Annotated in this window: 206 protein-coding genes, 10 pseudogenes and 1 riboswitch (2 of these 217 only partly in view); of the genes and pseudogenes, 107 read left to right on the top strand and 109 right to left on the bottom strand. The window is 59.0% G+C overall.

Annotation, left to right across the window (positions count from 1 at the left end):
- From treZ to ACZ9DP_RS09160, 7 genes are all read left to right on the top strand, one after another.
- Positions 1–1,043, top strand: the 3' portion of a protein-coding gene (gene treZ, locus ACZ9DP_RS09190; protein WP_476201332.1) for a malto-oligosyltrehalose trehalohydrolase. 784 nt of this gene lie to the left of the window's left edge; 1,043 of the gene's 1,827 nt are visible here — the last part of the coding sequence; the start codon falls outside the window, past its left edge; its stop codon occupies positions 1,041–1,043.
- A gap of 76 nt (positions 1,044–1,119) precedes the next feature.
- Positions 1,120–2,583: a phospholipase D-like domain-containing protein gene (locus tag ACZ9DP_RS09185; protein ID WP_476202244.1), complete on the top strand. Its 1,464-nt coding sequence runs from the start codon at positions 1,120–1,122 to the stop codon at positions 2,581–2,583.
- 91 nt (positions 2,584–2,674) lie between these two features.
- On the top strand, positions 2,675–3,505 hold the full coding sequence (locus tag ACZ9DP_RS09180; protein ID WP_074073047.1) for an endonuclease/exonuclease/phosphatase family protein: 831 nt from the start codon (positions 2,675–2,677) through the stop codon (positions 3,503–3,505).
- 370 nt (positions 3,506–3,875) lie between these two features.
- Complete coding sequence (locus tag ACZ9DP_RS09175) at positions 3,876–4,526, top strand: class I SAM-dependent methyltransferase (protein WP_476202243.1); 651 nt, start codon at positions 3,876–3,878, stop codon at positions 4,524–4,526.
- Between the two features lie 156 nt (positions 4,527–4,682).
- On the top strand, positions 4,683–5,141 hold the full coding sequence (locus ACZ9DP_RS09170; RefSeq protein ID WP_074064878.1) for a (2Fe-2S)-binding protein: 459 nt from the start codon (positions 4,683–4,685) through the stop codon (positions 5,139–5,141).
- A gap of 3 nt (positions 5,142–5,144) precedes the next feature.
- Positions 5,145–7,301 carry a xanthine dehydrogenase family protein molybdopterin-binding subunit gene (locus ACZ9DP_RS09165; protein ID WP_476201330.1) on the top strand — a complete coding sequence of 719 codons (2,157 nt, stop codon included), beginning with the start codon at positions 5,145–5,147 and terminating at the stop codon, positions 7,299–7,301.
- Positions 7,302–7,312: 11 nt separating this feature from the next.
- Positions 7,313–7,966 carry an Isoquinoline 1-oxidoreductase subunit gene (locus ACZ9DP_RS09160; RefSeq protein ID WP_194731340.1) on the top strand — a complete coding sequence of 218 codons (654 nt, stop codon included), beginning with the start codon at positions 7,313–7,315 and terminating at the stop codon, positions 7,964–7,966.
- A gap of 90 nt (positions 7,967–8,056) precedes the next feature.
- Here the strand turns inward: ACZ9DP_RS09160 and ACZ9DP_RS09155 are convergent, their stop codons facing one another.
- A complete protein-coding gene (locus tag ACZ9DP_RS09155) occupies positions 8,057–8,215 on the bottom strand; it encodes a VOC family protein (RefSeq protein WP_476201328.1) in 159 nt (52 codons plus the stop codon).
- Positions 8,216–8,438: 223 nt separating this feature from the next.
- Between ACZ9DP_RS09155 and ACZ9DP_RS09150 the strand changes: the two genes are divergently transcribed.
- The 8 genes from ACZ9DP_RS09150 to ACZ9DP_RS09115 all read left to right on the top strand — a co-directional run bounded on the left by ACZ9DP_RS09150 (position 8,439) and on the right by ACZ9DP_RS09115 (position 15,777).
- Positions 8,439–8,618 carry a hypothetical protein gene (locus ACZ9DP_RS09150; RefSeq protein WP_239600958.1) on the top strand — a complete coding sequence of 60 codons (180 nt, stop codon included), beginning with the start codon at positions 8,439–8,441 and terminating at the stop codon, positions 8,616–8,618.
- Entirely contained in the window at positions 8,615–9,604 is a 990-nt protein-coding gene (locus tag ACZ9DP_RS09145; protein ID WP_476201326.1) for an ABC transporter substrate-binding protein, read from the top strand. The genes ACZ9DP_RS09150 and ACZ9DP_RS09145 overlap by 4 nt, the downstream gene beginning before the upstream one ends.
- A gap of 86 nt (positions 9,605–9,690) precedes the next feature.
- Positions 9,691–10,419, top strand: a complete 729-nt coding sequence (locus tag ACZ9DP_RS09140; protein WP_372417650.1) for an ABC transporter permease — start codon at positions 9,691–9,693, stop codon at positions 10,417–10,419.
- Complete coding sequence (locus tag ACZ9DP_RS09135; RefSeq protein WP_476202242.1) at positions 10,388–11,149, top strand: ABC transporter ATP-binding protein; 762 nt, start codon at positions 10,388–10,390, stop codon at positions 11,147–11,149. The genes ACZ9DP_RS09140 and ACZ9DP_RS09135 overlap by 32 nt, the downstream gene beginning before the upstream one ends.
- Positions 11,150–11,682: 533 nt before the next feature.
- Positions 11,683–11,916: a hypothetical protein gene (locus tag ACZ9DP_RS09130; protein WP_476201325.1), complete on the top strand. Its 234-nt coding sequence runs from the start codon at positions 11,683–11,685 to the stop codon at positions 11,914–11,916.
- Positions 11,917–11,973: 57 nt separating this feature from the next.
- Positions 11,974–13,101: an S-(hydroxymethyl)glutathione dehydrogenase/class III alcohol dehydrogenase gene (locus ACZ9DP_RS09125; protein WP_476201324.1), complete on the top strand. Its 1,128-nt coding sequence runs from the start codon at positions 11,974–11,976 to the stop codon at positions 13,099–13,101.
- 90 nt (positions 13,102–13,191) lie between these two features.
- Positions 13,192–13,767 (top strand): S-(hydroxymethyl)glutathione synthase, encoded by a 576-nt coding sequence (gfa, locus tag ACZ9DP_RS09120; protein ID WP_476201322.1) that lies wholly within the window; start codon positions 13,192–13,194, stop codon positions 13,765–13,767.
- 681 nt (positions 13,768–14,448) lie between these two features.
- Positions 14,449–15,777: an MFS transporter gene (locus ACZ9DP_RS09115; RefSeq protein WP_074071653.1), complete on the top strand. Its 1,329-nt coding sequence runs from the start codon at positions 14,449–14,451 to the stop codon at positions 15,775–15,777.
- Positions 15,778–16,120: 343 nt separating this feature from the next.
- Here ACZ9DP_RS09115 and tnpA read toward each other — a convergent pair.
- Positions 16,121–16,387 (bottom strand): annotated as a pseudogene (tnpA, locus tag ACZ9DP_RS09110) (IS200/IS605 family transposase); the annotation flags it as partial.
- Between tnpA and ACZ9DP_RS09105 the strand changes: the two are divergent.
- Both ACZ9DP_RS09105 and ltrA read left to right on the top strand, forming a co-directional pair.
- Complete coding sequence (locus ACZ9DP_RS09105) at positions 16,331–17,464, top strand: RNA-guided endonuclease InsQ/TnpB family protein (protein ID WP_476201320.1); 1,134 nt, start codon at positions 16,331–16,333, stop codon at positions 17,462–17,464. The pseudogene tnpA and the gene ACZ9DP_RS09105 sit on opposite strands and share 57 nt — an antisense overlap.
- Before the next feature lie 345 nt (positions 17,465–17,809).
- Positions 17,810–19,180, top strand: a complete 1,371-nt coding sequence (gene ltrA, locus ACZ9DP_RS09100) for a group II intron reverse transcriptase/maturase (RefSeq protein ID WP_476201318.1) — start codon at positions 17,810–17,812, stop codon at positions 19,178–19,180.
- A 92-nt stretch (positions 19,181–19,272) separates the two neighbouring features.
- Here the strand turns inward: ltrA and ACZ9DP_RS09095 are convergent, their stop codons facing one another.
- The 7 genes from ACZ9DP_RS09095 to ACZ9DP_RS09065 form a co-directional block, all read right to left on the bottom strand.
- Positions 19,273–20,067: a DUF899 domain-containing protein gene (locus ACZ9DP_RS09095; protein WP_476201317.1), complete on the bottom strand. Its 795-nt coding sequence runs from the start codon at positions 20,065–20,067 to the stop codon at positions 19,273–19,275.
- Positions 20,068–20,444: 377 nt separating this feature from the next.
- The gene (locus tag ACZ9DP_RS09090; protein WP_074071655.1) at positions 20,445–20,645 is read right to left on the bottom strand and encodes a DUF2905 domain-containing protein; all 201 of its coding nucleotides are present in this window, start codon (positions 20,643–20,645) and stop codon (positions 20,445–20,447) included.
- A gap of 311 nt (positions 20,646–20,956) precedes the next feature.
- Positions 20,957–21,907: a sugar phosphate isomerase/epimerase family protein gene (locus tag ACZ9DP_RS09085; protein ID WP_476201316.1), complete on the bottom strand. Its 951-nt coding sequence runs from the start codon at positions 21,905–21,907 to the stop codon at positions 20,957–20,959.
- A 30-nt stretch (positions 21,908–21,937) separates the two neighbouring features.
- Positions 21,938–23,068, bottom strand: coding sequence for a sn-glycerol-3-phosphate import ATP-binding protein UgpC (locus tag ACZ9DP_RS09080; RefSeq protein WP_074071657.1), 1,131 nt, complete (start codon positions 23,066–23,068; stop codon positions 21,938–21,940).
- A gap of 30 nt (positions 23,069–23,098) precedes the next feature.
- Positions 23,099–23,986: an ABC transporter permease subunit gene (locus tag ACZ9DP_RS09075; protein WP_194731331.1), complete on the bottom strand. Its 888-nt coding sequence runs from the start codon at positions 23,984–23,986 to the stop codon at positions 23,099–23,101.
- Positions 23,987–23,993: 7 nt separating this feature from the next.
- Positions 23,994–24,884 (bottom strand): carbohydrate ABC transporter permease, encoded by an 891-nt coding sequence (locus tag ACZ9DP_RS09070; protein ID WP_476201314.1) that lies wholly within the window; start codon positions 24,882–24,884, stop codon positions 23,994–23,996.
- Positions 24,885–24,960: 76 nt separating this feature from the next.
- Complete coding sequence (locus ACZ9DP_RS09065; protein WP_476201312.1) at positions 24,961–26,304, bottom strand: extracellular solute-binding protein; 1,344 nt, start codon at positions 26,302–26,304, stop codon at positions 24,961–24,963.
- A 724-nt stretch (positions 26,305–27,028) separates the two neighbouring features.
- Here ACZ9DP_RS09065 and ACZ9DP_RS09060 point away from each other — a divergent pair.
- The 6 genes and pseudogenes from ACZ9DP_RS09060 (at position 27,029) to ACZ9DP_RS09035 (ending at position 33,995) form a co-directional block, all read left to right on the top strand.
- Positions 27,029–28,208: pseudogene (locus tag ACZ9DP_RS09060) on the top strand (acyltransferase family protein).
- Positions 28,209–28,211: 3 nt separating this feature from the next.
- Entirely contained in the window at positions 28,212–29,315 is a 1,104-nt protein-coding gene (locus tag ACZ9DP_RS09055; protein ID WP_074071662.1) for a glycosyltransferase family 2 protein, read from the top strand.
- A 109-nt stretch (positions 29,316–29,424) separates the two neighbouring features.
- The gene (locus ACZ9DP_RS09050) at positions 29,425–31,209 is read left to right on the top strand and encodes an ABC transporter ATP-binding protein (protein ID WP_476201311.1); all 1,785 of its coding nucleotides are present in this window, start codon (positions 29,425–29,427) and stop codon (positions 31,207–31,209) included.
- A 456-nt stretch (positions 31,210–31,665) separates the two neighbouring features.
- Positions 31,666–31,875: a hypothetical protein gene (locus ACZ9DP_RS09045; protein WP_040115276.1), complete on the top strand. Its 210-nt coding sequence runs from the start codon at positions 31,666–31,668 to the stop codon at positions 31,873–31,875.
- Complete coding sequence (locus tag ACZ9DP_RS09040; RefSeq protein ID WP_476201309.1) at positions 31,829–32,110, top strand: anthrone oxygenase family protein; 282 nt, start codon at positions 31,829–31,831, stop codon at positions 32,108–32,110. Before ACZ9DP_RS09045 ends, ACZ9DP_RS09040 begins: the two co-directional genes overlap by 47 nt.
- Before the next feature lie 337 nt (positions 32,111–32,447).
- Positions 32,448–33,995 (top strand): MFS transporter, encoded by a 1,548-nt coding sequence (locus ACZ9DP_RS09035; RefSeq protein WP_476201308.1) that lies wholly within the window; start codon positions 32,448–32,450, stop codon positions 33,993–33,995.
- A gap of 493 nt (positions 33,996–34,488) precedes the next feature.
- Here the strand turns inward: ACZ9DP_RS09035 and ACZ9DP_RS09030 are convergent, their stop codons facing one another.
- Positions 34,489–34,698 carry a cold-shock protein gene (locus ACZ9DP_RS09030; protein ID WP_368360634.1) on the bottom strand — a complete coding sequence of 70 codons (210 nt, stop codon included), beginning with the start codon at positions 34,696–34,698 and terminating at the stop codon, positions 34,489–34,491.
- A gap of 908 nt (positions 34,699–35,606) precedes the next feature.
- On the opposite strand from ACZ9DP_RS09030, the gene ACZ9DP_RS09025 reads away from it, so the two are divergent.
- The 4 genes from ACZ9DP_RS09025 to ACZ9DP_RS09010 all read left to right on the top strand — a co-directional run bounded on the left by ACZ9DP_RS09025 (position 35,607) and on the right by ACZ9DP_RS09010 (position 38,188).
- A complete protein-coding gene (locus ACZ9DP_RS09025; RefSeq protein WP_476201306.1) occupies positions 35,607–35,825 on the top strand; it encodes a hypothetical protein in 219 nt (72 codons plus the stop codon).
- A 488-nt stretch (positions 35,826–36,313) separates the two neighbouring features.
- Positions 36,314–36,523 carry a cold-shock protein gene (locus tag ACZ9DP_RS09020; RefSeq protein ID WP_074073049.1) on the top strand — a complete coding sequence of 70 codons (210 nt, stop codon included), beginning with the start codon at positions 36,314–36,316 and terminating at the stop codon, positions 36,521–36,523.
- A gap of 188 nt (positions 36,524–36,711) precedes the next feature.
- Complete coding sequence (locus ACZ9DP_RS09015; RefSeq protein ID WP_074071668.1) at positions 36,712–37,071, top strand: DUF6481 family protein; 360 nt, start codon at positions 36,712–36,714, stop codon at positions 37,069–37,071.
- An 82-nt stretch (positions 37,072–37,153) separates the two neighbouring features.
- The gene (locus ACZ9DP_RS09010; RefSeq protein ID WP_476202240.1) at positions 37,154–38,188 is read left to right on the top strand and encodes a fatty acid desaturase; all 1,035 of its coding nucleotides are present in this window, start codon (positions 37,154–37,156) and stop codon (positions 38,186–38,188) included.
- A gap of 136 nt (positions 38,189–38,324) precedes the next feature.
- Here ACZ9DP_RS09010 and ACZ9DP_RS09005 read toward each other — a convergent pair whose 3' ends face one another.
- Positions 38,325–39,605, bottom strand: coding sequence for a diguanylate cyclase (locus ACZ9DP_RS09005; protein ID WP_476201305.1), 1,281 nt, complete (start codon positions 39,603–39,605; stop codon positions 38,325–38,327).
- A gap of 312 nt (positions 39,606–39,917) precedes the next feature.
- On the opposite strand from ACZ9DP_RS09005, the gene ACZ9DP_RS09000 reads away from it, so the two are divergent.
- Positions 39,918–40,697 (top strand): DUF1194 domain-containing protein, encoded by a 780-nt coding sequence (locus tag ACZ9DP_RS09000; RefSeq protein WP_074071669.1) that lies wholly within the window; start codon positions 39,918–39,920, stop codon positions 40,695–40,697.
- A gap of 65 nt (positions 40,698–40,762) precedes the next feature.
- Here the strand turns inward: ACZ9DP_RS09000 and ACZ9DP_RS08995 are convergent, their stop codons facing one another.
- Positions 40,763–40,969 (bottom strand): LysE family translocator, encoded by a 207-nt coding sequence (locus ACZ9DP_RS08995; RefSeq protein WP_476202238.1) that lies wholly within the window; start codon positions 40,967–40,969, stop codon positions 40,763–40,765.
- A 503-nt stretch (positions 40,970–41,472) separates the two neighbouring features.
- Here ACZ9DP_RS08995 and ACZ9DP_RS08990 point away from each other — a divergent pair.
- The 3 genes from ACZ9DP_RS08990 (at position 41,473) to ACZ9DP_RS08980 (ending at position 43,837) form a co-directional block, all read left to right on the top strand.
- On the top strand, positions 41,473–41,886 hold the full coding sequence (locus ACZ9DP_RS08990) for a hypothetical protein (RefSeq protein ID WP_074071672.1): 414 nt from the start codon (positions 41,473–41,475) through the stop codon (positions 41,884–41,886).
- Positions 41,887–41,953: 67 nt separating this feature from the next.
- Positions 41,954–42,202 (top strand): hypothetical protein, encoded by a 249-nt coding sequence (locus tag ACZ9DP_RS08985; protein WP_194731320.1) that lies wholly within the window; start codon positions 41,954–41,956, stop codon positions 42,200–42,202.
- Between the two features lie 552 nt (positions 42,203–42,754).
- Entirely contained in the window at positions 42,755–43,837 is a 1,083-nt protein-coding gene (locus ACZ9DP_RS08980) for a YihY/virulence factor BrkB family protein (RefSeq protein ID WP_283073811.1), read from the top strand.
- 138 nt (positions 43,838–43,975) lie between these two features.
- On the opposite strand, the gene ACZ9DP_RS08975 is transcribed toward ACZ9DP_RS08980, so the two are convergent.
- The gene (locus tag ACZ9DP_RS08975; RefSeq protein WP_476201304.1) at positions 43,976–44,830 is read right to left on the bottom strand and encodes an acyl-CoA thioester hydrolase/BAAT C-terminal domain-containing protein; all 855 of its coding nucleotides are present in this window, start codon (positions 44,828–44,830) and stop codon (positions 43,976–43,978) included.
- 202 nt (positions 44,831–45,032) lie between these two features.
- Here ACZ9DP_RS08975 and ACZ9DP_RS08970 point away from each other — a divergent pair, with 202 nt between their 5' ends.
- Positions 45,033–45,434: a hypothetical protein gene (locus ACZ9DP_RS08970; RefSeq protein ID WP_074071676.1), complete on the top strand. Its 402-nt coding sequence runs from the start codon at positions 45,033–45,035 to the stop codon at positions 45,432–45,434.
- Positions 45,435–45,903: 469 nt separating this feature from the next.
- Here ACZ9DP_RS08970 and ACZ9DP_RS08965 read toward each other — a convergent pair whose 3' ends face one another.
- The 3 genes from ACZ9DP_RS08965 to ACZ9DP_RS08955 form a co-directional block, all read right to left on the bottom strand.
- The gene (locus tag ACZ9DP_RS08965) at positions 45,904–46,473 is read right to left on the bottom strand and encodes an MBL fold metallo-hydrolase (RefSeq protein WP_476201302.1); all 570 of its coding nucleotides are present in this window, start codon (positions 46,471–46,473) and stop codon (positions 45,904–45,906) included.
- Between the two features lie 182 nt (positions 46,474–46,655).
- Positions 46,656–49,874 (bottom strand): adenylate/guanylate cyclase domain-containing protein, encoded by a 3,219-nt coding sequence (locus tag ACZ9DP_RS08960; protein ID WP_476201300.1) that lies wholly within the window; start codon positions 49,872–49,874, stop codon positions 46,656–46,658.
- 370 nt (positions 49,875–50,244) lie between these two features.
- Positions 50,245–50,424, bottom strand: a complete 180-nt coding sequence (locus ACZ9DP_RS08955; protein WP_194731316.1) for a hypothetical protein — start codon at positions 50,422–50,424, stop codon at positions 50,245–50,247.
- A gap of 148 nt (positions 50,425–50,572) precedes the next feature.
- On the opposite strand from ACZ9DP_RS08955, the gene ACZ9DP_RS08950 reads away from it, so the two are divergent.
- From ACZ9DP_RS08950 to ACZ9DP_RS08915, 8 genes and pseudogenes are all read left to right on the top strand, one after another.
- Positions 50,573–51,085 carry a DUF2937 family protein gene (locus ACZ9DP_RS08950; protein WP_194731315.1) on the top strand — a complete coding sequence of 171 codons (513 nt, stop codon included), beginning with the start codon at positions 50,573–50,575 and terminating at the stop codon, positions 51,083–51,085.
- Between the two features lie 79 nt (positions 51,086–51,164).
- Positions 51,165–51,501: pseudogene (locus tag ACZ9DP_RS08945) on the top strand (helix-turn-helix domain-containing protein); the annotation flags it as partial.
- 153 nt (positions 51,502–51,654) lie between these two features.
- Positions 51,655–52,377 (top strand): FadR/GntR family transcriptional regulator, encoded by a 723-nt coding sequence (locus tag ACZ9DP_RS08940; RefSeq protein ID WP_092588266.1) that lies wholly within the window; start codon positions 51,655–51,657, stop codon positions 52,375–52,377.
- Positions 52,374–53,540, top strand: a complete 1,167-nt coding sequence (locus ACZ9DP_RS08935; RefSeq protein ID WP_476201298.1) for a PLP-dependent transferase — start codon at positions 52,374–52,376, stop codon at positions 53,538–53,540. The genes ACZ9DP_RS08940 and ACZ9DP_RS08935 overlap by 4 nt, the downstream gene beginning before the upstream one ends.
- Before the next feature lie 37 nt (positions 53,541–53,577).
- Entirely contained in the window at positions 53,578–54,837 is a 1,260-nt protein-coding gene (locus ACZ9DP_RS08930) for an ABC transporter substrate-binding protein (RefSeq protein ID WP_040116535.1), read from the top strand.
- Between the two features lie 86 nt (positions 54,838–54,923).
- On the top strand, positions 54,924–55,856 hold the full coding sequence (locus ACZ9DP_RS08925; RefSeq protein WP_194731313.1) for a carbohydrate ABC transporter permease: 933 nt from the start codon (positions 54,924–54,926) through the stop codon (positions 55,854–55,856).
- A 4-nt stretch (positions 55,857–55,860) separates the two neighbouring features.
- Positions 55,861–56,691: a carbohydrate ABC transporter permease gene (locus tag ACZ9DP_RS08920; protein ID WP_074071693.1), complete on the top strand. Its 831-nt coding sequence runs from the start codon at positions 55,861–55,863 to the stop codon at positions 56,689–56,691.
- Positions 56,692–56,695: 4 nt separating this feature from the next.
- On the top strand, positions 56,696–57,751 hold the full coding sequence (locus tag ACZ9DP_RS08915) for an ABC transporter ATP-binding protein (RefSeq protein ID WP_239600917.1): 1,056 nt from the start codon (positions 56,696–56,698) through the stop codon (positions 57,749–57,751).
- A 66-nt stretch (positions 57,752–57,817) separates the two neighbouring features.
- Here ACZ9DP_RS08915 and ACZ9DP_RS08910 read toward each other — a convergent pair whose 3' ends face one another.
- The 20 genes from ACZ9DP_RS08910 to ACZ9DP_RS08815 all read right to left on the bottom strand — a co-directional run bounded on the left by ACZ9DP_RS08910 (position 57,818) and on the right by ACZ9DP_RS08815 (position 81,257).
- Complete coding sequence (locus ACZ9DP_RS08910; RefSeq protein ID WP_476201296.1) at positions 57,818–58,855, bottom strand: MBL fold metallo-hydrolase; 1,038 nt, start codon at positions 58,853–58,855, stop codon at positions 57,818–57,820.
- 41 nt (positions 58,856–58,896) lie between these two features.
- Positions 58,897–59,559: a peroxiredoxin gene (locus ACZ9DP_RS08905; protein WP_194731309.1), complete on the bottom strand. Its 663-nt coding sequence runs from the start codon at positions 59,557–59,559 to the stop codon at positions 58,897–58,899.
- A 202-nt stretch (positions 59,560–59,761) separates the two neighbouring features.
- Positions 59,762–60,805, bottom strand: coding sequence for a sulfate/molybdate ABC transporter ATP-binding protein (locus tag ACZ9DP_RS08900; protein WP_040115317.1), 1,044 nt, complete (start codon positions 60,803–60,805; stop codon positions 59,762–59,764).
- A 10-nt stretch (positions 60,806–60,815) separates the two neighbouring features.
- Positions 60,816–61,688, bottom strand: coding sequence for a sulfate ABC transporter permease subunit CysW (gene cysW, locus ACZ9DP_RS08895; protein WP_194731308.1), 873 nt, complete (start codon positions 61,686–61,688; stop codon positions 60,816–60,818).
- Entirely contained in the window at positions 61,678–62,535 is an 858-nt protein-coding gene (gene cysT / locus ACZ9DP_RS08890) for a sulfate ABC transporter permease subunit CysT (RefSeq protein WP_239600912.1), read from the bottom strand. Before cysT ends, cysW begins: the two co-directional genes overlap by 11 nt.
- An 8-nt stretch (positions 62,536–62,543) precedes the next feature.
- Positions 62,544–63,569 (bottom strand): sulfate ABC transporter substrate-binding protein, encoded by a 1,026-nt coding sequence (locus ACZ9DP_RS08885; protein ID WP_476201294.1) that lies wholly within the window; start codon positions 63,567–63,569, stop codon positions 62,544–62,546.
- Positions 63,570–63,869: 300 nt separating this feature from the next.
- A complete protein-coding gene (locus tag ACZ9DP_RS08880) occupies positions 63,870–64,325 on the bottom strand; it encodes a PTS sugar transporter subunit IIA (RefSeq protein ID WP_476201292.1) in 456 nt (151 codons plus the stop codon).
- Between the two features lie 41 nt (positions 64,326–64,366).
- On the bottom strand, positions 64,367–65,059 hold the full coding sequence (locus ACZ9DP_RS08875) for a response regulator transcription factor (protein WP_476201290.1): 693 nt from the start codon (positions 65,057–65,059) through the stop codon (positions 64,367–64,369).
- A complete protein-coding gene (locus ACZ9DP_RS08870; protein ID WP_476201288.1) occupies positions 65,056–67,764 on the bottom strand; it encodes a DUF4118 domain-containing protein in 2,709 nt (902 codons plus the stop codon). Before ACZ9DP_RS08870 ends, ACZ9DP_RS08875 begins: the two co-directional genes overlap by 4 nt.
- A gap of 65 nt (positions 67,765–67,829) precedes the next feature.
- On the bottom strand, positions 67,830–68,399 hold the full coding sequence (gene kdpC, locus ACZ9DP_RS08865; protein ID WP_476201287.1) for a potassium-transporting ATPase subunit KdpC: 570 nt from the start codon (positions 68,397–68,399) through the stop codon (positions 67,830–67,832).
- Between the two features lie 12 nt (positions 68,400–68,411).
- Positions 68,412–70,499, bottom strand: coding sequence for a potassium-transporting ATPase subunit KdpB (kdpB, locus tag ACZ9DP_RS08860; protein WP_476201286.1), 2,088 nt, complete (start codon positions 70,497–70,499; stop codon positions 68,412–68,414).
- Between the two features lie 44 nt (positions 70,500–70,543).
- Positions 70,544–70,699, bottom strand: coding sequence for a hypothetical protein (locus tag ACZ9DP_RS08855; protein ID WP_194731301.1), 156 nt, complete (start codon positions 70,697–70,699; stop codon positions 70,544–70,546).
- Positions 70,700–70,708: 9 nt separating this feature from the next.
- Positions 70,709–72,412, bottom strand: a complete 1,704-nt coding sequence (kdpA, locus tag ACZ9DP_RS08850; RefSeq protein ID WP_476201283.1) for a potassium-transporting ATPase subunit KdpA — start codon at positions 72,410–72,412, stop codon at positions 70,709–70,711.
- A gap of 34 nt (positions 72,413–72,446) precedes the next feature.
- A complete protein-coding gene (locus ACZ9DP_RS08845) occupies positions 72,447–72,536 on the bottom strand; it encodes a K(+)-transporting ATPase subunit F (protein ID WP_022717970.1) in 90 nt (29 codons plus the stop codon).
- Positions 72,537–72,960: 424 nt separating this feature from the next.
- Complete coding sequence (locus ACZ9DP_RS08840; protein WP_074071707.1) at positions 72,961–74,148, bottom strand: galactarate dehydratase; 1,188 nt, start codon at positions 74,146–74,148, stop codon at positions 72,961–72,963.
- A gap of 12 nt (positions 74,149–74,160) precedes the next feature.
- Positions 74,161–75,378, bottom strand: coding sequence for a mandelate racemase/muconate lactonizing enzyme family protein (locus ACZ9DP_RS08835; protein ID WP_194731299.1), 1,218 nt, complete (start codon positions 75,376–75,378; stop codon positions 74,161–74,163).
- Positions 75,375–77,099: an ABC transporter ATP-binding protein gene (locus ACZ9DP_RS08830; protein ID WP_476201281.1), complete on the bottom strand. Its 1,725-nt coding sequence runs from the start codon at positions 77,097–77,099 to the stop codon at positions 75,375–75,377. Before ACZ9DP_RS08830 ends, ACZ9DP_RS08835 begins: the two co-directional genes overlap by 4 nt.
- A 7-nt stretch (positions 77,100–77,106) precedes the next feature.
- Positions 77,107–78,228 (bottom strand): ABC transporter permease, encoded by a 1,122-nt coding sequence (locus ACZ9DP_RS08825; RefSeq protein ID WP_194731297.1) that lies wholly within the window; start codon positions 78,226–78,228, stop codon positions 77,107–77,109.
- A 9-nt stretch (positions 78,229–78,237) separates the two neighbouring features.
- Positions 78,238–79,224 carry an ABC transporter permease gene (locus tag ACZ9DP_RS08820; RefSeq protein WP_074071711.1) on the bottom strand — a complete coding sequence of 329 codons (987 nt, stop codon included), beginning with the start codon at positions 79,222–79,224 and terminating at the stop codon, positions 78,238–78,240.
- Between the two features lie 95 nt (positions 79,225–79,319).
- Positions 79,320–81,257 (bottom strand): ABC transporter substrate-binding protein, encoded by a 1,938-nt coding sequence (locus tag ACZ9DP_RS08815; RefSeq protein WP_476201279.1) that lies wholly within the window; start codon positions 81,255–81,257, stop codon positions 79,320–79,322.
- 220 nt (positions 81,258–81,477) lie between these two features.
- Here ACZ9DP_RS08815 and ACZ9DP_RS08810 point away from each other — a divergent pair, with 220 nt between their 5' ends.
- The 11 genes from ACZ9DP_RS08810 (at position 81,478) to ACZ9DP_RS08760 (ending at position 92,041) form a co-directional block, all read left to right on the top strand.
- The gene (locus ACZ9DP_RS08810) at positions 81,478–81,846 is read left to right on the top strand and encodes an RraA family protein (RefSeq protein WP_476201278.1); all 369 of its coding nucleotides are present in this window, start codon (positions 81,478–81,480) and stop codon (positions 81,844–81,846) included.
- On the top strand, positions 81,846–82,559 hold the full coding sequence (locus tag ACZ9DP_RS08805; RefSeq protein WP_074073052.1) for a FadR/GntR family transcriptional regulator: 714 nt from the start codon (positions 81,846–81,848) through the stop codon (positions 82,557–82,559). Before ACZ9DP_RS08810 ends, ACZ9DP_RS08805 begins: the two co-directional genes overlap by 1 nt.
- Before the next feature lie 21 nt (positions 82,560–82,580).
- A complete protein-coding gene (locus ACZ9DP_RS08800) occupies positions 82,581–83,411 on the top strand; it encodes an NAD-dependent epimerase/dehydratase family protein (RefSeq protein ID WP_476201276.1) in 831 nt (276 codons plus the stop codon).
- Positions 83,408–84,283, top strand: coding sequence for an SMP-30/gluconolactonase/LRE family protein (locus ACZ9DP_RS08795; RefSeq protein WP_476201274.1), 876 nt, complete (start codon positions 83,408–83,410; stop codon positions 84,281–84,283). Before ACZ9DP_RS08800 ends, ACZ9DP_RS08795 begins: the two co-directional genes overlap by 4 nt.
- Positions 84,284–84,299: 16 nt before the next feature.
- Positions 84,300–85,241 carry a dihydrodipicolinate synthase family protein gene (locus tag ACZ9DP_RS08790; RefSeq protein WP_283073834.1) on the top strand — a complete coding sequence of 314 codons (942 nt, stop codon included), beginning with the start codon at positions 84,300–84,302 and terminating at the stop codon, positions 85,239–85,241.
- A gap of 80 nt (positions 85,242–85,321) precedes the next feature.
- Positions 85,322–86,908, top strand: coding sequence for an ABC transporter substrate-binding protein (locus ACZ9DP_RS08785; protein ID WP_283073835.1), 1,587 nt, complete (start codon positions 85,322–85,324; stop codon positions 86,906–86,908).
- Between the two features lie 6 nt (positions 86,909–86,914).
- Positions 86,915–88,012, top strand: a complete 1,098-nt coding sequence (locus tag ACZ9DP_RS08780; RefSeq protein WP_283073836.1) for an ABC transporter permease — start codon at positions 86,915–86,917, stop codon at positions 88,010–88,012.
- Positions 88,013–88,017: 5 nt separating this feature from the next.
- Positions 88,018–88,947 carry an ABC transporter permease gene (locus ACZ9DP_RS08775; protein ID WP_194731289.1) on the top strand — a complete coding sequence of 310 codons (930 nt, stop codon included), beginning with the start codon at positions 88,018–88,020 and terminating at the stop codon, positions 88,945–88,947.
- On the top strand, positions 88,944–89,801 hold the full coding sequence (locus ACZ9DP_RS08770) for an ABC transporter ATP-binding protein (RefSeq protein ID WP_074071719.1): 858 nt from the start codon (positions 88,944–88,946) through the stop codon (positions 89,799–89,801). Before ACZ9DP_RS08775 ends, ACZ9DP_RS08770 begins: the two co-directional genes overlap by 4 nt.
- Positions 89,798–90,544, top strand: coding sequence for an ABC transporter ATP-binding protein (locus ACZ9DP_RS08765; RefSeq protein WP_476201272.1), 747 nt, complete (start codon positions 89,798–89,800; stop codon positions 90,542–90,544). Before ACZ9DP_RS08770 ends, ACZ9DP_RS08765 begins: the two co-directional genes overlap by 4 nt.
- Positions 90,545–90,997: 453 nt before the next feature.
- Positions 90,998–92,041, top strand: coding sequence for an NAD(P)-dependent alcohol dehydrogenase (locus tag ACZ9DP_RS08760; RefSeq protein WP_476201271.1), 1,044 nt, complete (start codon positions 90,998–91,000; stop codon positions 92,039–92,041).
- Positions 92,042–92,059: 18 nt separating this feature from the next.
- On the opposite strand, the gene ACZ9DP_RS08755 is transcribed toward ACZ9DP_RS08760, so the two are convergent.
- From ACZ9DP_RS08755 to ACZ9DP_RS08745, 3 genes are all read right to left on the bottom strand, one after another.
- Positions 92,060–93,427 (bottom strand): FAD-containing oxidoreductase, encoded by a 1,368-nt coding sequence (locus ACZ9DP_RS08755; protein ID WP_476201269.1) that lies wholly within the window; start codon positions 93,425–93,427, stop codon positions 92,060–92,062.
- On the bottom strand, positions 93,424–93,885 hold the full coding sequence (locus tag ACZ9DP_RS08750) for a DUF4126 domain-containing protein (protein WP_194731283.1): 462 nt from the start codon (positions 93,883–93,885) through the stop codon (positions 93,424–93,426). Before ACZ9DP_RS08750 ends, ACZ9DP_RS08755 begins: the two co-directional genes overlap by 4 nt.
- Positions 93,886–94,145: 260 nt before the next feature.
- On the bottom strand, positions 94,146–95,333 hold the full coding sequence (locus tag ACZ9DP_RS08745; RefSeq protein ID WP_476201267.1) for an acyl-CoA dehydrogenase: 1,188 nt from the start codon (positions 95,331–95,333) through the stop codon (positions 94,146–94,148).
- Positions 95,334–95,494: 161 nt separating this feature from the next.
- Between ACZ9DP_RS08745 and ACZ9DP_RS08740 the strand changes: the two genes are divergently transcribed.
- Positions 95,495–95,833, top strand: a complete 339-nt coding sequence (locus ACZ9DP_RS08740) for a cupin domain-containing protein (protein ID WP_283073840.1) — start codon at positions 95,495–95,497, stop codon at positions 95,831–95,833.
- On the opposite strand, the gene ACZ9DP_RS08735 is transcribed toward ACZ9DP_RS08740, so the two are convergent.
- Complete coding sequence (locus tag ACZ9DP_RS08735; protein WP_476201265.1) at positions 95,834–96,778, bottom strand: LysR family transcriptional regulator; 945 nt, start codon at positions 96,776–96,778, stop codon at positions 95,834–95,836.
- A gap of 251 nt (positions 96,779–97,029) precedes the next feature.
- On the opposite strand from ACZ9DP_RS08735, the gene ACZ9DP_RS08730 reads away from it, so the two are divergent.
- The 7 genes from ACZ9DP_RS08730 to mmsB are packed head-to-tail and all read left to right on the top strand — an operon-like array spanning position 97,030 to position 104,110.
- On the top strand, positions 97,030–98,235 hold the full coding sequence (locus tag ACZ9DP_RS08730; RefSeq protein ID WP_074071728.1) for an ABC transporter substrate-binding protein: 1,206 nt from the start codon (positions 97,030–97,032) through the stop codon (positions 98,233–98,235).
- Between the two features lie 4 nt (positions 98,236–98,239).
- Positions 98,240–99,022, top strand: a complete 783-nt coding sequence (locus tag ACZ9DP_RS08725; RefSeq protein WP_476201263.1) for an ABC transporter ATP-binding protein — start codon at positions 98,240–98,242, stop codon at positions 99,020–99,022.
- Positions 99,022–99,723 (top strand): ABC transporter ATP-binding protein, encoded by a 702-nt coding sequence (locus ACZ9DP_RS08720; protein ID WP_194731278.1) that lies wholly within the window; start codon positions 99,022–99,024, stop codon positions 99,721–99,723. Before ACZ9DP_RS08725 ends, ACZ9DP_RS08720 begins: the two co-directional genes overlap by 1 nt.
- 4 nt (positions 99,724–99,727) lie before the next feature.
- Positions 99,728–100,615, top strand: a complete 888-nt coding sequence (locus ACZ9DP_RS08715) for a branched-chain amino acid ABC transporter permease (RefSeq protein WP_022717889.1) — start codon at positions 99,728–99,730, stop codon at positions 100,613–100,615.
- Between the two features lies 1 nt (position 100,616).
- The gene (locus tag ACZ9DP_RS08710; RefSeq protein WP_074071731.1) at positions 100,617–101,606 is read left to right on the top strand and encodes a branched-chain amino acid ABC transporter permease; all 990 of its coding nucleotides are present in this window, start codon (positions 100,617–100,619) and stop codon (positions 101,604–101,606) included.
- A 17-nt stretch (positions 101,607–101,623) separates the two neighbouring features.
- On the top strand, positions 101,624–103,219 hold the full coding sequence (locus ACZ9DP_RS08705) for a GMC family oxidoreductase (protein ID WP_476201261.1): 1,596 nt from the start codon (positions 101,624–101,626) through the stop codon (positions 103,217–103,219).
- A 9-nt stretch (positions 103,220–103,228) separates the two neighbouring features.
- Positions 103,229–104,110 (top strand): 3-hydroxyisobutyrate dehydrogenase, encoded by an 882-nt coding sequence (gene mmsB, locus ACZ9DP_RS08700; RefSeq protein ID WP_476201259.1) that lies wholly within the window; start codon positions 103,229–103,231, stop codon positions 104,108–104,110.
- Here mmsB and ACZ9DP_RS08695 read toward each other — a convergent pair whose 3' ends face one another.
- From ACZ9DP_RS08695 to ACZ9DP_RS08660, 8 genes are all read right to left on the bottom strand, one after another.
- Positions 104,111–104,878 carry a fumarylacetoacetate hydrolase family protein gene (locus tag ACZ9DP_RS08695; protein WP_476201257.1) on the bottom strand — a complete coding sequence of 256 codons (768 nt, stop codon included), beginning with the start codon at positions 104,876–104,878 and terminating at the stop codon, positions 104,111–104,113.
- 82 nt (positions 104,879–104,960) lie between these two features.
- Positions 104,961–106,343 carry an FGGY-family carbohydrate kinase gene (locus tag ACZ9DP_RS08690; protein ID WP_476201256.1) on the bottom strand — a complete coding sequence of 461 codons (1,383 nt, stop codon included), beginning with the start codon at positions 106,341–106,343 and terminating at the stop codon, positions 104,961–104,963.
- Positions 106,340–106,660, bottom strand: coding sequence for an L-rhamnose mutarotase (gene rhaM, locus ACZ9DP_RS08685; protein ID WP_074071736.1), 321 nt, complete (start codon positions 106,658–106,660; stop codon positions 106,340–106,342). Before rhaM ends, ACZ9DP_RS08690 begins: the two co-directional genes overlap by 4 nt.
- Positions 106,657–107,667 (bottom strand): ABC transporter permease, encoded by a 1,011-nt coding sequence (locus ACZ9DP_RS08680; protein ID WP_476201254.1) that lies wholly within the window; start codon positions 107,665–107,667, stop codon positions 106,657–106,659. The genes rhaM and ACZ9DP_RS08680 overlap by 4 nt, the downstream gene beginning before the upstream one ends.
- A complete protein-coding gene (locus ACZ9DP_RS08675; protein WP_476201252.1) occupies positions 107,664–108,665 on the bottom strand; it encodes an ABC transporter permease in 1,002 nt (333 codons plus the stop codon). Before ACZ9DP_RS08675 ends, ACZ9DP_RS08680 begins: the two co-directional genes overlap by 4 nt.
- A 9-nt stretch (positions 108,666–108,674) precedes the next feature.
- Positions 108,675–110,210: a sugar ABC transporter ATP-binding protein gene (locus ACZ9DP_RS08670; protein ID WP_476201251.1), complete on the bottom strand. Its 1,536-nt coding sequence runs from the start codon at positions 110,208–110,210 to the stop codon at positions 108,675–108,677.
- A gap of 74 nt (positions 110,211–110,284) precedes the next feature.
- Positions 110,285–111,280 carry a rhamnose ABC transporter substrate-binding protein gene (rhaS, locus tag ACZ9DP_RS08665; protein ID WP_194731270.1) on the bottom strand — a complete coding sequence of 332 codons (996 nt, stop codon included), beginning with the start codon at positions 111,278–111,280 and terminating at the stop codon, positions 110,285–110,287.
- Between the two features lie 51 nt (positions 111,281–111,331).
- Positions 111,332–112,144, bottom strand: coding sequence for a DeoR/GlpR family DNA-binding transcription regulator (locus ACZ9DP_RS08660; protein WP_074071740.1), 813 nt, complete (start codon positions 112,142–112,144; stop codon positions 111,332–111,334).
- 197 nt (positions 112,145–112,341) lie between these two features.
- On the opposite strand from ACZ9DP_RS08660, the gene ACZ9DP_RS08655 reads away from it, so the two are divergent.
- Positions 112,342–114,438, top strand: coding sequence for a bifunctional rhamnulose-1-phosphate aldolase/short-chain dehydrogenase (locus ACZ9DP_RS08655; protein ID WP_476201248.1), 2,097 nt, complete (start codon positions 112,342–112,344; stop codon positions 114,436–114,438).
- A gap of 4 nt (positions 114,439–114,442) precedes the next feature.
- Here the strand turns inward: ACZ9DP_RS08655 and ACZ9DP_RS08650 are convergent, their stop codons facing one another.
- Positions 114,443–114,601, bottom strand: a complete 159-nt coding sequence (locus tag ACZ9DP_RS08650; RefSeq protein WP_074064766.1) for a YqaE/Pmp3 family membrane protein — start codon at positions 114,599–114,601, stop codon at positions 114,443–114,445.
- A 79-nt stretch (positions 114,602–114,680) separates the two neighbouring features.
- Between ACZ9DP_RS08650 and rhaI the strand changes: the two genes are divergently transcribed.
- Positions 114,681–115,973: an L-rhamnose catabolism isomerase gene (gene rhaI / locus ACZ9DP_RS08645; protein WP_194731268.1), complete on the top strand. Its 1,293-nt coding sequence runs from the start codon at positions 114,681–114,683 to the stop codon at positions 115,971–115,973.
- 50 nt (positions 115,974–116,023) lie between these two features.
- Here the strand turns inward: rhaI and ACZ9DP_RS08640 are convergent, their stop codons facing one another.
- Complete coding sequence (locus ACZ9DP_RS08640) at positions 116,024–116,482, bottom strand: carboxymuconolactone decarboxylase family protein (RefSeq protein WP_194731267.1); 459 nt, start codon at positions 116,480–116,482, stop codon at positions 116,024–116,026.
- A 113-nt stretch (positions 116,483–116,595) separates the two neighbouring features.
- On the opposite strand from ACZ9DP_RS08640, the pseudogene ACZ9DP_RS08635 reads away from it, so the two are divergent.
- From ACZ9DP_RS08635 to ACZ9DP_RS08610, 6 genes and pseudogenes are all read left to right on the top strand, one after another.
- A pseudogene (locus ACZ9DP_RS08635) lies at positions 116,596–117,467 on the top strand (sigma-70 family RNA polymerase sigma factor).
- A gap of 163 nt (positions 117,468–117,630) precedes the next feature.
- Positions 117,631–119,157: an ABC transporter substrate-binding protein gene (locus ACZ9DP_RS08630; RefSeq protein ID WP_074071745.1), complete on the top strand. Its 1,527-nt coding sequence runs from the start codon at positions 117,631–117,633 to the stop codon at positions 119,155–119,157.
- Positions 119,158–119,227: 70 nt separating this feature from the next.
- A complete protein-coding gene (locus tag ACZ9DP_RS08625) occupies positions 119,228–120,169 on the top strand; it encodes an ABC transporter permease (protein WP_074071746.1) in 942 nt (313 codons plus the stop codon).
- Positions 120,169–121,038, top strand: coding sequence for an ABC transporter permease (locus ACZ9DP_RS08620; RefSeq protein ID WP_074071747.1), 870 nt, complete (start codon positions 120,169–120,171; stop codon positions 121,036–121,038). Before ACZ9DP_RS08625 ends, ACZ9DP_RS08620 begins: the two co-directional genes overlap by 1 nt.
- The gene (locus ACZ9DP_RS08615) at positions 121,039–122,247 is read left to right on the top strand and encodes an amidohydrolase/deacetylase family metallohydrolase (protein ID WP_476201245.1); all 1,209 of its coding nucleotides are present in this window, start codon (positions 121,039–121,041) and stop codon (positions 122,245–122,247) included.
- Between the two features lie 20 nt (positions 122,248–122,267).
- A complete protein-coding gene (locus tag ACZ9DP_RS08610; RefSeq protein ID WP_074071749.1) occupies positions 122,268–122,780 on the top strand; it encodes a RidA family protein in 513 nt (170 codons plus the stop codon).
- Between the two features lie 12 nt (positions 122,781–122,792).
- On the opposite strand, the pseudogene ACZ9DP_RS08605 reads toward ACZ9DP_RS08610, so the two are convergent.
- A pseudogene (locus ACZ9DP_RS08605) lies at positions 122,793–123,633 on the bottom strand (IclR family transcriptional regulator).
- Between the two features lie 102 nt (positions 123,634–123,735).
- On the opposite strand from ACZ9DP_RS08605, the gene ACZ9DP_RS08600 reads away from it, so the two are divergent.
- Complete coding sequence (locus tag ACZ9DP_RS08600) at positions 123,736–124,932, top strand: aminotransferase class V-fold PLP-dependent enzyme (RefSeq protein ID WP_476201243.1); 1,197 nt, start codon at positions 123,736–123,738, stop codon at positions 124,930–124,932.
- A 36-nt stretch (positions 124,933–124,968) separates the two neighbouring features.
- Positions 124,969–126,808 (top strand): annotated as a pseudogene (locus ACZ9DP_RS08595) (ABC transporter ATP-binding protein).
- A gap of 399 nt (positions 126,809–127,207) precedes the next feature.
- On the opposite strand, the gene ACZ9DP_RS08590 reads toward ACZ9DP_RS08595, so the two are convergent.
- Positions 127,208–127,426, bottom strand: coding sequence for a hypothetical protein (locus ACZ9DP_RS08590; protein ID WP_194731258.1), 219 nt, complete (start codon positions 127,424–127,426; stop codon positions 127,208–127,210).
- A 128-nt stretch (positions 127,427–127,554) separates the two neighbouring features.
- Here ACZ9DP_RS08590 and ACZ9DP_RS08585 point away from each other — a divergent pair, with 128 nt between their 5' ends.
- Complete coding sequence (locus tag ACZ9DP_RS08585) at positions 127,555–128,178, top strand: TetR/AcrR family transcriptional regulator (protein WP_476201241.1); 624 nt, start codon at positions 127,555–127,557, stop codon at positions 128,176–128,178.
- Between the two features lie 82 nt (positions 128,179–128,260).
- Positions 128,261–128,449, top strand: coding sequence for a hypothetical protein (locus ACZ9DP_RS08580; RefSeq protein WP_074071755.1), 189 nt, complete (start codon positions 128,261–128,263; stop codon positions 128,447–128,449).
- Here the strand turns inward: ACZ9DP_RS08580 and ACZ9DP_RS08575 are convergent.
- Both ACZ9DP_RS08575 and ACZ9DP_RS08570 read right to left on the bottom strand, forming a co-directional pair.
- Positions 128,446–128,883, bottom strand: a complete 438-nt coding sequence (locus ACZ9DP_RS08575; RefSeq protein WP_074071756.1) for a DUF1810 domain-containing protein — start codon at positions 128,881–128,883, stop codon at positions 128,446–128,448. The two genes, ACZ9DP_RS08580 and ACZ9DP_RS08575, sit on opposite strands and share 4 nt — an antisense overlap.
- A gap of 72 nt (positions 128,884–128,955) precedes the next feature.
- Positions 128,956–129,270 carry a hypothetical protein gene (locus ACZ9DP_RS08570; RefSeq protein WP_476201239.1) on the bottom strand — a complete coding sequence of 105 codons (315 nt, stop codon included), beginning with the start codon at positions 129,268–129,270 and terminating at the stop codon, positions 128,956–128,958.
- Positions 129,271–129,497: 227 nt separating this feature from the next.
- On the opposite strand from ACZ9DP_RS08570, the gene ACZ9DP_RS08565 reads away from it, so the two are divergent.
- The 5 genes and pseudogenes from ACZ9DP_RS08565 (at position 129,498) to ACZ9DP_RS08545 (ending at position 135,271) form a co-directional block, all read left to right on the top strand.
- On the top strand, positions 129,498–130,868 hold the full coding sequence (locus ACZ9DP_RS08565) for an amidase (RefSeq protein WP_476201237.1): 1,371 nt from the start codon (positions 129,498–129,500) through the stop codon (positions 130,866–130,868).
- 404 nt (positions 130,869–131,272) lie between these two features.
- Positions 131,273–132,232, top strand: coding sequence for a class I SAM-dependent methyltransferase (locus ACZ9DP_RS08560; protein WP_476201235.1), 960 nt, complete (start codon positions 131,273–131,275; stop codon positions 132,230–132,232).
- Positions 132,233–132,885: 653 nt separating this feature from the next.
- Positions 132,886–133,689 (top strand): FkbM family methyltransferase, encoded by an 804-nt coding sequence (locus ACZ9DP_RS08555; protein ID WP_194731255.1) that lies wholly within the window; start codon positions 132,886–132,888, stop codon positions 133,687–133,689.
- Between the two features lie 143 nt (positions 133,690–133,832).
- A pseudogene (locus ACZ9DP_RS08550) lies at positions 133,833–134,381 on the top strand (sugar phosphate isomerase/epimerase family protein); the annotation flags it as partial.
- Between the two features lie 89 nt (positions 134,382–134,470).
- On the top strand, positions 134,471–135,271 hold the full coding sequence (locus ACZ9DP_RS08545; RefSeq protein ID WP_074073055.1) for an HpcH/HpaI aldolase family protein: 801 nt from the start codon (positions 134,471–134,473) through the stop codon (positions 135,269–135,271).
- Here ACZ9DP_RS08545 and ACZ9DP_RS08540 read toward each other — a convergent pair.
- The 5 genes from ACZ9DP_RS08540 to ACZ9DP_RS08520 form a co-directional block, all read right to left on the bottom strand.
- Entirely contained in the window at positions 135,268–135,948 is a 681-nt protein-coding gene (locus ACZ9DP_RS08540; RefSeq protein ID WP_476201232.1) for a spermidine synthase, read from the bottom strand. The two genes, ACZ9DP_RS08545 and ACZ9DP_RS08540, sit on opposite strands and share 4 nt — an antisense overlap.
- A 99-nt stretch (positions 135,949–136,047) precedes the next feature.
- Positions 136,048–136,347, bottom strand: coding sequence for a hypothetical protein (locus ACZ9DP_RS08535; protein WP_476201231.1), 300 nt, complete (start codon positions 136,345–136,347; stop codon positions 136,048–136,050).
- Between the two features lie 112 nt (positions 136,348–136,459).
- The gene (locus ACZ9DP_RS08530) at positions 136,460–137,101 is read right to left on the bottom strand and encodes a ThuA domain-containing protein (RefSeq protein WP_476201229.1); all 642 of its coding nucleotides are present in this window, start codon (positions 137,099–137,101) and stop codon (positions 136,460–136,462) included.
- Between the two features lie 18 nt (positions 137,102–137,119).
- Positions 137,120–138,220, bottom strand: a complete 1,101-nt coding sequence (locus ACZ9DP_RS08525) for a Gfo/Idh/MocA family protein (RefSeq protein WP_476201227.1) — start codon at positions 138,218–138,220, stop codon at positions 137,120–137,122.
- Between the two features lie 34 nt (positions 138,221–138,254).
- Positions 138,255–139,454 carry an ROK family protein gene (locus ACZ9DP_RS08520; protein ID WP_476201225.1) on the bottom strand — a complete coding sequence of 400 codons (1,200 nt, stop codon included), beginning with the start codon at positions 139,452–139,454 and terminating at the stop codon, positions 138,255–138,257.
- A gap of 210 nt (positions 139,455–139,664) precedes the next feature.
- On the opposite strand from ACZ9DP_RS08520, the gene ACZ9DP_RS08515 reads away from it, so the two are divergent.
- The 3 genes from ACZ9DP_RS08515 to ACZ9DP_RS08505 all read left to right on the top strand — a co-directional run bounded on the left by ACZ9DP_RS08515 (position 139,665) and on the right by ACZ9DP_RS08505 (position 142,829).
- Entirely contained in the window at positions 139,665–140,972 is a 1,308-nt protein-coding gene (locus ACZ9DP_RS08515; RefSeq protein ID WP_476201223.1) for an ABC transporter substrate-binding protein, read from the top strand.
- 77 nt (positions 140,973–141,049) lie between these two features.
- Positions 141,050–141,988: a carbohydrate ABC transporter permease gene (locus tag ACZ9DP_RS08510; RefSeq protein ID WP_194731249.1), complete on the top strand. Its 939-nt coding sequence runs from the start codon at positions 141,050–141,052 to the stop codon at positions 141,986–141,988.
- Entirely contained in the window at positions 141,981–142,829 is an 849-nt protein-coding gene (locus tag ACZ9DP_RS08505) for a carbohydrate ABC transporter permease (protein WP_239600848.1), read from the top strand. Before ACZ9DP_RS08510 ends, ACZ9DP_RS08505 begins: the two co-directional genes overlap by 8 nt.
- Before the next feature lie 13 nt (positions 142,830–142,842).
- Here the strand turns inward: ACZ9DP_RS08505 and thiD are convergent, their stop codons facing one another.
- From thiD to ACZ9DP_RS08485, 4 genes and pseudogenes are all read right to left on the bottom strand, one after another.
- Positions 142,843–143,643 carry a bifunctional hydroxymethylpyrimidine kinase/phosphomethylpyrimidine kinase gene (thiD, locus tag ACZ9DP_RS08500; protein WP_476201221.1) on the bottom strand — a complete coding sequence of 267 codons (801 nt, stop codon included), beginning with the start codon at positions 143,641–143,643 and terminating at the stop codon, positions 142,843–142,845.
- Positions 143,640–144,275 carry a thiamine phosphate synthase gene (gene thiE, locus ACZ9DP_RS08495; protein ID WP_476201219.1) on the bottom strand — a complete coding sequence of 212 codons (636 nt, stop codon included), beginning with the start codon at positions 144,273–144,275 and terminating at the stop codon, positions 143,640–143,642. Before thiE ends, thiD begins: the two co-directional genes overlap by 4 nt.
- A gap of 89 nt (positions 144,276–144,364) precedes the next feature.
- Positions 144,365–144,460 (bottom strand): annotated as a pseudogene (locus ACZ9DP_RS08490) (hydroxyethylthiazole kinase); the annotation flags it as partial.
- Positions 144,461–144,508: 48 nt separating this feature from the next.
- Positions 144,509–144,605: riboswitch (TPP riboswitch) on the bottom strand.
- Between the two features lie 231 nt (positions 144,606–144,836).
- Positions 144,837–145,100 carry an FkbM family methyltransferase gene (locus ACZ9DP_RS08485; protein WP_476201217.1) on the bottom strand — a complete coding sequence of 88 codons (264 nt, stop codon included), beginning with the start codon at positions 145,098–145,100 and terminating at the stop codon, positions 144,837–144,839.
- 641 nt (positions 145,101–145,741) lie between these two features.
- Here ACZ9DP_RS08485 and ACZ9DP_RS08480 point away from each other — a divergent pair.
- Positions 145,742–147,010, top strand: coding sequence for an O-antigen ligase family protein (locus ACZ9DP_RS08480; protein WP_476201214.1), 1,269 nt, complete (start codon positions 145,742–145,744; stop codon positions 147,008–147,010).
- Here the strand turns inward: ACZ9DP_RS08480 and ACZ9DP_RS08475 are convergent, their stop codons facing one another.
- The 3 genes from ACZ9DP_RS08475 to ACZ9DP_RS08465 all read right to left on the bottom strand — a co-directional run bounded on the left by ACZ9DP_RS08475 (position 147,011) and on the right by ACZ9DP_RS08465 (position 149,694).
- On the bottom strand, positions 147,011–147,736 hold the full coding sequence (locus ACZ9DP_RS08475) for an HAD family hydrolase (protein WP_074071774.1): 726 nt from the start codon (positions 147,734–147,736) through the stop codon (positions 147,011–147,013). It lies immediately after the preceding gene.
- A complete protein-coding gene (locus tag ACZ9DP_RS08470; RefSeq protein WP_476201212.1) occupies positions 147,729–148,709 on the bottom strand; it encodes an ATP-grasp domain-containing protein in 981 nt (326 codons plus the stop codon). Before ACZ9DP_RS08470 ends, ACZ9DP_RS08475 begins: the two co-directional genes overlap by 8 nt.
- Positions 148,710–148,773: 64 nt before the next feature.
- The gene (locus tag ACZ9DP_RS08465) at positions 148,774–149,694 is read right to left on the bottom strand and encodes a methionyl-tRNA formyltransferase (protein WP_476201210.1); all 921 of its coding nucleotides are present in this window, start codon (positions 149,692–149,694) and stop codon (positions 148,774–148,776) included.
- Positions 149,695–149,866: 172 nt separating this feature from the next.
- Between ACZ9DP_RS08465 and ACZ9DP_RS08460 the strand changes: the two genes are divergently transcribed.
- From ACZ9DP_RS08460 to ACZ9DP_RS08440, 5 genes are all read left to right on the top strand, one after another.
- Positions 149,867–151,000 carry a glycosyltransferase gene (locus ACZ9DP_RS08460; RefSeq protein WP_476201208.1) on the top strand — a complete coding sequence of 378 codons (1,134 nt, stop codon included), beginning with the start codon at positions 149,867–149,869 and terminating at the stop codon, positions 150,998–151,000.
- A 381-nt stretch (positions 151,001–151,381) separates the two neighbouring features.
- Complete coding sequence (locus ACZ9DP_RS08455) at positions 151,382–151,999, top strand: sugar transferase (protein ID WP_476201206.1); 618 nt, start codon at positions 151,382–151,384, stop codon at positions 151,997–151,999.
- A gap of 487 nt (positions 152,000–152,486) precedes the next feature.
- Entirely contained in the window at positions 152,487–154,721 is a 2,235-nt protein-coding gene (locus ACZ9DP_RS08450; protein ID WP_476201204.1) for a polysaccharide biosynthesis protein, read from the top strand.
- Between the two features lie 108 nt (positions 154,722–154,829).
- Positions 154,830–156,107 carry a glycosyltransferase family 4 protein gene (locus tag ACZ9DP_RS08445; RefSeq protein ID WP_476201202.1) on the top strand — a complete coding sequence of 426 codons (1,278 nt, stop codon included), beginning with the start codon at positions 154,830–154,832 and terminating at the stop codon, positions 156,105–156,107.
- Positions 156,104–158,353, top strand: coding sequence for a GumC family protein (locus ACZ9DP_RS08440; protein WP_476202237.1), 2,250 nt, complete (start codon positions 156,104–156,106; stop codon positions 158,351–158,353). Before ACZ9DP_RS08445 ends, ACZ9DP_RS08440 begins: the two co-directional genes overlap by 4 nt.
- Before the next feature lie 111 nt (positions 158,354–158,464).
- On the opposite strand, the gene ACZ9DP_RS08435 is transcribed toward ACZ9DP_RS08440, so the two are convergent.
- Positions 158,465–159,634: a glycosyltransferase family 4 protein gene (locus ACZ9DP_RS08435; RefSeq protein ID WP_074071781.1), complete on the bottom strand. Its 1,170-nt coding sequence runs from the start codon at positions 159,632–159,634 to the stop codon at positions 158,465–158,467.
- Between the two features lie 319 nt (positions 159,635–159,953).
- Here ACZ9DP_RS08435 and ACZ9DP_RS08430 point away from each other — a divergent pair, with 319 nt between their 5' ends.
- Entirely contained in the window at positions 159,954–161,318 is a 1,365-nt protein-coding gene (locus ACZ9DP_RS08430) for a pectate lyase family protein (protein ID WP_476201199.1), read from the top strand.
- Between the two features lie 87 nt (positions 161,319–161,405).
- Here the strand turns inward: ACZ9DP_RS08430 and ACZ9DP_RS08425 are convergent, their stop codons facing one another.
- From ACZ9DP_RS08425 to ACZ9DP_RS08415, 3 genes are all read right to left on the bottom strand, one after another.
- Positions 161,406–162,581: a DegT/DnrJ/EryC1/StrS family aminotransferase gene (locus ACZ9DP_RS08425; RefSeq protein WP_476201197.1), complete on the bottom strand. Its 1,176-nt coding sequence runs from the start codon at positions 162,579–162,581 to the stop codon at positions 161,406–161,408.
- A gap of 51 nt (positions 162,582–162,632) precedes the next feature.
- On the bottom strand, positions 162,633–163,328 hold the full coding sequence (locus ACZ9DP_RS08420; RefSeq protein WP_194731945.1) for a PIG-L deacetylase family protein: 696 nt from the start codon (positions 163,326–163,328) through the stop codon (positions 162,633–162,635).
- 76 nt (positions 163,329–163,404) lie between these two features.
- Positions 163,405–164,613 (bottom strand): polysaccharide biosynthesis/export family protein, encoded by a 1,209-nt coding sequence (locus tag ACZ9DP_RS08415; RefSeq protein WP_476201195.1) that lies wholly within the window; start codon positions 164,611–164,613, stop codon positions 163,405–163,407.
- 430 nt (positions 164,614–165,043) lie between these two features.
- Here ACZ9DP_RS08415 and ACZ9DP_RS08410 point away from each other — a divergent pair, with 430 nt between their 5' ends.
- The 7 genes from ACZ9DP_RS08410 (at position 165,044) to ACZ9DP_RS08380 (ending at position 172,717) form a co-directional block, all read left to right on the top strand.
- Positions 165,044–166,357, top strand: a complete 1,314-nt coding sequence (locus ACZ9DP_RS08410; protein WP_194731237.1) for a UDP-N-acetylglucosamine 1-carboxyvinyltransferase — start codon at positions 165,044–165,046, stop codon at positions 166,355–166,357.
- A 12-nt stretch (positions 166,358–166,369) separates the two neighbouring features.
- A complete protein-coding gene (gene murB, locus ACZ9DP_RS08405) occupies positions 166,370–167,389 on the top strand; it encodes a UDP-N-acetylmuramate dehydrogenase (protein ID WP_476201193.1) in 1,020 nt (339 codons plus the stop codon).
- The gene (locus ACZ9DP_RS08400) at positions 167,389–168,378 is read left to right on the top strand and encodes a glycosyltransferase family 2 protein (protein WP_476201191.1); all 990 of its coding nucleotides are present in this window, start codon (positions 167,389–167,391) and stop codon (positions 168,376–168,378) included. Before murB ends, ACZ9DP_RS08400 begins: the two co-directional genes overlap by 1 nt.
- A gap of 65 nt (positions 168,379–168,443) precedes the next feature.
- Positions 168,444–169,886, top strand: a complete 1,443-nt coding sequence (locus tag ACZ9DP_RS08395) for a lipopolysaccharide biosynthesis protein (protein WP_194731234.1) — start codon at positions 168,444–168,446, stop codon at positions 169,884–169,886.
- Between the two features lie 349 nt (positions 169,887–170,235).
- Positions 170,236–171,441 carry an MFS transporter gene (locus tag ACZ9DP_RS08390; protein ID WP_476201189.1) on the top strand — a complete coding sequence of 402 codons (1,206 nt, stop codon included), beginning with the start codon at positions 170,236–170,238 and terminating at the stop codon, positions 171,439–171,441.
- Positions 171,442–171,528: 87 nt separating this feature from the next.
- On the top strand, positions 171,529–172,242 hold the full coding sequence (locus tag ACZ9DP_RS08385) for a DUF6065 family protein (RefSeq protein ID WP_074071789.1): 714 nt from the start codon (positions 171,529–171,531) through the stop codon (positions 172,240–172,242).
- A gap of 133 nt (positions 172,243–172,375) precedes the next feature.
- Positions 172,376–172,717, top strand: a complete 342-nt coding sequence (locus ACZ9DP_RS08380) for a hypothetical protein (protein ID WP_194731231.1) — start codon at positions 172,376–172,378, stop codon at positions 172,715–172,717.
- A 39-nt stretch (positions 172,718–172,756) separates the two neighbouring features.
- Here ACZ9DP_RS08380 and ACZ9DP_RS08375 read toward each other — a convergent pair whose 3' ends face one another.
- Positions 172,757–173,542 (bottom strand): anti-sigma factor family protein, encoded by a 786-nt coding sequence (locus ACZ9DP_RS08375; RefSeq protein ID WP_476201187.1) that lies wholly within the window; start codon positions 173,540–173,542, stop codon positions 172,757–172,759.
- Complete coding sequence (locus ACZ9DP_RS08370; RefSeq protein ID WP_476201185.1) at positions 173,539–174,081, bottom strand: RNA polymerase sigma factor; 543 nt, start codon at positions 174,079–174,081, stop codon at positions 173,539–173,541. Before ACZ9DP_RS08370 ends, ACZ9DP_RS08375 begins: the two co-directional genes overlap by 4 nt.
- A gap of 138 nt (positions 174,082–174,219) precedes the next feature.
- On the opposite strand from ACZ9DP_RS08370, the gene ACZ9DP_RS08365 reads away from it, so the two are divergent.
- Positions 174,220–175,590: a S8 family serine peptidase gene (locus tag ACZ9DP_RS08365; protein WP_074071793.1), complete on the top strand. Its 1,371-nt coding sequence runs from the start codon at positions 174,220–174,222 to the stop codon at positions 175,588–175,590.
- A gap of 218 nt (positions 175,591–175,808) precedes the next feature.
- Here the strand turns inward: ACZ9DP_RS08365 and dhaK are convergent, their stop codons facing one another.
- The 18 genes from dhaK to ACZ9DP_RS08275 form a co-directional block, all read right to left on the bottom strand.
- Positions 175,809–176,804 carry a dihydroxyacetone kinase subunit DhaK gene (dhaK, locus tag ACZ9DP_RS08360; protein ID WP_476201183.1) on the bottom strand — a complete coding sequence of 332 codons (996 nt, stop codon included), beginning with the start codon at positions 176,802–176,804 and terminating at the stop codon, positions 175,809–175,811.
- A gap of 59 nt (positions 176,805–176,863) precedes the next feature.
- The gene (locus ACZ9DP_RS08355; protein ID WP_074071795.1) at positions 176,864–177,274 is read right to left on the bottom strand and encodes a hypothetical protein; all 411 of its coding nucleotides are present in this window, start codon (positions 177,272–177,274) and stop codon (positions 176,864–176,866) included.
- Between the two features lies 1 nt (position 177,275).
- A complete protein-coding gene (locus ACZ9DP_RS08350) occupies positions 177,276–178,883 on the bottom strand; it encodes a putative PEP-binding protein (RefSeq protein WP_476201182.1) in 1,608 nt (535 codons plus the stop codon).
- Positions 178,867–179,211, bottom strand: coding sequence for an HPr family phosphocarrier protein (locus tag ACZ9DP_RS08345; RefSeq protein ID WP_194731227.1), 345 nt, complete (start codon positions 179,209–179,211; stop codon positions 178,867–178,869). Before ACZ9DP_RS08345 ends, ACZ9DP_RS08350 begins: the two co-directional genes overlap by 17 nt.
- Positions 179,211–179,612, bottom strand: coding sequence for a dihydroxyacetone kinase phosphoryl donor subunit DhaM (gene dhaM, locus ACZ9DP_RS08340; RefSeq protein WP_074071798.1), 402 nt, complete (start codon positions 179,610–179,612; stop codon positions 179,211–179,213). Before dhaM ends, ACZ9DP_RS08345 begins: the two co-directional genes overlap by 1 nt.
- A complete protein-coding gene (dhaL, locus tag ACZ9DP_RS08335; RefSeq protein WP_476201180.1) occupies positions 179,609–180,223 on the bottom strand; it encodes a dihydroxyacetone kinase subunit DhaL in 615 nt (204 codons plus the stop codon). Before dhaL ends, dhaM begins: the two co-directional genes overlap by 4 nt.
- 28 nt (positions 180,224–180,251) lie before the next feature.
- On the bottom strand, positions 180,252–181,907 hold the full coding sequence (locus ACZ9DP_RS08330) for a dihydroxyacetone kinase subunit DhaK (protein ID WP_476201179.1): 1,656 nt from the start codon (positions 181,905–181,907) through the stop codon (positions 180,252–180,254).
- A gap of 51 nt (positions 181,908–181,958) precedes the next feature.
- On the bottom strand, positions 181,959–182,966 hold the full coding sequence (locus ACZ9DP_RS08325) for an ABC transporter ATP-binding protein (RefSeq protein WP_074071801.1): 1,008 nt from the start codon (positions 182,964–182,966) through the stop codon (positions 181,959–181,961).
- Positions 182,959–184,056, bottom strand: a complete 1,098-nt coding sequence (locus ACZ9DP_RS08320) for an ABC transporter ATP-binding protein (RefSeq protein ID WP_194731224.1) — start codon at positions 184,054–184,056, stop codon at positions 182,959–182,961. The genes ACZ9DP_RS08325 and ACZ9DP_RS08320 overlap by 8 nt, the downstream gene beginning before the upstream one ends.
- Before the next feature lie 3 nt (positions 184,057–184,059).
- Positions 184,060–184,272: a hypothetical protein gene (locus tag ACZ9DP_RS08315; RefSeq protein ID WP_092588047.1), complete on the bottom strand. Its 213-nt coding sequence runs from the start codon at positions 184,270–184,272 to the stop codon at positions 184,060–184,062.
- The gene (locus ACZ9DP_RS08310; protein WP_074071804.1) at positions 184,269–185,222 is read right to left on the bottom strand and encodes a carbohydrate ABC transporter permease; all 954 of its coding nucleotides are present in this window, start codon (positions 185,220–185,222) and stop codon (positions 184,269–184,271) included. The genes ACZ9DP_RS08315 and ACZ9DP_RS08310 overlap by 4 nt, the downstream gene beginning before the upstream one ends.
- A complete protein-coding gene (locus ACZ9DP_RS08305) occupies positions 185,219–186,184 on the bottom strand; it encodes a carbohydrate ABC transporter permease (protein ID WP_194731223.1) in 966 nt (321 codons plus the stop codon). The genes ACZ9DP_RS08310 and ACZ9DP_RS08305 overlap by 4 nt, the downstream gene beginning before the upstream one ends.
- 101 nt (positions 186,185–186,285) lie before the next feature.
- Positions 186,286–187,611, bottom strand: a complete 1,326-nt coding sequence (locus ACZ9DP_RS08300) for an ABC transporter substrate-binding protein (protein ID WP_372415521.1) — start codon at positions 187,609–187,611, stop codon at positions 186,286–186,288.
- 245 nt (positions 187,612–187,856) lie between these two features.
- On the bottom strand, positions 187,857–188,969 hold the full coding sequence (locus ACZ9DP_RS08295) for an ABC transporter permease (RefSeq protein ID WP_476201177.1): 1,113 nt from the start codon (positions 188,967–188,969) through the stop codon (positions 187,857–187,859).
- 1 nt (position 188,970) lies between these two features.
- Positions 188,971–190,095, bottom strand: a complete 1,125-nt coding sequence (locus ACZ9DP_RS08290; RefSeq protein WP_476202235.1) for an ABC transporter permease — start codon at positions 190,093–190,095, stop codon at positions 188,971–188,973.
- 20 nt (positions 190,096–190,115) lie between these two features.
- Entirely contained in the window at positions 190,116–191,858 is a 1,743-nt protein-coding gene (locus ACZ9DP_RS08285) for an ATP-binding cassette domain-containing protein (RefSeq protein WP_476201176.1), read from the bottom strand.
- Complete coding sequence (gene hlyD / locus ACZ9DP_RS08280) at positions 191,855–192,865, bottom strand: secretion protein HlyD (protein WP_194731218.1); 1,011 nt, start codon at positions 192,863–192,865, stop codon at positions 191,855–191,857. Before hlyD ends, ACZ9DP_RS08285 begins: the two co-directional genes overlap by 4 nt.
- A complete protein-coding gene (locus ACZ9DP_RS08275) occupies positions 192,862–193,560 on the bottom strand; it encodes a CerR family C-terminal domain-containing protein (RefSeq protein WP_239600810.1) in 699 nt (232 codons plus the stop codon). The genes hlyD and ACZ9DP_RS08275 overlap by 4 nt, the downstream gene beginning before the upstream one ends.
- Positions 193,561–193,612: 52 nt before the next feature.
- Between ACZ9DP_RS08275 and ACZ9DP_RS08270 the strand changes: the two genes are divergently transcribed.
- Positions 193,613–193,840: a hypothetical protein gene (locus ACZ9DP_RS08270; RefSeq protein WP_476201174.1), complete on the top strand. Its 228-nt coding sequence runs from the start codon at positions 193,613–193,615 to the stop codon at positions 193,838–193,840.
- A gap of 109 nt (positions 193,841–193,949) precedes the next feature.
- Here ACZ9DP_RS08270 and ACZ9DP_RS08265 read toward each other — a convergent pair whose 3' ends face one another.
- Positions 193,950–196,511 (bottom strand): GcvT family protein, encoded by a 2,562-nt coding sequence (locus tag ACZ9DP_RS08265; RefSeq protein ID WP_476201172.1) that lies wholly within the window; start codon positions 196,509–196,511, stop codon positions 193,950–193,952.
- 588 nt (positions 196,512–197,099) lie between these two features.
- Here ACZ9DP_RS08265 and ACZ9DP_RS08260 point away from each other — a divergent pair.
- From ACZ9DP_RS08260 to ACZ9DP_RS08250, 3 genes are all read left to right on the top strand, one after another.
- On the top strand, positions 197,100–197,411 hold the full coding sequence (locus ACZ9DP_RS08260; RefSeq protein ID WP_074071812.1) for a PadR family transcriptional regulator: 312 nt from the start codon (positions 197,100–197,102) through the stop codon (positions 197,409–197,411).
- Positions 197,383–198,615 carry a chromate efflux transporter gene (gene chrA / locus ACZ9DP_RS08255; protein WP_476201171.1) on the top strand — a complete coding sequence of 411 codons (1,233 nt, stop codon included), beginning with the start codon at positions 197,383–197,385 and terminating at the stop codon, positions 198,613–198,615. Before ACZ9DP_RS08260 ends, chrA begins: the two co-directional genes overlap by 29 nt.
- A gap of 75 nt (positions 198,616–198,690) precedes the next feature.
- Positions 198,691–199,074 (top strand): VOC family protein, encoded by a 384-nt coding sequence (locus ACZ9DP_RS08250; RefSeq protein ID WP_194731943.1) that lies wholly within the window; start codon positions 198,691–198,693, stop codon positions 199,072–199,074.
- A 31-nt stretch (positions 199,075–199,105) separates the two neighbouring features.
- On the opposite strand, the pseudogene ACZ9DP_RS08245 reads toward ACZ9DP_RS08250, so the two are convergent.
- From ACZ9DP_RS08245 to ACZ9DP_RS08235, 3 genes and pseudogenes are all read right to left on the bottom strand, one after another.
- A pseudogene (locus tag ACZ9DP_RS08245) lies at positions 199,106–199,511 on the bottom strand (DUF779 domain-containing protein).
- Positions 199,512–199,583: 72 nt separating this feature from the next.
- Positions 199,584–201,092: an aldehyde dehydrogenase gene (gene adh, locus ACZ9DP_RS08240; protein ID WP_476201170.1), complete on the bottom strand. Its 1,509-nt coding sequence runs from the start codon at positions 201,090–201,092 to the stop codon at positions 199,584–199,586.
- A 156-nt stretch (positions 201,093–201,248) separates the two neighbouring features.
- Positions 201,249–202,208: a helix-turn-helix domain-containing protein gene (locus ACZ9DP_RS08235; RefSeq protein WP_476201168.1), complete on the bottom strand. Its 960-nt coding sequence runs from the start codon at positions 202,206–202,208 to the stop codon at positions 201,249–201,251.
- Positions 202,209–202,542: 334 nt separating this feature from the next.
- On the opposite strand from ACZ9DP_RS08235, the gene ACZ9DP_RS08230 reads away from it, so the two are divergent.
- From ACZ9DP_RS08230 to ACZ9DP_RS08220, 3 genes are all read left to right on the top strand, one after another.
- Positions 202,543–202,818: a hypothetical protein gene (locus tag ACZ9DP_RS08230; RefSeq protein WP_476201166.1), complete on the top strand. Its 276-nt coding sequence runs from the start codon at positions 202,543–202,545 to the stop codon at positions 202,816–202,818.
- Between the two features lie 139 nt (positions 202,819–202,957).
- Entirely contained in the window at positions 202,958–203,728 is a 771-nt protein-coding gene (locus tag ACZ9DP_RS08225; protein WP_476201165.1) for a transporter substrate-binding domain-containing protein, read from the top strand.
- A gap of 84 nt (positions 203,729–203,812) precedes the next feature.
- Complete coding sequence (locus tag ACZ9DP_RS08220; protein WP_476201163.1) at positions 203,813–205,111, top strand: GGDEF domain-containing protein; 1,299 nt, start codon at positions 203,813–203,815, stop codon at positions 205,109–205,111.
- A 105-nt stretch (positions 205,112–205,216) separates the two neighbouring features.
- Here the strand turns inward: ACZ9DP_RS08220 and ACZ9DP_RS08215 are convergent, their stop codons facing one another.
- The 9 genes and pseudogenes from ACZ9DP_RS08215 to ACZ9DP_RS08175 all read right to left on the bottom strand — a co-directional run bounded on the left by ACZ9DP_RS08215 (position 205,217) and on the right by ACZ9DP_RS08175 (position 214,031).
- On the bottom strand, positions 205,217–205,495 hold the full coding sequence (locus tag ACZ9DP_RS08215) for a DUF982 domain-containing protein (RefSeq protein ID WP_476201161.1): 279 nt from the start codon (positions 205,493–205,495) through the stop codon (positions 205,217–205,219).
- Positions 205,496–206,268: 773 nt separating this feature from the next.
- Positions 206,269–206,436: pseudogene (locus ACZ9DP_RS08210) on the bottom strand (alpha/beta hydrolase); the annotation flags it as partial.
- Between the two features lie 279 nt (positions 206,437–206,715).
- Positions 206,716–207,054, bottom strand: a complete 339-nt coding sequence (locus ACZ9DP_RS08205) for a slr1659 superfamily regulator (RefSeq protein WP_022717797.1) — start codon at positions 207,052–207,054, stop codon at positions 206,716–206,718.
- A 17-nt stretch (positions 207,055–207,071) separates the two neighbouring features.
- Positions 207,072–207,626, bottom strand: a complete 555-nt coding sequence (locus ACZ9DP_RS08200; RefSeq protein ID WP_239600796.1) for a slr1658 superfamily regulator — start codon at positions 207,624–207,626, stop codon at positions 207,072–207,074.
- A 4-nt stretch (positions 207,627–207,630) separates the two neighbouring features.
- A complete protein-coding gene (locus ACZ9DP_RS08195) occupies positions 207,631–209,988 on the bottom strand; it encodes a SpoIIE family protein phosphatase (RefSeq protein ID WP_476202233.1) in 2,358 nt (785 codons plus the stop codon).
- Complete coding sequence (locus ACZ9DP_RS08190) at positions 209,988–211,166, bottom strand: class I SAM-dependent methyltransferase (protein WP_194731208.1); 1,179 nt, start codon at positions 211,164–211,166, stop codon at positions 209,988–209,990. Before ACZ9DP_RS08190 ends, ACZ9DP_RS08195 begins: the two co-directional genes overlap by 1 nt.
- A complete protein-coding gene (locus ACZ9DP_RS08185) occupies positions 211,163–211,678 on the bottom strand; it encodes a ubiquinone biosynthesis methyltransferase UbiE (RefSeq protein WP_476201158.1) in 516 nt (171 codons plus the stop codon). Before ACZ9DP_RS08185 ends, ACZ9DP_RS08190 begins: the two co-directional genes overlap by 4 nt.
- 33 nt (positions 211,679–211,711) lie before the next feature.
- Positions 211,712–213,403, bottom strand: coding sequence for a putative bifunctional diguanylate cyclase/phosphodiesterase (locus ACZ9DP_RS08180; RefSeq protein WP_476202231.1), 1,692 nt, complete (start codon positions 213,401–213,403; stop codon positions 211,712–211,714).
- 418 nt (positions 213,404–213,821) lie between these two features.
- On the bottom strand, positions 213,822–214,031 hold the full coding sequence (locus ACZ9DP_RS08175; RefSeq protein ID WP_283074092.1) for a hypothetical protein: 210 nt from the start codon (positions 214,029–214,031) through the stop codon (positions 213,822–213,824).
- Here ACZ9DP_RS08175 and bcsN point away from each other — a divergent pair.
- From bcsN to ACZ9DP_RS08150, 5 genes are read left to right on the top strand one after another with little or no spacing between them, the layout of a single operon-like run.
- Complete coding sequence (bcsN, locus tag ACZ9DP_RS08170) at positions 213,949–214,872, top strand: cellulose biosynthesis protein BcsN (protein ID WP_476202229.1); 924 nt, start codon at positions 213,949–213,951, stop codon at positions 214,870–214,872. The genes ACZ9DP_RS08175 and bcsN overlap by 83 nt on opposite strands.
- 52 nt (positions 214,873–214,924) lie before the next feature.
- Complete coding sequence (gene bcsA / locus ACZ9DP_RS08165; RefSeq protein WP_476201156.1) at positions 214,925–217,114, top strand: UDP-forming cellulose synthase catalytic subunit; 2,190 nt, start codon at positions 214,925–214,927, stop codon at positions 217,112–217,114.
- Entirely contained in the window at positions 217,114–219,555 is a 2,442-nt protein-coding gene (locus ACZ9DP_RS08160; protein WP_476201155.1) for a cellulose biosynthesis cyclic di-GMP-binding regulatory protein BcsB, read from the top strand. Before bcsA ends, ACZ9DP_RS08160 begins: the two co-directional genes overlap by 1 nt.
- Positions 219,552–220,598, top strand: coding sequence for a family 8 glycosyl hydrolase (locus tag ACZ9DP_RS08155; protein ID WP_476201153.1), 1,047 nt, complete (start codon positions 219,552–219,554; stop codon positions 220,596–220,598). The genes ACZ9DP_RS08160 and ACZ9DP_RS08155 overlap by 4 nt, the downstream gene beginning before the upstream one ends.
- Positions 220,595–222,868, top strand: coding sequence for a cellulose synthase (locus ACZ9DP_RS08150; protein WP_476201152.1), 2,274 nt, complete (start codon positions 220,595–220,597; stop codon positions 222,866–222,868). Before ACZ9DP_RS08155 ends, ACZ9DP_RS08150 begins: the two co-directional genes overlap by 4 nt.
- 52 nt (positions 222,869–222,920) lie before the next feature.
- On the opposite strand, the gene ACZ9DP_RS08145 is transcribed toward ACZ9DP_RS08150, so the two are convergent.
- The 6 genes from ACZ9DP_RS08145 to ACZ9DP_RS08120 form a co-directional block, all read right to left on the bottom strand.
- Positions 222,921–224,015: a GGDEF domain-containing protein gene (locus ACZ9DP_RS08145; RefSeq protein ID WP_476201150.1), complete on the bottom strand. Its 1,095-nt coding sequence runs from the start codon at positions 224,013–224,015 to the stop codon at positions 222,921–222,923.
- A 274-nt stretch (positions 224,016–224,289) separates the two neighbouring features.
- Complete coding sequence (locus ACZ9DP_RS08140; protein ID WP_476201148.1) at positions 224,290–226,035, bottom strand: acetyl/propionyl/methylcrotonyl-CoA carboxylase subunit alpha; 1,746 nt, start codon at positions 226,033–226,035, stop codon at positions 224,290–224,292.
- A gap of 28 nt (positions 226,036–226,063) precedes the next feature.
- The gene (locus ACZ9DP_RS08135; protein WP_476201147.1) at positions 226,064–227,671 is read right to left on the bottom strand and encodes a 5-oxoprolinase subunit B/C family protein; all 1,608 of its coding nucleotides are present in this window, start codon (positions 227,669–227,671) and stop codon (positions 226,064–226,066) included.
- Positions 227,672–227,678: 7 nt separating this feature from the next.
- Positions 227,679–228,206: a D-glutamate cyclase family protein gene (locus ACZ9DP_RS08130; protein WP_476201145.1), complete on the bottom strand. Its 528-nt coding sequence runs from the start codon at positions 228,204–228,206 to the stop codon at positions 227,679–227,681.
- 21 nt (positions 228,207–228,227) lie between these two features.
- Positions 228,228–228,992 carry a LamB/YcsF family protein gene (locus ACZ9DP_RS08125; RefSeq protein ID WP_194731200.1) on the bottom strand — a complete coding sequence of 255 codons (765 nt, stop codon included), beginning with the start codon at positions 228,990–228,992 and terminating at the stop codon, positions 228,228–228,230.
- An 11-nt stretch (positions 228,993–229,003) separates the two neighbouring features.
- The gene (locus tag ACZ9DP_RS08120) at positions 229,004–230,269 is read right to left on the bottom strand and encodes an NRAMP family divalent metal transporter (RefSeq protein WP_283073921.1); all 1,266 of its coding nucleotides are present in this window, start codon (positions 230,267–230,269) and stop codon (positions 229,004–229,006) included.
- A 384-nt stretch (positions 230,270–230,653) separates the two neighbouring features.
- Between ACZ9DP_RS08120 and ACZ9DP_RS08115 the strand changes: the two genes are divergently transcribed.
- Positions 230,654–230,686, top strand: partial view of a GntR family transcriptional regulator gene (locus ACZ9DP_RS08115; protein ID WP_074071838.1) — the start only. 630 nt of this gene lie beyond the right edge of the window; the window shows 33 of its 663 coding nt (coding positions 1–33); the start codon lies at positions 230,654–230,656; its stop codon lies beyond the right edge, outside the window.

Below are 230,686 nucleotides of genomic sequence, written 5' to 3'. Positions count from 1 at the left end.
GCTTGCGGCTCGATGCGGTGGAGCAGATTTGCGATACGTCGAAGCAGCACATCCTCGAGCAGCTGTCGGCGGAAGTCGGCAACGCCTTTGCCGATCGCGCGGTGCATCTGATCGTCGAGGATCAGCGCAATCTCGTGAGCCTGCTCGAGCGGGACGGCGGCGGAAGGGTCAAGATCTTTACAGCGGAATGGAACGATGACTTCCATCACGTCGCTCACATCATTGCGACCGGCGAAACCGACGGCCACTATCGGCCCTTTGCATCCGATCTCTGGGAAAAGACGAAGCTCGCGATGCAGCACGGCTTTGTGTTTCCAGACCGTGGCAATCCGCCTGAAGTGCCGAAGGATGAGCGGGTTTATCTCCCGCCGCAGGCCTTCATCAACTTTCTCCAGAATCACGACCAAGTTGGTAACCGTGCCTTCGGCGAGCGCTTGGTCAGCCTTGCAGGGCCCGACATGGTCGAGATGCTGGCCGCGATCTTGATTCTCTCGCCGCAGGTCCCGTTCCTCTTCATGGGGGACGAATATGGCGAGACGCAGCCGTTCCACTTCTTCAGCGACTACGCCGGCGAGCTTGGCGAGATTGTCCGCAAAGGGCGGGCGGCGGAAGCGGAAGGTTTCGGCGGTCTGAAGGAAGGCAAGACGCCGGACGATTTGCCGGATCCGAACGCAGTCTCGACCTTCGCGCATTCAAAGCTTCAATGGCAGCGGTTCGACAGTGACGAAGGCACACGCTGGAAGACCTATGTACGCGAGCTCATCGGCCTGCGGCACAGCTATGTCGTGCCGTTGTTGAAGAAGCCGGAACGCGTCGCAAGCACGGCATTGGAAAGCGTCGATGGCGCGCTGGCAATCGACTGGACCTTCGGTACCAGCACGCTGGAGCTTCGGGCGAACCTCACCGGCACCCCGCTCGCCGTGCCGGCTTTCGACGGTGCGGCAATCTTTAGTCGCCTGGGCCGCAACGCTGTTCAGCCGGGGGATGGCAAGCTTGCAGCCCGTTCTGTGATGTTTGCGATCGATCCTCGGCTGGTAAATTAGCAGCGCGGAAATTTTCACGTTTTGAGGAAGCGGTGGCGAATTGAACGCCGCCGCTTTCCAGCTATATCTTCCTCCAATGTTTTATCTCATATCGACCTATTGGCCGCATATCCTTTTCGTCATATCCCTTGGCATGGGGACCGCCGCGGCAATTCATGCGGCCATGACGAAGGAAGAGGTACGCGCCGCAATTGGCTGGGTCGGCGTCATCATCCTGTCTCCGATTATCGGCGCGGTACTTTACGCGATCGCCGGGATCAACCGCATCCGCCGCAAATCCCTGAGCCTGCGCCGCGATGCCTTGCTGCCGGCAGCCGACCTTGATGAGCTTGAAAGTTTCGATGCGGAGCCGGAGACGATCATCAGCAATTATGGGCGGCGCTTTGCAGCTTTGCAAACGCTCGGCGATCGCGTCGCTCGCTATCCGCTGACGACCGGTAATTCGATCGACATGCTGGAAACGGGCGATGATGCCTACGCAGCCATGAAGGCCGCGATCGACGGGGCTGAGCGAAGCGTTCTGCTTGAGACTTATATTTTCGATCGCGACAAGATCGGCCTGCGCATCGCCGATGCGCTGATTGCGGCGGCACAACGCGGCGTCGAGGTGCGCGTGCTGATCGATGCCGTCGGGGCTCGATACTCGGTGCCCAGTATTCTCGGATATCTTGCCGATGGCGGGGTGACGGTTTCAGTCTTCAACGGCAATGTCATCATGGGCCTGCGGTTGCCATATGCAAATCTCCGCACGCACCGGAAAATCATCATCGTCGACGGGCGTGTGGCACTGACGGGCGGCATGAATATACGCCAGGGCTTCAGCCAGGCGATGACGGGCGATGATTTTGCGCGCGATACCCATTTCTCCGTAACGGGTTCAGTCGTTGCCGATCTCTTTGATGTCGCGGCCGAGGACTGGCGCTTCACGACAGGCGAGGTTCTGAACGCAGAGGCGTGGCGGATCGAAGCGCCTGAACGCCAGCCCGGCGATCCGGTCCTCATGCGCGTCGTCGCCTCCGGACCGGACCGCAGCGTCGAGACCAATCACAAGATGCTGATGGGTGCCTTTTCCATTGCGCGGCAATCGATCCGCATCATGTCGCCCTATTTTCTGCCGGATCGTGAGCTGATTAGCGCGCTGACGACAGCCGCACGGCGTGGCGTCGAGGTCGATATCATCGTCCCGGCCGTCAACAACCTTGTCCTCGTCGACCGGGCGATGACGGCACAGTTCGACCAAATCCTCAAGAATTACTGCCGCATCTGGCGTTCGATCGGCAGCTTCAGCCACTCGAAGCTGCTGACGGTCGATGGCGTCTGGACCTATGTCGGTTCGTCCAATCTTGATCCGCGTTCGCTCAGGCTGAATTTCGAGGTGGATCTCGAAGTTCTGAACGAGGGGTTTGCGGCGGAGATCGACGGGCATATCGACGAGATGCTGAAATCTGCAGCGCCGGTGACATTGGAGAGCCTGCGGTCGCGGCCTTTCCCGGTGCGGCTTGTTGAAAAGATCCTGTGGCTGGGTTCGCCTTATCTTTGATTTTCTCGGATAGAAGCATGGCAAGTTTTACCCGTGGGCCTATACTCCGAACCGGAGCCGTTTTCGATCAACGGAGCGCGTGTTGACTTCGATGCATGCCAGGAAAGACAGCCTTCCCGCCAGCATTCTCGCCTCGATCCGCAACCGGAAAAAACGGCTGGAGGCCGTGCTGGCTGCGGCAAAGCCGCGGGCCGAAGGCACGCTGATTGCTTCATACAACGTCCATAAATGCGTCGGCGGCGACAGGCGCTGCGATCCCGAGCGGACGAGCCGGGTCATCCACGAAATCGGCGCTGACGTGATCGCCCTGCAGGAGGCTGATACGCGCTTCGGAGAGCGAACCGGGATTCTTGACCTGACGCGCCTGGAGCGCGAGACGGGGCTTATTCCGGTTCCGGTTTCGGGCATGTCGAAGGCACACGGCTGGCACGGCAATGTCGTGCTCTTCAAGAAAGGGCTGGTGCGCGACGTGCACCAGATTAAATTGCCGGGCCTTGAACCGCGCGGGGCGCTTGTTGCAGAACTCGAACTGGAAAATGGCGGAGAGCTCCGCATCATCGCTGCCCATTTCGGGCTTCTGCGCCACTCGCGGGCGCGCCAGGCGCAGATGCTGGTCGAGCTGATGGCCGATCGAAGCGAAGCGACGACCATTCTGCTTGGTGACCTCAACGAATGGCGACTCGGCGACCGTTCCTCACTCAACACGCTTCAATCCGCTTTTGAGGCCCAGCCCCCGGCCGTCGCAAGCTTTCCGGCGCGCCTGCCGATCTTGGCGCTCGATCGCATCATGTCGAACCGCAAGGGTGTGCTGACGAATGTCGAGGCGCATGATACACCGCTTGCCCGCGTCGCCTCCGACCACCTTCCGATCAAGGCGGTTCTCAACCTCAAGCGAGTGGAAGAACTGACGGCGACCGCGTGATTTCCGCATTATAGTCAAATGGTTGGAGAGAATTTCAATTTGTGCGCGGAAAGGCCGGTGCTCAAATGTTGGGCTTCTGTTTGCTGTTCTACACGTGGCCTCGGTTCAAATCGCGTGAGCCTAATCCATGAATGTTATAGTCGGCTCCTGCATTGACGCAGCTGTATCGGCAGGTTCTTGGGAGCGCCCGTAGCGGCACCGCCGGTGCAATGGCACTGAACAGGACGCAAGCGGTATAAACCGGCCAGCGCGCCGGTTTATAAGGCAGTTTTCGCAAGGGAGGTTTGGTTTATGGCTGCAAGGGGCGATAGCGAACATTGGACGGAAGCCGCAGCGCAATGGATAGCGTGGGCGCGTGCACCAAACCACGATGCCTTTTGGGCTTATCGAGACGCGCTCGTTGACTATCTTGGCACAGGGGGCGGCCAAAGCGCTTGACGTCGGATGTGGGGAGGGTCGCGTCTCCCGGATCCTAAAAACTTGCGGCTACCAGGTGACAGCAATCGATCCTGTTGCGGAACTGCTAAAGGCCGCAGTGCAAGCCCAATCTGCTCATGATTATGCCATCGCACCGGCCAGCGAACTGCCGTTCGAGAACGAGAGCTTCGATCTTGTCGTGGCCTACAATGTTCTGATGGACGTTGTCGATATTCCTGGGGCGCTTAGGGAAATCAGGCGCGTGTTGCGAAAGGAGGGGACGCTTTTCATTTCGATCGTTCACCCGCTGGCGGATTTGGAGCTCCTCGCCGAGACCGCGCCTAATGCGCCTTCGGAGCCCCGCGCGACGTACTTTGATCGGCGCCGTTTCGAGACAAAAATCGAGAGCAGGGGGCTGACGATGCATTTCGCTGGTTGGGCGCAGCCGCTCGAGGCTTATGTCGGTGGTCTGGAATCAGTAGGCTTTCCGATTACCTCTCTTCGAGAGCCTACTGCGGACCTGACAGAAGGGCGGGACCACATGAGCCGCTGGAGCAAATTTCCCTTGTTTCTTTGGTTGAAAGCGCGGGCGCTGGCTGCCTGATGCCCGGTTTTCTTAAACGGAGCCGCCTCCGGGTAACGGAGGTGTTACCGGTGCGTCCATGGCCAACAGGCAGACTCTGCCGTAATTTGGGCACCGTGAAGATGCTGCGATGCTCGCTGGAGCCCTTCCGGATCCAGCAAACCGGGAGGCTCGGCCATGGTTACTTTCACGCTCAACGGACAGACGAAGACTTTCGACGGTGATCCGGATACGCCGCTGCTCTGGTTCATCCGCGATTTCGAGAAACTCACCGGAACGAAATACGGTTGCGGCGTGGCGCAATGCGGGGCCTGTACCGTTCACATGGACGGCTTTACGCGCCGTTCCTGCATTACGCCGATCTCGGCTGCCGAGGGCTCGGAAATCTTCACCATCGAAGGTGTGGAGGGCAAGGAGGCCGAGGTCGTAAGGGCGGCCTGGGTTGCCATCGATGTCCCGCAATGCGGATACTGTCAATCCGGCCAGATCATGTCGGCTGTCTCACTTCTGCAGAACATTCCGAAGCCGACCGACGAGGATATCGACGGTGCGATGGCCGGCAATATCTGTCGATGCGCCACCTATCACCGGATCCGTCAGGCAATCCACAATGCCGCCGCAGCGATGGAGGGTTGAGCCATGACTCTCCAGCATATTTCCACGACCCGCCGGGCGTTTCTTGTCGGCAGCGGCCTCGTTATCGGATTTGCGCTAACGCCGAGAATGCCTGCCCTTGCGGCCGTAACGGGCGTTCAGGCCGGCGGCAATGATGCGCTTGCGATGCTCAACACCTTCGTGAAGATCGGCAACGACGACACGGTGACGGTCCTCTCCAAGCATATCGAATTCGGCCAGGGGCCGTTTACCGGCCTTGCGACGTTGGTCGCTGAAGAACTCGATGCTGATTGGGGGCAGATGCGCGCGGTGCATTCACCCGCCGATGACAAGGTATACGCAAATCTCGCTTTCGGAGTGCAGGGTACCGGCGGCTCGTCGTCGATCGCCAATTCCTACGAGCAGTTCCGCAAGGCAGGCGCCACGGCGCGCGCCATGCTGGTTGCGGCGGCGGCGGATGAATGGAAGGTTCCGGCAGGTGAAATCACCGTCGAAAAGGGCCGCATCCGCCATTCGGCCACGGGCAAGGAGAGCGGCTTCGGGGCGTTTGCCGCGAAGGCTGCCGCGATAGCGCCACCGGCGGAGGTGAGCCTCAAGGATCCGGAGAAATTCGTGCTGATCGGCCAGGAACTGCCGAAGCTCGACACTGTTTCCAAGACCAACGGCGCGGCGATCTTTACGCTGGACGTCATTCCTGACAACCTTCTGGTCGCCGTCGTTGCCCATCCCGACCACTTCGGCGCGACCGTCAAGTCCTTTGACGACAGCCAGGCGCGCAAGGTGACGGGCGTCATCGATGTGAAACAGATGGCTCAGGGCGTGGCCGTTTATGCCGAACACACCTATGCGGCCCTCAAAGGGCGCTCGCTGCTGAAGGTCGACTGGGACCTTTCCGACGCCGAGACGCGTTCAAGCGAGGAGCTTGCCGCCGATTACGCCAATACGGCCAAAGAGACTGGCTTGAGTGCCGCCAGCAAGGGCGACGTCGACAGGGCCTTTGCCGGCGAAGGCCTTGAGACGCTGGAAGCGGAGGTCGTCTTCCCGTTCCTTGCCCACGCGCCGATGGAGCCGCTTGACGCGGTGTTCATAAAGGCACCGGACGGCAGCCTCGACGTCTATACCGGGGCGCAATTTCCCGGCATGGACAAGACGGTGGCTGCAAAGGTCGTCGGTCTCGATCCCTCCAAGGTCAGGATCAATACCCAGATCACGGGGGGCAGTTTCGGGCGCCGGGCCCAGTTCGGCTCGCCCTATAAGCAGGAGGCGGCCGCCGTCTTTGCGGCAACCGACCAATCTCGCCCAGTCAAGCATATGTGGACGCGCGAGGACGATATCCGCGGCGGTTATTACCGGCCGATGTATCTCCACAGGATGCGCGGTGCGATCGACAAGAACGGCCAGATTGTGGCCTGGGATCAGACGATCGTCGGCCAGTCGATCATGGGCAAGGCCGACCTCGACGAGACTTCCGTCGAGGGTGCGTCCAATCTCCCCTACAACGTGGCAAACCTGCGGGTGATGTCGCACAACGTGAAGCTCGCCGTGCCGCCGCTCTGGTGGCGATCGGTCGGCCATACCCATACAGGCTTTGCGGTCGAGACGTTCCTCGATGAGCTTCTCCAGAAGGTCGGCAAGGATCCGGTCGAAGGACGCCTCGCGCTGTTGACGGAAGATCCGCGCTATGCGGGGGTCTTGAGGAGGGCGGCCGAGATCGCCAATTGGGGCGCAAAGCCTGCAGAAGGGCGGCAGCGTGGCGTTGCCATCGTCAAGAGCTTCGGAACCTATGTCGGCCAGGTCGTCGAGATCTCGGTCGGCAGCGACGGCGCTCCGCGTGTGCACAAGGTCTGGTGTGCGGTCGATTGCGGTGTTGCAATCAATCCCAATGTCGTCAAGGCACAGATGGAGGGCGGCATCGGCTATGGTCTCGGGGCCGTCCTCTTTGACGCTGTGACACTTGGAAAGGGCGGGGCCATCGTGCAGTCGAACTTCCACGACTATCGCTCGATCAGAATCAACGAGATGCCGGATGTGGAGGTTGCGGTGATCACGTCCGCTGCAGCTCCGACGGGCGTCGGAGAGCCGGGGGTTCCGCCTGTCGGTCCGGCCGTGGCCAATGCCTGGCGGCGCCTGACCGGCAACCCGGTGCGGAGCCTGCCGATCGTCAGTGCTGCGACGAGCTGAGGGAGATCACGGTGAAAAGCAGATTGGCTCTTGCCTGCATTGCAGGCGGCATTTCGCTCCTGGCAGCCCTGCCGGCATCCTTCATGGCACTCGCGCAAGGGGCCTCGAGCGCGGACAGGACATCCTTGAAGCCGGCTGCCTCCTTCTTATCGATTGCCGATGCGAAGGCGCGATCGGTGGCTTTGTTCGAGGAAGCGGGCAAGGTCATCGAGCATCCGCGCTGTGTCAACTGCCACCCGGCGACGGACCGGCCGCTGCAGAGGATGAGCATGCAGCCGCATGAGCCGCCGGTCACGCGCGGCGAGGGCGGTATGGGTGTTCCCGGCATGATGTGCAACACCTGTCACGGCGCCGAAAACGCAACCGTCGTCGGGCAGTCGCCGACGTTGCGGAGCATACCCGGCAATGCGGCCTGGCATCTGGCGCCGATCGAAATGGCCTGGGTCGGCAAATCTCTCGGCGAAATCTGTCAGCAGTTGAAGGACCCGGAGCGCAACGGCGGCAAGGACCTGAATGAGATCGCCGAGCACATGGCCCATGACGGCCTCGTCGGATGGGGCTGGAACCCAGGCGAGGGCCGCGAGCCCGTGCCGGGCACGCAGGCCGAGTTCGGCGAGCTTATCAAGGCCTGGGTGGAAACCGGCGCGGCTTGCCCCGTTGAATAAAGAGGCCCACCGTGGCATCAAATCATCATTTTCAGCGCGATGTGGCGCTGTTTGCGGCGATTTTGCTCTGGACCATAACCGCCGGGTTCGTCAGTTTTTCGGCCAGCAGGTGCCGAAGGACCAGACATTGCCTTCCGGATCGCAGCAGATGAATTCGCGGCTGTCATAGTGGCGATCGGTTGATTCCTCCAGAATCTCGGCGCCGGCTATTTTTGCCCGTGCATAGGCCGCATCGGCATCATCGAACAACCAGTGGCCATGCCTCTATCTCGCGAACTGCTGCTGGGGCGGCGATCATGTCGGAGGCACGTCAACATGGGCCGCACATTCAACGCACAGGCAGGCGCGGTTCCTCGCGGAATGATTGACGCTTCTTTGTGGCACGCGTATCCTTTAGGTCGGCTCTCCATCGGGCACCTTGTGAAAGCCGGCAACCGGACGGCATGCAAAGCATGTCGGTTGGCGTTTTTGCGTGCGCATTCGTGCAGTGAAAGGTGCTCAATTGAACCTCGTCGATCTCGTCCTGACCGATCGCAAAGTGGTCGGGAAGCCATCCGTCACAGAAGTTCATCCGTTGGACATGCGTCTGCCCCAGCAGGAGCCGGGAAATATGACGCCGCTGCAAACATTTGGCCGGGAGGTGGCATCATGAACATATCGAGGCGCGCGCTTTGCAGAACAGCCGTTCTGGCTGCGACAAGTCTCCTGAGCTTCCATGCATTGGCCAAACCGCCCGCGCCGAAGATCCGGGTCGGCATCTTGAAGTTCGGGACAGTGAATTGGGAACTCGACACCATTAAGCACCACAAGTTTGACGCGGCCAACGGGATCGACGTGGAGATCGTCTACTTCGCGGGGGAAGACGCCAGCAATGTCGCCATGTTGGCGGGCGATCTCGACATCATCGTTTCCGATTGGCTGTGGGTGTCGCGCCAGCGTTCGCAGGGTGCGGATCTGACGCTCGCACCTTACTCGACCGCGGTTGGCGCCATCATGGTCAAGGAGGATGCGCCCATTCGTGCCATTCCCGATCTCGCCGGAAAGAAAATCGGCGTGACCGGTGGGTCGCTCGACAAGAGCTGGCTCCTGATCCAGGGCCTGGCACGGCGTGATCACAAGATGGACCTGACCAGAGAAAGCGAGATCGTTTTCGGCGCACCGCCCCTGCTGTCGGAAAAGGCCGTTTCCGGCGAACTCGATGCTGTGCTGAATTTCTGGCATTTCTGTGCCCGGCTGGAGGCAAATGGTTTCCGCCGACTCGTGGGTGCCGACGATGCCGCCAAGGCGCTCGGGGCATCGGGGCCGGTTTCGGCGCTCGGCTATGTTTTCCATGACAAATGGGCAAACGAAAACCCGGACGTCGCCATGAGCTTCCTGCGGGCAAGTGGCGGGGCCAAGAAGCTCCTGGCACAGTCCGACGCAGAATGGCAGCGGCTGGCGCCGATCGTGCGAGCCGAAGGCAGGGAACTCGAGGTGCTTCGCGATCGCTACCGCGAAGGCATTCCGAACAGGCCGCTCGCAGAGGAGGAGAAAGATGCCGCCAAGCTATACGGAATCCTGGCCGAACTGGGTGGGGAGAAGCTTGTCGGTGAGGCGCGCCAGATGGCTCCGGGAACGTTCTGGGCCTTAAAGATATGACAGCAGGACGCGGACGGGAAAAAGCGGCTGTTGAGGGCCGACGAGCGACTGCCATTTCTCGTGGTCTTCTGCCGGCGGCAACTGCTTTGGCATCCCTTCTCGGACTATGCCTGCTCTGGAACCTCGCGGCGGGAATCTGGCCGAGCCGGGCGTTTCCGCCGCCGATCGACGTCTGGCGTGTGCTGGTCAAGGAGGCGGCAAGCGGCGATCTCGCCTATCATCTCGCCATGACGCTGTCCCGGGTCGCCGCCGCCTATGTTGTTGCGATGCTGGTCGGATCGGTCATCGGCGTCTTGCTGGGCGTGCACCGGCGAGCGGATTCTTTCTTCAATCCGTGGCTTGTTCTTTTTCTCAATCTCCCGGCACTGGTCGTCATCGTTCTCGCCTACATCTGGTTCGGCCTGACGGAAGCGGCGGCGATCAGCGCAGTGGCGATCAACAAGATACCCAATGTTGTCGTCACCATGCGCGAGGGCGCGCGGGCGCTCGATCCGCGTTACGCCGAAATGGCAAAAGTCTATCGCCTCAGCCCGCTCGACAGGATCCGCCATATTTTGATGCCGCAGCTGCAGCCTTATTTTGCAGCGGCATCGCGATCCGGTATTGCGCTGATCTGGAAGATCGTGCTCGTAGTCGAGTTGCTAGGCCGTTCAAATGGGGTGGGCTTCCAGATCTATCTTCACTTCCAGATATTCGATGTCGCCGCCATCCTTGCCTATTCGCTGGCTTTCGTTGCCATTATGCTATTGATCGAACTCCTCCTGGTGCAGCCATTTGAACGACATGCAACACGCTGGCGCCGCCGCCCCGCTTAAGGTCGACATTGCAGAGAAGACGTTCCGGTCGGCTGAGGGCGTGACTATTGATGCCCTGCGCGGACTTTCATTCGAGGTGCGGCAGGGGGAATTTGCCTGTTTGTTCGGGCCGTCCGGCTGCGGCAAAACCACGACCTTGCGCATTCTGCTGGGGCTCGATCAGGCGTTTTACGGCAGCTACCAGTTGCCCAAGGGCGGCTCCAATCGCATCGCTGCGGTATTCCAGGAGCCCGTGCTTTTGCCTTGGCGAACGGTGGAGCAGAATGTCCGCCTTGCGTTGTCTCCAGGCACGCGGGACATCGACTTGGACGGGCTGTTCGACATTCTGGGCTTGTCCTCAATGCGGTCGCTCTATCCTTCAGAACTTTCGCTCGGCCTTGCGCGTCGCGCTGCCCTCGCGCGTGCCTTTGCCACAGAACCTGCGATCCTTTTGCTGGACGAGCCTTTCGCCTCGCTCGACGAACGGACGGCTGACAAATTGCGGCGTCTTCTGATGACGGTGTGGTCGGCGAGGCCCACCACTGCCCTGATGGTGACGCATAATCTGCGGGAAGCGCTTCTGTTGGCAGATCGTGTTATCGTGCTGTCACCGCGGCCGGCCCATGTGCGAGGCATCTTCGATGTTGACATCCCGCGTCAAGCCCGCCACGTCCAGGCGCTGGACGATCTGGTTTCGGATTTCCGGACGAAGTTTCCGGACGCCGCTGACTTTGCAGGCCCGCCAGTTTAGCTCTTATCAGGCCGATTGCAGTCACAGTGGGGCGGCCCCGTATGCACTGTCAGAACCAGTGGACATCTGCCGCCGCCTGAGCGCGCCTTGGTTCCGTGGTTGCAGACTTCGCCTGCGCATTCTGCGAGAATACCGCGCCCGCCGTGGTTCACGATCGCGTCTACGAGTGCCGTGGATGAATTCCGCGGCTCGTAGGACGGTGCGGCATCGCAATAAATACCTGGTGATGGTTGCACCGTCTGCAATAGAGAATATTGCAGAGCAACATTTCCTCTATCGCTCTGTACTGCCCAATTTATTTATTATTGCTTACGTCATTTGAAAGGCTTATCGTATTTGTTGGTTTCCGGCTTCAAGGCTTTGCCGAATGGGAGCGGCAGAGTCTCGTAGGTACGAGGACGGGCAACAATAGTGCCTACTGCCCGCCTGGCGAACTGTGACACGCTGACGGAAGCGAACGTCCCATCATAGACAACAAGTTGAGCGCTTGGGTCGGCCTTGTGGTCTCCCGAGGTCGGGTAATCGGCGACGTGATGTATGTCCATTCGCCGTTCCCCATAGGCTTTATGCTCTCGACATCAACGGCGGCAAGGAAAACGTCATGCCGGCGTTCGGCGAAAAACAAGAACGTCTACCGCAACCTCGACGACATCTACGTCTATCTGCGCGCGCGGGCCTTCGGCGACGCGCCACGCGGTTGTCCGCCCAAGAAGGCTGACAAGCCTCAAGCGGCGAAAGACCACGAGGCCAACTGTATGGGTGGATGACATGGCGCGCGCGGCAACCAATACGATGAGGAATGAGCGTTAGAAGGGGATAAAAAGATGAAAACCCGCGCCGCCGTTGCCGTTCAGGCTGGAAAGCCGCTGGAAGTCATGACCGTGCAGCTGGAAGGCCCGCGGGCCGGCGAGGTTTTGGTCGAGGTCAAGGCGACCGGCATCTGCCACACGGACGATTTCACGCTGTCTGGCGCCGATCCCGAGGGCCTGTTTCCGGCAATCCTCGGCCATGAGGGTGCCGGCATCGTCGTCGATGTCGGACCGGGCGTCACTTCGGTCAAGAAGGGCGACCACGTCATTCCGCTCTATACGCCGGAATGCCGTGAATGCCCGTCCTGCCTGTCGCGCAAGACCAATCTCTGCACGGCGATCCGCGCCACCCAGGGCCAGGGCCTGATGCCGGACGGCACGTCGCGCTTTTCGATCGGCAAGGACAAGATCCATCACTACATGGGCTGCTCGACCTTTGCCAATTACACGGTGCTGCCCGAGATCGCCGTTGCCAAGGTCAATGCGGACGCCCCCTTCGACAAGATCTGCTACATCGGCTGCGGCGTCACGACCGGCATCGGCGCCGTCATCAACACCGCCAAGGTGGAGATCGGCGCAACGGCGATCGTCTTCGGCCTCGGCGGCATCGGCCTCAACGTCATCCAGGGCCTGAAGCTTGCCGGCGCCGACATGATCATCGGTGTCGACATCAACAATGACCGCAAGGTGTGGGGCGAAAAGTTTGGCATGACGCATTTCGTCAATCCGAAGGAGGTCGGCGACGACATCGTGCCCTATCTCGTCAACATGACGAAGCGCGGCGCCGACCAGATCGGCGGTGCCGACTACACCTTCGACTGCACCGGCAACACCAAGGTGATGCGCCAGGCGCTGGAAGCCAGCCATCGCGGCTGGGGCAAGTCGGTCGTCATCGGGGTGGCCGGTGCCGGCCAGGAAATCTCCACCCGCCCGTTCCAGCTGGTCACCGGCCGCAGCTGGATGGGCACCGCCTTTGGCGGCGCGCGTGGCCGCACCGACGTGCCGAAGATCGTCGACTGGTACATGGAAGGCAAAATCCAGATCGATCCGATGATCACCCATACGATGCCGCTCGAAGACATCAACAAGGGCTTCGAACTCATGCATTCCGGTCAAAGCATCAGGAGCGTTGTCATCTACTAAACGTGTCCGGCGGGCGTTCGGACGAAAGCCGAAGTAGGCCAATATCCGGAGAGCCGGACGGGCTTCGGCGCAACAGGGGAGGAACATGCGATGGAAAGTGCAGTTCATATTCATCCGGCAGTCGACGATGGTTTAAAACCCGCCAACCCCGGCTTTGCCGGTGGCACGCTTGTTTGTGCCTGCACGGACCGGCCGGTCAAGGTAAGGATCGAGGGGCAGGTCGCCCACAACCACGTTTGCGGCTGCACCAAATGCTGGAAGCCCAGAGGTACTTCTTTCTCCCTTGTCGCGGTGGTCCCGCATGACAAGGTGACTGTGCTGGAGAACGGCGACAAATTGCAGGTGGTCGATCCGAGTGCACTGATCCAACGTCACGCCTGCAAGCAATGCGGCGTGCACATGTATGGACCGGTCGAGCGGGAGCATGCGTTCCAGGGGCTGGACTTCGTTCACCCCGAGCGTTTCCAGGAACCAGGCTGGGCTCCACCGGAATTTGCAGCCTTTGTTTCCTCCATTATCGAGTCGGGCGTCGATCCCAGTCGAATGGACGACATACGGGCCCGCTTGCGGGAGCTTGGATTGGAGCCATATGACTGCCTATCGCCAGCACTGATGGACTATGTCGCCACCTGGGTCGCAAAGAAATCCGGTGCTATTGCGGGTTGATCGAGCAGACGGAGTTGATGAAATCTGTCAGCGTTCTGGACAAGGACGCTGACCTTCTCCTTCGGGCCCACTTAAGACGACATCACCATGGGCGTGTTTAATGCGAAGCTGGCCTATTGCGGCATGGTCGTCGCGCCGTCTTTGATCTCGCGCGGCTGGCCAGCGAACAAGATCGATTGGATATCGCAAGGGCGCGTGACGAATGGGTGGCGAAGCCGCAAGTGGGACAGCCCAAAGCTTCTCACCAACGCCCGGTCACGGATTGGCTGAACACTTTCAGGGGTAATGATCTCGAACGGAACAACACGCTGCAGGTAGGACTGTAGCGGTTCTCCAGGAGGAGATCATTGTTGTCTCGACCGGCGATGCGGAATTTTTTTCCGCTTCTTCTCAGGAGCTTCGCGGAGCGCACGCAGGAGGAATTCCATATTGTGGGGGCGGCTCGATCGAAACCGTTGAGGCACGGCATAGGGTTCGGGCGGACATACTGTGAACGTCTCATCGGCATCGCGAGGCGAGCATGCTTGTCAGTCTTGGTTTCGTGCCGCTTTCCTTCACTGGCGACCGGCTTATTGTCGCGCGCTCCGCCGATCTGAAGAGCGGGTGCCCGGTTTGGATCAGGCTGCTTTTCATGCTAAAATACAAGACGTTGGAGGGCGATGTTAAATGGGAGGAAGAAACATGCCCACTCAAGTTCCAAAGGATTTCCGCCGTGTGATCATTGCCGCGTCGGTAGGAAACATCATCGAATGGTATGACTTCTATATCTTCGGAAGCTTGGCCGCGGTTCTTTCGGTGAAGTTCTTTGAGCAATCCCATCCGGTCGCAGCGCTGCTGAGTACGATCGCGCTGTTCACCGCAGGATTCCTGATCCGTCCACTGGGGGCGTTCCTTTTTGGCTGGATGGGTGACCGGGTCGGCCGCAAGTACACGTTTCTCATTACGCTCAGCGGCATGGGGTTAGGCACGGGTGCGATCGGCCTGATGCCGACCTACGCGTCGATCGGGCTGACCGCTGCGTTCCTTCTCTTCGGCCTGCGGATGATCCAAGGCTTGTGCTTGGGCGGTGAGTATGGCGGCGCCATCACCTATGTCGCCGAGCATGTCCCCGACGAACGCCGTGGCTATTACACCGGGTGGCTTCAGACCTCTCCGACGCTCGGAATCGTCGTATCGCTGGCCGTGATCATCGCGACGCGCACCTATTTCGGCAACGAGGTCTTCGACGAATGGGCGTGGCGCATTCCGTTTTTGGTCTCCTTCCTGCTGGTAGCCATTGCAATCTACATCCGGCTTCAGCTTCAGGAGACACCGATCTTCGAGGAGATCAAAGCTAAGGGGCAGACGACCCGAAATCCATGGAAGGAAGCCTTCCTCAGCTCCAACATCCAATATGTCGGGATCGCCACCATCGTGCTGATCGGGCAGGGAGTGGTCTGGTATAGCGGTCAGTTCTGGGCATTGTATTTCCTGCAGCAGGTTTCCAAAGTAGACTCGTTGACCTCGTCCTATATCGTGGGAGCCGCGCTGCTCATTGCAACGCCGAGTTTGATCTTTTTTGGATGGCTGTCCGACATTATCGGCCGCAAGCCAGTGATCCTGGGAGGCATGTTGCTCGCCGCGATAACGTATTATCCGCTGTACTTGTGGCTGGGATCAGCCACGCAGCCTGGCAACATCAACTATCCAATCGCGATCTTCATCATCTTCATCCTGGTTTGCTACGTCGGGATGGTATATGGCCCGGTTGGTGCGTTCCTTGCTGAATACTTCCCCGGCAGGATCCGGTACACGTCAGTGTCGGTGCCATATCACATTGGCAATGGTTGGGGTGGCGGATTGGTGCCGTTCATCACCTCGGCGGCGTTCGCGGCCACTGGCAGCATTGGTTACGCGCTGATCTACCCGATCGCGGTTCCTGCCGTATGCTTCCTGCTCGCCCTTTTCTTGATGCCTGAGACCCGCAACATAAGCATCTGGGACCCGATTGAGCCTAAAGCCGAACTGTAACAAGGCCACATCGTGCGGGCCGCAAGGCCCGGCACATTGTTGTCGCACTGCAGTCCCCGGGGCCTTTCGGATGCGGTGGCCTTCGACGAGGGCAGGCAAAATGCCCGTCCTCGCCGACGATCCGGAGCAGGTCAGAAAAGATCGGATGCCTGTGCGGGTCCGCTGGCGCCATATTTTGGAGAGTCTCCTTGGAGAGTCTCCTTAAAGAACCGCTTCGTGCGGACGCCATATTCTCCGCGACCTGTTCCTCACCTCTCCAGCACCTGGCAGGTCATCCTGAACCTCGCGGGATACCCCGGCGTTCAGGCCGGGGAGGAACGCGAGAGCGGCGTTGGGCCGCTTCCCGCTGGGATTTGACATATTCGGAGATCACCGAGAGCGGTGCGCCGCCACAGCTTGCCGCAAAGGAGGACGGCGACCACAAAACGCCCTTGTGGGAGCGCCCGGTGATTTCCGGGCGGCTCTCGCGCAGACGTCGGCTGGATACGCCGTTGCGGCTGTTGACCAGCTTCGACAGGGCGATCTTCGGAGGGTAATGCACCCGCAGGTGAACATGATCGTCCTCGCCGTCGCATTCGATCAATTCGGCCTCGAAGTCGCGACACAGCTTGAGTTCGACTGGATTGCCGCCGTGCATGTGACGCCCCAGCAGCAGGCCCTGCGCGATCTGGATAAGGCGTATGCCAACTTCTTCGCGGGGCGCGCAGGATATCCCTCACCCCGCAAGAAGGGCGTGAACGGCGCCTTCCGCTTTCAGGGGCGGGAGATCGAGGTCAAGCGCCTGAACGGCAAGTGGTCCGCCGCGCGCCTTCCCAAGATCGGCTGGGTGAAGTTCCGCGACACGCGGCGCCTGCGTGGCAAGACCATGAATGTGACGGTGAGCCTGGCGGCGAACGGCTGGCACATCGCCTTCGCCTGCGAAATCGACCATGCCGTCCCGCAAAACGATTTGCCCGCCGTGGGGATCGACCGGGGCGTGGCGAACACGCTGACGCTTTCGACCGGGGAGCATTGGTGGATGCCTGCCGGCCTTGCGGAGATCGAGCGCAGGAAGCGCCGGGCCCAGCGCGTTCTGGCGCGGCGCAAGCGCGGGTCGCGTCGCCACGCCAAGGCCCGCCGCCGCGTTGCAGCCTTGCAGGCCCGTGCTGCCCGCATCCGGCAGGATTGGCGGCACAAGGCCAGTCTTGCTATCGCCCGTCGCTTCGCAACGGTCGTGCTGGAAGACCTCGCCACGCGCAACATGACGCGCAGCGCCAGGGGAACCGTGGACGCGCCCGGAACCAACGTCTGCCAGAAGGCGGGCCTGTACCGGGCGATCCTCGAACAAGGCTGGCACGGCTTTGAAACCGTGTTGGCCGACAAGCTCGAAGAACGGGGCGGATACCTGTGCAAGGTCGATCCCCGCCACACCTCGCAGACCTGTTCGGCCTGCGCAGCCGTGGACAGGGAAAGCCGCGAAAGCCAAGCGTCTTTCCGCTGTTGCCAATGCGGCTTCCGCGCCCATGCCGACCACAATGCGGCAATCAACATCCTGCGTCGGAACACGGCGTCTATGATCGTGGAGGAAGGGCAGCGGCTCTCCGTTGAAGCGATAACCATCGGCGGAGCTTCGCGCCCCCTCGGAAATCCCCCGCTTGCAAGCGGGGGAAGATGTGTGCGCCCAGCATGGGCGCATTCTAGTGGGTGAAAGTCCCACCGTGAGCTGGTCATGGCAAGCGAAGTGAAGCGCAACTGCAGAAGGGCGACCAACTGTGGGGAGGAAGCGTGGATCGAACCTGCGGGCCGATGGACAAGAACTGGATATGAGGCGTTGCCGATCAGGGCGAGCGGGCACGTTACCGCGAAGCTCTTATGACCAAAGGGTCGGTGGCGTAAATCCGGCGGTCGTGCAGGGAAGGAATGCGTCCTTACCTGGGGAGAACTCGCTTTGCGGCTGAAAGGCCGACGGTGATGAACCGGAGCGAGTAGTCAGCAGAGGCCGTAGTAGTCGGATTTCCCACGAAGGGCCAAACGAGAAGGAAAGCCAGAGGTCATGACTCTTGATAAGGCATTGCGTCAGAAGCCGGGGAAGTCCGGGCGTACCGCGGGGAGCGTAGGTGAAGCCTCCGTGACCGCGTTGCGTGACGAAGCACTGTCGGCGAGCCATGCATCAGAAGGCTTAGGGCGAGAGAACCTACTTCAACAGGCTCTCTCGCGCGAGAACATGGTTGAGGCGTGGAAACGCGTCAAGGCCAATAAGGGAAGCGCAGGCGTGGATGGACTAACCATCGAGCAGACTGTCGAATACCTCAAAACCCAATGGCCGCAAATACGCACGGAACTACTGAACGGGACCTATCAGCCAAGGGCTGTTCGTCGCGTGGAAATTCCGAAGCCGACAGGCGGCGTCAGGGAATTAGGCATCCCGACAGTCACAGACAGGCTTATCCAACAAGCGTTGCTACAAATCCTACAGCCGCTAATCGACCCGACTTTCTCAGAATTCAGCTACGGCTTCCGACCCGGACGAAGTGCGCATCAAGCAGTGCGACAAGCACAGCGATATGCGCAGGAAGGTTACCGAGTGGTAGTCGACGTTGACCTCGAGAAGTTCTTTGACAGGGTCAATCACGACATCCTTATGGACCGACTTGCGAAGAGGATCGCCGACAAGGCCGTGTTGCGGCTCATTCGGCGCTACTTGCAGGCAGGGATCATGTCGGATGGCGTGGTGATGGCGCGTGACGAAGGGACACCGCAGGGTGGTCCTCTGTCTCCGCTGTTAGCTAACGTGCTGCTGGATGAAGTAGATCAGGCGCTGCAACAGCGTGGCCACCGTTTTGCCCGGTATGCCGATGACTGCAACGTTTACGTTCGCACTCAGCGGGCGGGTGAGCGCGTGCTATGCTGGATGTGGAAGATGTACGAGAAACTGCATCTCCGCGTGAATGAGACGAAGACCGAAGTGGGCCCGGTATTCGGGCGTAAATTCCTTGGCTATTGCCTTAGGCGATGGAGCGGGAACACCGTCAAGATAGCCGTGGCTCCAAAGGCACTCGACACGTTCAAGCAGCGTATCAGGATCATCACCAAACGCGTCAGTGGCCGAAGCATGGACCAGATCGCCGAACAGATGCGGAAATATCTCCCAGGCTGGAAGTCCTACTTCCAACTGGCACAGACACCGCAAATATTCAAAAATCTGGACTCGTGGATACGCCACCGCCTTCGGGCCATCCAGCTCAAGCAATGGGGCAAAGGAACCACGGTCTATAGCCGTCTCCGCAGCCTCGGAGCTAACCATGAGTTGGCGGCACTCATAGCCGGAGGCACGGGACATTGGTGGAGGCATAGCGAAGCTGGGCTGAACCGCGTCCTGACGGTTGGACACTTCGACGCCCTCGGCTTCCCCCGACTTGCATGACCTCAACTTCTCGAACCGCCCGGTGCGGACCCGCATGCCGGGTGGTGTGGCAGGGGTACGGCTTAATCGCCGTCCCCTATGCCGATTAAGGCTCAGGGCTTCGTGCTCGCTTGTTGGCTCCGGAACGCCGCCTCTCCAGCGTCCGACACCTCGACCCATTTCTTGTCGGGTATTGCGTTTGCAACGTAGCTGTCATGCCAGTTCCACCACTTGTACGTCGGGGTTTGAGGATAGCCTTCGGGCGAGTCCTCCCAGACCTCCTGCCGGCCCAATGGCGTGATGTCTAGGTAGTTCCAAGTGCCTCCCATTTGCTCGTCGCCGCGATTATTGACGAAGTAGGTGCGGAATACGCGGTCGCCGTCACGGTAGAACACGTTCGTGCCATGCCACTCGTCCACGCCGAAGTCGGCGTCGAAGCTGTCGGTGAGAGTGAACCACGGCATCTCCCAGCCCATCCGGGCCTTCAGGCGCGCGATGTCGGACTGAGGCGCACGCGAGGCGAAGACGAGGGTGGTGTCACGCGCGTTCAGGTGCGCGACATGGGCGACTTGGTCGGCCACCATGGAGCAGCCCCGGCACGCGTGGTCGGGCCAGCCGAACACACCCGGCTCGAAGAAGGCGCGGTAGACGATCAACTGTCGCCGACCATCGAACAGGTCGAGCAGGCTTGCCTTGCCAGCAGGTCCCTCGAACGCATACGCTGTCTCAACCGCCATCCGCGGCATTCGCCGGCGCTCGGCGGCCAGAGCGTCACGGGCGCGTGTCAGTGCCTTTTCTTTCACAAGCAGCTGCTGGCGGGCCGCCTCCCAGGCCTGGGGCGACACGACCGGTGGAGTGTGCATGCCAGGCTGTCTGCCTTTCTGACCATTTTCAGTTGATCTCGTCATGGCTTCAAATCTCCTTATTTGGGCTAATTTCCGCGCCTGCTTGCTGACGTTCGGTTCGCTTGTGGTGTCCGTGAGATAGTTTGGCACCGGAAAGCGAACAGGGGGAGTAACAAGAGTGGCGCTATTCCGACGGCATCGCTGACGAAGCCGCAGCGCGCACGCACATTGAGGCGTAAACCTCCGGGGTCTGAACCGCGTGGGCGTTGTGCAGCGATGCTCCAGCTATCGTGATGGGGTCGAGCGGGCCGCTTTCCCGCAAAGGGATGTGACGGCGATCTTCACTGACATTCTTTGAACGTCGGCGCATATCAAGCCGCAGAATGAACCCCACCTCTTCTTGGGCAAGGATGTGCGATCCTTACAACGGGCATAGCTTCTTAACGACTGAGGAGCCAGAGCATCACGGACAGCAAAATGCTGAAGAGCAGGCCGGTGGTAATTGGGATATAGATAGAGAAATTCTCGCGCTCGATGAGAAAGTCGCCCGGCAGCCTCCCCAAGCCGATGCGTGCAAGCCACGGCCAGAGAATACCGACCGCGACGACAACAAGCCCAACTATGATGAGGATTCTAGACACGGCACACGATGCTATACGACTTCGGTCGAGTAGATGATAACCGAATTTCGATATAGGCGACACTCTTACGTGGCGGTCACGTAATCCAGGACGAGCCCCTGAAAATGTTCCAGTCGTTCTTCCAACGCAGGCGGCGATAAGAGATAAGCGAAGGGGGCATCAAGCGCGTCGATCTGGAAGGACCGGGAACTGGGACGGCAAAGGAACTCCTGGTGCCGGCTTGCTGCTCGGCGATGCCAAGGATGGCGATCGTCAAGGAGTGCATTCAGCCGTTTGCTGTATTGGGGTAGGTCACCGTTTCTAACGACCAATCAGGTCAGGGCGGCAGCTACGACACCTGCCGCTTTTCCGCTTTTTCCCGCCATCCCCATCAATGTCGCCAAACGTCTTGCCCTTTCCAGGCAGGCCGGCTGCTGGTCACCAAATCGCTCCGCGTTAATTTCCATGATCAGCGACGTATCCGGAAGGAACGTGAGCTCGCTGAAAATACCCTCCCAAGGAATGTCACCCCAGCCGATCGGCAAGTGGAGATCGCCGATGCCGAGGGCCGTTGCCTCGGCCGGATGGTAAAAGCGCGTCATGGAGTAGGGAAGGCCAAAGCTGTCATGGACATGCAGGTGACCGGTAACCGGCGCCATTGCGCGCAATTCTTCGAGAAAATCGAGATTGCGGTAGGTCGATTCGATATAGGCATGCGAGAAGTCGATCAGCGCAACAACGTTGTCCGATCCGATAGCCCTGACAGTCGCGGCCACTTCGCTCGGCGTCTGGCGGTATTGGCCGCTTTCTGTGGTGAAGATGTTTTCAAGTGCGATGCGTACGCCGTAGCCCTTCGCGATATCGCCCATCTCGGCCAGTGCCTCGCGCTCCATTCGGTCGAGATCGGCGCCATTTTCGCCATCGGCAAGCTGTCCGGCACCTGAATGATGGACGAGTATGCCTGCACCAAGCCGGTCGCAGAGTTCGAGCATCGACCGCACGACCTTTTTTTGCAGCTGCAAATGCTCGCGGTCCATGAAGTTGGAGAGGATCTGGCCGTGCAGCGACAATTTCTTGAAAGGATGCTGGCGAACGATGTCGGCGACGCGGCGTGTGCGATCCTCGATGATGCGGCCGCCGCTGATGATTTCCTCGGCATAGATGCCGATTTCGCAAGCGTCGGCCCCCGTTTCGGCGATTTCCCGCAGCGAAGTGTCAAGCGCACTGAGGTCGCCCTTGCCGGTCCGGTTGCAAAATCCGACGGCGGAAATGATGTCGTTCATGTGGGTGTTCCTCCTGGGGATTCTCAAAAATCAGTGAACAATCGCCAGCGTCGAGGTGGCGGCCGCCGGATGCGGGGAGCTGGAATTGATCTTCATATCTATCCGGCGACCGCTATCGCGCTCGAAGACATGCAGTTGGGACGAGGGCAACTCCAGGCCTACTCGATCGCCTGGACGCACGCTCATGTGTTCGCTGATGACGGCTGCAAATGGCTCGCCATCGATCTCGGCATGGGCGACCCGACCGGAGCCAAGTTCCTCGACGAAGTCTATTGTCGCTCGCACGCCGCTGCCGTCCAGTGAAACGGCACATTGCTCCGGTCGAATGCCGATCGTGACATCTCTTCCGCGCAAGCCGGCCGCAAGCGCAGGGTCGATGGGGACCTGCACGCCGCCGAAACGCACCGACGCAGTCTCGACCTCGACGCGTGTATTGAAGAGGTTCATCGCGGGAGAGCCGATGAAGGATGCGACGAATATGCTTGCCGGCCGATGATAGATGTCGAGCGGCTGACCGACCTGCTCGACATGCCCCTTATTCATTACCACGAGCTTGTCGGCAAGCGTCATCGCCTCGATCTGATCATGGGTGACGAAGACGGATGTTGCTGAAAGACGTTGGTGCAGTTTGCGGATTTCCGCCCGCATGGTCACCCGCAGCTTGGCGTCGAGATTCGACAGTGGCTCGTCGAAGAGAAACACCTGCGGCTCACGAATAATGGCGCGCGCCATCGCCACGCGCTGACGCTGGCCGCCGGACAATGCTGCTGGTTTGCGCGCAAGATACTCGGAAAGCCCGACGATCTTCGCCGTCTCCTCGATACGCGTTTCGCGCTCGGCCTTTGACACACCGGCTACCTTCAGCGCGTAACCGATATTTTGGGCCACGGTCATATGCGGATAAAGCGCATAGTTCTGGAACACCATGGCGCAGCCGCGCTCGCGCGGCTCGAGCCTGTTGACGACGCGACCGTTGATTGCGATTTCGCCGGCGGTAATCTCCTCGAGTCCAGCGATCATGCGTAGAAGCGTCGACTTTCCGCATCCAGAGGGACCGAGAATGACGACAAACTCGCCCGAGGCAAAGGACAGGTCGACGCCGTGCAGCGTCTGGGTCTTACCATAGGATTTGCGCACGGCGCGGATATCGATGTCAGCCATATTTGAACCTCGTTTCTTAAAATCGCCAGGTCACTTTTCGGTGGCGACCAGGCCACGGACGAACCAGCGTTGCAGCACCGCAACGACGACGAGCGGCGGCGCCATGATGATGAGTGAACCTGCCAGCGTGACATTCCAGTCGGGCAGGCTGTTTTCCGAAGGGAGCAGCGCGCTCAGCGACATCATGGTCGTCTTGTAGGCCGGGTCTGTGATCATCAGCAGCGGCCAAAGATATTGGTTCCAGCCGTAGACGAACATGATCGTGGTGAGCGCTAACATGTTGGTGCGCGAAAGAGGTATCAGCATGTCGACGAAAAAGCGCACTGGTCCGGAACCGTCCATGCGGGCGGCTTCGGCGAGCTCATTTGGCAGCGTCATGAAGAATTGCCGGTAGAGGAATGTGCCTGTTGCGGTGGCAATCAGCGGCAGGGTGAGGCCCGCATAGGAATTCAGCAGGTTCCATTCGACCGATACCTCGATGCCGGTCAGTGCCGAAATCAGTAATCGAAATGGCTGGAAAAGGTCGGCGGCCACGGCATAGGTCGGCACCACGCGAACTTCGAGCGGTAGCATCAGCGTGATGAACACGATCCAAAAGAAAAAATGTTTGAGTGGCGTGCGGAAGAACACGATGGCGAAGGCCGTGCAGGCCGAAAGGGCCACTTTGCCGACGGTGACGAGACAGGCCATGATGAAGCTGTTGATCATGGCCGAGCCGAGATTGGCGCGCGACCAGGCAGCGGAGGCGTTTTCGAGGAAGCGGTCCTGGGGAAGGAAATGGAACGGCACGCTGTTGATCTGTTGCAGCGTTTGACTGGCACCGGCCAGAATGACGAGAAAGGGGCCAATCAGCAGGATAAAGCCCAAGACCATCAGCAGATAGGTCAGTGCATCGGCGATCGGCGTGCGCTGGATCATGGCGGGCTCACTTATAGTGCACACGCTTCTCGATGAAGCGAAATTGGATGAACGTGAAGAGCATGATCAGGCCGATCAGGACGATGCTCTGCGCGGAAGCGCCAGAGTAGTTGAGCCCCTTGAACGCTTCGTCCACGATGCGAAAAACCATCACCTCGGTGCCGTGATTTGGTCCGCCGCCAGTCGTGCTGTGTACGATACCGAAGGTGTCCGAACCGACAAACCCCTCCGTCATCATGATGACGAGCAGAAAGAACAGCGTCGGCGCCAGCAGCGGAACTTGGATATCCATCGCGCGACGGATCGGTCCGGCGCCGTCCATCGCGGCGGCTTCAGTCAGAGAGCGCGGCACGGATTGCAGGCCGGCCAACAGGAAGATGAACGTGTAACCGGTCCATTTCCAGGCGAAGATGACGATGACGAGGATGAGAGCGTGGGCACCGTATTTTGCCGGGTTCCAGAAGTCAGGGAACGCGGCATTGACCGAGGCCATCAGCCCGCGTTCTGGCGACAGAATGAACCGGAAGGCCATGCCGGCTGCCGGTCCGGCGATTGCATATGGAAGGATATAGAGGAACCGGAATAGCCCAGAACCGGGCAGCCGCCGATCCACTGCAATCGCCAGCACGAGACCGACCAGGATAGTGAAGCAAGTCCCGCAAAGGGCGAAGATGAGGCTGACGGCGACGGAATTCCAATAGAATGGATCGGCGAACACCTCGTCAAAATTCGTCAGTCCGACAAATTCCGCTACCCCGCCAAAGGGAGGCTCAAGTGTGAAAGCCCACTTCATCACCGCGATTGCCGGCCAGTAGAAGAAGAGAAGGATCAGAAGAATCTGCGGCAGGGCGAAAAGAATTGGCAGCCACCAGCTTTTGAAAACGGCCCGCTTTTCCATGGATCAATCAAACCAAAAGTACTTTAGGGACAAGAGCCTGCCATATGCGACCGGCAGGCTCTTGCTGACGAGAAACTCAGTTCAGCTTCTGACCGGCATAGGTTTTTTCAAATCGGCGCAGCACGGCGTTGCTTCGATCGGCGGCCTGGTCGAGTTCAGCCTGCACGTCGGCATTCTGCATGAAAATCGCCTCCAGCGCCGTAGAGACCTCCTTGCGGACCTGGGTGAAACCACCGAGGCGGATACCGCGGGTATTCTGCGAGGTCGGCGTATAGGTCAGGCTGGCGATCGCGAGCTCGCGGCCCTTGTAAGGAGCCTTGTCGTAGAAGCCATTGGCCTTCATGGCTTCATAGCCGGTCTTGGTGACCGGAATGTAGCCAGTGACCGTCGACCACCATTGCGCCATTTCCGGCGTGGCGAGGAAGTTCAGGAAAGCGGATGCGCCCTTGTATTCGGCTTCCGGACGGCCGGCCATGACCCATAGCGAGGCGCCGCCGACCAGCGAGTTCTGTCGTTGCGTGCCTTTCCAGACCGGCAGCATCGCAACCTCCCATTTGACGCCTTCCGGCAGCGTCTTGCCAATCGTGCCATGGTCAGCGATCGAGGTCTGAATCATCTGGCATGTCTGCGAGGTGAACGCGGGGACGATGTCCATGCCGAGCTGTTTCGTTTTGACGACGAACAGCTTCTCGTCGACCATTTTCTTGAAGAATTTCACATGGTCGACGAATTTGGTCTTGTTGAAGACCAGTTCGGCGTCCAGCCCCTGGTAGCCGTTGCCCTTTGTTGCGATCGGCTGGTTGTGGATGGCGGAAAATTGCTCCATCATCTGCCATGTATCGAAGTTAAAGCCGAGCGGGCAATCGAAACCCGCCGCCTTCAGCTTGCGAGCGGCTTCCTCGACCTCTTCCCAGGTTTCCGGCTTGAAGTCGATGCCGGCCTTCTGGAAAGCGTCGACATTGTAATAGAACATGGCGGTTGAAGAGTTGAACGGGAAGGAGTTCAACTCCCCTCCAGCTGTCGCGTAGTAATTGGCGATGCCGCTGAAATAGTTGGTCCAGTCGATCGTGTAGCCGTTGTCGGCCATCAGTTTCTTGGCCGGTACGAACGCTCCGGAGAGCATCATGTCGAGCGTTCCGGCGTCGTAGATCTGGGTGATCGCCGGCTGCTTCTTGGCACGATAGGCGGCAATCGTGTTCTGAAGCGTCGTGTCATAGCTGTTCTGCGAAGTGCAGACGATTTCATAGTCAGCCTGCATGTCGTTAAACTTTTTGCAGGCGTCTTGCACGCGCTCCCCGAGATCGCCCGACAGGCCGTACCAGAATTCGAATTTGGTCTTCTCTGCATGGGCCGGACCAGCACCAAATGCGGTGGCGGCCAGGAGGGACGCCAGAGCTGATTGAAGAACAGTGAGTCTCATCGTAAATGCTCCTTGCACGGATAAAGATGACCGCTGGCGCCTTAGGTGGCCATGGTTCGTTCGCTGCTTCAGCTAGCAGTCCAATGTGACAGTCAGCGTTAACTTCCGTGAAACTTAAATGACGAATTCTGCAATTCCGTTCACCGCGCCGAGAGCTGTTTATACGTGTGCGCGACCGAGGAATTTCAGGCCGAAAGCCGCTTGCGGCTTGCTGGCCCGGACAATCGCACCATGATGAATGGACGTGGTACAGGCGCTCGCAGATGTGATGCAAAATCGTCCTCGTTGACAAGTGACCACCAGATGTTCCGGCTACCTGCCGCTGGTTGCTGGCCGATGGGTTCGGCACCCTCACGAAACTGCCGTCCTTCCAGGCAGTCTTGGAACGTGCTCGGAAGGGCCGTCCGCTCTCGGCGACAGGCAGGATGCGGCCACCCACGTGAAATGCTTGGAGCTCTTAATTGACGGGCACAATGGCGGCCACAGCATAGCGGCGACCGGTTGCGCCGACTTCCTTGGAGGTGGCGTCGCACCGGCGGAGCCATATCGGACTAAAGTCTGATATGGCGTTAGCGTCACAGTTTGGCCCGATTCCCCCGAATTTTTAGGAAGCGCTTTGATACTTCGATCCGCCTCATCGGGAACGGAATAATAGCAGCAGGCTGCAGGAGTGCAGCCGGGCGTTGCTTCGGCGACGAGGGGCCCACGAGACTGAGGGGGATCCATGTTTCATGCACGCGATCGGCAACTGGATGGTCTTCGGACTTTTGCCATTTCAATGGTGCTGTACGACCATTTCTTGGCAGCCGAAGGATCAGTTTTGGGCCATCTGGGCGTCCGACTGTTCTTTGTACTCAGCGGCTTCTTGATAACGCGGCTTCTCTTAGAAGCGCGCTCGGCAATCCAATATGAGCCAGGCAATGCGCTGAAATCGTTCTATCTTCGCCGCGCACTTCGGATATTTCCCCCGTACTTCGCAGTCCTAGGCTTCGTCTGGCTTATCGACCTTGAAGGCGCTCGGGGCAGCCTCAAATGGCACCGCGCTCTATCTCTCAAATTTCTGGTATGCCCTTCGTGATGAATGGACGCCGTGGGTGTTGTGCCACACTTGGAGCCTAAGCATCGAGGAGCAGTTTTACATCGCTTGGCCGCTGGTCATCCTGTTCGCGCCGCGCCGGTTGATCGTACCGATTTGCATCGCCGTCATCACATTTTCGCTGGGGTATCGTTTCTACTGGCCACTGACAGGCACACCGTCTCTCGCGCGTGACCTTCTTCCTCCAGCGTCGATGGATGCGCTCGTCGCAGGCGCGTTCCTTGCAGTCCATCGAAGCAGAACCGATGTCTGGCCACAATGGATACGGCTTAGCTGGGTTCCCTTAACTGTCGTCGCCGTCATTTTCCTCTGGCTGAAATCAGCCGCCATGCCGCCGGCGCTTGAATGGCTGGCATGGATCGGTCGCGAGCTTACTCCCCTCGTACCATTCGTATTGCTGGTTGGATGTTGTTCGTCAGGCCTGCGAGGCGCCTTCGGCCGCCTGTTGGAGCTCTCGCCGATTGTCGCCATCGGGCGCATAAGCTACGGCGTTTATCTTTTCCATCCAATTGTCCTTTCGCTGATCGTCAAGGCTCAACCCTGGATTCCGGTGAATGTCTCAGAACAGGGTCCTTCACGATTTGTGATTGGAACAACAGCCACCTTGATGGTCGCTTCAATCTCTTGGCTGGCTTTCGAAAGACCGCTCAACCAGCTCAAACGCTACTTTCCCTACGTCCGCTCCGGAAGCTTCGCCTACCTTCCGCCGTCTATCAAGCAAAGTGAGGCCGGGGGACGGGAATATGATGCTTCAGCCTATCGCCGCAGCTATGCCAATCGCGGCATTTCCGATGAACATGCGAGCTGAACGATGTCTGTTCCATTGATCTCTGTTGTGCTGCCTGTCTATAACGGCGAACCTTACGTTGCTGCAGCGCTGGAGAGCATTCTGCGCCAGGACTATGGGCGCTTTGAAGTGATTGCACTTGACGACGGCTCGACCGATCGATCGTTGAGTATTCTCCAACGGTATCGAAAAGTCGACGATCGCGTGCGCATCGTTTCGCGGGAGAACCGCGGGCTCGTTGCGACCTTGAATGAGGGCATCGCCTTGGCGAGGGGCGACCTAATCGCCAGGATGGATGCAGACGACATTTCCTATCCCTCCCGCTTTTCACGCCAGGTGGCACTTTTTGCCCAGCAGCCCCAGCTCGCCATGAGTGGAACGGGCATCGATCAGCTTCTCGGTAATCGCGTGGTGCGCGGCAAGCCAAATCCGATCTATCAGTCCGGGGATTGGCACATACTGTCGCTGTTCTTTACGATCTTCTTGCACTCGACCGTGATGTTTAACCGAAGGGTCGTTCCCGAAGACATGCTGGTATATGACGCCGGTTATGTGCATGCGGAGGATTTCGATCTTTTCAGGCGAATCGCACGAGAGTTTCCCGCGGCAATGATCGATGATAGCCTGGTCGCCTATCGTATTCACTCCGACAGTGTCACGAGCAGACATAAGCACCAAATGCGTCGAACCCATCTGAAGATCGTTGCAGAAAACCTCGAGCGGCAATCTCTTAACGATGACCCCGACGCTCTTCATGACATCGGCGCAGACGTCACACTGGACACGGTACGCCGTGTGGCAGATTGCATTCTCACGCTGGAAAGAAAAATTGCCAAGCAAGGTGCGCCGGCGTCCTCCAGCTATGCGGACGGAGCCTTGTGTTTCTTCTATTTCCTCTATCAGCTCATTGCCGATGAGCAGCGTCCCGAACTAACCCACGAGTTTCTCACGCGAACCGGAAAGTGGCAGGTCATTCGACGGCGGGAGCGATATGGACTTCGCTCCGCCGTTCATGCCCCGTGGTTGTGCCGCTTTTCAGATGGGGCCACCCGGCGAGCGGATGCGCTGGCGCGTTACTGCCAGTCGGTGCCGGTCAAAATGGTCCCGCCGCTTCAGGGGCTCGCATAGTGGCGGGGGGTGCTGCCGCGCTTGCACCTCCTGTCACCTTCGTACGACGGGAGCTGTCAGAGGTAAACCCGATCGACCAGATAACTCGTCTGCTGAGGTCACAACCGCCATGCTAGAATTCATTATGTCGAGCTTTCGGCTATTGCGTCAGGCTCTGGGCAAAAAGATCGGCCTCATTGCGGTTGTCGTCGTTCTTGGGCTCAGCAGCGCTGTCCTTGAAGGCACTGGCATTGGCCTTATTATTCCCATGCTCGGCATCATTGCCGGCGAGAAGGATCCCTCAGGAATGGCCGGATTCTCAGCCGTCTTCCAGCAAGTGGGCGCCGGCCTGGATGACCGCGCAAGGCTGACCGCGATCGCTGCCGCCATCCTTGGATTGATCACCCTGAAGAATGTGCTGGCGTTCGCCAACGCCGTGCTTGCCAATTTCATCTACGGCAAGGCCGGCCATGCGATCCGCAGCTCTCTTGCGGGGCAGCTTTTGACGATCGGATACCCGTTTTTTCTGCAGCAAAGTCCTGGGCGACTGCTCAATATCATCTCCAACGAATCCTGGAGGGCTTCGGATGCGATACAAACTATGCTCGCTTCGATCGTGTCCGCCTCGGCCGTCGTCATTTTGCTCGCCTTTCTCCTGCTTCTTTCATGGCAGATGACGCTGTGTGTTGCATTGGGGCTTGTTCTGATCCAGGCCATTCATGCGATCTTGTCAGCCAGTCTGAAAGCCCCGAGCCGCAATGTCACTTCGTTCAACGGTGAGCTCGCCGCCAGGATGCTTCATCTCGTACATGCCGGACGGCTGATTCGTGCATTCGGACAGGAGCAGCGAGAAAAAGCAGTCTTTGGTTTCGCTTCAGATGCCGTACGAAAAGCGGGTTTCGTCCTCCAATCCCGCCAGGCTGCACTGCCGCCGCTGACCGAGACGCTTCATTCGGGTCTGTTTCTAGCGGTCGTCGTCGGCGCCTGGCTTTGGGGAGTGAGTTTTCCGATTATCGTGGCTTTCGTGGTCCTACTCTATCGGCTGCAGCCACACGTCCGTTCACTGCAAATGGCATGGAGCCAAGTGCAGAGCTGGAGCGGCTCTTTGGAAGAGGTCAGATGGCTTCTGGATTCGTCAGACAAGCCGCCGCCGCCTGCAGGCGACGGCCAGCTTCATGCGCCTGTTCAGCGGATCAAGTTTGATCGCGTGACTTTCAAATATCCGGGGTCTGGCTCGCGACCCGTCGTGCTGCGCGCCGCGACTTTCGAAATTCGCCAAGGTCGTTCGACGGCCATTATCGGACGGTCGGGTGCTGGAAAAACGACAATCGTAAATCTTCTGTGTCGATTTGTGGAGCCCGATGAAGGAGACATTCTGGCCGACGGCACCCCTCTTAATCAAATCGATCCCGTCCTGTGGCGAAGGCAAATTGCGCTCGCCAGCCAGGACCTTGAGCTGATCGACGGCACTATTCTCCAGAATATTACCTATGGTCACAACGCCTCGTTGGCCGAGGCGGAGAGCGCAGCAAAGCTTGCCGAGGCGCATGAGTTCATCGAGAAGCTTCCTGACGGATATGAGACGATCGTCGGCTATAGGGGAGCCAGCCTTTCGGCTGGTCAACGGCAGCGAATCGCCCTGGCAAGGGCCCTCGTGCGCGATCCGGAAATCCTCATCCTGGACGAGGCCACGAACGCCATGGACGGATTGTCTGAAGCAGCGATCGTGGAGACCTTGAAATCAAGAGCTGGTCGTCGTGCGACGATCGTCATCAGCCATCACCGCAGCACGATCTCATTTTGCGACGACGTCGTGATCCTTGACGGCGGCCGCGTCAGGAACCAGACCCCGTTTGCCGAAATCGCGACTTTAAGCATGGACCAACTCTACGAGCACGCAACGCTCTCTTCCTAAGGGAAGGAAGGCTTCGGCCCTTGATTGCGCATGATTGTCAGTCGTTTCGCTCTGCCTTCGCCGCAGGCACGGTCCTTTCCGATATCGATGCCCCTGACTGTCTCCGAGTCGCTTAACGCGTTGAACGATGATCTGCTCCAGCGCCAGTCGAACGCAGCGAGTCAAAACCGCCCGGTCGGCTGTGACGCGCCGCCTGCTCCGGCCATTCGAAGTTGTTACCCCGCTAACATTTTTCAGTTGACCCCTTTAGCCTACGCCCTAGCTGACGGTTGAAGGCATCAACGTGAAGAAGATGGCAATGCCCTTCGAAGGATCATTTTTGACGCGCAAACAATCGCGCGGGCGTCAAGCTCATCCTCAAGGAGACTGCCGCCCTTCGCGACGAGAAGGAACGAACGCCTACGTGCCGCCGGACGGGCAAGGCTTCAAGAGGATCAGCTATTAGCGGAGATCAACATGCCACAGCTTGAAAGAATTCCCCATGTCGTGCCCCACGACGAACATGTCGTCACTGCAAGAGAAGCTCTTGAAGGGCTCTATCTGAAGCTTGAGCAGGAAGCTGAAGTGCGTCTGATCGCGGCCGCGCTTCGAGCGGGCTGGTCTGCCGAAGAGGCGTTGGATGCCATCGACCAGTTACGCCAGGAAGACATGCATTCGATGCATTAACGAGACCTCGCACGGCACGCACCCGACAAGTCGGTCGCGCAAGGCGCCCGCGCTCTGGTTTGCCGCTGCCGCGGTCGTCTATCTGGTTATCGGACTGCTGCTCACATTCACGGTGAACGTGCCTATGAACGAGACGTTAGCCGCGATTGCCGTTCCCCATGATATCGAGACGGCGGGAAATATCCGGCGGGACTATTCGGAGCGATGGCAGTTTTTAAACCAGGTGAGAGAATAGCCTTGGCCCTTGCGGCCTTTGGGGTGGCAAGGTTGTGACCGGAGTACCAGGCCTGAATGACCGCATAGAGTTGACGGCGAACGTCACCGTCGGGAGAGGAGGGCGTGCGCCGCTGCCGTGGTATTGTCTTGTCCAGTCCTCCGTCGGTCCTGCGCGCGTCAGCATTTCTGGGATGAAACCCGTCAAACCAATAGCCGTTAATAGTCTGGCTTAACCCTGCATTCCGGTCTGCGCGGGACGTTTATTGCGGTTCGGTAGACTTATGGGCGGTTGGCGCTGGTTGCCAAAATCTCGAGGGGAGGCGAGATTTGCAAACTCATAACTCGGGAGGCAGCCTGTGCAGGAACATCTTGCAGAAAAACCCCAGCCCACCGCCGGCAGCCGCGAATGGATCGGCCTCTATGTTCTGTCGATCGCCTGCCTTATCTATTCGATGGATTTGTCCGTCCTGTTTCTCGCGATGCCGGCGATTGTCTCAGATCTCGATCCATCCGCATCGGAACTGCTCTGGATAAACGATATCTACGGCTTCATGGTTTCGGGATTTTTGGTGACCATGGGCACACTTGGAGATCGGATAGGACGAAGACGGGTGCTGCTAATCGGTGCTTTCGCCTTCGCCGTCGCCTCCTCGCTTGCGGCGGCAGCCAGCACCGCTCAACAATTGATCATTGCACGTGCTCTGCTTGGTGTCGCCGGTGCCACGATCGCTCCTTCCACGTTGTCACTTGTAGTCAACCTTTTCCAGGACGAGGCCGAGCGCAACCGGGCGATCAGTATATGGGGCACGGCCTTCGCCCTTGGTGGCCTCGTTGGCCCGCTCTTAGGAGGCGCGTTACTGGAGTATTTCCATTGGGGGTCGGTCTTCCTGATCAATATTCCGGTTATGATGGCCTTGCTGATCGCAGCTCCCTTTCTCCTGCCGGAGTATAGAAATGACGAGGGCGGCAAACTCGATCTTCCGAGCGTCTTGTTGTCCCTTGCAACCGTTCTGCCGATTATCTACGGCTTCAAGCATATGGCCGCCGATGGTTTCAAACCGGGCCAGCTGCTTCCAATCGTTGTTGGCGTTTTGGTCGGCATCGTGTTCGTGCGTCGCCAGAAGCATCTTGTTCACCCCTTGATCGATCTTGGTCTCTTTGTCGTTCCGTCCTTCACGGCTTCACTGATGGTCAATCTCGCCGGTGTATTTTTCGTCTTCGGTATTTTCCTGCTCCAGAACCTGTTTCTGCAACTGGTGCTCGGGCTTTCGCCCCTGGGAGCGGCGTTGTGGTCGGTGCCATCGGCGCTGGTCTTTACCGTTATGTCTTTTCAGGCCTATCGCTTCACCAACCGGTTCGGTCCGGTCAGTACCGTGATCGGGGGCCTGATCGTCAATGCTGTCGGAACAACTGCCATGGCGGCTGCGGCATACGCTGAAAGTCTCATTGGAATCCTGATGGCAAGCATGCTTATTGGACTCGGCTTCGTGCCGGTTATCCTCACGACGACGGGGCTGATCGTCAGCACCGCGCCGCCCGAACGTGCTGGATCTGCCTCTGCCATTTCGGAAACCAGTGCGGAATTCGGCGGCGCGCTCGGTGTCGCCTTACTCGGCAGTCTTGGAACGCTGGTCTATCGCATGACGATGGACCAAGTGAACTTAAGCGGTTTCAACGAGGCACAGGTCGTGGCGATCTCCGCGACGCTCGCTGGAGCGGTGGAGATCGCAAGGACATTGGGCGAATCGGCGGAGCTTCCTTGGCTCGAGACGGCGAAACGCGGCTTCGCGCTCGGTTTTGCTGCCTGCTGCGCCCTTGCCTCGGTTACGCTGCTGATTTTGGCCGCCGTCGCTCGCAACGTGTATGCAAGCGGGGCTATCGATGAAAACGACGCGCCGCGCTAGGCGGTTAGAATTGATCCGCGATCGAAATTCCATCGGCTGGTCGCTCAAGGTCGCGGGCTGCCCTGCTGCTCCGCCTCTTCCGTGCAGCAAGTCCCAAACGCTTCTCCTGGACGGGCGATTGTTGGCGTGGAGGGTCCCAGTCATCAGCGGAGGGCGAAAGTGTTCGCTCATTCGTCGTTGCGCGGTGCCGCTGCCCTGATGGCTTCGAGAAGGTTCTCATAGGTGTAGAATATGCTGGTCTACTCATTCTTAAGGCGGTGAAGCAGGACCAGTTCCTTTGAGTCGACGTCTTGCGCCAGCCGTCGCAGAGCTTGCCCCGGTCGAGATTCACCTGGTCGGACGCAGAGGAAGAAAAGAGCCGCCAGTGAAGCAAGCAATACGATCCGGCGATTTGCTTTGGCATGCACGCCTCGCTTCGGCCGCAGGCGATGGTGGCGTACGGGGCACCGTTCGAGCCAAAACGCTTCTTCCTGGCGTGCCTGTCTTCCTTTATCTATAGTACCTTCAGGTTCTCGGCGGACGATTTGCCTGACCGGCTATCCTGGACGATCTCGTAGCTGATCTTCTGGCCTTCGCTCAAGTTGGTAAGACCCGACCGCTGGACGGCGGAAATATGAACGAACGTGTCGGTTGAGCCATCATCGGGCTGGATGAAGCCAAAGCCCTTGGTTTGGTTGAAGAACTTCACTGTCCCCGTCGGCATTTTCCGATCCTCATCTTTGGAAACTCATTCAAATACATTGGAAGAACGCTCATGCGTTGACAAGTGGCAACTTCAGTCCGTCCGGTTGTCGAAGTCCCTTTCTGCTGAGATCGCCTGCCGGTACCAACGACCTACTCGTATCGCCGGCGGCGGCAGACCTCCACGAAAAATCCCGGTTGTCGGGTCTAGGTGCGGCCATCCGCCAACTCGCTGCGGCTAGCCCGGACTACCTCATGTTGGTGAGGCGACACATAGCCGTTATAAAGGATCGTGGCATGGTTGGCTCGATACGAATCGGAGTTCTGCATGAGCATAGAAAGCCGTCGGGTGGCTGTCACAAAAGCATTTGGGCGCGCGCGCAGGCTCGGCCTCGAAATTGATGCCGATCCAGCCTTTCATGCCTTGATCGAATGCTGGGTCACGGGTGAATTGACCATGCTACAAGCTCGCGAGCGGTATCTCGCAGTGCTCAAAGAGCGGGAACAGTCCCGTCGCAAGCGAGGACTATCTGTCCGTCCGGATCCCGCGGTGCCCGAAGAAGAGGCAAAGCCCTCGACGGGAGAAGTGGGAGCTAGGGACGAACCAAGTCTGCAGAGCGTGCGAAAACGACGCCGGACGCGAAAGCCCGAATGACTGCCTTTCGTGAACTCCGGCCGATGACTTTATAAAGGCCGTGGTGGTTGGCGCTGGAGGTGCTTGTTGCGAAGATACGCTGTGGCGGCGCCTTGAAAGGGGCGGCCCGCGTCACCATGTCATTGTTACGCTTTCAGCCTTTCGGCTTCCTGATCTCGCCGGCTCGGCCGGCTGCTTGGCTATCCGAGAACTGCGAACGTCCCGAGTTCCGCCCTGGCGGAAGATAATTGCGCTGAACGCTATTGCCTCGCGCATCCACGTTTTAGGATACCTTTATGATAGACACGACCCGCCACACGGCGGAAAGCCTGTTCCGGCGCGCAGCGCCAGAAGGTTCGAATGCTGCCAAGCTAGAGGCCATACGCGCCAGGCAGATCCTCAGAATGAAAGAACGCAGGCCGGTTGAAAGGCAGCAGCGGCTCGAAAATCGCACAAGGAGCGCCAACCTCGTGACGTTATCTGCCCGTAAGGAGCCCACGCATGGCGCCGTTTGATTACAGTGCTGCTGCAGGACTTTATCCCTGCAAGACGGTAAGGAGAACGAGCCACCTTCGATACAAAAGGTTTGATTCAGCCGCTGAAGCACTCCGCTTTGCGATAGAGGACATGCCTGCCTCGATGCTTCGCGGTTCCGTTCTGGAAGTTGAGGAAGCCCGCTTCGATGGTCAGCAGATGCAGACGTTTTACGAAGCCGCTGCATATCCTCTGCCCAGGCGGAAGGAAGAACTGAAGCGCGTATGATCAACCTGGCTGGCGCGACGGTCTCGTCCTATTCTATCAAAAGTAGTATCACCTTTAGGTGCCAAAACAAGAAGTTGACGTTACGATCAAAGCGTCTATACTCGCACCATCGATACTTTGTTTGCCGATATTTGTTTTTGCTGCGCCTCGCGCTTCGTGACGAACTTCCCTCTCTCAAAAGTCGAAAACCCGCTGTGCAATCGCTCAGCGGTGAACAATGTTGCTAAAGAAAGGGTTCGTTATGACGACCGGCACGGTTAAATGGTTCAATTCCACCAAAGGTTTCGGCTTCATCCAGCCTGATGATGGCAGCGCCGATGTGTTCGTTCATATTTCGGCTGTCGAACGTGCAGGGATGAATTCGATCGTCGAGGGCCAGAAGCTCGGTTTCGAGCTCGAGCGCGACAGCAAGTCGGGCAAGATGTCTGCCAGCCAGCTCAGGGCCGCCTGAGCTTTAGCCGCCGATGACCGCGGATGTACCGGTACGGCGGCACGAAGCTTCAAGGGGCCAGGCTCGTGTCTGGCCTCTTTCCGTACTGAGGCTCCTTCAGGAGCGCACGATACCAGCGCGCCACCGGCCTTCTTTGGGTGCGCATTCATTCCACGCATGCTACCTTACGAGATCCAAAGGAATATCTGTTGAGACGTCCCACCGACAACGGCTTTGCCGAGCGCCGCAATGCTGCGGCTGAGGCCAAACGAGAGCTTCTGGCAAAGTTTGCCTCCGCACCGAAATCGGCTGATCCCGCCATGCAGGAGCGACTTGCCGCGCGTGATGCGGTGACCCAGGCCCGTGAGCTCCGTCGTGCCGAACGGGAAGCATTGAAGGCGGCACAGAACCGGCGAATTCTTGCCGACGCGGCGGCCGAGGAAAAGGCAGAAGCCGAATCTCGTCAGGCAGAAATTGCCGATCAGGTTTCACGCGCCGCGGCCGCCGAAGCCGCACGCAAGGCCGAACGCGATCGCCGTTATGCCGCACGCAAGGCTCGTCAAGCCTGACGCGCAAACCACGGCGTTTATGGGCGCAAACGGGTCATGCGCGCACAGATGGTGCAAGATGCGCGAACAGGAACTGCTTTTGATGAATGCAAATGTCTATACACCTGCCTCACTTGCTGAAGACAATGTCGCAGCTTGGTTGAAAACCCTGGCGAAATACCGTCAGCCGCGGGTTCGTCGCAGCGCCTTCGAGCTGATTGTCACCGTCATCCCGTTCGCAGGGTGCTGGGCTGTCGCCTATTTTTCCCTCGCTTACGGATTCTGGTACGGGCTGGCCGCAGTCATTCCGGCTGCAGCCTTCCTGCTGCGCCTGTTTATGATCCAGCACGATTGCGGCCATGGCTCGTTCTTCGCCCGTCGCGGCATCGACGATTGGACAGGGCGTGTCATTGGCGTGCTTACGCTGACCCCTTACGATTATTGGCGCCGTGCGCACGCCGCCCATCATGCATCGGCTGGCAATCTGGACGAGCGGGGTGTTGGCGACATTACGACCCTGACGGTTGCAGAATACCGTGCCCTTTCGCCCATGAGACGGCTCGGCTATCGCCTCTACCGGCATCCACTCGTGATGTTCGGCATCGGCCCGGCCTGGCTCTTCCTCTTCAAGCAGCGCCTGCCAATCGGAATGATGAATTCCGGAGCGCTTCCCTGGGTGTCGACAATGGGCACAAACCTTGCCGTCGCCACACTCGCAGGCTTGATGATTTGGATTGTGGGGGTCTGGCCGTTCCTGCTGATCCACCTGCCGATCGTGCTGGTGTCGGGTGCGGCCGGCATATGGCTCTTCTACGTCCAGCATCAGTTCGAGGATACGCACTGGTCAACGGGCGACGACTGGCGGTTTCCGGAAGCTGCCCTTCACGGTGCGTCCCATTACGACTTGCCGCTGGTGCTGCGATGGATGACCGGCAACATCGGCATCCACCACATCCATCACCTGTCGAGCCGCATACCCTATTACCGGCTGCCCGAAGTGCTGCGCGACTATCCGCAACTTGCTGGAATCGGGCGCATTACACTTTGGCAAAGCCTGCAATGCGTCGGGCTTGTGCTATGGGATGATCGACGCCAGAAACTCGTTTCATTTCGTGACGCCGCGACAGCGGCGGCTTAATCCCGACACGCGGGAATCGGGCTCGGTTCCCGGTGGAGCGGCCGCGGCTGTCTTCTAAAACCAGCGTGACCGCGAAGACGAGACTATGATTGAACATTACTGACCGAGACTCCACTCCGTATCGGGACAGGCGAGCTTAGATGCTCGATGAAACCGGTCCATGGAGCATCACGCGATTGCGACCGGCCTGTTTCGCAAGGTAAAGCGCCGCATCGGCCTGACGCTGAAGCTGCTCGGGCGATGCCGCCTCTGCGGCTGGAGCCTGTACCGCCACTCCAATGCTCAGGGTGACGTAACGGGAGACGCGCGATCCAGGATTGGCAAAGGTGCCGGCTTCGACGCTCTTGCGAATTTGTTCAGCCACAGCGATGGCTCCGCGCGCGTCCACCCCTGGAAGCAGAACAAGGAACTCTTCGCCGCCGTAGCGCGCCACATGATCCCGATCGCGCCTCACGCAGTCCTGGATAATATCGGCAACCTCGACGAGACAGCGATCGCCCTCGGCATGGCCGAGACGATCATTCAGGTTCTTGAACTCATCGATATCGCACATCAGCATGGCTGCGCCTGCAGGGCATTTGGTGCCGCCGCCCCAGAGGCGATCGAGTGTTTCCATCATCCAGCGCCGGTTTGCGATCCCGGTTAGGGGATCGGTTCTTGCGAGATGCTCAAGTTTGCCATTTGCGTCGGCCAGTTCGGCGACACGGCTGCGGTCTCGAAGCTCAAGAAGGAAAGTCTTCTGGGCAAGAATCGTCATGGTCCGTCTGGCAACGACCGTTGCAATGATACCACTGGCAAAAAACAGCGTCGCAGCCACGGCGCTCCCGATTTCAAGGCCCGGGTTCAGCAACTGAAAAACGAGATAAAGGCCGAGCGCCAAAACGGCGATCGTCACCGTCCAAGCCAATGGTATGCCAAAGATGATGATGGCTGTAATCGCCACGAACAGCATGATGTTCAAGTGCCGCTCGTAGAACTCGCCACCCGCGCTCACGCCCACCAATGCGATCGACAAGAGAATGAGGAACATGCCGGCAATCAGCGAGAATCCTTGGAGCCAGGGCGCGCGCGGCCTTTGCCAAACAACGGCGATGGCCATAGCGACTGCCGGGAGGATGCTGCTCGGCGGGAGCATCGGCAGGGTGACGGCTCTTGGAAGCATCAACATGTTGAGCGACAGCGTCAGCACATCCAACAAAGCTACCCATATCATCCAGGCGCGAACGATCTTGGTCGTTCGCGACCAGGAGCGCTCCCGAAACAGGCGACGAAGCTCGCCTTTGAGACGGATGTCACGTGTACGGCGTGTGAGAAGCCGTTCAACTTCCGCCATGGCAGCTGGGTCCTGCACGTGAAGCGGCACCTGTTTGGACGTATTCAACGAACCGATGGGAACTGCATTCTCCTGGACATCCATTTGCACCCAACTAGCGGAATATCTGCCGCAGGCAAGCATGGCAGGGCGCCCTGAAAATGGATTGCCATGATCGCAACCATTTTCGTGTTCAGCCGCAAATTCGTGCGATCAGTGCCGCTGTACACCCGACAACTTTGCAGTTCGTGTCGATCCCGGTCGTCGAGATCGGGACTGATCACGCGTCGGATGCCGGCGACAGAGCCAGATTTCCCTCTCTCACTGAAAGTTGAAGGGACGCAGGTAGTCGAGGGTCATTCTCGGACCAAGCTGTGTTACAGTCCTTTGCGTGAATAACGCAGTGATTGGTTGACGATGTTTACGACGCTTGCGGTTCTCATCAGCCTCTCCGGTCTCGCCTCGACAGTGGCGCAAGCTTCGGAAGGCGAGGTCGATGTCGAGCTTGTCCTTGCTGTCGATACCTCACGGTCCATGGATTATGAGGAAGTTCGCATCCAGCGTGAGGGCTATATCGAAGCGCTCAAGCACAAGGAATTCATCGACGCGGTGAAGGGCGGTCTCACCGGCCGCATCGTCATCAGCTATTTTGAATGGGCAGGCTATGTTGTGCCCGATTCCGTGATCGAGTGGCAGGTAATCGAGACGCAGCAGGATGCGATCGATTTCGCCGATAAGCTGGAAGCGCGACCGATCAGCACGCAGCGTCGTACATCGATCTCCGCTGCGATAGCCCAAGGCGCCACAATGATAGTCTCCAGCCCCTATGACGGCATGAGGAAGGTGATCGATGTTTCCGGGGACGGGCCAAACAATTCCGGCGATCCGGTCATGTCCACCCGGGACAAGGCGTTAAGGGCAGGCATCGTCATCAACGGTCTCGCAATTATGCTGAGACCTGCCGAGGCTTCGAGCGGGCTCGACAAATATTATGCGGATTGCGTAGTCGGCGGCCCCGGATCCTTCGTGCTGCCAGTTCGCAAGATCGAGGATTTCGCCGTTGCTGTGCGCCGTAAGCTGGTCATGGAGATCAGTGGCCTTACCCCGTCGGCGGCGATTCAAAAAATTGCCGGCGACATACCGGCTACCGACTGCATGATCGGCGAGAAGCAGTGGCAGGACCTGTTCAACCGCTGAATTTCACCGTCCTCCCATCCCGTTTCCGTTCGGTACTTGCAATTGCGTCTCTCAGTCCGCTGGCTCTACCGGGCGACCGGTTCTTCGTTCGGCGACAAAGCGGTTTTCGGATTCGCGAGCTGTACCAAAAGCGCTCGGACAAAGGCTCTCCGCGATGAGCCTTGATGTGTCGGCATGTCGTTGGCGACAGGGTCGGCGGCGCCGCGCCAGATCTTGATCCCAATCCACAACAGATAGGCGCCACCTGCGACGCGGAGCGAGAAATCCAACACGTGGAAGTGGCGTTCAGATAGCGTCAGCCACGTTCTTAAGTCCACGCATAAGTGAGCTGTCAGAGGCCACTCCTCAGGGAGTGGACTGGCCAGGGTGTTTCGCTCGCCCCTTATAACGGGCCATCACCAAACGAACCTGATTGAAGTGGAGCTGGTCCGCAAGGACCAACTAGCGAGGATCTCGACAGGTTGAGGACCTGGAAAGCCACAGCTGCTGTATATGTCGGACAGGGCCGGATGTCGCAATACCGAAGCGGTACATTGCAGATCCGCTACTACGAGGTTCTGCCTGACGACACGTTCTACAGCGCAACCGTTGGACTCGACGACGAAGGTTAATGACGTCGCCGCGAAGCTGATCGAAGCTTCGTGGGCCGTCTGGACTGCGCGGCATAAACGCTCCGTCATCAGCAATTCGACTGCGAGGTCCACAGGCTAGTGCGCTTGAACGCAGGACCGGCTGCTCCAGTTAACGTGGAAAGACCACATCACGGAGACCGCCCATGCCGCCTCGCAAACGAACCGACACCGCGCCCTTGGTTGCCAAAGGTGCCAAGATCGGCGAGCCCGTCCCCAAGGCGATTGTCGACACCAACACCGCCGCGGTAGGCATTCCGCCTCAGCCGGACTATGATCCTCGCGAAGAAATCGGCGCCCTGCGCAAGCAGATGGAGGCGTTGCGGCAGCAGATTTCCGACGCCGCGCAATCCGTAAAGGGTGGCGCAAGACAAGCCGCACGTCAGACTGAAGCAACGGTTAAGCTCTATCCTGTTTCATCACTCCTGGCCGCCGCTGCGGTCGCCGGTGCGTTCGCCTTTGCGATCGCCGGTCTTCGATCATCGACGCCTCGTTCACGCTACGACCGGGCTCTCGACGAAGTACGCGATCTTTACGACCGTATCCGCGACCGTCTTTAGTCACATTTAGGGATTGCCTGTTGATCGATTCTCCCTCACGCTGCGCCATGCAAGCGAGAGGACACGCATGCTCGAAGTCATTATACGCCGCAGCCTGGACATCGTCGACCGGACAGAACGCTTGGTCGAAAAGGCGAGAAGGCTGATCGGAAGTGGAAGTCTCGACGACGTCGAGGTATATCGAATTCACACGGAGATCGAGCGCCTTACGGACCTCGTCTTCATCATGGACGACGCAGCGCGGTTGCTCCGCCGGACGTTCGAGCAACGTCCAGAGATGGCTCGTGCGTATCCGGCTCACGTGACCCTGCAGTAGAACCGCCACGCCCCCGATAGGACGCACGCTGCTGTGCTCATTCTGGCGCCTCTGGTGCCGTCAAGCCGCCTCCCGGAAAAGTGGCTCCCTGACAGTGCTTCCGCGGCACCGGAAAAGTCCGGTCCGGTGGGGTCGCTACCTCCTTGATGGCTGCCATTCTTCACTATCTGCCGACACAAAGAGGGTCGCAGGGAGGGTCGCAGGCGCGAGGTTTCACGTACCATATCACCGGAGAGGAACAAACCTTCCAATTGATGGTTCATGAGATGCGGCAGGCCGCCACGCCGCATACTGAAACCGAAACACGAACATCGGCGATGCCGCCGACGCGGAGAAAACACGGTTGCGGCCCAGCTGTATTCGATGATGGATCATGACCGAAGATTGCATCCGACGTCTCTAACAAGGCTGTTTCAGTCGCGTCCGACGTTCATGGTGCTTCCAAGGCCGGGTGGTCGAGGAGGCGGACAAATCTTAGGGTGAGCAAGGGGAACCGCGATCCCAATAAGAAGCGTGGCCAACCGCAATTACCCTGCTGAAATGGAATTACCTATGCTCAGTCGTCCGCACATTAAGCTGTCGAGCGTCGCCACCCTCCTTGTCGTGGTGGGCGGTGTACTCGTCGCACTGAAGGGCACGCATGGAGACACGCCAGACGGATCAGTGGAGACTGAGCTCGAGGCTGGTAGAGGAAGGGACGCAAGCGTCCCCGAGGCGATACCTGTGAAGGGCCTGCGCGATGTCTTTTGGCGGGTGGTTCACGAAGTCATCGATGATCGTGTGACACTCATAGCAGCCGGAGTGACGTTCTACCTCTTGTTGGGTCTGTTCCCCTCGCTGTCGGCACTCGTCGCGCTTTACGGGCTGATTGCAGATCCGGCCACCATGGCTGGCCACCTCCGGGAACTGTCAGGACTGCTTCCGCCGGGCGCGTTCGATCTCATCGCCGATCGCATCAAGAGCCTCGCCGAAAGCCGCGACTCGACGCTGGGCATCACTTTCTTCGTTGGCCTTGCCATCGCCCTGTGGAGCACGCATAGCGGGACGCTGGCGATCTTCGATGCGATGAACGTGGCCTATGAAGAAAAGGAAAAGCGGGGACTGGTCAAGCTTAACCTCGTAGGGCTGTGCTTCACTTTCGGCGCGATGCTCTCTGCCGCCACAATAATAGGACTGGTCGCTGTCATGCCTGTGGTGCTTTCCTATCTTTGGCTCGACCTATTCAAGGAGCACATGGCCCTGCTTCTGAGGTGGCCGTTGTTGCTTTTGATCGCAGCCGCAGCGACCACCGCCGTATACCGCTTCGGTCCGAGCCGCGAGCCCGCCAAGCTCCGATGGATGACGTGGGGTGCCTTTCTCGTGACCTTTTCATGGTTTGCGATGTCGGTCGGATTTTCGTTCTATCTCAACCACTTCGCCAACTACGACGCGACCTACGGTACCCTCGGTGCGCTGATCGGTTTCCTGGTCTGGATTTGGCTGTCGATCGTCATCCTGATCGTGGGAGGCGAGCTGAATGCCGAGCTGGAACACCAGACGGCGAAGGACACTACCACGGGGGCACCATTGCCGATGGGATCACGCGGAGCCTATGTGGCGGACACTCTCGGCGAGACCGCAGACCGGCTGCGCTGACAAGCAGGGACGCCTTCGCAGCCAGTTTGGCACGATCGAAACCTTCGAGACCCGCTACCACCTTCCGGTCAGTTTTCCTGCAGACCGGTCCAGGAGCTGGCGAGATGCGCAGGAGACCAGCGCGCGTCCAAACGATGGTTATGCGAGCCTGCCCAAAATATTGGCAAAGGCAACCCAAGCAGCCCTCCCCAGTCGCGTATCAGCTTCATCGCTGCCCCCGTGCGCATGCAGTGACGATCTTGGCGTTATTTCCGCTGGAAGGAGGATACGATGACCAGCCTCTGGATCGCAAATCAGCTCGGCTTCTTTCGCGAACATTTGTCGGCGATGAAGAACTGATCTCGCAAAGCTCTCCGAGGGCCACGGGGCGTCACTACCGCCAGCGATCAGAACTATATTAGCCCGGCTTTGTTCGACGGGAATGGTGGCAGCCGGAATCGATTTGGCGAAGCGTTGAAGACAGTGCTTGAACAAGCTTCGATAGGAAACCAGCCCGTTCGCGTATTCCTTTGTCCATGAAGGATCGGTGGGTACGAAGGGCAGGGGCTCGCTCTTCCATGTCCACGATGAGCGCTCCGGCCAGGCGATGCCGTCACGGCCCGGTCCGATGTTTCCCCAGACAACGGACGTTGGGCTCATGGCAAAGACTGCGTCGACGCGCTCATCGCGAGTAGCGACAAGCAGAGCAGCTTCCGCACCTTTTGATGTTCCGGCTATGGCGATCAGCTTGCAGCCGCGTTTCTCAAGTTCGTCGATTGCCTGGACGAACTTCTCCAGCGGGACTTCACAGATTCCTGGGGCTTGGCCCTCGCCGCCGAACCAGCGCAGGGCAAGCGACGTGACGCCGATGCTGGCGAAGAGCGAAGCACGTGGAACATCAACACGCCCGCTCGATCCGGCGAGAACAAGGATTCCCCATTCTGTCCGCCGGTCAGGCTCAAGCAATATTCCTTGGACGTTTCCGGATAGATCGATCTGGATACAGCTCGCCATTGAACAGCCTTGATATGTGCATCTTTGTTTTTGGCAGAGGCCAACATGCGTTTCCCAAACGCTACCGGCTTCTGAATGGTTGCTCGAAGCAGTGTAAGAATCGGAAACACTTTGTGACTAAGTTACTCCGAATGCTACGTTTTTCTATCTTGTCGTCCTAACGGTCCTGACGGATATTAGCGAGCGATAAGAGGTAGCCACCATGATCAGAATGATTAATGACCCGGCAGAGCTGGCGGGCGAGGACATCACAGGCAAATATATACTGCGAAAGTTGAACTACCACTGGTTCGCCTACGGCAAGGCCGCCATCGTCACCGCGTGCAAGGGGACCATTCTGCACCTCGACCGTGAAGAGACTGTTTATTCGGAACGCTGGGGTCGCCGCGCCTATACCGGCACTGGCAAACGTTATCCAGGCGGCGTGTGTCCTATCTCGGCAGTCGCCTGCGTCTGTGACACGCCAGACGATGTCAACGCTGTTATCCAGCTGGACGTTGAAGCGCAGGACGAATTCTACCAGCTGATCGCCAAGACTGAAGCCAGGGTTCATGATCTAGCCGCTTCCTCACAAAATAGCTTCTTTCTAGCGGCTGCCGAATAAGGCGGGGGCGGGCTCCTCGGCAATCGCTGGAGCGCTATCGGAACAGTCGTTGGTGCCAGGTCTCTAGTTCGTTTATTCGTTAAGGGTCTGGTCGTCTGCGCCCAGCGAAGAAGGCTCTGGCTGCCACATTCTACGACGTTGCGTCCGTCTATTGGTATCCCCACGGTGACACGCAGACCGTCCAGGCCTTCGACGGCCTCGACATTTGTACGCGTCCGGTGAAGCGTTATCGCCGTCTTGGTGCCGGGTTCACCACTGTCGGCCAGGACCGCTAGGCCGTTGCGACCGACAGAGCGAACAATCGCCGCTATTTCGTCAGCCTGGTGTCTTGATTGTTGATATGGACGGCCACGTCGGCACCTTCCTGGGCGAGCAAAATCGCTATCGCACTGCTCAAGCCAAGGCTTCCACCTGTCACCAACGCTCGCTTTCCAACGAAGCTACGCGACATCTTTCGCTCCTTGAGTTCTCAAATGTCGAACTGGTAGCTTGCCGGTTCGAACCGATAGCCCTCGGTGCGCTGCTCAAGGAAACCAACCGATGGGTGTGGCATGTGGTAGCCGATAAAGGGTACCCGATCCGTCGCGATCATATCCAGGACCTTTTGTCGGGTAACGGCTGCTCCAGCCTTATCCATGTCAAAACGGACCTCCCAGTTGGGCCGCTGGAGACCGACTGCGTAGTGCACGACCGTGTCAGCAGAGACCACGAGGCGACGTCCCTCGGACTCGACAAGCAAGATCATGTGTCCCGGCGAATGACCAGGTGCTGATACTGCCGTGATGCCAGGAGCGATGGTCTGCTGGTTGGTGACGAACGTCGTCTTCGGAGCGACGGGCTTCACGCGCTCCAACACCTGGAGATGGTTGCCTTCTGTAGCTGTGCCCACTCGGGCATCAGAAATCCAGAAACCATACTCAGTCGCATTAAAAGCATATCTTGCTTTGGCGAATGCTTTCGAACCCGCCTCGCGCAGTCCGCCAATGTGATCCCGATGAAGGTGGGGCGATGGCGCCGTTGTGCCGTCAGAAGCGGCCACTCCGCCGACGCGACCACCCGTTCTGTTATCCGCATAAGGCGAGCGCCGATTGCAGCAAATGCTTCAAATGCCTGCGCGTCGATATTGGGACTTACACGAGGCGGCTCCAGGGGATGAACAGAAGCGGCTTGTGCGGACCGCAATTGCTCCGAAAAGGCGTGCGATCAGCATGTGGCTGTTGTCTAAGATCCGTCGTCTGGAGGTTGTCGAGTCGGCTCGGATCGACGCTCCGCCAGCCGCTCTCGCGCTCGAGCGATTATCCGCACTGCCCAGGCAAGGGGTTCTGAGCGGGTATAGTCCTCGAGCAGGTTGGCATGGCGCTCCACCGCTTCCCAATTGCCCCCCTTGATGCAAGCCTCGATCGCAGATTTCCTAAACTCCAGTTGGTTGAGCACCGCCGCTCCTTTTGCGAGCAGTCCCTCTGCCTCCGCGAGCGACGATGCCCGGACTTCCGGATCGTCGGTGATCAACGCCAGCTCGCCCAAAATGCGTGGCCCCGCGAACGCCATTCCTGTCTCGCGTGCAATTGCGAGCGCCTCGTTCACTTGATGAAGCGCGCCATCCATGTCACCCGTGAGGCGCAGCAGGCTGGCGCGATTATATAGACCGACGGCCAGGAGACGCCTTGCACCAAGAGATTTCACCAGCGGCAAGCCTGCGCCCAGGTGATCGAACGCTTTGCTGTATTGTTGCAGCTCGCGGTAACAGAGGACGGCGGCGTTATGCGCGAGACTCTCGCCCCGCTTGTGCCCAACCTTCCCCGCCTCATTTATTGCGAGCAGGGCGGTGTCCAGAGCCGCCGAGGTGTCACCTGAATAGTATTGCGCTGTCGCCGCCATGGGGCGGTTAGCCGCAACAATCCCGAAGAACCCGTGCTCTTGGGCCAGCCGCACACAGCGGTCAAACAGCTTGTAAGCAGACACCATTCTCGCGCGAACGAATTGGACGTCGGCCAGCCCGCCCATCGCCATCGCTTCGAGCTCGACCGAACCCGCCTTCTTCGCCAGCTCCAGCGCCCGCTCGTGCTCGCGGCTGCAGGCTTCGGTGTTGCCGCTCGGAAAGTAAAGATTGCCGCGCAGGAAGTGTATGCGAGCCAGCTCCGCCACGAGGCCGAGCTGTGAAGCGATGCCCTCAGCCTGCTCCAGGTCAGTGAACGCTCCGTCCATGTCGTCGATCGTGCGTCTCGCTCCTGCACGGTCGATCTGGACGCGGCACCGAGCTCGATCGTCGGTCGCTGACGCCAGTGCGAGGTCGTAGGCTGCCACTGCTTCCCGGATCCGGCCCAGCCGTTCAAGGATTTCGGCCCTGGAGTGGGCCAGCTCGTAACGTTGGCCTCGGGCAACGACAATCTCGATCCCGCGGTCTGCGAGCGGAAGCGCGGTCTCGTACCGATAGCTCCCGACCAGCATCTGAGCTGCTGACAGGTAAGCTGCCGCTGCCCTCGGGTCCTCGGCACGGTCGAGATGTTCCGCGCGCGAAACCGCATCTTCATTGGCTGCAAACCATTCGGCGGCAGCGAGATGCAAGTCGTGTCGCCGACTCCGCAGCAGCGTCTCGTACGCTGCATCACGAAGCAGCACATGACTGAACAGAACAGCCTCGCCATGCGCTCTTAGGAGGCGATGCTCGAACAGATGGTTTGGAGTGTAACTAGAATCCCCCAGGAGATGCCGCAAAGCCCCAAGCTCGAACCTCTGGCCCAGAACGGAAGCAGTCTGGAGAGCCGTCTTGTTATCGCTGTCGAGCCGGTCAAGCCGAGCCTGCATGAGGCTCTGCACCGAGCCGGGAACTTCCACGGTCCCAACCTTTTGCTGCGTCTCGGCGAGGAGCTGTTCGAGGAACAGCGGATTTCCTGCGGCCCGCTCGACGCAGCGTTCCACGAAGCTGCCGCTCGTCGCGAGCAGTCCGCTCGCGAGCGCACGTGCATCTTCGAGCGGCAGAGGTCCGAGATCGAGCGTCACCAGCGGCACTTCGGCAACTTGCTCGCGCCACGTGGACCCAAGAGGATCGCCTTCACCGCGCGAGGTCATGGCAACGATAGTCATGCAACGAGCGGACGCGGCCGCGATTGCCGCGAGATGGGCGAGTGTCATCTCATCGGCCCAATGAATATCCTCGACGACGATGAGGTCAGGCCGCTCGAGGCTTGTTCGCTGTACCAGGCCTGTGACGGCCGTGATCCTGCCCGCCCGCAGGGTCTGGTTGTCCATGGCATTCACGAGAACTCGAAGCTCGGGGGGCTGAGGCAGATCAAGGAGATCGTTCAGGAAGACGACTTCGTCTTGATCGACGAGTCCTTTGGCGTGTGCCAGTTCAAGGGCAGAGCATCTCGCCGACGCCGTATCGGCCAAGCTGATGTTCAGAAGGCTGCGTACCAGAGCGCCAATCGCGTCACGTCCCGCGCCACTTCCAAAGTCGAGAACGAGGGTCGTATGGCAATCAAAACCATGGTCCTGCGCAACTCGTTGGAACTCCTCGACCAATCGAGTCTTGCCAATTCCAGCCTCGCCGCGGACGAAAAACGCCTGGCCTCGGCCAGATGATCGACATCCCGCGGCTGCTGCCGTGAAAATCTGAAGCTCTGCCTGACGGCCAACGAGTGGTCCTGCTTTAGCAGAAACCTCCGTCGTGCATCGAAGTAATTGCCATGCTCTTACAGGTTCTGGGAACCCTTTCACGGTCAGAAAACCCGCGTCCAGGCAGTCAATCTTGCCACGCGTGGTTCTCATGACGGCATCGGAAATAAGGATATCATCAGGCAGTGCCGCGGCCGCGAGTCGCGAAGCGAGGTTCACGGACTCGCCCGTAACCGTGTATTCGTGGTGGCTGGCGCTCCCAGTCGTGCTTGCAATGACCTGACCACCCGCGACTCCCGCATGAACCTGGAGCCTGCGGCCGTGAAACTCCGCGAGTTCTGAAACAGTATCGCGTATTTCCAACGCCGCATGTACTGCACGAAGCGCGTCGTTTCCGTACGCTATGGGTGCACCGAAGACCCCCATCACGCAGTCACCGATGTGCTTGTTCAGGTATCCGCCGTGATTCACGATAATAGGATCAACACGCTCGAAGAAAGCGTCCACAAGCTCATGCAGTTCTTCAGGGTCGAGCTCCCGACTGAGGGCCGTAAATCCAACCATGTCTACAAAGATTACAGTTACCTGCCGACGCTCGCTATCCACCCTGCGCGGTGCCAGGGCCGGCCGATCCTCGTCGCAAGGTGTTCTTAATATCCTGATGGCGTCAAGAAGCTTCTTGCGGTGGCCGAGCGCTGAGACACCCAGGTGGCGCAGATCCTGATCTGTTAGGTCAGGCAAGACATCACCATCTATCGCGTTGTCTCGAAACGCATCGATGTACTGCTGGAGCTTCAATGAGCGCAACCAGTTGGCAACGTCCACCTGCCTGTCCTCTCAGGTTCAAGGCGACTGCTGAACTTTTCTAACGTCCGAAATTGAGCCTACTCGCGCTCAAGACGCCCCTCGCAACTTTTAGCTCGCGAGGCTTCATATATTAGCATAGCGGCATAGTCGCAGGGAGACCGCGGATCAAAGGATCGAACCCAACAGCAATTCCGGATGGGCCTCGCCGATGCACGACGCGTGCTAGAAATATTGACTGTAGAGACAAGACGATCATGTCGGCTCGCACCACCGGCTGGGCGTCGCATATGCGGCACCTACCAGAGTAGCCAATTTGTGCGCCGCCGCGCCCAATGCGACTTCAAGGCCGATATTCGGATACGCACGGAGCTACCGATTTCATGACGGATCAAAGGGCGACGCCGGTCACCGGGTCGACGATAGGACGCTCGTTCTCGTCCCGCGTACCGGCTGGCGGAACCGCGGGTGCCATCGACTCCTTGTTAGCGGAATCAGGCTTCTCGGGCACCGGCTTGACGTCTTTTGGACGGCGCTGTTCCCGAGTGGCGTTCGTGTCGTTGGTGCTCATGGCAATCTCCCTTGTACCAAGAACACCGATGGTGGCAATCTAGTTCCAGGAAGCCGCCACGCACGCAAGGATCTGACAAATTTCATCGCTCACCACGCAACCATCCGTGGATCGCGCCGTTTCGATATTGAACGACGCGAGGCTTCGGATGGGACTTCTGGCACGAATGTTGACAATAGTCATGGTACTACTGGGTGGCGTCGTTTTCTCGCAAGGACCTGAATTTGCCCAACAGTACCGCCAGCGCATCGGTGGGGCCCTGGACGAATTGAGGAAGATCGTCGATGCATTTGATTCCCAGGCCGTCCAAAACGGCCTCGACCGTCAGGAGGCCCTCAGCGTATATGCAGCCTCTCCTGAAGTCTTCCTCCGTAATCAAGGCGACGCGATGCGCCGGATATTCGAGCGTTACGACAGGCTTTCGGCACAGCAGCGGGAGTTGGCACTGGAGCCTCCAGTCACTAGACCATTGCTGCTGCTGCGCCGCCCGGACCTGACACTTGCCAAGAACACTTGGAATGACTTCGTTCCAGCGGTTCCAGTCGATCTGGCAGGGCTGATCTGGGGGGCAGCGGGATGCGTCTTGGGCTGGGCAACGGCAGCCGGTTGCGGTGCTGCGAGTCGTGGAATGACACGGGCGGCACGCGTCCGCAGGGCGTGATCTGGCAGAGAATTGTGCCGCTTACCATGAATTGCCTCGGCCGGGTCGGGTGCCTGACGCGGGTGGAGCCGGCGAAATCGAAGTACGGGTTGGCAAATGGAGACGACGCTTTCTTAGAGATCGGCTCGATAGTCTGCTCGACAAAGTTCGCCCTGGTTCGGCCGGACGATTGACACGACGATCAGATTGCTACTGTGATCGAGCGCACGCTGCGTTCAACGCCAAGCGATGCGACCCATTGGTCGATCCGCTCGATGGCAGGGGCCACAGGCTTTTCGCACACGACGATCCGCCGGAAATGGAACGCCTTCGGCTTGCAGCCTCATCGCACTGAGACGTTCAAGCTGTCCAGCGACCCTTTGTTCATCGATAAGATCCGCGAAATCGTCGGTCTTTATCTGTCACCGGGCTATCGTTACTGGTGCTTTGAGGCCCTTTTGGAGGTGCAAAAGGACATTGTGGGGGAGCGGGTTCATCTACATCACCTTGACGGCACAGGTTCTTTGCGAAATGCTAAGACGTCAGACCAATTTGAAAAGCTGCTGCTTTAAGAAGTCAACTGGGGAACCATGAAGGCAAATGTCGGCGATACCCCCCTGATCCGGCCGCTTCCCGCCATGGATCGTGCGCGTCAGGTGACTGAGGCGCTGGCTCATTATGTTGAGGCGGCGAAGCTTAAGGCAGGCGACAGGCTGCCGGCCGAACGTGAACTTATGGCAGCCCTTGCTGTGGGTCGTTCGACTATTCGCGAGGCGATCCGGCACTTTCAGGCGCTTGGAGTGATTGAGACGCGCATGGGAAGCGGCACCTATCTCTTGAAGCCGGTTTCCAAGGCGACCATCCACATGCCGCTGTCACTTGACACGGCGCATCTTCGTGACGTCCTTCTGCAGACGCTGGAGGTTCGCCGCGGCATCGAATGCGAAGCAGGCATGGTGGCTGCGCGGCGCAGAACGGCCAGGGACCTCGCCGTCATCGAAGAGAAGCTCGATGAAATGGAGCGCGTGCACCAAGCGAAGGGCACGTCCGGTCCCGAAGACCTCGCCTTTCACATGGCTGTTTATGACGCAACCCATAACCCGCTGTTCGGCCAGCTTCTTGAGCAGATGCGCGAGACGTTCGAGCGCTTTTGGACTCATCCATTCGACCGGGAAGACTTTGCGCGCCGGTCCTTTCCGTTCCACCGCACGCTTTTCAACGCCATCGTTGCCCAGGACGCCGAGGCTGCCCGCGAAGAAACATTGAAAATCCTCGAGGTTGTCGAGGAAGACATCAAGGAAATGTCCAAATGAGCAACGGCTTGGAACCCTTCGAGCTTGCTTCGCTGATCACCGCCCATGACGAGGGCAACTTCGCTGATGCGGTCGTTCCGCCGATTTTTCAGACGTCGCTTTTCACCTTCTCCGACTACGATGACATGATCGCTTCCTATCGCGGCGAGAAGGTGCGGCCGATCTATACGCGTGGGCTTAATCCGACTGTGCGGATGTTCGAGGAGATGCTTGCCAAGCTCGAGGGCGCGGAAGATGCCCTCGGCTTTGCGAGCGGCATGGCGGCGATCTCATCGGCGGTCCTGAGCTTTGTAGAGCCCGGTGACCGGATCGTAGCGGTCAGGCACGTCTATCCAGATGCTTTCCGCCTGTTTGGCACGATCCTGAAGCGGATGAGGATCGAGGTCACCTATGTCGACGGGCGCGACGAGGAGGCAGTCGCCAAGGCGCTGCCCGGTGCGAGGCTCTTCTACATGGAAAGCCCGACGAGCTGGGTCATGGAGGTCCATGACGTTGGCGCGCTTGCGGCGCTCGCCAAGCGGCATGGCGCCGTTACCATGATCGACAACAGCTGGGCGAGCCCCTTCTTCCAACGGCCGCTGACATCAGGGGTCGATCTCGTTATCCATTCGGCCTCAAAATATCTCGGCGGCCACAGCGACGTCGTCGCCGGCGTCATTGCCGGTTCCAAGGAGATGATCGCGCGCATCAAGGCCGAGGCCTATCCCTATCTCGGCGCCAAGCTTTCGCCCTTCGACGCCTGGCTTCTCATCCGCGGCCTGCGGACGCTGCCGCTTCGCATGAAGGCCCACGAGGCTGCGGCGATGGCCATCGCCCAGCGCCTGCAGAAATTCGATGTCGTCGAGCAGGTCTGTCATCCGGGACTTTCCAATCGTCTGCCCACTGGCCTCAACGGCACATCGGGGCTCTTTTCGTTCATTTTCCGCGAAGGTGTCGATATCCGCGCCTTTGCCGACCACCTCAAGCTTTTCAAACTGGGTGTAAGCTGGGGTGGGCATGAAAGCCTGATCGTACCGGGCGAGGTTGTGCTCCAACAGAAAGCGCAGCCGAATTCCGCGCATGCCTTTGGCATTCATCCGCGGTCCGTACGCCTCCATGTCGGCCTCGAAGGAACCGAGGCACTGTGGGGGGATATCGAAGAGGCGATTGCCGCCGCTTCATAACCGTCAACTGAAAGAACACCGAAAAGGGGGAATGAGCATGAAGAGACTGATAACCGCAACGCTCTTCGCAGCGATGATGGCAGGCACGGCCTTTGCCGATACGACGCTGAAACTCGTCGAAGTCATCACCAGCCCGGAGCGCACCGAGACCCTCAAATCGATCGTCGGTAAGTTCGAGGCCGAAAACCCGGGCACCAAGGTCGAAATCATCTCGCTACCGTGGAACGAAGCCTTCCAGAAGTTCGCGACAATGGTGTCGGCGGGCGATACGCCGGACGTGATGGAAATGCCGGACACCTGGCTATCCCTCTACGGCAACAACGGCATGCTTGAAAGCCTTGAACCCTATCTGGAAAAGTGGGAGCACACCAAGGAGCTGACGCCGCGCGCGCTTGAACTCGGGCGCGATGTCAAGGATACGGCCTATATGCTGCCTTACGGCTTCTATCTGCGTGCCATGTTCTACAATAAGAAGTTGCTACAGGAAGCAGGCGTTGCCGAACCGCCGAAGACGATGGACGAATTTTCCAAGGCCTCCGAAGCGGTCTCCAAGATCTCCGGAAAATACGGCTACTGCATGCGCGGCGGCCCGGGCGGCTTGAATGGCTGGATGATCTTTGCAGCCTCCATGGCAGGAGACAACAAGTACTTCAACGAAGACGGCACTTCGACCATGAACAGCCCCGGCTGGACAAAGGGCATCGAGTGGATGGTCGACCTCTACAAGAAGGGCTATGCGCCGAAGGACAGTGTGAACTGGGGCTTTAATGAGGTCGTTGCCGGCTTTTATTCCGGCACCTGCGCCTTTCTCGACCAGGATCCGGATGCTCTGATTGCCATTGCCGAGCGCATGAAGAAGGAAGACTTCGGCGTCATCCCGCTGCCGAAGGGGCCGGACGGCAAATCCTTCCCCACGATCGGCTATGCGGGATGGTCGATGTTCACGACGAGCCAGAACAAGGACCTTTCCTGGAAGCTGATTGCAACGCTTGAAGGTCCGGAAGGCAACATCGAATGGAACAAGAAGATCGGCGCTCTGCCGGCCTATACTGCGGCCGAGAAGGATCCCTTCTATGCCGGCGACCAGTTCAGGGGCTGGTTCGAGGAACTGGCTGACCCGAACACGGTTCCGACCGTCATGCCGACCTACCTCGAAGAATTCGCCTTCTTCAAGGATTCGCTGGCCATCAAGACCTCGCAGCAGGCACTTCTTGGCGACATTACGCCGAAGGAGCTGGCCGATCAGTGGGCCGACTACTTGACCAAGGCGCAGCAGAAGTTCCTGGCCAAAAAGTAAGAGCCAGGGGCGGCGGAGCGATCCGCCGCCGATTTTTCCCGACGAGACAGACGGCGCCATCAGCGCCGCGAACCGGAATTTGGCCGATGACTATGATCGCCGACACGTTGAACAGGCGCCACGATCGCAGGCCGTGGCTGAAGCGTCTTGCAGATGCCTCGGAGCCCTATCTCTACAGCGCACCGTCGCTGATCCTCATCATCGCGGTTATGTTGGCGCCGCTGGCGGTGGGCATTTCCTACGCCTTTCGCGATATCCAGCTTCTGAACCCATTTTCCGGCGGTTTCATCGGGCTTGAGCACTTCCGCGCCCTTTCGAAAGATGCGGCCTTTTACGGCGCGCTTCGCAATACGCTATGGTGGACGGGCGCTTCGGTGATCTTGCAGTTCATCTTCGGGCTCATCCTGGCGCTTTTGCTCGATAAGCCGTTCTGGGGCAGGGGCATCGTGCAGGCACTCGTCTTTCTGCCCTGGGCGGTTCCGTCCTTCCTTGCGGGCCTCAATTGGGCCTGGCTTTTCAATCCGGTGATCGGGCCCATTCCGCACTGGCTCTTCGGCCTCGGGCTGACCGGCGCGCCTGGCAACATTCTTTCTGATCCGCAATATGCGATGTGGGGACCGATCATCGCCAATGTCTGGTGGGGCATCCCGTTCTTCGCGATCACGCTGCTCGCAGCGCTTCAGGCAATTCCTCGCGATCTTTACGAAGCAGCATCGATCGATGGCGCCGGCTGGGTCCAGCGCTTCCGTTCGATCACGCTTCCCTTTCTTGCACCGACGATTGCCATCACCGTCTTGCTCCGCACCGTCTGGGTATCGAACTTTGCTGATCTCATTGTCGTCATGACGGGCGGCGGGCCGGCGGACCGGACGCAGATCGTCGCCAGCTATATCTTCACCCAGGCGTTCAGACGGCTCGATTTCGGTTATGCCTCGGCGATCGCACTGGTTCTGCTCGCACTGCTGCTTGCCTATTCCATGCTGATCATCCTGCTGCGGCAGACCCTGCTGAAGGATTGAATAGATGAGACGATCCACGATTGCGACCACCGCCCATCGGCTGGCAATCCTTTGCTATATCGGTTTCGCGCTCTTTCCGCTTTTCTGGCTGCTGAAGGTCTCGGTCACCCCGAACGACCTGCTTTATAGCGAGGGCGTGCGCATGTGGCCGTCGCGTACGACATGGGAACATTATTCCTTTGTGCTTCAGCACAGTGCCTTTCCAACCTTCTTCAAGAACAGCCTCATCGTGTCGGCCTCGACGGCGGTGGCGGTGACGATCTGCGCGTCGCTTTCCGGTTATGCGCTGTCGCGCTTCAATTTCCGCGCGAAATATTGGATCGTTGCGCTGATGCTTTTGACGCAGATGTTCCCGCTGGTCATGCTCGTCGCACCGATCTTCAAGATACTCTCGCCGCTGCACTTGACGAACAGTCTGACCGGCCTCGTCGTCGTCTATACCGCCTTCAACGTGCCCTTCGCGACGTTCCTGATGCAATCTTTTTTCGACGGCATTCCAAAGGATCTCGAGGAGGCTGCGATGATCGACGGAGCGACGCAGTTCACGGCCTTCAGGCAGATCATCTTGCCGCTGACGCTGCCGGGGATCGCGGCAACCCTCGGCTTCGTCTTTACCGCGGCCTGGAGCGAACTGCTTTTCGCGCTGATGCTTATCAACGGCAATGACGCGGCAACCTTTCCGGTCGGCCTTCTTACATTCGTTTCGAAATTCTCCGTGGATTTCGGGCAGATGATGGCGGCGGGTGTCATGGCACTCGTTCCGGCCGGCCTCTTCTTCCTGCTCATTCAGCGTTATCTCGTCCAGGGCCTGACGGCCGGCGCGGTCAAGGGTTAGTCACATGGCATCGATCGATATCCAGAACATCAAGAAGGCCTACGGCCACGTCCAGGTGCTGCATGACGTTGATCTCAAGATCAAGGATGGTGAATTCGTCGTCCTCGTGGGCCCGTCGGGCTGCGGCAAGTCGACCCTGCTGCGTATGATCGCGGGGCTCGAAGAGGTCACTGGTGGCGAAATCCGCATTGCCGGGAACCGGGTCAATGAGTTGCATCCGAAAGACCGGGACATCGCCATGGTGTTCCAGTCCTACGCGCTTTATCCCCATATGAACGTCGCCGGCAACATGAGTTACAGCCTAAGGCTCAGGAAGACGGCGAAGGAAAAGATTGCGAGCGCCGTTGCAAATGCCGCCTCCAAGCTCGGCCTCGATCCGCTGCTTGAACGGAGGCCAAAGGCACTTTCGGGCGGGCAGCGGCAGCGTGTCGCCATGGGTCGGGCCATCGTTCGCCAGCCCAAGGCCTTCCTTTTCGACGAACCGCTCTCGAACCTCGACGCACGTCTTCGCGAACAGATGCGTGCTGAGATCAAGAAACTGCATGCCGACCTGAAGGCGACCTCAATCTATGTGACGCACGACCAGATCGAGGCAATGACGCTCGCCGACCGGATCGTCGCCATGCATGGCGGCGTGGTGCAGCAGGTCGGCAGCCCCCTCGAGCTTTACGATCGGCCCGCCAATCTTTTCGTCGCGGGCTTCATCGGTTCTCCCGGCATGAATTTCCTGGATGCGACATGCGAGGCGGGCGGGGTCAGGCTGAAGGACGGGACGCTTGTTCCGCTGTCGGCGCCGCTTGCGCTTTCGAGCGGCGCGAAAGTCACGCTCGGCATCCGCCCGGAGCATGTGGTCATGTCGGATCAAGGCGGAATGCGTGCCGAGGTCGAGCTCGTCGAACCGACCGGCTTCGGCATCATCCTGCATCTGTCGCTGCATGGCCTGCCTTTCAAGGTCTTCACGCTGGATCGCGAAGCGCTGACGGCCGGGCCCGAAGTCAGCGTATCCTTTCCGGCGCAGCATCTGCATCTATTCGACGGCGAGGGAAATAGGGCTGGCTGACGTATCTTTTCCGCCTCGACCGACTGACGACAATCGCCGTGGCGGCCCACGAATGCCTCAGGTAGGTTATCGGATCACCGGCCCGTTCGCCTTCTTCCAGGCATCGATGCCGCCTTCGATGTGGCAGGCGCTGGCCAAGCCGGCATCCTGGGCTGCCTGGACGGCCATTGCCGATCGCTCGCCGAAAGCGCAGTAGAACACGATGCGCTTGCCGGTCGCCTCTGCCAGTTCATGCAACATCCCGCCGGTGCTGATGTTTTCCTGTAAGTCCGGATAGGGCGCATGAAGGGAGCCAGGAATTGTTCCATGTTTTTCCCGTTCTCCCTTCTCACGCAGATCGACGATTGCAATGTCGGGACGCCCGCTCAGCGCCAAGATCTCTGCCGCCGAGACGGCCCAGCCCTTGCGTGCAATCTCGTCCTGATGCAGGCCGATATGGATATTTGCAGGCACGGCCACATCCATCATCTTCGGATTTGGAAGCTTCAGGTTATTCATGAGGTCGGCGTACTCGTCGGCTGATCTGACCTTCAGGCGTGGATTGAAGCGCTTCTCCTCGCCGATGGTGGAAACGGTGTCGCCCTTATAATCGTGCGCCGGATAGACCAGGGTCTCGTCAGGCAGTTTGAGGAGCTTATTGAAGATGGAGTCATATTGCTGGAGCGGATTGCCGTTCTGGAAATCGGTACGCCCGGTGCCGCGAATGAGCAGCGTGTCGCCCGTAAAAACGCGGCCATTCATGAGGAATGAATAGGAATCGTCCGTATGGCCCGGTGTGTAAAGGACGTCGAGGCTCAGTCCCTCAATCGCCACGCGGTCGCCTTCCGTGACGCGCATGGAGACGACATCGGCAAGCGTCTGCTCGCCCATCACTGTCACGCAATGGGTCCGGTCGCGCAGCGCACCCAGCCCGGTAATGTGGTCAGCGTGCAGATGAGTATCCACGGCCTTGACCAGCTTGAGGTCGAGCTCCTCTACCAGCTTGAGATAGCGGTCGACCTTCTCGAGCACTGGATCGATAATGAGCGCCTCGCCTCCCTTTCGGCTGGCGATGAGATAGGTGTAGGTGCCGGAGACACTGTCGAAGAGCTGGCGGAAGATCATCGGCACCTCCCTTTTGCAGATTGCTCCACCGGATGTCGCACCTATGCCTCTGGCTGCGGGACGATCCGGATGTAGGGCTTCGGTGCGGTCCATCCGTTCGGATAGATCGTCCTGGCCTCGTCGTCGCTTACCGAACCGGCGATGATGACATCCTCACCCTGTTTCCAATTCGCCGGTGTGGCGACCCTGTGCTTGGCGGTCAGCTGCAGCGAGTCGATTACACGCAGCACTTCATCGAAATTGCGGCCGGTCGTCATCGGATAGACGAGGATCAGCTTGATCTTTTTGTCGGGGCCAATGACGAAGACGTTGCGCACCGTCTGGTTGTCGGCCGGCGTTCGCTTTGTCGGATCGCCGGAGACTGCTGCGGGGAGCATGCCATAAAGCTTCGATACGTTGTAATCGGTATCGGCAATCATCGGGAAATTCGGTGCAGCGCCCTGCGTTTCCTGGATGTCGCTTGCCCAACCGGCATGGCGATCGACAGGATCGACCGACAGGCCGATGATCTTCACGCCACGCTTGTCGAATTCGGGTTTGATCCTGGCCATGTAGCCCAGTTCAGTGGTGCAAACCGGCGTGAAATCCTTGGGATGCGAAAACAGGACAGCCCAGGAATTGCCGATCCAGTCGTGAAACCCAATCTTGCCTTCGGTCGTTTCTGCCTGGAAATCCGGTGCGGTATCGTTGATCGCGAGAGACATGAACCCCTCCATCTGACACATGGTTGCCGAAACGTTTCGCCGCGTACGGTTGATCTATATTCCGCTAAATTAGGAAATGCGCAATATATAAGTGCGGCGGCTCTCATTGAAGCCGCCGGCAATATATTGGAGAGGGGCATGGCAATACATTTGAACGTTCGGGTTTTGGCCATTCTCCCCCTTTTGGAGTGGGCAAGGATCGTTAGGCGTTCCTGAACAGCTTCCAGCGTTTGGGGCGGAAGGCGATGCGGTTGCGGTCAAGGCTGTCAGCTTGCTCGGGCGGCAATTCGAGCTCGATCGACGGGTGATCCTTGCCGATGTTGACCTCGATATGGCGCGTACCGGCAACGCGGCGGCTGGAGACGAGCAGACCGGCGATGCATCCACCGCAGCCGTCGCGCAGTTCGATGTCGTGCGGTCGAAAATAGAGCTGCGCGCTGCCGTCCCTTTCATTGTCCGCCTTCAAGCCAAGGGGACGGTCTTCGAACCAAAGTTCGCCCCCGGCAACGCGCACATCCAGACAATTCGACTGGCCCACGAAACCGAAGACGAAGGGCGAATTCGGATTGTCGTAGACCTGGTCCGGTGTGCCGACCTGCTCGATCGCGCCTTGGCTCATGACGACGACGCGGTCGGCAAGTTCCATCGCTTCGTCCTGGTCATGCGTGACGAAAACCGTGGTGTGACCGGTGCGGTCATGAATCTCACGGAGCCATTTGCGCAAGTCCTTTCGCACTTGGGCGTCGAGCGCACCAAAAGGCTCGTCGAGAAGCAGTACGTTCGGCTCTACCGCAAGCGCGCGCGCGAGCGCGACGCGCTGGCGCTGACCGCCCGAGAGCTGGGCCGGATAGCGCTTTTCCAGACCGGAAAGCTGCACGAGATCCAGCAGTTCCAGCGCGCGGCTGCGGATCTCGGACTTTGTGGGGCGGCGCGCTGCATCGCGCACCTTCAGCCCGAAGGCGATATTGTCGAGCACCGTCATGTAGCGGAAAAGAGCATAGTGCTGAAACACGAAGCCGATATTGCGCTGCTGCACGGTCTTTTTCGAAGCATCTTCATCGCCGAAGTAGATCAGACCTTCGGTCGGGCTTTCGAGGCCGGCAATCAAGCGCAAGAGCGTCGTCTTGCCGGAGCCGGATGGACCGAGCAGCGCGATCAGCTCTCCTGAACGGATATCGAGCGAGATGTCATGGAGCGCCGGGAAGCGGTCGAATTCCTTGCGCAAGTTTTGAACGCGTACTTCCATTCTATTTCCTTCAGTGCCGCCGGCTGGCAGCGATTTCTTCGCTGTATCGCATTTCGAGCAGCGTCTTCAAAACAAGGGTCACAAGCGCAAGCAAGGCAAGCAATGTTGCAACGGCAAAAGCGCCGGTGAAATTATACTCGTTGTAGAGAATTTCCACCTGCAACGGCATGGTGTTCGTTTGGCCGCGGATGTGACCGGAGACGACTGAGACGGCGCCGAACTCGCCCATGGCGCGGGCGTTACAAAGCAGCACGCCATAAAGCAGGCCCCATTTGATGTTGGGCAACGTCACATGCCAGAAGGTCTGCCAGCCGCTGGCACCCAGTGACAGGGCCGCTTCTTCATCCGCCGTTCCCTGTTCCTGCATCAACGGAATCAGTTCGCGCGCGACGAAGGGAAAGGTGACGAACATTGTGGCAAGGATCAGTCCGGGCGCTGCGAAGAGGATCTTGATGTCGTGCGCGTCGAGCCATTTTCCGAGATAGGTATTGGCACCGAAAAGCAGCACGAAGACGAGGCCGGAAATAACCGGCGAGACGGAGAAAGGCAGGTCAATCAGGGTCGTCAGGATGGCCTTGCCCTTGAATTCGAACTTGGCAATCGCCCATGCGGCCGCGACGCCGAAAAATAGGTTCAACGGCACGCTGATACCGGCGACGATGAGCGTCAGGCTTATCGCCGAGAAAGTCTCGGCGTCCTGCAGCGCCTCGAAGAAAGCACTCCCGCCTTTGCGGAAGGCCTCGACGAAGACAGCCGCAAGCGGCAGCAGCAGAATAAGGAGCAGGAAGACCAGCGACAGGACGATGAGCGTCCAGCGGGCAAACCTCGTTTCGGTGACGACCGAGCGGACCTTGGTTGAGCGAGGGATCGTGTCAGATGCCATTCCCGTACCTCCGCCTGCTCCAGCTCTGGATGAGATTGATCACGAGCAGCATGATGAATGAGATGATCAGCATGACTGCCGCAATGCCTGTCGCGGCCGCGTAGTTATATTCTTCCAGCTTGATGACGATCAAAAGCGGCGCGATCTCTGACTTGAACGGCAAGTTGCCGGCGATGAAGATGACCGAACCGTACTCGCCGACCCCGCGTGCAAAGGCCAATGCAAAGCCTGTCAACACGGCAGGCGCGAGGGCTGGAAGAAGGACACGGAAGATCGTCTGGAAGCGATTGGCACCAAGCGTTGCGGCAGCTTCTTCCACCTCCTTGTCGATCTCTTCCATCACCGGCTGCACGGTACGCACGACGAAAGGCAGGCCGACAAAGACGAGGGCGACGACGATGCCAACCGGTGTGAAGGCGATCCTGATGCCAAGCGGCGTCAGGAACTGGCCGATCCAGCCGTTCGGCGCATAGAGCGTCGTCAGGGCGATGCCGGCAACCGCGGTCGGCAGTGCAAAAGGCAGATCGACCATAGCGTCGATCACCCGCTTGCCGGGAAAACGGTACCGCACCAACACCCACGCAAGGACGACGCCGAAAACGGCGTTGACACAGGCCGCGGCAAAAGCCGCGCCGAAGCTGATGCGAAGTGCGCTCAGCGTGCGCGGATCGAATGCAATTGACGAAAACTTGTCCCAGCCAAGCTCGCTCGAACGCCAGGCGAGGCCCGAGAGGGGGATGAGGATCAAAAGGGTGAGCCAGGTCAAGGTAAGGCCGAGCGCCATTCCAAAGCCTGGAATGACGCTCGGCCGTTTGAACCGCCACCGCGTGGGGCTATGTGCTTTCATGCGGGGTATTATTGGGCCGGCTTGTAGATTTGGTCAAATACGCCGCCATCACCGAAGAATTTCGGCTGTGCTTCCTTCCAGCCGCCGAAGTCGTCGATGGTTGCGAGCTTCAGGTTCTGGAAGCGGTCAATGTCCGCCTTGTCGGCGACCTCCGGCTTGCTCGGGCGGTAGAAGTGCTTTGCAGCGATCTTCTGGCCTTCGTCGGAGTAGAGATAGTTGAGGTAGGCTTCGGCAACCTTGCGCGTGCCCTTCTTATCGACATTGCCGTCGACGACCGCAATCGGCGGATCGGCGCGGATGGACAAGGTCGGCGTGACGATCTCGAACTGGTCCGGCCCGAGCTCCTCCAAGGAGAGATAGGCTTCGTTTTCCCAGGCAAGCAGAACATCGCCCAGGCCGCGCTGGACGAAGGTCGTCGTTGCACCGCGAGCCCCGGTATCGAGAACTGGGACGTGCTGCAGGAGCTTCGTTACGAAATCCTGCGCTTTGGTGTCGTCACCGCCGTTTGCCTGCTTGGCCCATGCCCAGGCGGCGAGGAAATTCCAGCGCGCGCCGCCCGAAGTCTTCGGGTTCGGCGTGATAACCTGAACGTCATCCTTGATCAGGTCGCCCCAATCCTTGATACCCTTCGGATTGCCCTTGCGAACCAGGAAAACGATGGTGGAGGTATAGGGCGCCGAATTATTCGGGAATCTGGATTTCCAGTCGGCTGGGATCTTGCCGGTCTTGCTGGCGATCGCATCGATATCGCCTTCGAGTGCGAGGGTCACGACATCGGCCTCAAGACCATCGATGACGGAACGCGCCTGGGCGCCCGAACCGCCGTGCGAGGTCTGGATCGTGACCGTCTCGCCGGTGTCCTTCTCCCACTTTGCGGCAAAGGCGGCGTTGAAATCCTTATACAATTCACGCGTTGGATCGTAAGACACGTTGAGAAGCGTCTGATCGGCGAAAGCCGGGACAGTGGCGCAGATTGCGACGCTGCTTGCAAAGACAGCGGCCACGAGGAATCGGGTGATCCGTATTGACGGCATGGGGAACCTCCTTCGTTCTACTTAAACTCTATCAACTTGGTCGTATAACGAAACGAAAGTTCTTCCGGTTCCTGATGTGCTTTTAGAAACCCATCCCATTCCGCTGGCGAAATTGAAACGGACGTCCCGACCGTCACCGATCGTGTGCCGTTACAGAAAAAGCACCATTTCGGCCCGCTCGCCATGACGCCGATGAAAACATCGCGATCCGTGCAATCGATGACAGGCCCGCGCCGCATGCAACACGATTTCTAAGCTCGGATCAACAAACGTAAAGCGCGGCACTCAAGCCGCGCTCCCTCATGGCCGTGAATCTCCAATGAAACTCGAATAGAACTCATCGACTTTTCTCGCCTTATGCATCGACTGAAGGACGCCTTCCGATTGCAGGCGTCGCGCGATGGCGGCAAGCACGTTGAGATATTCGCCACGGTTGCTTTCTCCGAAAAGCAGCAAGAAAGCGATATCCGTCGGCAGATCGTCGATCGCCTCGAAGTCCAGCGGCTGGGCGAAGCGCACCAGAAGGCCGCGCGGGCTCGTCATGCCGGCGATCGCCGCATGCGGTACGGCAATGCCGTTGCCGATGCCAGTCGAGCCGAGGTTTTCACGGCTTTCCAGCGCCTGGAGGGTCGTCTTTTCCTCAATGTCAAACGCATTGCCGGCCTTTTCGGCGAGATTTTGCAGCGCGCGCCACTTCGTCGTCACGGAGACGCCGATGAAGGTATGCTCCGGCCGGATGATGTCTGCGAGGTTCATGTCTTTCCCGTTGTCGTATTGGCAGGATAAGATGCCGGAACTCAATCCGGCTCTCTGAGCCGGTAGCCGACCCCGGTCTCGGTGGTGATGTATTGCGGCTGGTCCGGAATCTGCTCCACCTTTTGCCGCAGTTGACGGACGTAAACGCGCAGATACTGAACGTCGGCAGCCGGCCCCCAGACCTGTTTCAGGAGGAACTGATGCGTCAGCACCTTGCCGGCATGCTGGGCAAGCACGCGCAGGATATCGTATTCCTTCGGCGACAGCTTGATCTCCCTGTCGTCCACCTTGACGATCCGCTTGACGAGGTCGATCGAAAGACCGCGTGTCTGAAAGATTGCCTTTTCTCCCTGCTGCTGCAGCCGGTGGCGGAGCGCCACGCGAATGCGGGCCCCGAGCTCGTTGATGCCGAAGGGTTTCGTCACGTAGTCGTCGGCGCCGGTTTCAAGCGCCTTGACGATGCCTGTCTCGTCGGTGCGGCTGGAGAGGATGACGACGGGCATGGAAAGGCCATCCTCGCGCCATTCGCGCAGCAGATCATGGCCAGGCTTGTCGGGAAGCCCCAAGTCCAGAACGATGAGATCCGGCTCACTATCCTTTACCGCCTGGTGGGCGCTGGCGGCATTCGGCGCCTCATGAACCTCGTAGCCCTGCGCGCTGAGCCCGACACGAAGCAGTTTACGGATCGGCGGCTCGTCGTCGACGACGAGAATTTTCACGGCTGAACCGGTCATTTGAGTTCGTCCAGTTTTGGAATGTCATTGGGTTTTGGCATACGGATCGTAAAGATGGCACCGGAGCGGTCCTTGCGGTTTCCGGCGAAGATCGTGCCGCCCATCGCTTCTATGAAGCCGCGGCAGATGGAAAGGCCAAGGCCCGTTCCGGCGCGCACCTGATCGCCCTTGCGGACGCGGTAGAAGGTGTCGAAGATGCGCGTCAGGTCAGCGGGTGGAATGCCTGGGCCTTCGTCGGCGACCTGAATGACGACCTCTCCGGCGTCGGCCCATCCCTCGATGCGGATCGCCGAACCTTCAGGCGCATATTTCGCGGCATTGTCGAGCAGGTTGAAGAGCGCCTGTTCGAAGAGCACCGGATCGACGCGCACCATCGGCAGGTCAGCCGGAATGATCATCTCAGGCTTGTGACGGTCAAGGATCTTGGCGGCCCGTCTCAGCGCGCTGCCAGCGATGTCGCCGGGATAGTGCAGACCATAGTTCGGCTCCATGGCTCCGGATTCGATTTTCGTCATGTCGAGCAGATTGGCGATGAACCGGTTCAGCCGCTCGGATTCATCGATGACCGTCGCCAGAAGGTCGTTTCGGTCTTCCATCGGCATGGAACCGAAATAGTCACGCAGCGTGCCGGCGGCGCCGAGAATTGCTGCGAGCGGGGTCTTCAAATCGTGCGAGATCGACGTCAGCAGGGCGGAGCGCAGGCGATCGGCTTCGGCGGCAAGCTTGGCGCGATCGACATCGGCGACAAGCTGTATACGCTCGATGGCAAGTGCTGCCTGATCGGCAAGCGCATCCAGGAGCCGCTGCTGTTCAGGCGTAAAGAGTGGACCGTCGCGGCGGTCGCTGTCGAGGCCAATGACGCCGACGGCGGTACGTCCGGTTCTAAGCGGCACATAAAGGCGCTTCGCGCCGGGAAGCGTCTCTGCGCCGCGCCCGGCGGCATGGTTGTGTTCCCAGGCCCAGCGTGCAGCGGCGATGTCGGCATCGTCCAGCGTATCGTCCGGCGGATATCCGGCCTTGACCGCAATCGTTCCGCCTTCGGGCAGGAGCAGGACGACCCGCACCTTAAGCATCGAGGCGATCTGAAAGGCCGTTGCCCAGAGTACATCGTCGAGCGTGCCGGTGCTCGCAAGCTTGCGGGAAAAAAGATAAAGGTCCTCGGTGGTGCGCGCACGCTGTCGAGCGGCCGCCGCCTGGCGCTGAACGGTCGCTGTGAGATTACTCGCAATCACGGCAACGCCGATGAAGAAGAAGAAGGCGACCACGCTTTCAGGATCCCTGATCGTCAGGGTGAAACGCGGCGGCAGGAAGAAGAAGTTGAAGGCAAGTGCGCCCAGAATGCAGCTGTAGAGCGCGGGCCGCAAGCCGTGGAGTACCGCGGAGGTGAGGACGGACATCAGGAAGACGAGAGCAAGGTTGCGCACGTCCAGAACCTGATCGAGCACCGTGCTGAAGGCGAGTGCTGCCGCAACGTAGATCGTTGCAAGCAGATAGGCCTTGATGTTGAAGGCCGGCAATGCGGGTGCCGGCTTGACGCCGCGGCCTGCATTGCCGTCCTTCTCGTTGCCGGAGATGACGTGAACGCTGATACCACCGGCGCGCCGGATCAGCTCGTCGACCGGCGAGTGCTGAAACCATTGGCGCCATGTCGCCTTCACGGGTGATCCAACCACAATATGTGTTACGTTGTTGGCGCTTGCGTGGCGAAGCAATTCCTCGGCAACCCCGCTGCCGGGAAGGGTAACAGCCTCGCCGCCTAACCGCTCGGCGAGCCGCAGCGTGGCAGCGATCGTATCGCGCTGTTCTTCTGTCAGACTGATCGACTGATTGGTTTCGATATAGACCGCTGACCACGGCGCGCGCAGCCGCGAAGCCATGCGCGTAGCATAACGCACCAGCGAGGCTGATCGCGGATGCTGATCGATCGAAACCAGCACACGCTCGCCGGCAGCCCAGGGACCGGAGATGGCATGCGCCTGCATATGGCTGACGAGTTGGTCGTCGACGCGCTGTGCGGTCTTGCGCAATGCGAGTTCACGAAGCGCCGTCAGATTTCCGGGCGTGAAATAGTTGCTCAGCGCGCGTTCGGCCGTTTTCGGCACATAGACCTTGCCGTCGTGCAGGCGTTTGATCAGGTCGTCGGGCGTCAAATCGATGATCTCGATATCGTCAGCCAAGTCGATCACCGAGTCCGGTACGGTCTCGCGAACGCGGATACGGGTGATCTGCGAAACGACGTCGTTCAAGCTCTCGACATGCTGGATATTCAACGTCGTATAGACATCGATGCCGCGGTCCAGCAGCTCCTTGACATCGAGATAACGTTTCGGGTGGCGGCTGCCTTCTGCGTTCGTATGGGCGAGCTCATCGACGAGGACGAGATCCGGCTTGCGGGCGAGGATGGCGTCGAGATCCATCTCCTCCAGGGTGTGGCCCTTATACTGGACCTTCGCCCGCGGAATGATACGGAAGCCGTCGAGCAGCGCCTGCGTTTCCTTGCGGCCATGCGTCTCAACCACCCCGACGACAACGTCAACGCCGTCCGCAAGCTTTGCCCGTCCGGAAACCAGCATTTCATAAGTCTTGCCGACGCCAGGGGCGGCGCCAAGAAATATCTTCAGACGGCCGCGCATTTCGGCGCGCGCTTTCTCGAGAAGCGCGTCGGGAGAAGGCCTTGCGGCCTGATCGCTTCTGTCGTCCGGCATTCGCGCAATCTTTCTCTGTCAGCAAGCCCCGGAGCGCCTGCGAGCGTTCCGGGGGCCTTCAACCGTCACTGAGTCATAGAAGCATCAAGGGACTGGTTCAATGCCAGAACATTGACGGTGGGCTCGCCAAGGATGCCGAGTTCAGGAGCCTGAATGACGCTGTCCACCAGGGCTTTCACCGCGGCCTGGTCCATGTTGCGAGCCTTGGCGACGCGCGGCACCTGGAAGTAGGCGGCGTCCGGCGAAATATGCGGGTCAAGCCCGCTTCCGGAGGCGGTCACGAGATCGATCGGGACCTCTGCACCAGGGTTGATGGCCTTGGCCGCTTCGTAGTCGGCCTTCACGCGGTCGATCAGCTTCTGGCTGGTCGGGCCGAGGTTCGAACCGCTGGAACTTGCAGCATTGTAGCCGTCACCTGCCGCCGAAGGACGGCCGTGGAAATACGTGTCGCTGGTAAAGGCCTGGCCGATCAGCGTCGAGCCGATCACCTGGCCGTCTTTCTCGACCAGGCTGCCGTTTGCCTGCGCCGGGAAGAGTGCTTGCGCGGCGACCGTCATGGCGAGTGGGTACAGCAGGCCGGTGATGGCCGTGGTGGCAACGATCATGACGATTGCCGGACGAAGTTGTTTCAACATTGCTCGTACTCCTTATGCGAGGCCGACAGCGGTGATCAGCATGTCGATCGCCTTGATGCCGATGAACGGGACGACGATGCCGCCAAGACCATAGATCAAAAGGTTGCGGGAAAGCAGGGCGCCGGCACCAATCGGGCGGTAGCGCACGCCTTTGAGCGACAAGGGGATCAGCGCGATGATGATCAGCGCGTTGAAGATGATTGCCGACAGGATAGCGCTTTGCGGCGACGACAGACCCATGACGTTCAGTGCGGAAAGCTGCGGATAGAAGGTGAGGAACATCGCCGGGATGATCGCGAAGTATTTGGCGATATCGTTGGCGATCGAAAAGGTCGTCAGCGCGCCGCGGGTCATCAACAGCTGCTTGCCGATTTCGACGATCTCGATGAGTTTCGTCGGATCGCTGTCGAGGTCGACCATGTTGCCCGCCTCACGGGCGGCGACCGTGCCGGTATTCATCGCGACACCGACGTCGGCCTGGGCAAGGGCTGGTGCGTCGTTGGTGCCATCGCCGCACATGGCGACGAGTTTGCCTTTCGCCTGTTCCTCGCGGATCAGCGTCAGCTTGTTCTCTGGCGTGGCTTGGGCCAGAAAGTCGTCAACGCCGGCTTCTGCGGCGATCGCAGCAGCGGTCATCGGATTGTCGCCGGTGATCATCACGGTGCGGATACCCATGCGACGCAATTCGGCGAAGCGTTCGCGGATGCCGCCCTTGACGATATCCTTGAGTTGGATGACGCCAAGCAGACGGCCGTCACGGGCAACGGCAAGCGGCGTGCCGCCGGCCTTGGCAATCTCGTCGGCAATTGTCTGCAGCTCCCTCACCACATCGCTATTGGTGCGCAGGGCTACGGCAGCGTTGCCCGAGACAGAGGCTGAGCCGGAGCCGACATAGGCAAGCACTGCGTCGACAGCGCCCTTGCGTATTGATGAGCCCTCGATGTCGACCCCGCTCATGCGGGTCTGGGCGGTGAAGGGTACGAAATGTGCCTTCAGGCTTGCCATCTCGCGGCCGCGAATTGCGTATTTCTCCTTGGCAAGCACGACGATCGAGCGGCCTTCGGGCGTTTCGTCGGCAAGAGAAGCGAGCTGGGCTGCGTCGGCAAGCTCCTGCTCGGAGACACCGCGGACCGGATGGAAGGCGGTTGCCTGACGGTTGCCGAGGGTGATCGTGCCGGTCTTGTCGAGCAGCAGTGTATCCACGTCGCCGGCGGCTTCGACGGCGCGGCCGGACATGGCGAGCACGTTGAAGCGAACGAGGCGGTCCATGCCGGCAATTCCGATCGCCGAGAGCAGGGCGCCGATTGTCGTCGGGATCAATGTCACGAAGAGTGCAACGAGGATGATGATCGGGATCGAGCCGCCCGCATAAATCGCAAAACTCGGGATCGTTGCCGTGGCGAGAACGAAGATCAGCGTCAAGCCTGCGAGCAGGATATTGAGCGCGATCTCGTTCGGTGTCTTCTGGCGTTGCGCACCTTCGACGAGCGAGATCATGCGATCAAGGAAGGTCGATCCGGCAGCCGCCGTGATGCGAACACGAATCCAGTCGGAAAGCACCTGCGTGCCACCGGTAACAGCGGAGCGGTCGCCGCCCGATTCTCGGATGACCGGGGCAGATTCGCCCGTGATGGCGGCTTCATTGACCGAGGCCACACCTTCGACGACTTCTCCGTCCGACGGGATGATATCGCCGGCTTCGACGAGGACGAGATCGCCGACCTTCAGACTCGTGCCGGGTACCATGCGGTAGCCGGTGCCGTTATTGGCCGTGAGCAGCTTGGCCTGTGTTTCGGTGCGTGCCTTGCGCAGTGAGTCCGCCTGCGCCTTGCCGCGGCCCTCGGCGACAGCCTCCGCGAAGTTCGCAAAGAGCACCGTGAACCAGAGCCAGAGATTGATCTGGAATGAGTAGCCCAGGTCTGCGCTGCCGCCTACAAGGTCGCGGATAAAGAGGATGGTCGTGAGGGCGGATACCGTGGCCACGACGAACATGACGGGGTTCTTGGCAAGAGTGCGCGGGTTAAGCTTCTTGAAAGCGGCGCCCACGGCCGGAATGAGGATGCGAGAATCCATGATGCTCGCGGATTTTGCCTGGCTCATGAGAGACTCCAGCTTGAAACGAGGTGAGGCGAGCGGCTTTCCGGTCAGCCATGGAAAATTCTAAGGGCGGCGAGGATGACGAGGAGGCCGGCCATCATGACGAGGATGATGTTGGAGGCACGCGCCATCCGCTCGCCCTCACGTCCCGGCAAACCGGGACGTGAGTTGAAGGATTTGCGAAGTCTGTGGCGAAGGATCATGTCTTCACCTCAGAAGGTCTGACCGGTGATCATCATCAGGTGCTCGATGACCGGGCCGAGGGCCAGCGCCGGGAAGAAGGTGAGGCCGCCGACGATCAGGATGGTGCCGCTCAGAAGCCCGACGAAGAGCGGACCATCGGTCGGGAAGGTGCCTGCCGAGGCCGGAACCGTCTTCTTGGTGACCAGCGAGCCAGCAATCGCGAGTGCCGGAATGATGACCAGGAAGCGGCCCATCAGCATGCCGATACCGAGCGTGATGTTGTACCAGGGGGTGTTGCCCGTCAGGCCACCGAAAGCCGAACCGTTGTTTGCCGCAGCCGACGTATAGGCATAGAGGATTTCCGAGAAGCCGTGCGGACCCGCCGTGCCGACTGAGGCGACGGCCGACGGAAGCACGGTGGCAATCGCGGTGAAGACGAGCATGGCCAAGGGCAGGCAGAGAATGGCAAGGACAGCCATCTTCATTTCCTTGGCTTCGATCTTCTTGCCGAGATATTCCGGCGTGCGGCCGACCATGAGGCCTGCCACGAAAACGGCAACGATGATGAAGAGCAGGATGCCGTAGAAGCCTGCGCCGACACCGCCTACGATGATTTCGCCGAGCTGCATGTTGATCAGCGGTATCAGCCCGCCGAGTGCGGTGAAGCTGCCATGCATCGCATTGACCGCGCCGCAGGAGGCAGCGGTCGTGATAACTGCAAAGAGCGAGGACAGGGCGACGCCGAAGCGGACTTCCTTGCCTTCCATGTTGCCGCCGACCAGTCCGAAGGACTGCATCAGCGGGTTACCGGCGGCCTCTGCCCAGTAGGTGACGCCAACGCCGACGACGAACAGGATGCCCATGGTGGCAAGGATCGCCCAGCCCTGACGCTGGTTGCCGACCATGCGACCGAAGACGTTGGTCAGTGCTGCACCGATCGCAAAGATCGAGAGCATCTGGACGAGGTTTGAGATGGCATCGGGATTTTCGAAGGGATGCGCGGAATTGGCATTGAAAAAACCGCCGCCATTGGTGCCGAGCATCTTGATTGCGAGCTGCGAGGCGACGGGACCAACAGCGATCGTCTGTTTAGCGCCCTCAAGCGTCGTCGCTTCGACATACGGGCCGAGCATCTGCGGCACGCCGAGATAAACATAGACCAGCGTCAGTACGATGCAGAGCGGCAGGAGCACATAGAGCGTGCTGCGGATCATATCGACCCAGAAATTGCCGATCGCCTTGCCGGAGGCGCGCGCAAAGGCGCGGATCAAACCGACGGCGATGGCGATGCCGGTTGACGCCGACACGAAGTTCTGAACGGTGAACCCTGCCATCTGCGTAAGATAGGACATTGTGCCTTCGCCGCCGTAATTCTGCCAGTTCGTGTTGGTGACGAAGCTGACGGCGGTGTTGAACGACAGGTCCGGCGGGACGGAGCTCATGCCGGCGGGGTTATAGGGCAGACCGGCCTGCAAGCGCATCAACGCATAAAGCACGAGTACGCCCAGGAAATTGAAAAGCAGCATTGAAAAAGCATAGGAGGTCCAATGCTGTTCCTCGCGCGCGCTGGTGCCGGCAATGGCATAAAGCCCCCGTTCGATCGGAACGAGGACCGGGGAGAGGAACGTGCGCTCGCCGTTGAAGACACGCGTCATGTAGCCGCCGATCGGTTTGACGAGCACGAGGACGATCCCGCAGTAAAGCAGGATCTGAAGCCATCCGTTGAGGGTCATGGGAAGTAACTTTCAGTACCCGGCTGCTTCCTAGTCAGAAGCGCTCGGGGCGAATGAGGGCGTAGGTGAGATAGACGGTCAGAAACACCGTCACCGCACCGCCTAGGATATAATCGAGCGTCATGATGTTTCTCCGTTCAGAGTCGGTCGCAGGCGCTGGTATAGGCAAAGCACACTGCGAAGAATGCCACCGCGATGCCGAGCAGGATGATGTCCATCATCGATCTTGGCTCCTATTGTTGTTCTTTGGAGTCAGACAAGACGAGGGCACCGTTTCGAAAAACGGCACCTTTCATGCTTTCTGGCGTGGAGATGATCTTGTCGATCTCTCGGGCGTCAATATGCGGCCGAACCGCATAAAGGTTCGAGACGGGCCGAAGAGCGCCAATATAAAAATCTTATAAATGCCCTGGGGTGACCTTTGCCTTCCACGGCATCCCTGACGAAGGGTTCAGCGCGAGTGGAACCAGCATTTTACTGCGATTGTGATGAAAATGATGTCGCAGGCGGCTGACCGCCGGGTGGCGGCGGTCGGAACCGTCTCGCTCTCAAGCAAAGGCATAGGAGCCGTCTGGCCGTTTCGGGACGCGCCGTTGCCAATGAACGTAACCTTCCTCAGTCATTGCCCCTTCGTCCATCTCCACGCCCCAGCCCGGCCGATCGGGCCGCAGTTCCAGATAGCCGTCCTTCGGCAGATAGGGATCGACGACATATCGCGTCTCGCCCTGCCGCCTTTCTATGTCGTTGCCGCCATAGACATAGGCCTGGCCTTTCGGCAATCGGTATTCGAGAATGCGGAAGTTCTGGGCGGCAGCCGAAAAGTGAACGTTGACCGCGGTCGCCAGCGGGCCCATGGGGTTGTGGGGTGCCACGCCGACGAAGAAAGCCTCGGCGAGAAACGCAATCCGCCGCATTTCGCTGATGCCGCCAACCACGCAGATGTCGGGTTGTATCAGATCGGCACCCTTCACCTGCAGCAGGCGCAGGAATTCATTTCGATTGTAAAGCGATTCCCCGGTTGCGAGCACACAGTTGAGCCCCTGCTTGAGGTCACCCCAGGCTTCGATGTTTTCCGGACGAAGCGGTTCCTCGTAAAACAGCGGATCATAAGGTGCCAGCGCATTGCCGAGCTGGCGGGCTGCAATCGGCTCGAAGATCTTGGCGTGCGCATCAAACGCGATCTCATAGTCGTCGCGCACGGTTTCCCGCAGTGTGCGAAAATAGTCCGCCGAGGCTTTGACGACGTTGCCCCAGCGATGGGCGTGCATGTCGATGCGCCACGGGCTGAGCTTGAAAGCGGTAAAACCCCATTCAGCGTTCAGACGGTCGAACTCGTCGCGGGCCGCCGGCGCATCCGGTGCCGTATAGACGCCCGCATAGACCTTGATGCGATCGCGCACTTCGCCACCCAGAAGCTTGTAGACGGGAACGTTTGCGGCTTTGGCGGCAAGGTCCCACAGGCAGTGATCGAGGGCGGAGATTGCAGCCAGCCCCAGTGCGCCTGGCGGAAATCTGCTTTGCTGGATGAGCAGATTCACGAGATAGTCGACACGTGTCGGATCCTGGCCGGACAGGAAGGCGTAGAGATAATCCAAGAGCGGCGGAAGCGCCTTGTCCGGACCATGGTTATAGCATTCGCCCCATCCTGTCAGGCCGTCATCCGTGTCGAGGGCGACGATGACGCGGGGACGGTCCTTGTCGCGGGTCATGAAAGCCCGCATGCGGTCGATCTTCATCTTGTTGTCCTTCTACCGATTGAAATAGGCGCGGCGCGACAGACGTGTCTGCACATAGAGATGCTCGTTGTAGGTTCCGGGATTGTACGAGCCGGCATCCTCCGGCACGGGTATCGAGACGTTGCCGCCACTTGGGAAGCGAGCCACGAACGTCTCATCGATGTCGCAGCCGAGCCCCGGCGCATCAGGAACTGCAATCAATCCGTCGACCTGCTCGGGATGAGGCACGATCGTCTGCCGGCGGCCATCCCAGTCGTCATCGATGCGCTCGAGGATGAGGGCGTTGGGGATCGCAGCAAGCACGTGCAGGGCGGCATATTCGGCGACCGGGCCAAGCGAGCCGGAATGCGGTGCCACCTGGATATGGTGCGCCTCGGCCATTGCCGCAATCTTCTTCATCTGCGTAATGCCGCCAGCCCGGCCGGTATCCGGCTGGATCACGTCGACCAGTTCTTCTTCGATAAGTTCCCGTTCGCCGAAGATGGTCGCCGAACGCTCGCCGGCCGCCAAAGGCACGTGCGCCGCATCGCGAATACGCCGATAGCCATCGGTGTTGTCAGGGGCAATCGGATCTTCGACCCAGAAGAGTTCGTAAGGCTCCAATGCCCGCACCAGCCGGCAGGCATCTGCAGGCGTCAGCCATGGCGGTCCGTGCAGATCGATCGCAATGTCGATATCGTTGCCGACCGCCTCGCGCAAAGCAGCGACCTTGCGGACCGGATCGGCCACCCCGCCACACTTGATCGCCTTGATACCGCGCTCCTTGGCTGCAAGCGCCCGCTCGGGTGTGTTTGCATGGGAGTAGATCGGGATCCGGTCGCGCACCTTGCCGCCGAGCAGCATCCAGACCGGCACGCCGAGGGCTTTTCCCTTAATGTCCCAAAGTGCCATGTCGATGCCGGTCATGGCGCCGCCGCCAACTGTTCCCAGCATGCCGTGGCCCATCATGGCGATATGCATCTTCTGCCAGAGCCGTTCGATATTGGCGGGGTCCTCGCCGATAAGGAGTGGTGCGAGATCGTGTATTGCCGTCTCGATGACCCGCGGCCAGCCCGAGCATTCACCGATGCCGGTGATGCCCTCGTCGGTATCGAGCTTCAAGAACAGCCAGTTTCTGGTGCCCGGAAGCATTTTGGACGCGTCGTCTCGCGATCTCGTGTCCAAGGCCCGTTTCGAGGGGTCAGGTTGGCCCGCATGCATGAGAAAGGTTCTAATTCCGGTGATCTTCATCGCACAGAACTCCCGTTCTTCAAATTGCCTGGTTCGACGTAGCGGAAACGCCGCGAGTGATCGCGATCGCGCGGGTCGGGGCGCGGAATGGCGGAGATGAGGGCTTGCGTGTAGGCGTGCTCGGGCGTGTTGCAGACCTTGTCCGCATCCCCGACCTCGACAAGCCGGCCCTTGTACATCACGCCGACACGGTCGCACATGTAGCGAATGACGCCGATGTCGTGGCTGATGAAGATGTAGGCAAGGCCGAGTTCATCCTGCAGGCGCATCAAAAGGTCGAGCACCTGGGAGCGGACGGATACGTCGAGCGCCGAGGTCGCTTCGTCTGCAACGATGACGCGCGGGTTGAGCGTGATGGCGCGGGCAATTCCGATGCGCTGACGCTGGCCCCCCGAAAAGGCATGCGGATAGCGTTCGCGGCTCGCAGGATCGAGACCTACCTGTTCCATCAGGTGGCAGACGCGCTCGTCGAGCGCCCGCCCGCTCGCGACGCCGTTGACAAGCAGCGGCTCGCCGATGATTTGAGAGACAGTCATACGGGGATTGAGAGAGCCGAAAGGATCCTGGAACACCATGCGCAGTTCGCGTCGGGCCATGGCAAGCATCTGTCCTTTCGCCGTCGCCAGATCGATCATGCCACCATCGGCACGGCGATAGACGATCTCGCCCGCCGTCGGATCAATGAGGCGCATGATCGAGCGGCCCATCGTTGTCTTTCCTGAGCCGCTTTCGCCGACAATGCCGAGCGTCTCGCGTGGCAGGAGCGAAATGGAAATGTCGTCGAGCGCTTTGACCTCGCCGAAATCCACTGAGACGTTGCGGAGTTCGAGGATGGGCGCTGCCGTCTTGTCGAGCGGCGTCCTCGCCAGCCTGATTTCGGCCTTGGCCTCCAGCTTCAGAACGGAGCCGATCAGCATTCGGGTGTAGCTGTCTTTCGGCGCATGAAAGATCTGCTCGACCGGCGCATATTCCTTCGCAACGCCGTTGTGCATGACAAGCACGTCGTCGGCGATTTGCGCCACGACGCCCATGTCGTGCGTTATGAAGAGCACCGCCATGCCATAGGCCTTCTGCAGCCGGGCAATCAGGTCAAGGATTTCGGCTTGCGTGGTCACGTCCAGAGCCGTGGTCGGCTCGTCGGCGATGAGCAGTTGAGGCTTGCATGCGAGTGCCATTGCGATCATTGCGCGCTGGCGCATGCCACCCGAATATTGGAAGGTATAGCGATCGACCGCTTTTTCCGGGGAGGGAATTTCCACCTGCTGCAGGAGGGATATCGCTTCGGCGCGTGCTTGCGCCTTGCTCATTCTGGTGTGAAGACGGAGGGCTTCGATGATCTGGTCGCCCACCGTGTGCACCGGCGACAGTGACGACATAGGTTCCTGGAAGATCATCGCGATATCGCGACCACGTATGGCGCGGATTTGGCGCCCGCGCGGGCTGAGACTGACGAGATCAACGGGACGGCCGTCTTTGCCGTTCAGCACGATAGAGCCTGCGGCGATGCGGCCGGGCGCGTCTACAATCTGCAGAATGGAACGCGCCGTCACCGACTTGCCGGAACCGCTCTCGCCGACGACGCAGAGGGTTTTTCCCGGATCGATCGAAAAGGAAAGATCGTCAACTGCGCGAAAGACGCCGTTGCGCAAGGCAAAGTCGACGGTCAGGTTGTTCACCTGCAGGAGCGGTCTGCCGCCGGTGATGGAAACCATGTCAGTCATACCGGCCTCATTTGTTATAGGGGTCGGCCGCATCACGCAGGCCGTCGCCGAGAAGGTTGAGCGCCATGACGGCGACGACGACGGCCGCCCCAGGCATGAAGAGCCACGGCGCCGTAGCGATTGAACGTATGTTTTGAGCCTCGCGCAAAAGGACACCCCAGGAAATGGTCGGCGGCTGCAGGCCAAGGCCCAGGAAGGAGAGGGAGGTTTCCGCAAGGATCATCGCCGGCACGGCAAGCGTGATCGACGCTATGATGTGGCTTGCGAAACTCGGCAGCATGTGACGAAAGATGATGCGCCTTTCGCGAACACCATCGAGTCTTGCGGCGGCTACAAATTCCTCGGTGCGCAAGGACAAAAAGCGACCGCGCACGACACGGGCAAGCTGCGCCCAGCCGGTCAGCGACAGAATGATGGTAATCATCATGTACTGAAGCGTTGCTGGCCAGCCCTGCGGCAGGGCCGCCGCCATCGCAAGCCAGATCGGGATCGTCGGCAGGGACAGGACGAAATCGATCAGCCGCTGCGTGAAGAAATCGATGCGGCCGCCGTAATATCCGGAAATGCCGCCGAGGACGATGCCGAGCATCAGCGAGAAGAAGACGCCGACAAGGCCGATCGACAGCGAGATCTGAGACCCTTGAACCGTCCGGCTGAAGACGTCGCGCCCGAGCCTGTCCGCTCCGAACAGAAGAAGGGGCGAGGTCTTCTCGGATGAAGCGAGCAGATGGATGTTGGTGCTGAAAAGGCCGAGCACGGAATATTCATAGCCGCGCCCGAACAGCCGGACGTCGACACGCTTCGTCCTATCCTCCTTATAGATCGCGGCAAGCGTTTGCGGATCGCGGGTAAGCTTCAGCGGATAGTAGTGAAGGCCAATGGAAATCCCATCGCCGGTATCGATGAGGTGCAGTCTCTGCGGTGGATGGAAGGTCGCTCGAGCGTTCTGCAGGTTCGGATCGTTGATGGCGAAGAAGCCCGGAATGACGGCAACGATGTACATCAAGAGGGTGACGACGAGAGCTACCATGGCAAGCCGGTGCCGACGAAAAGCCCACCAGATGAGCTGCCATTGCGAGGCGACAGCGGCGCGATCCGGCGCAAGATTTGTGACTGCAATGTCGGCCATGAGGTCTCCCTATTCCAAGCGGATGCGGGGATCGACTAGCGCAAGCAGGATGTCGCTGATCAATGAGCCGATCAGCGTGAGCGCGCAGATCAGCAGCACGAAGGCGCCAGCCAGGTACATGTCCTGTGCCATCAGCGCCTGCAGCAACAAGGGCGCTGCCGTCGGCAGATTGAGGACGATGGCCACGACGACGGAGCCGGAAATCAGGTTTGGAAGGAGCCAGGCAATCGTCGAGATGAACGGGTTGAGCGCGATTCTTAAGGGGTATTTCACGAGCAGTCTGAACTCGGAAAGACCTTTTGCCCGTGCCGTGGTGACATAAGGCTTCGGCAGTTCATCGAGCATGTTCGCGCGCATCACGCGGATCAGGCTCGCGGTAGAAGACACGGCCAGAATTATGACGGGAAGCCATATATGCGAAAGAAGGTCGAGGACCTTGGCGATGCTCCAGGGCGCAGTCTCGAACTCGGATGAAAAGAGGCCTCCGACATCCTGGCCGAACTCGACAGCCGCGATATACATGAGCACCAGCGCCAGCAGGAACGACGGAATAGCCAGTCCGAGGAAGGTGAAGGCGGTGAAGAAATAGTCGCCAATCGAATATTTGCGCACGGCAGAAAAGACGCCGATCGGCAATGCGATCCCCCAGGTGGCGATGAGTGTTGAAAGAGCGAGCACCAGCGTCAGCGCCATGCGCTCCCAAATGAGGCCAGAGACCGGTTGCTGCCATTCAAAGGAGATGCCGAAGTCGCCGCGGGAAAGGATGCCCCATATCCATTTAAAATACTGCACGAGCATCGGGTCATCGAGGCCGAAGCGCTCACGCAGTTGCGCCGCGGTATTCTGATCGATGACTTCGTTCGATGCCGCAAGCGTCGCTATATATGTCGTGACGTAATCTCCCGGCGGCAGCTGGATAAGCGCAAAGGCAAGGAAGCTGACGGCGAAAAGGGATGGGACCATCCATAGAAGGCGTTTAGCGATGAAGACCAGCATGAGACGTCTCTTGCATTAAACACCGCTCCCGAGCTGCGGGCAGCGCGCTTGAAAGGAGAGCCGCCCCGCAAAGGGACGGCGCTGGAGCGGCAAAATCAGCTCGTGAAGCTAAATTGCTGGGGCAGTGCAGGGCCTGGATTTGGCCAGGACCAGCTGTCGGGCTGCTTTTCTGGAACGTTGTGCAGGTTGTTGCGGATGATGCCGAAACCGCCGACGGCAAGGCAGAGACCCACTGTCTCGAATTCGTCAGCCGCAATGTCGAAGATCTGCGTCATGATTGCGCCGCGCTTGGAGAGATCGGCGGTGGAACGGGCGTCGTCGAAAAGCTTCATGCGTTTCTTCTGACTTTCCGGCGGTTCTTCGCCGCGTGCGCCGTTCGACGTATACCAGAGCGACCACGGAATGGCGTAGCGCGAACCTTGCGGGTGGAAGGCGAAGAAGTCGCGCGGGTCAAGCATCGGATCAAGACCGCCGGGACCCGGCCAGACTGCTGCATCATGCGCGTTGTCGTCGCCGCGTGTGTAGTAGAGGGCGCGCTCGATCGTGTTGACCTTCATCTCGATGCCGATCTGCGCCCAATGCGCCTTGACCAGCTCCAGGGCGTCAACGAGATCGGGATAGAGCGTGGGGATGACGTCGACTGCGAAAAACACCTTCTGGCCGTCGGGCCGGAGGCGCAACCCGCTCCCATCCATCTTGTAACCGGCCTGATCCAGCATCGCGCCGGCCTTATCAGGATCATATTCGCTAAACTGCCGCGCGAGCTTTTCATGGTACCAAGGGTGTTCCGGGCGGGGGCCGGCCTGATAGGCTTCGCTCTGGCCGAAATAGACGATGTCGATCAATTCCTGCCGGTTGATTGCAAGCGAAAGCGCCTGCCTGAACGCCTTGTCGGCAAACATCTTGCGCAGGGCAGGATCCTTGTGAGTCATATTGAAATAGATCTGGCACTGCTGGGAGGCTGAAGGCACCAGCGACAGCAGCCGATAGCCGCCTTTTTCCATATTCTGGGAGAGTGTCGGCTTGTTTGAAAGAACGCTGATATGGCGCTCCTGGATGTCGATCTTTCCCGAGATGACATTCAGCATCAGCGACTCCACGTCCTGCGAGATGCTGAAATTGATCTCGTCGATATAGGGAAGCTGGTTGCCCTGGGTGTCGACCTGCCAGAAATAGGGGTTCCGGGTCATGACGACGCGCGTCGCGCCACCGCTGTAAGGCTCCTTCACAATCCATGGATCGAGCGTCGGCTTGTCGGGGTTGCCCCACCGCGACGGGATTTCAATATCGCCGCAACGCGCGCGGAAGAGATCGGTCCAGCTTCCCACGCCTGCCTTTTTCACCTCTTCGGCGATATTGGGATTGTACTTCGGCAGGAATTGGCTGCAGTAGTGCTTCGGAAAGAGTGTCGGATGCTGGCCAAGCGGTGTCGCGAGGTTTTCCAGATAGAGCGCGTTTGCCACTGCAAAGGTGAATTTCACCGTAAAATCATCGATCTTCTCGACCTTGACGGCCTTGCCGGCAACAGACAGCTGCGCAGGTGTCGAGCTGTAGAGCTCGCTGTTCTTGACGCAATCCTCAATGGCGAAGACGATGTCGTCGGCAGTAAAAGGATGACCGTCGGACCAGCGCACCCCTTCGATCAGGTGGAAGGTGAATTGCGTGGCGTCGTCGTTGATCTCCCAACGTTCAGCGAGGTTGGGCATAACTTGCGTAAATTCCAGGTTCCAGCGCACGAGGCTTTGGTTGCCGACCATGCGCAGGATGCCGTTATGGTCGGACGAGCCCCTGAGGCCGCGGCGGAGCGTTCCGCCATAGGTGCCGGCCTTTTCGAAAGGTGTCACGACCATCGGCTTCTTTGGCAACCGTTCGGCAAGCGGCGGCAGCTTTCCGTCCCTGGCAAGCTGCGCCCATGCGGGCGCCTCGCCGCCTGCCGCAACGACGCGTCCAGCAATGGACAGAGCTGCCACACCGGCCATGCCCCCGAGCACGGCGCGCCTGGTCACGCCGCGAGACAATATTTCATCGCGCATCGAAGTTCCTCCCCTTTTTGTGCCGGAACGACGCTGGTGTGAACCGGCGCGACGAGCTCCCAACTCGGCGCAAGACGCCCTTTTCAGCGGCCATGAGCCGACCATAGACAGGTTCTCAAATAATTACAAGAGTTGACAGATAATGACAGATTTAGTAGCCCTTCAACATGGAAAGTGGTTGTAGTCACCGCAAACGACGGTCGCGGGGGGGTGCGAAGACGTGGATCTGCCGGGTGCTGCGCGCGAAAAACTGAAGCCTGTGCCGGCAGCGGCGCTGACGGTAGTGCTGTTGAAGCGCGGCTTGCGAAACGTCGTCATTCGCGGCGTTGAAAAGATCAACGCGCAGGCGCCGCGCCCGGTCGGTCGTGCTGTGGCCGTCTGCCCGGGTGATGCCATGGTCGGCGACAACGATGTGGTTGCCATTCCCGCAGCAATGTCGCAGGAGGTCGCGAACGTGGCCCTCGTGCAAACGGCCCTCGAAGATTTCGAAGAGCGGATGCGGGCCAGGCAGAGCATATCCGGCCCTTACGCTCCCGGTGATCGGGCCTCTGCGGAATTTGCTGCCTGGCGGCAGAAAGAAGGACGATGATGAAACTGTCGCCCGTTGCCGATCCCAACAGGGGCGCAACACGTTTCAGCGACATCATCTACGAGAAGATCGTGGGGATGATCGCGGACGGAAACTTTCCGGTGAATGAACGGCTGCCGCCGGAATCGAAGCTTGCCGTCATGTTTGGCGCATCGAGGCCGGTCGTGCGTGAAGCGCTCGAGCGTTTAAGGGTCGACGGACTGGTCGTCTCGCGCAAGGGGTCGGGCTCCTATGTGCGGCAGCGGCCGGACTCGTCCATGCTGAAAATGGTCCCGGTCGGCTCGCTTGCCGACGTGCAGCGCTTTTTCGAGTTCCGCGCCGGCCTGGAGGCCGAGGCTGCCGAACTTGCCGCACGCAACTGGCAACCAGCCGACAAGGAGCGGATAACGGCTGCCCTTTCTGCGATTGAACAATGTCTGAGGGACGGCAAGCTCGGCGCCGAGGAGGATCAGGCGCTTCATGATGCGATTGCCATGGCGACTGGGAACCAGTTCCACATCACGGTACGCGAATGGTTCAGGCCGCATTTCGCAATCGGACATTCCGTGACGCGAAGCTTGAGCCTCAAACGGACGCCCGAACAGATACGCAGCGTCCAGGATGAACACGCGGTCATCGTGGCGGCGATCTTTGCGCGAAACGAAGCCGAGGCCCACGACGCTATGAAGAGACACATATTGAATGCGCGCGCCCGCATGTTCCAGGGCGTTTGAGCGACAATGGGAGGAAGGGAGATGAAACGGCTGGCCCTCACAGGCGCTGCCGGGCGCGTAGGCACATTGCTGAGGCCGCTTCTTCGGCCGCATGCCGAGCACCTGCGTCTGATCGACATCGACGAGCCTGCAGCGTTGGGCAAGAACGAAAGCTTCGTGAGAGCCGATCTTGCAAAACGCGATGAGGCAAATGCTGCCCTGCAAGAGGTTGACGGCGTAGTTCATCTGGCCGGAATAGCAAGCGGCGTCGACATGCGCGCTATTTTGGATGCGAATGTCCTCGGCACTTACAATCTCTATGAAGCGGCGCGGATCAACAAGGTTGAACGGGTGGTTTACGCCTCAAGCAACCATGTGACCGGTTTTTATCCGCGCGGCCAGCTCGTCTCGCCGCTGGATCCGATGCGTCCGGACAGCCCCTACGGGCTTTCCAAGTGCTGGGGCGAACTGGTGGCAGGGTTATATTACGACACCTGGGGCATTCGCACTCTTTCCATCCGCATCGGCAACGCGGGCACCTATCCGGCCAGCGAGCGGTCCGTGGCAATCTGGATCAGTGCACGTGACCTGGCGCAACTGGTCGGAATCGGCCTTACCCACCCCCTCATCGCCGCAACCGTCGTCTATGGCGTTTCCGACGCCGAGGAGAGTTGGTGGAACAACGAGTTGGCAACCAGACTTGGCTACCAGCCGCAAGACCGGCCTCGTGATCATGCTCGCATCGAAGAGCCGTCCGAAGGGCCGGTCGCGCTTGCGTTCCAGGGTGGAGCGTTCTGCGAGACCAATCACGACGGCAACATCCGCATGCGCAATGCCGAGGGTTTGGCCAAGAGCCCGGAGACGGTTCCATGACGGCGCCGCGGATCGTCCGTCCGCAAGTCCGTCCGGTGCTGCAGCAGCCGCTGGGAGTGGGTGAATCGCCGGTATGGGACGAAAAGAGCGGTACGCTCTGGCTTGTCGACATACAAGCGCCAGCCGTCATCCGGATCTCGCCGCAAGGAAAGGTCGATCGCTTTGACATGCCGTCCGCGATCGGCAGCCTTGGGCTTTGCCGCGACCGGCGTTTAGTGGTCGCACTTCGAACGGGCCTGCATCTTTTCGATCCCGTTTCCGGAGACTTCGAGCTTTTGTGCGATCCGGTGGGGCGCGTCAACTGTCGTCTCAACGATGGGAAGGTCGGCCCCGACGGCCATTTCTGGGTGGGGTCCATCAGCGAGGCCAAGCCGCAGACCAATGACGCTGCGCTCTACCGCCTGGGGCCGGACGGCAGCGCACGGACCGTCGCGACAGGGCTGACCAGCTCCAACGGGCTTGCGTGGTCACCAGACGGCCGGCGCATGTATCACTCCGACAGCCGCCAATGTTTCCTGCAGGCTTTTGATTTCGATCCGGAAAAAGGCGAGCTCGCAAACACCAGCCGGCTTCGTGTCTTTTCGGAGGAGGAAGGCCGGCCCGATGGCGGTGCAACCGACCGGGACGGCTACTATTGGAGTGCGGGCGTTTCCGCGGGCCGGCTTAACCGGATTTCTCCCGCCGGTGAAATCCTCGAGATCTACATTCTGCCGATCGCCGCGCCGACGATGCCCTGTTTTGGCGGTCCTGACATGCGGACGCTCTTCGTCACGAGCCTGTCGACCAACCGCAGCGGACATTTCGAAGCGGGCACGGTCGTTGCTTTCGACGTGGACGCCGAGGGCTTGCCGCCCTTCCGCTTCGGTAATTGATGGAAAGGGGAAGAAGATGGGCATTGCAACCATGCGTCAGGCGCTGATGGGCGTGTCGGGTGTACCGGTCACGGCCTATGACGAAAATGGCGAAGTCGAACCGCAAATCACCGCAATGGTCTACCGGAGGGTGGCAGCCGCTGGCATCCACAATATTGTTGCTGCGGGAAACACCGGCGAATTCTATGCTCTGACGCCGCAAGAGATCCGCCGCGTCCATGAAGCGGCGGTTTCCGGCGTTGAGAACACGGCGCCGGTCACTGCGGCGATCGGCAGGTCGCTGCGCGAAGCAATCGGGATGGCGAAGGATGCCGCCAAGATCGGCGCATCTGCGGTGATGTCGCACCAGCCCGTCGATCCCTTTGCTGCACCGTCGGCTCAGATCGACTATTTCTGCAATCTTGCGGACGCTTCGCCTTTGCCGCTGGTTGCCTATGTGCGGGCGGATGGCTTCAATGTCGATGACATGGTCCGTCTTGCCGGTCACGGCAACATTTCCGGCATTAAGTTCGCGACGCCGGATCTGATGCTGCTTTCGAGGGCCATTGCGGCGTCGGATCCGGCGGGGGCGCTGTTCGTCTGCGGTCTTGCGGAGAGCTGGGCGCTGTCGTTCACTGCCGCTGGCGCACGTGGGTTCACATCCGGCCTTGTCAATGTTGCCCCGCAATTGTCGCTCGCCGTCCACGATGCGCTCTCCAAGGGCGATTTCGCTGCCGCACGCGCCATCATCAACCGCCTCGAACCGTTCGAACGCATGCGCACGAAATTCCGCAATGGTGCGAATGTGACGGTCGTGAAGGAGGCTGTGACGCATTCCGGCCTCGACGTCGGACCCGTGCGCGTGCCGGGTCTGCCACTCCTCGATCAAACGGATCGCGAAGAATTGTTTCGCTTGCTCCAAGGTTGGGAGGCTGCAGGCGACATCCACGGGCATGGAGATCTGCGGCCTTCCCGCTAAGGCGGCGGGCTGAGTTCGACACTAATTCAGGCAGGCAAGAGGCGCTGAACCACCGCGCCACGAGATTGGGAGGTCTTGAGATGCTGAAGAACTTACTGACGACGATTGCACTGGCCGGTGCTTTGGTCACGGCACAGCCGTCTTTTGCGGCGTCACCGCCGAACATGCTGGTGATCGGTACCAATCTCACCGGTATTCGTACGCTCGATCCGGCGCAGAACAATGCCCGCACGGTCTCCGAGCTGATCTCCAACCTTTATGACAACCTCGTCCAGTTGTCGCCGGATGATCTTAAGACGCTGAAGCCGATGCTTGCGACAAAATGGACTGTCTCGGAAGACGGCAGGCTCATTACGCTAACCTTGCGTGACGATGCGGTCTTCCAAAGCGGCAATGCGGTCACGGCCGAAGACGCCGCATGGTCCATCCAGCGCGTCATCAAGATGGGGCAAGTCGGCTCCACCGATGTCGCGCTTTGGGGTTTCACGCCCGAAAACGTGGACAAGCTCGTCCGGGCCAAAGACGGGCACACGCTGGAGATCGAACTGCCACACGCCGTCAATACCGATCTTGTGCTTTATTCTCTCGCTGGCTCTTCGATCGGCATCATCGACAAGAAGACGGCATTGTCGCATGAGGCGAACGGCGATCTCGCCGGCGCGTGGCTGTCGGCCAACTCGGCAGGAAGTGGACCGTTCACCCTCGCGCAATGGCGGCCAAACGACGTGGCGATCTTTAACGCGCAGAAGAACTATTGGGCTGGCCCGCCGGCCATGGCACGGGTCGTCGCACGCCACATTCCGGAATCCGGCAATCTCCGGCTCCAGCTCGAAGCCGGCGACGTCGATGTGGGGCAATACCTCGCAAGCGGCGACCTTGATGCCCTGGCCAATAACAAAGAGATGGTGATCGATAGCGTTCCAGGCCTCGGCTTCTACTATATCGCTCTCAATCAAAAGGATCCGGACCTGCAGAAGCCCAAGGTCCGCGAAGCGTTTCAGCATGCTTTCGACTGGAAGGCGATTTCCGGCAATATAATGCGTTATACCGGCTTTCCATGGCAGTCGATGATCCCTCGCGGCATGATTGGAGCACCAGAGGACGCGACGTCCCGCCACGATTATGATCCCGCCAGGGCCAAGCAATTGCTGGCCGAGGCCGGATACCCGAATGGCTTGAAGAAAGTGCTCAATCCGTCGGGAGCGGCGACCTTGCCCTTCGCCGAAGCGCTGCAGGCGAGCGCCCGTGCCGCCGGTCTTGATCTTAATCTCGTGCCGGGCGAATTTACGCCCGCATTTCGCGAACGGAAATATGAAATCCTGCTCGGCAATTCGGGTGCCCGGCTGCCGGATCCTTTCGCGGTTGCCACGCAGTACGCCTATAATCCCGACAACAGCGACGAGGCGCGTCTCGGCAGCTATTATCTCTGGCGAGCCGGGATGAAGGTGGACGAGCTCAATACTCTCGTCGATCAGTCGATGAAAGAACCTGATACGGGCAAGCGCACGGAAATCTTCCAGAAGATGGACGGCATCTACAGCGGCATGGACGCCCCGCTCGTCATCTTCTTCCAGCGCACGGACCCCTATGTCATGCGTGCCAATGTCAAAGGCTATCATGGGCATACAACCTGGTCGACGCGCTGGCATGGCGTGACGAAGGAGTAAGGGGCCGTGGCGAGCGCCGATCTGACATCGAAACCGGATGCGGACCGCAATCTGGATGAGGACGGCTTGGCACATGCGCCGTCCCATCCGCTTGTGATGCTCCTGCGACGTTTGGCAGGGCGCGTCGTGGCGGTGGTGACCACACTGCTTGGCCTGCTCTTCCTCACCTTTTCGATGGGACGTCTGCTTCCTGCCGACCCGGTGCTTGCCATCACCGGAGCGGAGGTCAGCAAGGAGGTCTATGATCGCGTCTACAACGAGCTGGGACTGGGACGCCCGATCTGGGTGCAATTCCTAAACTACGTGCAGAAGGTTGCAACGGGCGACCTCGGCACTTCGGCAACGACCGGTCAGCCGATCCTCACCGATCTGCTGACCATCTTCCCCGCAACCATTGAGCTTGCCGTCATCGCCATGATTGTCGGCGCTCTTGTCGGCGTTCCGCTCGGTATCACCGCTGCTGTCAGGCGCGGCACGATCATTGATCACATCGCACGCATCATCGCGCTTGCCGGCCACTCCATTCCGATCTTTTGGACCGGGCTGATGGCGCTTTTCATCTTCTATGCGAAGTTGAAGCTCGTCGGCGCATCTGGCCGGGTTGATGTATTTTACGAGGGGCTCGTCACGCCGGTGACCGGCTTTCTCCTGATCGATTCGGCAATCGAGAGACAGTGGGACGTATTTCGAAGCGCGCTCGGACACATCATCCTGCCGGGAACGATCCTTGGCTACTATTCCGTGGCCTATATCAGCCGCATGTCACGCAGCTTCATGCTGGAGCAGCTCAGCCAGGAATACATTATAACGGCGAGAGCGAAGGGGCTTGGACTGCGGAAGGTCGTCTGGCGTCATGCCTTCAGAAATATTCGCGTGCAACTTCTGACCATTATGGCGCTCACCTTCGGGGGCCTCCTTGAAGGGGCAGTGCTCATCGAGACCGTTTTCGGCTGGCCGGGACTCGGCCAGTATCTCACCCGCGGACTTCAGATGAACGACATGAACGTCGTGATGGGCGCTGTGCTGACAATCGGCGCCGTCTTCCTAACCATCAACATCCTTTCGGATGTCCTTTATCGCATTCTTGATCCGAGAACACGGTGACGCCGATGACACTGTCCGCCGAACATGCAGATCACGCAAGCAGCCTTCGCAGATGGCTACTTGCGCCCGAGCCACAGGGCTGGTTTCAGTCCTCAGCGCAGCAATTCCATCAGGGCTGGCTGAAGTTCCGCCTTCATCCCCTCGGTCTGGCGGGGCTCGGAATCATCGGCCTGCTCATCCTGGTCGCGCTCGCTGCGCCATTGCTGACGCGTTACGATCCGATCGTCCAGGATATGGCAGGGCGGCTCGCACCGCCTTCGGCAGAGCATTGGCTCGGCACCGACAATTTTGGCCGCGATGTCCTTTCAAGGGTGATCTACGGTGCGCGCACGACGCTTTACATCATCATGCTGGTTTCCGTCATCGTCGCTCCGCTGGGTCTTTTGATCGGCACCTGTTCGGGTTATTTCGGTGGTATCGTCGATGAAGTCCTGATGCGCATCACCGACATCTTCCTTTCCTTTCCAGGCCTGGTGCTTGCGTTGGGATTTGCGGCGGCACTCGGTCCCGGCATCACCAACGCGATCATCGCAATTTCGTTGACGGCATGGCCACCAATCGCCAGGCTTGCGCGCGCCGAGACGCTCAGTCTGCGCAAGGCCGATTTCATCGCCGCCGTGCGTCTGCAAGGGGCGACGCCAATGGCGATCATCACCCGCCACATCCTGCCGATGTGCATTCCCTCGGTGATCGTTCGCGTGACCCTGAATATGGCCGGCATCATCATCACGGCGGCAGGCCTCGGGTTTCTCGGTCTTGGCGCGCAGCCGCCTTGGCCGGAATGGGGAGCAATGGCCGCGACCGGACGTGAATTCATGCTCGACAGTCCATGGGTCATTGCAGCGCCCGGCATTGCCATCGCGCTGGTCAGCCTTGCGTTCAATCTTGTCGGCGATGCCCTTCGCGACGTTCTTGACCCGAGAGGTTCGGAATGACGTCTTCCCTCATCGATATCCGCAATCTCGAGATTGCCTTCGGCGGCGGAACCGTGCGCGCCGTGCGCGGCGTCAGCTTCTCGCTCGGACACGAAAAGCTAGGCATCGTCGGCGAATCCGGGTCGGGCAAGTCGACCGTCGGGCGCGCCGTCATGAAGTTGCTGCCGCCGACGGCAATCGTCCGCGCCGAGCGGATGACGTTTCGCGACGTGGATCTGCTCAAGGCCGACGAGCGTATGATGATGACAATAAGGGGACGGCGCATTGGACTGATCCTGCAGGATCCGAAATATTCGCTGAACCCTGTCATGCGGATCAGCGAGCAGATCGCCGAAACCTTTCGCTTTCACTATCCGAAGTCGACTGCAAAACAGGCTGACCGGAAAATGATCGAGATGCTTGAAGCGGTCCAGATCCGTGATGCCGAAAGGGTAGCCCGGCTCTATCCTCACGAAATTTCAGGCGGCATGGGTCAGAGGGTCATGATCGCGATGATGCTGATTGTAGAACCCGAGGTTCTGATTGCCGACGAGCCGACGTCTGCCCTCGATGTGACGGTGCGGCTCGAAATCCTGGCATTGCTTGATGAACTCGTCGCCCGCCGCAACCTCGGGCTGATCTTCATCAGTCACGACCTGAACCTCGTCCGGAACTTCTGCGACCGCGTGCTCATCATGTATGCCGGGCGGGTCGTCGAGGTTCTCAAGGCTTCTGATCTTGAGAATGCAAGGCATCCCTATACGCAGGGCCTGCTGGCATCCTTGCCGTCGATCGAAAATCCGCCCGCCCGACTGCCGGTATTGAAGCGTGATCCGGCCTGGTTCGATGACATCACTTTGGAGACACCGCATTGATCGAAATTGACAATCTCACGATTCGTTTCGGTTCCGGTCAGAGGCCGGTCGTCAGGAACGTCAGCCTTCGCATCAAGAGGGGCACGGCATTCGGTCTGGTTGGTGAATCCGGCTGCGGAAAGTCCACGGTCCTGCGGGCAATATCCGGTCTCAACCCGAATTACGAAGGCGGGATCAAGCTGGATGGAGACACGTTGGATCGGCAGCGCGACCGGCAGTTCTTCCGCCGCGTGCAGATGGTTTTTCAGGACCCTTACGGCTCACTTCATCCCCGCAAGACAATCCGCTCGCAGCTTAAGGAGCCGCTCCGCAACCAGGGCCTTGCCACCAACTCGGTGGACGTAGATGCCCTGCTGCTGGCGGTTGGCCTCGATCCGTCGCTCACCTACCGCTTCCCGCATCAACTCTCCGGAGGGCAGCGTCAGCGCGTGGCCATCGCCCGAGCCCTCGTGCTTAATCCGGCCGTGCTGTTGCTCGACGAGCCGACGTCGGCGCTCGACGTATCGGTTCAAGCGGAAATTCTCAATCTGCTGGAAGATCTGCGCAAGGAGCGCGGTCTGACCTATCTGCTCGTCAGCCACGATCTGGCCGTCGTGTCCCACATGTGCGGTCGCGTCGCCATCATGGAGGCAGGCGAGATCGTCGAAGAGGTGGATATCGAACGGCTGCGAAAAGGAGCCGTCGAACATGGCTATTCTCGGCACCTGCTGGATGCGAGCAGACACTACGGAAGGACGCATTGACTGAGTAGCGAAAAAACAGATCGCTCCGGATTAGCTTCTCAGCCATGCGGTCAATGACGCGCATTAACCGCCATTTCCAAGCATTCATTGAAACTTTTGAACGTCATTAACAACTAATCAGCCAGTCAGAAACGCGCGATATTTTCAATCATCTGCTGCCCGGCCGCGTATCGGGCGATCCCCAGGCTGAAGGCGGCAAGCGTGCTGTTTTATTCCGGCGAAGACCGGATGGCGGAGGTCGGCGCGCTGATGGCCAGGCTCGGCTTCTTCGGGATTCGAACTCGGCCCGCTTGCCATCGGCGGCAAGCTTGCGCAGTTTGGTTGACTGAGCAATTCATCACATTGCGAGCAAAAGCCTCGCAATTCTGTTGAACTGCGGGCCTGGGGGGTCGTATAGTCGGTTAAACGACGTCCGGGTGAATCGGACGAACTATCAGGGAAGGAAACCGAGATATGGCCAAAGTCCGTGCGCTGGTACTGGAGCGTCAGCATGAGCTTGCCCTTCGCGATATCGATCTATCGCTGGAAACCGGGCGGGGACAGGTGAAGATCAAGATCCATACCGTCGGCGTCTGCGGCTCGGACGTGCATTATTACACGCACGGCAGGATTGGGCCCTTTGTGGTCAGTGAGCCGATGGTGCTTGGGCACGAAGCGGCCGGTACAGTGGTCGAAGTCGGTGAAGGCGTGGCACATCTGAAAGCCGGCGACCGCGTCTGCATGGAACCCGGCATTCCCGATCCGAACTCCAAGGCAAGCCGGCTTGGCATGTACAATGTCGATCCTGCCGTCACCTTCTGGGCGACGCCTCCGGTTCACGGCGTGCTGACACCGGAAGTGGTTCATCCCGCCAACTATACCTACAAGCTGCCGGACAATGTAAGCTTTGCGGAAGGCGCGATGGTTGAACCATTTGCGGTCGGCATGCAGGCCGCGGCCAAAGCAAAAATCGCACCCGGCGACACGGCCGTCGTCCTCGGCGCCGGCCCGATCGGCACGATGGTGGCGATTGCCGCGCTTGCTGGAGGCTGTGCCCGGGCGATTGTTGCCGATCTCGCCCAGCCGAAGCTCGACATCGCCGCGCAGTATCAGGGCGTCATTCCGGTCAACATCCGCGAGAATAATCTCACCGAGGAGGTGAGCCGGCTGACCGCCGGCTGGGGCGCAGACGTGATCTTCGAGTGCTCCGGGTCGCCAAAGGCCTGGGAAACGATCATGGATCTGGCGCGTCCCGGAGGGGTCATCGTTGCCGTCGGCCTGCCGGTGAATCCTGTCGGCTTCGACGTTTCGACGGCTTCGACCAAGGAAATCCGCATCGAAACGGTCTTCCGCTACGCGCACCAGTACGAGCGCTCGATCGCACTCCTCGGCTCCGGCCGCGTCGACCTCAAGCCGCTGATTTCGGGGGTTTTCCAGTTCGAGGATTCGATCAAGGCTTTCGATCGTGCCGTCGAAGCGCGGCCGACGGATGTCAAGCTGCAGATCGTGATGGAATAAGGCAGAGAAGGAAATATTTCAAACCGCCTTCAAATCTCCCAGCACCGTCGGGATCAGTTCCGAGACGGTCGGATGGATCGGCACCGACCATTGCAGGGCAGGGTAGGTCGTTCCGGCATTCATGGCATCGATGATGCCGTGGATTGCCTCGTCGCCTTCGATGCCAAGGATTGCGGCACCGAGAATTCGCTTGGTTTCGGCCTCAGCGACGATCTTCATGAAACCCATGGTCTCACCTCGTTCGCTGGCACGACCGACGCGGCTCATCGGGCGGGACGAGACCATGATCTTTTTACCGGAAGCGCGCGCTTCCTTCTCCGTCATGCCGACGCGGCCGAGCGGCGGATCGATATAAAGTGCATAGGCGGGAATGCGGCTGCTCACCTTGCGATCGCCACCATCAATCAGGTTAGCCGCCGCGATCTCGAAATCATTATAGGACGTATGCGTAAAGGCTCCGCGGCCGTTGCAGTCGCCGAGCGCGAAGATGCCCTCGACATTGGTCATCAGCCTGTCGTCCACCGTAACGTAGCCGCGCTTGTCCGTCAGAACGCCGGCGGCATCGAGGCCGAGATCGTCGGTGTTCGGCCTGCGGCCGGTTGCAATCAGCACATGGCTTGCCTCGACCGCCGGCTTGCCGGAGCCGGTGCTGACGGCAACAGCATCGCCATTCTTTACGAATGCGATACGATCTGCCTGAGTGTGAACCGCAATACCTTCCGCGCCGAGAATCTCCGCGATTGCGTCGGAGATATCCTCGTCTTCGCGGGAGGCAAGTTTCGGCCCGCGTTCGATGATGGTGACTTCGGCGCCGAAGCGACGGTACATCTGCGCGAATTCGAGACCGATATAGCTGCCGCCGATGACGGCGAGGTGGCGTGGCAGCGTGTCGAGGTGGATGATCGACGTGCTTGTGAGATAGTCGATGTCCTCGATACCGGGAAAATCCGGAATGACCGGGCGGGCACCGACATTCAGAAAGATTTGCGGCGCCGACAGCATCTCGCCGTTGACGATGACTGTCTTCGGACCGGTAAATCTGGCCTGTCCGTAGATCACGTCCATTGTTTCCATGCTGTCAAGCCAGCTGATCAGGCCGTTGCGGGCGTTCATGGTAACGGTTTCGGCGCGCTGGCGCACGATCATCATGTCGATCTCGATGTTACCAGTGATCTTCACGCCGTAGTCGCCGCCGCGGCGCGCGACATGGGCGGCCCGGGCACTGGCGACCAGCGTCTTCGTCGGCATGCAGCCGGCATTGACGCAAGTACCGCCGAGATATTTTCGCTCGATCAGCGCTACGTTCATGCCCTTCTCGGACATGCGGGCGGCGAGGAAGGGGCCGGACTGACCGGCTCCGATAAAGATCGCGTCGTAACTTTTCATGGCACGGCCACCACAATCAACAGCGCGCCGCCGATGGCGACGGCATCTTCGATAAGTGCCGCCGGCAAATCCTTGCCGAAAGCCTTCGCAAGCTTGCCGCGCAGAAAGGCGCCGCCGAGCGTTCCAACAACGGCACCGACGATGCCCGCGATAAGCCCGGCTGTCAGGGAACCACCCGAAGCGCCGATCGTGGCGCCTGCCAATGCGCCCATGATGATACGGGCGCCGAACTGCATCGGCACCTTGCGACTTGGCGTTGTCGGCAATTGGTCGGTGATCATTTCGACGGCGGCAAGCACCGTGAAAATCCACGGCGTCCATCGGTAGCCCATAAAGGCGAGAGACGTTTGAGAAACGTTGAACCCGCCAAGTGCGGCACCCCAGGCAACGGCGGCGGGCGCAGTCATGGCCCTGAGGCCGGCAATAATTCCGATCAAAAATGCAAGGAATAGAAGCATATGAGAAACCCCTTCCCCTATTGGCGCTGTATCGGCGACAGCAGCGTTGCACAATCTCCAAACGGTTGCAATTCACGCCCCATGGCCCATTTGCGAAATGCGGAGAGGAGCTTGGAATGGATAAGGATCTTGCATTTCCGATCGCGATCGGCATCGCCTTAGGGGTAGGGCTCGGTGCCACCTACGGCAACGTTGCGCTCGGCATCGTGGTAGGTTCTTGTTTCGGTTGCCTATACGCTCTGGCGCCGCCGGGCGGGACGCTAGTTCGCGAAGGCCTGAATTCCCGTGATGGCGCGGCCGAGGATGAGGGCGTGGATGTCATGCGTACCCTCGTAGGTATTGACGACCTCAAGATTGACGAGGTGGCGGGCGACGCCGAACTCGTCGGAGATGCCATTGCCGCCGAGCATATCGCGGGCAGTGCGCGCAATGTCGAGTGCCTTGCCGCAGGAGTTGCGTTTGAGGATTGAAGTGAGTTCCACCGGCGGATGGCCCTCTTCCTTCATGCGGCCGAGCCTCAGGCAACCCTGCAGGCCGAGCGTGATCTCGGTCGCCATATCGGCAAGCTTTTTCTGGATCAATTGATTGGCGGCAAGCGGCCGGTTGAACTGCTTGCGATCGAGGGTGTATTGTCGGGCCGTCGCATAGCAGGCTTCGGCCGCACCGAGCGCGCCCCAGGCAATGCCGAAACGGGCGGAATTCAGGCAGGTGAACGGACCCTTCAGACCGGTCACATCGGGCAGCATGTTTTCCTCCGGCACGAAAACGTTGTCGATCACGATCTCACCGGTGATCGAGGCGCGCAGACCCACTTTGCCGTGAATGACTGGCGTCGAAAGGCCCTTCCAGCCCTTTTCCAGAATAAACCCGCGGATCACGCCGTCCTCCGTCTTGGCCCAGACAATGAAGACATCGGCGATCGGCGCATTGGTGATCCAGGTCTTGGACCCGGTCAGGCTATGGCCGCCATCGGCTCTTTTGGCGCGCGTCGCCATCGAGCCCGGATCGGAGCCGTGGTTCGGTTCGGTGAGCCCAAAGCAGCCGATCCATTCGCCGGTTGCAAGTTTAGGCAGATATTTCTGTTTCTGCGCATCCGAGCCGAAGGCCTCGATCGGCACCATGACGAGGGACGATTGCACGCTCATCATTGAGCGGTAGCCGCTATCGACGCGCTCGACTTCGCGGGCAATCAGGCCGTAGGCGACATAACCCAAGCCTGCTCCGCCATATTCCGGCGCGATCGTCGGACCGAGCAGGCCAAGTTCGCCCATTTCGCGGAAGATCGTCGGATCGGTCTTTTCACTGCGGAAGGCATCGAGCACCCGGGGAGCGAGCTTTTCCTGCGCATAGGCTTGTGCCGTGTCCTGCACCATGCGCTCCTCGTCGGTCAGCTGTTCTACCAGCCGGAAGGGATCGGCCCAGTCGAAGGTTTCGCGGGTATGATGCATGACGGCGTCTCCTCACCTTTTTTCAGGCAAGCCTGATCAAGCCCGCCATAAACCCGGGCAGCTTCGGCGTCAATTGGAAGGAATATACGGATGCGCCCTTTTCAAACAGACTTCAATGCTCCAACTTGCCGCCCGATGGGAATCGAAGTGAGGAGGCGAACATGACATCGAGCGCTCTTTTCGTGCATGCCGAAGGCGCTGACTGGATCAGTCCGGAGCCGGGCGTCACGCGCCGGATCATGGTCTACCTGCCCGAGATGATGATGGTTGAGGTCGCCTTCGAAAAAGATGCAATCGGTGCTGCGCATTCGCACCCGCACATCCAGGCGAGCTATATTGCCGAAGGCAGCTTTGCGGTCACCATCGACGGGAAGACCGAAGTGCTGAAAAAAGGCGGCAGCTTCATCGTGCCGCCGGACCTCGTTCACGGCGTCAAGGCATTGGAGAAGGGACGGCTGATCGACACCTTCACACCGCACCGCGCGGAATTCCTGAAATAGTCATCCGGGCTTTCGTCCGGAATGGATTGCGGCTGCAAATGGCGGGATGAAACGTGCGTCTTCGCCTTTCACGGCCTCGCGCAGAAAGTCGATGACGGCGCGCACGCGTGGCGCTTGTCTCATATCCTGATGACAAGTAACCCAGTAGTTGCGGCAGAGGTCCACCTCATCCGGCAGGACGCGCACAAGCTCCGGATAAAGGCTTGCGAAGAAGTAGGGGAGCACGCAAAGCCCCAGGCCGTTTCGCGTCGCCGTCAGTTGCGCAAAGATGCTGGAACTTTGGAACTGCGGCTTGATGCGCGGATGCACGTCGCCGAGATAATCAAGCCCCGGCGCGAAGATCATCTCCTCGATATAGCTGATGAAGGGATGGTTCAGCAGGTCGTCGCGGCAGTTGACCGGCGGGCTCTTGGCAAGATAATCCCGCGAGCCGTAAACCTGCAGATGGTAGTCGGTCAGCTTCTCGGAAAAATACGGTCCGCCCTTCGGTTCGTCCAAGACGACGGTAATGTCCGCCTCCTTGCGCGACAGTGACATAATCTGCTGGATCGTCACAAGCTCAAGCGACAGATGCGGATGGTGTGCTGCGAACTTCGGCAGCACGCTCGCAAAGAAGAAATTCGCAAAACCCTCCGGCGCACTCAACCGCACGACGCCGCGCTGCGTCATCGACCCTGCGGCAAGGTCGGCTCGCAGGCGTTCGGTCTCCTGTTCCATTTTTTCCGCGGTTTCTACGAAACGCGTGCCCATCGCCGTCAGCACATAGCCACGTGCGTTGCGCTCGAAGAGCTTGACCTTCAGGGCAAATTCAAGCCGGTCGATGCGCCGCGAGACAGTGGCATGGCTGCTGCGCAGCTGCCTTGCAGCCGTCGATAGCTGGCCGGTGCGCGCCACGGCTAGAAAAAACTGAAGATCGTCCCAAGTAAATTGCGGAGGATTGCTCATGCAGCGTCGCGCGTCCATCTACGTCTTTGGTCTAATCGCCGATCGCTGCCCAAGAATGGAAAGCGCCCTAAGTGTCGGTTTCAACCTTCTGTTCAAAAACGAACAGATACTGTTTGTAATTAACTTCAAACCACCGGTTGCCTCAAGGCAGATTTTCCTTGATCGTAGGCGAAGCGTCGGCTGGTTTGAGGAGAGCGGCTGGCCAATTTTGAACAGACGCGCGATCTGACCATCTCTGGGAGGAGAGACATATGCGAAAGAATTTCATTGCGTCCGTGGCATTCCTGCTTGCCAGCGGCACCGCCGTACTCGCCGATGGTGCTTCCGACGGCAAGGTGAAGATCGGCATCCTGAACGACCAATCCGGCGTCTATGCCGATTTTGGTGGTAAATCGTCCGTTGAAGCCGCCCAGATGGCGGTCGAAGATTTCGGAGGCAAAGTGCTCGACGCTCCAATCGAGATCGTCGACGCCGACCATCAGAACAAGCCGGACATCGCGTCGAACATTGCCCGGCAGTGGTACGACACCGAGCAGGTCGACGCTATCATGGAACTGACGACCTCGTCGGTTGCGCTTGCTGTCCAGGCAATTGGCAAAGAGAAGAAGAAGATCGACATCGTCACGGGTGCGGCAACGACGGATCTGACGGGCAAGGCCTGTTCGCCCTACGGCTTCCACTGGGCCTATGACACGCATGCCCTTGCTGTCGGCACCGGTGGCGCACTTGTGAAGCAGGGTGGCGACAGCTGGTTCTTCCTGACGGCCGACTACGCCTTTGGCTATTCGCTTGAACAGCAGACGAGTGATTTCGTAAAGGCCAATGGGGGCAATGTCGTCGGCTCCGTCCGGCATCCGCTCGCCAGCCAGGATTTTTCGTCTTTCCTGCTGCAGGCCCAGTCTTCCGGCGCCAAGGTCGTCGGTCTTGCCAATGCAGGCCTCGACACGGCAAACGCAATCAAGCAGGCGGCCGAGTTTGGCATCACGCAGGGTGGCCAGCGTCTTGCGGCGCTGCTCTTCACGCTCGCTGACGTCCATGGCCTCGGTCTCGAAGCCGCTCAAGGCTTGACGCTCACCGAAGGTTATTACTGGAACCGTGACGACGAGAGCCGCGCTTTCGGAAAGAAATTCTTCGATCGCACCGGCAAGATGCCGAACATGATCCACGCCGGGACCTATTCCGCCGTGCTTCAGTACCTGAAGGCAATCCAGAAGGCCGGAACGGACGAAACGGAAGCCGTTGCGAAGCAACTGCATGAAATGCCGGTGGACGACGTTTTTGGCCGCGGTGGAACCGTCGGCCCGAACGGCCGCATGATCCATGACATGTATCTCTTGCAGGTAAAAAAGCCGGACGAGAGCAAGGAGGCCTGGGACTACTTCAACGTTCTCGCCACCATCCCCGGCAAGGACGCCTATATCGATCCCGCCAAGAGCGGCTGCGATCTGGTGAAATAAGCCCATGGCGGTTCCCGCAACAGAGACGAATGCAACGCCGCGGGTGGTACTCTCCGCCCGCGGCCTTCGCCGGGATTTCGGCGGCTTCACGGCCGTCAAGAATGTCGATCTCGACGTACACGATGCAAGCGTCCATGCCCTCATCGGACCGAATGGCGCGGGCAAGACGACGGTTTTCAACCTGCTGACCAAGTTCCTGCAGCCGACGCACGGCACGATCACGCTGATGGGGACGGATATCACCAGGACACCGCCGGACAAGGTGGCGCGCATGGGGCTGGTGCGTTCCTTCCAGATTTCGGCGGTCTTCCCGCACCTGTCGGTCCTCGACAATGTGCGCGTCGCCCTGCAGCGACCCAACAATCTCTCCACCCAGTTCTGGCGGCCGGTGTCTGCGCTCGATCGCCTGAACGACCGCGCCGAACAATTGCTGGCAAGCGTCGGCCTTTCCAAGGAGCGCGACCATATCGCCGCCGATCTTTCCTACGGCCGCAAGCGCGTACTGGAGATCGCCACGACGCTTGCGCTCGATCCGAAGGTTCTGCTTCTCGACGAGCCGATGGCCGGCATGGGGCAGGAGGACGTCAGCGTCGTTTCCGCCATCATCCGCGAGGTTGCCCGCGTCCGGGCGGTACTGATGGTCGAGCACAATCTCTCCGTCGTTGCCAATATCTGCCAGCAGGTGACTGTACTTCAGCGTGGCGAGATCCTCGCAGAGGGCGATTACGCCACCGTCAGCAAGGATCCGCGCGTCCGTGAGGCCTATATGGGCACGGAGGAAGGTTGATGGTTGCCCTGCTGGAAGTTCGGGGCCTCAATGCCTGGTACGGCGAAAGCCATATCCTGCACGGCGTCGACATGCGCGTTGGCGAAGGTGAAACGATTACTATCCTCGGCCGCAACGGCGTCGGCAAGACAACGACGCTTCGCACGATCACCGGCATCGTCCGGGCCCGCAAGGGCAAGATCAGCTTTGACGGAGCGGATATGATGCAGGTGCCGCTGCACAAGACCGCACACAAGGGCATCGGCTTCGTGCCCGAGGAGCGCGGCATCTTTTCGACACTGAGCGTGTCGGAAAACCTGCTCTTGCCGCCGGTCGTTGCCGAAGGCGGCATGAGCCTCGACGAGATCTACGAACTTTTTCCGAACCTCTACGAGCGCCGCGCGAGCGCCGGGACCAAGCTTTCCGGTGGCGAGCAGCAGATGCTGGCGATCGCTCGTGTCTTGCGCACCGGTGTCAAGATGCTCCTGCTCGACGAGCCGACGGAGGGTCTTGCGCCCGTCATCGTCCAACGTATCGGTGAGGTCCTGAGGAAGCTGAAGGAGCGCGGCATGACCATACTCCTCGTCGAACAGAATTTCCGCTTTGCAAGCCGCATTGCAGACCGCTTCTATCTGATGGACCATGGCCAGATGGTGTCCGAGTTCCCGGTCGGCGAATTGCCGCAGCGGATGGATACGCTGCACAGGGTGCTGGGAGTCTGATGCCATGACGATGATATTCGGCATTCCCGTTCAGGCACTACTCGGCCAGTTGCTGATCGGCCTCATCAACGGCTCTTTCTACGCGCTGTTGAGCCTTGGCCTGGCAATCATATTCGGCCTGTTGCGCGTCATCAATTTTGCGCATGGCGCGCAGTACATGCTCGGCGCCTTCGTTGCCTATCTGATGCTCGCCTATGGCGGCATCGGCTACTGGCCCGCGCTTGTTCTTGCCCCGCTTGCAGTCGGCCTTTTCGGCGCCGTCGTGGAACGGCTCTTCTTGCGGCGGCTCTATGATCTCGATCCACTCTACGGATTGCTCTTCACGTTCGGCATGGCGCTCGCGATCGAAGGGACCTTCCGCTATTTGTACGGGTCTTCCGGCCAGCCCTATGCCACGCCGTCAGCCCTTGCCGGTGGTACCAACCTCGGTTTCATGTTCCTGCCGATCTATCGCGGCTGGGTGGTCGTCATGTCGCTGGTGGTCTGCATCGGCACGTGGCTTCTCATCGAGAAGACCAAGCTTGGAGCCTATCTTCGGGCGGCGACGGAAAATGCCGTGCTTGTGCAGGTCTTCGGCGTCAACGTGCCGGTCCTCTTGACGCTGACCTATGCGTTGGGTGCCGGTCTTGCAGCCTTTGCCGGCGTACTGGCTGCACCTATCTACCAGGTCTCGCCGTTGATGGGGTCTAACATCATTATTGTCGTCTTCGCCGTTGTCGTGGTTGGCGGCATGGGTTCGATCATGGGGGCGATCGTCACCGGCTACGTTCTGGGCGTTGCGGAGGGGCTAACCAAGGTTTTCTATCCGGAAGCGTCGAACATCGTGATCTTCGTGATCATGGCGATCGTGCTTCTCGTCAGGCCCGCGGGCCTCTTCGGCCGGGATGCGTAAGATGACGGACATCACCGAAACCATTCGTGCAGAAAAGAGCCGCACCGCACTGTCGGTACAGGCCGGCTTCCTGATCATCGGTCTTTTGCTCCTGCTGCTCGCGCCGTTTTTCTTCTACCCGATCTTCCTCATGAAGCTGCTGTGCTTTGCGCTCTTTGCCTGCGCGTTCAACCTGCTGCTCGGCTATACCGGGCTGCTTTCCTTCGGGCATGCGACCTTCTTTGGCGGGGCGGCCTATTTCACTGCCTACACCGTTAAGGCATGGGGGGTGCCGCCGGAACTCGGCATCCTGATCGGCGTTGCGGGTGCTGCACTCCTCGGCCTCGTCATGGGCTATCTCGCCATTCGCCGTCAGGGCATCTATTTCGCGATGATCACGCTTGCGCTTTCGCAGATGTTTTTCTTCTTCTGCCTGCAGGCGGAATTCACCGAAGGCGAGGACGGCATCCAGTCCGTTCCTAGGGGGTATCTCTTCGGCCTCATCGATTTGAATAATTCGACCAGCATGTACTACTTCGTCCTGGCGGTCTTCGTCATCGGCATGCTTTTGATCTGGCGTTTCATCCATTCGCCCTTCGGCATGATCCTGAAATCGATCCGGGAAAACGAGAACCGAGCGATCTCGCTCGGCTATTCGGTGGCGCGTTACAAGCTCGGCGCCTTCGTGATGTCGGCAGCCCTCGCCGGGCTGGCGGGAGCCTTGAAGTCGCTGGTCTTCCAGTTCGCAACGCTGACGGACGTCGCCTGGCAGATGTCGGGCGAGGTGATCTTGATGACGCTTCTCGGCGGCATCGGTACGCTGATTGGTCCGATCTTCGGGGCGGGGCTTGTCGTGACACTGCAGAACTATCTCGCGACATCGGAATTCCCCGTTACGATCATCACCGGCGTCGTTTTCATGATCTGCGTGCTGATCTTCCGTCGCGGCATCGTCGGAGAATTCTACGCCTCGTGGATCGGCCGGAAACTGGGCTTCGTGTATCGCCGTTGAGCGGCCGGTGACATCAGATGGATCGCTACGACTATATCATCATCGGCGCTGGCAGTGCGGGCTGTGTGCTGGCGAACCGCCTATCCGAAGACCGCAATAACCGCGTGCTACTGCTGGAAGCCGGCGGCAGCGACAACTACCACTGGATACACATACCGGTCGGCTATCTCTACTGCATCAACAATCCGCGCACCGACTGGTGCTATACCACCGCGCCCGAGGAAGGGCTGAACGGTCGGGCTCTGGGCTACCCTCGCGGCAAGGTGCTCGGCGGCTGCTCTTCGATCAACGGCATGATCTACATGCGCGGCCAGGCGCGCGACTACGACCTTTGGCGGCAGATGGGATGCAGCGGCTGGAGCTGGAGCGATATTGTGCCCTTCTTCCGCAGATCGGAGGATCATTACCGCGGCGCGGACGAGATGCATGGTGCCGGTGGCGAATGGCGCGTGGAGAAAGCGCGGGTGCGCTGGGCCGTGCTCGACGCCTTCCAGCAGGCGGCACGGGAAGCCGGCATTCCGATTACGGAGGATTTCAACCGCGGCAGCAACGAAGGCTCCGGCTATTTCGACGTCAACCAGCGCTCCGGTATTCGTTGGAACACTGCAAAGGCCTTCCTCCGGCCGGCTAGGAAGCGCCGCAATCTGACTGTTCTGATGAAGGCGCAGGTGCGGCGCCTTCTGGTGGAGGAGGGTGCCATTTCCGGCGTCGAGTTCCAACACGACGGCGCGGCAAAGCGCGCATATGCGGCCAAAGAGACGGTCCTTTCTGCCGGTTCCATCGGCTCGCCGCATATCCTGGAACTCTCCGGCATCGGTCGCGGCGATGTGCTGAACAATGCCGGCGTCGACGTCGTTACCGAGGTCAAGGGGGTGGGCGAGAACCTGCAGGACCATCTGCAGCTTCGCCTCGCCTATAAGGTCACCGGTGTGCCGACGCTGAACGAGAAGGCGACAAAGTTGATCGGCAAGGCGGCGATCGGGCTCGAATACCTGATCCGCCGTTCCGGGCCGATGGCCATGGCACCGAGCCAGCTTGGCATCTTCACGCGCTCGGGGCCAGACAAGGAAACACCCGACCTGCAGTATCACGTACAGCCGGTCTCGCTCGACAAGTTCGGCGATCCGGTGCACGCCTTTCCGGCAATCACCGCAAGCGTCTGCAATCTCCGGCCGGAAAGCCGCGGCTCCGTGCATCTTGCGAGCCCGGATTTTGCAACGCAGCCGACGATTGCACCGAAATACCTCTCGACGGAGCGTGATCGCGACATAGCTGTTCGATCGATAAGGCTGACACGGCGGATCGTTTCACAGCCGTCCTTTGCGCGCTTTCAGCCGGAGGAGTTCAAGCCCGGTCCTTCCTATCAGACGGAGGCCGATCTGGAGCGGGCGGCGGGCGACATCGGCACGACGATCTTCCATCCGGTCGGAACCTGCCGGATGGGCGCAGACAAAGACAGCGTCGTTGATCCGCGGCTGAAGCTGCGCGCGCTCGCCAAGCTCAGGATCGCGGATGCCTCCATTATGCCGTCGATCACGTCAGGCAATACGAATTCGCCAACGATCATGATCGCCGAAAAGGCGGCCGCGATGATCCTCGAAGATAACAGATAGGAGGCCATGATGACACGGATCGCATTTATCGGGCTTGGCAACATGGGCGGGCCGATGGCGGCCAATCTCGTCAAGGCCGGGCATGAGGTGACGGGCTTCGATCTCGCCGCGCCGGTTCTCAAGGCGGCAGAGGAAACCGGCGTGAAACCTGCGAGCCACGTGAGCCAGGCGGTGGCCGGTGCCGAGACCGTCGTCACGATGCTACCGCAAGGTAAACACGTGCTGACGGCCTGGCCGGACATTCTCGCTTCCATTCCCGCCGGAACGCTGGTGATCGACTGCTCGACCATCGACGTCGAAAGCGCGCGCAAGGCCCATGCGATGGCCAAGGCAGCAGGTTGCCTTTCGCTCGACGCCCCCGTCTCCGGCGGAACGGGCGGGGCTGCGGCGGGAACGCTGACTTTCATGGCGGGTGGTTCGCAAGAGAGTTTCGCCAAGGCCAAGCCGATCCTTGAAGCCATGGGCAAGAAGATCGTTCACTGTGGCGAAGCGGGCGCTGGGCAGGCGGCCAAGATCTGCAACAATATGATCCTCGGGATTTCGATGATCGGCGTCTGCGAGGCTTTCGTGCTGGCTGAAAAACTCGGCCTTTCACACCAAGCGCTTTTTGATGTTGCATCCACATCGTCCGGCCAGTGCTGGTCCATCAATACCTATTGCCCGGTGCCGGGACCGGTTCCGACCTCGCCGGCGAACAATGCCTATAAGCCGGGCTTTGCCGCTGCCTTGATGCTGAAGGATCTGCGCCTTTCGCAGGAGGCGGCACTTTTGAGCGGCGCATCGACTCCGCTTGGTGCCGAAGCCGCGCAGCTTTACGCGCTCTTCGAAAATCAGGGCAATGGCGGAAGGGACTTCTCCGCCATCATCGAGATGTTTCGCAGCAATGTCTGATTATTTCGCGACGAGCGAAAGATGAAGCTTGCTGGTCTCGCCGAGAAGGATGTCGATCTCGCCCGGCGAACTAAGTTCGATCGCGCCACAGAGGGTACCCGTCGTAATCAGCGCGCCTGCTTTCAGCGAGCTTTCCGGCCGCAACCTGTCATTGGCGTAGCCGACAAGCCAGGTGAGCACGTCTCCCTTCGGATGGTGCGCCGGGGCATCGTAGACCGGCTGGCCATTGAAGGTGACTTTCAGCGGCGTTCCGGTCGCTGTGTCGATTAGTGTTTTCGGCACGGGCGGACCAAGCACATAGCCGCTATTGCCGAGGCGATCGGCAAGGAAAAGCAAAAAGGAAGCCCTGCCGCTTTCCTGAATGGCGGAAACCAGGAGCTCTGCGCCGAGATGGACGGTCGTGACTGCATCGGCGACTTCGGCCCGGCTGTAGCCGCTATCGCGGATCGGCAGATCCGTGCCGAGCCGAATGGCAATCTCCGCTTCAAATTTCATGCCCTCCGCCCAGGGAATTTCGGCGCCGGAAAGGGCTTCGATATAGGGATGAAGCGGCGCAGCCACAGCCTGGTCATCCGGCGAGGTCGCCACTTTCCACGCATTGCTGGTAATGCCTTGCTCGGCGGCAAGGAAATTCTGCGCGTCCATGGCGTGGCGGAGGTCGGTCGGAAGTGCGAAATCGGCAGTCGGCACCTGCTTGCCCGCGTTGTGGAGGCTGCCAAGCCGCGCGGCAAGGGCACGCGGATCGAAGACCGCGTTTGAATCCGTCATGATATTTCCTCCGCTTGATTTTGAACGACCCGACATTAGCTGCCGGCATAAGATGAGGTAAAGAGCACGGATGGAAAGACCGTTATTCCATCGCTGCGTGCCAGGCGCAGCGATAGTCTTTGAGACCGGTGATCGCGGCCGGCGTGAAACGTCTTTCCGGACCGGGCGCGGGTCTGATACCGGTAAGCAGTGCGGCGCCCTGGCTGGTGCCGGTCGAGCCGGGCAGCGCGATCACGTCCCGTTCCATCAATGCCGCGAGAACCTTGAGATACGTCTCGTTCAGCGCGAACGGCCCTTCGACGATGACAGGCCCATTGGCGCCGATCAGGGCGAGGCAGGCCTCGGTCATCAAAGCGAGGTAGAGGCACATGGCGGCGTAGCGTTGCGCAGGGCTTGCGCCATCGGCATTCAGCCAGTGCCTTTTGCGGTCGGGAAAGGGGCCGGAGCCGGGGGCCACGTTCGGCAGCAGCATTAGGTTTCCTGCAACGACCGGGCCGAGAGCTGCCGCAACGTCTTTAAGCGGAACATTGCCGATTTCTGCGGAAAGAATTTCGAACTCGCGGCCGCCCATGAAGCGGGAGGACGGCACCGCCCGGCCATAGGCATCGACATTGGCGAGCGCATCGCGCTTCGGGTCGAGATGGGTGAGATCGCCGCCGACGCCGAAATTTACAACCCATGTGCCGGTCGAGACAACCGTAAAGGGCGCCCTCTGCGCAACGAGATGCGGCAGCAGCGAGGCGTTGGAATCATGGATGCCGCAATAGACCGGGATCTCTGTGGCCAGGCCGATCTCGGTGGCTATGTCCGGCAGGACGGGGCCGAGTGCGTCGAAAGCCGAGCGGATCGGCGCCATGAGATTGCGAATGCCGAGCCGATCGACAAGCGAGGAATATTCGCCTGTTTTTGGGTTCCAGAGATCTGTATGGCAGCCGAGCGAGGTCAGTTCGTTAGCTGTAACGCCCGTCAGCCGTGCCGCCCAATATTGCGGATAGGTGACGATCGTTGCCACCTTCGCGAATTCCTCCGTAAAGGCCGTCTTCTGATAATGAAGCTGGGCGCCGACATTCAGCCCCATCGACTGGCGCGGTGAATAAGTCTCCTCGAAGGGAGGGCGCAGCGCCGTATAGGCGTCTCGGATCTCTTGCGGATATTCATGTTCGTAATCGAGAATCGGCATCGCAAGCTTGCCGTCTGCGCTGAGCAGTGCTGCTGACGCGCCATGGGTCGTGATCGAAATCGCATCGAAACCCGGCTTTGCCGCGAAAGACTTCAGCGCATCGACCGCAAAAATCCAAAGGCTCTCGATATCATAGCGCGGATAGATGCCGGACCGGATGACTGTGTTCGCCGTCTTTGCGGCTGCGATTTCCGTGCCGGTTTGGCTGTCGAGCACGACAACTTTTGCATTCGTCTTGCCGATATCGAGAACGGCGATACGGCGGTAACCGGGCGGTTTGCTCATGGCATGTGGAAGACGGTGACGAGGTCGCTCTGGAGGGGTGAATTGTCCGGATTTGTTTCCATGATGTCGGCCATATGACTCCACCACCTTTTCATGAGGGGATGTTCCGGCAGGCTCGCCATCGTGTGATCTTTTGGCCGCGTCAGCACGCCGAAGAGCGTGTTCGTCTCGCGGTCGAGATGGATCGAATAGTCGCTCGCGCCGGATTTGTGCAGCAGCTCGACGAGCTCCGGCCAGATCTCGTCGTGCCGCTTCCTGTATTCGGCTTCCATGCCCGGATTGAGCTTCATCTTGAAGGCGTGTTTTTCAACGGTCATTTGGAACTCATGGCTTTGATACGTCGGGCGATAATCGGAATTGCGATGGTGATGATAAGCAGCAGGCCAATAAAGATCGACATGACGATGCCAGGAACGTTGAGCAAGCCGAGGCCGAAGGTAACGAGACCCATGACGAAGGCCGCGATGACGACGCCGCCGATCGTGCCCGAGCCGCCAAGGATCGAGACGCCGCCGAGCACGACCATGGTGACGACTTCGAGCTCCCAGCCCTGCGCAATCGAGGGACGGGTGGAGCCAAGGCGCGAGGTGAGGCACACCGCTGCAATGCCGCTCATGACACCAGTCAGCATGAAGAGGATGAATTTCACGCGTTCGACCGGAATCCCGGAGAAGCGGGCGGCAAAATCGTTATTGCCGATCGTATAGACCTGGCGGCCAAAGTTCGTGGCGTGCAGCAGGATGGCGAAGAGGATCGCCAGCACGAAGAACAGCACGAATTCGAAGGAAAAGACCCAGACGACATAGCCCTGGCCGAAGTAGGCGAAATCGGCGGGATATTTGCCGTAAGCCTGGTCCCCCAGCACGATATAGGAGATGCCGCGGAAGAGGCTCATCGTGCCGATGGTGACGACGATCGACGGCAGTTTCAGCATGGAGACGAGGACGCCGTTGAAAACCCCGCAAACCAACCCCGTGCCGATGCCGATCAGCACGAGGCCCGGTGTCGCGATGCCGGCCTGTGCGGCCGCCCCCATGGCCGTCGATGCAAGTGCGATGATGGCTGCAACCGAAAGATCGATCTCGCCTGCGATCACAAGCAGCGCCATGGCAAAGGCGATCATCGCCTTTTCGGTGAAATTGAAGGTTGCGTCCGAGAGGTTCCATGCATTCAGGAAGTAGGGCGATGCCATGGAATTGAAGACGAAGATCAAGATGGCAACGCCGAAAAGCAGCACTTCCCAGCTGGCCATGATGCGGCGGAACGGTGTGCCGAGACGATCGGGAATGACGCGCTTTTCGGTTGGGGCGGAAAAGGTGCTCATGGGACGACCTCGGCTGGAGTTTCTACAGCTGCCTTGTCGCGCAGGATGATACGGCCGCGACTGCGCTCGCGCCGGGCATTGAAGACGACGGCAAGGATGATGACGGTGCCTGAGATCGCCATCTGTGTGAAGGGCGAGATGCCGATGACGGGAAGCGCATTCTTGATGACGCCGAGGAAGAGTGCGCCGAGCACCGTGCCGATGACTGACCCGACACCGCCGGCGATCGAGATGCCGCCGATGACGCAGGCGGCGACGCTGTCGAGCTCGAAGCCGCTGGCGATATCGACATAGGCGACCGCGTAACGCGAGACCCACAGGTAGCTTGCAAGGCCGGCGAGCGCACCGGACAGCACGAAGGCCAGGAATTTCGTCCAACCGGTATCGATTCCCGCATAGACGGCCGCCATCGGGTTGCCGCCAGTCGCATAGGCCGATCTGCCAAACTGGGTATATTTCAGCAGAATATACATCAAGAGCACGATTGCGATCCCGACCCAGCTCAGAACCGGCAGGCCGAGGATCGGCGTGCGGGGCACGGAAAGGAAGGTCGGTGTCATCTGATGGGCGTTCACCCAGGCACCGCCAGAGAGCACGAAGGCCATGCCGCGATAGATGGTCAGCGTACCGAGCGTGACGACGATCGGGGGGATTTCAAGGGCCCAGACAAGAAAGCCGTTGATCGCACCGAGGCAGGCGCCGATCGCAATCGCTGCAATGATCAGGACGACCAGCGGCAGATCGGGAAAGGCGGCATTCATCATCGCGATTGCCATGCCGGTGAAGGCGAGATTGGCGGCGACCGAAAGGTCAATCGACTTCGTTAGGATAACGGTCATCTGCGCGAGCGCCAGGATGATGAGGATCGAGGTATCGTTGAAGATGCCGGCGAGGTTTGAGGGCGTCGCAAAATCTGCAGCGCGCGCCGAAAAGACCGCGATCATCAAGACGATGATGAGGAAAAGCAGGGTTTCGCGCTTTCTGATCAGTCGTTCCATTCCATCACCTCATGCATTTCCGGTCGCAGCGCGCACCAGTGTCTCTGGCGAAAGCTCCGCGCGCTCAAACAGACCGGCCGACAACCCTTCCTTCATCACCAGGACACGGTCCGACATGCCGATGATTTCCGGCAGTTCAGAGGAGATCATGATGATCGAGAGCCCTTCGGCGGCAAGCTCGCTGATGAAGCCGTGGACCGCGGCCTTGGAACCGATATCGATACCCTTGGTCGGCTCGTCGAGGATGATGACCTTGGGCTGCGTCGCCAGCCATTTTCCGATGACGACTTTCTGCTGGTTGCCGCCAGACAGCGTGCCGACGGGGACGGACAGTGCGGCTGCGCGAAGGTCCAGCCGCTCGGCGTATCTACGGGCGAGCGCAAATTCGTTGGCGGCCTTCAGGAAGCCCTTGCGCGAAGTGCGCGTCAGTGAAGGCAGCGTCATGTTCTGATAGATCGGCATCGGCAGCGCCAGGCCGTGGCGGCCGCGCTCTTCCGGCACATAGACGATGCCGGCACGGATGGCGTCGAGCGGCGATGCCATCGAAATCTTCTTGCCGTCGAGCATCAGCCTGCCGGAGAGCGGCTTGGTGATGCCGAAAAGCGACTGGCAGAGTTCCGAGCGCCCAGCGCCGATCAGGCCATAGACGCCGAGGATTTCACCCTTGCGAAGCGTGAAGGAAATATCGCGGAATTCCGTTCGGTGACAGTAATCCTGGACTTCGAGAACGGGGCCGCCGATCTCTACCGGGAACTTCGGAAACACGTTCTCGACATCGCGGCCGACCATGAGCTTCACGATCGCGTCCTGCGGCGTTTCCTTCAGCCTGCCGTTTCCGACGGCGCGGCCGTCGCGGAAGACGACAAAGTTGTCGGCGATCTCGTAAAGTTCGTCGAACTTGTGGCTTATGAAAAGGATCGCCTTGCCCTTTTCCTTCAGACCCTGAACGATGCGGAAGAGATCGTCGATCTCCTTGCGCGAAAGGGCAGCTGTCGGCTCATCCATGATGACGATGCGGGCCTCGATCGAAAGCGCGCGGGCAATTGCCACCAGATGACGCTGTGCGATCGAGAGGTCCTTCAGCCGGATTGTCGGATCGATGCTGCTTTCGAGTGAAGTCAACAGCCCTTTCGAACGGCTGTTCATCGTCTTCCAGTCGATGGTGCGTAATTTTGTACGTGGCGCATGGCCGAGGAAGATGTTTTCGGCAACTGTCAATTCGTCGAAGAGGACGGTTTCCTGATGGATGGCCGTGACGCCCGCATCGATTGCGGCCTGCGCGCTGGCGAAGGTGACGGGCTGGCCGTCGACGATGATTTCGCCTTCGTTCGGCCTGTAGATGCCGGTCAGGATCTTAACGAGAGTGGATTTGCCTGCGCCGTTTTCGCCGATCAGCGCGGTCACCTTGCCGGGATAGAGTGCGATGCTGACCTTATCGAGCGCCTTTACGCCGGGAAAGATCTGCGAAATGCCCTGCATTTCGAGGATGGCGGGCGCATCTGCGGTCGTGCGGTCCGTGACGGGTTGTTGAAGGGCAGTGTTCATCAGCGCTTTACCGGTGTCGAATGAGAAATCCCGGCGGCCCCAAAGCCGCCGGGCTTTATGCATGACAGTTCAGATCAGAAGACCTTGGAGAACTGGTCAATGTTCGAGGCGTTGTAAACGAACGGATCTGCCATTGCGGCCTCGCCATTTTCGCCAACCTTGATCTTGCCCATGCGGCCGGCTTCGATTTCGCTGCCTGGCTTGCCGTCCGAGTCACCCTTGACGAGGCGATAGGCGATCTGCGTGGCCGAATAGCCGAGGTCGATCGGGTTCCAGATGGCGAATTCTTTCGTCGCGCCTGACTTGATCGCACCGGCCATTTCGGACGGCAGGCCGAGACCCGTGACATAGACCTTGCCGACAAGGCCCTTGTCCTCGACGACCTTGGAGGCAGCCAGGACGCCGACCGTCGTCGGAGCGACGATGACCTTGACGTTCGGGTTGGACTTCAAGAGACCTTCCGCTTCACGATAGGATTTGTCCGAAAGGTCGTCGCCGTAGACGGTGGTGACGAGGTTGAGGCCCGGGAAGTCCTTGAGCTGCTTCTTCATCTCCCCGATCCAGATGTTCTGGTTCGTCGCGGTCGAAGTAGCGGAGAGGATTGCGAAGTCACCCTTGCCGCCTTCGAGGTGATCCTTGGCGAGCGTCAAGCACATCTTGCCGATCAACTCGTTGGACGATGGATTGAGTTGCAGGATGCGACCTTCAGGCGCAACACCGGAATCCCAGGAGACGACCTTGATGCCGCGCTGGGCCGCCTTCTTCAGGGCTGGGACGACGGCATCCGGGTCGTTCGCGGAGATCGCGATGGCATCAACACCCTGCGCGATCAGCGAGTTGATGACTTCGATCTGGCCTTCTGCCGTCGGCGCCGTCGGGCCGGTATAGATCACTTCGACGCCGCCGAGCTCCTTGGCGGCTTCCTGGGCGCCCTTGTTGGCCGCGTCGAAGAAGCCGTTGCCGAGTGACTTGACGACGAGGCCGATCTTCATGTCGGCAGCACTGGCCGTGCCTGCCATCATGGCGACGGCGAGTGCGACGCCCACCGCGAGTTTCTTTGCCAGTTTCATGCTTTCATCCTCCCACGTTGATTGAGACTAACTACACCTGGCCGGCGCTTCTCAGGCGACCGACGAGGAATCCTCCTTCACCGATTGCAGGCCAGCGCTCGCGACGACGAGCTTGATGCCTGCATCCTCGATCATCCTGGCGGAATCTTCCTGGATGCCGTCGTCGGTGATGATCGTCGAAACACGGTCGAGCGGGCACAGAATGAGGCTCGACCGACGGCGGAATTTGCTGGAATCGACCATCACGACGAGTTCGTCGGCCTGATGCATCAGCTTCTGTTCGCTTTGAATGATCTGCGCGTCGGCTTCCATGATGCCGAGCGGGCCGACGCCCTGGGCCCCGATGAAAAAGCGGCGTGCATAGAAATTGCGGATGGCGTCATTGTCGAACGGCGACAGAATGAGGCTCTGTTCACGGTAGATCACACCGCCCGGCACCGTCACCGTATTCTTGGAATGTTTTACCAGATGTTCGGCGATCGCGAACGAATTGGTCATGACCTGCATGCGGTGCGCCGACATGAAGTGTACCATCTGAAACGTCGTCGTGCCGCCATTGATGATGATCGCATCGCCCGGGTCGCACAGATCAACGGCGGCGCGCGCAATTGCGCGCTTTTTATCGATATTGACCGATTCTGAAACTCTAAAAGGACGTCCCGCAAGATTGCCGAGCTGCGGCGGATGGACGGCTTCTGCGCCGCCGCGCACGCGCCGGATCTTGCCCTGCACATGGAGAGCCGCGATGTCACGCCGGATCGTGGCCTCTGACGCTTCGGTCAGCTCAGCAATATCCTGAATCGTGACGACCGACTTTTCCTGGACAGCGCTCAGGATGATGCGATGGCGTTCGCGTTCGTGCATTTGGCTCCTCCCCTGTCCGTATTTATTTCGTATCCGTTAAAAGCTGTCAATCAAAAACGATCAAAAATTTTCATACTGCGCTGCACAATAATTGTTTTTGATCGTTTTCGATTGACAATATGCATTTTGATGAGCGATACCGTCACCGGATACAGCGTGGCTTTCGTCTGCGCATAAGGCACACAAGGGAGGATGACATGGCGGCCACCGTCCGGCTTCTTGAGAACCGTTGGGATGATTCTTACGCAGCAGGGCTCGACGAACCCGGCAAGCTGCTTTACCGCTCGAACCTCCTTGGCGCTGACAAGCGCATCACCAATTACGGCGGCGGCAATACTTCGGCAAAGGTGATGGAAACGGATCCATTGACCGGCGAGAAGGTCAAGGTTCTCTGGGTCAAGGGATCTGGCGGCGATGTCGGGACCATTAAGCTCGACGGCTTTGCGACGCTCTATCAGGACAAGCTTGATTCGCTTAAGGGTATCTATAGGGGCGTCGAAGACGAAGATCGCATGGTCGGCTTTTTGCCGCATTGCACCTTCAACCTGAATTCCCGCGCCGCCTCGATCGACACGCCGCTGCATGGATTTGTGCCCTTCACGCATGTCGACCACATGCATCCGGACGCCATCATCGCGATCGCTGCAGCCAAGAATTCCAGGGAACTGACGAAACAGGTCTTTGGCGACGAGATCGGCTGGCTGCCCTGGCGCCGCCCTGGCTTCCAGCTCGGTCTCGATCTTGAAGCGTTCGTCAAGGCGAACCCGGATGCCAAGGGTGTCGTCCTCGAAAGCCACGGCCTTTTCACCTGGGCGAACGACGCCAGGGCCTGCTACGAGCTGACGCTCGCCATTATCAACAAGGCAATCGAATGGTTCGCCCAGCAGACTGAAGGCAAGACGATCTTCGGCGGCCAGGCGACCCAAAGCCTGCCGGTGGCTGAACGCCGGGCCATCGCTGCCCGCCTTATGCCGGAAATCCGCGGGCGGATCGGCAAGCAGGAGCGCAAGCTTGGCCATTTCGATGATCAGGATGGCGTGCTCGAATTCGTCAACTCGAAGAATCTCCGCACCCTCGGCGCGCTCGGTACCAGCTGCCCGGACCACTTCCTGCGTACCAAGATCCGCCCACTGATCCTCGACTTCGACCCGGCAAAACCGGACGTAGGTCCGATCGTTGCCGGTCTCGATAAGGCGCTGGAAGACTATCGTGTCGATTACGCGCGCTATTACAATGACTGCAAACACGGCAATTCACCGGCGATGCGAGATGCCAATCCGGTCATTTTCCTCATTCCCGGCGTCGGCATGCTGTCCTTTGCCCGCGACAAGGCAACGGCCCGCATCGCCAGCGAATTTTACGTCAACGCCATCAACGTGATGCGCGGTGCGTCGACGGTCTCCGAATATCAGGGTCTGCCTGAACAGGAAGCCTTCGATATTGAATACTGGCTCTTGGAAGAGGCAAAGCTGCAGCGCATGCCGAAGCCAAAGAGCCTTGCCGGCAAGGTGGCCTTTGTCACCGGCGGAGCCGGCGGCATCGGCCGTGCGACGGCGGCCCGTCTGGTAGGAGAGGGCGCCTGCGTGGTGCTTGCCGATATCGATCAGTCGGCACTGGCGGCGACGGAAGCCGATTTCGTGAAGAAGTACGGTGCCGATGCGGTGCGTAGCGTGAAGCTCGACGTCACCAAGGAAGATGCCGTGGTCTCGTCCTTTGCCGAATCCTGCGTCGAGTTCGGCGGCATCGACATCCTCGTTTCGAACGCCGGTATTGCGTCTTCAGCACCCATCGAAACCACCGAACTTTCGATGTGGAATAAGAATATCGATATTCTGACAACCGGCTATTTCCTGGTTTCGCGCGAAGCCTTCCGCCTGTTCCGCCGTCAGAACCTCGGCGGCAACGTGGTCTTCGTCGCCTCCAAGAACGGCCTTGCCTCCTCGCCGAATGCGGCTGCTTATTGCACGGCTAAGGCCGCCGAGATCCATTTGGCCCGTTGCCTGGCGTTGGAGGGGGCAGAAGCAGGCATTCGGGTGAACACCGTGAACCCGGATGCGGTGCTGCGCGGCTCGAAGATCTGGAACGGGGAGTGGCGCGAACAGCGTGCGGCTTCTTCGAAGATTGAAGTAGACGACCTGGAGGAACACTACCGCAAGCGCTCGATGCTGAAGCTCAACGTCTTTCCCGAAGATATCGCCGAGGCGATCTATTTCCTCGCGTCGGATCTTTCGGCGAAATCCACCGGCAACATCATCAACGTGGATGCCGGCAACGCGCAGAGCTTCCCGCGCTAGGGATCTACTTCCGGAGTATCACCCAAATGGCATGGATGATCCCCGGCAGGTAGCCGCAAAGCGTCAGTAGGATATTGAGCCAGAAATGCAGGCCGAGCCCGACCTGCAGGAAGACACCGAGTGGCGGCAGGATGATCGCGAGAAGGATGCGGATGACGTCCACTAGCGCCTCTTTGGTGGGTGAGGAATAAAGCAATAGAACGCAGAACAGGGCCTATGGTTCGTGTTTCAGGGAGGATTTGATGGCCGAGTTTAAGATTGCGCAGCATCTGATTGCCGAGGAAAATGCCAAGCGGGCGGCGGCTCTCAAGGCCGATTACGACGCGCTCGGCGCAAATCTTGGACGCCGCGGCGTTGATATCGACGCCATTACGACAAAGGTCGCAGCATTTTTCGTGGCTGTTCCTTCTTGGGGCGTCGGAACGGGTGGCACGCGCTTTGCCCGCTTTCCCGGCACCGGCGAACCGCGTGGCATCTTTGACAAGCTGGACGACTGCGCCGTCATTCATCAGCTGACGCAAGCAACGCCGACCGTTTCGCTCCACATCCCCTGGGATAAGGCAGATGCCGGCGAATTGAGGGCAAAAGGCGATGCGCTCGGTCTTAGCTTCGATGCAATGAATTCCAACACGTTCTCGGACGCGCCAGGTCAGAAGCGCTCTTATAAATATGGCTCGCTCAGCCATACGGACGCCGCGACGCGACAACAGGCCATCGAGCACAATCTGGAATGCATCGAGATCGGCAAGGCACTCGGCTCAAAGGCGCTGACGGTCTGGATCGGCGACGGCTCGAATTTCCCCGGCCAGAGCAATTTTACCAAGGCCTTCGAGCGCTATCTTGTGGCGATGGCGGAGATCTACAAGGGGCTGCCCGACGACTGGCGGCTGTTTTCCGAGCACAAGATGTACGAGCCGGCCTTCTATTCGACCATCGTGCAGGATTGGGGCACGAACTATCTGATCGCCCACACACTCGGGCCGAAAGCCCAGTGCCTCGTCGATCTCGGTCATCATGCCCCGAACACCAACATCGAGATGATCGTCGCCAGGCTGATTCAGTTTGGCAAGCTTGGTGGTTTCCACTTCAATGATTCGAAATATGGTGACGATGACCTCGATGCCGGTGCAATCGAGCCTTACCGTCTGTTCCTCGTCTTCAATGAGCTGGTCGATGCCGAGTATCGTGGGGTGAAGGGCTTCCATCCGGCTCACATGATCGATCAGTCGCATAATGTCACTGACCCGATCGAAAGCCTAATCAATAGCGCCAACGAAATCCGCCGCGCCTATGCGCAGGCGCTGATCGTCGATCGCGAGGCGCTGTCCGGCCATCAGAATGAAAATGATGCGCTGATGGCGACGGAAACGCTGAAGCGCGCGTATCGCACCGACGTCGAGCCGATCCTCGCCGAAGCGCGTCGGCGCGCCGGCGGCGCCATTGATCCGGTCGCGGCTTATCGCGCCAGCGGCTACAGGAGAAAGGTTTCCGCCGAACGTCCGGCCTCCATGGCTGGCGGCGGCGGTATCATCTAGGCCTCCCAAGGCGCCCTGGCCGCCGCCTCAACAGCGGCGGCAGGGGAACCTCAAGGCTTCCATTCGCCGGCGATCTGGCGCGTCGCGACGTTCAGCCGGTTCCAGACATTAATGTTGGCGATGGCGATGACGAGGGCCGCAAGGCTCTTGGTGTCGTAATGGCGTGCCGCCTCGTCCCAGATTTCGTCCGGCACCGGATCGGCGCGGTCGCTGACGCGGCTGACGGCTTCGGTCAGCGCCAGGGCCGCGCGTTCTGCCGGGCTGAAATAAGGCGTCTCACGCCAGGCGGAAACGGCAAAGAGGCGCTCGTCGGTCTCTCCGAGCCTGCGGGCAATGCGGGGATGACCGTCGACGCAGACGCCGCAGCCGTTGATCTGGCTGGCGCGCAGGTTGACGAGCTCGAGCAGCTTTGGCGAAAGGCCGCACTTTTGGGGAATATTCCCGAAAGCGAGCAGCGCCTGCATGGCTTCAGGGATGACGACGGCCGGATTTCCCATTCTCGATTGCATGTTATGTCTCCTTGCTATGTTTCAGCGAATGACGCCACCGGCCGCTTGTCTGTCACATCGGCCGGAATTCGTTCGTCATGGTGGTGACGTAACGCGATGAAGGAATGTGACCGATGGACGAGAAAAAATTTCTGGCGGACGAATTCGAGGCCAACCGCGCGCATCTGAAGACTGTCGCCTACCGCATGCTCGGCTCGCGTGCGGAGGCGGAGGATGCGGTGCAGGAGGCATGGCTCAGGCTCGGCCGCTCGGACACAAGCGAGGTCGGCAATCTCGGCGGTTGGCTGACGACGGTCGTGGCGCGCATCTGCCTCGATATGCTGCGCTCCAGGAAATCCCGGCGCGAAGAACCGCTCGATCCGCCGGTGCATGAAAAGATCGCCGATACCGCGAAGTCCGCCGACCCGAGCGGGAGATCGTGCTGGCGGATTCCGTCGGCGTCGCGCTGCTGGTCGTGCTGGAACAGCTTGCGCCGGCAGAGCGTGTCGCCTTTGTCCTGCATGACATGTTCGATCTGCCCTTTGACGAGATTGCGCCCGTGATCGGCCGCACACCGGAAGCAACCCGCCAGCTCGCAAGCCGCGCCCGCCGCCGCGTGCAGGGGACGACCACGGCGCCCGAGGCCGGCATCGAGCATAAGAAAGAGGTCGTCCGGGCATTCCTCGCCGCCTCGCGCGACGGTAACTTCCAGGCGTTGCTTGCTGTTCTTCATCCCGATGTTGTCTTCGCGCCTGATGCGACGGCGGCTCGTTTCGGCCATGCCGGCGCACTGCACGGCGCGCAAGCGGTTGCAACGACATTCAACGGGAGGGCGCGGGGCGCGCTGCCGGCTTTCGTAGACGGCGGCTTCGGTTTCATCGTTCGCATCCAGGATCAACTGCGCATCGTCGTCAAAATCGGTTTCGATGGCGAGAAGATCGCCACGATCGAGGCGATCGCCGATCCCGATCATATTGAGCGGATCGAATACCGCCTGTTCGACTGATAGGTCCAGCGCGGCTTACGAAGGCGCGCGCAGCAGCAGCCCTAGCGCGCGCCTCATTTCTGCGGACAGGTCCACATTCCCGGTTGACAGGACCACTATGGCCGATATTCTATTATAAAGTCTTATATAACATAAATATGGAACAACAAACCGGGAGTATGAAATGAAGACTCTAGTCGCATTCCTTCTCGGCACGGCACTCGTCGCCTTGCCGACCACACTGATGGCGCAGGAAAAAGGCGGTATCATCAATGTCGCGACGATCGGCGAGCCGCCGACGCTTGATCCGATGTCCTCGACTGCCGACCTCGTCGGGATCGTCACGCAGCATATCTTCGAGACGCTCTATACCTTCGACAAGAAGTGGAACGTCACACCGCTTCTGGCCGAAAGCCTGCCCAATATCAGCGCGGACGGCAAAAGCTACACGATCAAGCTGCGCACCGGCATCAAGTTCCACGACAACAGCGACATGACGTCGGAAGATGTCGTTGCATCGCTCACCCGCTGGACAAAGATCGCCTCGCGCGGCAAGCAGGCTGCAGGCTTCATCGAAGCGATCGCTGCAGTCGATCCGGCAACCGTCAAGATCACCCTGAGGCAACCCTATGCGCCGCTGACCTCTCTGCTTGCCTTCAACAATTCTGCTGCAATCATCATTCCTTCCGACAAGCAGGACGAGCCGATGAAGGATTTCATCGGAACCGGCCCCTACATGCTGAAGGAGCGCAAGGCCGACCAGTATATTCAGCTCGTTCGCTTTAGCGGCTACAAGTCACGCGATGGCGAGAGCGATGGCTATGGCGGCGCGCGTCACCAGTATCTCGATGAAATCCGCTTCGTTCCGGTGCCGGATCCGAACACCCGCGTCGAGGCTGCCGTCTCCGGCCAGTATGACTATGTCGATTCCATCCCGGTCGAATCCTTCGACAAGCTGAAGGCATCGACGGCCTCACAGCCGATCATCCTCAAGCCCTTCGGCTATCCGGTCTTCGTCTTCAATACCAAGGAAGGCATTGCGAAGAACATCGAGGTCCGCAAGGCGATCCGCCAGGCCCTCAGCATGGAGGACATGCTGGCCGCTGCCTTCGGCAGCACGGATTTCTACACGTTGGACGGCGATATCTATCCGGAAGCCTATTCCTGGCACACGGATGCCGGCGTTGAAGGCAATTACAATGTTGCAAAGCCCGAAGAGGCTGCCGAAGCCTTAAAGAAGACGGGCTACAACGGCGAACCGCTGCGTATCCTCACCAGCCGTCAGTACGAATTCCACTACAAGATGGCGCAGGTTGCAGCGGAGTATCTGAAGCTCGCGGGCTTTACCGTCGACATGCAAGTCGTCGACTGGGCGACGCTGACGCAGCGCCGTGCCGATCCGAAGCTTTGGGACATTTATATCAGCCACAGCCCGTTCCTGCCGGAGCCGGCGCTGATCGGCTCGCTCTCGACCAGCTCGCCGGGGTGGTGGGATACGCCTGCCCGCAAGGCCGCCGTCGATGCCTTCACCTCTGAAGTCGATTCTGCCAAGCGCATCGAACTCTGGGCCAATGTCCAAAAAGCGATCTATGAGGATGCGCCCTTCATGAAGATCGGCGACTTCAACGCCGTTTCGGCGGAATCGAACAAGCTCGAAGGTGTCGATCCGGCTCCGTGGCCGTACTTCTGGAACGCTTCGATCAAGAAGTGACGATTGATCCTCGGGATGCCGGTCCTGCCGGCCGGTATCCCTCTTCGACGGTGCCAGGGACCGCATTTCAATGATCCGTTACATTCTCCAGCGCCTCTTCGGCATGATGGTTGTGATGTTCCTCGTCGTCACGATTGTCTTTGTCATCGTGCGCGTGACGCCAGGTGATCCGGCAGCCGTCATGCTGGGCCCAGATGCAACGCCTCAGGATATCGCCGAGCTTCGCGGTCGTCTCGGGCTCGATCAGTCGGTCCTAGTGCAATATGTCTATTACATCAGTCAGCTCCTCAGAGGCGACCTCGGGCAATCTATTTTCTTGAACATGCCGGTCACCGCAGCCCTTCTAGACCGCGCCGAGCCGACCTTTTTCCTGACGGTGTTCTCGCTGGCGATCGCCTGCGTCATCGCGCTGCCGATCGGCATTTATGCTGCCTATCGCCGCGGTTCCTTCGTCGATCAGGCGGCCACGACGCTTGCAATGTTTGCGGCAAGCATTCCGAGCTTTTGGCTCGGCCTGATTTTGATGCAGTTCTTCGCCGTGCGCTTCAACTTCTTTCCGGTTTCGGGCTATGGCGGACCGGGCGCGAACTTCTTTGGGCGCATGTATCACCTGACGTTGCCAGCCTTTGCGCTCGGTATTGTTTCCTCGGCGCTGATCTTGCGTTTCACACGTGCCTCGATGCTTGATGTGCTCGGCGACGACTATATCCGCACGGCACGCGCCAAAGGCCTGATCGAACGCCGGGTGATCCTCAAGCACGCGCTCAAGAACGCGTTGATCCCGATCCTGACCGTTATCGGGTTGACTGCGGCGGTGCTAATTTCAGGCGCTGTCGTGACCGAAACGGTCTTCGGTCTTCCAGGTGTCGGCAATCTGGTCGTCTCGGCGGTCCTTCGTCGCGATTACCCGGTCATCCAAGGAGCGCTGCTCATCATTGCAGCCCTCTACGTGCTGATCAATTTTGCGATCGACATGCTCTATCTTTTGGTCGATCCGAGGGTGCGCTACTGATGACGGATATTGCAACACGGCCTGCCTTAAGCGAGGGCAGCAAGTTTCTCCGGCGTTTTCTGAAGCGCAAGACCGTTGCCTTCGGCGTGCTCATCCTCACAGTCTTCGTGCTCTTGGCAATCCTTGCTCCATGGGTCACTCCTTATTCGCCCTCCAAGCTTTCGATCGTCAACCGGCTGAAGCCGCCGAGCGGACTGTTCTTCTTTGGAACGGATGAATTCGGCCGCGACGTCTTCTCGCGAACGATCTTTGCCGGGCGCCTGTCGCTGCTCGTCGGCGCTGCCGTCGTCGTGCTTTCGGCGTTGATCGGGGTGAGCCTCGGTTTGCTTGCCGGCTTCTTCAAGCAATTCGACGCGCCAATCGCCCGGCTGATCGACGCGATGATGGCCTTTCCGGACATTCTGTTGGCGATCGCCCTGGTCGCAGCCCTTGGACCGTCGCTCACCACGGTCATCATCGCGTTGTCGATCGTGTATTCGCCACGTCTTGCGCGTATTGTCCGTGCATCGACGCTGGTCATCCGCGAACTGCCCTATGTCGAGGCCGCGCAAGCACTCGGGATTTCGACCTTCCATATCATGACCCGGCATGTCCTGCGCAATCTGCTTTCGCCGATCCTGGTGCAAGGCACCTTCCTCTTTGCCAGCGCCATGCTGGCTGAAGCCGGCCTTTCCTTCCTCGGCCTGGGCGTCAGCCCCGAAATTCCGACCTGGGGAACGATGATCGCCGCCGGGCGGCAGTATATCGGCCAGGCCGACTGGATGACGCTGTTTCCGGGCGTCGCCATCGTTCTTTCCGTGCTCTCACTGCAGATGGTCGGCGACGGGCTGCGCGACATGCTCGATCCAAAACTTCGAAAGGACCTTTGAATGACCGGGGAACAAGCGCGCAAGCCGCTCCTCCTCAGCAATGTGAAGCCTATGGCCTTTGGTGCTGACACCCCAGGCAGTGCAGTCGATATCCTCATCGACGCCAAAGGCCGGATCGCACAGGTCGGTCCGCAGCTTTCAGTCTCTCACGAGATGATCTGCGTCGATGGCAAGGGCGCCTGGATTTCACCGGGCTGGGTCGATCTCCACGTCCATATCTGGCATGGCGGCACCGATATCTCGGTTCGTCCGTCCGAATGCGGTGCCGAGCGCGGCGTAACCACGCTGGTCGATGCGGGTTCTGCCGGTGAAGCCAATTTCCACGGTTTCCGCGAATATATCATCGAGCCATCGCGCGAGCGCATCAAGGCCTTCCTGAACCTCGGTTCGATCGGTCTCGTCGCCTGCAACCGCGTCGCCGAATTGCGGGACATCCGCGACATTGATCTTGACCGCATCCTTGAATGCTATGCTGAAAACAGCGAGCACATCGTCGGCATCAAAGTGCGTGCCAGCCACGTCATCACCGGCTCGTGGGGTGTGACGCCGGTGAAGCTCGGAAAGAAGATCTCCAAGATCCTCAAGGTTCCGATGATGGTGCATGTCGGCGAGCCGCCGGCTCTTTATGATGAAGTCCTGGAGATCCTAGGTCCCGGTGACGTCATCACCCATTGCTTCAACGGCAAGGCCGGTTCGAGCATCATGGAAGACGAGGACCTTTTCGATCTCGCGCAGCGTTGCGCGGGCGAGGGGATCCGCCTCGACATCGGCCATGGCGGCGCCTCCTTCTCCTTCAAGGTCGCGGAAGCCGCAATCAAGCGTGGCCTCTTGCCCTTCTCCATCTCGACGGACCTGCATGGCCATTCGATGAATTTTCCGGTTTGGGATCTGGCGACGACCATGTCGAAGCTGCTTTGCGTCGGCATGCCTTTCGACAAGGTGGTGGCAGCGGTCACGCATGCGCCTGCCTCCGTCATCAAGCTTTCGATGGAAAACAGGCTTGCCGTCGGACAGCGCGCCGATTTCACGGTCTTCGATCTCGTCGATTCCGATGTCGAAGCCACCGATTCCAACGGCGATGTTTCCGTTCTTAAGAAGCTGTTCGAGCCTCGCTATGCGGTGATCGGCAGCGAGGCGATTGCCGCAAGCCGTTACATTCCGCGTGCCCGCAGGCTCGTGCGCCACAGCCACGGTTATTCCTACCGCTAAAAGCCAGAACAGAAATCCGCATGTCAGGAGTTTGCGTGAACATGTCTCCAGCCAACGCCAAGCCGGCAAGCTCGCCCTATGAAAGGCTTGCCGCGCTCGGTATAGAGCTTCCGCCCGCGCCGCCGCCGATCGCCCATTTCGTGACGCACGTGCTGGAGGGTAATATTCTTTACCTCTCCGGTCAGGGGCCGCGCGAGGCCAACGGCTTTCTATATTCTGGCAAGGTCGGCGCTGAAATCGGCGTCGAGGATGCCTATAGACATGCGCGGCTCACCGGCATCAATCTTCTTGCCGTCATGCATGATGCGCTTGGCGATCTTTCCCGGGTAAAGCGCGTCGTGAAGCTGCTCGGCATGGTCAACGCCGTGCCGCAGTTTGCAGACCATCCAAGCGTCATCAACGGATGCTCGGATCTCTTCGTCGACGTTTTTGGAAAAGACACCGGCAGTCATGCCCGTTCGGCGGTTGGCTTCGGCTCGCTGCCGGGTAACATCACTGTCGAAATCGAGGCGATCATCGCCTTGCGTGATTGAAGAGGGGAGAGCCTAATGGTTGCGCCAGCCCATGACCTTTTCGATGCGTTCGGCCGATGTCCGCCACGTGCGCGGTATAGTGGTTCTCGTCGGAAAAGGCCTTCTGTTCTGGAAGGACAATGGAAATGGTCGCGACGCATTGGCCATCTCTGTCGCAGATCGGCGAAGCGATGCAGGCGACCGCATAGTCGGACTCGCCGGCCTGGATCGACAGGCGAGACTGAAACGCCGCACCCGCCGAGGCGGAAAGCACGCCGGGGTCCATTTCGGCGCGGCCGGTCGGCGAGGATTTGGCGCAGCGCTTGAAAAGTTCGATGCGCTCCTCTTCCGGCAGGTGGCCGACAAGCAGGCGGCCGGATGCGGTCCAGTTCAGCGGAACGCGTGTGCCGACACGCGAAGCGACCTGGAAATGGCTCGGGCCGTCAGCCATGGCAAGCACGAGCATATAGTCGCCGTCGCGGCCGCAAACCTGAACGGTTTCGCCCGCCTGACGGCAAAGATCGTGCATCTCATGCGTTGCGACGCTCATGAAATCGAGCGAGCGGGCATAGGCAAGGCCGTAATGGTAGAGCCGCGAACCGAGCCAGATCGTGCCGTCGCCATTGCGCGTCAGCATGTTCTTTTCGACCAGATCGTCAACGATGACGTAGACGGTCGAGAGCGGCGCCTTCACGGCCTTGGCGATTGCGTAAACTCCCGTCGGAGAGCCGGTTTCGTAAAGGTGATCAATCACCTGCAGCGCGCGGTCGATACCGCTCACCCGCGAGCGACGTGCGCCCTTACCGCCGGGTTCTTCAATGGGTGCCTCGTCTTCGGAGTAAACTAATGATGATGTCTTGCCGTCCAATTCCACGCTCCTCGTATGCGGGCATGAGTCTATTACATTACTATGGGATAGCCGTCGAGGATACAAGCTGCAACACTCGCCATCTCGCCATTCAATCTGGAGATACACATGTCTGATGACATTCGCACGTCGATCGGCCTTCGTCCGGTCATCAACGTTTCCGGCACGATGACCAGCCTCGGCGCATCGATCGTCGTCCCCGAGGCAATCGCGGCCATGTCGTCGATCCTGCCGCAATTTGTCGAAATCAACGATCTGCAGCGCAGGGCCAGCGCCGTCATTGCCCGGTTGACGGGTGCGGAAGCCGGTTTCGTGACGGCATCCTGCTCCGCGGGCATTTCCCTGGCCGTCGCAGGTGCCATCACCGGCAACAACCTGCTGGCGATCGAGAAACTGCCGGATGTGACGCCAGAAAGGAACGAGGTTCTGGTGCAGATGGGCCATGTTGTGAGCTATGGCGCACCCGTCGATCAGGCGATCCGCCTTGCTGGCGCCAAGGCGGTGCTGATCGGTCAGGCGACATCGACCCATCGTTTTCACATGGAAAATGCAATCACCGAAAGGACGGCTGCGGCCGTCTACGTCGTGTCGCACCACGTCGTCGACTATGGCCTTCTGAACCTCAAGGAATTCGTCGAGATCGCCCACGCCAAGCGCGTGCCGGTCATCGTCGATGCGGCGTCGGAGTACGACCTGCGTGTTTTCCTGGAGCAAGGCGCGGATATCGCGCTCTATTCCGGTCACAAATTCCTCGGCGGTCCGACCTCCGGCATCGTCGCCGGCAAAAAGGAACTGGTGCGCAACGCCTTCCTGCAGAACATGGGCATCGGTCGCGGCATGAAGGTCGGCAAGGAAAGCATTTTCGGCGCTATGGCCGCCCTGGAGGCATGGGAAATGCGTGACCACACCGGCATTCGCGAGCGCGAAACGGGCTACCTCAATCTCTGGAAGCAGATGTTGGACGACCGCCCCGGCGTAACCGCGCTGATCGAACCCGATCCGACCAAGAATCCGCTTGATCGCCTGCGCGTCATCCTCAAACCGGAGGAAGCCCATATCACCGCCTGGGATTTGGCCGACGCGCTGGCGCGCGGGGCGCCGCCGATCATCGTCCGCGACCACGAAGTCGAGCATCAGTATTTCTATCTCGACCCTTGCAACCTGCACCCAGGCCAGGAAAAGATCGTTGCCAGCCGTTTGGCCGAAGAACTGGACAAGGCGCGCGCCTCCAACGAGATCATCGCAACGCCTATCGAAATCCGCGGCAAGCGCCGGTTCGACGCTGTCTTGCGCTGGCCCGATTGATCTTCCCGGCTTTCAGGCATCCAAGAGGAACCGAACATGGCAGGCTTTCAGGCGCAGACGATCCAGCAGGCAGAACCCGTTCTCTCCGTCGAGAATCTCACGACATCGTTTCTGGTCGAGGGCGAGTGGAAGCCTGTCGTCCGCGATGTTTCCTTTCGCGTGGCGCCGGGCGAAACGGTTGCAATCGTCGGCGAGTCGGGTTCTGGCAAGAGCGTCACGTCGCTGTCGATCATGCGGCTACTGCAGCCGGATACGAGCCGGATCGAAGGCAAGATCATGCTTGGCGACCGCAATCTGCTGGCGCTTCGGGAAAGTGGCATGCGGCAGGTGCGCGGCAATGACGTCTCGATGATCTTTCAGGAGCCCATGACGAGCCTCAACCCGCTCTTTACGATCGGCGACCAGATTTCCGAAGCGCTGCTTTGCCATTCGGCCATGTCGAAGACCGAAGCGCGAGCCGAAGTGATCCGGCTTCTGGAAAAGGTCCGCATTTCCTCCGCTGCCTTGCGTTTCGATGAATATCCGCACCGTTTTTCCGGCGGCATGCGCCAGCGTGTGATGATCGCCATGGCGCTTGCCTCCAAACCGAAGCTGCTGATTGCCGACGAACCGACGACGGCGCTCGACGTCACCATCCAGGGGCAAATCCTCGATCTCATCAAGATGCTGCAGGAGGAGGAAGGAACCTCTGTTCTCTTCATCACCCACGACATGGGCGTCGTTGCCGAAATAGCCGACAGAACTGTGGTGATGTATCGCGGCGAGCAGGTTGAAACGGGGGCGACGGCCGACATCTTCCATCGCGGCCGCCACCCCTACACCCGCGCGCTGCTTTCCGCCGTGCCGGTGCTGGGCTCAATGCAGGGGCACGAAAGGCCGCTGCGTTTTCCCGTCGTCAATGCAGCGACAGGCGAATGCGACATTCCGGCGGAAGTCGGCGACACGGTTGCTGTTTCAGCAAGGCCGGTCTTGGAGGTGCGAAACCTCACCAAGCGCTTTGATATCCACTCTGGCCTCTTCGGCCGCTTGACCGGACGCGTGCATGCCGTTGAAAACGTTTCCTTCGATCTCTTGGCCGGTGAGACGCTGTCTTTGGTCGGCGAATCCGGCTGCGGAAAATCGACGACCGGCCGCGCCATAATGCGGCTGATCGAACCGCAGAGTGGGTCAGTGAAGGCCGATGGCAGGGACGTGCTGGCACTCGACAAGAACGGGATGCGCGCGATGCGCAAGACCGTGCAAATGATCTTTCAGGATCCGTTCGCAAGCCTCAATCCGCGCATCCGCGTCGGCGCGGCGATCGCCGAGCCTTATCTTGAACACAAGATGGGAACGGCAAAGCAGGCCAAAGAGAAGGTCGCCGACCTTCTGGAAAAGGTCGGCCTTTCAGCCGATATGGCGTCGCGCTTTCCCGCACGAGTTCTCCGGCGGTCAGCGTCAGCGCATCTGCATTGCCCGGGCGCTGGCGCTCGATCCGAAGGTGATCGTCGCCGATGAAAGCGTCTCGGCCCTCGACGTCTCGATCAAGGCGCAGGTCATCAATCTGATGCTGGACCTGCAGCAGAGCCTCAACCTCGCCTTCCTGTTCATCTCGCATGACATGGCCGTCGTCGAACGCGTCAGCCATCGTGTTGCGGTCATGTATCTCGGTGAGATCGTCGAGATCGGCCCGCGCGCTGCCATCTTCGGCAACCCGCAGCACCCTTATACGAAGATGCTGATGGCGGCCGTTCCCGTGCCCGATCCGGATCGCCGGCGCGAGAAGCGGATGGCGGCCAATGACGAGATCAAAAGTCCGATCCGGGCAGTGGACTACAAGATCGTGCCGCTGGAGTATCATACGGTTTCGCCGGGGCATCTGGTGGCAATCAGCTAGATCAGCTCTGTCCGGATCCCCAAAATGTCTCCACTTTCCGCCATTCCGCGATCAAGGGTAGGACCGTGGCGTGGCGGTGAGTGGCGATCGCCAGATGCAGAGCGCCTCCCGAACGGAGATTGACTGCCGGTCGACCATACAATCTCTGCCACCGGCTTGCGACGTTTCAATATCTGCACGGTCTCGCCCGCCTCGACGCGCTGAACCAATTCACTCTGATGCGCCTTCACGTTCGCCAAGTTGTCATCATGAATTCCTTATGACTATCTGTATGTCATATGACGGGAAAATGGCCCGTACGCAGTTACTGGCCGCCTCCACGGTGGCGCGAATACAGCGAAAGCCGCCGTTGGGGGAAGACGGCAGCTCTCGCACGGGGCAGGAAAGGTCCCCGGGAAGTCAGCAAAAGCAGGAAACGGTCGTCGGGTTCACGCCGGCGCGATTGGCGATCGCGTTGATGAGGCCACCCACCTTGGAGGCATTCGGTTCGCGTTTGCGGGCTGCCGTTTCCAGGAGTTGCTTGAAATCGTCAAGCTTCACGCCATCGGCGCGCATTACCATGGCGATCAGCGGGTCGCGAAGGGCTTCGGATATCGTGAGGTCACTGGTCTTTCTCATGGTTCGTCCTCCTTTCGTGGGCGGTCGCCCGTGTTCCGCTGACGCCGCCAGCCCTCTCGGCATTGACTTGTACGATCAGCGGTGTTACCGGTAAGTAACAATGCATTTGTTACCGATCGGTCACATCTATGTCAAGGACTTCGTCCGCAAAAAAATCCGAAACTTCGCATGAAATCCCAAACGTGCTGACAAACGAGAAAATCCCACCGAGGGAACGCATCGTCTCGACGGCTTCTGAGCTTTTCCGCGAACATGGCATCCGCGGCATCGGCGTCGATGCGATTGCAGATGCGGCGCTCACCAACAAGATGACGCTCTACCGGCATTTCGGCTCGAAGGACGAGCTCGTCTGCGAGACGCTGCGTCGCGCCTCCGAAAAGGCCGAAGCGATCTGGCGTGATCTCGAGGCGACGCATCCGGGCAACCCCCGGGCGCAGCTCGACGCGTGGGTTCGGGGGCGGGCTGAGTGTCTGAACGGAGAGCCGGCCGGCTGCGATCTTGCCAATGCGGCGATCGAACTAAAGGGTGAGGGACACCCTGCCCATGAGGTGATCGAGCGCCATAAGGCCGAGCAGCGTCAACGCCTTGAAGAGCTTTGTTCCGCCGCCGGGGCTCGGGAGCCTCAACTTCTTGCTGACACTCTGACACTCCTTTTGGAAGGCGCCCGCGTTACCCGGCAGGCGATGGGAAGCGACGGTTGCTGCAGCCACTTCTCAAAAGCCTGCAGTGCGGCAATTGCATCGCTCTGCTAAGCCTTGGGCTATATCGGAACCTTCCATCTTCGAGATCGTTTTCCAGCTTGATGAGGAAGGCAATATTGGAGGTGGTAGAGATATGAACTACACCTATCTCCATCGTCTGTATGCCAAGCGCGCCGAATTGGAATCCAAACTCGAGCTTCACGATGCGCGCAATTGTTTTGGCGAGGAAGAAGTTGAGGATGGCACGCAATCCGATCTGCGCGAGCGCCTCAATGAAATCTCCGACGAGATTGCAGCGCTGGAACAGTCGCCCGGCCGTTAAGTCGCGGCATTGAGGATTTCTATCGTCCGCTCGTCAAATTTTCCGCCGTAGAACCGATCGATTGCTTCATGAAACAGCGAACCTTGATCACTGACGGCTGCAAAAAGCGTCAGTGAAGAGCGAAGTTTGAGATCATCCGGGGACCCGAAAATCTCGCGCGCCGTGCATCCTTTGACCGAGAGGATCGCTTGGACGCAGCGAAGAAGTCGGGCGCCCAAAATGGGGTTGCTCAAATAGGCGGCAGCTTCCTCTGCTGAGCGGATCGCATATTTCTGGGCCATCGCCGACGAGCCTAGCCCGGCAATCTGCGGGAAGATGAACCACATCCAGTGCGAACGTTTCCGCCCCGCGCCTAGTTCTTGCAGGGCCTGGTCATACATCCCGTCCTGTGCATCGATAAAGCGCCCGAGATTGTAATCGACGTGACCGGCCATGGTTTTTTCTCCTTCTGGTGCGACACATCGAAGGCAGCAGACTTCCATGCAGTGGGCCGTAGCGATCCGAAGTCAACACCTCTTCTCCGCGAAAGGGCTGTATTCCCGGCAAGAATCCAGGCTGCCATGAGATGATGCGAATGTCGCAGGCGCAGCAATAGCACCGGTCACCTCAGGCGATACCGAAGAATTAAGGTGCCCAGTCAGTCCGGCAACACCGAGAAGGACAAGGGCGCCGATCACAAGCAGCCGTTCACCCAGAGAGAGCTTCTGCGCGTTGAGGTGTTCCACATAATCGCGCTCACCTTCGCTGGTGGCTTGTGCGTTTGTCGGGTGATGTGCCACCATATCGTTGTGGCGCGGGTTCAAAATATCGTGGTGCGTCATTTTTATTACTCCTGCGGCACAGCGGGACCGGGTGGATCAAAATATGATGCCCGGTGGGGGCCCGCGTGTCGGGTGCATGTGGTCGTGCATGGGGCAGAGTTGAAGAGCCGATCTGCAAACTCAGTGTTCAGAAAATCAGACCAATCGCGGATACCACGGTAAACAGGCTGGTCCGCAGCGACGATCCGCGATAGGTCAAGGGGAACGATGCCTTTACGGATTCTCCCATGACCAAGCCATTCGGCGCGATGACTGTCGCGCAACTGTCGGTCCTCATTCAGAGCGGCGCTGCTGATCCGGTCGAGGTCGTGCGGTCGATCTTGGAGTGCATCGAAGGCCATCCCGACAAGGCGGTCTTCACAGTGCTTCTAAAGGAACGGGCCATTGACGAGGCCAAAGCGTCCTCCCTGCGCATCCGTAGGGGCTGCTCACTAGGCGCGCTCGATGGTATCCCGATCGCATGGAAGGATCTCTTCGACATCGAGGGCCTTGCAACGACAGCCGGGTCGAAAGTGTTGGCGAGCACTGCGCCGGCGGCAAGCGATGCAGCGATCGTTATGGCGCTTAAGCAGGCCGGAATGATTGCGGTGGGGCGAACGAATATGAGCGAATTCGCCTTTTCAGGCCTCGGCATCAATCCGCATTACGGCACGCCGCATAACTCCCACGGCCTTGACGTGCCGCGCATCCCGGGGGGCTCTTCTTCAGGGGCAGCTGTGGCTGTCGGCGCCGGCCTCGTACCGGTCGCGATGGGAACCGATACGGGCGGGTCAGTTCGTATCCCGGCCGCACTCAACGGCCTCGTGGGCTATAAGGGAACGCGCGGCCGATATTCCATGGATGGCGTATTTCCCCTTGCAAAGAGCTTGGATTCGCTTGGTCCACTCTGCCGAACAGTCAAAGATGCCGTGTGGATCGATGCTGCGATGCGCGGCCTGACCTCATCCGAGGTGTGTGCCCGTCCGCTGAAGGGCATTGAGATTGCCATTCCCACAAATGTGGTCTTCGACGGCATCGAGCCGGGCGTCGCGGCTGCCTTCGACGCGGCGGTGGAACGGCTGGCGAGGACCGGGGCCATCATCAGCCGCATGACGATGCCCGCTTTCGACCAAATCTTGACTTCGATGACCCGTTACGGAGCGCTGGTAACCGCCGAAGCTTTCGCGCTGCATCGCGAGCGTCTGGCCGGACCGGAGGCTGCGGGCATGGATCGTCGCGTTGTCATGCGCACGCGTCTCGGCGAAAAGACAGGAATGCCGGACTATATCGCAATCCTTGAGATTCGTGAGCGGCTCATCGCCGAATGCAAGCAGCTGATCGGCGACCGGCTGCTTGCATTCCCGTCCGTCGCCCATGTGGCGCCGCCGATCGCGCCTCTGGAGATGGATGACGACCTCTTCTTTGCGACGAATGCCAAGACACTGCGAAACACGGCGCTCGGCAATTTTCTCGATTGGTGCGGCGTGTCGATCCCGTGTGGCGCCGGCGATGCCGGGATGCCAGTCGGCTTGCTGTTGTCGGCACCGGCCAATCGCGACGAGGCGCTGCTTAGTGCGGCACTTTCGGCGGAGGCCGTTATTCGTGGAGATTTCATTTGAAGCTTCAAGGATTTGTTGCCTTGGAGATTGTAATTCACTTTCGGCATCTAGCTGGAGGAATTGCTTGTCCGTCGCAAGCTGGTCTGGTTCGGTGGTGGCGTGGCAACGCGAGCTTGATGCATTGAAAGAGCGGCTGGGGTCGGTCAATTCCGGGCGAGGCCTCCAAACCTTCTTTGCCCCACTGGCTTCCGCGGCTCTCCCGACGGTTTATCGACCTCGATCATAACCGTACGCTGCCATGCGGAGTCAGCCCACGATAGGCTATTTCGTTATCCTGCCACCTTGCCGCCGTGCGCGGCGGCTATATTTCAACTTCCTAAAGGCGGCTGAGGGGCGGTGCAGGGGCGAAGGCGCGGGAGAAGCTCACCAGCTGCTATCTGTCTTCGATCCAGGGAGGTTCGAGTATGCTGATTTCTGTCGAAGAATGCTTGCCAGCGCTGCGCTGCCCGTTCACCAAGGCGAGACTTTTGAAATGTGACGAAGGTTCTCTGAGGACAGACGGTTCGATCGACAATCAGAAGAGCTACAAGATCATCACCGGTAAGCCTATTCTTATCGACTTCTCGGATTCCGTACTTCTCGAAGACGATGTGCTCGCCGCCAATGCAAACAGTCCTATCACGCGCCACGAGCATCATGGGGCAAAAGCTTTCGTCAAGGGACTTCTTTCACCACAGAAGGTACGGACCAAGAATAACGTCAAGCGCATGATTAGCGATTTAGAGAAGCGAACTGCACCAATTCAGCTGTTGGTGGTAGGCGGCGGTAGCGTGGGTCAGGGGATGGAGCCGATTTATTCACATCCTCAGATCAGAGTTTACAGCTTCGATATATATGCAACGCCAAACGTGCAGTTCGTCGCGGATGCCCACCACATCCCGCTTCCCGATGATTTCTTTGACGCGGTTATCGTTCAGGCCGTCCTCGAGCACGTTCTTCAACCCGGGCAAGTTGTAGCTGAGATATGGCGCGTATTGCGGCCAGATGGTCTCGTTTATGCCGAAACCCCGTTCATGCAACAGGTTCACGAGGGCGCGTTCGATTTCACGCGATTCACCGAAAGCGGCCACCGCTATCTCTTCCGTCGCTTCGAACGCTTAGATTCGGGAGCTAGCGGCGGTCCAGGAATCCAGTTCATGTGGGCAGTCGACTACCTAGTGCGCAGCCTGTTTCGATCCGTCGCTGCGGGGAAGGCTGCCAAACTTGCCTTTTTCTGGATGCAGTATTTGGACCGGTTTATACAGGCACCCTATGCCGAGGATGCCGCAAGCGGCGTCTTTTTTTATGGCCGCAAATCGCAACACGCAATGTCCCCGCCAGATATCGTAAAGCACTATCAAGGCGCTCAGCGCAGTAAGCAGTGATGTTCGGCGGGAAGCGACCAGCCTTTGTTGTGCGCATCAGAGCCACCGGGTGGCCGGGAATGTTCCGGGGTGAAGTTTTGAAATTTGGCGTTCAATAGCACATATTACGTCCGACGATCACTTGCCGATCTGATTGCAACTGTTACGGATACCTCACGTTAAGCTTGTGTTTTTTCCGGTTACCGCGGGGAACCGCAAAGGCATCGAAGCTTAAAAATTGCCCCAGGATCCGACTTTCGAACACGCGCAAGTTCGCGGTGTTCCCTTCCGCGTACGAAGTGCCGCGCTCGCGGCCCGACAAAGGATAAGGCGCCTTATCCGCCGATCAAGGCTTGCACGCTGAAGGTGAGAACCCACCCGTCGACTATTACGGCGGTCAAAGAACATGGTTGGGGTGAAGCCTACGCTGATTGCCGAGATCGGCATGGACCCGGAAAGCTCCGGCATTGCTCATTCGGGGCTGCGGGATGTGCAGGAGGACGTCGAGATCTATGAGATCGAGTGATCGCTCGGCGGCGGCGGTTATGCCGGATTGCTTATATCATTTCAAGAAGGCTAAACCCGGGTATAATCCGCGCAGAAAGGTTATATTCGACAAGATTAGATTTTCTGGGCATTTCGCTTAAGGCGACTTCAATGAAGGGGACCGTCAGATGGGACTGCGTAGGCTCGCAAAATATCGCCCTTTACGACGGATAGCGCTGCGTGTGCTTCGCGCGTGGGGAACGCGTGATATTGTCATCCGTCATCATTGGTGGAGCGATGTGCCTCTGAGGCTAAACGCATATAAACACCGCGGCTATTGGTTTAAAGGAAAGCAGCGCGAGCGGCGCGTCATGGAGAAGCTCGCGGAGCTTGCAAAGCCGGGAGATACGGTTGTCGAAATCGGCGCCCATATCGGCTATCTTTCAGTTCACTTAGGAAAGCTTGTTGGCGATGACGGGACCGTTGTGGTTTTTGAGCCCGGTTCCAACAATTTGCCGTATCTGCAAGAAAACACTGAACGCTTCTCCAACATTGAAATCGTTGAGGCTGCATGCGGGGATCGCGATGGCCCGGTAGAGTTTTGGATAGAGCCGCTGTCTGGGCAGAACAATTCATTGGACAGAAATTATAAAAATTTTCAGGTAAACCGAGAAAATGCTTTCAGCGACGCCGTTATGGAATCTGTCACGGTTGAGATGATGCAGCTCGACACATTTCTGGCTGAGAAAGGCCTTCGTCCGGCGCTTCTTAAGATAGATGTGGAGGGCGCCGAAGACCTTGTGCTTCGCGGCAGCGCGCGCTGTTTAGCGGATATAAGGCCAGTTGTGGTGGTGGAAGTTACCGAGAACTCTGACGACGTCGCCTCAATATTTGAGGCGCACAATTACGCAATACACGACCGGAGTCACCCGGAGTGGATTTGTGTGCCAACGGAAAAGGTAAACGCCCTCAGGGCTGCGGGAAAAGCATGACGATGCGACGATCTATGAGATCGAAAACCCGGAACAGACCAAAGACGCTTAGACAAGCAGCGAAATTTACCAATGGCACTAGTGCCGATTATTATCTAGGTTTAGACAACAATGCGTAGCAATTTCAAAGCCACAAACCAGGCTGCTCCTTCCATTTGCCAAGTATCAAGCCGCTATCTGGCCGATCTCAACGGTGCGCTGGCGCCATCAGGCGTGCTCTTTCAGACGCTCTTGGTCGAGGACGGCGATCCGAGCCATCCAAACGATGCCGACCGCGAGGTCAAGGATGGCTGGGTGGATCGAAACGGCGGTTTTCGCTCGGGGCGAAGAACATGCGCTTGATAGCCGGCAAGCAGCCGGGGTTGGCAGACGAGGCGGAGGGTAGCGGCGTTCGCATCGTTTGTCGAAAACTGGTTCGACCTTCTGCCTTCGCCTAGGCAGATGAACTGGCTGCTGGACGGGCTTGAGGGCAAGGTCGGGCTCAATGGCGATCTTGGCAACTGGACTGCGCCCGAAAAATACGCGGACCTTTCCGATATCGTGTGCCGCGCGGAACTTGTCATGCGAAGGCGGATTACAATGCCTCGGGTCTGGATGCTGCTGACTACCTCATGTGCCTGGAGGCTTGCGGCGCTGCGGGTTACGTCGGACCGTTCACGCTGATTTACGATTCACCGTTTTTCCCAGACGAGTAGGACGGAATCTTGTTGCAGAAAACATTCATCGAGGAATTTCAAGATCAGCAAACACGCGCTCGCCTGAGCAGTGAATGGAGAACGACATGACGGAGACACCGGCAATCGACAGTTTCGCGGACAGGATCAGGACAGACGGGCATGCCGGCCTGGTTTCCGCCTGGATCGGTATACCCGAACCGATGGTCGTCCATCATCTGGCGCAGGAAGATTTCGATTCCGTCGTGCTCGATATGCAGCACGGCATGTGGGATATGGCTTCAGCATCGAATGCCGTTACGCAATGCCGTTCTGCGGGAAAACCGGCAATCGCGCGCATCCCGGTTGGCGATTTCGCTTCGGCCTCACGGCTGCTCGATGCTGGTTGCACCGGCATCATCGCGCCAATGGTCAATTCGGTCTCAGATGCGAAAGCGCTTGTGCGGTTTGCGAAGTATCCACCGCTTGGCGAGCGAAGCTGGGGACCGACGTTGGCGCTCAACCACATGAAGCTCTCGGCAGATGAATACCTGCGCACCGCCAACCGGTTGACGCTGACGATTGCGATGGTGGAGACGCGGGCAGCACTTGATGCCGTCGACGGTATCCTTGGTGTCGAAGGCATCGACGGCGTCTTCGTCGGGCCATCCGATTTGTCGATTGCCCTTTCAAAGGGTGCAAGGCTCGCGCCCGACACCGACGAGATCGACAAGGAACTCGCGCACATTGTCGCGCGGTGCCGAGCACACAAGAAATTCACCTGCGCCTTCGGCAGCAATGGCAAGCGTGCTGGCGAGCTGTTGAGGCTCGGTTGCGATCTTGTTGTTGCGAGCGCCGATACGACGCAACTGCGCGCTGGCGCTGCCAGTGCGATCGCCGCGGCCCGGACGGTTGCCTCCGGCCACTAGGCGGACGATTTGACAGCAAGCCAAATGACGTGGCGCGCCCCGCCGCGCTTGCCGTTGGCGCGTGTATTGACCGTGTCCACCGAAAAGCCGCTGTCGCGCAGCTTGCGGCTGAAGCTCGCATTGGGGCCGGAAGACCAGACGGCAAGAACGCCGCCAGAGCGCAGCGCTTCGCGAGACGCTCGCAGGCCGTTGAAATCATAAAGCCGATCATTGGATTTGCGGGTCAGCCCGTCCGGCCCATTGTCGACATCGAGCAGGATTGCGTCGAAGCTCGCTTTCACTGAGTGGATCACCTCTCCGACGTCGCCTTGATGGATTAAGACGCGCGGATCCTCGAGGCATCCCTTAAAAACCTCCGCCATTGGCCCGCGCGCCCAGGCGACCACGGTCGGAACCAGTTCAGCGACAACCACTTCGGCTTCCGCGGGTAGGACCGCAAGTGCTGCGCGCAAGGTGAAGCCCATGCCGAGGCCGCCGATGAGGACCTTCGGGCGTCTGTGGCCTTTGATGCGATCCCAGGAAAGCGATGCAAGCGCTTCTTCGGATCCGCTGAGACGGCTGTTCATCAGTTCGTTCGAGCCGAGCATGATGGAAAATTCGCGGCCACGCTGCTTCAGGCGCAATTCTCCGCCGTCCCCGGGGATGATCGTGGAGTCGAGCTGTATCCAAGGTAACATTGCGGCAAGGCCTCACGGAAATTCGTGGTCTCCCCTAACACAAAATGCATGCCGGCGAGATAGAAATTGGCGTAGCGGCTTGCTGCGCCCGCGGTTGTCCTATCGCGGGCACGCCTGGCTGTAGCGGCTTGTCTTGGCCGCAACGCCGCGTTTCGGCGGCGGGCAGCGCCTGACATCGGTCGGGCCGGTGTTGCGCGGTATGACGACATCGACACTGCCGGTTTCGACCGGATCAAGCGGAATGACGAGACCATTCGTCGTTGGGCTTTCCGGCGAGGTTCCGAGAGGAGGAGTGCCGTCAATGCGCCCGGTATAATCCGTGCCCATATTGGATTGCGCCAACACGGGACCGGCTATGCCGAGAAAGACAATCGAAGTCACCGCGAAAATCGTGCGCATGATCAAAATCCTTTCGAGCTGATCAACGCGGCAACAACGGCAAAGGCGGCCATTTGTTCCGGACCGTTCCGATCACATCGCAGAGAGCGCTTCGCCTTCTAGGCCAGCGGGTTTAGCGCGCTGCCCAGTTGGCGCCGCGCCGGAAGATAGACTTCATCTGCGGCACGCCGAATTCCTCGGACTGATGGCCGAGCGAGGAATAGAAGACGCGGCCTTTCCCGTATTTCCGCTTCCAGACGACCGGCATTACCGCGCCGTCAATCCAGTAGGCATGATCACCTGTGAACGTCGTCGTCGCCAGCACCTCGTTCGAGGGGTCGACATGCATATAATATTGCTCCGACGTATAGGGAAAATCGCTGATCCCTTCCATGACCGGGTCGTCCGGCCGCGTGATGTTTACCGTGTAGTCGATGATGTTGCCCGGATGGGCGACCCATTGGCCGCCGATGATGAACTGATATTCGACGCACTCGCGGAAGCTGTCGCCCGCACCGCCGTGATAGCCGGCGATGCCGACGCCGTTTTCGATCGCAGCAGCGAGATTCTTGATCTCTTCCTTTTCGATCTTCGACATGGTGACGATTGGCACGACGAGGCTCAGATCATGCACCGACGGATCGGCGAAGGCTTCGGTGCTGTGCTCTACATAGACCTTGAAGCCGTCCTCCTGAAGCATGTCCTTGATGATGGCCGCGCATTCCTGTGGTTCGTGGCCGCTCCAGCCGCCCCAGACGATCAGTGCTTCGCGCATGTTCTTTCCTCCTGAATATTACTTGCCCAACCGTCCATTGATAAGGGAATCCGACAGCGGCGCCGGGCGCTCCGTCTCTGTGGCAATCGTGACCGTGCGGCCGGTTTCGGAGGCCGCGTGAAACGCCTCCATGACTTCGAGAACGTGCAGCGCGAGGCTGCCGTTTGCCCGGTGCGGGCGATTGGAACGGATGGCGTGTGCAAGATCTGCAACGCCGAGCGAGCGGTAGTTGCCGTCTGCGTAAGGCGCTGTCAGTTCCTGCGGTTCGAAGCTTCCGCCCTTTTTCAGAAGCTGGACCTCGCCGCCGAAATGGTTCGGGTCGGGAACGATCAGCGTGCCTTCCGTGCCATAGAGTTCAAGCGGCACATGCTTGTGCCCGGCGACGTCGAAACTCATGCCAATCTGAACGACCGCCCCGTTGGCAAAGGCCATGATGCCGACGACATGGGTTGGCACGTGCACTGGAATATGCTCGCCGCTGTGCGGCTCGCTGGTGATGATACGCTCCTTGCGGGGCGCAATCGCAAAGCCCGCGACCTGCGCTACCGGTCCGAAGAGATTGACGAGATCGGTGATGTAATAAGGTCCCATGTCGAGCATCGGCCCGCCGCCGACCTCGTAGTAGAAGGCCGGGTTCGGGTGCCATCGTTCGTGGCCGGGGCACATGAAAGTGGCCGTACCGCCGACGGGCTGGCCGATCACGCCCTTGTCGATCAGGGCACGCGCCGTCTGATGCCCGCCGCCGAGAAAGGTATCGGGTGCCGCGCCGATGCGAAGGGTTTTCGCTTTCGCGGCTTCAGCGAGCTTTTTCCCTTCCGCGAAACTAATTCCGAGGGGCTTTTCCGAATACGTGTGTTTTCCTGCTTCAAGTGCCTGCAGGCCGACTGCCACATGCGCTTTCGGTATCGTCAGGTTGACGACGACTTCGATCTTTGGATCGGCAAAGATCTCGTCGACGTTTTTCGCCGGGACGTTGAATTCGGCGGCTTTTGCCTCCGCCAGGGATCGGTTGAGATCGGCGATGCCGCGGATATCGAGGATCGGGAAAGAGGCCATGGCCTTGAGGTATGCGCCCGAAATATTGCCGCATCCGATGATGCCGATGCCGACTGTCTCCATGATTTCCTCCCAATCGATTTTACAGTTACAGTTTTTAGAGTGCCGGCCCCGTCGTGTTCCAAGGCGACTCGTAGAGTTCGTAAAGGGCAACGGCTGCCGCACCTTGCGCCCAGAAATCGTCTGTGGAGTCGTCGAAGATGAGTTCGGTGACGCCCTTTAAGGATGGCGGGATCGCAAGTGCATAGGCATCGCGCAGGCTGTTCAGAAAGGGCTCGCCGAGCGCCAGGCTGGAGCCGACGAGGATCACGCGCGGTGGGGCAAAGAGCGTGACGATGTTGGCAATCGTCAGCCCGACGGCCTCGCCGGCGCGGACGGCGGCGCCGATGAGGACATTGTCCTCCGCCTTGATCAGCGCCTGAGCGTGGGCCATGCCGCGGCCGAGACGGATTGCTTCGGCAAAACGCCCGTCGGCCTGCTGTTCGCCAAGGATTGCACTTTCGCCAGCCTGGCTCGACAGCCGCACCGTCCCCTGCGACCCCGTGCCGAGCACGAGATCGCCGAGATTGTGGCTGAGGCCGCCGGCACCGCGGAAGAGTTGATTGCCATGCAGCACGCCAAGCCCGAGCGTCTGTTCCAGGGAGATCAACACCATATCCTCGAGATCTCGCGCCTTGCCGAACCAGTGATGGGCAAGGGTGATTGCATGCGCATCGCTCTCGATGATGGTCGACGTCCCAAGCCGCGCAGTCATCTCCGAGGCGAAATCGACATTCGTATCCCGAAAGATGGGGCTGCTGCGAACATGGCCGGTGCGATGCTCGATAACGCCCGGAAGGCCAAGGCAAACGGTATCGACATCTTCCAGCGACAAGCCGGCATCCACGACGCAGCGGCGTACGCCATCCTCCACCAGGTCGGCGATGACTGTGATCGGCTGCCGGTCGATGCGGATCGGCAGGGTGAGTTTCGAAAGCACGTCTCCGCGGAAATCGGTGAGGACGAAAACGAGCCGGCTTGCCGCAATTTTTGCTCCGACGACGCGCGCGGCATCCGGGTTCAATTCCAGCATCACACGGGGACGGCCGCGGGCCGCCTCGTTGCGGATGTCGCCTTCGTGACGCGGCAGAATGAGCCCGTCATCGAGAAGCGAGGCGGTAATTGCCGATACCGTCGTGGTCGAAAGTTCGGTGCGTTCGCTGATCTCCACACGTGCGATCGGTCCGTGGCGGCGGATCGTGTCCAGCACGTTCAAGCGATTGATCGCGCGCATTAACTCAGGATCTGCGGTCTTCATGAAAAACTAGCCGGGCGATCGCTTTGCTTCAGGGCTCAGCCCCGATTATTTTCGACGGAATACAAATTAAATAACAGGCAGTTTGCGGATGCTGTCAAGCAGATTTGCCAAAAAATCGGCCCATCGGGTTGACATCAGTCAGAGCTGCGTTGAATTATTCCGCATAGGGGAAAAATTAGTGAGGACATTGGCCCCCTGGGAGGAAAATCCATGACGTATATTCGCACGAATGCTGCTCTTCGCGCCAAGCGCATCGTATTTCTGGCCGCTGCCGCAGGCATTTCCGTGATTCTCGGAGCCGGTGCAGCCTCCGCAACAACGGTCGTAAAGTGGCTGCATCTGGAGCTCGATCCGACTTATGTGGCCAAGTGGGAGGAGATTGCCAAGGCTTATGAAGAAAAGCACCCGGATGTCGACATACAGATGCAGTTTCTCGAAAACGAGGCCTTCAAGGCAAAACTGCCGACGCTTCTCCAGTCCGACGATATACCGGACTTCTTTTTCAGCTGGGGCGGGGGCGTCCTCAAGCAACAATCTGAGACCGGCGCGCTTCAGGATGTGACAGCCGCGCTCGATGCAGATCGCGGCAAGCTGCGCAACGCCTATAGCGCCGGCTCTGTCAGTGGTCTGACCTTTGACGGCAAGGTCTGGGCAATGCCATACAAGGTCGGTCTCGTCAGCTTCTTCTACAATAAGGAGCTCTTTGCAAAGGCAGGCGTGAAGGCCGAGGACATCAAGACCTGGGCAAACTTTCTCGACGCCGTGAAAAAGCTCAAGGACGCCGGCATCGTGCCGATCGCAGGTGGCGGCGGCGAAAAATGGCCGATCCACTTCTATTGGAGCTATCTCGTCATGCGCGAAGGCGGAGAAAAGGTCTTCGACGCTGCCAAGAAAGGCGAGGGCGAAGGCTTCCTCGATCCGGCGATCATCAAGGCCGGTGAGGATCTTGCCGAACTCGGGAAGATTGAACCCTTCCAGCCTGGCTATCTGGGTGCGACCTGGCCGCAAACGCTCGGCGTCTTCGGCGATGGTAAGGCCGCTATGATCCTCGGTTTTGAGAATACCGAAGCCAATCAGCGCAAGAATGCCGGTGACGGCAAGGGACTTTCGCCGGAAAACATCGGCCGCTTTAACTTCCCGGCCGTAGAAGGCGGCGCCGGCAAGGTAACCGATACGCTGGGTGGTTTGAACGGCTGGGCGGTAACCAAGAAGGCTTCCAAGGAAGCAATCGATTTTCTCGCCTTCCTGACGAATGCAGAAAACGAAAGATCCATGGCCAAGGCCGCGATGCTTCTGCCGGTGGCCGTCGGCGCCGATGATGGTGTGACCAATTCGCTTCTGGCTCAATCCGCCAAGCAACTCGCCGCCTCGACCTGGCACCAGAACTATTTCGATCAGGATCTCGGCGCTGCCGTTGGCCGTGTCGTCAATGATGTCTCCGTTGAAATCGTCTCCGGCCAGATGAGTTCGCAGGATGGCGCCCAGCAGATCCAGGACGCCTTCGAACTGGAGCAATAACCCGCTCCGCTTCCTTTGTCCCGGCGCCTTCTCAACCGGTGCCGGGATCGGACCAGGCGCATGCGAAGGCAAGACAGATGGCGAATATTTCCATTTCATCAGCGATCGGTGCGGCAAGACCGGCCAGGAGCGCGACCAGAAACCGCAGTTCGGCTGCGCATGACCGCTGGGCCGTACTTCTGTTCTTTCTGCCGCCGGCTCTGTTGCTTTTTACGCTCTTCGTCATCATGCCGATGGGCGAGGCGGCCTGGTACAGCCTCTATAAGTGGAACGGCTACGGCATGCCGACGGAGTTCATCGCGCTCCGCAACTTCCAAGTCCTCTTGCGCAACGCCGCCTTCACACAGGCGCTTGTCAATAATGGCCTCATTATCCTGATATCCATCGCCATCCAGGTTCCGCTGGCGATCTGGCTGTCGACGATGCTGGCCCACCGTATCCCTGGCGTCGTCGCCTTCCGCTTGATCTTCTTTCTGCCCTACGTTCTTGCCGATGTCGCAGCTGGCCTGATCTGGCGCTTCGTTTATGACGGCGACTACGGGCTCTTTGCCGCAATCTCGAACTTCTTCGGTCTCGCGACCCCATATGTGCTCGCCGACAAGGATCTCGCCATCTACGCCGTGCTTGCCGTTATCGTCTGGAAGTATTTCGGCTTCCACATGATGCTCTTCATCGCCGGCCTGCAATCGGTCGACAAAAATGTGCTCGAAGCAGCTGAGATCGACGGGGCGACAGGCTGGCAGAAGTTCCGCTATGTGACGCTGCCGCTGCTTGGATCCACGCTGCGCCTATCCATCTTCTTTGCGGTCATCGGTTCGCTGCAGCTCTTCGACATGATCATGCCGCTGACAGGCGGCGGGCCATCGAATTCGACGCAGACGATGGTGACCTTCCTTTACACCTACGGCGTCATGCGCATGCAGGTTGGTCTCGGCAGCGCCGTCGGTGTCGTCCTCTTCATCATCTGCATGACACTCGCCTTCGGCTACAAGAGGATTTTCATGCGCAATGATTGACACGAGCTCCACCATTCGCATGCCGCTGCAGACGCGGGTTTATCTCTACGTGTCGCTGACGCTGATTGCGGCGCTGGTTCTCATTCCGTTGCTGACGACGGCGCTCGGCGGTTTCAAGACGCTGGGCGACCTGCGCACCAATCCCTTTGGGCTCCCTGCAGAGTGGCAATGGTCGAATTATACCGATATCCTCTTCGGGGAGCGATACTGGCTGCAGATCTTCAATTCGCTGGTCATTGCAGCGCTCACGGTCTCTCTCACGCTGATCGTCTCGTCGATGGCCGCCTTCACCTTTGCGCATGTCCGTTTCTTCGGCTCGTCGTTCCTGCTGAACTATTTCCTGCTCGGCCTGATGTTTCCGGCAGCAACGGCGATCCTGCCGCTCTTCATCCGTATCCGCGATCTGGGTCTTCTCGATACCTATTGGGGCGTGGTGCTGCCGCAGGTCGCATTCGGCCTCGGCATGAGCATCCTGCTTTTCAGGAATTATTTCCGAAACCTCCCGGAAGAATTGTTCCAAGCGGCCTTTGTCGACGGTTGCGGCTATCTGCGCTTCTTCTGGTACATCTCGCTACCGCTTGCGCGGCCGATCGTTGCAACCGTCAGCATCATCTCCTTCGTTGGCAGCTGGAACAGTTATATCCTGCCGCTGATCATGCTGAATTCGGAATCGAAATATCCGTGGCCGCTCGGCATCATGGTCTATCGTGGCGAGTATGGCACCGAATGGCAGCTGGTGCTCGCCTTCATCACGCTTACCATCCTGCCGACGGTGATCGTGTTCTTCGTCGCCCAAAAGCATATCATCGCCGGTCTGACCGCTGGCGCCGTGAAGACCTAAGCAGCCCTGTGCATCATGCCCAGAGCTGATGAAAATGCTGAACCGGACCGTGGCCCGAACCGACGCTGAGCGTGCCGGCTTTGGCAACGGCGGCAGCCAGGTAATCTTTGGCTGTAGCGACCGCGGCCTCGAGCGATCCGCCCTTTGCGAGTTCTGCTGCAAGCGCGCTCGAAAGTGTGCAGCCGGTGCCGTGCGTGTTCTTCGTCGGAACGCGTGGCGCTTCAAACCAGGTAATCCCGCTTTCGCTTACCAGGACGTCAGGGCTTTGCATCCCGCCAAGATGGCCGCCCTTTACGAGAACGGCAGAGGGACCAAGCGCACGCAGCTTTTCCGCTTGCCGCTCCATTGCATCTCGGGTCCCTGCGACCGGCTCTCCGAGCAGAGCGGCGGCTTCTGGCAGATTGGGGGTAAGAAGCGTTGCGAGCGGCAAAAGCCGGGTCTTGAGAAAGTCGATGGCATCAACATCAAGGAGGGCAGCACCTCCTTTGGCAATCATCACCGGATCGAGCACGATCGGTATGCCGCGGTGCGGCAAAAGGGCATTGGCGACAGCTTCGGCAATCGGTGCATTGGCGATCATGCCGATCTTCACCGCATCGACGCGGATATCGGCGAGGACCATGGCGATCTGCTCGGCGACGAAGTCAGCGGGAACTGCATGCACGCTGGAAACGCCCTGGGTATTCTGAGCCGTCAAGGCCGTCAAAACGGCCATGCCATAGGTGCCGCGCGCCGAACATGTTTTCAAATCGGCCTGGACGCCCGCGCCGCCCGAAGGGTCGGAGCCGGCAATGGAAAGAACGTTGCATATCATGCGCGTGCCTTTCGGATTGCGTCAGTAATGCTCGCGGCAGCCTGCCGCGGATCCGGCGTGCCACAGATAGCAGATACGACCGCGAGCCCCTTTGCCCCTGCCGCAAGCACATATTCTGCATGGGTCGCCTTGGGGCCGCCGATCGCGACCCCTGGTACGCGGCAGGCCCTCGCGCGCCTTGCCACGCCATCGATGCCGATCGGAGGCTTGTGATCCGGTTTTGTCGATGTGGCAAAGACAGGACCGATACCGGCATAGTCGACGATTGCCGGGTCGACGGCCGCGGCCAGTTCCTCGGTTGCCACCGAAAGTCCAAGGATCATCGATGATCCGATCTGTTTGCGCGCGTCGCGGGCGGCAATGTCATTTTGCCCGACATGCAGACCATCCGCGCCGATCGCGATCGCGGCCTTAACGTCGTCGTTGACGATCAAAAGGGCGCCGGTTTCGGCAAGCGCGGTCTTCAACGCCCGGCCAGTCTCAATCATGCTTGCCGTACCGGCATGTTTGTCGCGCAGCTGTATGATCGTTGCTCCGCCGGAAACCGCGGCGAGCGCCGTCTTGACCATGCCGATACCGGCGCACAGATCCGGGTCGAGGACAAGATAAAGGGAAAGATCGAAACGCTTCATCTCGATGTTACTCTTGCCGCAGCATCGAGTGCGGTTCCATCGAGCTGCGCAAGCGCGTCAAGGAGGCGCCATGAAAGGGAACCGGGCCTGATATTCATCGCGACGTAGTTGGTGATGCAATGCACGAGCGGCGGCGTCGCGCGCATGGCAGCGAAGAGTTGTCCGGGTGAAGTTCGTATCGGCATTTGCCCCTTTCTGGGCGGGGCAAATGCGCGGGGAGCCGGACTGAATAAGCAAGGCTCCGAGCGACTCCCTCCGCCAGCATTATCCGGTTCAGGTTCGAAGGGTACTTCTCAGCCCGTCTTGCAACGGACGCCCCTGTCTCTCATCGTGGTCTTCATTGCAGACAAATTTCTGTCTGTCACCCCTAAAAAAAGCATGGCTGATTGCCTGAAGTCAGATCCCGCTACCAACATCTGCCCTTCGAGAGCCTGATGGGAGAAAGGCGGGAATAAAGACGTTTTCATGCCGCTCCTTTGTCGAACTATGGCGGCTCCTTTTTCGGCAAGCGGCGGAGTTGCAAGCTTCGATGACGGCGATGACAAGAACGAGCCCCGACGCTCAATGCTCCGATATTTGTTGGGACGCTCCGGCGCGTTCGGCCGGAATGCACACCCACTCGTGGCGACTGCGATCATGTATTGCGTAATCGTTTTCGTTATATATTCTGGCTACATCGTCAAAATTCTCGGTAACTTCCACCACTATAAGTGGTCTTATATTCGCTAGACAGTGCGAACTACCGAGAAGCACATGGTGTTCGGCACTCTCCACATCTATCTTCAGCAGTGCCGGACGAAGGCCCGTCTCCCAAGAACGTGTCAAGCTGCATCATCTCGACCGTGACGGATTCCATCAGCGCATCGCTGAACGCATTTTCTCGGTTTTGTTCAAAATTTTTATAGTTTTTGTCCAATGAATTGTTCTGTCCCGACATGCCTTCTATCCAAAATTCCACGGGGCCATCGAGATCTCCACACGCGGGCTTCAACGATTTTAATGTTCGCAAAGCGCTCTGTATTGGTTTGAAGATACGGCAAATTGTTGGGCCCGGGTTCGAAAACGATAACAGTACCGTCATCGCCAACGATCTTTGCTAAATGAACCGAAAGATAGCCGATATGGCGGCCGAGCTCGAACGGTATCTCCGGGCTTTGCAAGCTCGGCAAGCGTCTTCATGATATGCGTCTCGCGGTGCTTCCCTTTGAACCAATATCCCCGATGTTTATAAAGGTTCAATCTTATGGGCGCATCGCGCCACCAATGATGGCGCACGACAATATCACGCGTTCCCCAGTGCGAAGGACATGGAGTGCAACTCGCCGCAGGGGCGGTATCTCGCCAGACTTCGCAGCGGCATCGTACGGTCTCCGATCGAAGATGTTTGAAGGACAGGCTCTCCAAGCTCGGAAGTTACTTCACTTTTTTGCGTTTTAGAATACCTTAAACCGACGGAGGCGTTGGCGATGAGCTTAAATGACGTTACATCGGCCGATAAAATCGATGAACGTGTAAGGGGGCATGGGCAACCTGCGGTCGCGACAATTTCGCAATCTTTGGAGTTATATGCATTTTTTGCTGCTATATTTCTATGCTCGATGAATTATTTTAGAAGTGACTATATTTATTTCACGCTTGCAGATCTGTCTTTTCTTCTTTGCTTTTCTCTCGCTGTTGCGAACGCCAATATTGTCGTCAATGTCATTGGCAAGCTGAGCACGGCCGCCTGGTGTTTTGGGCTTGCCTTGCTGCTTTTGGGGTTGACTGCAAGCAGCATCGTAAGCCCTGGGCCGGAACGCGGACTCGTGGTCGTCCTGCAGTATTTCTACGCGTATTTTATTGTGCTGCTTTTGTTTGGGGGAAGGAGCTATGACGAGCTCTTAGCGGCGGCAAAGATTTATGTCTCTTCGATATTTATAATTTGTATACACGGTATCTTTCTCATTCATGTTATTGGAGAGACAAATACGCAGTTCGTCACCGGGAGCGGACGCTTTAACGGATTGATGGAAAGAGAAAATGCGTGCGCCGCCGTTATTGCGCTCGCAATTCAGGTCCTGCTTCTGCTCGTTTCCTTAAGAAAATTAAACAGGTTTCTCGCGCTTTGCGCGTTTGTAGTCATGACCTACGGTCTTCTTCTGACTGGCTCGAATACCGGGCTTATTGGCTGTGGGATCGGCATTGCAATCTTTCTCTTGTTCAATCTTACATGGAGAACGGTTGTGCCTGCCGCCGCTCTGTGCCTCTGCATTCCACTTGTCGCGATTACACCGTTGCGCGACTATCTGCCGGACGTTTTCCAAAAACGCGTCCTTACCGCTGTCGATACAGGAGACATCAGCCAGGCGGGAACGTTTGGTCGTCGCTTTGAGCTCATACAGGAGGCGGCCGGTCAAACGGGCTCCACGCTTTTGCTCGGGATTGGAGCGGATCAGTACAGAGTAAGCAGCGCCGTACAGAAGCCCGTGCACAATATTTACTTACTTCTTTGGACGGAGGGGGGCTTCATCGCGGCCCTTGGCTTTGCCGTCATGGTGATCAGCCTCTTGGGTCCGGCGCTTGCGGCTAGTCGCATCAAGAACGGCCTTCCGTTCGCCATCTGTATCTTTGCGACAGTTGCGGCGTTTTTGGCTATGGGCAACGCAATGACTCATATGTATGGACGTTTTTGGCCGGTTCCGCTGCTCATTCCTGCCGTTCTAGGGCAGGCCTTTGTGAAACGATCGCAAGCGTAGTCACTTAGGATTGGTCGTGATTGTAAATTGTGGCGCAGCGCGGAGCGTCGCGAGGCACGCGTCGAGATCAAAAAGACTAGTTATCACCGCATCGGGTCTATGGTCAGGCTCGGTGGCGTATGCCATGTGGATGCGGCCGATCCGGGCAATCTGGATCGTCCTCCATCCCAGACGCCGCGGAGCGATAAAATCCTTGGCGGGATTGTCAGCTACGTAAACCAGCTCCGCGCACGGCACTCCTGACCATTCTTGGATAGCCTCGAACGCCCGCGGATGCGGTTTCCAGAACTTGGGGCCCCAGACATCTGTATAAATGATGTGGTCTAGAATCTCCTCAAGACCCAGCGCCTTGACCTTTGCCATTTGTGTTGCTGCGTAGCCGTCGGTTATGAGGGCCAGGCGCGCCTTCCTGGCAGGATTGCAAAGATATTCCAACGCATCAGGGGCTAACGCTATGCGCGGATGATGTTGCCGGTAAACTTCAATTAGCTTTGCAGTCAACGTCCGGTCGCCGGCCATGCCTGCAGCGGCGAGCGCTTCATCGAACACGCGTGAGCGTCGGCCGGTTGCGAAGATTGCGTGGCAATGATCAGCGAAATTCGCAACACCCATTTCTCGATCCAGCCACGCAGACGCGGCCTCGAATCCACTTTTGGCAAAGTCGCTTTCGAGATAGAGTGTGTCATCCAGATCGAAGACTAGAACACCACCTTGTGGTTCACTCATCTTCACCATCCACGAAGATCGCTTCGTCGTAGCGCAGCATCAACACGCCCGAATGCCAGTTGTCATGACAGCTTGCAGGTAAGCCTGAGACTTCCTCGAGCAGCCATTTTGCAAAATGCGCGCCCGCATGATCAGCCAGAGGATAGCCTCCTCCGAACCGTGCGTTGATCTCGATCACTTTGGGGCCGGCAGCGCCGTCGTCCATAATCTGAAAGCAGAATGCACCCCTGAGGCCCGGCAGTGCAGCGACGATATCATGCGCGATGCGTGAATGTCGCGGCTGGCGCTCGGTGATGCCTTTTTCGACCTCGCCGGCCCTGACACGAACGCGACGATGTGTAATGGCTGTCTGTAGTCTACCGCGAACGTCGACGAAGCCGTTGACCGTGTATTCCGCGCCGGTCAGATTTTCTTGCACAATCATCGGTTCGCTGACCTTGGCGGGCAGCTCATCTCTCGAACCGGCGACGCTAATCGCGCGGCTGGCGCTTCCAGACCGCGGCTTGACAAAGACCGGCCAAGACCATTCGCTGGTCGAGGCGAACTCCTCAAGTGCGATGGTGCGCGGGACGGGGACTCCCGCCGCCGCAAGCACAGTCATCGTTTCAAGCTTGTCGCGAACGATGTCGACCACCGCCGATTGGCTGACATGAACGCGACAGCCAAGTGCCGCAAAATCGTCCATCGCCTCTGCGAGAGCCGGGAGTTCGGGATCGATCGTTGGAACGATCAGATCGATTTTTTCACGCGATGCAATTCCTTGCAGCGCTGAAACGAAGCCCGGATCGTCACAGGCTGGGACAGCATAGCTCGCATCGGCGGATCGGCACGCAGGGCTCATTCCTGGATCGAGATCACATGCGACCACCGTCAGGGATATGCCTAACTCTTTCGCCGCCCTGCGAAAGCAGTCGATGAGAGCGACCCGTCGACCGGCGGATGAAACTAGGATCTTGATCGCTGCTGACGTCATCCCGTATCCCTTTAGGCGTCCGAAGTTGCGACGGCTTTTCCAGACTGAAGTATGCTTATTTCGATCAAGCCTGGAGCGAGGACCCGGACCGCAAGTGGCTATGCATCCGCAGCCGCGATGTTTCAGGGCGCCAAGCGCTGACATCAACACAATTGCCGTCGCCACACATAACGAGAAAACCGGTGGCGCTGACCGTTTGAATTTGTCCCGGAAGGCCTATGTAGCGATCCGGGTTGGGGAATAGATCGGCTGCATCGATATATATCCTCTCGCTTCCAGAATGGGTAAAAGCGCCGGGGTAGGGGTCTCCGATCGCGCGTATGAAGCGCGTGATGTCAGCGGCCGGCAGGCGCCAGTCAATCAAGCCGTCTTCAGGCCGGCGCCTCGCGCAATAGGAGGCCTTCTCATTATCCTGAGGGATCCTGGGCGCGTTGCCGGACTCGACCATCCTGACGGCCTGGGGGACCATTCCTCGAATATTCAGCAGGTGCTTTTCGTATAGACTGCGGGCCGTCTCATTATCGGCTACGTCAAAGACGCGCTGAAGCAGGATCGGTCCGGAATCCACGCCGTCATCAAGCCAGAAAAGTGTCGATCCCGTCGTCTGTTCGGAGCGAAGAATGGTCCAAGGTATTACGCCCCGTCCCCTTAGTCGTGGAAGGGCGGCGGGATGAAAGCCAATCGTACCGATGCTTGCAAGCTCGCGGAATGGGCGTCCGCATATTTGGGACCATCCGACGACAAGGGTCACATCCGGACCGATACTGGCAATCTTCGCCAGGGTCTCGGTAGAGTTCACATTCGTCGTATGAAAAAAGGAAATGCCGCTCTCGCGGCCCATTGAACTGAGATCGGCAAAATCCGAGTGACGATCAGCAGCGGTTGGCGGCAGGGTTACGACAAGCGCTGGCGGTCGCTCAGAGGATACGAGCGCTGCAAGGGCGACTTTTGAACCTTCCACTGCTCCGACGAGAACGATCCGCATCCTTGGGCCACGACATCGAGTTATGCCGAGCGAGGCAACGGGCTCGGTCATGTTATATCAAGCAAGGCTTGCCTTCACGGGAGGCTCTTTAGAAGGTATAAAAACACGAGCGCGCAATTCCTGTCCAGAGGCCTTGCGGGCTCTGTCGTCTTGCCACGCGCTGAGGGGCACTATGGCCAAGGCAGATGTCATGCATATCATTACCAATTTCACAGCGCATGCCGGCGCTGAGACAATGCTGGCCCGGCTGCTGCATGCCTCAGTCGACCAGCGTATAGTGGTCGTTTCGCTCATGGGGATTTCGGAGCGAAATCTTAAAATTTCGAGCAATCCCCGTGTCGAGTATGTATCGCTCGAAGCTACAAAATTGACGTCTCTCGCACATGCCTCGCTGAAACTTGCAAAACTAATCAGGCAGGAGAGGCCACCCGTCATATTGTGCTGGATGTATCATGCGATGATTGTCGGCACGGTCGCTGCCTTGCTGGCACGTCGGAGCACTGCAGTGATCTGGAACGTGCGTCAGTCGTTGGATGATTGGACGTCTTTGACCCGGAGTTTACGCGCCGCAGTGACTGTGGCAAAGTGGCTATCCTGGCATCCGGAGGGTTTCGTCTTCAATTCAGCGAGGGCGCTCAAAATGCATGCGGCGGCTGGTTATCGAACGCACAATGCCGTGGTCATACCGAACGGCTTTGAGCTGCCGCAATCCGTGACCCCTCAGCCTCGATCGGCCAAGCGGATCGGCATTGCAGCGCGCTTCCATCCACAGAAGGATTATCCGACATTCTTCAAGGCCGCGGCTCGCCTTCTTCAAACGCATCAGGGGCTGACATTCGTGGCTGCGGGAAGTGGCTTGTCCTGGAGCAATCCAGCCGTCTCACGGATGATCTTGTCCGCAGGTTTAGCGCGAGAAAATGTCCAGCTCTTGGACGAAGTCGATGACATGGCTGCTTTCTATCGATCGATCGACATTCTCGCCCTATCTTCGAGAACAGAAGGCTTTCCGAACGTCCTGGCGGAGGCGATGAGCTATGCGCTACCTGTTGTAACGACTGACGTTGGTGACGCTGCAAGTATCATCGGCGACGGCGGCCTAGCAGTCCCCTCCCAGGATCCGGAGGCGCTGGCGGCGGCGCTACGAACTCTTCTTGACGGTGGAACCGCTCGATATGCTGAATATGCGGCGGCGGCACGACGGCGTATCGAAGAAGAGTACGAGCTGGGCAAAATAGTACGGCAATACGATCATTTTTTGAACCAATGCAAGGCAGCAGTTGAAAGAGAAAATAACATCGCTCTTTAAAACTATATAATCACTTCGGGCTAATGCGGATTGCCTTCAATTTTATGCGACAAGTTTACTATTCTTAAGCAGTATTTGGCAAAAACGCTTGGCGCGGTCTGCTTTGAAAGCTCGTGGATATCGTAATCTGATTAGCGGTGACGAGGTCGAGCTTATCGATTTTACGGAAAACCAGAGCAGGGAAGCATTCGAGAAACATCTGCGCCTGTCTACGCGGGCCGTGCTCCGTGTCCTGACATCCGTACGAACAGTGCGCGGGAAAACTCCGAATGCTTTCGAAGCGTTACTCACGGGCGCCTTTCAATGTCCGAAGCGAGTCGGGTATTGGATATGAATTGGAACCTCATGTGCTTCGGTTTGGACCCTAGGAGGTTAATGGCGATGTTGAAACGGCTGTTCGATGTGCTGTTTTCCGTTGCTGCAGGACTTTTGGCACTGCCAATCCTTATCACCTTGGCCATGGCTGTTAGGATCATTCTCGGCTCCCCTATCATGTTCAGCCAGGAGAGGGCTGGCAAAGAGCGTCGACCATTCAGGATGAATAAGTTCCGGTCAATGGGCACCGACGTGGATCCTGATGGGAAGCTCTTGAGCGACGACGAACGCACCGGAAAGTTCGGCCGGCTGTTGCGACGTTCTCGGCTAGATGAACTGCCGGAATTGTGGAGTATCTTCATTGGCGACATGAGCGTCATAGGACCAAGACCGATACTCTTGGATAAAATACATGCCCTTGGCGAGCGCGGAATCTTGCGGTGTTCAGTGAAGCCCGGACTAACCGGCTGGGCGCAGATAAATGGAAACACCAAGCTCACTGACGACGAAAAGGTCGATCTGGATATCTGGTATATCGAGAACCGCACATGCCTAATCGATGCCAAGATAATCGCTAAGACCGTTTTGGTTATGATTTTCGGCGAGAGACGTAACGAGAAGCACCTTGCTGAGGCCATTTCTGCTGCGGCCAGTCGCGCTACGACCCGCGCTAAACTGCAGTAAACCCCAATTGCCGATCGACTAAAGACACCGTCAAGTTGCGGAGAGCAGCTACTATGCTTGCGAGAAACGGGTAATGGCAAGGCAATCCCTGGGTTGTGGTATGATTAAACGCTTGGAGCGTCTGCATACGTGTATTCGCATCTAAGCAGTAAAAGTACCTGCCTGCTTGAACAGAAAATCACGTTATAATTGAAATTATCTAGAGATAAAGTAAGTCTTCTTAGCGGTATTGTATATAAAACTAAATGATTAATCAGCAGAATACAGTATCGATATCAAATAGCTTTAATATAATTTGGCTTTACAAATAAAATTGCTGATGTACCGTCCGTCAATAAATGTGAGACTTGATTGAAACTGTTTCGGAAACGTCACGGTACGCTTATGTTTTACCGGCTAACGCCGGGGGATTCGCAAGGCATCGGAGTTTATCTCGCTATCGCGTCGCGACAGCGGCACGCGTTGCAGTTGTACGGGGGATGCATGCATGGAACCGGGCGACAAAGTCATCGCTGCTCAGCGGCAGGAGATGAATGCTAGACGGGACGACGTGTTGGCGGCCTGGAAGGCCGCGGTTGGTTATGCGGATTCTGCGGTCAGCGCGGCAATCCTTCTGTCAAAAAAGACAGCCGGTTCTCACGTTCGCAAGGTTAGGCAGGCACCCTTGCTGTTTGCGACCGACCTCGTGTCCGCATGCTTCGCCCTCAACTTCGCGTTCGTCGCGCGCTATGGATTGGAGCAGGTTCAGGCAAGTGCGGAGCTGATCGAAACGCTCTTATTTGCGAGCCCGCAGTATCTTGCGATTTGCATCGTGGTCTTTCCCATGGCCGGCCTTTATAGCCGCAATTGGCGATACGGTTCGATCTCCGATCTTGTGACAATCCCACGGGCGGTGCTCATATCCACGGCCCTTTTGGTCTGCGTGCTATTCTTCATAACAAGGCTGCAAGATATCCCCCGCGCGGCCTTGCTTCTCGAGGCGCTCCTGCTCTCACTATTCCTTTCGGCGTCGCGGCTGAGCTTTCGCATTAACGAATTGTCCCTCCCGGATAACGCTGGCTGGCTGAAGCAAGCGCCCGAGCAGGAGCAAAAGATACCGACCCTGCTGGTCGGTGCGGGAGATGCTGCGGATCTCTATCTACGTGCCGTGAGCCGCGACCGCAGCTGCTTCCATCGTCCGGTTGCCATCATCGAGCCGACTGGCGCATGCGAAGGGATTATGTTGCACGGCGTACCGATTTTGGGTGCCTTGACGGATTTTGAGAGGGTTGTTAGGGAACTGCGCCTCTCCCATTCCTTCCCGCGGCACCTTGTCTTCACCGAGGCACCTTCCGTGTTTGGTGAGGAGGTCTGCGAAAAGCTCATCAGACAGGCCGAAGCGCTCGGCATCACCGTTTCCCGTTTATCCCAGATGACGGAGCTGAAGAATGCCAAGCGGGAAAACCGATTTGAACTCAAATCGATCGAGCTGACGGACCTGCTGGAGCGGCCGCAGGCCGCTTTGGACAGGGATGCCATCCTGCGGCTCATCCGGGGGCGCCGGGTGCTCATCACTGGTGCCGGCGGCTCGATCGGCTCCGAACTCACGCTTCAGATCGCCGCCTGCGAGCCGTCGCAGCTCGTTCTCGTCGAGAATTGCGAGTTCAATCTTTACACAATTGACCTTGAGCTTGCGGAGCGCTTTGCGACGCTGCCCCGCGCAACCTGTCTCTGCAATGTTCGGCGGGCCAGCCGCGTCAACGACGTTTTCGAAGAATACAGGCCGGAGCTGGTCTTCCATGCGGCAGCGCTCAAGCACGTGCCGATGGTGGAGATCAATCCGTGCGAGGGCGCGCTTACAAACGTGATCGGCACCATGAACGTCGCCAATGCCGCCAGGCAGGTCGGTGCCCTGGCGATGGTTCAGATCTCTACCGATAAGGTGGTCAATCCAACGAGCGTCATGGGAGGGACGAAACGTCTCGCGGAGCTCTATTGTCAGGCGCTCGACCTCGAAGGAGTGGAGCGCGGAAGCGGCCCTCGTTACATGACCGTGCGGTTCGGCAACGTTCTTGGCTCGAGCGGCTCCCTCATTCCGTTGTTCAAGAGACAGATCGCCAGCGGTGGACCGTTGACCGTGACCGATCCGGACATGACGCGGTTCTTCATGACCATACGGGAAGCCGTGGAACTTACCCTGCAGGCCTCCGCCTACGGACTCGAGGGCGACATCGGAAAAGGCGAGGTCTTCGTTCTGGACATGGGCAAACCGGTAAGGATCATGGACATCGCACGCAGGATGATCAGGCTTGCAGGTCTTGTTCCTGACAAGGACATAGCTATCAAGGTCATCGGGCTGCGCCCCGGCGAAAAGTGCTACGAGGAGCTTTTCGATATCAATGATACTCCGGTTCCGTCGCCTGTTCCGGGGGTTTTCGGCGCAATTCCGCGGCCTGTGCCGCTTTCCAAGCTTCGCCCGACGTTCGCCCGGCTGGAGCGCTCCGCCGAATTGGGTGATGCATCCATGGTGCTCGCGCTCATCAGTAGCCTTGTCCCAGGTTATGCGTGGCAGCGCCCCGCTTTCGCCGGTGCGGCCCTGGCTCCAATGCATGATGGAACTCGCGAAGAGGGCGAGGATCATGACGTGGGCCTCCCGGACAACTTACTTGCAGCTCTTGTGGCTGAAACTGATGGAGGAAGTGCTGAGGTGTCTGGGTGGATCAGCCCATCACGGCTGCAATGAAACGCAATCAGCGGCAGGCGCCGGTCGCTCCCACGAAATTAGTCTATTGGATCTCGTCTGGAGACAACTGTGTTGAATTTACATGCAGCACCAACGGATAGCACTCCATTGGATCGCTTGCTTTGGCGGCAGCAGGAAGGAAGCCAGCGCATTCTGGTGCTGTCCAGCTATAGCCGTTCGTTGACGAATTTCCGTTTGGAACTTTTGAAATCCATGGTGCGCGCCGGCCATGTCGTGGTAGCTGCAGGTCCCGAAGACGACCCGGTGGTGAAGGCCGATCTTTCCAAGATCGGGGTTGAGTTCGCCAGAATCCCGATGGCCCGCGCCAGCTTGAGCCCGGTGAGGGACATTGCGACGTTCCTCCAGATCCGGCGACTCATAAAGAAAATAAGGCCCGACGTCGTGGTCCCCTATACGATGAAACCGATCGTCTACGGCGGAATCGCAGCCCGCTCAGCGGGTGTTCCGCGGCGTTGCTTTCTTGTAACCGGTCTGGGGCATGTTTTTTCGGAAGCGAGCCTCAAGACTCTAAAGGGCCGTTGGATCAAACGACTGTGCGTCCGGCTTTATCGGCTGGCGATGGCGGGTGCGACGGCGGTTTTTGTCTATAATGATGCCGACCGCTCGGACATCGTTGAAAATTCATTGGTCCACGACGTTTCCGTCATTCATCGCGTTGCAGGCTCCGGCGTGGATGTCGATCACTACGCCTTCGCACCAGTCCCATTGGAAAAGCCTGTCTTTCTGATGGTGAGCCGGCTGATCAGTGACAAGGGCGTCTTCGAATACGTGGAGGCGGCGCGACGCTTGAAGCAGCATCGGCCTGATGCAGAATTCCAACTTCTCGGACCGTTTGATCCGAACCCAGCGGCAATATCGCGGCTGCGGGTTCAGGAATGGATCGAAGAGGGGATCGTGGATTACCTTGGCGAGACAAACGATGTCCGCCCCTTCCTCGCGCAGTGCAACATATTCGTCCTCCCCTCCTATTACCGAGAGGGAATACCCCGCAGCATCCTGGAAGCGATGGCCGTCGGGCGCGCGATTATTACAACGGACCTTCCGGGTTGCCGGGACACTATCGAACCCGGCGAGAACGGCTATCTCGTCACGCCTAGAAGCGCAGACAGCCTTTTTAGCGCCATGTCGCCGCTTGCCGACCGGCTTCGGCTGGCTGCTGAAATGGGTCGGCGTTCGCGCGAACTGGCCTGCGCCAGGTTCGATGTCCACTCAATCAACGAAATACTCATCTATCGAATGGGTCTCTCAGATCATGACTGTGCGGGCCGAAAGGCTGCAGGAGCTCTTGGGCGGGAGGCAATACAGGCTCACACGATCAACCAACAACTCGATGCAACGGGGAGGGTCATCTCTTGGAGAGGGTGAAAATAACACCACATGGGCTCGTTCCATCGCCTGCGGGCAGGCATCACAGCATCACTTATCAGCAGCGCCTGCTCCGCCCGCGTTCAGGCTATGGAATTGTCGATCTGCTGGAATTGCTGCGCAGGCACCGATGGTTCTTTGGGTCAGTCCTTGTAGGCGGGCTCGTTCTCACGGTCTTGACCGCAGTCTTGATGACAAGGGTCTATGTCGCTTCGTCGGCCATTGTTTTCGACCGGAATGATGCCCGTCCATATGAGGCCGTCGAGGAACTCCGCAAACAGGAGCGGGACAAGTCCGTAATGGAAACGGAATTGGACGTAATCAAATCGCGGGTTTTCGTGGGCACGGTTGTGGACGCGCTCGACCTGGTGAGCGACCCCGACTACAATACGTATCTTCCGCGACGTGACGACGAGAATGAAGGAGGTATTAGCCTTCTCGTTTCTGCTACGAGCAAGTTCTTCGCCCCGAGGCAGAACCCCGACATGGTCCGTAGCCGGCTGGTTTCGAAGAGCGTTCAGCGTGACAGGGCTATATCTGCACTGTTGGGCTCCTTCACTGTCAGCCGCAACGGTGACAGCCTTGCGATGACAATCCAGGTGCGGCAGACAAGGCCGCTGAAGGCAGCGGCGATCGCCGACGCCATTGCGCAACACTATGTTGATTGGACTGCCAAGGTCACGGATGAAGCAACGAAGAACACGATCGATTATCTTCGAGGTCAGGCGAGGGAACTTGGCAGCCGCATAGCGGCAATGGAACGTGAGATAGCGGCATTTTCGGCCAATCGCGATCTCACTTTCGATCCCAAGGATGACATTCTCAGGTCGCGATTGGAGCTTCTGAATGAGCAATTTACAGTGGCGAGCACTGACGAGACCGCCGCGCGGTCGAAGTATCTCGAGGCCAAAGCACTGATTGCGTCGGGCGATGTATCATCCGTTGTACGTGTGGTTGCGTCTGAGCCGTTGGATCGTCTTCGCACCGAGCAGTCACGCCTGGAACGACTGAAGGCGCAGCTTAGCTCTAAATTCGCCAAGAACCATCCGTTGGTCGCTGATGCCGATGCCGAACTCGAAGCCAATCGACGGATGATGACGGACGAAGCAGAACGAATTGTCCAGGCATTGGCAAATAGCGCAGAGGTCGCGGCCGTCCGTGCTGCCAAATTTAGTACCGATGTCGCGATGCTCCAGAAGCAGATACAAGGGCGAAGTCTCGCGGAAATCCGTAGGCGCGAACTTGAGAGGGATTTGCTGGCCGAACAAAAGCGTTATGATCAGGTCGTGCTTCGACTGGGGGATCTGGATCCTGAGCGGGGCGAGCACAAAGCGTCAGCGAGTGTCGCGTCCTATGCGGAGGTGCCGACAAGCCCCAGGTTTCCGAAACCGGCTCTCGTTATTGTGTCGGGGTTTATTGGGTCTCTCATCCTCGCGGTCCTGACTGGTATCATTGTCGATGTTCTCGACGATCGCCTGTATCGTTCGAACGACCTGGAAGACATTCTGGGCCGACCTAACCTCGTCACCGTTCCGCGCGTGACACGGCATTTTCAGAACGGTGCCAGCTCATTCGAATTTGTCGTCGACTATCCGTCCTCGCCCTTCGGAAAAGCAATGCGAAATTTGTGTCTCGCGTGGCGAACGATCGAACGGTCGAGTGGTGGAAAGATCGTGATGCTGTGTTCACCGTCGACTGGTGAGGGCAAGACTACGCTCGCCCTCGGCATAGCTGCCGCGGCGGCAACGAGCAATCTTCGCACGGTTCTGGTTGACTTTGACTCATCAGCGAAAGGTGCTGGCGCTCTTCTTGGTATAGCCCCGCCTCGCCTAGTGCCAAAGATCGCAGATCCACCCGATTTATGCGTCTCGAGCATGACCTCGCCTGCCCACCCCCGGCTTGACGTCGCCTTCGCAAGCTTCACAGCCGACGACACAGAGCCACTTTGCTCGTATTTGCGCAAAATGTATGATTTGATCATCATCGACGCGCCTAATTTGGAGGACGAGGAAGGGGCCGTTTGGCTCGCTGCCCACGTGGATTCCATCGTTGTTGTAGTCGCGGCGGGACGCACGACGGAACGAAGGCTGGTCAATGCGTTGAACCGACTCTCTGTCAACCAACCCTTCATACTTGGAGGAGTTCTCAACCAGGCCGCGATATCTAAAGCCGGCAAGGTAGTGCTTGCGAACTCCGGGCTGTGGACGCAAGTCAAAGCACGGTTTCGCCAGAAAGTAACCGCATAAAAGGAGCTATCTGGTTCAGATGGCCGTACGCTAGGACGGCGGGCGCCGCCCCTTTGTGACACATTGGCAAACTCAGTCATCTCTTTTTGCCGGCTTTGGCCAAAGCATCGATCAGGCGGTTCTGCCGGCAAGCTGACGGTAGATATGCATTATTTGTTCTGTATGTGGTCGAATTCCGTAACGTGCCAAAGCAGACTTTTGCGCGTTTCCGCTCACGCGCTGCCATTCAGACGGGTCCTTTAAGAGCTTGGCCATCGGCGGCACAAAGGCGCTTGGGACTTCGGGTTCGACCAGATAGCCGGTCTCTCCATCAACGATTGCTTCGGGATTTCCTCCGTGGTTCGTCGCGACAACCGGCGTCCCAAGTAGCATCGCCTCGATGAGGGTTCTTCCAAACGGCTCGTTTATGGCGGGTACAAGTAGAATGTCCATGGCGCACATCAGCCGATTGATCGGCGAGCGGAAACCCATTAGGTGAATTGCCTTTTCTATGCCCAGCTCGCGCGCACGTGCTGTAACCTCAACATCGAGTCGCTGGCCGTGATGCTTGGGCGAGCCAAACAGCAAACCTGCGACGGTCAGTTCAGGATGCTGCGCGCAAAATGCGTGTATGGCTTCGACAAAGCGGATTGGCCGCTTGCGATCGATAAGCGTGGCGAAAAATCCAATAAGGCGCGTGTTCTCATCCAGTCCGAGCTCGCGCACGAGGTCCATACGGCATTCCTCTCTGTCAAGCAGAGGCTCAGGATGGTCAAAGGGACTATGGATCACCGAGGTTCGGGCGCTGATGGGTAGCAGAGGTGAGGTAGGCTTTGCATAGTTGGACACAGTAACGATGTGACTGGCAATTAACGGCGCGAGAAAGTTTATGCCCCGTGCCGCCGGGTCCCCGCGATGGTGCCATAGTAAGCGTGCTCCGGAAAACACGGTCGGGAGCCCCCATGTCGCGTGAATCGACCCGTCGTTGGTGTGAACGATATCGGCTTTCTGCCGGCGAAGAAAACGGATCAATCGGGCGACGGTATAAAGGTAGCCTGCTGCCACCGCGCTTCCGGTGGCGCCGCGATATCGGGATCTGAGAACCGACGCCTTCACCGTCAGATACTCTATCTGACGCTTATCCAAATATTTTGCGAAATCTCCGTTTGGCCTATGGAGGACGACCACGGGCCGCACCTCGGAGGGCTGAAGCGCTTCAATCAGCTTGATCGCTGAGATGTTACTCCCGCCGAATTCATCTCCAACAAACGGATAGACTACGACTATTGGCTTCGAGCCCATGGAATTACCCCCAAAAAATTCTAAAGCTCGAATGCGCCAGAGTAGATTTACCTTTGTGGACCGGATGTTGATATTATCGCCGAATGGAGCGCTATTTGATATCACCCTAATTAGTTATTGATTGTGCTGGAGCCCGGCCCAATTCGACAGAGCGCGCTCCGAATAACATCGTCTATCCTCGCTAAGCTGATCGGCTAACTAACGATAGCGCGAGGCGCGTTCTTTTCAGCTGTTATCAGGTTGTGAAATGGTGGCTTTGGATGCGAACGGCGTGGACGCGAGAGATGGAATGCATTGGCAAGGGCCACGCTGCTCTCCAATGTTCATCGCTGCAACGTGCCTACTAGCACTCACTTTAATCTGCCTGGAGGCTATCGGTCACACTCAGGCGGCAAACGCAGCGTCCGATGCGTTCCCTGGCGCCGAAGGTTACGGAAAGAGTGCGCAAGGCGGAAGAGGCGGCGCGATCATCGCTGTCACAAATCTGGAAGACAGCGGACCCGGAAGCCTCAGAGCGTGCATCGAGGCGGCGGGTCCGAGGAACTGCGTCTTCCAGATTGGCGGTACGATCAAGCTCAAGCGAACCCTAATCGTTCGAAGCGACAATGCGTTAGTCTCCATCCTCGGGCAGACGGCACCCGGCGGCGGCATAGTCTTGACGATTGAGCGGCCTGACAAAAAGGGAAAAAATACGCTGCTGGGAATCAAGGGAACGAATGACGTTATCGTGCGACATATTCGCATCCGGCCGCAGCTCCCAAACACGGTCAAAAGCGTTGACGGGCTGGTCATCGAGAATAGCCAAAGGGTGTACGTCGACCACGTGTCGGTTTCCTGGGCAACGGACGAAAACATCAGTACCCACGCTGACGCCACGGAGGTCACGATCGCAAATTCGATCCTTGCGGAGGGCCTCAACAAACACAGCAAATGCACGTTGCTTGGATCCGATCCACGGGCGCCGCAAAAACTGACATTTCTCAGGAACCTGTGTCTGTCGAATAATGATCGGAATCCAGACAACAATCACTACGGACAGTCCTGTATTGAGATCGTTAATAACGTTTTCTTCAATGCGCGGTCCGAGTGGGCGGAGATTTTCTCGCAATTTCCGGGAGGGACCCCGATCGCATACGCCGGGAATTATTTCAAGGCAGGCCCGAGTACAAACGATCTGACCTATGCCATTCGGTCGAAAGATGCCGCAAGGGTTGCGAATCCGCAGATCTATCAGGAAGGCAATGTAACCTGGGCACCGCCTTCTAAGACGATCGTCACCGTGGCGCCCGATACGGAGCGCTTTCTTGTCTCCAGTCCGCCCTGCGCCTTAAGCGTAACTGCGATCGCTCCGGCAGCAAAGGCTTACTATGACGTTCGAACACGATCGGGCGCGTTCCCACGCGACAGTCTCGATCATGGCTGGGCCAACGATATGGGACCGGAGGGGGAGAAGGGCGACGGGAGGATGGTGAGCGAACCCGGTCAGATTCCGTCGATGGAAACCGGGGCCACCTATAGGGACGACGATCAGGACGGAATGGCCGACTCCGTCGAGGCCAAATTTGCCGCCAAGCCCGGGGTGAGTGATGCCTGGGCGGTGAGCAACCCTGACGGCCCAGCCCATTTCGATGAATTCATGGAATGGCTCTCGGAAGAACGGATCGCTGGTCGGTATCCACAATGATGCAGTCGCCGACCGGCAGAAACCGGCTAGTCGGTAAGCCGGTCGCTGCAGAATTGTCCGATCTCAGTCCTGCGGGCGACTGTTGGCTTACGCCGAATTTCTGGCGCTATCGCTTGCAGCAAGGACCGCTTCCCGCAGCGCTCTGGCATTTTGATGGACTGCCTCTTCGGTCAAGCTGGGATCGACGAGGAGAGCCAGGCTCGTTTCGCCGAGTTTTTGCGCGACAGGCAATCTTGCCGCCGGTTGCGCCAGGTTAGCGAATGCTTTTTCGAGGTAGATCTCTGAGCAGCTTCCGGCAAAGCAGGAAACGCCTGCGGTAGTCAGGCTCACCAGAATCTGGTCGCGATCGTGGCCGATCTTCAGTCGATCTGGACGAACAAACGTATAAAAGCGGTAATATGCATGGCGAATGCCATCACGCGGCACGGGTGTTCGAAGAGCGTCGAGGTCGGCAGTCGCTGCGATAAGAATGTGCGCGTTTCTTTCTCTTGCCGCTTGCCACTCCTTTAGCCGGGCGAGTTGGCAGAGGCCAAGCACCGCCTGATACGACATCATCCGCAAGTTGGTGCCGACGGATTCGTGAAGCCATCGAAAACCGCTTCGAACCGACTTTTGCTGAACGGCATCATATGACTTTCCATGATCCCTTCTGCTCCATGCTTTCTTCCAAAGTGCTGTATCGTTCATCGCAATGAGGCCGCCTTCGCCGCCTGTGGTGATGATCTTATCCTGGCAGAACGAAAAGGCCGCAATATCGCCGAACGACCCGACCGGCTTCCCGTCAATTTCCGCGCCATGCGCTTGGGCGCAATCTTCAATGACCCACAAACCTCTCTCGCGGGCAAAAGCCATGATCTCAGGCATGTCGCATGGCCATCCTGCAAGGTGGACGGCGATGATGCCTTTGGTCCTTGATGAAACCTTCTCTGCTATCGCGGCTGTCGTGAGATTCTGGCTGTCCTGATCGATATCTGCAAAGACCGGCACTCCCCCGCAAAAGGGTACGCAAGCAGCAGATGCGACGAAACTGCGTGGGGTCACGATAACTTCGTCCCCAGCGCGTAAGCCGAGCGCGAACAGTGCGAGTTCGAGAGCAGCGGTTCCATTTGTAACGGCGATGGCGTGTTCAACCCCGAGCAAGGCGGTGTACGCTTCTTCGAACTGCGCGACATAGGGACCTGTCCAGGCATTGACCCGACCGGTCCGAAGCATGGAAGCGACCGCTTCGACCTGCTCTTCATCAAAAACGGGCCAGTGCGCCATTTCGTCCTCCGTGTTAGATGCGATATCCGCTTCCCGAAACTGGTTCCTGCGTCACAGAACCTGACGAACCATCACGAAGGCTTCCGCTGCTTGACTGAAGACGGTTGCGCCGCGCAACGTCGCCAGCGCCCTCAAGGTTTCGATAGCGCGCTCATGTGGGGTTGGCCGGAGCTGCGATTGAAAAGCCGACATCGCTTCCAATTTGGTTTCGAGATGCTCCTCGATGTCGATGAAGACGTGTGGAATGAAACTGGGCGTCACATAGGCCGCGTTCCAATTCGTCTCCGAGAGCGTCTCATATGCCAGAATCAATCTCGGATATTGCTCCTGATGAGGTCTTGCCGCCACGAGCGCAGACGTGAAGACGATCTGATGGTCGACATGCATGTCTCCGACGAAAGGGAGGAGAAGCGTTTGCGGGCAATATGCCGACACGATTTCGAACAAGGAGCGGTTCAAATCGGAGACGGCCGTCTCGGCCAAGCCGGCTGCAGGGAAACCCATCCAATCGGTTCTGCCGACACCAAGGATTGCGTGCGCCCGGCGCGCCTCTTCCCTCACGCGAGATACGGCCTCGGATGCGTAATGCGGCGGCTTACCCTCGGTTACGATGACGATCCGAACTTCGGCTCCCTCCGAAGCGAGCCGTGCAATTGTACCACCTGCCCCGAGGACCTCGTCGTCCGCATGGGGGGCGATGACAAGCGTCCTACCGAAGACGTCGCTCAACAAGCGTGAGCCGCCTATTTCCATCGGTTTTCGATCCCGCGTTCATATAGGAAGGTGGCGCTGATGCTCGGGTCCACGTTCGCTCCTCGGATTGTTACATGCCCGCGATCGAGACGGCGACGACATCCCCCGGAAGCAACTCCGTGAATGGCGCACCATCGATCACGGTATTGACCCCGCTCTTGGGGCGGCGAACCTCGTAAGTGAAGGAGATCTGGTCGCGATTTCTTTCCGCGGCTACCGAAGCAATGAGATAGAATTGCTCTTCGGCCGATTGGCGCGTGGATTCGAGCTTCTTGATCGCCGCTTCGCGCTCCTGGAGCTTCAGCAATATGTCTTTCTCCCGATCTGCCTGCAGTTTCGAGAGTTCCAGCTTGAGATTACCGAGTTCGCGTCTCGACCGGGACATCTCCGCGTATATCTCCAGAAGCTGCGTTTTCTCATTCGAAGTCGTATTCTTGACCCGCGCGATCTCGGTCTCCGTATTCAGTTCGCGTTTGCGTAGCGCAGTCACACGTTCAAGATCTCGCTCGTTCATTTCGACGACGCCTTTTTGCTCTGCTTCAAGCTGAGCGAGAATCTTCAAACCTGCCTCTGTTTCGGCAATCCCCTGCGTCAGAATCTCGACTTGAGCCTGTGTGGTGATCAGATCGGTCTTCAGGATCTTCTCCTCGATTTCGAGTACGCTCTTGAGAGATGTTCTTTCGAGATAGGGGCGCGCGCTTTCTGGAGCGTCTTGCAAGTCGATGGTTTCGGCCCCACGTAGCTGGGCGGCCAACCGCGCTGCATAAATCGCCTCATGGACGATTTCCACCTCGGCGCCATCCATCGCCCCACGTAACCTCGCGCGGGTCATGATCTTGTCAGCCGCACTCGACGCGGCCGTCAAAGTTCCACCTGCAAGGCCGACAGCCTGTTCGACCGTCAAGCCCGGATAAAAGGGAAAGGATCCGGGGTTTTTGACCTCGCCCAGAACAAAAACCGGCTTGTAGGTCGCTATGTTCAAAGCAATTTTAGGTTCGACCAAAATCTGCCGATTCTTGTATTCGGTCCGCAATTTTTCCAGCGCCTGGTTAACACTGAGCCCTCCGATCTCAACGCCACCGACCAAGGGAAACTGCGCAGCCCCATCCGCATCAACTGTCAACAGAACTGGCAGTAGGGCGTCGTCAAGAAAATCAAAATTGACGACGTCTCCGGGCTGCAGCTGGTAAACCTCTGATCGCGTATCAGTCGCGGCCGCAACAAGCATTGCAATGGCGACCCAAATAGCCCGGCGAGAAGCATTGCGTTCGCCGGACATTGCGCCGCCTTTCACGCAAGGATGAGATGACATCATGTCCCCCATTGACCATCGGTTGTCGCGCGAGCGACGTGGATTCGATCTTTATCTAAGAAAGTTGTTGCTTTTAACGTCAAGTAAATAAATGTAAACGGCACGCCTACCAGTATGGAAGCGTCTATAACATTCAGCCTATGAAAGGTTACGTCTATAGCCCGTCAGTATTATATCCAGTTCGATGTGCGACGTCTGCAAGTCAATTTAAGATTGTATTTATTGTATCGCATTCTTTGATTTTTGGAAATAGATATTGCTTTTTAAGGTTAGATTTTTTGCCAGTAATATTCTAACATGAGGTACGGCGTTATACCTGCGACCAGCTGATGCGCATTACTGATGCTCTGTTGAATCCTAGCCAGTCGATATCGAGAGCTTCACCAGGAGTTGAGAGATGCTCATTGAAACCAAAGCTGAGTTGGGAGCGTATCAGCCATTTTCTCAAACATACAGCGAACGGCAAGTGTCGAGATATCGCGTCCATGCGTCCCGCCTCGAAGGGGAAGTCTTAGTAAGTGGAGCGAAGAATAGTGTCTTGCGTCTTCTCGCAGCCTCGCTGCTGACATCTGGTAAAATCGAGATCTCGAACTATCCCACGATGCTCTTGGACGCTCAGGTTCATCTTGGGATGCTGGAGGCGCTTGGAAAGCATTGCATTGTCGAAGGCGAGACGGCCTATATCGAGGAAATTGTCCCCCCGCCGTCGGAGTTGGTGTGGAGGGGCCGCTCAATTCGCAACACACTCTTGATATTGGGTGCCCTAACGGCTCGTACCGGGAGGGGCTCTGTGCCGTTGCCGGGTGGCTGCAAACTCGGCGAACGAAAGCATGACCTGCATGTTATGCTTTTGGAAGCACTTGGTGCGACCGTTACAGAAACAGACACCAATCTCGAAGCCTATGCACCGCAAGGCCTGACAGGCGCCGACATCCGTTTGCCGATCCGCTCAACCGGCGCTACCGAGAACGCTCTTTTGTGCGGCGCATTGGCCCGCGGTGTTACGACCGTTTGGAACCCGCATATCCGTCCTGAAATAATCGATCTGATCTCCATGCTTCGAACGATGGGCTCGAAGATCAAGGTGTTCGGTCAGGAGCGCATCGAGATTGAAGGTCGAGAAGGGCTCACAGGTGTTCGACATAGGGTCATTGGCGATAACATGGAAGCTCTAACGTGGTTGGTCGGGGCGTGTATCACCAACGGCGACGTTGAGATCCATGGCTTTCCGCTATCGGACTTGGAAGTTCCCCTCATACACCTCAAGGAAAGCGGCGCGCGTGTTTATACCGGTCAAGAGAGCATAATCGTTCGCGGCGGCAACTGTTATCCTGTCGAGATCAGTACGGGCGCCTATCCAGGAATAAATTCGGACATGCAGCCCCTCTTTGCAGCGTTCGGCGCCATGTCACGCGGAGAGAGCAAGATAATTGATTTGCGCTTTCCGGGACGCTACCTCTACGCGGAAGAGATGGGTTTGATGGGACTTGACTATTCCATCGAGGATAATCTGCTACGCATTCGCGGCGGCACTAAGTTGCGTGGCGCCGAAGTTACAGCACGTGATCTTCGCGCAGGCATCGCCCTGACGTTGGCCGGTCTCGTCGCCGACGGAGAGACGATCGTGCGCGATGCCTGGCAAATAGAACGTGGTTACGATCGATTCATCGAGAAAGTTACATCGCTGGGCGGGGACGTCCTCGCCGAATGAAGACAGGCGGAAATGGCGCTGTTGGTCACCGTGGAACTGACTGTGAACACTCCGAAGATATCAAGCAAGAATGTTTCGTCGCTTCTCGGGAACATCAAGAATGTTGAGATTTCATCTCATGTCCCGCTGAAGTATGTCGGGCGATGGCAAATCGGCGGGCCGGCTGACGTCGTGGTTGAACCGCTCGATGCGCGCGCGGTCAGCGAGGTTTTGAAGTGCCTCGGTACGGAGAAAGTGCCATTCTTGGTGATTGGCGATGGCACGAACCTTCTCTTTGATGATGCAGGTTTTCGAGGTGTTGTTCTGCGGATCGGCCGAAGAATGTCGCAGATTGCAATCAACGGTACACACGTCGTCGCTCAAGCCGGAATCTGGACGCCTGTTTTTGCGCGAAAAGTCGGATGTACGGGATTGACAGGTGCGGAGCACACGGTGGGAATTCCTGGAACGCTGGGCGGCCTGGTTGTTATGAACGGTGGCAGCCAGAGAAAGGGGATCGGCAGCAACCTTGTAAGCGCAACCGTCGTCGACATTGATGGCAAGGTGAAAATGTTGGATCGAAACGCATGTGAATTCTCATATAGAAAATCCAACCTGCAGCGGCCGGACCTGGTTCTCTTGGAAGCATCTTTTGAGTTTGCCACGGCTAACAAGGCGGAGGTGCGAAGGAGGATGATTGAAATTATGGTGTCGAGACGAAAGAAATTCCCCCTTCGCCTCCCAAACTGCGGCTCCGTTTTCCTCAGTGACCCCAAGATGTATGACGTGGTAGGTCCCCCCGGAAAAGCGATCGAGGATGCTGGCTTGCGGGGACGTCGCATAGGTGGAGCTCAGATTGCCCCCGGTCATGGTAACTTTATCGTTAACCTCGGCGGTGCAACGAGCTCGGATGTGCTGGGCCTGATCGATTTAATAAGAAGGACGATTTTTGAACGAAGCGGCTTTTTAATGGATTGCGAAGTTCGTCACGTTCGTCCCGACGGATTGCTCCAACCAGCTCATCTTTCGGTTCAATCAGGAAAGTGGAATTGATGCCTCGCGTGGTTGTCGTGTCCCCATACTACAACAGGGCTCACTTAGTCGATGAGACCGTCACGGCAATTCGTGATCAGACATATCAGGATTTCGAGGCCTATTTCGTTGACGATGGGTCGCAAGACGGCACCTATCATGCACTTATGAAATATAAGTCGGATAAAATACGCGTTTCGACGCAACGCAACGTAGGTTTTACGCGGACTATGATTTCGACTATCGCCTGCACGGACAGCGAATTTATCGCGGTGCAGGGATCAGGCGATATATCCTATCCAACGCGGCTGCAGAGCCAGGTTCGATTTTTAGAGGAGTATCCCGACGTCGTTGCAGTGGGCTGCTATCGGGAAGTCGTATCAGACATAGCTTCGAGGAGTTACACTGTTAAGCCGCGCGTCCATAAGGATATAAAAGTACAACTCTTTAACGGCAATCCTTTTTCGCAGGGCGAGGTCCTTATGCGACGCTCTATATATGAAAGGGCTGGGGGATATCGACCATTCTTCGTATATCGTCAGGATCTCGATCTGTGGCTGCGCATGACGGATTACGGGGCGATGGCTGTCGTTCCCGAGATTTTATACAAAGCTTGGAAGCGCACGGATTCCGTAACCGGCGATCCGCGCAAGTTGGCAGTTGCGATGAGCTGCAGAGATTTCGCTTTGTATTGTGCACGAGAGCGCATGGCAGGGAGGCCCGATCCCTTGGACACGAATGGACCGATTTCCGCGTTGATGCGGCCGCGGTCAAAGGATCTTGCGACAAGCCTCGCCTCAGAGGCCAGGCGGCGAGCCTTAATTGGGCTGGAAGATGATGCAAGGCATTTGCTAAAGGCAGCTTTTAATGAGAAACCAGTCATCTCAGCTTGGTTTACGCGCGTTATTTTATTCGTTCCGTGGCTGAGGCCACTGGCTCCACTTGCCATTCGTCTTATGCGCCTACTCAGAGGCTGGGGGGCAGCGCCCCGCGCGGACAGGGCCGCTTGATCTAGATGATTTCGTCAGAGCCCGGGAACAAAGGCCTCAGTCACAAAGTCCGATCCGAGGTCGCGATGACCTCGATATTTCAAGGCGCAGGCATAGCGATCGATTTGGCTTACATGGCCATCCTATCACGCCTCCTGTCGCCAGCGGATTTTGGCGTCATGGCAACGGCGATCTTGTTCCTCTCATTTTGCAATCTTCTGCGTGAAATCGGAATTGGCGCGACGATCGTTCAATTGCCAAGCCTCACAGAAGTTGAGCAGCGGACGGCACTCACGTTAGTTCTGATCTCGTCTGCCATTCTCTTCCTTTTGGCGCAAATCTGTGCTGCGCCATTTGCGCGATTCATGAACATGCCCGCGTCGGAAGATGTTGTTAGAGTGTTGTCGTTCATCATCATCGTTCAAGCATTTACCTCGATATCTGAGGGCCTGCTCTTGCGCCGACTGGAGATGCGCCGCATCCGAATGAGCGAGATTGCGGCCAAAACACTCGCATACGGCACGACCGGCATCGGTTTGGCATTTGCGGGCTTCGGATATTGGGCCCTTGCTGCGGCATCGATATGTGAGGCCAGTTTCCTATCCTTCGTTCTGGTTTATGCTGCTAAACCAAACCTTCGACCGATATTTGATAGCCAATCCAGCCGTCGCCTTATGGGAAAGGGAACTGGCTTTACTGCATCACGTGTAATCAACTTTATCGCGCTTCGCGCAGACATCACCATCGTCGGCCGATCCTTGGATGCAGTTCACCTTGGCCTCTACTCACGAGCATATCGCCTGATGAGTCTTCCGACGGACGTTTACGCCCGTATAGCGGATCGGGTCGTTTTTCCTGCGATGGCGCAGGTGCAGTCTAACCCAGAGCGGCTCAAGAAAGCGTATCTGCGAGGCGTCGGTCTAACCGCTCTTTTTGGAATGCCAATGAGCGCAGTGATCTATATTCTCGCTCCGGAAATTGTTTTGTCCCTGCTCGGCAAGCAATGGGAGAAGGTAATCCCCGTGTTTTCCTTTCTCGCTATCGGAATGTACTTTAGGTTGGCTTCACGAGTGAGCGGGTCTCTGCTGCGAGCAACGGCGGCCATACGCCCGCTTATAGTATCGCAAGCAGTTTATGCGTGTCTGACAGTATGTGGCACTTTGTTAGTTGTAGAGTTTGGACTATCAGCAGTGGCGACAGCAGTGGGATTTGCAATTTTTGTATATTATTGCGTAATCACCGCGTTTGCCTGCCAAGTAGCCCGCGTCTCGCTCATGGAGTTAATCATAGAGCATCGATACGGTATGCGTGTATCGGCTATGGTTGGCATTCCTTGCTTTGTCATCGCTTACGTGCTGCGCCTCGAAAATGCGCATGCGAGCATCGTCCTATTTTCCGAAATCTTGTTTCTGGGCCTCTTTTCGCTTTGCTTCGCATATCGCATGCCGATCAATCTAATTGGCAAAGAGGGTGCTGAATTTAGCGGCCATATGCGCAGTGCAATTCGTTCAATCCTGCGCCCTGGTTGAAATGATCCATCGTCTTTGTGTGGCGTCTTTCGCCGCCTCCAGAAGGCACATGACGACTGCCCGCCATCAGCCGGTTCCGCGCTGAACAGGCCCGCAATCCGCTCATATGCTGCATTTACGCAGAGCCATCCGGATTTCAATCGGCCAAGGCCCACACTGGCGTGTCGCGTTTGGGCTGTGTGCCGACAGAATCGTGGTCCATTGTCCGCCAGAATCAAAATGTCCGCTCTTGCCAAAAATTTCTGCTCCTCCTGTCGATGTCACGCCTGTCCGAACGTCCTAGGTCGGTAGTGGCGCCACTGCGCCGAAAGCCGTTTGCGATCTCGCAAGAGCAAGGGAGATGATGGACATGGGCGCTTCTTATCGTTGGGTCATCGTCGGTGTTGGCGCATTGATGACCTGTGTCGCTCTTGGCGCCATGTTTTCGCTGGCGATTTTTCTCGAGCCGATGGCCACGACGACCCGTTGGTCGCGTGCCGGCATATCGAGCGCCATGACGCTCAATTTTCTCGTCATGGGCGTTGGAGGTTTCGCATGGGGCGCGGCAACCGACCGCTTCGGTCCTCGTATCGTCGTGCTGACCGGCGCAGGGCTTTTGGGCCTTGCACTTGTCCTTGCAAGCCGGGCGGAGTCGCTGCTCGTGTTTCAATTGACCTACGGCGTTCTCGTTGGCCTTGCCGCCAGCGCTTTCTTCGCGCCGATGATCGCAATCACCACCGCATGGTTCGAAAAGAACCGCAGCCTTGCCGTTTCCCTCGTCTCAGCCGGCATGGGGGTGGCGCCGATGACGATCTCGCCTTTCGCGCGCTGGCTGATCTCGGCCTATGACTGGCGAACAGCGATGCTCACGATCGGCATTGTGGCCTGGACGCTTCTGGTGCCGGCGGCTCTGCTGGTGCGCCGTTCGCCGGTTGCCGCTGCTTCCGGCGATATAGACCCGGACCTTCTTGCGCCGAGCAATGGAACGTTGCTCAAGCAAGCGTTCCGCTCGCCGCAGCTCCTCGTCCTCGGCCTGACATGCTTTGCCTGCTGCGCAGCGCATTCGGGCCCGATCTTTCATATGGTGAGCTATGCGATGGTATGCGGCGTGGCGCCAATGGCCGCAGTCAGCATCTACAGCGTCGAGGGCCTGGCGGGGCTCGGCGGCCGGCTTGTGTTCGGCCTTTTTGCAGACAGGCTTGGCGTAAAACCAGTGCTGGTCGCGGGGTTGATGGTCCAGGCGCTTGCGATCGCTGCCTATCTTGTCGTCAGCCGGCTTAGCGAATTCTACACGCTCGCCGTTGTTTTCGGCGGGGCCTATGGTGGTGTGATGCCGCTCTATGCGGTGCTTGCCCGTGAATATTTTGGACCGCGCATCATCGGCACGGTGTTCGGGGCGGTGACCATGCTCTCGAGCATCGGCATGGCCTTCGGCCCTTTGGCCGGCGGTTGGGTCTTCGATACCTTCGCCAACTACTCCTGGCTCTTCATCGGCTCTGCCATGGTCGGGCTCGGCGCAGTCGCGGTCGCGCTTGCCTTCCCGGCGCTGCCGCGCGCACGGCTTCAACCGGCCTAGATGGTATCCGGTGGTGTCCGTCGCGATTTCGCGGGAATAAAGTCGGTCTCTCCACGTTCTACCCGATCATTGGACCGGAGAACGAGCATGTTTCATTTTCGACAGAAAGACCCAGACAAGATCCATTTCCTTTGCCAGCCGGAAGATCTTGAGGTCATCGCGCCACCAGTGCCTGCCAAGTCGGTTCTGCCGGAGTGGTATCGCAAGCTGCCGGTGGTCGATGCAAAGCATCAGTCGACCACAGATAGCGGCCTGACCATTAAACGCTGCATGCCGGTTCTCGACGCTATGATGACGGGCTGGATCTTGCCGCTGGCAGCGACGGTACGGCTTGAGATCAAGGAGGACGGCAGAAGCGTCGAGGCGGGCTGGGAGTTCGACCGGGTCATGGTCAGTAATCACGGCGTCCATCAGGTCGCGGGCAATCCGAAGGAGCCAAGCCCGCCCTGCAAGTTTCATAATTACTGGTCGATCCGCACGCCACCTGGATGGAGTTGCCTCTTCGTGCCGCCGCTCAACCGGCCAGCGCAGCCGTTCGAATGCGTGGCGGGTATCGTCGACACCGACACCTACACGGCTCATATCCACTTTCCGTTTTTTGCGACGGCGCCCGACGGATTCTATGTCATCGAGAAGGGAACGCCGCTTGTGCAGGTGATCCCGATTCACCGCAATGGCGCGGCAATCAATGCGGAAATTCGCCGCGAAACCCGGGAAGAGGCAATGAACCGCCAGACAATTTACCGCAACACCATTGCCGGCCACGGCTGGTACCGCAAGTGTGCACGCGCTGCCCGCTGAAATTTCAGCAAGCGGGCAACGAGACGGGGGCCGGATAGTCCGGCCCCCGTTCCTCATCCTGCGCTGTCATCAACGCCAGGAACGCCAATGGTGACGCGAATAATACGTGCCATCAGAACCGCTCGAGTTCGAATTGGAAGAACTGTTCGAAGAGGAATTCGAAGAACGGTTCGACGATGAGTTCGAGTTAGAATTCGATGAACTGTTCGAAGACGAATTGGAGCTCGAATTGCTTGATGAATTCGAACTCGAATTTGACGAGCTATTGCCGGCAACGACGATTGCAGCGTCGCTGTGGCTGCTCGACTGTTTCCCGCCGTCAGGGCGTATCGTCGTGTATTCCTTGGCCTGTACGGCGGCAGAACCTGCCAGCGCCGCGACGCCGGCGACGAGGGCCGTGCTCAGTTTCCAGGATTTTTTCATGCCAGTTACTCCTTTTGAAAACAGGACCGGCTGCTCCGGTCCGGCAGAGTAACGGGCGGCACAAGGTTCTATTCCCGACTTCCAAACGCTTTTACTTTTGCGCCCCGTCACGGATTTCGGCGAGCGCCTTCGCCTCTTCGGACGCCTCGATCGGCGGCTTGGCATCAATGGCTGAAAGGTAGGCTTCGAGCGCATCCGTGGATGAAGCCGGCGCATAGCCGCCGCTGCCGCCAGCAGCAGCCACTGCGAACGCCACGCGCCATTGCGCACCGGACCGGCAGGCGACCGAAACCACAGTTGAGCGATCGGGCGAATCGACTTCGAACTCGCGGCAAAGCGCCTGCGCATTGTCACGGAAGGTTGCGATTGCCCGGAACCGCTGGTTGGAACCGGCCAACTGCCGCTCCTCGCCGGAAACAACCGTTGCCAGGGCCTCGTTGAGCGCGGAGGCGCTGACCCCGGCAACGTGAAGGCCGGCCGAGTCTGGCTCTTCGGACTGCGCCAGCCAATACCCGCCCAATCCACCGAGAATGGCGGTAAGCGACGCGGCGATCGGGGTGAACCAGCGGCGGGCGACGACCTGATCGTTCGCTGTACGTCGCCGGAATGGCATCACGGATGCAGCACCCTGATCGGCGGCTTTCTTTTTTGCAACCATGGCTTCGATTGCCTGGGTCAGCTCGGCCGGAACCGGCTCGTCCAAAAGCGGTTCCAGCGCCGTCTGTGCCGCTGCTCGTGTCTCCAGGAAAAATGCCACGCGGGGGACGAGCTCATCATCGGTCTCCATGGCACGTTCAATCTCGGCCGCCGTCTTAGGATCAAGCTCGCCATCGGCAAAGCGCATCAGTGTCTCATCGGAAAAATCCGTCTTGGTCATGCCTTGGCCTCTTTCGTCTCCTCAGAACGGGTTGTCTCCGCCGTTATTCCAGCGGCGTCTGCGAGATTTTTTCGCGCTCGGGCCAGGCGGCTCATGACCGTTCCGATTGGAATGGTGAGTAAATCGGCTGTCTCGCGGTAGGAGAGCTCTTCGACGCAGACGAGGATAAGTACCTCGCGTTGTTCGTCTGGAAGATCAGTAATCGCTTCACTGACGCTCTTGAGCGTCAGTGAAGCTTCGACAATGCGCTCGCCGGAAAAGCCTGCGATGTCGTGACGCTCTGAAATATCCTCCTGAATGCCTGCCGTCTTCTGCCGGCGGACCTGGTCGATCCAGAGATTGCGGAGAATGCGGAACATCCAGGCGTCGAAGCGTGTACCGGGTTCGAACCGTTCTGTATTGGCAAGCGCGCGCTCACAAGCCATCTGCACGAGGTCGTCGGCGATGTCGCGCGTTCCACAGAGCGATATTGCAAATCGCCGTATGTTCGGCAGAAAGGCGATCAGTTGGTCTTCAACGCTCTCCTTCCGCTCGGTCATGGTCGATTGGTTCTTCCCTTGATCGGAATAACGCGCGGTTAAGCGCGTTTTCTGGCAATCTATCGTTAATGCCCAGTCACTCCAAGTGATTTGGTTCTGCCCGATAGGCAACCCGCAGCCATTGAGGAGTTATGGAAAATGCGAGAATGGTTATCGCTGCTTGGACCAAGGACCAAGGGACGCTTTCTTTTGGCTCTTTTGCTTTCCAGTGGCCTCACGCTTGCTGACGGTTGGCCCGCGGCCGAACTGGTGGGCATAGGTTCCGCTCTTGCCGATGACGATGATGGTGGTGATGACGATGATGATGGCGGCGGCGGGAGGTCTGATGCCTCCGATTCAGGCGGCAGGAGCCTTTTTAGGATGTTCGGCAATTCGCCGCGTGCCCCGCGGCGCGCGCGTTCATCGGTTCCCGATTTGCCGATCCAGGACCCCGACGAAATCGTGGGTTCGGGTTTTACTGCGCCGCAGCTCGACCAGCTATCGGCGGCCGGTTTCGAAATCATCGAGCGGCAAGCGCTCTCCGCTTTCAACACAGAAGTGGTAAAGCTGCGCATTCCGTCCGGGCTTGCACTCAATGCTGCGCGCGAGTTGGCGGCCACCTTGGCGCCGCAAGCCGTGATCGACTTCAATCACTACTATCGGCCGGAGCAGAGCGCCAACCCGCGCTGCGGCACGGCCGATTGCCTCGCGCGTACCGTTATAGGCTGGCCGGCGGAGCAGGAAGGATCTGGAATTTGCGCAAGCGAAGTTCGCATCGGACTGGTCGACACAGCGGTCAATGCCGATCACGGCGTTTTTGCCGGCAGCAGCATCGAAACCATCCGGCTCGCCGACGATACGCTGCCGGATTCGGGGCAGCAGCATGGAACGGCTGTTGCAGCGCTTCTAGTCGGGGCGGCGACGAGCCGGACGCCGGGGTTGGTACCAGGCGCGACGCTGATCGCTGTCGATCCATTTTATCGGGCGCGACGTCAGGACGATCGCTCGGAGGCCTATAATCTCGCACGGGCGTTGGACTTGCTGGCTGAGCGTGAGGTCGAGGTCATCAATCTCAGTCTTGCCGGCCCCGCCAATTTGCTGCTCGAAGAGGCTGTGCGGAGGGTGAGCGAACGCGGCATCATCATCGTTGCCGCCGTCGGCAATGCCGGCCCTAGGTCCGAACCATCCTATCCTGCGGCCTATGAGGAGGTCGTTGCTGTTACCGCAATCGACCGGAACAAGAACCCTTACAGACGCGCGGGGCGTGGTCAGCACATCGACTTAGCAGCCCCCGGTGTCGCGGTCTGGACTGCTGCATCCGTCAGCGGTGGGCGAACGAAAACCGGTACCTCTTTCGCGGCGCCCTTTGTCACCGCGGCAGCCGCGCGGATGAAAGGCGCAAGTCCTGATCTTGCCCCCGAGCGCATTCGCGAAGCGCTGACGCGAAGCGCTGAAGATCTCGGCGAACCCGGTAAGGATCCGATCTTCGGGTGGGGGCTCCTGAACGCGCGCGCGCTCTGCGGGGCGTGAGGGTCCAACCATCAACTCCGGCATGTAACGGCCGTCCTATTGGGCGGGCGTTGCGCGTGCTTTCGGCGCACGACCAGACCAGCGACTTCCAGCATCGCGACGTCTTTGAAAAACGCGCGGAGGTATTTAGAACGGCACCCGCAAGTTCGCGACTGATGCCGTCCCTTGAACACTGCGCCGAGGATCGCTCGGGGGGTGTAAGACGGCGGCATGCCCTGTCACGGCGACAAATGCAGCGCTGCCGTTGCCACCGGCGAGTCCCATAAGGCGATCTCGTCGTCGGTCAGCAAAGCCAGTGTGACCGACAGGCCCTGCATATCGAGCGAGGTGACATAGGTGCCAACCAGCGCGCGTTCGATGTGAATCAGCCGCTCTTCCATGAAACGGTGAGCTGCGTTGTAAGCAAGGTAGAGTTCGGCCGGCGGCGTGCCGCCAAGGCCGTTGACGAAGAGCAAGGCCTTCGTATCCGGCTGGATGGAGATGTCTGCGGAGATTGTTTCGCACAGATGACGGATGATGGCGTCGGCGGCCAGGAGGCGTTGTCTCGAATGGCCCGGCTCCCCATGGATGCCGACGCCCATTTCCATTTCGTCCGTGTTCACTGAAAATGTCGTGCGCTGGATCTGAGGGATCGTGACTCCGCTAAGCGCCACCCCCATTGTCCGGATACGTCCGTTCAGCCGGTCGCCGATCCGCTTCAATTCCTCGAGCGGCAGGCCCCGTTCCGCAGCCGCGCCGATGATTTTCTCGACGACCAGTGTGCCTGCAACGCCGCGGCGTCCTCGGCCTTCGCCGGTTCTCCCCGTCTCGATATCGTCGCTGACGATGACAGTTTCGATCCTGTGCCGGTGGGCGGCCATTTCTATCGCCATCTCGAAGTTCATGATGTCGCCGTCATAATTCTTGATGATGAGCAGGCATCCGGCACCTGTGTCCGCCTCCTCTATGGCGCTCACGATCTGGTCGGGCGTCGGCGAGGTAAAAATATGCCCGACGCATGCCGCATCCAGCATTCCCTTGCCGACAAATCCGATATGCATAGGTTCATGACCGGCGCCCCCACCGGAGATGAGTGCGACCTTACCTGGTGTGAAGTGTCGACGGCGGACGCATTTTCGCCCTGCGCCGAACACGACGAGTTCCCCATGGGCGCGCACGAAGCCTTCCAGGCTTTCGGCGACCATGGTTTCCGCAGTGTTCATGAACTTCTTCATCCAGCCCTCCCCAAGGCGGCGATATGTTTGCGGTCCTCAGCCGGTCCGCGAAATACCGATCAATCCGTTCCTCCGGAAAGCGCGGCGATCTTCTGCACCAAATCGGAGATCGCCTCCTCCAGCAGGCGGTTCTTCCTCTCGTCGCCGAAATCCGGAACCATGATGGAAAGTTGCCGCAACTTTTCGGAATAGCCAAGCTCTGGAAGTTTTCCCGGATGCGCCGTTTGATAGGCGTTCAAGAAACGCTCCTGTTCGGTGGCACTGAAGTGGCAAACTCGAAAAATCGTCGCCAGATGCCGGGCCGGCAGCGGTGTCGCATAGGTCGGGCTTGTGATCTGCGTAACGAAGCTTCGGTGTTTTCCGAGCTCCGTGGCAAGCCGCTGGCGTGTGCCGGAGGGGCGATTGTCGATGATCTGCGCCAGGATGGACTTGTAGGCGATAATGGCGTCTTCGGTGTCGTCGCGCGCCATTTTACTCTCCGGCCGCCTTTGTTCCATCGGCTCTCAATCCCACGATCGCCGATCTTATCGCGGGAAGCTGTACGGGCGCCACGGAAAAGTGCCGCAAGCCGATCGCCAGCAATCCCGGAAGCCATTGCGGATCGCCCGCGATGTTTCCGCAGATGCTGACAGGTTTGCCGCCCTTTGCCGCAAATTGCATCGCTCCTTCAAGAAAACGAAACAGCGCCGGCATGGTAGCGCTATCAAAGATCGTCGAGCTGGCGCCGTCGCGAGAGGAAGCGGCGAGATGCTGTGTGAGGTCATTGGTTCCGAACGAAAAGAAATCCGCGGTTTCAAAGGTGTCCAGCATCAGTGCAGCGGCCGGCACTTCCACCATCATGCCGATCGGAGGGATGAGGTGAGGCATACCGCGTTTGGCGAGCCGCATGGCTTCCTCCCGAAATATGCTCCGCATCTCGTTGATCTCTGACGGAAAGGTCACCATTGGCAGCATCACGCGAAGATCGCCGTGGACTGCGGCACGCAGCAGGGCGCGTGTCTGAACGCGGGCAATTTCTGGGTGTGCGAGCAAAAGCCGGATGCCCCGCAGATCCGTTTCGGGTCCGGCAGGCGGCACACCGAGCCCGGCAAGCGGCTTGTCGCCGCCGATATCCAGCATGCGGACTATCACCGGCTTGCCTGCCGCCCATTTCAGGACGTGACGATAGATGACAATCTGCTTCTCTTCGCTCGCCGCATCCGCGACCGACGAGACCGCAAATTCCGACCGCATCAATCCAATGCCTGCCGTCGTCACCGGCTCAACTGAGTCCAGTTCGGCCGGGTCGTTGACATTGATCGACAGCAGGATTCGCGTACCATCGGCCGTGCAGACCTCACCATTGTCACAAGGACCTGCATCCGTGAACCTGGAAATCGATTGCGGGGAAGCAGATTCGGCGCCTGCACCGTCGGCATGGACGGTGACTGCGCCGCTGTCGGCATCGACACGAATATAATCGCCTTCCGAAACGGCGAAACGCCCAGCGTTGACGACCATGGGGATCGATTTCGCCCGTGCGAGCAGCGCGACGTGGCCGATGGCACTGCCATTGAAGAGCGCGATGCCTCCGCCCCCCGACCAATCATGTGCCAGGAAGCGGCTCGGCTCCATATCCCTGCCAACGAAGATCGAGCCGGCCGGAAAGTCCGCGATGGGTGTTCCGGCCAATGCGCAGAGCACACGGTTCTTGATGTCCAGGATATCGACGGCGCGCGCCCGTACCTGCTCTTCGTCTGCCGTTTCCAATTCGCCGATGTAGTCGTCGAGCGTACCCGCCCATGCGAAGACGATATTTTCTCCGGCATTCATACGCGCTTCAGCCGTCTCCGCTATCGTCGGGTCGCGAAGAACTTCGATCTGGAAATCGATGATGTCCCGGCTTTCGGTGTCCGACCTGCCGGCAAGGGCTTCAAGCTCGCCGACCGATGCTTCGATGGCGTCGATGAGCGCCTGATATCCTGAAGCGGACTGCGGTTGAGACGAGGGGGTGGCACGAGGCAGTTCCGCTACATGCACCGGTCCGTAGGCGACGCCGGAAGAAGCGCTCGTTGCTTTCAGGCTATGCCGTTCGGCCATGTTTCTTGTCCTCGTCGAAATTGCGTTCGACGAGGTCCTTCAATTCCTTGATTGCCTCTTCCGCCAGAATGCCGTCAGCTCTTATGCGTAGAACCGATCCCTTGCGGATTCTGGCGCTCATGATCTTGATAATGCTCTTGCCGTTCAGCCAGACATCGCTGCCGTTCACCGCGACTTCGATCGAACATGGGAACGACTTTGCGAGCCGGGTGAATGTCACGGCCGGGCGCGCGTGCAGTCCAACGCCATGCTTGACTTCCACGTCCGTCTGGCAGCTGACATGCAATCGTTTGGCCTCCGTCGTCTCTATTCGCAATTCACTGCTCATCAGGGTGAGAGCTCCTCGGCTGTGGCGACGACTTTTGCCAGCGAAGCACCGCCGGAGGCTTCCGCCGCCGCGATGACGGCGCCTTCCACCAAAGGGGCGTTGCAGATCGCAACGAGCGCCGACCGCGGCGTGCCGAGCATCTCGATCGCCATCTCGCTGTTCGTCTCCGCCCCGCCGAGATCGACGAAGACGGCGACGCCTGCATTCGACCATGCCGCTTCAATTGCCCGCAGGATGCCGCCAGCGTCGGTGCCGAGCTCTCCGCGAACGTTGCCTCCGGACCAGGCGAGCGGCACGCAGTCACCCACCATCTGCCGCACCATGTCGGCAATACCTCGTGCGACCAGCGGCGAGTGGGAGACGATTACGATTCCGACGTTTGCGGTAGTTCCAGTCGTCATACTCGATCGTTCTCCCCGAAATAATGGCAGATAGCCGTGGTCAAAAGCGCGCAGCTTGATGCACCCGGATCAACATGACCGATCGAACGATCGCCGAGATAAGACGCGCGGCCGCGCATGGCCTTCATGGCGGCGGTCAGATTGGCGGAGAGTTCGGCGCGCCGCGCGACATCGATCAGCGTCGAAGATTGGGCAAGCGCATCCTGTACCGGATAGAGCACGTCGAGCAGCGTCTTGTCGCCTGCATGCGAACGTCCGCGCCTTGCAACTGCATCGATCGCCTTTTTCAGCACGATCGGAAAATCGGCAGTCCCGTCCCGGGCGCGCAGCTCCCGGCCGATTTCCATCAGCAATGTCCCGTAAAGAGGACCCGCAGCACCGCCGACATTCATCACCAAAGTCATTCCTATCTTCTCCACGGCATCGGGGAAGGGGAGGCTGGAAAGGGCAGCCCCTTCCGCGCTCACCGCCTCGCATCCGCGCTGCATGTTGCTGCCGTGGTCGCCATCACCGATCGCGCAATCAAGCGCGCAAAGATGATCGGTGTTTGCCGCGATGACCGCCCGGCAAGCTTCGATCAGTCCCAAAACAAGCACCGGTTCTGCCTGCACCTCGCATCCTCCCAACGGCGGCGCGTTTTTACGCCATGGCTGTCGCCGCAATGGCTGCCGCGACCTCGAATGCGCCCGCGACCGCCACCGCACCGGGATCCGGCACGCCTTCCAGATCCTTCTCTCCGACATACGAGGCGCGTCCGGCCTTTGCCTTCTTCATCGCCTTCGTCGACTCCGCACCTGCCACGGCCGCCTTCGCGGCCGCCGCGACGCTGCCGGAGCTGAGGGCTGCGAGCGCCGGGGCCAGCGCATCGACCATCGTGCGGTCGCCGATCCCGGCTCCACCATAAAACGTCATCCGATCGAGCCCGGCAAGAAGGGCCGCGGCGATATCGGCTTTTACCGCCATAGCCTTGGCTGCGGCGGTAAAGAAGATCGACAGCAGAACGCCGCTCGAGCCCCCCATGCTGATACTCAGAATGTCGCCGACCGAAGCCAGGGTGGCGGCGGGCTCCTTGAGCGGCAAAGTGTCGATGCGGGCAAGCACGCTGCGAGCGCCGGTTGCGACCGTGGAGCCAGTGTCTCCGTCGCCAACGCGGCCGTCCAAACGGTTGAGCTCGCTTTCGAGCGAGATCAGGTGCTCGCAGAGTGCTGTTATCAGGCGACGGCTCGGGTCGTCGTCGCTGGCCACGGCTGTTCCATTCGGATTGGCGCCTGTTTGGGGAGCCGCAATGACCTTGATCCCATGATGTTCGACTGCAGGTACCCAGGCATGGGGTTCGACCGGCGCCGTCAAAGCCGCCTCGCGGGTGCCATCCAACCGGATCAGCGAGAGCGAGAAACCATTCATGTTGAGCGCCGTCATCATTGGCGCCGGCCCGATAATCAATTTGACGCAGCGTGCGAAGGACGAAGACAGGACGGTATTGGCGATCACGCCCATTTCGAGGGGCGGGACGGCGCCAAGATTGTTGATGAGAAGGGCGTGGCTTCGCGAATCGTCCACCTTTGCGGCAAGCCGCTCGGTCATAGTGGCAACGATATCGGCGACCGGTTGGAGTGCGATACGTTCGGCGCCTGGTTCCCCATGGATACCAAGGCCAAGTTCGCCTTCGTTCGCGCCAAGGCGGTCCTCATGCGACTGGCCGGGTACACTGCAGGTCGAAAGCGACATCCCGAGCGAGACGATGTCGGTTGCTGCGGATGTAGCGTGTGCGGCGACCGTCTTCAGATCCGATCCGATCTCGGCGTAATATCCGGCAATCTTGTGAACGAACAAGGTGCCGGCGACGCCGCGCGGTTGGTTGATATCCGGGATCGCGATGTCGTCCGCAACAATGACCATCTCAACGTCGAAACCTTCGGCGCGAGCCTTTTCGGCGGCGAGGCCGAAATTCAAGCGGTCTCCGGTGTAGTTCTTGACGATCAACAGGGCTCCCCTGGGTCCGGTAACGGCGCGGATCGCCGTCAGGACCGCGTCGACGCTTGGCGAAGCAAAGATCTCGCCTGATACCGCTGCCGTCAGCATGCCCTTGCCGACGAAACCGGCGTGCGAAGGCTCATGTCCCGCACCGCCGCCTGAAATGATTGCCACTTTCGAATGGCCCCAGTCCGCGCGCAATATCACCTTGATTTCGGGGAATGTGTCCAGACGGGCAAGGCGGTCCGGGCCGCTTGTGAGCAGCAGGCCGTCCAGAGCTTCTGTGACGATGTCATTCCGACGATTGAAGAAATGTTTCATTGATTGAGACCCGTCTGTTTTTGCATGCCTGCCTTGGTTCAGTTTCTTCGTTCAAGCGAGTCGCTGTCCGCTCGCGTCGAAATAGAGCGGGTCGCGGAGTGTAAGATTAATCCTGTCGCCCGGTCTGATTGAGAGATATGGATCCGCAAGCGTGACGAGCTTGTGATCACGAACACGGATATGCAGATGGTTCTGGTCGCCCAGGTGCTCGATCCAGTCGACCTTTGCGTTTGCATCCTTGCCGACGATGATGTCGAGATGCTCAGTGCGTGCGCCGATTGTCTTCGTACCCTTGGGAGGACTTCCGCCAGGAAGTAGATCGGCAGGCAGCAGGTTGATATGCGGTTGTCCGAGACGGGCTGCGACATGAAGGCTGGCGGGATTGCCGTAGATTTCCCGAGGCGTGCCGACCTGCAGGAGCCTGCCTTCCGCGACAATGCCGATGCGGTCCGCCATCGTCATGGCCTCCACCTGGTCGTGGGTCACATAGAGAAGGGTCGAGCCCAGTTCCTTCTGGATGCGCTTGAGTTCCAGCCGAAGCTCCGCCCGAAGCTTGGCGTCGAGAGACGAAAGCGGTTCGTCCATGAGGTAGATCGCGGGTTCGCGCACCAGCGCCCGGCCGATTGCGACGCGCTGCATCTCTCCGCCGGAAAGACGGGTCGAACGGTTTTCCAACTTATGATCGATCCTCACCATCTGCGCAATCTCGCGAACGCGCCGATCGATCTCGTCGTTGCTCAACTTTCGAACCGGCGCCCTAAGAGGAAAGGCAAGGTTTTCGTAAACCGTCATATGCGGATAAAGCGAATATTGCTGGAACACGAAAGCCACGTCGCGCTCGGCCGGGGATTGGCCAGCGACGTTGCGGCTGCCGATCTCGATACGGCCGCTATCGGGCCGCTCTAGGCCGGCGATCAGGCGAAGCGTCGTCGTCTTGCCGGCCCCAGTCGGCCCCAGCAGCACGACGAATTCGCCATCGCGGATCGCAAGATCGAAGTTGCTGAGCGCCTGCGTGTCGCCGAAACGCATGTTGAGGTCTTTGAGAACGACATCAGCCATGCCGGACCTCCGAATAGAGCGATGAAGCGACCGCACGGCCCGACTGGCAGTCGAAGAGCGCAAGATTGACAGGGTTGAATTCGAGACCCACCGTTTCGCCGATGCGAAAGTTACGGTTTGCCGGAACGCGGGCCTTGATCAATCCACTGCGGGTTTCGATCGCCACGATCTGATTTGTTCCAAGATACTCGCTGCCATAGACGGCGCCGCGCAGGGCGGAGACATCGCTGAAGCGGATGTGCTCCGGCCGCACGCCAAGCGCCAGCTCGCCTACCCTCAAGTCCTGGTGAACCTCGGGAACGGCGACATCGACGCCATCAAGAGAGATGGATCGGTCTCCCTTCTGAAGGCCGGAGGTAAAGCGCATGAAATTCATCGGCGGAGAGCCGATGAAGTCCGCGACATACATGGTCGCGGGCTTGCTGTAGATTTCCTGCGGCGTCCCGAACTGCTCTATGACGCCATGGTTCATGACGGCGATCTTGTCGGCCATCGCCATCGCCTCATGCTGATCGTGCGTAACGTAAACCGTCGTCGCGTGGATGCGGTTGTGCAATTCTCGCAGCTCATGAACCATGACCTCGCGGAACTCCGCATCGAGTGTACCGAGCGGTTCGTCCATCAAGAAGCATTTCGGGCGCCGAACGATGGCGCGGCCGAGCGCCACGCGCTGGCGGTCGCCACCGGCAAGCCCGGAGACGGACCTGTCGAGAATATGGTCGATCTGCAGCAGGCGGGCGGTCTCCTGGACGCGTTCACGTATTTCCGCTTTCGGCATCCCTTGAGACAGCAACGGAAAGCCGATGTTCTTGCGCACATTCATGTGCGGATAGAGCGCAAAGAGCTGGAAGACAAAGGCAATGTCGCGGGCGCTGGCGCGATTGAAGGTGACGTCCTCGCCGTCGAGGTATATCTTGCCGCTGGTCGGCAGTTCGAGGCCGGCGATCATGCGAAGGGTGGTCGTCTTGCCACAGCCGGATGGCCCGAGCAGGGCGAGAAACTCACCGTCAAGGACGACGAAGCTCGAGCCTTCGACCGCAGCGAAGCTACCGAACTGCTTGCGGATATTTTCTACTCTGATCTCCGCCATGGTTCACTCCGCAAATTTCGAGACGATGATGAACATCGCTGTTCCTATAAGCAGTGTTACCAGCGAGTAGGTGTACAGCACCAGCAGGAAGGGTTGGAACAGCATCAGGAAACCTGCCGCAATCACCACCGTTGCGATGTTCTCCATCGGACCGCGTCGCAGGAAAAAAGGCCGTTTCGGACGGGCAGGGCGGGGCGTTTCGATCAGGTGCGTCATTTGCGGACCGCTCCGAAGGTGATGCCGCGCAGCAGCTGCTTGCGCAGGAGAATGGTGAAGACCAGGATCGGGATCAGGAAAATGGTGGTTCCCGCTGCAACGGCCGGCCAGTCCTGCCCGCCTTCGCCGATGATTGTCGGGATGAACGGCGGTGCGGTCTGCGCGCTGCCCGATGTCAGAAGTGCGGCGAAGGCATATTCGTTCCAGGCGAAGATCAGGCAGAAGATGGCGGTTGCGGCGATGCCGGTCGTTGCCTGCGGCAGCACGACCTTCCGGAAGGCCTGCAGCCGGGTGTAGCCGTCGATCATCGCGGCTTCCTCGTATTCACGCGGAATCTCGTCGATGAAGCCTTTGAGCAGCCAGACGGCGAGCGACACATTGACTGCCGTGTAAAGCAGGATCATCCCCAATGCCGTGTCGGACAGCCCAAGCTCCCGGTACATCAGGTAGATCGGGATCGCGACGGCGATCGGCGGCATCATGCGCGTCGACAGGATGAAGAACAAAAGATCGTCGGCGAGCGGCACCCGGAAGCGCGAGAAGCCGTAGGCGGCCATCGTGCCGAGCAAGACGGCGAGAAAAGTAGATCCGAACGCGATCACCAGCGAATTGACGAAGCGCGGCAAGAAATTCGAGGGGCCGGCGATCACCATGTTGCGCTTGCGGGTCACCTCATCGCAGGTGCCCGTCGGCTCGGGCAAGGAAGCAATGTATTCAGGCGTCTGCCGCGTTCTCGTGGTCAGAAGATTGCAATAGCCTTCAAGCGACGGTGTGAAGACGATCTTCGGCGGATAGCTGATGGAATCAGGCGGCGACTTGATGCTGGTCAGGAAAATCCAGACCAGCGGTATTAGAGTGATCAGCGCGTAGAGGATCACGATTGCGCCGGCGATTCGCTTGCTGGTGAAGCTCGGCTCAACGACCGAATGGGCGGAGTTCGCGGAGCTCATCGTTGCTTCACCTTGTTAAGAGCCTTGACGTAGATGTTGGCGAGACCGAACACCGCGACAAAGAGAACGATAGCGAAGGCGGAAGCGCGGCCGGTGGCCCAGCTCTCGAAGGCCGCGCGCTTCAGCGTGATCGAGGCGACCTCCGTAACCGAGCCTGGTCCGCCGCCGGTCAAAAGCGTTACCATGTCGAACATCTTGAAGTTCTCGATGCCGCGGAAGAGGACGGCGAGCATGATGAAAGGCAGCGCCATCGGCACCGTGATCGACCAGAATTGGCGCCATGCCGAGGCACGGTCGACCTCCGCGGCCTCGTAGATATAGTCCGGGATCGAGCGCAAGCCGGCGAGGCAGATCAGCATCACATAGGGCGTCCACATCCAGGTGTCGACGATGATGATCGCCCAAGGCGCAAGCGAAACGTCTCCGAGCATCCGGATATCCGACGTCGGAATGCCGCTGAGCCAGGAGACCGCATAGGCGAAAAGGCCAATCTGCGGCTCGTAGAGAAAACGCCAGAAATTGCCGACAACAGCCGGAGACAGCATCATCGGGATCAGGATGACGGTCGTCCAGAAGGCATGGCCGCGAAATTTGCGGTCGATCAGGTAGGCGAGTGTGAAGCCGATAACCGTTTGCAGGACGATCGTCCAGAAGACGAAATGCGCTGTCGTCTGCATCGCCTGCCAGATGTCCGGATCGGTTAGGACGCGCTCGTAATTTCTCAAACCCACCCCTTCGACAGCGGCATTCGGCCGGTTGGCCCGATAGTTCGTGAAGGAAAGATAGATTGCCCAGATGAGCGGAAAGATGTTGATCGCGAGTAGCAGGACGATGGCGGGCGCGATAAACAGCCATGCTATTGCTCGATCGGACAGGCCGCGGACGCGCCGGACCACGGAAATCGGCGTTACCTTTGCGGTCGCATCCGCTGCCTTCTCGACGATGGAATTGGAGATGTTCAAGATGTCACCTGGTCTCTGCGTATGTGAGACATCAAGCGGCCCGGCTCCTTTGCCGATCCGGGCCGCCGTCCAGACAAGAATTCCGCGTGTCCAGCCGGACACTAGATCTTGCCGTCGTCCTCGAACACTTGGGTCCAATCCTTCACCAAGCCGTCGAGCGCTTCCTGAGCGGTCCCATTGCCGGCGACCACATAATTATGAACCCGTTTCTGCATGGCCTGGAGAAGCGACGCGTAGCTCGGTTCGGCCCAGAAATCCTTGACAATCGCCATGGAGTCCAGGAACGCCTGAGCGTAGGGCTGGCTGCCGGCGAAGCCGGGCGCGTTGACGACGGAATTCAAGCAGGAGAAGCCGCCGAGCTCCCACCACTTTGCCTGCACATCAGGGTGTGCGAACCACTTGATGTACTCAAGCGCGGCGTCCTTCTTGTCGGAATAGGAGACAACCGAGATACCTTGTCCGCCGAGTTGGGCAAAGTGCGCCTTCTCGGCAGGATTCGGGAAGAAGCCGATGCGATCGCCGCCGACTTTCTCGTCCTTGTAAAGGCCGGGCCAGGTAAAGGCGAAATTCATCTGCATGGCGACCTGGCCGGATTTGAAGGCATCCGCGGATTCGACCATGTAGACGTTTGAGCTGCCCGGCGGCGTGCAGCAATCAAACAGGGACTTGTAGAATTCAAGGCCCTTTACCGCGTCCGGTGAATTGACGAAACCTTCCATCTCGTAGGGCTTCTTGGGGTTGTCATATTGGAAGCCCCAATCATAGAGGACGTTGGTCACGCCCATGGTAATGCCCTCCGAGCCGCGCTCGGTATAGATCGAAGCGCCGTAGACGGTCTTTCCGTCGATCTCGCGCTTCTGGAAGAATTCGGCAATCTGCTTCAGTTGATCATAGGTCTTTGGCGCGGCGAGATCCCAGCCATATTTCTCCTTGAATTCCTTTTTCAGTTCCGGACGCTCGAACCAGTCTTTGCGGTAGGTCCAGCCGACCACGTCGCCCATGGCCGGAAGCGCCCAGTAGTTCGGGGTATTCTTCGGCCACTCGGAGTAGCCGACGACTGTTGCCGGCACGAAGTCATCCATCTTGATGCCTTCCTTGTCGAAAAAGTCGTTGAGTTTGACGTAGTGTCCATTCTCCGCTGAACCGCCGATCCACTGGCTGTCGCCGATAATCAGGTCGCAGAGCTTGCCGTGAGAGTTGAGTTCATTCAGAAAGCGGTCGGCATAGCTCGTCCATGGGACGAACTCGAACTTCACCGTCGTGCCGGTCTTGGCCGTGAAGTCCTTCGACAGTTCCACGAGCGCGTTGGCTGGATCCCAGGCGGCCCAGCAGAGTGTCAGTTCATCGGCTATTGCAAGATTGGGCAAAGCCGACGACAGCATGAGCGCCGAGGCCAGCCCGAGAAGGGCTTTCGATTTCTTTTGCATAAGTTCCTCCAAAGGCCGGCTCCCACCGGCGTCGCAACTTCACCCACTTCTAAGGAATGCTCACATGAACTCCTCAATTCATGTTTAGCAATGTGTTTAGTAAAACGTATTTTAGTAAACAATGCAAGCGACAAAATCGCCGCGGTGCATGCCTTAGCGCCTGCGCCGACCGAAGGGTGTCGTAGCTGCACTAAAGGAAGTGCCGCAGGGACAATGTCAGGGCTTTAGGAGACGTTTCGAAATGATCATTCGAGCCTTCTGCGAAACAGCCACGAGGCTGCGCTTAAGGTTCCGGCAGCAATCACGCAAAGCGGCCATGTCTGGTGCCACACCTCCATGAGGGGAATGTCTTTGAGGAAGATGCCTTTTACAATCACCAGGAAGTAGCGCAGCGGGTTGATCAGTGTGACCGGCTGCAGCCAGTCGGGCATGTTCTCGATCGGCGTTGCGAAGCCGGAAAGAAGCATAGCCGGCACCATGAACAGGAAGGCGCCGAGAATTGCCTGCTGCTGCGTCATCGACAAGGCGGAGATGAAAAGCCCCAGCCCGGCGACCGATGCGAGATAGAAGAGCGAACTGCCGTAAAGAAGCAGCAGCGAACCGCGCAGAGGCACGCCGAAGATGAAGATCGCCGCTAGGATATAGATCGTCATGTGAAAGAGCCCGATTATCATCGGCGGGACAAGCTTGCCGATCAGGATCTCATGGGTGCGAAGCGGCGAGACCATCAACTGGTCGAAGGTGCCGAGCTCGCGTTCGCGAGCGATCGAAAGGGCGGTGACGATAAGCCCGATGAGCAGCGCGATGCTGGCGATCAGGTTCGGCACCATGAACCATTGGAAGATCAGGTTGGGATTGAACCAGTTGCGCGGCACTGTCGTGACGGAACGCACAGCTCCTCGGACACCTGCAGGCGTCTCAGCGGATAATGTCGCGACAATCTGCGTGAGGTATCCCGAAACGATCTGCGATGCATTGGAGCGCCGGCCGTCAAGAATGACCTGCAGATCGGCCGGCTCTCCCGCCTCGATCCTGCGTGAGAAATCGGCACCAATTTCGATTGCGGCGGTTACCGTCTGGCGATCGATAGCATCCCGCACGCTGGCTGGCGTGCCGGCGATGACCACCTTGCGGAATGTCGGCGAACCCTCGATGCGCCGAACGAGTTCTTGCCCCCAATAGCCGCTGTCGCGGCTGAGTAGCATCACATCGACATTTCGAACCTCGAGCGTCGCTGCATAGGAAAAGACCAGGAGCTGCACGATCGGCGGACCGATCAGGATGGTACGGCCTCTCGGATCGCGCAGTACGGCCAGCAGTTCTTTGACAATAAGCGCTTTCAGACGCGTCCACCACATCTTACGCAATCCTCTTTCTGGTGCTGCGTGCGGCAAGCAGGAAAAAGACAGAGCCGATCAGAAACATCACGAGGATTGCATGGAGGAACATCGGCCAGATATCGCCGGCCAGGAACACGGTCTGCAGGCTGGGGATCAGATAACGCGCCGGCACGATGAATGTGATCCATTGGATCACGGTCGGCATCGAATTGATCTCGAAGAGAAAACCGGACAGCAGGAAGGCGGGAAGGAAGGCCGTAATCAGCGCCAGCTGCGAGGCAAGAAACTGGTTCTTGGTGGCAGCCGAAATCAGCAGGCCCTGCCCGAGCGCCGGCATGAGGAAAACGGCGGACAGGGCATAGAGCGCCAGGACGGAACCGCGAAACGGAACGCCAAACAGAAAGACGGCAAGCAGCACGCAAAGCGTCATCGATGTCAGGCCGAGCAGGAAATAGGGGAGTATCTTGCCGGCAAGCAACTCGGCGGCCGTCACCGGCGTTGCCATCATCGCTTCCATCGTGCCCCGCTCCCATTCGCGGGCAACGACCAGCGATGTCAAAAGCGTTCCAACCAGCGTCATGACGATTGCGATCGAGCCTGGCACCAGAAATGACCGGCTGGTCAGTTCCGGATTGAACCAGAAGCGTTGCTCCGCGGAAATCGGCGGCCCGCCTGCGGCAATTTCGGACTGCTGCTGGAGCCGCCAGTTTGCCACAGTGCCCTGGACGTAGTTCTGCACGAAATTGGCGGTGTTGGGATCGGAACCGTCGACGATCACCTGGACCTGCGGCCGATTGCCTGCTGCATAATTCCGGGTGAAATCCGCCGGGATGACAATGATGCCGCGGATGCGGGAAAGGACCAGCTCTTCTGCGAAGAGCCGTCTGTCGCGGCCGGTCGTCACGGAAAAATAGCGGGATGCCTGGAAGCTTGCGGCAAGATCATTCGTCAGCGGTGTTGTTTCTTCGATGACCAATCCGACACGCGTCCGCGTCGTGTCCAGCGAAACGCCGTAACCGAATAGAAAGAGCAGGATGAGCGGCAGCACAAATGCAATCAGAATGCTGCTCGGATCACGAATGACCTGAAGGCTTTCCTTGCGAACCAATGCTGCAAAACGGCGCCTTGGGCTGGAGGGAGACACTGGTGCGCGGGGAGGGAGCGTCATGCCGCAATCCTCTCCTGCGAGGCTTGAACAAGCGCGATAAACGCGTCCTCCATCGTCGGATCGGGGTTGTCGGCATTTGAAGAACGCGCCTTCAGCTCATCCGGCGTACCGAGTGCGATCGAACGGCCCCGATAGATCAGCGAAATGCGATCGCAATATTCGGCCTCGTCCATGAAATGCGTGGTGACGAGGACGGTGACGCCCTTTTCTACGAGCCCGTTGATATGCGTCCAGAATTCGCGGCGCGTAATCGGATCGACGCCTGAGGTGGGTTCGTCGAGAAAGAGCGCCTCAGGTTCATGCATGACGGCGCAGGCAAGCGCCAGCCTCTGCTTGAGCCCGAGCGGCAGGTCCTTTGCGGACATCGCAAGACGCGATTGAAGATCGAAGATCGATGTCATCAGCTGCGTGCGCTCGCGCTTGCGCTGGCCGCTCAGTCCATAGACGCCGGCAAAGAAATCGAGATTCTGCGCGACGCTGAGATCGCCATAAAGCGAGAATTTCTGCGCCATGTAGCCGAGGCGGTTGCGTGCCTGTGCCGCATCGCGGCGCAGGTCGAAGCCGGCCACCCGGCCTTCGCCGCTCGTCGGCTTCAAAAGTCCGCACAGCATCTTGAAAGTCGTTGATTTGCCCGCGCCGTTCGGTCCGAGCAGCCCGAATATCTGGCCGCGCGGAACATCGAACGTAATGTCGTCGGCTGCTGTGAAGTCGCCGAAGCGTTTAGTGAGACCTTTCGCTGCGATCACCGGCTTGTCGTCCTTGCCGGTCAGAGGCTGCTGGGCCTCCGCAAGCCTCGACCGACCGCCTGGCCCTCCACCCAGCATGTCGACGAAAGCATCTTCGAAACGCGGTTCTGTAGGGGTAACTTTTGCGATACTGGCTGCGGCAAACACGCCATCGTGGCCGGTCGCGGTTACCAGTCGGATCGCTTCACCCTGGATCACACCGTCGATAACGCCGTCCTCGTCGAGAAGCTTCGCGAGCAGCTGACGGCGCCGACCCGAAACACCGGTCAATCGAAAGACACGGTCTTTGACCTGGCCCGTCAGATCCTTCGGTTCACCGGAGAAAAGCAGCTTGCCCTCATTCATCAGCAGGACGCGATCGCAGGCCTCGGCCTCGTCGAGGTAGGCCGTCGACCAGACGACGCCGATGCCTTCCGCTGTCAAATTCTCGACCATCTTCCAAAGCTCGCGCCGGGAAATCGGATCGACACCCACGCCGGGCTCATCAAGGAGCAAAAGGCGGGGTTTCTTCAAAAGCGCGCAAGCAAGGCCGAGCTTCTGCTTCATGCCGCCCGAGAGCTTTCCGGCAAGACGGCCTGTGAAGTGTTTCAGGTCCGTGAAGGTCAGAAGTTCATCGAAGGTCGCTGCCCGTTCGCTTTTTGGCAGCCCGCGAAGGTCGGCGTAGAGATCGAGATTTTCCTGGACCGACAAATCCTCATAAAGCCCGAAGCGCTGGGGCATGTAGCCGATTGAAGCTTGGATGGCAGCCGATCCGTCGCGCGGTTCGAAGCCCAGCACCTTGATCGTACCTCCTTCCGCAAGCATGAGACCGGTCATCAGGCGGATAAGCGTGGTCTTGCCTGCTCCGTCGGGTCCGACGAGCCCGGTGATCTCGCCGCCGCGGATCGAGGCCGAAATTGCATCAAGTGCCGGTTTCGCCTCGCCGAACCGCTTCGTCACGTCCTCCAGGTGAACGAGTTCGGCGGTATCGCGAGATCTTTCTGCGGCACTCATTTTTTCGCTGCCTGCAATGATGGAAGGCGAAGCGTCACCGGCATGCCCTGGCGAAGATCCGGCCCGGGTTTTTCGATGACGACGCGCAGACGATAGACGAGGTCGGTGCGAAGTTCCGGCGTCTCGACAGATTTCGGCGTGAATTCCGCAACCGGAGAAATGAAGCCGATCCTGCCGTCATAGGCGTGATCCGGTTTGGTATCGGACGTAACCTTGACCGCCATGCCCGGATGGATCCGACCGAGTTCCACTTCTGCGACATAGCTGCGGACCCATACAGGCTCGGTCAGCGATAGCACATAGACGGCATCGGCGGACGATACGATCGCACCGGGCTCCTTGATCCGCGACAGGATGATGCCGTCGTTGGGTGCCCGAAGCTCCGTATCGCCAAGCGATGTCCGCGCCGTTGCAAGAGTGGCTTCGGCCGATTTCAACTGCGCTGCCGCAGCTGCGATGTCTTCGGCGCGGCTGCCTTCCTTCAACAACACCAGCGCCTGATTTGCGGATTCCGCACGTGCCGCAGCCATTGCTCTTGCAGCCGTCGCCTGATCGAGACCCGCTTGAGAAACCGTACCCTGCGGCCGCAGCTGCCGGGCGCGGTCGTAAGCGAGATTGGCGTTTTTCAGGTCAGCAAGGCTTTCGTTGTAAGATGCGCTTGCCTGCGCAATCTCTGCGGGCCGTGGACCGGCCCTGAGCTTGTCGAGTGTGGCACGCAGCGCGGCGACGGTTGCCTCCGCCGAACGGACCGCATAGTCGTAAGGTTCGTTGTCCAGCCGCGCCAGAATAGCACCGCGCTTGACGGTATCGCCCTCGTCGACGCGTGCCTCTTCGAGCCGGCCACTCACCCGGAAAGCGAGCGAAACTTGGCGGATATCGACATTTCCGTAGAGTGTGAACTCCTTTGCGCCTTGCGGCGCCCAGCCAAGCCTCGACGGCACATCGTACCACCAGCCGGCTGCGGCTGCGCCGGCGAGAAGGATCGCAGCCGGAATGATCTTGTTCATTCTGTTTGTCCTTTCGCCGGTTCGAGCAGCGCGACAAGGTTGCGCGCGTGGGCCTGCAGCGTTGCGATCTGCTCTTCGCCGATTAAATCCCATTCCATCTGCGCGAGCACCGCGGCGTTCGCCATCCGGAATACCAGAAGGCTGCCGACGAAGGAGAGGGTGCGCAAACGCACGTTCTCGGAGGCGGGGTCGTCTTTCAAAATCGCCCCGATCAGCCGCCGTGCCATATTGATCATCGGTCCCATGATGCCGGCATAGACCCTCTCGAAAGCCGCCGTCGGCTCCAGCTGCTCGCGGATGATGAAGCGGGCCCAGGCCTCCGACTCCTTGCTGACGAAAAGAACTACCATTGTTTCCACGATCTCCGTCAGAAAGAGCCGTGCCTGCGACGCATTCAACGGCGTGTTCGTTTCATCGATTTCCGCAAGATGGCGGCCGACGCGATGGCGGATGCCGGCGACATGTCCGGCGACAATTCCCGCCAGGTATTCGGCCGTTGCGATATAGAGCCCTTCCTTGCTGCCGAAGTAATAGGGGATGGCTTGTAGGTTGACGCCTGCCGTATCGGCAAGCTTGCGCGTACTAGCGCCGTCAAAGCCGTATCGGCCAAATACGTCAAGTGCCGCCGCAAGCAGCCTCTCGCGGGTAACCTCGCTTCGGGATGCCTCGGCTTTTTTGGTGCCGGTTTCGTTCATGAGGGCTATTATATGGCGTTCCCAAGTGTCAGTCAATCGAATGAATTATAAAATGCGGCAGGAAGACTGGCAAGTATTCAAGGATGGCTGGGCTCTGAGGGTAGACGATGGGTGGCGCCGTTGTTGCCACGCACGCGCCGCGCCGCGCATCGGCGTTTTTTTCTGGCGGCGGGCGTGGATCGCTTACTTGCGGCCGACAATCACAGCAATTGCTGGTGCCGACGACTTCCGCGAGTTTGCGCGCGAGATTATCAGCCTCGTTGTTTGTGATATTGCGTAGCGAACGCGCTGTGCTGGCGTTCAATATTGCAGCGTGGATAACGCGAGCGCAGCGCCCCCGTCCGTCATGGGACGAGGCAACGGGTTCGGTGAACCCGTTGTTCTTGACGTCAGCTCCGGGGCTTCGAATTTTCCGGATCGTAGAGCGGCTTGTAGCCGACGGCGACGACTTCGACGGGATAGGTCTCGCCGAAGTAATCGACGTCGAGCTCGCGGCCCACCTGGCAATAGGACCAGGGCAGAAAGGCCAGCGCGATATTCTTGCCGATGGTCGGGCCATAGGCAATCGACGTCGTATAGGAGCGGCGGCCGAGTTCGTCGACCAGCGTTTCGCCCGTGGCCGGATCCATGACCGGCAGTGAGCCGACCGGGTAGCGGGCAACACCGCTCCTGTCGACATTGTCGGTCATCACGAGCGTGCAGAGCATGGCCGGCTGGTGCTCGCGAGCCTTGTATTCCAGATGCTTGGACTTGCCGCGGAAGTCAGCTTCCTTGACCTTCGGACGGGCGAGGTCGGATTCGATGAGGTTGTACTGCGTAAGTAAGTCGGCGTTCTGCAGGCGCAGGCTCTTTTCCATGCGGCGGGAATTGGCATAAGTTTCCACGCCGAATGCCATAACGCCGGTGGAGCGCAGCGCATCCCAGACAGAAAGGCCGTCCTCGTATTTCATGTGCAGTTCCCAGCCCTGTTCGCCGACATAGGAAATGCGGAAGGCAGTGACGGACTTGCCGGCGATCTCGATCGGTTTTATTGCCGCGAAGGCGAAGTTTTCGGGATCAAGGCCGGCCGGATCGGCGACGACCTTTTTCAGCGTTGCACGCGCATTCGGACCCCAGATACCGATGGTGATGTACTTCTCGGCCACCTCGGTGACGGTAACGTTGAAGTCTTTGTCCTCGGCGATGCGCTTCACGTAATGGAAATCGCGCGGGCCGGCATCGGCGCCGTCGATGACGCGGCAGCGGTCGGCCATCCGGATCACGGTCAGGTCGGCACGGACCATACCTTCGTCATCGAGGAAGTGCGTGTAGATGCCCTTTCCGACGTTGGCATCACCGCCGATCTTGGCCGCGCAGATCCATTCCATCAGTTCGACATGGTCCGGACCTTCGACGTCGAACATGTAGAAGTGGCTGAGGTTGACGATTCCGCAATCCTCGCTCATGGCGAGATGTTCAGCATTCGATACGCGCCAGAAGTGCCGGTTGTCCCACTCGTTTTCGCGAACCGGAACGCGGTCGCCATACTTTTCAAGCAGATGCTCGTTCGCCTTGTAGCCGTGCGCGCGTTCCCAGCCTCCAAGTTCCATGAAGTATCCGCCGAGCTCCACCTCGCGCTCGTAGAAAGGCGAGCGCTTGACGTTGCGTCCGGTGGCATAGGGCTCGCGCGGATGTATGGCGGGAAAGTAGATTTTCTGGGCAGCCTCGAATGTACGGCCCTCGATGAATTTTTCCTCGAGCTGGTGCGGATAGAAGCGCGCATAGTCGATACTGGCATGGTCGATCTGTGTGCGGCCGTCCGTCATCCAGTCGGCGATCAGCTTGCCGTAGCCGGGGCCGTCCTTGACCCAGATGGCGACGCAGTACCAGAGGCCACGAACCTTCTGGCTTTCGCCGCAGGACGGGCCGCCAGCCGCAGAGACCTGCAAGAGACCGTTGAAGGAATGGCCTTCATTGTAGCCCAGTTCACCGAGGATCGGGGTGAGCTCCATGGCGCGCTCCAGCGGCTCGAGGATCTGCTCCATTTCGAGGTCGCGTTGCGAGGGCGAGAGGCGAGCTTCATGCTTTTCCAGAATGTCGCGCGGATGGCAAAGGCGAGGATTGGTCGTTTCGTAATAGCCCCATTCGATCTGGCCGCCTTCTGTGGTCTTCGGGTCGCCGGTATCGCGCATGTAGGCGGAGTTGCCCTGGTCGCGCAAAAGCGGGAAGCCGATTTCCTTGCCCGTGCCTTCGAACTCGTTGTAGGGGCCGAAGAAAGTCAGCGGATGGTCGACCGGCATGACCGGAAGATCTTCGCCGACCATTTCGGCGATCAGGCGACCCCAGATCCCGGCACAGACGACGACATGATCGGCCATGATCGTGCCGCGATGAGTGACGACGCCCTTGATGCGGCCATTCTCGACGATCAGCGATTTGGCGGGCGTATTGCCGAAAACCTTGAGCTTGCCGACCTTTTCGCCAGCATCGACCAACTTGCCGGCGACGGTCTGCGAGCGTGGAATGACGAGGCCGGCATCGGGATCGAACAGGCCCCCCTGAACCATGCTCTCCTCGATCAGCGGGAACTTTTCCTTGATCTCGGTCGGGCTGACGTAATATGCCCGGGTACCGAAGGCCTTAGCCGAGGTCAGCTTGCGCTTGATCTCTTCCATCCAGGTATCGTCGCCGGTGCGTGCAACTTCCAGGCCGCCGATGCGGGCGTAATGGCCCATTTTCTCGTAGAAATCGATGGAGTACTGCGTCGTCCAGACCGAGAGATAGTCATGGCTGGTCGTGTAGCAGAAGTCGGAGGCGTGCGCCGTCGAGCCGATGTCTGTCGGGATGCCCGACTTGTCGATGCCGACGATGTCGTCCCAGCCACGTTCGATCAGGTGATGCGCAATCGATGCGCCGACAATGCCGCCCAACCCAATAATTACGACTTTCGCTTTTTGTGGAAATTCTGCCATCACATGCGCCCTCGAACTTTGTTGCGCCGAATCTAGTACACGCAATGGCGCGACTACAGTCGATCCACGACATAAAAATGTAGCGATCCGTCAAAAGCCTCGCCTGTTCAAGACATCTGGGGCAGCCATTCTCCTGCACTCCGGCACGGTACGTCCTATGCAGGCCTCGATGGTTCCGGAACCATTGTCTTGAACAGGCGGAGAGCTGCAGACCGTGGATCTGCGGGCAGAAAGGTGAGAAAGTCGGCAGCTCAGCTGCGAGCCGCGACGATCGTAGTCGCCAAATGATATGGAAAGCTGAATAGGCAACGTTCCTCAAATCATCGCCAGGCAGGCTCGTTCGTCTGTTCGTAGTCGCTGAAGGCCTTTTTCAGGCCGCCGAGCACTTCGGCTGCGATTTCGGATATCGCTTGCAGTCTGGGTTACTTTCTCGATGTCTTCGCGCAGGTCGCCTCACTGACCATCGGTATTTTCCTATGAACGGGTTTTGTCGACCGGCTTCGTGCTGGCGGGTTTGCGGGCCGAACTCTTCCTGTTACACTCGATTCCCGATATCGAATATCGAGTATCTATATTTGATGGCGAGGGATGGAATATCAGGATCTTCTTTCCGGTTTTATCCGGCTCCACGTGCTCCATCACGCCGCCGAGGGCGATCTGCACGGCCTGTGGATGATCGAGGAACTGGCCCGGCATGGGTACAAAGTCAGCGCCGGGACGCTCTACCCCATGCTGCACTCTCTGGAGAAGAAAGGTTATCTGGCCTCACGTATCGAACGCGTGGGCCGCACGCGCCGGCGGATCTACAACGCTACACCCTACGGCCTTGTCGCTCTCGAAAAGGCCAAGGAAAAAGCCAAGGAGCTATTTCGTGAAATCCTCCCAGACAGCTCTGCCTGAGTTTGCAGTCGAGCGCCCGCGTGGCAATCCCGGTGAAGTCTTTCGCGTCTTCTTGAAGCTCGGGCTGACCTCCTTCGGCGGACCGATCGCGCATCTCGGCTATTTCCGGGACGAGTTGGTGGTCCGGCGCAGATGGATCGACGAGGCCGGCTATGCCGATCTCGTGGCGCTTTGTCAATTTCTGCCGGGACCGGCGTCAAGCCAGGTCGGCTTTTCGCTCGGTATCCTGCGCGGCAACGGCTTGCTTGGCGGGCTCGCAGCCTGGTTCGCTTTCACCATGCCATCGGCCGCCATGCTCCTTTTTTTTGCGCTCGGTGCCGCGGCTTTCACCGGACCCGTAGCAGAAGGCTTCCTGCACGGCCTGAAGCTGGTAGCCGTTGCCGTTGTCTCGCAGGCGATCTGGGGTATGGCGAAGGCTCTTACGCCTGACCGTGAGCGTGCCGGCATTGCGCTGGCCGCCGTTGCGATCACGGTGTTCATCGGGGGAACGTTCGGCCAGACCGGCGCGATCGCACTTGGTTCTGTTGCCGGGCTCTGGCTTTGCCGCGCGGACGTCCCTGTGCAGGCCGGACGACTCAGCTTCCCAGTCTCGCGCCGGGGCGGCGCGATCGCGCTCATCTTCTTCGCGGTCTTGTTCTTGGTTCCGCCGCTTGTTGCCGGCTTCACCGGCCATGAGGCTGTCGCGCTGTTCGACGCCTTCTATCGCTCGGGCTCTCTGGTGTTCGGTGGGGGACATGTCGTGCTGCCGTTGCTTCAGGCGGAAGTGGTGACGCCTGGTTGGGTGACGAACGAGGCCTTTCTCGCCGGCTATGGCTTGGCGCAGGCAGTGCCCGGACCGCTTTTTACCTTCGCCGCCTATCTCGGCGCGGTCATGGGGCCTGCGCCCAACGGGCTCGCCGGGGCGGTCATCGCCCTTGTCGCCGTCTTTTTGCCGGGCCTGCTGCTGGTCTACGGCATGCTGCCGTTCTGGGACGCGCTTCGGCTGCGACCCGCGGCACAGGCCGCCATGTGCGGCGCGAACGCCGCCGTCGTCGGGATCCTTGGTGCTGCGCTCTACAGCCCGGTCTGGACAAACGCTGTACTCTCGCCCGTGGATTTTGCACTCGCACTCGCAGGGTTCCTCTTGCTCGTCGTCTGGAAGATGCCACCCTGGATCGTCGTCTTGCTGCTGGCAGCAAGCGGTGCGCTCCTCCATCCCATTTGAGGGCCTTTGGGCAAAAGCAAATCATCTGCCAATTATCGGGGTGAAGTAACGAGAGCTACAACGGAGGAAAATTCCATGTCAGGCATCAGCGTGCGTTACATCGTTGACGACGTCGACGCAGCAGTCGATTTTTACCAACAGCATCTCGGCTTCTCTGTCGCGTTTCGTCCCGCGCCAGGCTTCGCCATTCTCACCAAAGATGGGTTTCGCCTTCTCCTAAGCGCAATGACCGGACCAGGCGGAGCGCCACAGGCGATGCCGGATGGGCGCAAGCCAGAGCCCGGCGGCTGGAATCGTATTCAGATCGAAGTTGCGGATATAGAGGCACAGGTCGCAGCACTGCGCCAAGCCGGCGCACGGTTCCGCAACGAAATCGTGCAAGGAATGGGCGGCAGGCAGATCCTTCTCGAGGACCCTGCGGGAAATCCGATCGAACTGTTCGAAGCGCCGAAGAAATGAGCTTTGCGAACATGCGCAGCCGATGGAGCTCTCAAACGCTAGGGACATCGAAAGCGCTTGTGCGCTGATCCGGGATGGCGCAGGTCGCGCCGCCCAAAAGGCGCGAGGGGGTGAGAAAACGCTTCTCGCGCCCGTTGGCGAGCGAAAACATGCCGCCGCGGCCGGGGACGACATCGATGATCAGTTGCGTATGCCTCCAGACCTCGAACTGGCGGGCACTGATATAGACAGGCACGCTCCCGATCTCGCCCAGTTTCACATCCGTCTCCCCCGACGCGGAATTTATTTGACGGGTAACACATCGGCGACGACCCATCGCAGCAGCCGCCGGACTGGTGAAACAGGATATCGGGATGGTCGCGGCGGATCTCGCTGATGAGAACAAGCGCCGCATCCGTTGCAAGCACGCGCGGTTCTCCGGTAACGGTCGTTTCCATCCTGGTTCCTTCATGCCGAAAAGCCTCCTCCCCGAATAGGGAGAAGGCAGCAATTTATGATCAACCCGTTCCTCAGAAGAAGCCGAGCGCCTTCGGGCTGTAGCTCACGAGCATGTTCTTGGTCTGCTGGTAATGGTCAAGCATCATCTTATGCGTTTCGCGGCCGATACCAGACTGCTTGTAGCCGCCGAATGCTGCATGCGCCGGATAGGCGTGGTAGCAATTCGTCCAGACGCGGCCCGCCTGGATCTCGCGGCCGAAGCGGTAGGCGCGGCTTCCGTCACGCGTCCAAACGCCTGCTCCCAGGCCGTAAGGCGTGTCGTTGGCGATCTCCAGCGCTTCCTTCTCATTCTTGAAGGTCGTGACCGATACCACCGGGCCGAAGATCTCTTCCTGGAAGATGCGCATCCTGTTATGCCCCCTGAAGATCGTCGGTTTGACGTAATAGCCGTTGGCAAGTTCGCCGCCGAGATCGTTGCGCGTGCCCCCCGCCAGGACTTCGGCTCCTTCCTGCTTGCCGATGTCGAGATAGGCGAGGATCTTCTCCAACTGTTCGTTCGATGCCTGCGCGCCGATCATTGTCGCGCTGTCGAGCGGGTTGCCCTGCTTGATGGCTTCGACGCGCTTGACGGCCCTTTCCATGAAGCGGTCATAGATCGATTCCTCAACCAGGGCGCGGCTGGGGCAGGTGCAGACTTCGCCCTGGTTCAGCGCAAACATCGCAAAGCCTTCCAGCGCCTTGTCAAGGAAATCGTCGTCTTCGGCCATGACGTCGGCGAAGAAGATATTTGGCGACTTGCCGCCGAGTTCGAGGGTCACGGGAATGAGGTTCTGGCTGGCATATTGCATGATCAGTCGGCCGGTCGAGGTCTCGCCCGTGAAGGCGATCTTGGCGATGCGCGGGCTGGCCGCAAGCGGCTTGCCGGCTTCCAGGCCGAAACCATTGACGATATTGAGGACGCCTGGCGGCAGCAGATCGCCGACGAGTTCGGCCCACACGAGAATCGAAGCCGGTGTCTGTTCGGCCGGCTTGAGAACCACGCAATTGCCGGCCGCAAGGGCCGGAGCAAGCTTCCAGGCTGCCATCAGGATGGGGAAGTTCCAAGGAATGATCTGGCCGACGACGCCAAGCGGCTCGTGGAAGTGATAGGCGACGGTGTCGTTGTCGATTTCGCCGATAGAGCCTTCCTGTGCACGTATGCAGGCAGCAAAATAACGGAAGTGGTCGATGGCAAGCGGAATGTCGGCCGCCATTGTCTCGCGGATCGGTTTGCCGTTGTCCCACGTCTCGGCCTGGGCGAGCAATTCCAGCTTGTCCTCCATGCGCTGGGCGATCTTCATCAGGATATTCGAGCGTTCGGCAGCCGAAGTCTTCGCCCATTTGTCCTTCGCGGCATGGGCCGCATCGAGCGCCGCGTTGACGTCCTTTTCGTCGGAACGTGCAATTTCGCAAAGCTTGCCGCCTGTGACCGGCGTGATGTTGTCGAAGTATTTGCCTTCGATCGGCTCGCGCCACTCGCCCCCGATGAAGTTGCCGTATTTCAACTTGAACGGCGATTCGACGATCTTCTGATGCAGCATGTAATCCTCCCTAGATGAGCCAGGTTCAGGAGTGAACCAGTGGAGGAATTCTGCGCATCTTTTGCCGTACGAACCAGACTGGCGGGGTATTGTTGCAGTGCACAGTGTCGCAGCGTTGCGACATGATAATCGCACTTCGGAAAGAACAAGAGACGTTTAGTGGAGATTGAGCTTCTTCATCTTGCGATGAAGGGTTGCCCGGCTCATGCCAAGATCCATCGCAGCCCGCGAGACGTTGCCGTTGGATCGGGTGAGGGCGCGCAAAAGCGCCGCACGCTCAGCTTCCAGAAGAGCCTTGCCGTTTGCGGCGCAGCTTTCATGAAGCGCATCGGCCGCGGGAATGCCCGCCGCAATCTGCCGGTCGTCGAGCTTCAGTGCCAGCCGCGCCGCGCGGGTAGCTCCGAGCACGAGGTCGTGCTTGTCCACGGCAAGCAAGGCGGCCGCCGAATTCGCGCCTGAGGGGACCATCAGGAAACGTGCGCCGGTAAAGGCGCTCCGGAAGATATTGAGCTCGATGCGAAGGGCTGCGTCGCGCACGGTCTGCGACAGGATCGACAACATTATCTCGTTGACATCGTCGCGGCAGGTGGAAATGTCGAGTGCGGCTGCGAGCTGGCCGCGATGATCGCGGATCGGCGCGGTCGTACAGCTGAGCCGGATATTGGAACAGAAGAAATGCTGGTCACGGAAGATCGCAACGGCGCGTTCGTCGGCCAGCGCAGTGCCGATGCCGTTCGTTCCAATGCTTGCCTCCGTCCAAATCGATCCGGTCCAGAGGCCGAGATCGTGAAACTCCTTGTCGTCGCCGGCGTTGCCCCGCCGTTCCAGCGCAATGCCGTTGCGGTCCGTGAGCAGCAAGCAGCAGCCGGCCTTACCGACCGTCGTAAAAAGCCGGTCGAGCTCGTCTGCAGCATCCTTGATCAGTTGTTCCGATTGCTCGCGTGCCTGCCGAAACTCGTGATCGGTGAGCCGCAAAGGTATGCGCACATCTTCCGGCGCCAGCTGATGCATGGTCATGCAACGCCGCCATGAAGCCACAATTGGTGAACTTGCCGCCGCTGATTTCTGTTGCGCGCATGTATAGACATGACCCGCATGTGCGGAGTGTTCGTGCATCGGCTCCTCCCACGGAACGCAAGAGCAATCTGTCGGAAGTCACGGGTTTCTGCAATGCTTCTGGAATATGAAGATTGTCGCATGGCTCGGCCGAACTGTCGCAGTCGTGCGACAGGTGGTGTTCTGGGGTGCATCGACGCAGCGTCAAATGGGGCGATGACGCTACATCTGCCGGATGTTCCGGAGCGCCGAACGTTGCCAAGCTCGGTTGGTTGGTTGATGGCGATCACGGCGAAAGCGGCAAAATCATGAGCGTGCCGGATCGGGACGTGACAAATTTGGCCGCGATTCCATAAACCCGTGAAGTGTTTCCGGTGTGACGACAGTCTCGAATGTGTCCAATCCCGCAAGTCGCACCGCGCGCAACAGCAAAATGGTGTCGCTGTGCAGCGCGGCCGGGGTTGAAATCGTGGATTGCGATCAGCATCGTCGCCTGCGTCTTTGCGACATGGTCTTCAGCCCCGCAGGATTGCCGCCGAAGGGAAGCTTTTCGGCGATCGCATTGAGTGGTGTGTTTTGCCGGCGCGTTCGCAACGACAAGTCCGACGATTTGGCCGACGGCAAACGATGCCGGTATTCCGCCAGCGTGTCCTGCGATGCTGGACGCTGACATCTTTAAAATGAGATGGTGCCGAGTGGCGCCCTGGGTGCGAATGGAACCTCGGATTTGGCCCCAAATTGGTTGAAATCGATGGGATGCCATCATCGTTTGTTATCTATTTCCTTCTAATATGTTCAAAGGACGGAAGATGGGGGAACAGATGATCGGCCGGTTCGCACTTGCAGCAGTACTTTTTTTCGCAGGCTCGATTGATCTCGCGACGGCGAATGAAAAGCTCCGAGTCGCGACGGAGGGCGCATACCCACCATTTAATTTTCAGGATGCATCCGGTCAGCTTGCTGGTTTCGACGTCGATATCGCCAAAGCGCTTTGCCAGCAAATGGCCGTTGATTGCACGTTTGTCGCCGTCCCCTGGACCGTGATCGTTCAAGGCTTGTCGGATGATAAATACGACATGATCGTCGCAAGCATGGCGTTTACCGAAGAGCGCGCTCAAAAAATGGAGTTCTCCGCTCCATACTACCGTTCTCACTCGGTGCTGGTCGGCGACGCTGAAAAGTTCCAGGATAGTGCGCCGGCAGCCCTCTCCGGCGTCCGGATTGCGGCAGCACAGGACACGATCCAGGCGGAGTATTTGCAAAAGGCCTATGGTGCAAGCAAGGCCTTGCTGGCCAAGGATCAACCCGGTGCCCAACGTCTTCTTCTGGACAACCAGGCCGATCTCTTGATCGGCGATGCCATTGAACTTTTGAGCTTCCTGCAGACCACGGAAGGTGCGCGCTTTGGATATGTGGGAGATCCAATCTCCAGCGAGTTTCTTCAAAGTTCGGCGCACATCACCGCGAAGAAGGGAAACTCGGCCCTGATCCAGAAGGTGAATGCCGCACTGAGGCAGATTAAACTCAACGGTGTCTACGACCGCATCAACGACGCTTATTTCCCGTTCAGCATTTATTGAGCCGATGGAATGGAAGAAAATAGCGCCCCGAAACGGCGTCAGCTCTCACTCAGCGCTGTTGCAAGATTTCTTCTGCTCGGCGTCGTGGCATATACGCTGATTGCAGCGGCTTTTTCGTTCGTCTTTCTGAAAAGGATCGAGACACAAGCGAACTTTACGCGCGATGTACAGATCCCCCTGATCCTGACGCAAACGCGCAATGCGGTAAAAATCGAGCGTCTCTCTTCTCTTGTTCGGTCGATTTTTTTGGCGAAAGACCGCAGACTGGAGCGCCAGATCCAATTGCAAATCCAGGCTCTCGCGCAAGGCTTTTCGTTCGATCACAACGGTTTTCTGGTTGAGAGATCTCAAAAAGTCGCCGACGAAGCCAAAACGATCGCCAAGCTTCGCCAGCAGGCCCGCGACAAAGAAAGCTCGACGCAACCGTCGCCGTCCGCCAATTCTATCGACGCACGGGTCGTTGATGAACTCGACCGGCTGGCGACGCAGGCCTATGAGAGGGCCATACGTGATCTCGATGCGATGGGGACTCAGTTGAGCGGCGATGCTGCCGTCGTGGCGGACAATATCGCCAGCGAAATCCAAAACAGTGCGGGTTACATGCAGGTTGGGTGGCTCCTCATCCTGGTTGTTCCTGGCCTGTTCGCCGTCACAATACTCATTGCTGCCAAGCATCATCTTGCTGCACCCATCGGCGCTGCGATTAAGAACTTGGAACGCATTGGCAAGAATGAACCGGTCCTGACGCTGGAACGCCTTCCACTCATTTCGGAACTCGCGATGATTGATGCGGCGATCGTTGCCTACGGCCAAGTATCCGACGATTTGCACCGCACCAATTCGATCCTGCAAGGATTGGCGGAAAAAGATCCATTGACGGGCTTGGCGAACCGACGGACCTTTGAAAGCTATCTGGCGGCAGTCTTAACCCGTCCGGCAATAAGCTCGCCCGGCGTTGCGATCATGATGATCGATATCGACCACTTCAAATCCGTCAACGACACTTTCGGTCACCTTGCAGGCGACAGGTCTCTTGTGGCTGTCGCGAATGTGCTGACATCGGTGCCATGGCAAGCAAACCATCTTGCAGCGCGATACGGCGGGGAAGAGTTCGTGGTCGTCCTGGAGGAGTGTTCGCTCGAGCAAGCGATTGAGCGCGCGGAATGGCTGAGGCGTTCTGTGCAGGAGCTCAACATTGAGACAGGAACAGGGCCATTTCTGAGACTAACCGCCAGCGTGGGCATCGCTGTCGCGAACAGTGTTTCCGATCAGCCGCCAGACATAATCGCAAGAGCAGACCGTGCCCTCTACACCGCAAAGAAAAACGGACGCAACAATGTTCAGGTCGCATCGCTCGATATTGGAATTTCAAAGGCGGGCTGAGCATCCGTCAGCTGCAGTTTCACCAATGCTGGCAACATAAGGGCTTCGCACGGCTTTCTACTGCCAACTCGTCCTTCATGCGTGCCGCCAGCAACACGCGCGGCATCAGTTGCGCGGATGCGGGGATCTCACCAATTCGATGACGATAATGTTCGCTTCATGCGCAGCCTTGATAAATGCTGCCCGCACGTCTTCGGGAGGTATTCGGTCGTATAATCCGTCAAGGCATGCCATGACTGCCTCAGAAAAATCCTCTCCGTCATCGGTCGGCCAGTGCTGCAGTAGCGTATCGGCTGCAAGACCCACAGAGTTAACGACCCGATACTCGCCGATGCGATGCATCGCCAAACCGACCGGCCGAAACGCCAAACCGTTTCCTTTCATAACACTTTGCCTCCGTTAAACCGCCGTACCAGCACGCGTTGCAAAACCCGTGCCCGATGCCGGCGATGGCCCGGATGGCGCAATCAAGACCACAGCGTCAAACAAACAGGCTTGTTGCGCGTTTACCCAATTGCCCATGCCTATATTCGTGGCTGGTAGAGCGCTGGTCACAGGCAACACGGGACCCGGGTTAATTCAATGGTTGGCCCACGCACTGATCGAAGCGGAGAGGACAAGGGAGACAAGGCTCGCCCAAGACCAAACATTTTACAATATTTGCGTAATGTGATGGCCAGGCTTCATCCGGGTATCGGCTGGGCAATTTACCTCGCTCTGGTGGTGCTGATCTTTTTAATGGGATCACTGCCCATGTGGTGGCTGCTATGACACCGAGGACAGAGCGCATCATTCTCGCCTTACTTTGCCTCATCGGCATCGTGGCACTGGTCTATGAATTTGGCTAAAGTTGCCGCTTTCTTCTGCAGGCCGGCCGGGGGTTGAATCCGCGTAATGCGTTAAGGCTCACGGGTCAGTATCGCTCTCACTGTGAAGACGCCACGACATCGGCTCTAACGGGTGTCGGCTCTTCTGCTCCACAATCTCGAACGCCACCGGGCTGCCGTCGTCCGACATATCGAGCCGCGCAGGATAGACACGCGAGCGTGAAGCGGCAGGGAGCGTAACGCGGTTCAGGGTTCCCGCCGCCTGCCGCATACCGAAGGCTACTTGCCCGCCTCTTTGGCCGCCATCTCGATGACGTCCGCGACCTTTTCCGGCCCGTCCTGCAAATCCAATAGACGCTTCGTTGCCGCTACGTCATCAGCAAGCGAGGTGAAGGGCTCCTGGATGACGTGGAAGCCGCGCCTTTCGAGGATTTCGGTCGTCTTTAGCCAAGTGCAACCATCGGCAAGCGCACCGACGATGGTCTTGAGCTCAGTGGCCCGTTCCCGCTAGGACGTGAACCCATAAATCAGGATTAACCGAAATTGGTGGAAGGCCCTCGGACTGCTTTCAGGGCGCAAACTCGCAAAAGCGGACAATGGAACAAGGCAGCCCCTACGCGCGGCCTTGCGGAATTGGCCACCGCGCTATCACGACCTTTGATCGGAAACGGCTCGACGGCCGCCGAATGAATGCAGCTAAGCAAGCCTCACGGTGGAGGCGAGTATCCGACAATCACTCGGGGCATCGAACGGGTCTGATGCACACACACACACGTGTCAGGTCAGCCGCAGATCCACGCCTGGATGCAACTTCTTGAGGTTGGGCAATGATTTGATCTGCCACGGGACTTGGGAAGAACCGCGTACGGTCAAATGAATGTCCGGGTGATTGCGAGCCTCGATCGTCAATTTGGCAAGCAGGTTTATACCGGAGGAGTTCAAGAATTGAAGTCCGGTCACGTCGAAAGTGGCCTTACCGGCCCCCTCTTCGAGCGCTTTCATGGCCAAAGCATGAATGGGTGCGTAAGCATCCGGGCCTGCCAGCCGCATGGTTCCGTCAAAATAAACGGTACCGCCCTCGGACCAGACGCGGAACGCTTCTTCTCTGATTTCCATAGCACTTTTCTCGCGGTTCATGACGGTGAAATTGGCATTGCGGCATATGTTTCAAGTTTTGCACGGTTGCGGGGGCGGTCCTCCTCGAAGAGCCAAGCCAGGTCTGCCTTGTAGTCGCTCATCAAAGTCAGCAATCCCAATCCGGAACCGCTACCGGCCGTTTTAGCGCTCGCCTCGATCTGCTGGATGAGAAGATCGCTCGGATCGCCTTGCGTTATGCTCGACAGCAACCGCTGGAACCTGGCTGCCGTCTGCCTGTCGACAAAATTCGATATCCTCATCTTAAAGTTGTCGTCTTCCGCCATGGCTTCGATCGCGATCTCGCCTGGAGCACGAAACTTGATGGCGTTTTCGATCAATTCGTTCGTCAGGTAGCCGATATCCTGTCGGACCTGATTATAGCGCCGCTTCGACGGTCGAAATCGGAGCGCCATCATCTCGGCGATGAAATCCGACGTCATGCTGGAGTGTTTCCAGGCAAGGTAAAGAGGGCCATCGAGTAGCCGCAGCTGAACGGCGTGCGTCGCGTCAAACGAAGCGAGATGCTCCTGCCCATATAGGACCGTTGTCATGCCATCACCTATGCCGCACTACGACGAGCGTAATGTCATCATGTATCTTTTGCGTTCCGATATAGGCCATGAGGCTTTCGAGAATGCCGTTCATCACCTGCTCAGCTGTGCGACCGTGCAGGCGGCGGGCGTTTTCGCAAAGCCGCTCGATGCCGAATAGTTCGCCTTCGGGATTTTCAGCCTCGGTGACGCCATCGGTATGAAGGACAATCAAATCGCCCTTGTGAAAGGGTATTTCGCGGGTAACGATGAAAGACGATATATCAGATTCAAGTCCCACTGGCAGGCCGAGGTCGCTGGTGTCGATCCGTTCGACCGCGCCGGTATGACGAATGACAATCAGATCCTCATGCTGGCCCGAAATCGTCAAACGCTCGCCATCATAGTCCAGAAATGACAGCGTGACGTGCTTGTCGATTTTCGTCCGCTCGATGTTCTTGTAGATCGTGCGGTTCAGATAACTGAGGAACCTTGAGGGGTTCGTTTCGCCGGCTTCCTGTAGCGCGCGGGCGACGGACTGCACCATAAGCATCAAAACACCGCTTTCGAGGCCGTGGCCCGTCACGTCGCCAATGCCTATCTTCAGGTGAGCTCCGTTTTGCAGGATATCGTAGTAGTCGCCGCCGACCTCGTCGGCGGGGCGCATATAGGCGGCAATCTCCAACTGCTCGATTGCCGCAAGCTCTTTCGCGCGGGGCAGCACCATAAGCTGAATCTGCCGAGCCACATCCAGTTCGGCACCGAGGCGCAGGTTTTCGCTCGTCAATTGGCCGTTCAGGATCGAGATTTCTTCTTTGGCCACCTCAATTTCCTTCGTGCGCTCAGCAACCACGTTCTCGAGATTTTCGGTATGGAAGCTGATCTCCTCGGCCATGCGGTTGAACGCGAGACCAGCCTCGCCAACTTCGTCCTTGGTGGGTATATCGACCCTGACAGAATAATCCTTTGTCTGTATGCGCTTGGCGGCACCCGCCAGTGCGCTGATCCCGCTTGTAATTCGCTTTGACGCCACAAAGACCGCCCCCGTGACGACGAGCATCGACACGAGAACCGCGAGGATCTGATAAATCAGAATGCGGTTGGTTGCCCGCGATATTTGATCTCTGGCGGCAGTGAGGGAGGCATAGATTTCACGCTCGGGCACAACGATGCCGAGCGACATGACCTCGCGCTGAACCGGTCCGTTTATCCAAAGATTGGTTGCGTTTAGCTGTTTTGTAACGACAAGATAAGGAACATTTTCGCCGCTCTCGTTCAGCGAGATGTGCCTTATGACGCCATCGGCATCAAGCGGCAGTGAGGCGACCTCCTTTTGGGAACTGTTGCGTAAAGAGCGGTCAAGGCCGGTCACGCCCTTGTTCGTGGCGTCGCTCGCCGAGCGAAGACCGATGATCTTTTCCCCGGCAGGGTTGATTGCAACGACGTTGCCGTCCGACATGGTTAGAAAGCCAAAGCCGCTTTCGGCGACCTTCACGCGCTCGACAATTTCGGCGAGCTGGTCAAGGGTGATGTCTGCTCCGGCAGCTCCCGCCACGCTACGCCGATCGGCAGTCCAAAGCGGATGGAAGAAGCTGACGATCAGTTTTCCCGTGATTGCGTCCGTATAGGGAGCGGTCTGGGTGATATTGTCAGGTACCGGCCGCAAGGAAGGGTCGCTTGCCCACTTCTGCCAGGATTCATAAAGACTGGGAAAGAAGAAATCCCAAAAGTCTGCGCTGTTGTGACCGGGATAAAGCCGATCGAAAGTCTGCGCTTGATCTGTATAAGGTGCCGTCCTGAAGATCGGGCGCTCTTTCGGCCCGATATAGTACATCTGCAGCTTCGATGCGCCGTTTTTCAAGAGGTCGGGGGCGACAAGATCAAGGACCGCACTCGTCTCGATATCGGTCTGCACCTGCGGTAGCGGATGGCGATCCTTGTCCAGGAGGTAGCCCCATACGCTGACGACCGACGGCGCCCCTGGAAGGTTCTGCGCCCATTGACCCTTGGGGTCGAACGTCACGGTCACCGCATCTGGAGCCGCCCTTGCCATGGCGGCTCCAATCTCCCCGTTCCTCGTTGGTTGATCGATCTGACCCTGAAGCACGCCTGTCAACGCCTTGACGTCGGAATGGACCTGATGGAGAAGCAAGCCAACCTGCGCGGCCGTGGAATCGGTATAGGAGCGGATATAGTCTTGGCTTGCCCGTTCAAGGCCGTGTCCCACTTCCGCCGTCGCATCCCGAGAAAGTCGCTGGACATTCCAAAGGGCGAGACCGCCGCTGACAAGCAGGTCAAAAAGGACCGCCCCACCGACAACGATCATGAATTTCGCGCGAAATGAGCGCGGTCCGAGGCTTGGCTTCCTGATCGGCGCGGTCATCATAGCGGTTTTCGCCCGGACGCTGCCCAAATGGGCCAGCCGGCGTAGCCCTTTGGATGAAGCGCCGCAAAGATATGGTCGGCGAATCCTTGTCTGAAACGTTCGACGAACTCCGCTGAATCGCCCCTGCGGACAGACATTTCGCCTGCGTAGACATCTCGCCATGCCGCGATGACGTCTGCGAACTCCTGGGGATCGCCGTCGAGGTTGGTGACCATGAAGCTTTCCATTTTCACCGCCTCGAAGCCCGCGTCCAGCAACAGACGCAAGCTCTTTGGCCCCATTTCGACGTCCATGTCGAAATGACTGAAGAGCTTGGCGACCTCGTTATAGGTCCATTGGATGCTGTCGGCCCGCGGTTCCCCGAGGCAATGGGAGTTTTTCTCGTTGGTGATGTAAACCCGGCCGCCAGGTTTGCAGATCCGATAGAGCTCCCTGAGCAGCAGTTCGGGGCGATCGAAGATTTGCAACGAGTGCCGGCAGGTCACGAAATCGAACTGGTCGCTTTCGAACAACATCTGCGATGCATCGCCGTAGGTGTATTCAATATCGCGGACACCGAAGCTTTCGGCAACATCACGGGCATAGTCGAGGCTCGGCGAGGAATGATCTAGCGCAACGATCCTTGCAGGACCGAACTCCTTTCTGACAAGCATCGCGAAATCGCCAATGCCGCAACATATGTCGGCAATCACCATGCCGTTGCGAAGCCCATGACGCGGCAATATCTCTCTCTCATGCCGCCACGTCATCTTGGTCTGCGTTCTGAGGATTGGAATGAAGCTTTGGTTTTCAACGAATGTCTGGCCGGGATAAAAAGCCGAGTCGTAGACCTCGATAGCAATGTTCGGCGAAAGATCGCTCAAATGCCGGAACATCCGTGCCGCCCAGGCGACAACGCTTGATGCGACGACCACAAATTTGATTTCGGGCCTTGAACGCGAAGCATCGATCAAAACCCGCGTCAAGGCACGAAATGCCGTGCTGTTCATATGCGTAACGCGCTTTAGATTGACGTATAAAACACCGCTGACGGTCTCGATTCCATTTCGCAGCAGCAAGAGATCGTCGGCAATTTCAGCCGTGGAATGAGGGCGAAGCACGCCAGCGAGGGAGAATTCCTGATCGTTGATGTTGAATTGCGCTGTAAAGACAGGCGAAGGACTTTGTGCAGTCAATTCAGTAGCCTTTCGAGCGGCAGGTCGACAATGAATGCAAGTGCGCCGATATCCAAATCGCGGATCTGGATTTCCGCGTCATAATTCACAACCAATCCGAGCAGGATCGCCTGGCCATCGGAGGCGGCATCGTTGGTGATCACGTTGAAATAATTTATAAGGGCCCGGCCGGTTTGTAATCCCAGGACAATCTTCTTGTAGGATTGTCGCTGTTCTGGCGGGCAAGGAAAGATCAGCTCGATGCGCTCGGTCTGCTGGCAGCGATAAAAATTGCATACAAAGTCACCATCATCCGCCTCTGAGCGAAACGACATCTCCAGAAGCTCGTTAAGGGCTGAGGAAAGCAGGTTGGAATGGCGCACAGGATCGCGACGGTCATGGCTGACCATTCGAGCGACGTAGTTGGACAACTGATCGCAATGCAGCCAGTCGGCGGTAAAGCTCGCCATGTCCATCTTCAGGCTGAGCAACTGGTCAAATGCGGGGCCAATTGCCGCTTCTTGATTCTTCAACCGACACCTCTCGGCGAATTGCCGCTTCACTTTTCAGGATTTGGCCCGATCATTACCGGGTCCCGTGTCAGCATGCTTGCGAATAAATTCATCAACCATGTCGGCCCCCAGAGGAGGGCTCAGGAAATAGCCTTGCAACCGGTCACATCCCTCCGCCTGCAGCCAGGCGGCCTGTTCGGCCGTCTCAACGCCTTCGGCAGTCACGCGCATGCCAAGCCCATGGGCCATTGCGATGACGAAGCGGACGATGGTCTGGCTCTTCTGATCATCAGGCAGGTCGTTGATAAAGTACTTGTCTATCTTGATGTTATCGAAGGGAAAGTTCTTCAGATAACTCAAAGAGGAATACTCGGTCCCGAAATCATCGAGGGAAATCTGGATGCCAAGCACGTTGAGCGTGTTCAGGGTATCAAGATTGTTGATCGTGCGCTCCAGCAGCACGGTTTCGGTGATCTCGAGCTCCAAGCGCTCCGAGGGCAGTCCGACGACGTCGAGGGTTTGCGACACTCGGTCGGTCAGGCCCGAGGTTAAAAATTCGGCGGGAGATAGGTTTACCGCAATAGTATAGTGGGCGGGCCAGGACAGGGCCTGCCGGCACGCTTCTTCCAGCACCCATTGACCGATTTCGCTCATAAGGCCGTCTGATTCCGCCATCGGGATAAAGGCAATCGGGGAAATCACTCCGAGGATTGGGTGGCGCCAGCGCAGCAGTGCTTCGAAGCCGGCTATCGCCAACGACCGATCGACCAGCGGCTGATATTCGATAAAGAATTCACGGTGTTGCAGCGCAACCCGAAGGCTCCGTCTCAATACCTCTCGCTGTTCCAGAACCTGCAGCATGCTCGGATTAAAGGTCCGCGCGCGCCGGCGTCCGTCCTTCTTGGCGGCATAAAGGGCAACATCGGCAGCCTTCATCAACTGCTCGCTCTCATTGCCGTCGCGAGGTGCAATCGCAACGCCGATACTGGCACCGACAAACACGGTAATTCCGTCCACCGTGAAGGGCTTGCGAAATTCGGCGATCAGCGACTCTGCTAATCTTTCGGCTTCATCCGGCTGCTCCCGGGCGATCTGTATGACGGCGAATTCGTCGCCTGCAAGGCGGTAGGCGGTCTCGTCTTTACCCAGCGTCTTTCGAATCCTCTCGGCCGCAAGCTTTAGGACGATATCCCCGGCTCCATGGCCCAGCGTATCATTGACGGGCTTGAAATCGTCCAGATCGATCTGCATCAGTGCAAGGCCCGCCTTTGCACGGACTGGGAGAACCTTTCCCAGTTTGTCGCTGAATTGGCGGCGATTGGGCAGCCCGGTCAAAACGTCATGGGTTGCCTGGTGAAGGAGTAACGCCCGGTCCAGCTCTTGCGCTTTTGCAGTCTCATCGATGTCAGCGCCGCCAAATTCGACGATCGCAAGGCCGGCCCTGGCCTGGAACAACAGCAGATTGCGCCGCTCGGATTCACCGGCGCCGAGACGAATGGTCCTCGGTTTGCCGGTATTGACGACGAGCTGAACGAGGGCAGCGAGGTCGGGATTTGCCAGGTCGGGATACACATCCCCCAAAGTTACGGGGGCCTCGTCAGCAAGGTCCAGGCGCTCCTTGAGCTTTTCAGACCAGTCGATAAACCCGAGATCGTGACCCCAGAGCGAAAACAGCCCCTCGGCGTGGCTGCCGAATTCGGACTTCTGCGGAGCCGGCTGAGGCCAATTCGCACGATTTTCCGGCATGGGGTCACCCTCCTCAACCCGCCTCGCTTTACGTGGTCCGTTATCGATAAATCCTGCCGAACCCAAATCTGTTCCGTATCAGAACTAGAGCGAGCCTCGTTGTAGTCAACGCAGAGCTCTACCAGAACGCGCTATCTTGCGGCCGTGTGACCACCGGGTTCTCGATCGTATATGACAGAAAGCTTATCTAAAGAATAACAAACCAACTTTGGACCGCAGCGGCGCGTTGAGCAGCGAAAATGCTGAGATCTTCGCGGTCAGGTGCTGAGGATCAATCTCACCGGGCGGCACGGCGCGTCGCAACATGAGAAGACGCAAGGGGCGATTATGGAGCTTGCTGCGTCATTGCGGCCGGTTGCCTGTCGCAAGGGCGATCGATTTTAACGTTTGATTAACCATATCCGCCGTTTATTCCTCGTTAACGGCCGGTCGGTCGTTGATTCGAACATCCATTGCGCGAAGTGCCGATGGATATCTGGAAAGACGATTTTGCGGCGGCACCCAAAATGCGCTTGCTGGGGTTGATATCGGTGGTCGCGGCGGCCTTGTTGGCCGGCTGTGCGTCGACGAGCGGCAGCGTCAGGCAGCCCTCGGCGCCCGAGACGGTGGCCAGCGAAAAGGCGCTCATTCTTCCGCCCCCCGGTGGCCCGGCCATCGTGAGTGTCGTCGAAACCAGGCGCGGCAACGGCGTGGAGCAGATGCTTTCACTCTATACGTCCTCTTCCGTGCCGGGGCAGAATTTCCTGAAAGTGCAATTCTATGGGGCAAGTGGGTCCAATCCGGGAGCGGGAGGCGCCTCCTACAAGATGATCAGCGAGAGGGGGATTTCTCGCGAAGCATTCGCGGCTGCGCCGGGCGTTGCGATGGCGAGGAACAACACCTTCCTGCAAAACAGCTATGGGCCGTTCGCCTATGCCTCGGGGCGCAGCCGCGCAGGCGATACCTGCCTTTATGGCTGGCAGCAGATCCGATCGAGCCAGGCGGCACATACGCAAGCGCGCAATTTCGGGATGATCCAGGTGCGGCTTCGCCTTTGCGACGCGCGCGCCAGCGAGCGTCAGCTCTTAAGCGTTATGTATGGCTATACGGTCACCGGCACGCTGAACGGCGAGATATGGAATCCTTACGGCGAGGTAAAAGGCGCCGATGAGGTTCTCGGCCGCGTCGGCAGCCCTGTTTACCCGGATGACGGTGGCCACCTCGCTAGCGCCATTGAAATCGGCTACGAACCGGCCCCGGCCCTCCGCCGTCAGCCACGTCAAGTGAAGGCGCCGGTAACAGCGCCCATGCCGGCGCCGATCGGGGTGCGTGTACCGCTGCCGGACCCAGCTTTCGAAACGCCAGCGGCCCATACCCAGCCGATGCCGGCCCCGGGCTCGGTTCAACAAGCGGCGAGGGCAGGTGGCATCACCGTGCCTTCCCCCGACTGCATAGGCGATGCGGCCATGACGGCCGCGTGCCGAAGATAGGAAACGCATAGCCGGCGCCGCAATGCCCGGCCATGCTTTTGAAGGGACGTCGATGCATAAGGCTCGAAGCATCTTCACCTGGGCGATCGTCTCGCTCTGCGTCTTCGTATTGATCACCTTGCCGGTGAACCTGCAGACTCAGCTTGTTGCCAGTATCACCGTCGTCACGATCATGGCGATGATCAAGATCCTGAAGGGGGAGGGCACCTGGCGCCTGATCGCGCTTGCCTTCGGCACTGCCGTCGTTCTGCGTTATGCCTATTGGCGCACGACGAGTACGCTGCCGCCCGTCAACCAGCTTGAAAACTTCATTCCCGGGCTGCTGCTCTATCTCGCCGAAATGTACAGCATCGCCATGCTGGCGCTCAGCCTCTTCATCGTCGCGACCCCACTTCAGCCGCGCCGGTCGCGCCCTGTCAAGCAAGAGCGGTTCCCGCATGTCGACGTCTTCGTGCCCACCTATAACGAAGACGCCCATCTCCTCGGCAATACGCTCGCCGCCGCAAAAGCAATCGATTATCCGGCCGATAAACTGCATGTCTGGCTGCTGGATGATGGCGGCACGCTGCAAAAACGCAATTCCAACAAGCTGCTCGAAGCCCAGGCTGCCATTGCGCGGCACAATGAACTGAGGCAGCTCTGCGAGGCACTTAGCGTCAATTACCTGACGCGCGACCGCAATGAACATGCCAAGGCAGGCAATCTCAACAACGGCATGCAGCATTCGACGGGCGAGCTCATCGCCGTCTTCGACGCTGACCACGCGCCCGCCCGGGACTTCCTGCGCGAGACGGTCGGCTATTTCGACGACGACCCGAAGCTCTTCCTCGTGCAAACGCCGCACTTTTTCATCAATCCAGATCCGCTGGAGCGCAATTTGCGCACTTTCGACAGGATGCCGAGCGAAAATGAGATGTTTTACGGCATCATTCAGCGGGGCCTCGACAAATGGAACGCTGCCTTCTTCTGTGGTTCGGCCGCAGTTCTCAGCCGTCGCGCGCTGCAATCCACCAATGGCTTTAGCGGCATCAGCATCACTGAAGACTGTGAGACCGCATTGGCGTTGCACGGCGCGGGCTGGAATAGCATTTATGTCGACAAGCCGCTGATCGCCGGTCTGCAACCCGCCACCTTCGCAAGTTTCATCGGCCAACGCAGCCGCTGGGCGCAAGGCATGATGCAGATCCTGCGCTTTCGGTTTCCGCTCTTAAAGCGCGGCCTGTCGATTCCGCAGCGCCTTTGTTACATGTCCTCGACGCTGTTCTGGCTCTTCCCGTTCCCGCGTACAATCTTCCTGTTCGCGCCGCTCTTTTATCTGTTCTTCGACCTTGAAATATTCACAGCCTCCGGCGGCGAGTTTCTGGCCTATACGCTTGCCTATATGCTCGTGAACCTGATGATGCAGAACTATCTTTATGGTTCATTCCGCTGGCCGTGGATATCGGAACTTTACGAGTATGTGCAGACGGTCCACCTTTTGCCTGCCGTCATTTCCGTCATGATCAATCCACGAAAACCAACCTTCAAGGTCACGGCAAAGGACGAATCGATTTCGGTCAGCCGCCTTTCGGAAATCAGCAGGCCCTTTTTCGTTATATTTGCCGTGCAGATCATTGCGCTCGCCATTACGATCTATCGCATCTATGCCGAGCCCTACAAGGCGGATGTGACGCTCGTTGTCGGCGGGTGGAACCTTATCAATCTCATCATGGCAGGCTGTGCGCTTGGCGTGGTGTCGGAGCGCGGGGAGCGTGCCGCTTCGCGGCGTGTGCGCGTCAATCGGCGCTGCGAATTCGGCGTCAACGGCAAATGGCATACCGCCTCGATCGAGGACGTCTCGGTCCACGGAGCGCGTCTCCATGTCTTCAACAAGCAGTTGGACCCGATGACGATCGGCGCCGAAGGCGAAATCCGCTTCCGCCCTTACAGCGGTGCTGACCTCGAAACTCTGCCGCTCATCGTTCGCAACATGGAACAGGACGGCGATATCATGGCCGTCGGCTGCCAGTATATCCCGAAGAGCGCGCTTGATCATCGCCTGATCGCCGATTTGATCTTTGCCAATTCCGATCAATGGGCGCAATTTCAGGAATCGCGCCGCCGCAATCCGGGCCTCATCCGCGGTACCATCTGGTTCCTTGGTCTATCGCTCTATCAGACAAGCCGCGGGCTCATTTATTTCTTCCGCAGCATGCGGCCGGAGCGCGAAGCGCAGCAGCAGATGGCAAAGGCGAACGGCTGATGAGGACGGGTCTTGCCGCTGCACTGTTTCTTATCAGCACCTCGGCGCTCACCTCTGCTCAGACTGCACTGGTGCCCGCGCCCTTTGACATGTCGTCTGAGCGCCCGGCCGGTCTTCATCCCATGGTGCCGCGCCTGACGTTGCCTGCCCCAACGGTGACACCGCCTGTTACAGTTCCAGACGCACCGTCCGTCCCTGCCGCTCCGCCGAAACCTTCCCCATCTTTTCCCGGCTCTGCAAATTCCGCTCGGCCGCAAACCGTCCAGCCTGCCGGCACCCCGGCGGAGACGGCCGGCGGTATGCGCCGCTACGTCGTTCCCTTCGACAAATTCGGTCTGGAGGGCGAATACGACCGAAAGTCGTGGAGCGTCTACCTCACTCCAGAACAGGCAGCCGCTCCGGCAAAATTCAATTTCGCCTACCAAAATTCCATCGTCGTTGCGCCGGAAGCCTCGCAGATCACCGTGCTCATCAACAACCGTCCGATCGGTCAAAAGCAGATCGGCTCACCCGACACACCCTCCCAAGTCAGCTTCGATGTTCCGCGTGGTCTGTTACAGCCCGGCGCAAACCTTTTGACCTTCGAGGCAAGCCAGCGCCACCGCACGGATTGCACGATCCAGTCGACTTATGAGCTATGGTCCAATATCGATCCTGCGCAGACCCATCTGAGCTTCGAAGGGCAAGAAGCTGCAAAGTTGTCAAGCACGGATGCCATCCGTGCGGTCGGCGTCGACGGGTCCGGTAGAACGGAATTCGACCTCCTCGTTCCAGCCCTTGAGCAGCCTGGCACGACGAAGCCGCTACTTCGCCTCGCACAGGGGCTCTCGGTGCTGAGTGGTATGCCGAACCAATCCATCTCCTTCAGTGTCGACACGCTGCCGGCAGCCGGACCCGGCAAGCTTACCGTTCTCGTCGGCACGACTTCCGAGTTGCAGCCCTATTTTCCAGACCTGCCACCGGCGGCTCAGTCCGCAGCGCTCGCGACATTCGTCACCGACCCGCGCACTGGCTCGCCCGTGCTTCTGGTCAGTGGCCCTTCGTGGCAGGCAATCTCCTCGGCTATCGATACCATCGTCTCCCCAGCTGATCGTGCCCCGGGCATCAGGCGCGATGCGTTGACCACCGAGCGCTGGAGCGCGCCAAACGCACCGTTGATACTTCAAGACACGCGGCTTACATTTGCCGATCTGGGCGTGAAGACGACAGAGTTTTCCGGTCGGCGTTTTCGTACGAACTTCAATGTCGCGGTTCCTTCCGACTTCTATGCGAATGCCTATGGAGAAGCGACGGTTCTGCTGGACGCGGCCTATACCGGCAGCGTCCTTCCCGGCAGCCATATCGACATCTATGTCAACGGCAATATCGCCTCGACGATGCCGATTACCGGAACCGGCGGCGGCATCCTCCGTCATCTGCCGATCCGCGTGGCCATGCGCCACTTCAAGCCGGGCCTCAACTCGCTGAGTCTTGAAGCAATCCTCACGACGAGCGATGACAACATATGTGTGCCCGGTGCGACCGCCTCGACCACGTCGCGCTTTGCCTTGTTCGATACGACTGAGTTTCGCATGCCGGATTTCGCCCGCGTCGGGCAGCGTCCCAATCTTGCCGCCATGGCCGGTACCGCCTACCCCTATGGACGGCTTGCCGGTCCGATGCCGCTCTTCATAGACCGCATCGATGCCGACACACTTTCTGCCGCGGCCACGCTGCTTGGCCAGATGGCAGTTGTCTCCGGACGCCCCATGAACATAGAGCCGACGGCTTCGCCAGGCACGATCGGTGATCAGGACGCCCTATTCATCGGTTCCATCTCGCAATTGCCGGCGGCGGTCTTGTCCCAACTGAATATCTCCACGGCAAGCCAGGCCACTTGGCGCCCGGTACCGGATACGCAGGTGGTCCAGCCGGACACCAATTCCGCTTTCGACCAATGGCGCTCGAAGGTGAGCAGCGGCGCATGGCGCGGTCAGGTCACGGCGTTCCAGGAGTGGCTGCGCAAGAACTTCGACATCTCGCTGAGTTCGCTGCAATTTGTACCGAGAGCAGAAGCCGTTTTCACGCCGTCCAATGTGGCGAGCCTCATGGTTGCGCAAGGCGCCAGCCCAACCGGCGCCGGGGCCTGGACAGTCGTAACCGCGCCCTCGGCAAAGGACCTGCGCGAGGGTATCGATGCTGTGACGGAGCAGCGCAACTGGCCGCAGATTTCCGGACACATCACCACCTATTCCGGCAAGACCGGTGAGATCGAAACCGTGCCGGTCTCGCGTTTCGACTTCGTGCCCTCGCAGCCTTGGTCGCTTGCGAACTTTAGGCTGATCGCCGCAAACTGGCTCTCGACCAATATCCTCTCCTACGCCTTTCTGCTTGTCGTTCTTTCGATTCTACTCGGCATGGCGACCTCGGGCATGCTGAGCAGATTGGGCAGGGGCAAATGAAGAGGATCGTGGCAACGGTGCTGGCTGGTGCACTCGCTTTTGCGATTGCCGTCGAACCCCTTCAGGCCCAAGAGGTGCTCGTCGATCCAAAGGCGTGGGCTGCCTACAAGCTGCAGTTTCTCGATCCGAGCGGCCGTGTCATCGACAACGGCAACGGCAACATCAGCCACAGCGAGGGCCAGGGTTACGGTCTGTTGCTTGCCTACCTCGCCAACAGCCCCGCCGATTTCGAGCAGATATGGTATTTCACCCGCACGGAACTCCTGCTGCGCGATGATGGACTTGCTGTATGGAAATGGGACCCTTCAGCCAAACCGCATGTGACGGACACCAACAACGCCTCGGACGGCGACATGCTGATTGCCTATGCGCTTGCGCTCGCTGGCACCTCCTGGAACAGGAGCGATTATATCGAAGCCGCTGCCAGAATGGCCCAAGCGCTCCTTTCCGAAGCAGTGGTGGAGGCCGGTGGCCGCACGCTGCTCTTGCCCGGCGTCGAAGGTTTTACACCGCCCGGCCGGATAGATGGGCCGGTGGTCAACCCCTCCTACTGGATCTTCGAGGCGATCCCGGTGATGGCGCTGCTTGCGCCGTCAGACCGGTGGCAAAAGCTTTCCGATGACGGCCTTGCACTCCTGAAATCCCTGCAATTCGGCCCGCGCAAACTGCCTGCTGAATGGGTAAGCCTTGCCCGCCGGCCGGCACCAGCCGAGGGTTTCGATGCGGAATTCGCCTACAACGCTGTTCGTATCCCGCTTTATCTCGCAAGGGCAGGGATTACCGACAAGGCCCTGCTCTCCAGGCTGCAACATGGAATGACCGCAAATGGTGCTCCGGCGACAATCGACCTTGCCACGGGTGGCGTGAAGACGGTGCTTGCTGACCCAGGTTATCGAATTGTTAACGATGTTGTGGCCTGTGTGGTCAACGGCAAGAAACTGCCCCCGACTGCCCGGCAGTTTTCGCCTGCGCTCTATTATCCGTCCACGCTCCAGCTGCTCGGGCTGGCCCTCGTCGTGAAGAAACATCCGGAGTGTCTGTGAAGTCGTCCCTCATCGCATTATCGGCTGCAGCGGTGGTGGCCATCGTAATAACCGGGGTGAAGGACCGTGCCGCGCTGGTGGAGAAATTCGGCATCGGACGCTCGAACCTGCAGACCGACCGCCTGGTGCAACCGGACACGCCCAGCAGCCAGCCGATCGACGTCCAGGCGGTCGCCGACCGTCTTGAGGAGGCGGCACCGGTGCTGACGGCACAGGCGCCTCAACCTCCCCAGGCGCCTGCCCCCCCGGCTCAGCCGCAGCCTGCCGAGAAGGAGCGGCCGGCCCAACAGCCGGCAGGGCAGCAACCGGCAGCTCAGCCGAAGGTCGACGAAAGCGCGCTGCGGTATTTTGCAAACCGCGGCGACAAGGTTCGCCTGCAGGCCGAAATCTCCCGTCTCCAAGCGCTTTATCCGAACTGGGTGCCGCCCGCCGATCCGCTGGCCGTGCCGCAAAGCGGCGATAAGCAGCTCGAAACCATGTGGCAGCTTTATGCGGAGGGGCGTTATGCAGAGCTTCGCAAAGCTATCGCCGACCGCCGCACGGCGGATACCGGCTGGCAGCCGCCCGCTGACCTCCTCGATCGCCTGGATGTCGCAGAAGCCCGGGCGCGGCTTGTGAATGCGTCCGACCTCAAACAGTACACAACAGTCATCGAGATCGGCGCTGCGACCCCGAGCCTTCTGACCTGCAGCGATATAGATGTCTTGTGGCGCGTCGCCGAAGCCTTTGTCCATACAGGAAGGGAAGCGCGCAGCGTAGATGCCTACAGCTACATCCTGAAGTACTGCACGAACCCGCAGGAGCGCCTTGCGAGCGTCCAGAAGGCTTCGGCGTTGCTGCCCTATCAGGCCATGCAGCGGCTGCTTGCCCTCGAGCAGCCTGCCGTGAGCGGCGGGCGCGAGTTCGATGGCATCCGTGACGAGCTCGCTCGCCGCTTCGTCGCTGAAGGCAACGCCGATCCGAAGCTTGATGTCGAAGCAGACTATGTATCGCGTGTTGCGCGTCTCGCGCAAACCCAAGCGCTCGCCTCCGATGCGCTCTTGCTTGGCTGGTATCAGCTGCGACGCGAGAATGCGCCGGAGGCGGAGAAGTGGTTTCGCGCAGCCCGTGCCAAGGAGGATTCGGCATCCGCTTCGCAGGGCCTGGCACTCGCGCTTGTCGCCCGCAAGGCGCCTCAAGAGGCCGAGGATGTCATGTACAGGTGGCGCAGCGATTCCAAGGATGCCACCGATACCTATCTTGCCGCTGCTGCCAATCTGATGGCTTTGCAGCCGCCCGCCGATATAAGCGAAGACGTACTTGGTCGCATGGCAAAAGAGGTCATTGCGCAGAAATACGTGCCGGCCGCGCAGCAATTCGGCTGGTATGCACGTTCGCTCAATCAGCCGCAAACTGCAGCGCGCTGGTTTGAAACTGCGCTTCGCTGGAAACCGGACGACGAACCGTCCGCCTATGGTCTTGCCATCACCCGTGAGCAACTGAATAATCGCACGGGGGTCGCGGAGGTCCAGCGGCTTTGGGCCGGCCGCTCGCAGCGTATCGCCACGCTTGACGATGCATCGCTATCGGCGCCCTCCGTCGAGGCACCGCTTCAAACGTCCGCCCGGCTTCCACAAAGGCTTGCGCGTGCGGCTGTGCCAGCTCAACCGGCTGACGGAGGAGGCGCAACCGAGCCTCCGGGCCGGGCTGTGCGAACCGAAGGATCGGCAATGGAGACAGTGACTGTGCAGCAAGGCACCCGCAAGCCGCGCGGTTGCTCGACCACGACGGATGCGAGCCTGCTCAGCCCCGATGCCGCGCTCAGCCGCGGCTGGTGCCTGATGGATCTCAATCGTCCGATGGAAGCTGTTGCCGCTTTCGAAAGAGCCTTGAAGGGGTCTGCGCGGCAGACGCGCGAAGACGCCGCCTATGGACAGAGTCTCGCTTATCTACGCGTCGGGCTGTCCAACAATGCAGCCGTTGCGGCAACGCGTGCGCCTCAGAGCCGTGAGCGCGCCGCCGAACTCCAGGTTTCAATCCTCGCTGACCGGGCACTCGCCGCTTATGGCGCCAAGCGGTATCGCGAGACGCTGATCTATCTCGATCAGCGAGCGCAGATCAAACGCGAGACGATCGATCTCATGGTGTTGCGCGGCTATTGCTATCTGAACCTCGAAATGTATGGCGATGCCGCACGGATATTCAATGCGGCCGCCGCCACTGGCAGTAAGGATGCCAACAGAGGGCTGGCCGACCTTAAGCGAGCCACGCGCCCAGAGACGTCGGGCTGATCCCGATTTTGCTGGCAGCGCCGCTGCCGGCGCCCCGGCAGAACCATCGTTTTCACGCAGCCGTTGCCAGTTCGACGCGGTTGCGGCCAGCCGTCTTGGCGCGATAGAGCGCTCTGTCTGCGGCCTCGATTGCTGCACGAATATTAGTGCCGCTAGAATCGACAGCCGCGACGCCGATACTGACGGTAACCTTGATTGCCGTAACACCGACGATCAAGTCTTCTGACTCGATTGCATGGCGGATCTTCTCGGCAACGATTGACGCGTCGCCCTCTTCAGTATCTGGAAGCAGAATGATGATCTCTTCGCCCCCGTAGCGAGCCGCGACATCGGTCTTGCGCACGGTCCGGCGAATGAGGTCGGCGACCCGGGAGAGCACGGTGTCTCCCGCATTGTGTCCCCAGGTATCGTTGATCTTTTTGAAGTGGTCGACGTCGAGCATAACGATCGAGAAAGGCCGCCCGCGATTGCTCGCCTCCTCGGCGCAGCGGTCGGCCGCCCGCTGAAAGACGCGGCGATTTGGGAGCTTCGTCAACGGGTCGACGCTCGCCTCATTTTCAAGCACGCGCACCATCCGGACTCGCTGCTTTTCGCGCGCAAGCAGATCGGCAAGGAGGAGGACGCCGAGAATATTGGCAAGCATGACGGGAACCGCAGCGCTCAGAAACAGGTCCCTGGCGATCTCCGGAGGCAGAAAGACAAGGACGATGAAGGAAGAGACGGTCGCAAGGCCGAGCAGCAGCGTTCTCCCCCAGCCGGTGCCGATGCGGTGACGGGGTATGAGCGTGCTGGCGTAACCACTAAGCGCCACAAGGATGACGCTCACCGCGCCGCCCGTCGCGCCGACGCCGCCAAGAACCAAACGGTGCGCCCCCATCATGGCTGCAGCAATAATAGTGCCAATCGGTCCTGCGTAGAGGGGGGAGAGAACCAGAAGAATGGATCGGGCGTCATAGATAAGCCCCGGCCTCATCACGATCGGATCGTTCATCGAAAGAATGCCGCCGAGACCAAACAAAAGGCCCGCCGCAACGCCCCTGATCAATCTTTGGCTGATGGTGCGAATGACCCAAGCATAGCCATAAACGACTAAGACAGCCAACGCCAGGACACGTATGTAAGCGGCGACGATTTCGCTGATTTCCATGCTTCTCTGTTAAATGTCCGATGACACCGGTACGTGATTCCAAATGATCACCGATAGATGGCAGCCCTCACGCACAAGACAAGGGTGCCGCGCTGTCGAACGTGCCACAGGCGCGCTTTGGCCTCCGGTCGCGGCTGGCGTAGGCGGCGAGACCGCCCTTTGCTCCGGCGTGGCAGGAGTAGCCAGTCACCTACCGGATGCGCTTAAGCCTTCCTGCTTCTGCCTTTGGACAACCGTCCGATCGGCCAGACGGTAACGGCTCTGTTCGTCGGGTCTATCTAACCGACGGTGGGGTCTCGAAGCGGGCGATCTCGGCACCGGCTTGCAGATAGGCGCCGGCTTGGGCCCTGATCTGGATCTTGCCGGCCCGCGATGCCGTCACCAGGGTTTCCATCTTCATCGCTTCAATCACCGCGATCAGGTCACCCGCCGCCACTTCCGCGCCATCCTGGACCTTGAAGGCCTGCAGCGTACCTGAGATCGGCGTAGTCACGCTCGAGGTGTCTTCCGCCCTGGCAGCAATCGCCAGCCCGGTGTCTTGGCCTGCAAGCCCGCCGAGACCGGCTAAAAGCGCGACCGGAATGCCGATCTCATGGCGCCTGCCGTCGATTTCCACATGGGTGCGGATCAGCGGGGGATTGGCAACCGGCTCTGGCCGGGCTACCGCTTCAAGACGATTGGCGAAATCGGTCTCGATCCAGCGCGTATGCACCTTGAAGCCGCTTTCGCCCGTAAAGTCCTTCATCTCGATCGCGGCGCGATGGAAGGGCAGAACCGTCGCAATGCCGTTGATCTTGAATTCTCGGAGCGCGCGGCGGGCGCGTCTTAGCGCCTCGTCGCGAGTGGCGCCAGTGACGATCAGTTTCGCCATGAGTGAATCGAAGGTACCAGGCACCGTCGAGCCGGAGACGACGCCGCTGTCAACACGGATGCCAGGCCCGGCGGGAGGGTCGAAGACGGTGATTGTACCCGGCGTTGGCAGGAAGCCTCGGCCTGGATCCTCGGCATTGATACGGAACTCGATCGAATGGCCACGCGGGACAGGCGTCTCGGTGGCGCGCAGGGGCAGGCCGTCGGCGATACGGAACTGTTCGATGACGAGGTCGATGCCGGTTGTCTCCTCGGTTACGGGATGCTCGACTTGCAGACGGGTGTTCACTTCAAGGAAGGAGATCGTGCCGTCGCCACCGAGCAGGAATTCGACCGTACCCGCGCCAGAATAGCCGGCGGCAGCGCAGATCTTCTTCGCAGCATCGTGGATCGATTGGCGTTGGGTGTCGCTGAGGAAGGGGGCGGGGGCCTCCTCGACGAGCTTCTGATTGCGCCGCTGCAGCGAGCAATCACGCGTGCCAAGCACCAGCACATTGCCGTGTTTGTCGGCCAACACCTGCGCTTCTACGTGGCGCGGACGGTCGAGGAAGCGCTCGAGGAAACACTCGCCACGGCCGAAGGCGGCCTTGGCCTCGCGGACTGCAGATTCATAAAGCTCTGCTACTTCCTCCATCCTCCAAGCGACCTTCAGGCCACGGCCGCCGCCGCCGTGGGCAGCCTTAATGGCAACGGGCAACCCATGCTCTTCGGCAAAGGCGATGACTTCGGCAGCCGACTTGGCCGGGCCGTCGCTACCGGCAACCAGCGGCGCGCCGACGCTGGTCGCGATCCGCCGGGCCTCGACTTTGTCGCCCAATGCCTCAATGACATGCGGATCAGGCCCGATCCAGGTGATGCCAGCATCGATCACCGCACGGGCGAATTCGGCCCGTTCGGACAAAAAGCCATAGCCCGGATGCACTGCATCTGCACCGGAGCGCTTGGCAATGCTGATCAATTTGTCGATGTCAAGGTAGGTCTCGTTCGGACGGGCGCCGACGAGCCCATGGGCTTCGTCGGCCAGCTTGACGAAGAGCGCGTCCATGTCTGGATCGGCATAGACGGCGACAGATTGCAGGCCGTGATCGTGACAAGCCCGGATGATGCGCACGGCGATCTCGCCGCGATTGGCGATCAGGACTTTCTTCATGGATTGTCTCCTCACTTGATTTTGGCCGTCACCGATCTCGAGCCTTGGCGGGCTGAATATCGGCGAAAGCCGTCACGGGCCGGAATCGTATTTTGGCATCGACCGGGATCTGTCCGGCGAGATCGAGATGGTATTCGGCGACCGTGCCGATGACCGGATAGCCGCCAGTCAGCGGATGGTCGGCGAGGAAGAGGACCGGCTGGCCGCTGTGCGGTACCTGGATTGCGCCGGTCGCCGTACCTTCGCTCGGCAATTCCGCCTTGTCCTTGCGCTCCAACGGAACATCGCCGGAAAGGCGGATGCCGACGCGGTTGGACTGCGGTGTCACCTGCCAGAGTTGGCCGGAGAGGGCGGCGATACCAGCCTCGGTGAACCAGTCGCTGCGAGGCCCCATGATCACGTCGAGCGTGATGGTTTCGTCCGCCGCCGGATGGTCGAAGGCTGGCGCTTCATGAAGCGAAACGCTGGTTAGGGCCAAGCTATCATTGTTGATGGCCAGCACTGCGCCTGCGGCGACAGGGTCGGGACCGACAACGGCCAGCGTATCGGTGGAAGCGCTACCGAGTATCGGCCTAACGGCAAATCCGCCGCGGACGGCGAGATAGCTGCGCATGCCTCTCGGTGCATGGCCGAGCGTCACGACATCGCCCGGTTCAAGCGAGATTGGCTGATAGGTCTCGGCGCTAATCGTGCGGTCAGCTGCATCGCGGATGCTGATCGGGCAGGGCGCACCGGTGAGCGCCATGACGGTGCGGCCAGAAACCTCGAAGGAAAAACCGCCAAGCGTGATTTCGAGGCAGGGCATGCCGGCCGGATTGCCGACTACGCGATTGGCCGCCTTGAGTGCCCCCTGGTCAAGCGCGCCGGAGGATGAGACCCCCTGGCCGGTCTTGCCGAAGCGGCCGAAGTCCTGGAACAGTGCCGGGATGGGGGCGGCACGAACCTTGAACGCAACGCTGTCCGACGCGACTACTGGAGGGCGGGCGACCAGGGTCTTGGTGGTCCTGGTAGTTGAGACTGCTTTCTTTTTGAGATCGAAGAAGTGCACGCGGTAGCCGGGCTGAAGAAGTGCTGGCGGATCGCGCGATAGATCCCACATCTTTTTTGGCGTCGTGCCGACGATTTGCCAGCCGCCGGGGCTCGCCTGCGGATAGACACCGCTGAAGGCGCCGGCCAAAGCAACCGAGCCGGCCGGGATCCTTGTGCGCGGGCTCGGGCGGCGCGGCACCTGCAGTGCCCGATCGCCGCCGGTGAGATAGCCGAAGCCGGGCGCAAAGCCGCAAAAAGCGACGGTGAATTCGCTGTGGGTATGGCGGCGGATGACGTCCTCGATAGACAAGCCCGTAAGGTCCGCGACATCTGCCAAGTCCTCGCCATCGTAGCAAACGGGGATTTCGACGAGCTTGTCGGAGGGTGCCGCGCGCATCGACAGATCGCGTGTCGCGATCTCGCCGGCCAGCTTTTCCAGCGTCAGCTTTTCCGGCCGCAAGCGGATCATCAGCGTGCGGGCCGCAGGCACCATGTCCTCGATACCTTCCAGCGGATCAGCTTTGAGCGAGGCAAACAGCGCCAGCGTCTCGTCGAGATCGGCGAGTTCGACAAGCATGGTTGTCAGGCTGACAGGCAGGAAACGCATGGGAACCTCAAGCGTGATAGGCGGAATCGGGGATGTCGGTGATGAACATGTGTCCCGGCGCATGGGTGATCGCAAAGGGGACACGGGAGGCCATCACGGCCGTCTGCGGGGTGACGCCGCAGGCCCAGAAGACCGGGACCTCGCCCGGCTCGATGCGCACCGGATCGCCGAATTCCGGCGCGGCGAGATCCTTGATGCCGATCGCTTCCGGCGTGCCGACATGCACGGGTGCGCCATGCACTGCCGAACGCCAGATGCGATAGAGCGGCAGATCAGTGCGAAGGTCGGCGCCGGGCGCAAGCAGGGTCGCATGCGAACCCGGATCGGAGACATCGAGCACCGGACAAGCCTTTGGATAGCGCTGCGCATAGAGCAGGAAATCGAAGGCCCAGTCGCGCGGAAGCACGATCATATTAGCCTGGGTGAAGCCCGGCGCGACTCCCGAAGTCGGCTCGATGCTGCCTACCCAATAGCGTTCGCGGGCCTTTTGAGCCGGCCCAGCATTGATGTGGCGAAGATGTTCGATGGCGATCATTGCATGTCTCTCGCAGGTTGGTCAGGCGGCCAGGAAGGAGCGGACGGCAATCCCGTCGACTTCGAAGACGCGGCGGATCTCCTTGGCGATGGAGACAGCGCTAGGGCTGTCGCCATGCACGCAGATCGACTGGGCGTCGATCTTGATGGTCGAGCCGTCGACCGCTTCGAGCGTACCTTCATGGGCAAGCTGCAGCATGCGGCGAGCGATCAGCTGGGGATCATGCAGGACGGCACCCGGTTCACGGCGTGAGACAAGGTCGCCATCGGGCGTATAGGCCCGGTCGGCAAAGGCTTCCGCCACGGCCTTCAAGCCGCAGTCGCGGGCGAGCTTGAGAATTGGCGTATTTGCAAGACCCATCAGCACCAACGAGGGATCCACCGCCTTGATGCCGTCGATCACTGCCTGGGCTTGCTTCGGGTCGCGGGCGATGCGGTTGTAGAGAGCGCCGTGCGGCTTGACGTAACCGACGGTGACACCCGCTGCCGCTGCGATGCCCTTCAGTGCGCCGATCTGATAGATGACATCGGCGGTCAGTTCGTGGCTTGCGACATCCATGTCGCGCCGGCCGAAGCCGACGCGATCAGGATAGGAGACATGCGCGCCGATCAAAACGCCCTTTTCAGCTGCGGCCCTGACGGTTCTTAGAATACCGAGCGGGTCGCCGGCATGAAAGCCGCAGGCGACATTGGCGCTGGAGACGAGGGCGAGCATCGCGGTGTCGTCGCCCATGCCCCATGCGCCATAGCTTTCGCCGAGATCGCTGTTCAGATCGATGGCAGTCATATCAGGTCTCCTTAGGCGGTCAGAAGCGCGAAGATTGGGCCGATTGATTTGTAGCCCATGTACCAGGTGAGGACGCAAGCCAGCACGCCGAGCACCAGCAGCCAGCGCGGATAGCGATAGCCACCCATCAGGTCAGAACGAGCCCAGGCAGCATAGATGAAAATCGACAGGCCGATCGGCAGAATGAGACCGTTCAGGCCGCCGACGAAGACCAGCATCTGAGCCGGCGGGGTGGTGATAATCACATAGAAGAACAGCGATACCGCGATGAAGATCACGGTCGCGATATTGCGGGCTCTCTCACTAAGGTCCTGCTTGAAGATCGTGAGGAAGGAAACCGACGTATAGGCAGCGCCGATAACCGAGGTGATGGCGGCAGCCCACAGGATAATGCCGAAGATGCGCATGCCCACATCGCCGGCGGCGGCCTCAAAGGCTTGGGCGGCCGGATTGGCACCCTTGCCTGAGACATCGATTACGACACCGCTGGCGACTACGCCGAGCACAGCGAGAAAGAGGACGTAGCGCATGACGCCGGTGACGGCGATGCCGGTGAGCGCTGCGCGGTTGACGGCGCCGAGGTTTTCGATGCCGACCGTGCCCTTGTCGAGCAGGCGATGGGCCCCGGAATAGGTGATGTAGCCACCGACCGTGCCGCCGACGATAGTGGTGATCGTGGCGAAATCGACGGTTGCCGGCAAAAAGGTCTGGAACAGTGCTTCGCCAACCGGCGGGGCCGATACGATGGCCACATAGAGCGTCAATGCGATCATCAGGATACCGGCGAAGATGATGAAGCGGTCGACGGCCATGCCGGCGCGCTTCGATAAGAAGATGCCGATCGAAAGAACCGCGCTGATTGCGCCGCCGATTTTCGGATCAAGCCCGATCATCGCATTGATACCAAGGCCCGTGCCCCCGATATTGCCAATATTGAAGAATAACCCGCCGACGATCACCAGAACAGCAAGCAGATAGCCAGCGCCCGGGATTGCCGCATTGGCGAGATCGGAGGCACGCATGCGCGTCAGAGTCACGATTCGCCAGATGTTCAGCTGCACGACGAAATCAATGACAATCGAGGAGAGGATCGCAAAAGCGAAAGCCGCGCCGAGTTTGGTGGTAAATGTTGCCGTCTGGGTGATGAATCCCGGGCCAATGGCCGAGGTAGCCATCAGGAAGACCGCAGCCGTTAGTGCTGCGCGCCGCGACTTGAGCGACATGCCAGACGATGCGGCCGATGCGCCGTCTGTGGATGAAATAGATAGCTGTTCCATAAACCCTCTCCTTATGCGGCCCTCCCGCAGTTCCTCGGGCGGGCCATGTGAGTTTTGACACGAGCCAGCGTCGTCGCGTTTCTTTACGATGTCAAGATTGTTCAACGATATTAATATATCGTTCTACTATATTGCCGAAGTGTTGAGCAATCTGCTCATTTCATGAGCGAGGGCCAGTCTTCAGAACCAATTTTTGCAACACCCGCCCGCGCGCTTGTCACTTTTCGTGCCCTTAAGAAATATGTCTGACTGGCCCGATTGACGTTTGCCGCAGTGGCCCGATTGACCGTGTCGTTCGCCCCATGGTTCCCATTGAGCGAGAACCGCTATATCGATGCGCAAGGAGACGGATGCTTCATCCATTTCCATGCAGAAGGGGCTTTGATGGCTGAACAGGATACCATATCGGCGCTTGCG

The sequence above is a fragment of the Rhizobium sp. USDA 4016 genome (assembly GCF_056279705.1).
The sequence above is the reverse complement of the archived record's forward strand: the minus strand, read 5'-3'. Positions and strand labels throughout refer to the sequence as shown.

Coding starts and splice junctions, on each gene's coding strand:
- ACZ9DP_RS08410 (WP_194731237.1), top strand. CDS start 165,044: ATGCTCATTGAAACCAAAGCTGAGTTGGGAGCGTATCAGCCATTTTCT.
- ACZ9DP_RS08200 (WP_239600796.1), bottom strand. CDS start 207,626: ATGACAACGGTCCTATATGGGCAGGAGCATCTCGCTTCGTTTGACGCG.
- ACZ9DP_RS08835 (WP_194731299.1), bottom strand. CDS start 75,378: ATGAAGATCACCGGAATTAGAACCTTTCTCATGCATGCGGGCCAACCT.
- kdpB (WP_476201286.1), bottom strand. CDS start 70,499: ATGAGCCAGGCAAAATCCGCGAGCATCATGGATTCTCGCATCCTCATT.
- gfa (WP_476201322.1), top strand. CDS start 13,192: ATGGAAAGTGCAGTTCATATTCATCCGGCAGTCGACGATGGTTTAAAA.
- ACZ9DP_RS08625 (WP_074071746.1), top strand. CDS start 119,228: ATGATCCGTTACATTCTCCAGCGCCTCTTCGGCATGATGGTTGTGATG.
- ACZ9DP_RS08940 (WP_092588266.1), top strand. CDS start 51,655: ATGAAGGCAAATGTCGGCGATACCCCCCTGATCCGGCCGCTTCCCGCC.
- ACZ9DP_RS08575 (WP_074071756.1), bottom strand. CDS start 128,883: ATGGCCGGTCACGTCGATTACAATCTCGGGCGCTTTATCGATGCACAG.
- ACZ9DP_RS08310 (WP_074071804.1), bottom strand. CDS start 185,222: ATGAGCTCCGCGAACTCCGCCCATTCGGTCGTTGAGCCGAGCTTCACC.
- dhaM (WP_074071798.1), bottom strand. CDS start 179,612: ATGACGACTGGAACTACCGCAAACGTCGGAATCGTAATCGTCTCCCAC.
- ACZ9DP_RS08430 (WP_476201199.1), top strand. CDS start 159,954: ATGTTCATCGCTGCAACGTGCCTACTAGCACTCACTTTAATCTGCCTG.
- ACZ9DP_RS09050 (WP_476201311.1), top strand. CDS start 29,425: ATGCTAGAATTCATTATGTCGAGCTTTCGGCTATTGCGTCAGGCTCTG.
- ACZ9DP_RS08570 (WP_476201239.1), bottom strand. CDS start 129,270: ATGACGCACCACGATATTTTGAACCCGCGCCACAACGATATGGTGGCA.
- rhaI (WP_194731268.1), top strand. CDS start 114,681: ATGGCCGAGTTTAAGATTGCGCAGCATCTGATTGCCGAGGAAAATGCC.
- ACZ9DP_RS08905 (WP_194731309.1), bottom strand. CDS start 59,559: ATGTCTCTCGCGATCAACGATACCGCACCGGATTTCCAGGCAGAAACG.
- ACZ9DP_RS08530 (WP_476201229.1), bottom strand. CDS start 137,101: ATGCGCGAAGCACTGATCGTCTGGGGCGGCTGGAGCGGCCACGAACCA.
- ACZ9DP_RS08610 (WP_074071749.1), top strand. CDS start 122,268: ATGTCAGGAGTTTGCGTGAACATGTCTCCAGCCAACGCCAAGCCGGCA.
- ACZ9DP_RS08425 (WP_476201197.1), bottom strand. CDS start 162,581: ATGGCGCACTGGCCCGTTTTTGATGAAGAGCAGGTCGAAGCGGTCGCT.
- ACZ9DP_RS08870 (WP_476201288.1), bottom strand. CDS start 67,764: ATGCCGGACGACAGAAGCGATCAGGCCGCAAGGCCTTCTCCCGACGCG.
- cysW (WP_194731308.1), bottom strand. CDS start 61,688: ATGGCATCTGACACGATCCCTCGCTCAACCAAGGTCCGCTCGGTCGTC.
- ACZ9DP_RS08565 (WP_476201237.1), top strand. CDS start 129,498: ATGACCAAGCCATTCGGCGCGATGACTGTCGCGCAACTGTCGGTCCTC.
- ACZ9DP_RS08325 (WP_074071801.1), bottom strand. CDS start 182,966: ATGGCTGATGTCGTTCTCAAAGACCTCAACATGCGTTTCGGCGACACG.
- ACZ9DP_RS08390 (WP_476201189.1), top strand. CDS start 170,236: ATGGGCGCTTCTTATCGTTGGGTCATCGTCGGTGTTGGCGCATTGATG.
- hlyD (WP_194731218.1), bottom strand. CDS start 192,865: ATGAACAAGATCATTCCGGCTGCGATCCTTCTCGCCGGCGCAGCCGCA.
- mmsB (WP_476201259.1), top strand. CDS start 103,229: ATGACACGGATCGCATTTATCGGGCTTGGCAACATGGGCGGGCCGATG.
- ACZ9DP_RS09105 (WP_476201320.1), top strand. CDS start 16,331: ATGATCGTCCTCGCCGTCGCATTCGATCAATTCGGCCTCGAAGTCGCG.
- ACZ9DP_RS08450 (WP_476201204.1), top strand. CDS start 152,487: ATGGAACCGGGCGACAAAGTCATCGCTGCTCAGCGGCAGGAGATGAAT.
- ACZ9DP_RS09085 (WP_476201316.1), bottom strand. CDS start 21,907: ATGAACGACATCATTTCCGCCGTCGGATTTTGCAACCGGACCGGCAAG.
- ACZ9DP_RS08955 (WP_194731316.1), bottom strand. CDS start 50,424: ATGAGCACCAACGACACGAACGCCACTCGGGAACAGCGCCGTCCAAAA.
- rhaS (WP_194731270.1), bottom strand. CDS start 111,280: ATGAAACTGGCAAAGAAACTCGCGGTGGGCGTCGCACTCGCCGTCGCC.
- ACZ9DP_RS08915 (WP_239600917.1), top strand. CDS start 56,696: ATGGCATCGATCGATATCCAGAACATCAAGAAGGCCTACGGCCACGTC.
- ACZ9DP_RS08760 (WP_476201271.1), top strand. CDS start 90,998: ATGGCCAAAGTCCGTGCGCTGGTACTGGAGCGTCAGCATGAGCTTGCC.
- ACZ9DP_RS09055 (WP_074071662.1), top strand. CDS start 28,212: ATGTCTGTTCCATTGATCTCTGTTGTGCTGCCTGTCTATAACGGCGAA.
- adh (WP_476201170.1), bottom strand. CDS start 201,092: ATGCTGCATCAGAAGATCGTCGAATCGCCGTTCAAGTTGAAATACGGC.
- ACZ9DP_RS08475 (WP_074071774.1), bottom strand. CDS start 147,736: ATGAGTGAACCACAAGGTGGTGTTCTAGTCTTCGATCTGGATGACACA.
- ACZ9DP_RS08270 (WP_476201174.1), top strand. CDS start 193,613: ATGCGGCAGGAAGACTGGCAAGTATTCAAGGATGGCTGGGCTCTGAGG.
- cysT (WP_239600912.1), bottom strand. CDS start 62,535: ATGAAAGCACATAGCCCCACGCGGTGGCGGTTCAAACGGCCGAGCGTC.
- ACZ9DP_RS08990 (WP_074071672.1), top strand. CDS start 41,473: ATGCCGCCTCGCAAACGAACCGACACCGCGCCCTTGGTTGCCAAAGGT.
- ACZ9DP_RS08250 (WP_194731943.1), top strand. CDS start 198,691: ATGTCAGGCATCAGCGTGCGTTACATCGTTGACGACGTCGACGCAGCA.
- ACZ9DP_RS08745 (WP_476201267.1), bottom strand. CDS start 95,333: ATGCATCATACCCGCGAAACCTTCGACTGGGCCGATCCCTTCCGGCTG.
- ACZ9DP_RS09020 (WP_074073049.1), top strand. CDS start 36,314: ATGACGACCGGCACGGTTAAATGGTTCAATTCCACCAAAGGTTTCGGC.
- ltrA (WP_476201318.1), top strand. CDS start 17,810: ATGACTCTTGATAAGGCATTGCGTCAGAAGCCGGGGAAGTCCGGGCGT.
- ACZ9DP_RS09170 (WP_074064878.1), top strand. CDS start 4,683: ATGGTTACTTTCACGCTCAACGGACAGACGAAGACTTTCGACGGTGAT.
- ACZ9DP_RS08875 (WP_476201290.1), bottom strand. CDS start 65,059: ATGACCGGTTCAGCCGTGAAAATTCTCGTCGTCGACGACGAGCCGCCG.
- ACZ9DP_RS08930 (WP_040116535.1), top strand. CDS start 53,578: ATGAAGAGACTGATAACCGCAACGCTCTTCGCAGCGATGATGGCAGGC.
- ACZ9DP_RS08515 (WP_476201223.1), top strand. CDS start 139,665: ATGACGTATATTCGCACGAATGCTGCTCTTCGCGCCAAGCGCATCGTA.
- ACZ9DP_RS09165 (WP_476201330.1), top strand. CDS start 5,145: ATGACTCTCCAGCATATTTCCACGACCCGCCGGGCGTTTCTTGTCGGC.
- ACZ9DP_RS08460 (WP_476201208.1), top strand. CDS start 149,867: ATGGCCAAGGCAGATGTCATGCATATCATTACCAATTTCACAGCGCAT.
- ACZ9DP_RS08160 (WP_476201155.1), top strand. CDS start 217,114: ATGAGGACGGGTCTTGCCGCTGCACTGTTTCTTATCAGCACCTCGGCG.
- ACZ9DP_RS08345 (WP_194731227.1), bottom strand. CDS start 179,211: ATGAGCAGTGAATTGCGAATAGAGACGACGGAGGCCAAACGATTGCAT.
- ACZ9DP_RS08355 (WP_074071795.1), bottom strand. CDS start 177,274: ATGGCGCGCGACGACACCGAAGACGCCATTATCGCCTACAAGTCCATC.
- ACZ9DP_RS08935 (WP_476201298.1), top strand. CDS start 52,374: ATGAGCAACGGCTTGGAACCCTTCGAGCTTGCTTCGCTGATCACCGCC.
- ACZ9DP_RS09145 (WP_476201326.1), top strand. CDS start 8,615: ATGAACATATCGAGGCGCGCGCTTTGCAGAACAGCCGTTCTGGCTGCG.
- dhaK (WP_476201183.1), bottom strand. CDS start 176,804: ATGAAGAAGTTCATGAACACTGCGGAAACCATGGTCGCCGAAAGCCTG.
- ACZ9DP_RS08885 (WP_476201294.1), bottom strand. CDS start 63,569: ATGCCGTCAATACGGATCACCCGATTCCTCGTGGCCGCTGTCTTTGCA.
- ACZ9DP_RS08755 (WP_476201269.1), bottom strand. CDS start 93,427: ATGAAAAGTTACGACGCGATCTTTATCGGAGCCGGTCAGTCCGGCCCC.
- ACZ9DP_RS08275 (WP_239600810.1), bottom strand. CDS start 193,560: ATGAACGAAACCGGCACCAAAAAAGCCGAGGCATCCCGAAGCGAGGTT.
- ACZ9DP_RS08740 (WP_283073840.1), top strand. CDS start 95,495: ATGACATCGAGCGCTCTTTTCGTGCATGCCGAAGGCGCTGACTGGATC.
- ACZ9DP_RS08315 (WP_092588047.1), bottom strand. CDS start 184,272: ATGACGCACCTGATCGAAACGCCCCGCCCTGCCCGTCCGAAACGGCCT.
- thiD (WP_476201221.1), bottom strand. CDS start 143,643: ATGATATGCAACGTTCTTTCCATTGCCGGCTCCGACCCTTCGGGCGGC.
- ACZ9DP_RS08260 (WP_074071812.1), top strand. CDS start 197,100: ATGGAATATCAGGATCTTCTTTCCGGTTTTATCCGGCTCCACGTGCTC.
- ACZ9DP_RS08180 (WP_476202231.1), bottom strand. CDS start 213,403: ATGCCGGAAAATCGTGCGAATTGGCCTCAGCCGGCTCCGCAGAAGTCC.
- ACZ9DP_RS09030 (WP_368360634.1), bottom strand. CDS start 34,698: ATGCCGACGGGGACAGTGAAGTTCTTCAACCAAACCAAGGGCTTTGGC.
- kdpC (WP_476201287.1), bottom strand. CDS start 68,399: ATGTTGAAACAACTTCGTCCGGCAATCGTCATGATCGTTGCCACCACG.
- ACZ9DP_RS08525 (WP_476201227.1), bottom strand. CDS start 138,220: ATGGAGACAGTCGGCATCGGCATCATCGGATGCGGCAATATTTCGGGC.
- ACZ9DP_RS08795 (WP_476201274.1), top strand. CDS start 83,408: ATGACGGCGCCGCGGATCGTCCGTCCGCAAGTCCGTCCGGTGCTGCAG.
- ACZ9DP_RS08375 (WP_476201187.1), bottom strand. CDS start 173,542: ATGACCAAGACGGATTTTTCCGATGAGACACTGATGCGCTTTGCCGAT.
- ACZ9DP_RS08855 (WP_194731301.1), bottom strand. CDS start 70,699: ATGATCCTTCGCCACAGACTTCGCAAATCCTTCAACTCACGTCCCGGT.
- ACZ9DP_RS08580 (WP_074071755.1), top strand. CDS start 128,261: ATGAACTACACCTATCTCCATCGTCTGTATGCCAAGCGCGCCGAATTG.
- ACZ9DP_RS08715 (WP_022717889.1), top strand. CDS start 99,728: ATGACGATGATATTCGGCATTCCCGTTCAGGCACTACTCGGCCAGTTG.
- ACZ9DP_RS08135 (WP_476201147.1), bottom strand. CDS start 227,671: ATGCGTTTCCTGCCTGTCAGCCTGACAACCATGCTTGTCGAACTCGCC.
- ACZ9DP_RS08775 (WP_194731289.1), top strand. CDS start 88,018: ATGACACTGTCCGCCGAACATGCAGATCACGCAAGCAGCCTTCGCAGA.
- ACZ9DP_RS09010 (WP_476202240.1), top strand. CDS start 37,154: ATGAATGCAAATGTCTATACACCTGCCTCACTTGCTGAAGACAATGTC.
- ACZ9DP_RS08790 (WP_283073834.1), top strand. CDS start 84,300: ATGGGCATTGCAACCATGCGTCAGGCGCTGATGGGCGTGTCGGGTGTA.
- ACZ9DP_RS08975 (WP_476201304.1), bottom strand. CDS start 44,830: ATGGCGAGCTGTATCCAGATCGATCTATCCGGAAACGTCCAAGGAATA.
- ACZ9DP_RS08130 (WP_476201145.1), bottom strand. CDS start 228,206: ATGATCGCCATCGAACATCTTCGCCACATCAATGCTGGGCCGGCTCAA.
- ACZ9DP_RS08970 (WP_074071676.1), top strand. CDS start 45,033: ATGATCAGAATGATTAATGACCCGGCAGAGCTGGCGGGCGAGGACATC.
- ACZ9DP_RS08980 (WP_283073811.1), top strand. CDS start 42,755: ATGCTCAGTCGTCCGCACATTAAGCTGTCGAGCGTCGCCACCCTCCTT.
- ACZ9DP_RS08900 (WP_040115317.1), bottom strand. CDS start 60,805: ATGGAAGTACGCGTTCAAAACTTGCGCAAGGAATTCGACCGCTTCCCG.
- ACZ9DP_RS08695 (WP_476201257.1), bottom strand. CDS start 104,878: ATGACGGATTCAAACGCGGTCTTCGATCCGCGTGCCCTTGCCGCGCGG.
- ACZ9DP_RS08840 (WP_074071707.1), bottom strand. CDS start 74,148: ATGAAGATCGACCGCATGCGGGCTTTCATGACCCGCGACAAGGACCGT.
- ACZ9DP_RS08330 (WP_476201179.1), bottom strand. CDS start 181,907: ATGAAACATTTCTTCAATCGTCGGAATGACATCGTCACAGAAGCTCTG.
- ACZ9DP_RS09080 (WP_074071657.1), bottom strand. CDS start 23,068: ATGGCTGACATCGATATCCGCGCCGTGCGCAAATCCTATGGTAAGACC.
- ACZ9DP_RS08680 (WP_476201254.1), bottom strand. CDS start 107,667: ATGAGCACCTTTTCCGCCCCAACCGAAAAGCGCGTCATTCCCGATCGT.
- ACZ9DP_RS08630 (WP_074071745.1), top strand. CDS start 117,631: ATGAAGACTCTAGTCGCATTCCTTCTCGGCACGGCACTCGTCGCCTTG.
- ACZ9DP_RS09075 (WP_194731331.1), bottom strand. CDS start 23,986: ATGATCCAGCGCACGCCGATCGCCGATGCACTGACCTATCTGCTGATG.
- ACZ9DP_RS09005 (WP_476201305.1), bottom strand. CDS start 39,605: ATGGATGTCCAGGAGAATGCAGTTCCCATCGGTTCGTTGAATACGTCC.
- ACZ9DP_RS08540 (WP_476201232.1), bottom strand. CDS start 135,948: ATGTTACCTTGGATACAGCTCGACTCCACGATCATCCCCGGGGACGGC.
- ACZ9DP_RS08545 (WP_074073055.1), top strand. CDS start 134,471: ATGACGGAGACACCGGCAATCGACAGTTTCGCGGACAGGATCAGGACA.
- ACZ9DP_RS08720 (WP_194731278.1), top strand. CDS start 99,022: ATGGTTGCCCTGCTGGAAGTTCGGGGCCTCAATGCCTGGTACGGCGAA.
- ACZ9DP_RS08400 (WP_476201191.1), top strand. CDS start 167,389: ATGCCTCGCGTGGTTGTCGTGTCCCCATACTACAACAGGGCTCACTTA.
- ACZ9DP_RS09135 (WP_476202242.1), top strand. CDS start 10,388: ATGCAACACGCTGGCGCCGCCGCCCCGCTTAAGGTCGACATTGCAGAG.
- ACZ9DP_RS08470 (WP_476201212.1), bottom strand. CDS start 148,709: ATGACGTCAGCAGCGATCAAGATCCTAGTTTCATCCGCCGGTCGACGG.
- ACZ9DP_RS08590 (WP_194731258.1), bottom strand. CDS start 127,426: ATGAGAAAGACCAGTGACCTCACGATATCCGAAGCCCTTCGCGACCCG.
- ACZ9DP_RS08640 (WP_194731267.1), bottom strand. CDS start 116,482: ATGCAATCGAGAATGGGAAATCCGGCCGTCGTCATCCCTGAAGCCATG.
- ACZ9DP_RS09115 (WP_074071653.1), top strand. CDS start 14,449: ATGCCCACTCAAGTTCCAAAGGATTTCCGCCGTGTGATCATTGCCGCG.
- ACZ9DP_RS08510 (WP_194731249.1), top strand. CDS start 141,050: ATGGCGAATATTTCCATTTCATCAGCGATCGGTGCGGCAAGACCGGCC.
- ACZ9DP_RS08235 (WP_476201168.1), bottom strand. CDS start 202,208: ATGCACGAACACTCCGCACATGCGGGTCATGTCTATACATGCGCGCAA.
- ACZ9DP_RS08785 (WP_283073835.1), top strand. CDS start 85,322: ATGCTGAAGAACTTACTGACGACGATTGCACTGGCCGGTGCTTTGGTC.
- ACZ9DP_RS09180 (WP_074073047.1), top strand. CDS start 2,675: ATGCATGCCAGGAAAGACAGCCTTCCCGCCAGCATTCTCGCCTCGATC.
- ACZ9DP_RS08620 (WP_074071747.1), top strand. CDS start 120,169: ATGACGGATATTGCAACACGGCCTGCCTTAAGCGAGGGCAGCAAGTTT.
- ACZ9DP_RS08800 (WP_476201276.1), top strand. CDS start 82,581: ATGAAACGGCTGGCCCTCACAGGCGCTGCCGGGCGCGTAGGCACATTG.
- ACZ9DP_RS08320 (WP_194731224.1), bottom strand. CDS start 184,056: ATGGCGGAGATCAGAGTAGAAAATATCCGCAAGCAGTTCGGTAGCTTC.
- ACZ9DP_RS09095 (WP_476201317.1), bottom strand. CDS start 20,067: ATGACGAGATCAACTGAAAATGGTCAGAAAGGCAGACAGCCTGGCATG.
- ACZ9DP_RS09000 (WP_074071669.1), top strand. CDS start 39,918: ATGTTTACGACGCTTGCGGTTCTCATCAGCCTCTCCGGTCTCGCCTCG.
- ACZ9DP_RS08395 (WP_194731234.1), top strand. CDS start 168,444: ATGACCTCGATATTTCAAGGCGCAGGCATAGCGATCGATTTGGCTTAC.
- ACZ9DP_RS08985 (WP_194731320.1), top strand. CDS start 41,954: ATGCTCGAAGTCATTATACGCCGCAGCCTGGACATCGTCGACCGGACA.
- ACZ9DP_RS08535 (WP_476201231.1), bottom strand. CDS start 136,347: ATGCGCACGATTTTCGCGGTGACTTCGATTGTCTTTCTCGGCATAGCC.
- ACZ9DP_RS08285 (WP_476201176.1), bottom strand. CDS start 191,858: ATGAGTGCCGCAGAAAGATCTCGCGATACCGCCGAACTCGTTCACCTG.
- ACZ9DP_RS08805 (WP_074073052.1), top strand. CDS start 81,846: ATGAAACTGTCGCCCGTTGCCGATCCCAACAGGGGCGCAACACGTTTC.
- ACZ9DP_RS08655 (WP_476201248.1), top strand. CDS start 112,342: ATGGCGGCCACCGTCCGGCTTCTTGAGAACCGTTGGGATGATTCTTAC.
- ACZ9DP_RS08825 (WP_194731297.1), bottom strand. CDS start 78,228: ATGGCCGACATTGCAGTCACAAATCTTGCGCCGGATCGCGCCGCTGTC.
- ACZ9DP_RS08705 (WP_476201261.1), top strand. CDS start 101,624: ATGGATCGCTACGACTATATCATCATCGGCGCTGGCAGTGCGGGCTGT.
- bcsA (WP_476201156.1), top strand. CDS start 214,925: ATGCATAAGGCTCGAAGCATCTTCACCTGGGCGATCGTCTCGCTCTGC.
- ACZ9DP_RS08350 (WP_476201182.1), bottom strand. CDS start 178,883: ATGGCCGAACGGCATAGCCTGAAAGCAACGAGCGCTTCTTCCGGCGTC.
- ACZ9DP_RS08370 (WP_476201185.1), bottom strand. CDS start 174,081: ATGACCGAGCGGAAGGAGAGCGTTGAAGACCAACTGATCGCCTTTCTG.
- ACZ9DP_RS08845 (WP_022717970.1), bottom strand. CDS start 72,536: ATGACGCTCGATTATATCCTAGGCGGTGCGGTGACGGTGTTTCTGACC.
- ACZ9DP_RS08675 (WP_476201252.1), bottom strand. CDS start 108,665: ATGGAACGACTGATCAGAAAGCGCGAAACCCTGCTTTTCCTCATCATC.
- ACZ9DP_RS08155 (WP_476201153.1), top strand. CDS start 219,552: ATGAAGAGGATCGTGGCAACGGTGCTGGCTGGTGCACTCGCTTTTGCG.
- ACZ9DP_RS08145 (WP_476201150.1), bottom strand. CDS start 224,015: ATGGAAATCAGCGAAATCGTCGCCGCTTACATACGTGTCCTGGCGTTG.
- thiE (WP_476201219.1), bottom strand. CDS start 144,275: ATGAAGCGTTTCGATCTTTCCCTTTATCTTGTCCTCGACCCGGATCTG.
- ACZ9DP_RS08660 (WP_074071740.1), bottom strand. CDS start 112,144: ATGCACGAACGCGAACGCCATCGCATCATCCTGAGCGCTGTCCAGGAA.
- ACZ9DP_RS09130 (WP_476201325.1), top strand. CDS start 11,683: ATGTATGTCCATTCGCCGTTCCCCATAGGCTTTATGCTCTCGACATCA.
- ACZ9DP_RS08205 (WP_022717797.1), bottom strand. CDS start 207,054: ATGGAAATCAGAGAAGAAGCGTTCCGCGTCTGGTCCGAGGGCGGTACC.
- ACZ9DP_RS08125 (WP_194731200.1), bottom strand. CDS start 228,992: ATGACTGCCATCGATCTGAACAGCGATCTCGGCGAAAGCTATGGCGCA.
- ACZ9DP_RS08365 (WP_074071793.1), top strand. CDS start 174,220: ATGCGAGAATGGTTATCGCTGCTTGGACCAAGGACCAAGGGACGCTTT.
- ACZ9DP_RS08215 (WP_476201161.1), bottom strand. CDS start 205,495: ATGAAAGGAAACGGTTTGGCGTTTCGGCCGGTCGGTTTGGCGATGCAT.
- ACZ9DP_RS08585 (WP_476201241.1), top strand. CDS start 127,555: ATGTCAAGGACTTCGTCCGCAAAAAAATCCGAAACTTCGCATGAAATC.
- kdpA (WP_476201283.1), bottom strand. CDS start 72,412: ATGACCCTCAACGGATGGCTTCAGATCCTGCTTTACTGCGGGATCGTC.
- murB (WP_476201193.1), top strand. CDS start 166,370: ATGGCGCTGTTGGTCACCGTGGAACTGACTGTGAACACTCCGAAGATA.
- ACZ9DP_RS08555 (WP_194731255.1), top strand. CDS start 132,886: ATGGGACTGCGTAGGCTCGCAAAATATCGCCCTTTACGACGGATAGCG.
- ACZ9DP_RS09040 (WP_476201309.1), top strand. CDS start 31,829: ATGCCATCGACCAGTTACGCCAGGAAGACATGCATTCGATGCATTAAC.
- ACZ9DP_RS08820 (WP_074071711.1), bottom strand. CDS start 79,224: ATGCTGGTCTTCATCGCTAAACGCCTTCTATGGATGGTCCCATCCCTT.
- ACZ9DP_RS09125 (WP_476201324.1), top strand. CDS start 11,974: ATGAAAACCCGCGCCGCCGTTGCCGTTCAGGCTGGAAAGCCGCTGGAA.
- ACZ9DP_RS08815 (WP_476201279.1), bottom strand. CDS start 81,257: ATGCGCGATGAAATATTGTCTCGCGGCGTGACCAGGCGCGCCGTGCTC.
- rhaM (WP_074071736.1), bottom strand. CDS start 106,660: ATGACCGTTGAAAAACACGCCTTCAAGATGAAGCTCAATCCGGGCATG.
- ACZ9DP_RS08385 (WP_074071789.1), top strand. CDS start 171,529: ATGTTTCATTTTCGACAGAAAGACCCAGACAAGATCCATTTCCTTTGC.
- ACZ9DP_RS08600 (WP_476201243.1), top strand. CDS start 123,736: ATGTCTGATGACATTCGCACGTCGATCGGCCTTCGTCCGGTCATCAAC.
- ACZ9DP_RS08925 (WP_194731313.1), top strand. CDS start 54,924: ATGACTATGATCGCCGACACGTTGAACAGGCGCCACGATCGCAGGCCG.
- ACZ9DP_RS08435 (WP_074071781.1), bottom strand. CDS start 159,634: ATGGGCTCGAAGCCAATAGTCGTAGTCTATCCGTTTGTTGGAGATGAA.
- ACZ9DP_RS08195 (WP_476202233.1), bottom strand. CDS start 209,988: ATGACCGCGCCGATCAGGAAGCCAAGCCTCGGACCGCGCTCATTTCGC.
- ACZ9DP_RS08265 (WP_476201172.1), bottom strand. CDS start 196,511: ATGGCAGAATTTCCACAAAAAGCGAAAGTCGTAATTATTGGGTTGGGC.
- ACZ9DP_RS09175 (WP_476202243.1), top strand. CDS start 3,876: ATGCCTTTTGGGCTTATCGAGACGCGCTCGTTGACTATCTTGGCACAG.
- ACZ9DP_RS08175 (WP_283074092.1), bottom strand. CDS start 214,031: ATGAGCGCCTTTTCGCTGGCCACCGTCTCGGGCGCCGAGGGCTGCCTG.
- ACZ9DP_RS08725 (WP_476201263.1), top strand. CDS start 98,240: ATGGCGGTTCCCGCAACAGAGACGAATGCAACGCCGCGGGTGGTACTC.
- ACZ9DP_RS08735 (WP_476201265.1), bottom strand. CDS start 96,778: ATGAGCAATCCTCCGCAATTTACTTGGGACGATCTTCAGTTTTTTCTA.
- ACZ9DP_RS08480 (WP_476201214.1), top strand. CDS start 145,742: ATGAGCTTAAATGACGTTACATCGGCCGATAAAATCGATGAACGTGTA.
- ACZ9DP_RS08120 (WP_283073921.1), bottom strand. CDS start 230,269: ATGGAACAGCTATCTATTTCATCCACAGACGGCGCATCGGCCGCATCG.
- ACZ9DP_RS08415 (WP_476201195.1), bottom strand. CDS start 164,613: ATGTCCGGCGAACGCAATGCTTCTCGCCGGGCTATTTGGGTCGCCATT.
- ACZ9DP_RS08950 (WP_194731315.1), top strand. CDS start 50,573: ATGGGACTTCTGGCACGAATGTTGACAATAGTCATGGTACTACTGGGT.
- ACZ9DP_RS08560 (WP_476201235.1), top strand. CDS start 131,273: ATGCTGATTTCTGTCGAAGAATGCTTGCCAGCGCTGCGCTGCCCGTTC.
- ACZ9DP_RS08615 (WP_476201245.1), top strand. CDS start 121,039: ATGACCGGGGAACAAGCGCGCAAGCCGCTCCTCCTCAGCAATGTGAAG.
- ACZ9DP_RS08710 (WP_074071731.1), top strand. CDS start 100,617: ATGACGGACATCACCGAAACCATTCGTGCAGAAAAGAGCCGCACCGCA.
- ACZ9DP_RS08520 (WP_476201225.1), bottom strand. CDS start 139,454: ATGAAGACCGCAGATCCTGAGTTAATGCGCGCGATCAATCGCTTGAAC.
- ACZ9DP_RS08910 (WP_476201296.1), bottom strand. CDS start 58,855: ATGATCTTCCGCCAGCTCTTCGACAGTGTCTCCGGCACCTACACCTAT.
- ACZ9DP_RS08225 (WP_476201165.1), top strand. CDS start 202,958: ATGGGGGAACAGATGATCGGCCGGTTCGCACTTGCAGCAGTACTTTTT.
- ACZ9DP_RS08140 (WP_476201148.1), bottom strand. CDS start 226,035: ATGAAGAAAGTCCTGATCGCCAATCGCGGCGAGATCGCCGTGCGCATC.
- ACZ9DP_RS09025 (WP_476201306.1), top strand. CDS start 35,607: ATGATAGACACGACCCGCCACACGGCGGAAAGCCTGTTCCGGCGCGCA.
- ACZ9DP_RS08455 (WP_476201206.1), top strand. CDS start 151,382: ATGTTGAAACGGCTGTTCGATGTGCTGTTTTCCGTTGCTGCAGGACTT.
- ACZ9DP_RS08295 (WP_476201177.1), bottom strand. CDS start 188,969: ATGTGGTGGACGCGTCTGAAAGCGCTTATTGTCAAAGAACTGCTGGCC.
- ACZ9DP_RS08465 (WP_476201210.1), bottom strand. CDS start 149,694: ATGCGGATCGTTCTCGTCGGAGCAGTGGAAGGTTCAAAAGTCGCCCTT.
- ACZ9DP_RS08920 (WP_074071693.1), top strand. CDS start 55,861: ATGAGACGATCCACGATTGCGACCACCGCCCATCGGCTGGCAATCCTT.
- ACZ9DP_RS09070 (WP_476201314.1), bottom strand. CDS start 24,884: ATGGAAAAGCGGGCCGTTTTCAAAAGCTGGTGGCTGCCAATTCTTTTC.
- ACZ9DP_RS08505 (WP_239600848.1), top strand. CDS start 141,981: ATGATTGACACGAGCTCCACCATTCGCATGCCGCTGCAGACGCGGGTT.
- ACZ9DP_RS08670 (WP_476201251.1), bottom strand. CDS start 110,210: ATGAACACTGCCCTTCAACAACCCGTCACGGACCGCACGACCGCAGAT.
- ACZ9DP_RS08830 (WP_476201281.1), bottom strand. CDS start 77,099: ATGACTGACATGGTTTCCATCACCGGCGGCAGACCGCTCCTGCAGGTG.
- ACZ9DP_RS09045 (WP_040115276.1), top strand. CDS start 31,666: ATGCCACAGCTTGAAAGAATTCCCCATGTCGTGCCCCACGACGAACAT.
- ACZ9DP_RS08880 (WP_476201292.1), bottom strand. CDS start 64,325: ATGAACCTCGCAGACATCATCCGGCCGGAGCATACCTTCATCGGCGTC.
- ACZ9DP_RS08690 (WP_476201256.1), bottom strand. CDS start 106,343: ATGAGCAAACCGCCCGGTTACCGCCGTATCGCCGTTCTCGATATCGGC.
- ACZ9DP_RS08300 (WP_372415521.1), bottom strand. CDS start 187,611: ATGCAAAAGAAATCGAAAGCCCTTCTCGGGCTGGCCTCGGCGCTCATG.
- ACZ9DP_RS09065 (WP_476201312.1), bottom strand. CDS start 26,304: ATGAGACTCACTGTTCTTCAATCAGCTCTGGCGTCCCTCCTGGCCGCC.
- ACZ9DP_RS08750 (WP_194731283.1), bottom strand. CDS start 93,885: ATGCTTCTATTCCTTGCATTTTTGATCGGAATTATTGCCGGCCTCAGG.
- ACZ9DP_RS09185 (WP_476202244.1), top strand. CDS start 1,120: ATGTTTTATCTCATATCGACCTATTGGCCGCATATCCTTTTCGTCATA.
- ACZ9DP_RS08770 (WP_074071719.1), top strand. CDS start 88,944: ATGACGTCTTCCCTCATCGATATCCGCAATCTCGAGATTGCCTTCGGC.
- ACZ9DP_RS08730 (WP_074071728.1), top strand. CDS start 97,030: ATGCGAAAGAATTTCATTGCGTCCGTGGCATTCCTGCTTGCCAGCGGC.